This is a genomic window from Haloferax larsenii, from assembly GCF_024730625.1.
Classification (GTDB): domain Archaea; phylum Halobacteriota; class Halobacteria; order Halobacteriales; family Haloferacaceae; genus Haloferax; species Haloferax larsenii.
Genome location: NZ_CP078063.1, coordinates 899779 through 1123528, shown reverse-complemented (window position 1 = coordinate 1123528; position 223750 = coordinate 899779). Strand labels below are relative to the sequence as shown.

The 223750-nt window shown below is 63.5% G+C and carries 226 protein-coding genes, 2 tRNA genes, 1 pseudogene and 1 CRISPR repeat array (2 of these 230 running past the window's edge); of the genes and pseudogenes, 122 read left to right on the top strand and 107 right to left on the bottom strand.

Going from position 1 to position 223750, the window contains the following annotated elements:
• Window positions 1-15: the 5' end (the start) of an LAGLIDADG family homing endonuclease gene (locus KU306_RS05780; RefSeq protein WP_258303144.1), read on the bottom strand. It extends 3663 nt beyond the left edge of the window; only the first 15 of its 3678 coding nucleotides appear in the window; its start codon is at window positions 13-15; its stop codon lies off the left edge, out of view.
• 75 nt (window positions 16-90) lie between these two features.
• Entirely contained in the window at window positions 91-696 is a 606-nt protein-coding gene (locus KU306_RS05775) for a hypothetical protein (RefSeq protein ID WP_007544336.1), read from the bottom strand.
• Between the two features lie 141 nt (window positions 697-837).
• Here KU306_RS05775 and KU306_RS05770 point away from each other — a divergent pair, with 141 nt between their 5' ends.
• The 3 genes from KU306_RS05770 to KU306_RS05760 are packed head-to-tail and all read left to right on the top strand — an operon-like array spanning window position 838 to window position 2819.
• On the top strand, window positions 838-1416 hold the full coding sequence (locus KU306_RS05770; RefSeq protein ID WP_007544334.1) for a biotin transporter BioY: 579 nt from the start codon (window positions 838-840) through the stop codon (window positions 1414-1416).
• A gap of 3 nt (window positions 1417-1419) precedes the next feature.
• Window positions 1420-2121 carry an energy-coupling factor ABC transporter ATP-binding protein gene (locus tag KU306_RS05765; protein WP_007544333.1) on the top strand — a complete coding sequence of 234 codons (702 nt, stop codon included), beginning with the start codon at window positions 1420-1422 and terminating at the stop codon, window positions 2119-2121.
• Window positions 2115-2819: an energy-coupling factor transporter transmembrane component T family protein gene (locus KU306_RS05760; RefSeq protein ID WP_258303143.1), complete on the top strand. Its 705-nt coding sequence runs from the start codon at window positions 2115-2117 to the stop codon at window positions 2817-2819. The genes KU306_RS05765 and KU306_RS05760 overlap by 7 nt, the downstream gene beginning before the upstream one ends.
• A 49-nt stretch (window positions 2820-2868) precedes the next feature.
• Here the strand turns inward: KU306_RS05760 and KU306_RS05755 are convergent, their stop codons facing one another.
• Window positions 2869-7569: a S8 family serine peptidase gene (locus KU306_RS05755; protein WP_258303142.1), complete on the bottom strand. Its 4701-nt coding sequence runs from the start codon at window positions 7567-7569 to the stop codon at window positions 2869-2871.
• The gene (locus KU306_RS05750) at window positions 7566-8081 is read right to left on the bottom strand and encodes a hypothetical protein (RefSeq protein WP_258303141.1); all 516 of its coding nucleotides are present in this window, start codon (window positions 8079-8081) and stop codon (window positions 7566-7568) included. The genes KU306_RS05755 and KU306_RS05750 overlap by 4 nt, the downstream gene beginning before the upstream one ends.
• Before the next feature lie 123 nt (window positions 8082-8204).
• On the opposite strand from KU306_RS05750, the gene KU306_RS05745 reads away from it, so the two are divergent.
• Entirely contained in the window at window positions 8205-10319 is a 2115-nt protein-coding gene (locus KU306_RS05745) for a (Fe-S)-binding protein (protein WP_258303140.1), read from the top strand.
• Window positions 10320-10457: 138 nt separating this feature from the next.
• On the opposite strand, the gene KU306_RS05740 is transcribed toward KU306_RS05745, so the two are convergent.
• Window positions 10458-10910, bottom strand: a complete 453-nt coding sequence (locus KU306_RS05740; protein WP_007544323.1) for a ferritin-like domain-containing protein — start codon at window positions 10908-10910, stop codon at window positions 10458-10460.
• Window positions 10911-11071: 161 nt separating this feature from the next.
• Here KU306_RS05740 and KU306_RS05735 point away from each other — a divergent pair, with 161 nt between their 5' ends.
• The gene (locus KU306_RS05735; protein ID WP_309138743.1) at window positions 11072-11812 is read left to right on the top strand and encodes an archaellin/type IV pilin N-terminal domain-containing protein; all 741 of its coding nucleotides are present in this window, start codon (window positions 11072-11074) and stop codon (window positions 11810-11812) included.
• Between the two features lie 9 nt (window positions 11813-11821).
• Here KU306_RS05735 and KU306_RS05730 read toward each other — a convergent pair whose 3' ends face one another.
• From KU306_RS05730 to alaS, 11 genes are all read right to left on the bottom strand, one after another.
• Window positions 11822-12196: a VOC family protein gene (locus KU306_RS05730; protein WP_007544319.1), complete on the bottom strand. Its 375-nt coding sequence runs from the start codon at window positions 12194-12196 to the stop codon at window positions 11822-11824.
• 93 nt (window positions 12197-12289) lie between these two features.
• Window positions 12290-12619, bottom strand: coding sequence for a 4Fe-4S dicluster domain-containing protein (locus KU306_RS05725; RefSeq protein WP_007544317.1), 330 nt, complete (start codon window positions 12617-12619; stop codon window positions 12290-12292).
• A 125-nt stretch (window positions 12620-12744) separates the two neighbouring features.
• Window positions 12745-13788 (bottom strand): DUF7827 domain-containing protein, encoded by a 1044-nt coding sequence (locus KU306_RS05720; RefSeq protein WP_258303138.1) that lies wholly within the window; start codon window positions 13786-13788, stop codon window positions 12745-12747.
• 130 nt (window positions 13789-13918) lie between these two features.
• Complete coding sequence (locus KU306_RS05715; RefSeq protein WP_309138742.1) at window positions 13919-15016, bottom strand: DUF7827 domain-containing protein; 1098 nt, start codon at window positions 15014-15016, stop codon at window positions 13919-13921.
• 150 nt (window positions 15017-15166) lie between these two features.
• A complete protein-coding gene (locus KU306_RS05710) occupies window positions 15167-15457 on the bottom strand; it encodes a DUF7853 family protein (RefSeq protein WP_007544310.1) in 291 nt (96 codons plus the stop codon).
• Window positions 15458-15561: 104 nt separating this feature from the next.
• Window positions 15562-16725 carry an acyl-CoA dehydrogenase family protein gene (locus KU306_RS05705; RefSeq protein ID WP_007544308.1) on the bottom strand — a complete coding sequence of 388 codons (1164 nt, stop codon included), beginning with the start codon at window positions 16723-16725 and terminating at the stop codon, window positions 15562-15564.
• Between the two features lie 236 nt (window positions 16726-16961).
• Window positions 16962-17666 (bottom strand): type 1 glutamine amidotransferase, encoded by a 705-nt coding sequence (locus KU306_RS05700; protein WP_007544306.1) that lies wholly within the window; start codon window positions 17664-17666, stop codon window positions 16962-16964.
• Window positions 17667-17789: 123 nt separating this feature from the next.
• Window positions 17790-19148, bottom strand: a complete 1359-nt coding sequence (locus tag KU306_RS05695; protein ID WP_258303137.1) for an APC family permease — start codon at window positions 19146-19148, stop codon at window positions 17790-17792.
• Between the two features lie 177 nt (window positions 19149-19325).
• Window positions 19326-20099, bottom strand: a complete 774-nt coding sequence (locus tag KU306_RS05690; protein ID WP_258303136.1) for an alpha/beta fold hydrolase — start codon at window positions 20097-20099, stop codon at window positions 19326-19328.
• 66 nt (window positions 20100-20165) lie between these two features.
• Window positions 20166-20723 (bottom strand): DUF7504 family protein, encoded by a 558-nt coding sequence (locus KU306_RS05685; RefSeq protein WP_007544301.1) that lies wholly within the window; start codon window positions 20721-20723, stop codon window positions 20166-20168.
• Between the two features lie 168 nt (window positions 20724-20891).
• Window positions 20892-23660 carry an alanine--tRNA ligase gene (gene alaS, locus KU306_RS05680; RefSeq protein ID WP_258303135.1) on the bottom strand — a complete coding sequence of 923 codons (2769 nt, stop codon included), beginning with the start codon at window positions 23658-23660 and terminating at the stop codon, window positions 20892-20894.
• Window positions 23661-23866: 206 nt separating this feature from the next.
• Between alaS and KU306_RS05675 the strand changes: the two genes are divergently transcribed.
• Window positions 23867-26170 (top strand): GAF domain-containing protein, encoded by a 2304-nt coding sequence (locus KU306_RS05675; RefSeq protein ID WP_258303374.1) that lies wholly within the window; start codon window positions 23867-23869, stop codon window positions 26168-26170.
• A 33-nt stretch (window positions 26171-26203) separates the two neighbouring features.
• Here KU306_RS05675 and KU306_RS05670 read toward each other — a convergent pair whose 3' ends face one another.
• The gene (locus KU306_RS05670) at window positions 26204-27187 is read right to left on the bottom strand and encodes a replication factor C small subunit (protein ID WP_193788133.1); all 984 of its coding nucleotides are present in this window, start codon (window positions 27185-27187) and stop codon (window positions 26204-26206) included.
• A 121-nt stretch (window positions 27188-27308) separates the two neighbouring features.
• On the opposite strand from KU306_RS05670, the gene samp2 reads away from it, so the two are divergent.
• The 4 genes from samp2 to KU306_RS05650 all read left to right on the top strand — a co-directional run bounded on the left by samp2 (window position 27309) and on the right by KU306_RS05650 (window position 29105).
• Window positions 27309-27509, top strand: coding sequence for a ubiquitin-like small modifier protein SAMP2 (gene samp2 / locus KU306_RS05665; RefSeq protein WP_258303134.1), 201 nt, complete (start codon window positions 27309-27311; stop codon window positions 27507-27509).
• Between the two features lie 96 nt (window positions 27510-27605).
• Window positions 27606-28097, top strand: coding sequence for a redoxin domain-containing protein (locus KU306_RS05660; protein WP_007544295.1), 492 nt, complete (start codon window positions 27606-27608; stop codon window positions 28095-28097).
• A 120-nt stretch (window positions 28098-28217) separates the two neighbouring features.
• Entirely contained in the window at window positions 28218-28598 is a 381-nt protein-coding gene (locus tag KU306_RS05655; RefSeq protein WP_007544294.1) for a GNAT family N-acetyltransferase, read from the top strand.
• Window positions 28599-28736: 138 nt separating this feature from the next.
• Window positions 28737-29105, top strand: coding sequence for a DUF7344 domain-containing protein (locus tag KU306_RS05650; RefSeq protein ID WP_007544293.1), 369 nt, complete (start codon window positions 28737-28739; stop codon window positions 29103-29105).
• 30 nt (window positions 29106-29135) lie between these two features.
• Here KU306_RS05650 and KU306_RS05645 read toward each other — a convergent pair whose 3' ends face one another.
• The 3 genes from KU306_RS05645 to larB all read right to left on the bottom strand — a co-directional run bounded on the left by KU306_RS05645 (window position 29136) and on the right by larB (window position 31582).
• Entirely contained in the window at window positions 29136-30509 is a 1374-nt protein-coding gene (locus KU306_RS05645; RefSeq protein ID WP_258303132.1) for a phosphoglucomutase/phosphomannomutase family protein, read from the bottom strand.
• A 68-nt stretch (window positions 30510-30577) separates the two neighbouring features.
• Entirely contained in the window at window positions 30578-30820 is a 243-nt protein-coding gene (locus KU306_RS05640; RefSeq protein WP_007544289.1) for a GIY-YIG nuclease family protein, read from the bottom strand.
• A gap of 6 nt (window positions 30821-30826) precedes the next feature.
• Window positions 30827-31582, bottom strand: coding sequence for a nickel pincer cofactor biosynthesis protein LarB (gene larB, locus KU306_RS05635; RefSeq protein ID WP_007544287.1), 756 nt, complete (start codon window positions 31580-31582; stop codon window positions 30827-30829).
• A 184-nt stretch (window positions 31583-31766) separates the two neighbouring features.
• On the opposite strand from larB, the gene KU306_RS05630 reads away from it, so the two are divergent.
• Entirely contained in the window at window positions 31767-31934 is a 168-nt protein-coding gene (locus KU306_RS05630) for a DUF1931 family protein (protein WP_007544286.1), read from the top strand.
• Between the two features lie 123 nt (window positions 31935-32057).
• On the opposite strand, the gene rpiA is transcribed toward KU306_RS05630, so the two are convergent.
• From rpiA to KU306_RS05615, 3 genes are all read right to left on the bottom strand, one after another.
• A complete protein-coding gene (rpiA, locus tag KU306_RS05625; protein WP_258303131.1) occupies window positions 32058-32744 on the bottom strand; it encodes a ribose-5-phosphate isomerase RpiA in 687 nt (228 codons plus the stop codon).
• Between the two features lie 114 nt (window positions 32745-32858).
• Window positions 32859-33983, bottom strand: a complete 1125-nt coding sequence (locus KU306_RS05620) for an ORC1-type DNA replication protein (protein ID WP_007544282.1) — start codon at window positions 33981-33983, stop codon at window positions 32859-32861.
• A gap of 163 nt (window positions 33984-34146) precedes the next feature.
• Window positions 34147-34410: a hypothetical protein gene (locus tag KU306_RS05615; protein WP_007544281.1), complete on the bottom strand. Its 264-nt coding sequence runs from the start codon at window positions 34408-34410 to the stop codon at window positions 34147-34149.
• An 88-nt stretch (window positions 34411-34498) separates the two neighbouring features.
• Between KU306_RS05615 and KU306_RS05610 the strand changes: the two genes are divergently transcribed.
• Window positions 34499-35053 (top strand): GNAT family N-acetyltransferase, encoded by a 555-nt coding sequence (locus tag KU306_RS05610; RefSeq protein WP_258303129.1) that lies wholly within the window; start codon window positions 34499-34501, stop codon window positions 35051-35053.
• Window positions 35054-35089: 36 nt separating this feature from the next.
• Here KU306_RS05610 and KU306_RS05605 read toward each other — a convergent pair whose 3' ends face one another.
• Window positions 35090-37081, bottom strand: a complete 1992-nt coding sequence (locus KU306_RS05605; protein WP_007544279.1) for a MutS-related protein — start codon at window positions 37079-37081, stop codon at window positions 35090-35092.
• Window positions 37082-37220: 139 nt separating this feature from the next.
• Between KU306_RS05605 and larE the strand changes: the two genes are divergently transcribed.
• A complete protein-coding gene (gene larE, locus KU306_RS05600; RefSeq protein WP_007544278.1) occupies window positions 37221-38102 on the top strand; it encodes an ATP-dependent sacrificial sulfur transferase LarE in 882 nt (293 codons plus the stop codon).
• A 17-nt stretch (window positions 38103-38119) separates the two neighbouring features.
• Here the strand turns inward: larE and KU306_RS05595 are convergent, their stop codons facing one another.
• A complete protein-coding gene (locus KU306_RS05595) occupies window positions 38120-38764 on the bottom strand; it encodes a histidine phosphatase family protein (RefSeq protein ID WP_007544276.1) in 645 nt (214 codons plus the stop codon).
• A 74-nt stretch (window positions 38765-38838) separates the two neighbouring features.
• Between KU306_RS05595 and KU306_RS05590 the strand changes: the two genes are divergently transcribed.
• Window positions 38839-39312 (top strand): SRPBCC domain-containing protein, encoded by a 474-nt coding sequence (locus KU306_RS05590; RefSeq protein WP_258303128.1) that lies wholly within the window; start codon window positions 38839-38841, stop codon window positions 39310-39312.
• A 5-nt stretch (window positions 39313-39317) separates the two neighbouring features.
• Here the strand turns inward: KU306_RS05590 and tatC (KU306_RS05585) are convergent, their stop codons facing one another.
• Window positions 39318-40727 (bottom strand): twin-arginine translocase subunit TatC, encoded by a 1410-nt coding sequence (gene tatC, locus KU306_RS05585; RefSeq protein WP_258303127.1) that lies wholly within the window; start codon window positions 40725-40727, stop codon window positions 39318-39320.
• A gap of 131 nt (window positions 40728-40858) precedes the next feature.
• On the opposite strand from tatC (KU306_RS05585), the gene tatC (KU306_RS05580) reads away from it, so the two are divergent.
• From tatC (KU306_RS05580) to KU306_RS05565, 4 genes are all read left to right on the top strand, one after another.
• Entirely contained in the window at window positions 40859-43012 is a 2154-nt protein-coding gene (gene tatC, locus KU306_RS05580) for a twin-arginine translocase subunit TatC (RefSeq protein ID WP_258303126.1), read from the top strand.
• Between the two features lie 99 nt (window positions 43013-43111).
• The gene (locus KU306_RS05575) at window positions 43112-43288 is read left to right on the top strand and encodes a ribbon-helix-helix domain-containing protein (RefSeq protein ID WP_007544261.1); all 177 of its coding nucleotides are present in this window, start codon (window positions 43112-43114) and stop codon (window positions 43286-43288) included.
• The gene (locus tag KU306_RS05570) at window positions 43281-44000 is read left to right on the top strand and encodes a queuosine precursor transporter (RefSeq protein WP_258303125.1); all 720 of its coding nucleotides are present in this window, start codon (window positions 43281-43283) and stop codon (window positions 43998-44000) included. The genes KU306_RS05575 and KU306_RS05570 overlap by 8 nt, the downstream gene beginning before the upstream one ends.
• A 50-nt stretch (window positions 44001-44050) precedes the next feature.
• On the top strand, window positions 44051-44221 hold the full coding sequence (locus KU306_RS05565) for a hypothetical protein (RefSeq protein ID WP_258303124.1): 171 nt from the start codon (window positions 44051-44053) through the stop codon (window positions 44219-44221).
• 91 nt (window positions 44222-44312) lie between these two features.
• On the opposite strand, the gene KU306_RS05560 is transcribed toward KU306_RS05565, so the two are convergent.
• Window positions 44313-45086, bottom strand: a complete 774-nt coding sequence (locus tag KU306_RS05560; protein ID WP_258303123.1) for a 23S rRNA (uridine(2552)-2'-O)-methyltransferase — start codon at window positions 45084-45086, stop codon at window positions 44313-44315.
• Between the two features lie 168 nt (window positions 45087-45254).
• Window positions 45255-45698 carry an arsenate-mycothiol transferase ArsC gene (locus KU306_RS05555; protein ID WP_007544255.1) on the bottom strand — a complete coding sequence of 148 codons (444 nt, stop codon included), beginning with the start codon at window positions 45696-45698 and terminating at the stop codon, window positions 45255-45257.
• Between the two features lie 339 nt (window positions 45699-46037).
• Here KU306_RS05555 and KU306_RS05550 point away from each other — a divergent pair, with 339 nt between their 5' ends.
• Entirely contained in the window at window positions 46038-46781 is a 744-nt protein-coding gene (locus KU306_RS05550; RefSeq protein ID WP_007544254.1) for a DNA polymerase sliding clamp, read from the top strand.
• A gap of 111 nt (window positions 46782-46892) precedes the next feature.
• Here KU306_RS05550 and KU306_RS05545 read toward each other — a convergent pair whose 3' ends face one another.
• The 3 genes from KU306_RS05545 to KU306_RS05535 all read right to left on the bottom strand — a co-directional run bounded on the left by KU306_RS05545 (window position 46893) and on the right by KU306_RS05535 (window position 50694).
• Entirely contained in the window at window positions 46893-48575 is a 1683-nt protein-coding gene (locus KU306_RS05545; protein WP_258303122.1) for a sensor histidine kinase, read from the bottom strand.
• Window positions 48576-48664: 89 nt separating this feature from the next.
• Window positions 48665-50029, bottom strand: coding sequence for an MFS transporter (locus tag KU306_RS05540; RefSeq protein ID WP_258303121.1), 1365 nt, complete (start codon window positions 50027-50029; stop codon window positions 48665-48667).
• Between the two features lie 71 nt (window positions 50030-50100).
• Window positions 50101-50694, bottom strand: coding sequence for a DUF7474 family protein (locus KU306_RS05535; protein WP_007544249.1), 594 nt, complete (start codon window positions 50692-50694; stop codon window positions 50101-50103).
• 120 nt (window positions 50695-50814) lie between these two features.
• Here KU306_RS05535 and KU306_RS05530 point away from each other — a divergent pair, with 120 nt between their 5' ends.
• Complete coding sequence (locus tag KU306_RS05530) at window positions 50815-51876, top strand: DNA primase large subunit PriL (RefSeq protein WP_007544247.1); 1062 nt, start codon at window positions 50815-50817, stop codon at window positions 51874-51876.
• A gap of 92 nt (window positions 51877-51968) precedes the next feature.
• On the opposite strand, the gene KU306_RS05525 is transcribed toward KU306_RS05530, so the two are convergent.
• On the bottom strand, window positions 51969-52172 hold the full coding sequence (locus tag KU306_RS05525; protein WP_007544245.1) for a DUF7472 family protein: 204 nt from the start codon (window positions 52170-52172) through the stop codon (window positions 51969-51971).
• 211 nt (window positions 52173-52383) lie between these two features.
• On the opposite strand from KU306_RS05525, the gene KU306_RS05520 reads away from it, so the two are divergent.
• Entirely contained in the window at window positions 52384-53031 is a 648-nt protein-coding gene (locus KU306_RS05520; RefSeq protein WP_082229650.1) for an SWIM zinc finger family protein, read from the top strand.
• 94 nt (window positions 53032-53125) lie between these two features.
• Window positions 53126-53596 carry a hypothetical protein gene (locus KU306_RS05515; protein WP_258303120.1) on the top strand — a complete coding sequence of 157 codons (471 nt, stop codon included), beginning with the start codon at window positions 53126-53128 and terminating at the stop codon, window positions 53594-53596.
• Window positions 53597-53631: 35 nt separating this feature from the next.
• On the opposite strand, the gene hjc is transcribed toward KU306_RS05515, so the two are convergent.
• Together hjc and KU306_RS05505 are read right to left on the bottom strand one after the other, a co-directional pair.
• A complete protein-coding gene (gene hjc, locus KU306_RS05510) occupies window positions 53632-54054 on the bottom strand; it encodes a Holliday junction resolvase Hjc (RefSeq protein WP_007544241.1) in 423 nt (140 codons plus the stop codon).
• 80 nt (window positions 54055-54134) lie between these two features.
• Window positions 54135-54923: a TrmB family transcriptional regulator gene (locus tag KU306_RS05505; protein ID WP_258303119.1), complete on the bottom strand. Its 789-nt coding sequence runs from the start codon at window positions 54921-54923 to the stop codon at window positions 54135-54137.
• 111 nt (window positions 54924-55034) lie between these two features.
• Between KU306_RS05505 and KU306_RS05500 the strand changes: the two genes are divergently transcribed.
• Both KU306_RS05500 and KU306_RS05495 read left to right on the top strand, forming a co-directional pair.
• Entirely contained in the window at window positions 55035-55367 is a 333-nt protein-coding gene (locus KU306_RS05500; RefSeq protein ID WP_007544238.1) for a DMT family transporter, read from the top strand.
• 195 nt (window positions 55368-55562) lie between these two features.
• Window positions 55563-57098 (top strand): ATP-binding protein, encoded by a 1536-nt coding sequence (locus tag KU306_RS05495; RefSeq protein ID WP_258303118.1) that lies wholly within the window; start codon window positions 55563-55565, stop codon window positions 57096-57098.
• Between the two features lie 34 nt (window positions 57099-57132).
• Here the strand turns inward: KU306_RS05495 and KU306_RS05490 are convergent, their stop codons facing one another.
• Window positions 57133-58419 (bottom strand): adenosylhomocysteinase, encoded by a 1287-nt coding sequence (locus KU306_RS05490; RefSeq protein ID WP_258303117.1) that lies wholly within the window; start codon window positions 58417-58419, stop codon window positions 57133-57135.
• A 100-nt stretch (window positions 58420-58519) separates the two neighbouring features.
• Here KU306_RS05490 and KU306_RS05485 point away from each other — a divergent pair, with 100 nt between their 5' ends.
• Window positions 58520-58831, top strand: coding sequence for a helix-turn-helix domain-containing protein (locus KU306_RS05485; RefSeq protein ID WP_007544232.1), 312 nt, complete (start codon window positions 58520-58522; stop codon window positions 58829-58831).
• Between the two features lie 41 nt (window positions 58832-58872).
• On the opposite strand, the gene KU306_RS05480 is transcribed toward KU306_RS05485, so the two are convergent.
• Window positions 58873-60165 (bottom strand): amidohydrolase, encoded by a 1293-nt coding sequence (locus tag KU306_RS05480; protein WP_258303116.1) that lies wholly within the window; start codon window positions 60163-60165, stop codon window positions 58873-58875.
• A 139-nt stretch (window positions 60166-60304) separates the two neighbouring features.
• On the opposite strand from KU306_RS05480, the gene KU306_RS05475 reads away from it, so the two are divergent.
• The 5 genes from KU306_RS05475 to KU306_RS05455 all read left to right on the top strand — a co-directional run bounded on the left by KU306_RS05475 (window position 60305) and on the right by KU306_RS05455 (window position 63447).
• Window positions 60305-60655 carry a DUF7471 family protein gene (locus KU306_RS05475; RefSeq protein ID WP_258303115.1) on the top strand — a complete coding sequence of 117 codons (351 nt, stop codon included), beginning with the start codon at window positions 60305-60307 and terminating at the stop codon, window positions 60653-60655.
• Window positions 60652-61164 (top strand): winged helix-turn-helix transcriptional regulator, encoded by a 513-nt coding sequence (locus KU306_RS05470; RefSeq protein WP_007544223.1) that lies wholly within the window; start codon window positions 60652-60654, stop codon window positions 61162-61164. Before KU306_RS05475 ends, KU306_RS05470 begins: the two co-directional genes overlap by 4 nt.
• Window positions 61165-61225: 61 nt before the next feature.
• Complete coding sequence (gene hisG, locus KU306_RS05465) at window positions 61226-62071, top strand: ATP phosphoribosyltransferase (protein WP_007544222.1); 846 nt, start codon at window positions 61226-61228, stop codon at window positions 62069-62071.
• A gap of 97 nt (window positions 62072-62168) precedes the next feature.
• Window positions 62169-62432, top strand: coding sequence for a hypothetical protein (locus KU306_RS05460; RefSeq protein ID WP_139198309.1), 264 nt, complete (start codon window positions 62169-62171; stop codon window positions 62430-62432).
• A 130-nt stretch (window positions 62433-62562) separates the two neighbouring features.
• A complete protein-coding gene (locus tag KU306_RS05455; protein ID WP_007544221.1) occupies window positions 62563-63447 on the top strand; it encodes a S8 family serine peptidase in 885 nt (294 codons plus the stop codon).
• A gap of 86 nt (window positions 63448-63533) precedes the next feature.
• On the opposite strand, the gene KU306_RS05450 is transcribed toward KU306_RS05455, so the two are convergent.
• From KU306_RS05450 to KU306_RS05435, 4 genes are all read right to left on the bottom strand, one after another.
• A complete protein-coding gene (locus KU306_RS05450) occupies window positions 63534-64481 on the bottom strand; it encodes a CPBP family intramembrane glutamic endopeptidase (RefSeq protein WP_258303114.1) in 948 nt (315 codons plus the stop codon).
• A 103-nt stretch (window positions 64482-64584) separates the two neighbouring features.
• Complete coding sequence (locus KU306_RS05445; RefSeq protein WP_258303113.1) at window positions 64585-64965, bottom strand: DUF7473 family protein; 381 nt, start codon at window positions 64963-64965, stop codon at window positions 64585-64587.
• A gap of 49 nt (window positions 64966-65014) precedes the next feature.
• Window positions 65015-65581 carry a TATA-box-binding protein gene (locus tag KU306_RS05440; RefSeq protein ID WP_007544216.1) on the bottom strand — a complete coding sequence of 189 codons (567 nt, stop codon included), beginning with the start codon at window positions 65579-65581 and terminating at the stop codon, window positions 65015-65017.
• A gap of 58 nt (window positions 65582-65639) precedes the next feature.
• On the bottom strand, window positions 65640-65951 hold the full coding sequence (locus tag KU306_RS05435) for a DUF5658 family protein (protein ID WP_007544214.1): 312 nt from the start codon (window positions 65949-65951) through the stop codon (window positions 65640-65642).
• A 154-nt stretch (window positions 65952-66105) separates the two neighbouring features.
• Here KU306_RS05435 and KU306_RS05430 point away from each other — a divergent pair, with 154 nt between their 5' ends.
• Window positions 66106-67068, top strand: coding sequence for a methyltransferase domain-containing protein (locus KU306_RS05430; RefSeq protein ID WP_425499540.1), 963 nt, complete (start codon window positions 66106-66108; stop codon window positions 67066-67068).
• Between the two features lie 59 nt (window positions 67069-67127).
• A CRISPR array of direct repeats spans window positions 67128-67615; the repeat unit is 30 nt; unit sequence GCTTCAACCCAACTAGGGTTCGTCTGTAAC.
• Window positions 67616-67830: 215 nt separating this feature from the next.
• On the opposite strand, the gene KU306_RS05425 is transcribed toward KU306_RS05430, so the two are convergent.
• The 4 genes from KU306_RS05425 to KU306_RS05410 form a co-directional block, all read right to left on the bottom strand.
• Window positions 67831-68259 carry a hypothetical protein gene (locus tag KU306_RS05425; protein ID WP_258303112.1) on the bottom strand — a complete coding sequence of 143 codons (429 nt, stop codon included), beginning with the start codon at window positions 68257-68259 and terminating at the stop codon, window positions 67831-67833.
• A gap of 124 nt (window positions 68260-68383) precedes the next feature.
• Window positions 68384-68653 (bottom strand): DUF7571 family protein, encoded by a 270-nt coding sequence (locus tag KU306_RS05420; protein ID WP_258303111.1) that lies wholly within the window; start codon window positions 68651-68653, stop codon window positions 68384-68386.
• Window positions 68654-68770: 117 nt separating this feature from the next.
• Complete coding sequence (locus KU306_RS05415; RefSeq protein WP_258303110.1) at window positions 68771-69376, bottom strand: protein sorting system archaetidylserine decarboxylase; 606 nt, start codon at window positions 69374-69376, stop codon at window positions 68771-68773.
• On the bottom strand, window positions 69377-70402 hold the full coding sequence (locus KU306_RS05410) for an AAA family ATPase (protein WP_258303109.1): 1026 nt from the start codon (window positions 70400-70402) through the stop codon (window positions 69377-69379).
• A gap of 180 nt (window positions 70403-70582) precedes the next feature.
• Between KU306_RS05410 and rnz the strand changes: the two genes are divergently transcribed.
• Together rnz and KU306_RS05400 are read left to right on the top strand one after the other, a co-directional pair.
• Window positions 70583-71515, top strand: coding sequence for a ribonuclease Z (rnz, locus tag KU306_RS05405; RefSeq protein ID WP_193788132.1), 933 nt, complete (start codon window positions 70583-70585; stop codon window positions 71513-71515).
• 69 nt (window positions 71516-71584) lie between these two features.
• Window positions 71585-72469: a PhzF family phenazine biosynthesis protein gene (locus KU306_RS05400; protein WP_258303108.1), complete on the top strand. Its 885-nt coding sequence runs from the start codon at window positions 71585-71587 to the stop codon at window positions 72467-72469.
• Window positions 72470-72498: 29 nt separating this feature from the next.
• Here KU306_RS05400 and KU306_RS05395 read toward each other — a convergent pair whose 3' ends face one another.
• Window positions 72499-72843, bottom strand: a complete 345-nt coding sequence (locus KU306_RS05395; protein ID WP_258303107.1) for a DUF8108 domain-containing protein — start codon at window positions 72841-72843, stop codon at window positions 72499-72501.
• Window positions 72844-72845: 2 nt separating this feature from the next.
• Window positions 72846-73778: pseudogene (locus tag KU306_RS05390) on the bottom strand (prohibitin family protein); the annotation flags it as partial.
• A 139-nt stretch (window positions 73779-73917) separates the two neighbouring features.
• Here KU306_RS05390 and KU306_RS05385 point away from each other — a divergent pair.
• Window positions 73918-75978 carry a DUF460 domain-containing protein gene (locus KU306_RS05385; RefSeq protein ID WP_258303106.1) on the top strand — a complete coding sequence of 687 codons (2061 nt, stop codon included), beginning with the start codon at window positions 73918-73920 and terminating at the stop codon, window positions 75976-75978.
• Between the two features lie 124 nt (window positions 75979-76102).
• Here KU306_RS05385 and KU306_RS05380 read toward each other — a convergent pair whose 3' ends face one another.
• Entirely contained in the window at window positions 76103-76300 is a 198-nt protein-coding gene (locus tag KU306_RS05380) for a hypothetical protein (protein WP_258303105.1), read from the bottom strand.
• Between the two features lie 99 nt (window positions 76301-76399).
• Window positions 76400-76708 carry an ATPase gene (locus KU306_RS05375; RefSeq protein WP_258303104.1) on the bottom strand — a complete coding sequence of 103 codons (309 nt, stop codon included), beginning with the start codon at window positions 76706-76708 and terminating at the stop codon, window positions 76400-76402.
• A gap of 191 nt (window positions 76709-76899) precedes the next feature.
• Here KU306_RS05375 and KU306_RS05370 point away from each other — a divergent pair, with 191 nt between their 5' ends.
• Complete coding sequence (locus KU306_RS05370; RefSeq protein ID WP_007544190.1) at window positions 76900-77886, top strand: tyrosine--tRNA ligase; 987 nt, start codon at window positions 76900-76902, stop codon at window positions 77884-77886.
• Window positions 77887-77913: 27 nt separating this feature from the next.
• Here the strand turns inward: KU306_RS05370 and KU306_RS05365 are convergent, their stop codons facing one another.
• Entirely contained in the window at window positions 77914-78093 is a 180-nt protein-coding gene (locus KU306_RS05365) for a DUF7470 family protein (RefSeq protein ID WP_007544189.1), read from the bottom strand.
• Between the two features lie 105 nt (window positions 78094-78198).
• Between KU306_RS05365 and eif1A the strand changes: the two genes are divergently transcribed.
• The 7 genes from eif1A to thsA all read left to right on the top strand — a co-directional run bounded on the left by eif1A (window position 78199) and on the right by thsA (window position 84985).
• Window positions 78199-78489, top strand: coding sequence for a translation initiation factor eIF-1A (gene eif1A / locus KU306_RS05360; protein ID WP_007544187.1), 291 nt, complete (start codon window positions 78199-78201; stop codon window positions 78487-78489).
• A gap of 98 nt (window positions 78490-78587) precedes the next feature.
• A complete protein-coding gene (gene rio1 / locus KU306_RS05355; protein WP_007544185.1) occupies window positions 78588-79451 on the top strand; it encodes a serine/threonine-protein kinase Rio1 in 864 nt (287 codons plus the stop codon).
• Between the two features lie 3 nt (window positions 79452-79454).
• On the top strand, window positions 79455-80258 hold the full coding sequence (locus KU306_RS05350; protein ID WP_258303103.1) for a CPBP family intramembrane glutamic endopeptidase: 804 nt from the start codon (window positions 79455-79457) through the stop codon (window positions 80256-80258).
• 80 nt (window positions 80259-80338) lie between these two features.
• A complete protein-coding gene (locus tag KU306_RS05345; RefSeq protein ID WP_258303102.1) occupies window positions 80339-81697 on the top strand; it encodes an MFS transporter in 1359 nt (452 codons plus the stop codon).
• A 99-nt stretch (window positions 81698-81796) separates the two neighbouring features.
• Window positions 81797-82339, top strand: a complete 543-nt coding sequence (locus tag KU306_RS05340) for a KH domain-containing protein (protein WP_007544179.1) — start codon at window positions 81797-81799, stop codon at window positions 82337-82339.
• Window positions 82340-82462: 123 nt separating this feature from the next.
• A complete protein-coding gene (locus KU306_RS05335; protein ID WP_258303101.1) occupies window positions 82463-83191 on the top strand; it encodes an NAD(P)H-hydrate epimerase in 729 nt (242 codons plus the stop codon).
• Between the two features lie 144 nt (window positions 83192-83335).
• On the top strand, window positions 83336-84985 hold the full coding sequence (gene thsA / locus KU306_RS05330; protein ID WP_049918839.1) for a thermosome subunit alpha: 1650 nt from the start codon (window positions 83336-83338) through the stop codon (window positions 84983-84985).
• Window positions 84986-85267: 282 nt separating this feature from the next.
• Here thsA and KU306_RS05325 read toward each other — a convergent pair whose 3' ends face one another.
• The 3 genes from KU306_RS05325 to KU306_RS05315 form a co-directional block, all read right to left on the bottom strand.
• Complete coding sequence (locus KU306_RS05325) at window positions 85268-85489, bottom strand: hypothetical protein (protein ID WP_258303100.1); 222 nt, start codon at window positions 85487-85489, stop codon at window positions 85268-85270.
• A 324-nt stretch (window positions 85490-85813) separates the two neighbouring features.
• Window positions 85814-85887 (bottom strand) — tRNA-Arg (locus KU306_RS05320).
• Between the two features lie 43 nt (window positions 85888-85930).
• Window positions 85931-86308, bottom strand: coding sequence for a YccF domain-containing protein (locus tag KU306_RS05315; protein WP_258303099.1), 378 nt, complete (start codon window positions 86306-86308; stop codon window positions 85931-85933).
• Between the two features lie 121 nt (window positions 86309-86429).
• Here KU306_RS05315 and KU306_RS05310 point away from each other — a divergent pair, with 121 nt between their 5' ends.
• Both KU306_RS05310 and KU306_RS05305 read left to right on the top strand, forming a co-directional pair.
• Window positions 86430-86999, top strand: a complete 570-nt coding sequence (locus KU306_RS05310; RefSeq protein WP_258303098.1) for an AAA family ATPase — start codon at window positions 86430-86432, stop codon at window positions 86997-86999.
• Window positions 86996-87412, top strand: coding sequence for an RNA-binding domain-containing protein (locus KU306_RS05305; protein ID WP_074792893.1), 417 nt, complete (start codon window positions 86996-86998; stop codon window positions 87410-87412). The genes KU306_RS05310 and KU306_RS05305 overlap by 4 nt, the downstream gene beginning before the upstream one ends.
• 48 nt (window positions 87413-87460) lie before the next feature.
• On the opposite strand, the gene KU306_RS05300 is transcribed toward KU306_RS05305, so the two are convergent.
• The 4 genes from KU306_RS05300 to KU306_RS05285 form a co-directional block, all read right to left on the bottom strand.
• Window positions 87461-88432, bottom strand: coding sequence for a hypothetical protein (locus KU306_RS05300; RefSeq protein ID WP_007544164.1), 972 nt, complete (start codon window positions 88430-88432; stop codon window positions 87461-87463).
• Between the two features lie 179 nt (window positions 88433-88611).
• Window positions 88612-89172 carry a magnesium transporter gene (locus KU306_RS05295; RefSeq protein WP_007544155.1) on the bottom strand — a complete coding sequence of 187 codons (561 nt, stop codon included), beginning with the start codon at window positions 89170-89172 and terminating at the stop codon, window positions 88612-88614.
• Window position 89173: 1 nt separating this feature from the next.
• Window positions 89174-89755: a magnesium transporter gene (locus KU306_RS05290; RefSeq protein ID WP_258303097.1), complete on the bottom strand. Its 582-nt coding sequence runs from the start codon at window positions 89753-89755 to the stop codon at window positions 89174-89176.
• Between the two features lie 106 nt (window positions 89756-89861).
• Window positions 89862-91247 carry a signal recognition particle protein Srp54 gene (locus tag KU306_RS05285; RefSeq protein ID WP_007544151.1) on the bottom strand — a complete coding sequence of 462 codons (1386 nt, stop codon included), beginning with the start codon at window positions 91245-91247 and terminating at the stop codon, window positions 89862-89864.
• 91 nt (window positions 91248-91338) lie between these two features.
• On the opposite strand from KU306_RS05285, the gene KU306_RS05280 reads away from it, so the two are divergent.
• The 3 genes from KU306_RS05280 to KU306_RS05270 all read left to right on the top strand — a co-directional run bounded on the left by KU306_RS05280 (window position 91339) and on the right by KU306_RS05270 (window position 99285).
• Window positions 91339-92319: a D-2-hydroxyacid dehydrogenase gene (locus tag KU306_RS05280; protein ID WP_258303096.1), complete on the top strand. Its 981-nt coding sequence runs from the start codon at window positions 91339-91341 to the stop codon at window positions 92317-92319.
• A 33-nt stretch (window positions 92320-92352) separates the two neighbouring features.
• Window positions 92353-92994 carry a LysE family translocator gene (locus tag KU306_RS05275; RefSeq protein WP_007544147.1) on the top strand — a complete coding sequence of 214 codons (642 nt, stop codon included), beginning with the start codon at window positions 92353-92355 and terminating at the stop codon, window positions 92992-92994.
• A gap of 129 nt (window positions 92995-93123) precedes the next feature.
• Complete coding sequence (locus tag KU306_RS05270; RefSeq protein ID WP_258303095.1) at window positions 93124-99285, top strand: hypothetical protein; 6162 nt, start codon at window positions 93124-93126, stop codon at window positions 99283-99285.
• Between the two features lie 36 nt (window positions 99286-99321).
• Here the strand turns inward: KU306_RS05270 and ftsY are convergent, their stop codons facing one another.
• The 6 genes from ftsY to KU306_RS05240 all read right to left on the bottom strand — a co-directional run bounded on the left by ftsY (window position 99322) and on the right by KU306_RS05240 (window position 102482).
• Window positions 99322-100632, bottom strand: coding sequence for a signal recognition particle-docking protein FtsY (gene ftsY / locus KU306_RS05265; protein WP_007544144.1), 1311 nt, complete (start codon window positions 100630-100632; stop codon window positions 99322-99324).
• A 22-nt stretch (window positions 100633-100654) separates the two neighbouring features.
• Window positions 100655-101122 carry a prefoldin subunit alpha gene (gene pfdA / locus KU306_RS05260; protein WP_007544142.1) on the bottom strand — a complete coding sequence of 156 codons (468 nt, stop codon included), beginning with the start codon at window positions 101120-101122 and terminating at the stop codon, window positions 100655-100657.
• Window positions 101122-101298 (bottom strand): 50S ribosomal protein L18Ae, encoded by a 177-nt coding sequence (gene rpl18a, locus KU306_RS05255; protein ID WP_007544140.1) that lies wholly within the window; start codon window positions 101296-101298, stop codon window positions 101122-101124. The genes pfdA and rpl18a overlap by 1 nt, the downstream gene beginning before the upstream one ends.
• Before the next feature lie 80 nt (window positions 101299-101378).
• A complete protein-coding gene (locus KU306_RS05250; protein WP_007544138.1) occupies window positions 101379-102044 on the bottom strand; it encodes a translation initiation factor IF-6 in 666 nt (221 codons plus the stop codon).
• Window positions 102045-102047: 3 nt separating this feature from the next.
• On the bottom strand, window positions 102048-102326 hold the full coding sequence (locus KU306_RS05245; RefSeq protein WP_007544137.1) for a 50S ribosomal protein L31e: 279 nt from the start codon (window positions 102324-102326) through the stop codon (window positions 102048-102050).
• Between the two features lie 3 nt (window positions 102327-102329).
• Window positions 102330-102482, bottom strand: coding sequence for a 50S ribosomal protein L39e (locus tag KU306_RS05240; protein WP_007544136.1), 153 nt, complete (start codon window positions 102480-102482; stop codon window positions 102330-102332).
• Window positions 102483-102668: 186 nt separating this feature from the next.
• Between KU306_RS05240 and KU306_RS05235 the strand changes: the two genes are divergently transcribed.
• Window positions 102669-103607 carry a DMT family transporter gene (locus tag KU306_RS05235; protein WP_258303093.1) on the top strand — a complete coding sequence of 313 codons (939 nt, stop codon included), beginning with the start codon at window positions 102669-102671 and terminating at the stop codon, window positions 103605-103607.
• Between the two features lie 25 nt (window positions 103608-103632).
• Here KU306_RS05235 and thpR read toward each other — a convergent pair whose 3' ends face one another.
• Both thpR and KU306_RS05225 read right to left on the bottom strand, forming a co-directional pair.
• A complete protein-coding gene (thpR, locus tag KU306_RS05230; protein ID WP_258303092.1) occupies window positions 103633-104187 on the bottom strand; it encodes an RNA 2',3'-cyclic phosphodiesterase in 555 nt (184 codons plus the stop codon).
• Window positions 104188-104235: 48 nt separating this feature from the next.
• Window positions 104236-104835: a histidine phosphatase family protein gene (locus tag KU306_RS05225; RefSeq protein WP_258303091.1), complete on the bottom strand. Its 600-nt coding sequence runs from the start codon at window positions 104833-104835 to the stop codon at window positions 104236-104238.
• A gap of 91 nt (window positions 104836-104926) precedes the next feature.
• Here KU306_RS05225 and KU306_RS05220 point away from each other — a divergent pair, with 91 nt between their 5' ends.
• Window positions 104927-105667: a tetratricopeptide repeat protein gene (locus KU306_RS05220; protein WP_008322571.1), complete on the top strand. Its 741-nt coding sequence runs from the start codon at window positions 104927-104929 to the stop codon at window positions 105665-105667.
• On the top strand, window positions 105667-105969 hold the full coding sequence (locus KU306_RS05215; RefSeq protein ID WP_007544131.1) for a DUF424 domain-containing protein: 303 nt from the start codon (window positions 105667-105669) through the stop codon (window positions 105967-105969). Before KU306_RS05220 ends, KU306_RS05215 begins: the two co-directional genes overlap by 1 nt.
• Before the next feature lie 9 nt (window positions 105970-105978).
• Here KU306_RS05215 and KU306_RS05210 read toward each other — a convergent pair whose 3' ends face one another.
• Window positions 105979-107034, bottom strand: coding sequence for a PAS domain-containing sensor histidine kinase (locus tag KU306_RS05210; protein WP_258303090.1), 1056 nt, complete (start codon window positions 107032-107034; stop codon window positions 105979-105981).
• 217 nt (window positions 107035-107251) lie between these two features.
• On the opposite strand from KU306_RS05210, the gene sufS reads away from it, so the two are divergent.
• Together sufS and sufU are read left to right on the top strand one after the other, a co-directional pair.
• Window positions 107252-108526: a bifunctional cysteine desulfurase/selenocysteine lyase SufS gene (gene sufS, locus KU306_RS05205; RefSeq protein WP_241429870.1), complete on the top strand. Its 1275-nt coding sequence runs from the start codon at window positions 107252-107254 to the stop codon at window positions 108524-108526.
• A gap of 123 nt (window positions 108527-108649) precedes the next feature.
• A complete protein-coding gene (gene sufU, locus KU306_RS05200; protein ID WP_007544127.1) occupies window positions 108650-109075 on the top strand; it encodes a Fe-S cluster assembly sulfur transfer protein SufU in 426 nt (141 codons plus the stop codon).
• Between the two features lie 226 nt (window positions 109076-109301).
• Here sufU and radA read toward each other — a convergent pair whose 3' ends face one another.
• The gene (gene radA, locus KU306_RS05195; protein WP_007544124.1) at window positions 109302-110333 is read right to left on the bottom strand and encodes a DNA repair and recombination protein RadA; all 1032 of its coding nucleotides are present in this window, start codon (window positions 110331-110333) and stop codon (window positions 109302-109304) included.
• A 169-nt stretch (window positions 110334-110502) separates the two neighbouring features.
• Here radA and KU306_RS05190 point away from each other — a divergent pair, with 169 nt between their 5' ends.
• Entirely contained in the window at window positions 110503-110700 is a 198-nt protein-coding gene (locus tag KU306_RS05190; RefSeq protein ID WP_258303089.1) for a DUF8144 family membrane protein, read from the top strand.
• A gap of 24 nt (window positions 110701-110724) precedes the next feature.
• Here KU306_RS05190 and pspAB read toward each other — a convergent pair whose 3' ends face one another.
• Window positions 110725-111330: a PspA-associated protein PspAB gene (pspAB, locus tag KU306_RS05185; protein WP_007544120.1), complete on the bottom strand. Its 606-nt coding sequence runs from the start codon at window positions 111328-111330 to the stop codon at window positions 110725-110727.
• Between the two features lie 80 nt (window positions 111331-111410).
• Entirely contained in the window at window positions 111411-112289 is an 879-nt protein-coding gene (gene htpX / locus KU306_RS05180) for a zinc metalloprotease HtpX (protein WP_258303088.1), read from the bottom strand.
• 96 nt (window positions 112290-112385) lie between these two features.
• On the opposite strand from htpX, the gene KU306_RS05175 reads away from it, so the two are divergent.
• The 3 genes from KU306_RS05175 to KU306_RS05165 all read left to right on the top strand — a co-directional run bounded on the left by KU306_RS05175 (window position 112386) and on the right by KU306_RS05165 (window position 115182).
• Window positions 112386-113276: an NAD-dependent epimerase/dehydratase family protein gene (locus KU306_RS05175; protein WP_258303087.1), complete on the top strand. Its 891-nt coding sequence runs from the start codon at window positions 112386-112388 to the stop codon at window positions 113274-113276.
• 79 nt (window positions 113277-113355) lie between these two features.
• Window positions 113356-113976, top strand: a complete 621-nt coding sequence (locus KU306_RS05170) for a phosphoribosyltransferase (protein WP_007544115.1) — start codon at window positions 113356-113358, stop codon at window positions 113974-113976.
• A 75-nt stretch (window positions 113977-114051) separates the two neighbouring features.
• Complete coding sequence (locus tag KU306_RS05165; RefSeq protein ID WP_258303086.1) at window positions 114052-115182, top strand: 60S ribosomal export protein NMD3; 1131 nt, start codon at window positions 114052-114054, stop codon at window positions 115180-115182.
• Between the two features lie 189 nt (window positions 115183-115371).
• Here the strand turns inward: KU306_RS05165 and KU306_RS05160 are convergent, their stop codons facing one another.
• The 4 genes from KU306_RS05160 to KU306_RS05145 all read right to left on the bottom strand — a co-directional run bounded on the left by KU306_RS05160 (window position 115372) and on the right by KU306_RS05145 (window position 118921).
• Complete coding sequence (locus tag KU306_RS05160) at window positions 115372-115563, bottom strand: UPF0175 family protein (RefSeq protein ID WP_258303085.1); 192 nt, start codon at window positions 115561-115563, stop codon at window positions 115372-115374.
• 471 nt (window positions 115564-116034) lie between these two features.
• Window positions 116035-117948, bottom strand: a complete 1914-nt coding sequence (locus tag KU306_RS05155) for a helicase C-terminal domain-containing protein (protein WP_258303084.1) — start codon at window positions 117946-117948, stop codon at window positions 116035-116037.
• Between the two features lie 333 nt (window positions 117949-118281).
• Window positions 118282-118488, bottom strand: coding sequence for a hypothetical protein (locus KU306_RS05150; RefSeq protein WP_007544107.1), 207 nt, complete (start codon window positions 118486-118488; stop codon window positions 118282-118284).
• Window positions 118489-118717: 229 nt separating this feature from the next.
• On the bottom strand, window positions 118718-118921 hold the full coding sequence (locus KU306_RS05145) for a DUF7561 family protein (RefSeq protein ID WP_007544105.1): 204 nt from the start codon (window positions 118919-118921) through the stop codon (window positions 118718-118720).
• Between the two features lie 76 nt (window positions 118922-118997).
• Between KU306_RS05145 and KU306_RS05140 the strand changes: the two genes are divergently transcribed.
• From KU306_RS05140 to KU306_RS05130, 3 genes are all read left to right on the top strand, one after another.
• Window positions 118998-119882, top strand: coding sequence for a zinc/iron-chelating domain-containing protein (locus KU306_RS05140; protein ID WP_007544103.1), 885 nt, complete (start codon window positions 118998-119000; stop codon window positions 119880-119882).
• Window positions 119883-119948: 66 nt separating this feature from the next.
• Window positions 119949-120881: an NAD(P)H-binding protein gene (locus KU306_RS05135; RefSeq protein ID WP_007544101.1), complete on the top strand. Its 933-nt coding sequence runs from the start codon at window positions 119949-119951 to the stop codon at window positions 120879-120881.
• 167 nt (window positions 120882-121048) lie between these two features.
• Window positions 121049-121747, top strand: a complete 699-nt coding sequence (locus tag KU306_RS05130) for a DUF7530 family protein (RefSeq protein ID WP_007544099.1) — start codon at window positions 121049-121051, stop codon at window positions 121745-121747.
• A 26-nt stretch (window positions 121748-121773) separates the two neighbouring features.
• Here KU306_RS05130 and KU306_RS05125 read toward each other — a convergent pair whose 3' ends face one another.
• Window positions 121774-121947, bottom strand: a complete 174-nt coding sequence (locus tag KU306_RS05125; protein ID WP_169317611.1) for a DUF5786 family protein — start codon at window positions 121945-121947, stop codon at window positions 121774-121776.
• Window positions 121948-122064: 117 nt separating this feature from the next.
• Between KU306_RS05125 and KU306_RS05120 the strand changes: the two genes are divergently transcribed.
• A complete protein-coding gene (locus tag KU306_RS05120) occupies window positions 122065-123069 on the top strand; it encodes a DUF5784 family protein (protein ID WP_007544096.1) in 1005 nt (334 codons plus the stop codon).
• On the opposite strand, the gene KU306_RS05115 is transcribed toward KU306_RS05120, so the two are convergent.
• A complete protein-coding gene (locus KU306_RS05115; protein ID WP_007544095.1) occupies window positions 123070-123354 on the bottom strand; it encodes a DUF5789 family protein in 285 nt (94 codons plus the stop codon).
• Between the two features lie 132 nt (window positions 123355-123486).
• Here KU306_RS05115 and KU306_RS05110 point away from each other — a divergent pair, with 132 nt between their 5' ends.
• Together KU306_RS05110 and KU306_RS05105 are read left to right on the top strand one after the other, a co-directional pair.
• A complete protein-coding gene (locus KU306_RS05110) occupies window positions 123487-124281 on the top strand; it encodes a PHP domain-containing protein (protein ID WP_258303083.1) in 795 nt (264 codons plus the stop codon).
• A gap of 74 nt (window positions 124282-124355) precedes the next feature.
• The gene (locus KU306_RS05105) at window positions 124356-124520 is read left to right on the top strand and encodes a DUF6757 family protein (protein ID WP_007544093.1); all 165 of its coding nucleotides are present in this window, start codon (window positions 124356-124358) and stop codon (window positions 124518-124520) included.
• A gap of 79 nt (window positions 124521-124599) precedes the next feature.
• On the opposite strand, the gene KU306_RS05100 is transcribed toward KU306_RS05105, so the two are convergent.
• Window positions 124600-125112 carry a DedA family protein gene (locus KU306_RS05100; protein WP_007544092.1) on the bottom strand — a complete coding sequence of 171 codons (513 nt, stop codon included), beginning with the start codon at window positions 125110-125112 and terminating at the stop codon, window positions 124600-124602.
• Window positions 125113-125206: 94 nt separating this feature from the next.
• On the opposite strand from KU306_RS05100, the gene hemB reads away from it, so the two are divergent.
• The 7 genes from hemB to hemL all read left to right on the top strand — a co-directional run bounded on the left by hemB (window position 125207) and on the right by hemL (window position 132628).
• Window positions 125207-126199: a porphobilinogen synthase gene (hemB, locus tag KU306_RS05095; RefSeq protein ID WP_258303082.1), complete on the top strand. Its 993-nt coding sequence runs from the start codon at window positions 125207-125209 to the stop codon at window positions 126197-126199.
• A 392-nt stretch (window positions 126200-126591) separates the two neighbouring features.
• A complete protein-coding gene (locus KU306_RS05090) occupies window positions 126592-127980 on the top strand; it encodes an ammonium transporter (protein WP_258303081.1) in 1389 nt (462 codons plus the stop codon).
• Complete coding sequence (glnK1, locus tag KU306_RS05085) at window positions 127977-128336, top strand: nitrogen regulatory protein GlnK1 (protein ID WP_309138741.1); 360 nt, start codon at window positions 127977-127979, stop codon at window positions 128334-128336. The genes KU306_RS05090 and glnK1 (KU306_RS05085) overlap by 4 nt, the downstream gene beginning before the upstream one ends.
• A gap of 372 nt (window positions 128337-128708) precedes the next feature.
• Window positions 128709-130076, top strand: a complete 1368-nt coding sequence (locus tag KU306_RS05080) for an ammonium transporter (RefSeq protein ID WP_258303080.1) — start codon at window positions 128709-128711, stop codon at window positions 130074-130076.
• 3 nt (window positions 130077-130079) lie between these two features.
• Window positions 130080-130448 (top strand): nitrogen regulatory protein GlnK1, encoded by a 369-nt coding sequence (gene glnK1 / locus KU306_RS05075; protein ID WP_258303079.1) that lies wholly within the window; start codon window positions 130080-130082, stop codon window positions 130446-130448.
• 69 nt (window positions 130449-130517) lie between these two features.
• The gene (locus KU306_RS05070) at window positions 130518-131258 is read left to right on the top strand and encodes a CPBP family intramembrane glutamic endopeptidase (protein ID WP_007544088.1); all 741 of its coding nucleotides are present in this window, start codon (window positions 130518-130520) and stop codon (window positions 131256-131258) included.
• 32 nt (window positions 131259-131290) lie between these two features.
• Window positions 131291-132628: a glutamate-1-semialdehyde 2,1-aminomutase gene (hemL, locus tag KU306_RS05065; RefSeq protein WP_007544087.1), complete on the top strand. Its 1338-nt coding sequence runs from the start codon at window positions 131291-131293 to the stop codon at window positions 132626-132628.
• A 19-nt stretch (window positions 132629-132647) separates the two neighbouring features.
• Here the strand turns inward: hemL and KU306_RS05060 are convergent, their stop codons facing one another.
• Entirely contained in the window at window positions 132648-133133 is a 486-nt protein-coding gene (locus KU306_RS05060; RefSeq protein ID WP_258303078.1) for a hypothetical protein, read from the bottom strand.
• Window positions 133134-133221: 88 nt separating this feature from the next.
• On the opposite strand from KU306_RS05060, the gene hemC reads away from it, so the two are divergent.
• The 5 genes from hemC to recJ all read left to right on the top strand — a co-directional run bounded on the left by hemC (window position 133222) and on the right by recJ (window position 138718).
• Window positions 133222-134319, top strand: a complete 1098-nt coding sequence (hemC, locus tag KU306_RS05055) for a hydroxymethylbilane synthase (RefSeq protein ID WP_258303077.1) — start codon at window positions 133222-133224, stop codon at window positions 134317-134319.
• A gap of 1 nt (window position 134320) precedes the next feature.
• Window positions 134321-135184, top strand: coding sequence for a uroporphyrinogen-III C-methyltransferase (cobA, locus tag KU306_RS05050; RefSeq protein ID WP_258303076.1), 864 nt, complete (start codon window positions 134321-134323; stop codon window positions 135182-135184).
• Complete coding sequence (locus KU306_RS05045) at window positions 135181-135924, top strand: uroporphyrinogen-III synthase (protein ID WP_258303075.1); 744 nt, start codon at window positions 135181-135183, stop codon at window positions 135922-135924. Before cobA ends, KU306_RS05045 begins: the two co-directional genes overlap by 4 nt.
• Complete coding sequence (locus KU306_RS05040; protein ID WP_258303074.1) at window positions 135921-137129, top strand: MFS transporter; 1209 nt, start codon at window positions 135921-135923, stop codon at window positions 137127-137129. Before KU306_RS05045 ends, KU306_RS05040 begins: the two co-directional genes overlap by 4 nt.
• 170 nt (window positions 137130-137299) lie before the next feature.
• Window positions 137300-138718: a RecJ family nuclease gene (recJ, locus tag KU306_RS05035; RefSeq protein WP_258303073.1), complete on the top strand. Its 1419-nt coding sequence runs from the start codon at window positions 137300-137302 to the stop codon at window positions 138716-138718.
• Window positions 138719-138738: 20 nt separating this feature from the next.
• Here the strand turns inward: recJ and ppk2 are convergent, their stop codons facing one another.
• Window positions 138739-139569, bottom strand: coding sequence for a polyphosphate kinase 2 (ppk2, locus tag KU306_RS05030; RefSeq protein WP_258303072.1), 831 nt, complete (start codon window positions 139567-139569; stop codon window positions 138739-138741).
• Window positions 139570-139844: 275 nt separating this feature from the next.
• Between ppk2 and KU306_RS05025 the strand changes: the two genes are divergently transcribed.
• Window positions 139845-140066 (top strand): DUF7557 family protein, encoded by a 222-nt coding sequence (locus KU306_RS05025; protein WP_007544074.1) that lies wholly within the window; start codon window positions 139845-139847, stop codon window positions 140064-140066.
• A gap of 171 nt (window positions 140067-140237) precedes the next feature.
• Here KU306_RS05025 and KU306_RS05020 read toward each other — a convergent pair whose 3' ends face one another.
• Window positions 140238-140714, bottom strand: a complete 477-nt coding sequence (locus KU306_RS05020; protein WP_258303071.1) for a DoxX family protein — start codon at window positions 140712-140714, stop codon at window positions 140238-140240.
• Window positions 140715-140931: 217 nt separating this feature from the next.
• Between KU306_RS05020 and KU306_RS05015 the strand changes: the two genes are divergently transcribed.
• From KU306_RS05015 to KU306_RS05005, 3 genes are all read left to right on the top strand, one after another.
• On the top strand, window positions 140932-141249 hold the full coding sequence (locus tag KU306_RS05015; RefSeq protein ID WP_007544068.1) for a DUF5783 family protein: 318 nt from the start codon (window positions 140932-140934) through the stop codon (window positions 141247-141249).
• 43 nt (window positions 141250-141292) lie between these two features.
• Complete coding sequence (locus KU306_RS05010; protein ID WP_007544066.1) at window positions 141293-141658, top strand: NifU family protein; 366 nt, start codon at window positions 141293-141295, stop codon at window positions 141656-141658.
• Window positions 141659-141746: 88 nt separating this feature from the next.
• Window positions 141747-143288, top strand: coding sequence for a sulfatase (locus KU306_RS05005; protein WP_258303070.1), 1542 nt, complete (start codon window positions 141747-141749; stop codon window positions 143286-143288).
• A gap of 18 nt (window positions 143289-143306) precedes the next feature.
• Here KU306_RS05005 and KU306_RS05000 read toward each other — a convergent pair whose 3' ends face one another.
• The 6 genes from KU306_RS05000 to KU306_RS19040 form a co-directional block, all read right to left on the bottom strand.
• Entirely contained in the window at window positions 143307-144203 is an 897-nt protein-coding gene (locus KU306_RS05000) for a ketopantoate reductase family protein (protein ID WP_258303069.1), read from the bottom strand.
• Between the two features lie 54 nt (window positions 144204-144257).
• Window positions 144258-144545: a DUF7130 family rubredoxin-like protein gene (locus KU306_RS04995; protein WP_049918830.1), complete on the bottom strand. Its 288-nt coding sequence runs from the start codon at window positions 144543-144545 to the stop codon at window positions 144258-144260.
• A 211-nt stretch (window positions 144546-144756) separates the two neighbouring features.
• Complete coding sequence (locus KU306_RS04990) at window positions 144757-146274, bottom strand: phosphoenolpyruvate carboxykinase (ATP) (protein WP_049918829.1); 1518 nt, start codon at window positions 146272-146274, stop codon at window positions 144757-144759.
• Window positions 146275-146824: 550 nt separating this feature from the next.
• Window positions 146825-151942: a DNA polymerase II large subunit gene (locus tag KU306_RS04985; protein WP_258303068.1), complete on the bottom strand. Its 5118-nt coding sequence runs from the start codon at window positions 151940-151942 to the stop codon at window positions 146825-146827.
• Between the two features lie 3 nt (window positions 151943-151945).
• Window positions 151946-152365, bottom strand: a complete 420-nt coding sequence (locus KU306_RS04980) for a PPC domain-containing DNA-binding protein (protein ID WP_007544055.1) — start codon at window positions 152363-152365, stop codon at window positions 151946-151948.
• A 63-nt stretch (window positions 152366-152428) separates the two neighbouring features.
• Window positions 152429-152596 (bottom strand): DUF7556 family protein, encoded by a 168-nt coding sequence (locus KU306_RS19040; protein ID WP_007544054.1) that lies wholly within the window; start codon window positions 152594-152596, stop codon window positions 152429-152431.
• 237 nt (window positions 152597-152833) lie between these two features.
• Here KU306_RS19040 and KU306_RS04975 point away from each other — a divergent pair, with 237 nt between their 5' ends.
• From KU306_RS04975 to argH, 14 genes are all read left to right on the top strand, one after another.
• Window positions 152834-154675, top strand: a complete 1842-nt coding sequence (locus KU306_RS04975) for an ABC transporter substrate-binding protein (RefSeq protein WP_258303067.1) — start codon at window positions 152834-152836, stop codon at window positions 154673-154675.
• A gap of 226 nt (window positions 154676-154901) precedes the next feature.
• Complete coding sequence (locus tag KU306_RS04970; RefSeq protein ID WP_258303066.1) at window positions 154902-155951, top strand: ABC transporter permease; 1050 nt, start codon at window positions 154902-154904, stop codon at window positions 155949-155951.
• 6 nt (window positions 155952-155957) lie between these two features.
• Window positions 155958-157403 carry an ABC transporter permease gene (locus tag KU306_RS04965; RefSeq protein WP_258303065.1) on the top strand — a complete coding sequence of 482 codons (1446 nt, stop codon included), beginning with the start codon at window positions 155958-155960 and terminating at the stop codon, window positions 157401-157403.
• The gene (locus KU306_RS04960) at window positions 157400-158476 is read left to right on the top strand and encodes an ABC transporter ATP-binding protein (RefSeq protein ID WP_258303064.1); all 1077 of its coding nucleotides are present in this window, start codon (window positions 157400-157402) and stop codon (window positions 158474-158476) included. The genes KU306_RS04965 and KU306_RS04960 overlap by 4 nt, the downstream gene beginning before the upstream one ends.
• Window positions 158476-159813, top strand: a complete 1338-nt coding sequence (locus KU306_RS04955; protein WP_258303063.1) for an ABC transporter ATP-binding protein — start codon at window positions 158476-158478, stop codon at window positions 159811-159813. Before KU306_RS04960 ends, KU306_RS04955 begins: the two co-directional genes overlap by 1 nt.
• A 3-nt stretch (window positions 159814-159816) precedes the next feature.
• Window positions 159817-160239 carry a DUF7555 family protein gene (locus tag KU306_RS04950; RefSeq protein ID WP_258303062.1) on the top strand — a complete coding sequence of 141 codons (423 nt, stop codon included), beginning with the start codon at window positions 159817-159819 and terminating at the stop codon, window positions 160237-160239.
• 79 nt (window positions 160240-160318) lie between these two features.
• Window positions 160319-160885: a DUF7529 family protein gene (locus KU306_RS04945; RefSeq protein WP_258303061.1), complete on the top strand. Its 567-nt coding sequence runs from the start codon at window positions 160319-160321 to the stop codon at window positions 160883-160885.
• A gap of 190 nt (window positions 160886-161075) precedes the next feature.
• Window positions 161076-161930, top strand: coding sequence for a CBS domain-containing protein (locus tag KU306_RS04940; RefSeq protein WP_007544043.1), 855 nt, complete (start codon window positions 161076-161078; stop codon window positions 161928-161930).
• Window positions 161923-163707: a glycine--tRNA ligase gene (glyS, locus tag KU306_RS04935; RefSeq protein ID WP_258303060.1), complete on the top strand. Its 1785-nt coding sequence runs from the start codon at window positions 161923-161925 to the stop codon at window positions 163705-163707. Before KU306_RS04940 ends, glyS begins: the two co-directional genes overlap by 8 nt.
• A gap of 7 nt (window positions 163708-163714) precedes the next feature.
• The gene (locus KU306_RS04930) at window positions 163715-164317 is read left to right on the top strand and encodes a diacylglycerol/polyprenol kinase family protein (RefSeq protein ID WP_007544039.1); all 603 of its coding nucleotides are present in this window, start codon (window positions 163715-163717) and stop codon (window positions 164315-164317) included.
• A gap of 74 nt (window positions 164318-164391) precedes the next feature.
• Window positions 164392-164877, top strand: a complete 486-nt coding sequence (locus KU306_RS04925) for a cation:proton antiporter regulatory subunit (RefSeq protein WP_258303059.1) — start codon at window positions 164392-164394, stop codon at window positions 164875-164877.
• On the top strand, window positions 164877-166088 hold the full coding sequence (locus tag KU306_RS04920) for a cation:proton antiporter (RefSeq protein ID WP_007544034.1): 1212 nt from the start codon (window positions 164877-164879) through the stop codon (window positions 166086-166088). The genes KU306_RS04925 and KU306_RS04920 overlap by 1 nt, the downstream gene beginning before the upstream one ends.
• A 463-nt stretch (window positions 166089-166551) precedes the next feature.
• Window positions 166552-167772, top strand: a complete 1221-nt coding sequence (locus KU306_RS04915; protein ID WP_258303058.1) for an argininosuccinate synthase — start codon at window positions 166552-166554, stop codon at window positions 167770-167772.
• A 1-nt stretch (window position 167773) separates the two neighbouring features.
• Entirely contained in the window at window positions 167774-169240 is a 1467-nt protein-coding gene (gene argH / locus KU306_RS04910; RefSeq protein ID WP_258303057.1) for an argininosuccinate lyase, read from the top strand.
• Here the strand turns inward: argH and KU306_RS04905 are convergent.
• On the bottom strand, window positions 169231-169491 hold the full coding sequence (locus KU306_RS04905) for a hypothetical protein (RefSeq protein WP_258303056.1): 261 nt from the start codon (window positions 169489-169491) through the stop codon (window positions 169231-169233). The genes argH and KU306_RS04905 overlap by 10 nt on opposite strands.
• 81 nt (window positions 169492-169572) lie before the next feature.
• Here KU306_RS04905 and lysW point away from each other — a divergent pair, with 81 nt between their 5' ends.
• Genes lysW through argF form a run of 7 tightly spaced genes read left to right on the top strand, consistent with a single transcriptional unit; the run spans window position 169573 to window position 175837 of the window.
• Window positions 169573-169752, top strand: coding sequence for a lysine biosynthesis protein LysW (gene lysW / locus KU306_RS04900; protein ID WP_007544028.1), 180 nt, complete (start codon window positions 169573-169575; stop codon window positions 169750-169752).
• A gap of 2 nt (window positions 169753-169754) precedes the next feature.
• Window positions 169755-170630, top strand: a complete 876-nt coding sequence (gene lysX / locus KU306_RS04895) for a lysine biosynthesis protein LysX (RefSeq protein WP_258303055.1) — start codon at window positions 169755-169757, stop codon at window positions 170628-170630.
• Window positions 170627-171670: an N-acetyl-gamma-glutamyl-phosphate reductase gene (gene argC / locus KU306_RS04890; RefSeq protein WP_258303054.1), complete on the top strand. Its 1044-nt coding sequence runs from the start codon at window positions 170627-170629 to the stop codon at window positions 171668-171670. The genes lysX and argC overlap by 4 nt, the downstream gene beginning before the upstream one ends.
• 53 nt (window positions 171671-171723) lie before the next feature.
• The gene (locus KU306_RS04885) at window positions 171724-172662 is read left to right on the top strand and encodes an acetylglutamate/acetylaminoadipate kinase (protein ID WP_007544023.1); all 939 of its coding nucleotides are present in this window, start codon (window positions 171724-171726) and stop codon (window positions 172660-172662) included.
• Entirely contained in the window at window positions 172662-173798 is a 1137-nt protein-coding gene (locus KU306_RS04880; RefSeq protein ID WP_074792961.1) for an aspartate aminotransferase family protein, read from the top strand. The genes KU306_RS04885 and KU306_RS04880 overlap by 1 nt, the downstream gene beginning before the upstream one ends.
• The gene (locus tag KU306_RS04875) at window positions 173795-174904 is read left to right on the top strand and encodes a [LysW]-lysine hydrolase (protein WP_258303053.1); all 1110 of its coding nucleotides are present in this window, start codon (window positions 173795-173797) and stop codon (window positions 174902-174904) included. The genes KU306_RS04880 and KU306_RS04875 overlap by 4 nt, the downstream gene beginning before the upstream one ends.
• A gap of 33 nt (window positions 174905-174937) precedes the next feature.
• Window positions 174938-175837: an ornithine carbamoyltransferase gene (gene argF / locus KU306_RS04870; RefSeq protein ID WP_258303052.1), complete on the top strand. Its 900-nt coding sequence runs from the start codon at window positions 174938-174940 to the stop codon at window positions 175835-175837.
• Between the two features lie 38 nt (window positions 175838-175875).
• On the opposite strand, the gene KU306_RS04865 is transcribed toward argF, so the two are convergent.
• Window positions 175876-176340, bottom strand: a complete 465-nt coding sequence (locus KU306_RS04865; RefSeq protein ID WP_258303051.1) for a DUF6789 family protein — start codon at window positions 176338-176340, stop codon at window positions 175876-175878.
• A 144-nt stretch (window positions 176341-176484) separates the two neighbouring features.
• Between KU306_RS04865 and KU306_RS04860 the strand changes: the two genes are divergently transcribed.
• A complete protein-coding gene (locus KU306_RS04860) occupies window positions 176485-178689 on the top strand; it encodes an ATP-dependent DNA helicase (RefSeq protein ID WP_258303050.1) in 2205 nt (734 codons plus the stop codon).
• Between the two features lie 9 nt (window positions 178690-178698).
• Here the strand turns inward: KU306_RS04860 and KU306_RS04855 are convergent, their stop codons facing one another.
• A complete protein-coding gene (locus KU306_RS04855; RefSeq protein WP_258303049.1) occupies window positions 178699-179289 on the bottom strand; it encodes a methyltransferase family protein in 591 nt (196 codons plus the stop codon).
• A 141-nt stretch (window positions 179290-179430) separates the two neighbouring features.
• Between KU306_RS04855 and KU306_RS04850 the strand changes: the two genes are divergently transcribed.
• Complete coding sequence (locus KU306_RS04850; RefSeq protein WP_258303048.1) at window positions 179431-180813, top strand: cytochrome P450; 1383 nt, start codon at window positions 179431-179433, stop codon at window positions 180811-180813.
• Between the two features lie 24 nt (window positions 180814-180837).
• On the opposite strand, the gene KU306_RS04845 is transcribed toward KU306_RS04850, so the two are convergent.
• Window positions 180838-181335 carry a 2'-5' RNA ligase family protein gene (locus KU306_RS04845; protein WP_258303047.1) on the bottom strand — a complete coding sequence of 166 codons (498 nt, stop codon included), beginning with the start codon at window positions 181333-181335 and terminating at the stop codon, window positions 180838-180840.
• Between the two features lie 73 nt (window positions 181336-181408).
• On the bottom strand, window positions 181409-181603 hold the full coding sequence (locus tag KU306_RS04840) for a DUF7554 family protein (RefSeq protein WP_258303046.1): 195 nt from the start codon (window positions 181601-181603) through the stop codon (window positions 181409-181411).
• A gap of 154 nt (window positions 181604-181757) precedes the next feature.
• Here KU306_RS04840 and KU306_RS04835 point away from each other — a divergent pair, with 154 nt between their 5' ends.
• Window positions 181758-182951 (top strand): SPFH domain-containing protein, encoded by a 1194-nt coding sequence (locus KU306_RS04835; RefSeq protein WP_258303045.1) that lies wholly within the window; start codon window positions 181758-181760, stop codon window positions 182949-182951.
• A 429-nt stretch (window positions 182952-183380) separates the two neighbouring features.
• Here the strand turns inward: KU306_RS04835 and KU306_RS04830 are convergent, their stop codons facing one another.
• The 4 genes from KU306_RS04830 to uvrB all read right to left on the bottom strand — a co-directional run bounded on the left by KU306_RS04830 (window position 183381) and on the right by uvrB (window position 187875).
• The gene (locus KU306_RS04830; RefSeq protein ID WP_258303044.1) at window positions 183381-183818 is read right to left on the bottom strand and encodes a universal stress protein; all 438 of its coding nucleotides are present in this window, start codon (window positions 183816-183818) and stop codon (window positions 183381-183383) included.
• 74 nt (window positions 183819-183892) lie between these two features.
• Window positions 183893-184984 (bottom strand): sulfite exporter TauE/SafE family protein, encoded by a 1092-nt coding sequence (locus KU306_RS04825; protein ID WP_007544009.1) that lies wholly within the window; start codon window positions 184982-184984, stop codon window positions 183893-183895.
• Between the two features lie 412 nt (window positions 184985-185396).
• Window positions 185397-185795: an NUDIX hydrolase gene (locus KU306_RS04820; RefSeq protein WP_258303043.1), complete on the bottom strand. Its 399-nt coding sequence runs from the start codon at window positions 185793-185795 to the stop codon at window positions 185397-185399.
• 1 nt (window position 185796) lies between these two features.
• On the bottom strand, window positions 185797-187875 hold the full coding sequence (gene uvrB / locus KU306_RS04815; protein ID WP_258303042.1) for an excinuclease ABC subunit UvrB: 2079 nt from the start codon (window positions 187873-187875) through the stop codon (window positions 185797-185799).
• Window positions 187876-187964: 89 nt separating this feature from the next.
• On the opposite strand from uvrB, the gene KU306_RS04810 reads away from it, so the two are divergent.
• Entirely contained in the window at window positions 187965-188234 is a 270-nt protein-coding gene (locus tag KU306_RS04810) for a DUF7553 family protein (protein ID WP_007544006.1), read from the top strand.
• Window positions 188235-188672: 438 nt separating this feature from the next.
• Here the strand turns inward: KU306_RS04810 and KU306_RS04805 are convergent, their stop codons facing one another.
• Complete coding sequence (locus KU306_RS04805) at window positions 188673-189272, bottom strand: transcription antitermination protein (RefSeq protein WP_258303041.1); 600 nt, start codon at window positions 189270-189272, stop codon at window positions 188673-188675.
• Window positions 189273-189455: 183 nt separating this feature from the next.
• Here KU306_RS04805 and KU306_RS04800 point away from each other — a divergent pair, with 183 nt between their 5' ends.
• Window positions 189456-190883: a short-chain fatty acid transporter gene (locus KU306_RS04800; RefSeq protein WP_258303040.1), complete on the top strand. Its 1428-nt coding sequence runs from the start codon at window positions 189456-189458 to the stop codon at window positions 190881-190883.
• An 84-nt stretch (window positions 190884-190967) separates the two neighbouring features.
• Here KU306_RS04800 and KU306_RS04795 read toward each other — a convergent pair whose 3' ends face one another.
• Window positions 190968-191828, bottom strand: a complete 861-nt coding sequence (locus KU306_RS04795; RefSeq protein WP_007543999.1) for a sulfurtransferase — start codon at window positions 191826-191828, stop codon at window positions 190968-190970.
• 252 nt (window positions 191829-192080) lie between these two features.
• On the opposite strand from KU306_RS04795, the gene KU306_RS04790 reads away from it, so the two are divergent.
• Window positions 192081-192857: a sulfurtransferase gene (locus tag KU306_RS04790; RefSeq protein WP_258303039.1), complete on the top strand. Its 777-nt coding sequence runs from the start codon at window positions 192081-192083 to the stop codon at window positions 192855-192857.
• A gap of 45 nt (window positions 192858-192902) precedes the next feature.
• On the opposite strand, the gene KU306_RS04785 is transcribed toward KU306_RS04790, so the two are convergent.
• On the bottom strand, window positions 192903-193991 hold the full coding sequence (locus tag KU306_RS04785; RefSeq protein WP_258303038.1) for an AI-2E family transporter: 1089 nt from the start codon (window positions 193989-193991) through the stop codon (window positions 192903-192905).
• A 126-nt stretch (window positions 193992-194117) separates the two neighbouring features.
• Between KU306_RS04785 and KU306_RS04780 the strand changes: the two genes are divergently transcribed.
• The 3 genes from KU306_RS04780 (at window position 194118) to KU306_RS04770 (ending at window position 198261) form a co-directional block, all read left to right on the top strand.
• On the top strand, window positions 194118-195260 hold the full coding sequence (locus tag KU306_RS04780; protein ID WP_258303037.1) for a thiamine ABC transporter substrate-binding protein: 1143 nt from the start codon (window positions 194118-194120) through the stop codon (window positions 195258-195260).
• A gap of 1 nt (window position 195261) precedes the next feature.
• A complete protein-coding gene (locus KU306_RS04775; RefSeq protein ID WP_258303036.1) occupies window positions 195262-196977 on the top strand; it encodes an ABC transporter permease in 1716 nt (571 codons plus the stop codon).
• Window positions 196978-197049: 72 nt separating this feature from the next.
• The gene (locus KU306_RS04770; protein ID WP_007543989.1) at window positions 197050-198261 is read left to right on the top strand and encodes an ABC transporter ATP-binding protein; all 1212 of its coding nucleotides are present in this window, start codon (window positions 197050-197052) and stop codon (window positions 198259-198261) included.
• A gap of 27 nt (window positions 198262-198288) precedes the next feature.
• Here KU306_RS04770 and KU306_RS04765 read toward each other — a convergent pair whose 3' ends face one another.
• Entirely contained in the window at window positions 198289-198969 is a 681-nt protein-coding gene (locus tag KU306_RS04765) for a class I SAM-dependent methyltransferase (protein ID WP_258303035.1), read from the bottom strand.
• A gap of 112 nt (window positions 198970-199081) precedes the next feature.
• Between KU306_RS04765 and KU306_RS04760 the strand changes: the two genes are divergently transcribed.
• Both KU306_RS04760 and KU306_RS04755 read left to right on the top strand, forming a co-directional pair.
• Window positions 199082-199540 (top strand): DUF2391 family protein, encoded by a 459-nt coding sequence (locus KU306_RS04760; protein ID WP_007543984.1) that lies wholly within the window; start codon window positions 199082-199084, stop codon window positions 199538-199540.
• Window positions 199541-199646: 106 nt separating this feature from the next.
• Window positions 199647-200225 carry a DUF7090 family protein gene (locus tag KU306_RS04755; protein WP_007543982.1) on the top strand — a complete coding sequence of 193 codons (579 nt, stop codon included), beginning with the start codon at window positions 199647-199649 and terminating at the stop codon, window positions 200223-200225.
• A gap of 36 nt (window positions 200226-200261) precedes the next feature.
• Here KU306_RS04755 and KU306_RS04750 read toward each other — a convergent pair whose 3' ends face one another.
• The 3 genes from KU306_RS04750 to KU306_RS04745 all read right to left on the bottom strand — a co-directional run bounded on the left by KU306_RS04750 (window position 200262) and on the right by KU306_RS04745 (window position 201575).
• Complete coding sequence (locus KU306_RS04750; protein ID WP_258303034.1) at window positions 200262-201083, bottom strand: DUF7089 family protein; 822 nt, start codon at window positions 201081-201083, stop codon at window positions 200262-200264.
• 4 nt (window positions 201084-201087) lie between these two features.
• Window positions 201088-201174 (bottom strand): hypothetical protein, encoded by an 87-nt coding sequence (locus tag KU306_RS19035; RefSeq protein WP_425499539.1) that lies wholly within the window; start codon window positions 201172-201174, stop codon window positions 201088-201090.
• A 158-nt stretch (window positions 201175-201332) separates the two neighbouring features.
• The gene (locus tag KU306_RS04745) at window positions 201333-201575 is read right to left on the bottom strand and encodes a ferredoxin (protein ID WP_007543978.1); all 243 of its coding nucleotides are present in this window, start codon (window positions 201573-201575) and stop codon (window positions 201333-201335) included.
• Between the two features lie 152 nt (window positions 201576-201727).
• Here KU306_RS04745 and KU306_RS04740 point away from each other — a divergent pair, with 152 nt between their 5' ends.
• Together KU306_RS04740 and cgi121 are read left to right on the top strand one after the other, a co-directional pair.
• Window positions 201728-204187 carry an ATP-dependent DNA helicase gene (locus KU306_RS04740; RefSeq protein ID WP_258303033.1) on the top strand — a complete coding sequence of 820 codons (2460 nt, stop codon included), beginning with the start codon at window positions 201728-201730 and terminating at the stop codon, window positions 204185-204187.
• Window positions 204184-204678 carry a KEOPS complex subunit Cgi121 gene (gene cgi121 / locus KU306_RS04735; protein WP_258303032.1) on the top strand — a complete coding sequence of 165 codons (495 nt, stop codon included), beginning with the start codon at window positions 204184-204186 and terminating at the stop codon, window positions 204676-204678. Before KU306_RS04740 ends, cgi121 begins: the two co-directional genes overlap by 4 nt.
• 147 nt (window positions 204679-204825) lie before the next feature.
• Here the strand turns inward: cgi121 and KU306_RS04730 are convergent.
• Window positions 204826-204898: transfer RNA gene (locus KU306_RS04730), tRNA-Gln, on the bottom strand.
• Between the two features lie 132 nt (window positions 204899-205030).
• On the opposite strand from KU306_RS04730, the gene KU306_RS04725 reads away from it, so the two are divergent.
• Both KU306_RS04725 and KU306_RS04720 read left to right on the top strand, forming a co-directional pair.
• On the top strand, window positions 205031-205609 hold the full coding sequence (locus KU306_RS04725) for an IMP cyclohydrolase (RefSeq protein ID WP_258303031.1): 579 nt from the start codon (window positions 205031-205033) through the stop codon (window positions 205607-205609).
• A gap of 57 nt (window positions 205610-205666) precedes the next feature.
• Window positions 205667-206326, top strand: a complete 660-nt coding sequence (locus tag KU306_RS04720) for a metallophosphoesterase family protein (protein WP_258303030.1) — start codon at window positions 205667-205669, stop codon at window positions 206324-206326.
• 21 nt (window positions 206327-206347) lie between these two features.
• Here the strand turns inward: KU306_RS04720 and KU306_RS04715 are convergent, their stop codons facing one another.
• Complete coding sequence (locus tag KU306_RS04715; protein WP_007543971.1) at window positions 206348-207694, bottom strand: tryptophanase; 1347 nt, start codon at window positions 207692-207694, stop codon at window positions 206348-206350.
• Between the two features lie 200 nt (window positions 207695-207894).
• Window positions 207895-209073 carry an aspartate kinase gene (locus tag KU306_RS04710; RefSeq protein WP_007543970.1) on the bottom strand — a complete coding sequence of 393 codons (1179 nt, stop codon included), beginning with the start codon at window positions 209071-209073 and terminating at the stop codon, window positions 207895-207897.
• Between the two features lie 187 nt (window positions 209074-209260).
• Here KU306_RS04710 and KU306_RS04705 point away from each other — a divergent pair, with 187 nt between their 5' ends.
• Complete coding sequence (locus KU306_RS04705) at window positions 209261-209689, top strand: hypothetical protein (protein WP_007543969.1); 429 nt, start codon at window positions 209261-209263, stop codon at window positions 209687-209689.
• A 138-nt stretch (window positions 209690-209827) separates the two neighbouring features.
• Entirely contained in the window at window positions 209828-210637 is an 810-nt protein-coding gene (locus tag KU306_RS04700; RefSeq protein WP_049918828.1) for a ZIP family metal transporter, read from the top strand.
• Between the two features lie 83 nt (window positions 210638-210720).
• On the opposite strand, the gene KU306_RS04695 is transcribed toward KU306_RS04700, so the two are convergent.
• Together KU306_RS04695 and KU306_RS04690 are read right to left on the bottom strand one after the other, a co-directional pair.
• Entirely contained in the window at window positions 210721-211848 is a 1128-nt protein-coding gene (locus KU306_RS04695; protein ID WP_258303029.1) for an NADH:flavin oxidoreductase, read from the bottom strand.
• Window positions 211849-211970: 122 nt separating this feature from the next.
• Window positions 211971-213584: a DNA-directed DNA polymerase II small subunit gene (locus KU306_RS04690; RefSeq protein WP_258303028.1), complete on the bottom strand. Its 1614-nt coding sequence runs from the start codon at window positions 213582-213584 to the stop codon at window positions 211971-211973.
• Between the two features lie 79 nt (window positions 213585-213663).
• Between KU306_RS04690 and KU306_RS04685 the strand changes: the two genes are divergently transcribed.
• Window positions 213664-214401, top strand: coding sequence for a S24/S26 family peptidase (locus KU306_RS04685; protein WP_258303027.1), 738 nt, complete (start codon window positions 213664-213666; stop codon window positions 214399-214401).
• 68 nt (window positions 214402-214469) lie between these two features.
• On the opposite strand, the gene KU306_RS04680 is transcribed toward KU306_RS04685, so the two are convergent.
• Window positions 214470-216059 carry a Cdc6/Cdc18 family protein gene (locus KU306_RS04680; protein WP_007543963.1) on the bottom strand — a complete coding sequence of 530 codons (1590 nt, stop codon included), beginning with the start codon at window positions 216057-216059 and terminating at the stop codon, window positions 214470-214472.
• A gap of 1667 nt (window positions 216060-217726) precedes the next feature.
• Between KU306_RS04680 and KU306_RS04675 the strand changes: the two genes are divergently transcribed.
• The 5 genes from KU306_RS04675 (at window position 217727) to KU306_RS04655 (ending at window position 223368) form a co-directional block, all read left to right on the top strand.
• Window positions 217727-218368 carry an Era-like GTP-binding protein gene (locus KU306_RS04675; protein WP_007543961.1) on the top strand — a complete coding sequence of 214 codons (642 nt, stop codon included), beginning with the start codon at window positions 217727-217729 and terminating at the stop codon, window positions 218366-218368.
• Between the two features lie 6 nt (window positions 218369-218374).
• Window positions 218375-218767 carry a DUF2073 domain-containing protein gene (locus KU306_RS04670; protein ID WP_049907471.1) on the top strand — a complete coding sequence of 131 codons (393 nt, stop codon included), beginning with the start codon at window positions 218375-218377 and terminating at the stop codon, window positions 218765-218767.
• Between the two features lie 48 nt (window positions 218768-218815).
• Window positions 218816-219991, top strand: coding sequence for an OapC/ArvC family zinc-ribbon domain-containing protein (locus tag KU306_RS04665; RefSeq protein ID WP_258303026.1), 1176 nt, complete (start codon window positions 218816-218818; stop codon window positions 219989-219991).
• A 407-nt stretch (window positions 219992-220398) separates the two neighbouring features.
• Window positions 220399-222948: a DEAD/DEAH box helicase gene (locus KU306_RS04660; protein WP_258303025.1), complete on the top strand. Its 2550-nt coding sequence runs from the start codon at window positions 220399-220401 to the stop codon at window positions 222946-222948.
• Between the two features lie 198 nt (window positions 222949-223146).
• A complete protein-coding gene (locus KU306_RS04655; RefSeq protein WP_258303024.1) occupies window positions 223147-223368 on the top strand; it encodes a hypothetical protein in 222 nt (73 codons plus the stop codon).
• 86 nt (window positions 223369-223454) lie between these two features.
• On the opposite strand, the gene KU306_RS04650 is transcribed toward KU306_RS04655, so the two are convergent.
• Window positions 223455-223750 carry the 3' end of an Sjogren's syndrome/scleroderma autoantigen 1 family protein gene (locus KU306_RS04650; protein WP_258303023.1) on the bottom strand. 427 nt of this gene lie beyond the right edge of the window, so the window shows 296 of its 723 coding nt (coding positions 428-723); its start codon lies off the right edge, out of view — the gene reads right to left on this strand; the stop codon is at window positions 223455-223457.

Sequence of the window (223750 nt, the reverse complement as noted above, 5' to 3'; positions counted from 1 at the left end):
AGGGGCCTGCGACATCGAAGATGGGTATGTTCCCAATCGGTTAAGAACCTTCGTCGTCGGCCGAGAAAGAGACGTTCGGCAGAATACGTTTTAGAAGGAAACGTCCGTCTCGATGTCCTCTGTGGCCTCTTTGAGGCCGTCACGCCGAGCCTCGTCGACCAGTCGCCCCGAGAGGTCGTCGTCGGTGAGCAGTTCGGCGAAGTCGTCGCGGAAGCGGTGATTCGCACGCGTCGAACGAACGTCAGCCTCGGCGACGGGGCGGAACTCACGAACGAGCGCGATGTCGACGTCGAGCGCCTCGGCAATCGATTCGTCGTCCGCACCCTCGACGAGGAGTTTGTCGAGACGGTCCATCTCGAAGGGAGCGTCGCGGTCAGCGTCGCGGACGAGATGCAGGTCGAAGCGGGCGGTCCGAACCGCGTCGGGCGAGACGTCGAGTTCGAGTGCGAGGTCCTCGTCGGAGTCGCCGTCGAAGTAGCCCACCACCAGATTGACGAGCGCGTCGTCGCCGAGGTCGGTCTCGAACTCGTAGCGCTCGCGCATCGTCGCGACGAGTTCAGAGACACGCTCTCGGACCGTTTCGGGGTCGTCGACGTTCGCCAGCGACCCGCGGGATTCGGACTGCCGCTCTGTCACGGTGTCCGACCCGGTCGTCTCGACGAAGATATCGCGGAGTTCGGCAGTCTTGTCGTCCATATCGAGAGTATGGCACCGCGAGCGCCTTTAATCGTACTGACGAGATCGAAGCCACCGCCCCAGAACCGAGTTCTTGTGCGTTTGACACTCTCAGGCGCGTAAACCGATATCTTAAACACAGTTTACGAGACAGCCAGAGACATGGCAACTGAACACGAGTCGGTCGAACTCGTCGGCGACGAAGTCGTCGCCAACGTCGCCCGTGCGGCCCTGTTTGCGGCGCTCATGGGTGCTGGTGCGTACGTCTCGTTCCCCAACCCAATCTCACCGATTCCGGTGACGATGCAGATGCTCGTCGTCTTCCTCGCGGGTATCTTCCTCGGCCCCGTATGGGGCGGCACCTCGATTGTCCTGTACCTCGCCGCCGGTGCAATCGGTGCGCCGGTCTTCGCAGGCGGGTCCGCCGGGTTCGGTGCGCTCGTCGGGCCGACTGGCGGATTCCTCTGGTCGTTCCCCGTCGCCGCGTTCATCACCGGCGTCATCGTCCACGGCGGGTTCGCGCTCCGTGACTACCGCGTCGGCACCGTCCGTCTCGTCGGCGCGATGGTCGCTGCGACGGCAGTCGTCTACGCGTTCGGAACGGTCGGCTACAGCGTCGTCCAAGGCGTCGGTCTCGTCACGTCCTTCTGGACCGTCGCCGCGGCGTTCATCCCCGCCGAGGCGTTCAAGATTGCCGCCGCAATCGGTATCGTCCGCTCCGACGCAATCGCGGCGAACTAACCGATGATACGGGTCGCGGACCTCGTCCACCGCTACGGCGACACCGCCGCAGTCGATGGGCTCGACCTCACCATCGACGACGGCGAATGCGTCATTCTCGCGGGGGCGAACGGGTCCGGCAAGACGACGCTCGTCCGCCACTTCAACGGCCTGCTCGAACCCGACGAAGGCACGGTTCACGTCAACGGTTCCGACGTGTCCGAAAATCTCGTCGCCGCGCGTACTGCCGTCTCGATGGTGTTTCAGCGCCCAGAGGACCAACTGGTCGCCGCGACAATCGGCGCTGACGTCGCCTTCGGGCCGGAGAACCTCGGGCTCGACCGGGGCGAAATCGACCGCCGCGTCCACGACGCACTCGCCGCCGTCAACCTCGACGGACGCGAGAGCGAGCGCGTCGACGCGCTTTCGGGTGGCGAAGTCGAGCGCCTCGCAATCGCGGGCGCGCTGGCGATGCAGCCAGACCATCTCGTCCTCGACGAACCGTTTACCGGCCTCGACGAACCCGCCCGCGAGTCGGTTCTCTCGCGTCTCCGCGACCTGCGCGCATCGGGAACCAGCCTCATCGTCGTCACCCACGACCTGCGCGACGTGAGCGAACTGGCCGACCGAGTGGTCGTCCTCTCGGACGGCCGGGTCGCCCTCGACGGCGCTCCCGAGGCGGTCGCAGACGACCTCCCCGACCTCGACGTTCGCCCGCCGTGTTGACCTACGAACCGGGCGACTCGCTCGCCCACAGACTCGACCCGCGAACGAAGCTCGCCGTGCAGATTTCCTTCGCAGCGGCTGGACTCGCACACACGACACCGACCGGACTCACCGTCCTCGGCATCGTCGCCGCCGCGAGTCTCTACGCCGCCGACACGTCCCCACTCTCGGCTCTCCACGCGATTCGCTACGCGATTCCCTTCCTCCTTCTCGGCCCCGTCATCGAGGCGGCCCAGTTCGGCGCGCCGTGGTTCGACCCCAACGCGGCCGTCACGCCGACGCTCGCCAGTATTCGCGTGCTCTTGGTGTTCTTCGTCGCCGCGGCGTACGTGAGAACGACCGCAGTTCGCGAGTCGCGCGCGGCGATACAGCGCCTCGTTCCCGGTCGGGTCGGCGTCGCCTTCGGTATCGGCGTCGCGCTCGTCTTCCGGTTCCTGCCGGTCGTTCGCCGTGACCTCCTTCGGGTCCGCGAGGCGAACAAGGCCCGGCTGGGCGACCAGCGACGAGTTGACGAGCGCCTCGCCACCGTCGCTGCCGGTGGGCTCCGACGGTCGTTCGCCCGAGCGGACGCGCTCGCACTCGCGCTTCGTGCGCGATGCTTCGCGTGGAACCCCACGCTTCCGGAGATTCGCCTGACGCGGCTGGACGCGCCTGCACTCGTGTTAGCACTCGGGCTCGGTGTCAGCGTCTTCCTGTGAACGGCCTCAGCGTCAGCGTCTTCTTGTAGGCTCGCTTGGGAAGGAGCTTCTACCCGCGTCGCCGGGCGAGGACACCCACGACCACGAGTGCCGTGAGTGCTACCACGGGTCCGAAGCCCGGCGCGTCACTCTCTGTCGAGCCGCCGTCGCTAGCATCTGTGACGGTCGTCGTCAACTCCGCAGCTTCCTCGGTGGGTGCAGGAGACTGGGTCTCCGATGCGTTCGACAGCTGTGTCTGTGACGCCGATTCGTTTGCGCTCGGCCTCTCGTTTTCGGGGCTTGGTGCTGTCGTCGCAGTCGTCGTGTTCGTCGCAGTCGAGTTGACGGTCGTCGTGTTCGTCGCGTTCGGAGTGGTGGTCGTCTGATTTGCGGGCGTGGAGGTCGTAGTTGGTGACGTTGCAGGTGCGAGGCCGCCACCACCGGTCGAGCCTGTGCTTCCGCCGGTCGAACCTGTACTTCCCCCCGTCGAACTGCTTCCGGCCGAGCCGCCCGTCGAACTCCCCGACGACCCGCCAGTAGACTCGGTCTCGAACGACCACGATTTGGTTCGCTGGTTCCCCGCGCGGTCGACGACCGTAATCTCGGCTGTGTGACTTCCGGCACCGAGGTCGGTCGTGTACGAGACCCCGTCGGCGCCGACGCTGGTCGAGTCGGTCACGTCGGTTCCATCGACCAGAAGCGAGACGCGGGTGGGGTCGATGCCAGCGTAGCCGTCTTCGTAGGCGACCGAGAGCGTCACCGAGCCTGCATCGACGGTTCCGGTCGGCGCGTAGTCGGTCACGTTCGGCGCGTCGGACTCCGTGCTGGCGTGGACCGCGAGCACCGAACTGTTCGAAACCGGCACTCGATAGGACCGATTCCCACCGGTCGTCTCGACCAGGGTCGCGTTCGCATCGACCCACGAACTGCCGTCGAACCGCGAAACCGTGACTGTCGACGGCAACGCGTAGGCCGACGAAATCGTCTGGTCGGAGACGTTCACGACGATGCTCGCGTTCGACACCGCGGCCGCCGTCTGGTTCGTGTCGAGTTGCGGATAGCCCAGCACCACGTCACCGGGCGCAGCAGGAACTGACGCAGGTGCCGTCGGCGCAGTTCCGTAGCGTACCGAGACACCAGTGTCGGAGGAGTTCACGCGCACGCGTTGAAGCATCGAATCGTCGAGGTCCGCGGCGAAAACGCCAGAACCAGCCGCCGAGAGCGTCGCAGTCGCCCCGACATCGTAGTCGAGCGTCGTCTGGTTCTCGTTGCCTGCGGCGTCGCGTGCGACGACCGAGAGGGATGTGGCACCGAGGTTGGAGCGAGCCGTGACGACGCCGCTCGCGCCCGTCTGATTCGTGGTGAGCGGGGTTCCGCCAGCCTCGACGCTGGCGACACCGCTTGTCGCGTCAGTGACCGAGACGTCCACTGCGAGCGACCCGCCCGGTTCGACCGCAGTCGTCCGGTTCGCCGAGACCCCGCCGAGCGCGGGGGCGACCGTGTCGACGACGACAGTTCGCTCGACGACAGGGGCGACGTTACTCGCGTCGTCGGTGACGCGGAATTCGAGCGTGTGAGTTCCGTCTGCGAGTCCCGACACCGACGTATTCCACGGCTGGGTTTCTGTGAGTTCAGTCCACGAACCGCCGTCGAGTCGCCACTCGACGTGGTCCACGCCGCTGGTCGCGTCGGTGGCCGTCCCGTTCAGTGAGAGGGTCGTCTGGTTGGCCGTTTGGTTCGCGGGCGAATCCACACCGAGCGTCGCGTTCGTCGCGTCCAAGACGACAGTTCCGGCGACAGACTCGTTGGTGTTGCCCGCAGCGTCGGTCGCCCGAATGCGAATCTCGTGTGCGCCGTCGCTCGCAGCGGCCGTCTCGTCAACGTCCGCAGTGGCGACGTAGGTCCCCGTCTCGTTCGGCGCGAGCGACACGGTGCCAGCGCCGAACGCCGAGAGGTCGGCCGTCACCGACGCGACGCCGGACACCGAATCGGTCACGTCGGCGGTAACGCGTACCGACCCGGTTCGACCGACGAGAGACGCGTTCGCCCCGAGTGACTCGCCGGTCGCGTTCGTGACGACGGGTGCGTGTTGGTCGACTCCCGACCCCGAAAGGGAGAGGTTCGTCGGCGACGACGAGCCGTTGTATTCGATAGCCAGCGTAGCGTTGTGCGTCCCGATAGCTGACGGGGTGTACGTGACAGTGAGCGAGTCAGTGGCGCTGGGGGCGAGCGTCGCCGGGAGACCCTCAGTCACCGCGAACGCCGAGGCGTTCGGCCCGGTGACTGTGACCGACTGAACTGCCGCGTCTCTCCCGCCGAGATTCTGTACCGAGGCGGTCGTCGACGACGAGTTCTGGACGTCGACACTGCCGAACGACACGTCGGTCGGCGTGGCAGCGAGGAACGGGTCGGAGAGTTCGAACACCGCCAGCGGGCCGAACGAAGACGCATTTGCCGTGACGGTGTTCGCGTCGGTATCGACAGCCCCCGCGAGGGGAGTCCACTCGGTTCCAGTGTGTCTGTGGAGGCGAAGCGAACTCTCGTTCTCAGTTCCCTCGGGGTACGTCACGGTGAAATTCGCCGTTGCGGCACCCGACTCGGAGCGCGCGAAGAGCGGAGCACCGACTCGCGTCGTCGAGGCGGGAACTGCGGGATGGCTCGCGTTCCGTTCGAGCGAGACGGCCCGGGCATCCACGGAGACGTTGTCGCCCGCGAGCGACAGTGAGGCGGTGTAGTTCGTCTGCTGTGCCGCTTCGACCGTCCAGTTCTCGCTCGCATCGGTGGAGATTGAGTCGAGCGTCGCGTTCGCCCCCGAAGCGAGAGAGACTGCCGTTCCGACCGACGAGACGCTGAGGTTCGAGACGGTGACGTTGGTCCCCGAGATGGAGAGCGCCGTTCCCGACCCATCGCCGGAGACGCTGTAGTCGTCGCCCTCGACGACAACGTCGTCGGAGGTGATTTCGAGGCAGGTGCCGCCAGCGGCCGAGAGCGGGCGGTCCAGGACGTACCGCCCGGGCGTATCGATTACCCGGCACGTCTGTACCGTTCTGACGGAGAGTCGTTCGACCGCGCCGGTCGCGTTGACCAGCCCGTAGCCCGTCTGGTCGTTCGGTTCCGACCCGGAGAGCTTCGTCGCCGACCCGAGGAGCGCCGATTCGAGTTCGTCGGGGGACAGTGGTTCGCCGGCGGCGTCGACGACGAGCGCGGCGACCCCACCAGCGTGCGGGGCGGCAGCGGAGGTCCCGGCGAAGTACGAGTCGGCGGACGTGGTCACTTTGTCCGGTGCGACGAGGTCGGGCTTCAGGCGGCCATCGACGGTCGGGCCGCGAGACGAGTACGGTTCGAGCGCGAGCGAGTCGTGGTCGACCGCGCCCACGGCGACCGTCGCGTCGGCGACCGCCGGAACCGTCAGACTGCGGGCTGACGTAACGTACTCGGCCGACGAGTCGCCGAGGAAGAACAGGTCGAAGTCGGCGGTTCCGGGCGCGTCTGCCCGGTGGACGGCGACGTAGATGGTTCCCGACCCGGAACCTCTGATGACTTCGGTCGGGGGGTACGACCCGCTCTGTGTGTTCGTCGACCCGGCAATCGGATTGCCGTTCTGGAACGCCGTCTCGTTCTCGTAGACGTACACGTCGTAGTCGGCGGTGCGCGCGTCCCAGTCGTCCCAGTTCACTCGGAGGTCGAGGTCGCCGTTCAGGTCGAGTGCGAGCAGTTCGTCGCTCCCGTCGAAGTTCAGAAAGTCGTCGCCGTCGGGGTCGGACCACGTGACGTTGTGGTGGGCCTGTCCGTAGTTCCCCGCCGAGTTGACCCAGAGCGTCCCGTTCGCCCGGAGGGACGCGACTTCCTGACTGAGCGGCCCGGTTCCGTCGAGCGATTCGACGCCGAACCAACTCACCGACATGACGACGACGTCCACGTCGCCGCGGGATTCGACGCGGTCTATCGCCGCCAGCAGTTCGGTGTACGTCCCGACGCTGTAGGTGGCGAGCGAGACGTTCGGTGCGGTGTCGACGACGAGTTCGGAGACGGCAGTGCCGTGTAGTCCCGAGGAATTCGCCATCGTCGCGTCGCCGCTGGAGAAGTTGTGGTGTTCGACGACGTTGCCCGCGATTTCGGCGTTCGTCACGTCGAACGAGGTGTCGATGACGGCGACGGTGACGTTCTCACCGGTGTACCCCCGTTGGTGGAGCGCGGAGGCGTTCATCTCGTCGAGTCCCTCGCTCGTGATTGCGGTCGTCGTCGGCCGACGCGGCGTTCTGACGAGGTCGATTGCGGGCGAGGCTGCCAACCCACGGATGGCCGACCGCGGGAGCGTCACCTGCAAATGCGTCCCGCGTCGGATGGTTATCTCACCGCCAGCGTTGCCGACCGCTGCCGCGGCGGCGGTTGTCGACCCCGGTCTCGCTTCGACGACGACCGTCACGCGGTCAGGCCCAGTTCCGAGTCCCTCTGCGACGAATCCGGACGATTGCGGGTCGTCGAGCAGTCCGGCTTCGACGTTCGGATGGCCAGTGTCCTTGGCTGGCGGCGGCGCAGGAGTACTGGTGTTCGTCTGCGACGTGTTGTTGGCTGAAGCAGTTCCCTGCGTCGTGTCGTTCGCCGAGTCCGTGTCCTGTGTCGAACTTGTCTGCGTCGGTTCTGGCGTCGAGTCCGACACCGCCGATATCGAGTCGCCCCCGCCAGCGGCACCGGGTACTGGCATCGCTGCACCGGAAACGGGTGCAACGAGCAGTAAGACGGCGACGGCGAGCGCAACCAAACGGTTCATTCAGCACCCCCATCGGCAGCGGGCGCTTGCGGCGGTCGAACCAGCGTGACGTTCTCGTGTGTCGCAAGCGGGGTGAGGTCGTCGACTGCGACGCGTCCAGAGACGAGGCGGTCGCGCTTCCGTTCGGCCTCGAAATCGACTGATTCGGGGAGCGTGCGGTCGGGTTCGAGTTCGACCACGACCGCCACGGTTCCATCGTGGTAGTCCAGCCCGTGCTGGTCGGCGTAGGCGTCTCTATCGTCGGCATCGGCGAGACCGGCCAGCGTGCTGTCGAGACCCGATGGTGGCTTCGACGGCGACGGTTGGTTCGGTGTCGACGGGGACGAGGGCTTGGGCGTCGACGAGGGCCGAGTGGTGAGCGTCTCCGTGTCGGCCGGTGGCGAGGAAGTGCGAGTCGCGGTCGGCGACGACCCCGTGTCATCCTGCTCGGGGGGCGTCCCGGCGCACCCCGAAAGAGAGAGCAGTCCGGCGACGCCGAGACACACTCGACGCCGGGAAAACGGGCCGTACATCTATTGAGAACGTTCACTCGCTGAACCGACTTCAACCCTCGGACACGTGGAACGCTGTGAAACTCGCCGACGCGAGTTCGATAAGGTGGCAAGATTTAACATCTCGTTCTTCAGTGATTGATTATGGTATTTGCGGCACAAGCGGAGGTCACCCGGGAGACCTTCTGGACGATTAGCCCGGTGGGTGAGGCCCTCTTCTACGGGCTCGCCGTTATCGCCTCCCTCGTGTTCCTATACGGGGTGTACGAACGTGTCGTGCGGTACGCTCGCGGTGGGCCAGACCCGTTCGATAGGCTGTCCGACCTCCCGGGACGGACGGCGCGGGCGACCAAGGAGGTGTTCACGAACGAGAAGCAGTTCGACCGCGACTTCTACGCGGGCGTGATGCACTCGTTCATCCTCTGGGGCTTTCTGACGCTGCTCATCGGAACCGGAATCATCGCTATCGACATCGACATCTGGCGGCGCGTGACGGGGAGTTCCTTCTTCGTCGGTGACTTCTACCTCTCGTACTCCTTCGTCATGGACCTCATGGGGCTCTTGTTCGTCGTCGGCGTCGGGATGGCGATTTGGCGGCGCTACGGTGTCCGCCACCCGCGTCTCTGGGGCAAGCACACGAGTTTCGAAGACGACGCGTTCGTCTGGACGCTCTTCCTGCTCGGCGTCGGCGGTTACGTCATCGAAGCGATTCGCATCGTCGGCACCGAGTTCCCCGACTTCGAGACGGTGAGCTTCGTCGGCTACTTCGTCGCGCTCGTCTTCCAGACCGCGGGGATGAACGCCGAGATGGCACAGACGCTCTACTGGTTCGGCTGGTGGTCCCACGCGCTGCTCGCGTTGGCGTTCGTCGCGGCGGTTCCCTACGCCAAGCCGCTGCACATGCTCACCTCGTTTGCGAACGTCGTCACCGCCGACGAGAAAGCCGGCCTGCGCCTTCCGAAGGTGCCGGCCGACACGCCGCCGGACGAAATCGGCTACGTCTCCGAGGACGACTTCTCGTGGAAGGCGCTTCTCGACTACGACGCGTGTACGAAGTGTGGCCGCTGTTCCGACGCCTGTCCGGCGAAGGCCTCCGGTCGCAACCTCGACCCACGCGACGTGATTCTCGACCTGAAGACCTACCGCGACTCGCTCGATGCGGGCGGTGAGTCGGTCGATATCGTCGCCGACGGTGGCACCTCGGTCATCGACGCCGAGTCGATGGAGTCCTGTATGGCCTGTATGGCCTGTATGGACGCCTGTCCGGTCGATATCGAGCATCTCACGCACTTCACCGAGATGAACCGCCGCCTCACCGAGACGGGCCAACAGCAAGAACCCGTCCAAGAGGCGATGATGAACATCTTCCAGAACGGGAACGCCTTCGGCGACCCACAGCGCAAGCGCCCCGACTGGACCGACGACCTCGACTTCGAGGTGCCGGACGCCCGCGAAGAGTCCGTCGAGTTCCTCTGGTACGTCGGCGACTACCCGTCGTACGACGAGCGCAACCGCGCCGTCGCTCGCTCGCTGGCTCGTATCTTAGAGGAGTCGGGCGTCTCCTACGGCATCCTCTACGAAGACGAACAACACGATGGCAACGACGTGCGTCGCGTCGGCGAAGAGGGCCTCTACGAGATGCTCGTCGAGGACAACATCGACGCGATGGACGACTGCGACTTCGACAAAATCGTCTGTACGGACCCGCACTCGTACAACACGTTCAAAAACGAGTACCCCGAGATGGACGAGTCGTTCGACTACCCGGTGTACCACTACACCCAACTGGTCGAAACCCTCGTCAACGACGGCCGCCTCGGCCTCTCCGGGACGGAACTGTCCGCACAGACGGTCACGTACCACGACCCGTGTCACCTCGGCCGGTACAACGGCGAGTACGAGGCACCACGGGAGGTCATCCGCGCGACCGGCGTCGAACTCGCCGAGATGCCCCGTAACCGCGACGACTCGTTCTGTTGCGGTGGCGGTGGCGGTGGGCTCTGGTTAGACCACGAAGAAGAGTCGAAGCCGTCGGAAGAACGTCTCCGCGAAGCCCTCGAAGACACCGACTCTACTGGGGCTGTCGAGCGGTTCGTCGTCGCCTGTCCGATGTGTGCGACGATGTACGAAGACGGCCGCAAGACCGGTGGCTACGAAGACGACCTCGACGTCATCGACATCTCGGAACTCATCGTCGAAGCGCTCGACGAGAAAGCCGGCGTGACGGGCACGGGAACGACGCCCGCGTCGGCCGACTGAGCGACCGGGCGCTGTCGCTGTTTTCTGTTTTCCGCTTCGGTAACGAATACGAGTTGGCTGAAGTGGGGTTCGGGCGCGCAAGCAGCGCCGGCCGGACAGTTGAGTTAGTCGGCGGACGCTACTCGTCGTCGCCGTGAGTTACTCGCGCTCGTACTCTTTCTTGAAGCCGCGGAATTCGGTCCGGTGGGCTTCCTCGTCCGCCAAGAGCGTCACTGCGAGGTCCTCGGTGACGGGGTCGTTCGCTTCCTCGGCCGCGTCGATGAGCGACCGATAGGTCTCGATAGCGTCCTCCTCGGCCGCGAGGACGCCGTTGATGACCGAGAGCACGTCTGTACTGTCTTCCGGGGGTTGCAGTTCGTGCTGACGTGCTTCGAACGCAGCAGAACCCGGCGGCTTTTCGTCGAGTTGTTTCAGCCGGTTGCCGATTTGTTCGGCGTGGGTGAGTTCTTCCTGAATGTCGGTCTTGAGCGACTCTTTAATCTCCTCGGCCCGAACGCCATCGAGGACGATGGAGTTCGTCATGTAGTTCATCACCGTCTCGATTTCGTCTTGGTAAGCGCGCTTCAAGAGCGCAGTCACGTCCTCAGACATGGCGACCACATATTGCCACGCTGGCAACATATACCTGTCCGAGGGGGCGAGTTCGTTCGGTTTCTGAACCCAAATATGTCGCCAGAACTCCCATACACGTGCTGATAATTTTTTCTCAAAAGTATTTTTACACTGTCCATTTATCGGTGAGAGTACAAACCGTGTGTAGAAATTCGAGGGCTGTCTCCCAAGTGGTTGCGACGATACTGCTGGTTGCTATCGTGATTATCCTCGCGACGACCGCATCAGGGTACTTCTACGACTCAGCAGATGGATACGTAGAGCCCCAGGACGCCCGTGTCTTCGGTGAAACGTCCGTCGTACTTGGCCCCGAACACCGGTCCTGGAACGGCTGGAACTCCGCAGGTGGAGAGACGAGAGGTGACATCGACCGTATCACGGTCGCATACAGCCACGGCCCCGTCTTCGAAGGCGACGATATCGGCTCGGTGCTCGTCCGGTGGCGTGGCGACGACGGGTCGGGTGGCCACCTCCGGTTCGTCAATCCCAACCGATTCGATGAGGACACCGAACAGCAGTACCACGACGCCGAGGTCGGCGCGTTCTGCACCGGCGACTTCGGGGCCGGAGAGAAACTCGTCGTTCGGATGGTTCACAATCGCTGGCAGACGGCCGGTGAGACGGGCCGCGACGACGTCGGTGTCCGGTACGTCGAATCGAACTGGAACGACATCGACACCGGCGACGGCCCGTTCTTCAGAACCGACGGCCGGTATCCCGTCGCGTACGAAGGCGACAGGCCGATGGAACCCGGCGACACCGTCGAAATTCGGTTCTACGGTCCCGAAGACGAGTTGCTTATCGCAGAGACGGAGGCGACAGCAACGGTTGCAGACGGGAGTCCGACCGAAGTCGACGGCGACGACGTCGACTGCGAGTAGGCGCGCGCTTCAGTCCTCGAATTCGACCAGTTCGACGACGTAGCCGTCGGGGTCCTCGACGAACGCCGCGCGGGCGTCGACCGCCGGAATATCGACCGGCGGCTTCACCACGTCCGGCGACTCGGCTTCGAGGAGGTCCTCGAAGACGCGGTCCACGTCGTCGACTTCGATAGCGACGTGGTCGATGCCCGCGGGTTCGACACGCTCGGTCGAGGTGCGGTCGTACTTCAGTTGGAGTTCCATGTCGGTGTCGTCGCTGCCGAGGTAGACGTTTCGCACGCCGTCGAGTTCGAACTCGTTGGTCTGTTCGAGACCGAGTTCGGCGTAGAAGTCGAGCGTCGAGTCGAGGTCCGAGACGGCGAGTGCAGTGTGAATAAGACCCATAGAGACGGCAGGCGGGCGAGCGAGATAACGTCTGGTTTCGCCGTCACGTCTGCCAACCGAGGCGCAATCGAGGAGTGCGGCGACCCGATACCCTCAGTTCCGGCCTTCGCGTCCGGGGTCGACGTCGATAGCGTCGACGGGGCAGATATCGACACAGAGCATGCAGTCGATACACTGGTCTTCGTTCGTCGGTTCGACCTTCGTCTCGCTGACGGGGTGGTCGGGCGTGTCGACCCACGTGAACACGTCGACGGGGCAGTTTTCGAGACACGCACCGTCAGCGAGACAGATGTCGTAGTCGACTGCGACGTGGGTGCCGTGGATGCCGAGTTTCTCCGGCGGTTCGACGGGCCCCCAGACAGCGACTCCGTTTTCCTCGCCGACTTGCTCGCGATTCTGGTCGAAGTTCGGGTCGATAGCCATTGACGGGGCGTTGTCCGGGCGTGGTACTAAAGCGCCCGCATCGGAGCCGAAAAACTCCCCGACAGAGCGGGGACAGAGAGGTTGGTTGGATGGACAAGAGGGAGTCGCGTGAGCGACCGCAGGAGTTAGCGACGGGTCGCGACGAACGCTGCTGCGACGAGCGCCACGACGGCGAGTGCCGCACCGAATCCGGGGATGCCGGTGTCAGTGGATTCACCGGTCGTCGTCGCCGTCGCCGGGTCGCTGGTCGTGCTTTCGGTCGGTGTCGCTTCGACCGACGTCGTCGGGGTTGGCGTTTTAGTCTCCCGTTCGTCGATTATCAAAAATGTGCTGAAGTTACTCTGCGGAGAGGAGAGGCTAATCCTGTAGTGGTGCTCCGTCTTGAATTCTGTCGCCGACTCGTTCCACGTGATGTCCTCGATTTGGTCGCCGTTCGAGACCGAGATGTACTCGCTCGGCGGCTGGTCAGTCGCGGTCAAATCGAGAGTCACGTTCGTCTTGTAGTCGCGGTTCCCGTCGACGAGTTCGAGGGTCGTGTTGTACGCAGTCTCTTCGGACGAAATTTCGACCGACATCGTCCGACTGGTGTCGAACACGAGTGGAATCGTCACGAGACCGTCTTCGTTAGGTGGGCCAGCGTAGCCTTTCTCGACCTCTTCGGGAGGTTTGGGCTTCGGTGTCGCCTCGATTGGGTCGGTCGCCGACTCGTTCTCTTCGACGAGGAGCGTCGCCGTGTCCGACGAGTTGTCCATCGGCCCGGCTTTCATCGGGTACGTGCCGGCGTCCATTAAGTCGGCGAGGAGGTCAGACTCCTGCGTGACGTTCGAGATAGAGTCGTCGCCGACCGCAGAGATGTACGACGAAGCCGCAGTCTGGCCAGCAGTGCTCGTGTTGAGCGCGAGCGTGACGCTGCCGTCACCGTCTTCGTCGACTGCAGTCACGTGGACAAGGAATCCGTTTACCTCGTTCCCGATGTGGAGGTTCACCGTATCGTTGGCGTCGTCCAACGTGTTCAGCGTGATTTCGATTACGGTTCCTCGGTCACCCGTGAACTCGTCGTCGGCGAACTCGGAGTTACCCGACGCGGCCGATACGGGCGTCGCCGCGGACGCCAAAAGCGCCACCACGACGAGCGTCGTCAACAATTCGATTCGTTTGGAGGGAAACATCGAGAGTCACTTTCTCGATTTCGACTAAATAAGTTACTAAATTGTCATCTATGAAGAGGTCGAGGTAAGCGGGTGGATAGGCAGTAACGCGGCGCAAAAAGGTAATGTGGGTCGAAGAGCGTCAGTGTGCTTACTGACGGGTTGCGACGAACGCTGCTGCGACGAGCGCCACGACGGCGAGTGCCGCACCGAATCCGGGAACACCAGTGTCGGTGGATTCACCGGTCGTCGTCGCCGACACGTTCGATTCGGTAGTCGTCTGTTCGTCCGTCTGTTCGGACGTCGTCTGCTCGGTCGTCGGTTCCGTCGTAGTAATCGTCTGCGGCGTCTCGTTCAGGTTCTCCTCGACGACGAGCGTCCCAATCGTCGCGGCGTCTTCGGCTCCGACAGGCATGAGTTCGAGGTCGTAGTCGATTCCCTTCTGAAGCGCCGTCATCGACTCGTTCGTCGAGACGACTTCGAATTCGTCGCCATCGGAGGCGGTGATGTACTCCTGCGGCGACTCGGCGTCAGACGTAGCATCGACAGATACGACAGCGTCACCGTCGCCGTCGGCGTCGGTGAGTTCGAGCGTCGTATCGTAGCCGGTTTCGTCAGCCGCAATCAGGAGCGTCGCAGTGTCGTTCGAGCCGAACTGGACCGGGATTTCGGCGACGCCGTCCGAGGCGGCGTCAGCGGTGATGACGGTCTTCTCGAAGTCGAGTTCAGAGGACTCGTCGTCACCGTCGTCAGACGGCGTCGATTCGACTGGGTCAGTCGCCGACTCGTTCGACTTGACGCTGAGCACCGACGTATCCGACGAGTTGTTCATGGACCCGACTTTCAGCGAGTAACTGCCAGCGTCGAGCAGTTCGGTGATGTTGTCGGTCGCCTGAGTGGCGTTCGACACGGAGTCGTTGCCGACCGCAGAGAGGTACGACGAGGCTTCGACCTGTCCCGCGGTGCTCGTGTTGAGCGCGAGCGTGACGTTGCCGTCGTCGTTCTCGTCGGTCGCAGTCGCGTGGACGAGGAATCCGGCGGCTTCACTCCCGATGTGAACGTCCACCGTGTCGTTCGCGTCGGCCGACGCATTCAACGTGATTTCGATTACGTCGCCCTGTTCGCCTTCGTACGCATCATCTGTGAATTCGTACTGCGAGGCAGCACTCACTGGTGTCGCGACGGACGCGAGGACCACCATGAGGAGGGCTGCAATCGTCAGTGTGTGTGCGTTGGAGGAACGCATCATTTGTCGGTAGCGTGACGATACCTGAAGTAGTTGTTGGAATGTCAATTTGAGCCCTCGTGCTAACGGGCGGAAGGCTGGCTGAAACAGTATAAATTGGCACACATATCAGTAACCAGTGTAGTTCGAAGAATAGTGGAGGGCGACCGTTCGTTACGCCTGTGCGGACTCGATGTGGTCGAGCACGTGCGTGACGTGGTGACGGTCTCTGTCGGGCGCGTCGTCTCGGTAGGCGCGGAGCGCCTTCACGAGGTAGTCGAGTTCGTCGCTGTCGAAGTCTTCATCTCCCGCTTCGATGCGTGCGAGCAGGTCGACCGGAAGCGTCGGCTCTTCGTCGGCTTCGAGCGCCCGCTCGATGGCTGCGAGCAATGCGGCGTGGACGACCCACGACTCCTCACGCGAGAGGTCGAGCGCCGTCGGACGGTCCTGGGCCGAGGTGGTCATTGGGGCTCTATCGTACCGTATGAGTCGGAGGATAAAAAGGTATGTGTGGTGTTGGCACAGTACACGCACAGGACCGAAAGCGGCCCGGCCGCTCGGAACGGGCGTTATTCGAACGCCGGAATGCCGGTCAACTCAGAGCCGATGACGAGCGTGTGGATGTCGTCGGTACCCTCGTAGGTGTACACCGTCTCGATGTTCGACATGTGGCGCATCGGCGAGTAGTCGGTCGTGATACCGTTTCCACCGAGCATCTCGCGGGCCGTTCGCGTCACGTCGCGGGCGACCCGGACGTTGTGGCGTTTCGCCATCGACACCTGCTGGTGTTCTAACTCACCGCGCTCTTTGAGTTCGGCGAGGCGGTGGGCTTGCAGTTGGGCGTTCGTAATCTGGGTCGCCATCTCGGCGAGTTTGCCCTGCTGGAGTTGGAAGCGCGCGATGGGACCGCCGAACTGCTCGCGGTCCTTCGAGTACTGGAGCGCCTCTTCGAACGAGTCGCGGGCCGCGCCGACGACACCCCACGCGATGCCGTAGCGGGCCTGCGTGAGACACGACAGCGGCCCTCTCATGCCCTCGACGCCGGGGAGCACGTTCTCTTCGGGAACGCGAACGTCGTCGAGGCCGATTTCGCCCGTCACGGAGGCGCGCATCGAGAGTTTGTCGTCGATTTTGTTCGTCGTCACGCCGTCGCGGTCGGTCTCGACGAGGAAGCCGCGAACCGGGGAGTCCTCGGCGGAGACGTCACGCGCCCAGACGACCGCCACGTCGGCGATGGGGGAGTTCGTAATCCACGTCTTCGACCCGTTGAGAACGTAGCCGTCGGCGTCTTGCTCGGCTTTCGTCTCCATGCCCGCCGGGTTCGACCCGTGCTGGGGTTCCGTCAGTCCGAAACAGCCGACTGCCTCCCCGCTGCCGAGCGCCGGAAGCCACTCTTCTTTCTGGGCTTCGGAGCCGTAGGCGTGGATGGGGTAGATGACGAGCGACCCCTGCACGCTCGCCATCGAGCGAAGCCCGGAGTCACCCGCTTCGAGTTCCTGCATCAGAAGGCCATACGCGCGGTCGCCGAGACCCGGAAGCCCGTAACCGTCGAGGTTGGGGGCGTAGAAGCCGAGTTCGCCCATCTTGGGGATGAGGTCCATCGGGAACGTTCCGTTTTCGAAGTGCTCGCCGATGTCCGGTTTCACCTGCTCTTCGACGAATCGACGTGCCTCGTCGCGGACCAGTTTCTCTTCCGACGACAGGTCCTCCTCCATTCCGAGATAATCCAGCATGATAGACCGTGTGATTGGGTCGGTGAAAAGCGATTCGCTCACACACGACAGGAACGCCGTCTGCGTATTATTCGGGGGAATTTGTCTGTCCGAAATATAGCTCGGAGGTATGCGCTGGTCCGAACGCATTCCACACCGAGCGTGCAGAAAAATCAGCGAATTCGAATAACGTAGGCGACCGATGCATCCGATTCAGGCGGCCGGTTCCTCCGACTCTGGCGACCAGTTTCTCTGGCTTAGGCCGCCGATTCGACCGTCTCCGACTGGACGCGGTCGACGTAGGCGACGAAGTTGTCGAACAGGCGCTTTGCCTCGCAGGCGGCGTCGTAGTTTTCGGGCGTGATGTCGTCGATGACGGCCTGAATCCGCTCGTCGGGGAGGAAGTCTTTTTCGCGTGCAATTGCCTCGGCCGTCGTCACGTCGTACTCGGGGTGGAACTGCACGCCCAGTGCGTGGTCTCGGCGGAAGGCGTGGACGCCGTACTCGTTTTCGGCGAGAAGGTCCGCACCGGGCGGGAGTTCGGTCACGACGTCGCCGTGGGAAGTGAAGACGGTGAAGCGGTCGGCGATACCCGCAAAGAGGTCGTCGTCCGCCGTGCGAGAGATTTCGCTGTACCCCAGCTCGAAGTCGTCCATATCGTCGACGGTTCCACCGAGTGCAGCGGCGAGCACCTGATGCCCGAAGCAGACGCCGAGAATCGGGAGGTCGCGGTCGTCGGCGTCGGCGACCCACGAGACGAGGTTCGTAATCCACTCGTCGTCCCAGTAGACAGAAGAGGACGAACCGGTGACGACTACGCCATCGAAATCGAAGTGCGAGGGGAGGTGGTCGTCGGTCACGTCGAACTCGACGAGGTCGGCGTCGAGTTCGCGTCTGAAGTTCCGCGAAGTGTTGTCGTCGCCGTGCGACGCGTCGAGGAAGGCGAGTCTCGGTCGATTCATTGGCAGAATACAGACGATAGGGATGGAAATGCGTTGCGTCTAAGCCGGGTTCTGCCGGAGTTCGTGACGGCCGGGGGTCACCGCGACCCAGGTTCACGGTGGCCGAGTGGAAGAGGCGCGTCGCTACGGGAACTCCTCAGACCGCCTCGGTGTGATTCCGTCGGGATTGAGCGCGTATCGAACACCGTAGTATCCACTGACGACGACGAGTGCGCCAGCAGACCAGACGACTGCCGTGGAACTCAATCCGAGCATGGCGATGCCGAGGACGGCAAAGGAGACGACCGCAAGCGCGCTCCCGCCGGGTGCTCGGAAGTCGGGCGAAACGTCGGTCCGGTAGTATCGAAGCCCGAGGAACGACAGGATGTTGATGGCGTACGGGATGCCAGTTCCGACGACTGCGCCGACGACCAAGAGTTGATAGAAATAGCTGGGGACGCTGGCGAGGACGGCGGCGACACAGCCGATTCCGAGGATGCCGACCCACGGAACCCGGAACCGAGCACTGGTCGTGCTGAACACCGACGGGAGCGTGCCGTTTTCCCCCAGCGCGTAGAGCACGCGCCCCGCGCTCAGAATCCCGACGAGCATCGTCGTGAAGATGGCGCTAATCGCACTGAGCGCGAGGAGTGAACGGAGCCACGCGACGCCCATCAGTTCGGTCGCGACGCGGAGCGGGGCAGTTATTGCCACGTCACCCGCCGTAAACCGCGAGAGCGGGACAACGCCGTGGACGAGCGCGACGAGGGCCGTATAGAGGAGCGTGGTCACGACCAGCGAGACGACGATTGCTCGCGGCACCGTGCGAGACGGGGTTTCTATCTCTTCGACCACGGAGGGGATGACCGTCCACGCCCCGTAGGAGGTAAGTGCGACCTGCACGGCCGCGAAGAACTTCATCGGTCCGCTCACAGCGAGTGGTTCGTAGTGACCGAGGTGGACGTGGGACGTGCCGACGCCGAGGAACAAGAGCAAAATCGTGAGAACGACGCCAGTCAAGAGCAGGTTTGCCCGACTGGTGACGCCGACGCCGAGGAGGTTACTCAGCGTCGCCAACCCGATTGCCCCGAGCGCGACGACGCCGGCGTTTCCGGCGGCGGCCGGGAGTATCACCGCGAGATAGTCGGGAATCGAGAGCGCCGAAATCGTAATCGCGAGAATCCAGCCGATTGTGTACCCCATGCCTTCGAGATAGCTCGCGAACGCACGGACCTGCGGGTGCGGGCCCAACGTCTCGAACGGGAACACTGCGACCGACCCCGCCTGTGGGAACGCGAGTGTGAGTTCAGCGTAGCAGAGACCGAGCGCGAGCATCAGTATCCCGGCGAGGAACCACGCGCCAATCGACGCGGAACCCACGAGCTGTCCCGTGGTTCCGGGGAAGATGAAAATCGCTGCCCCGGCCATCCCACCGAGACTCAAGACGATGCAGTCGAGCAACCCGAGACTGTCTTCGAAGTCCGAATCCGAGGCCCCCGTCATCGGGACCTCGCTCTGTTCTCACTGTCGCCGTCGACTCCGAGCATGTCGTTTCGTTACGACCACCACCATTGCATATTAATTATGGTTCCCGAATTTGGAACAGTGTCGGCGAGTCGCTGGCGACAGCGTCATCTCACGAGCATTCGGAACCAAGCGCGGAGAAAGAAGCAGCGCACCTCAGTCGTCGAGCGAGTCGAGGAAGCTGACGAGGGCGTCGTTGACGATTCGTGACCGCTCGACGATGGCGAGGTGCCGGGCACCGGAAACTTCCTCGAACGACCCCTTCGGAAGTTCCTCGGCCAGTTCCCGACCGTCTTCGACCGACCATACGGGGTCGTCGCTCCCGTGGACGACGAGTGTCGGCACCGTCACCTCGTACAGCGGACCAGCGTCGTAGTCGGCGATAGCGGCAGTCTGTGCCGCCCACGCGTCGGGAGCGGCGTCTTCCATTCCGCGCCAATCGACGATTTGGTCCACGACGTCGGGCTGTTCGGTGCGGAACTCCTCGGAGAGCGCGGGCACGAGCGAAGCGCGGAGCGCGTCGGGGTCGTCCGGTGCGCCGTACAGCGGGGCCGGGTCGACGTCCGCCCCGGACGACCCAGTGTTACACAGCGTGAGGCTCCGAACTCGTGACGTCGTGCGGGCGGTTTCGAGCGCGACCATCCCACCGAGTCCGAGACCGACGAGGTGGGCTTTCCTGACGCCCGCGTCTCTGAGGACCGCGACAACGTCGTCGACCAGCGTCTCGACCGAATACGGGCCAGCGGGAGCGTCGGAACGTCCCGAGCCACGGAGGTCCATCACCAGACTCTCGTACGGGCCCGCGACGGCGGCGTGTTGCCAGCCCCATTGCCACGCGCCGTAGCCCGCGTCGCCGACGAACGCGACAGTTTCACCGTCGCCATCAGAGTCATAGAAGAGTTTGACACCGTCGGATACTGCGGTAGGCATACTCGTCGGTCTACCTGCGAGCGACTTAGTGTATCGGTCTCACGTCCGACTCGGGAGAGAAATCGTCTACCGCGGGCGAATCTGCCAGTCGTCCCCGTCGGTTCGTTCGGCAGTCGCGTCGAACAACGATGCGATACTCCGCACCGTCTGTTGGTCCTGCGTCATCGGGTCGAGAAAAGCGATGCCGTATCCACCGACGTTGGCGATTCGCGTCGTCAGCGCGTGAAGAAACTGGTACAACGGCTGTAACTGCGCGTATTGAAACAGGACCGTAAGCGAGTCGAGGACGACACACGGGGTCGCCGCCGTCTCCTCGCCCCACGTGTCGAGGAGTTTCGTCGCTTCGACGCCGATGCCGGTCAAGTCGGCGGGCGACCGGACCTGCTGTATCATCTCCGCGTCGAACGAATCGACAGACCGCGCGTCCGTCGTGACGACAGCCAGCTCCGACGGTTCGAATCCGAGGCGACGCCCCCATTCGGTGGGCGTTTCCGTTCCGCGCGGCGAGAAATCCAAGGCGATAAGCCGAACGTTGGACCCGTTTACGAGTCCGCCCGTGGGGGCCGACACACCACCGTCGAGGACGAGCACCGTCTGTAACTCTTCGCTACCCAATCGGTCCATCACTATTGTCACCCCTTCGACTAGTGTACGTTCTCATAGACTTGAAACTACGTACTCGTGGGAGGTATCTGAACAATTATTCCCGGCTACGTACCAAAATGTGGCGGATGAAACCACATTGTTGGTATTTGCATACCAAAACGTGAGAAACGAACAGCGGCCTGTGGCCTACGCGTTCAACACTGTCCGGAGGATATCCGGCGCTTCGTCGAGCACGTCGTCGAGGGCGTCGACGTCGGGGCCACCGCCCTGCGCGAAGTCGGCCGGGCCGCCACCGCCGCCGCCGACTTTCCCGGCGAGTTCGCCGACGACCTGTCCGGCGTTGATGCCGACGTCGTCGGGGACGCCGACGACGAACTGGGCGCTGCCACCGGCCGCAGAGCCGAGCACGGCGACTTTGCCTTCTTCGACGAGCGCGTTCGCGGTCGCGCGAAGTTCGTCGGCGTCACTGTCGAGACGCTGGATGACTGCGGGCGTGCCGTCGATGTCGATGTCGTCGGCACCCGCGGCGGCGCGCGCTTCGGCGAGTTCCGTCTTCAGGCGGTCGATGGTCTTACCGCGCTCTTTCCACTCGGTGAAGAAGCGCTCGGCCGTCTCCGGCACGTCCTCGGCGTTCACGTCGAGCACGTCGGCGGCCTCGTAGAGGGAATCTTCGGTGCGCTGGCTCGCCTCGATGGCGGCGTCACCGGCAGCGAAGACGACGCGCTCGACGCCGTCCTGCACGGGTTCCGTGTTCAGCACTTTGATAGCGCCGATGTCGCCGGTGCGCTTGACGTGGGTGCCACCGCAGGCCTGCACGTCGTCGCCGACGTGGATGAGGCGAATCTTCTCTCCCGGCGGGATGCCACCCTGGTAGAGGTCGAAACCGTGTTTCTTCTCGGCGTCGCGGCGGTCCGGCCACTCCTGTTTGACCGGGATGTTCCGCATCACGAGTTCGTTGGCGACGCGCTCGATTTGCTTGACTTCCTCGCGGGTGATGCGCTCGTAGTGCGTCACGTCGAGGCGCGAGCGGTCGACACCCTTCGAGGCACCGGCCTGCCGGATGTGGTCGCCGAGGACCGTCCGAATCGCGTGGCCGATGACGTGAGTCGCCGTGTGGTGTCGCATCAGGCGACGGCGACGCTCGACGTCGAGTTGGCCGCGGACGAACTCGCCCTTGCCGGGGTCGTCGTCGGTGCGGTGGAGCACCACGTCGCCTTCGATTTGCACGTCGGACACTTCGACTGTCGTGTCGTCGGTCGAGAGCGTCCCGTGGTCGGCGGGTTGGCCACCGCCTTCGGGGTAGAACATCGTCTGGTCGAGGACCACGTCGTAGCCCTCCTCGCGCTCGAACACGTCGAGGACGACGGCCTCGAACTCCGTGCGCTCCTGGTCGTCGTAGTAGAGTTTGTCCGTCTCCGGGAGGTCGCCGAGGCGCTCGTCGCGGTCGCTCGCTGCGGTCCCCGCGTCGACTTGCTCGTGACGGTCGGCGACGAGGGAGTAGAAGTCGTCGGGGATATCGACGGTCGCGCCGCGCTCTTCGGCAATCTCCTGTACCATATCGGGCTGGATGCCGTGGGAATCGTACAGTTCGATGAGATTGTCGACCGGAATCGGTTCGTCCTTGTCGGCGTAGTCGTCGGCGAGTTGCTGGACCTTCCGCGACCCGCGTTCGAGCGTCTTTCTGTACTTGCGCTCTTCGCTGCGGACGATGTCGCGGATGGTGTCGCGGTTCTGGTAGTCCAGCCGCTCGGCCTGCATATCCACGAGTTCGTCGAGGGGGGCGTCGACGCCGAGGTTGTCGACGAGGCGCTTGGTGCGGCGGAGCACCATGCGGGCGAGGTAGCCCGTCCCGACGTTCGAGGGGACGATGCCGTCGCCGAACATGTACGCGAGCGTGCGGCAGTGGTCGGCGATGGCGTAGATGTCTTCGAGCGGGCGGAGCAGCGAGGTGAGTTCCTCACTGTCGACCCCGAGTTCGTCGGCGACTTCGGCGCGAGCGGTGGCGAGGTCGTCGATTTCGTCGATGTCGAGGTGTCCGGAGAGCTTCGCCGCGCGGTGGATGAGTTCCTCTTCCTCGTCGGTGTGCTCGATGCCGACGTTGTCCTTGAGGAAGTCAATCATGTCGGGGTAGACGGCCTCGTAGACCGTCGGCGTCCCCTGCGACACCCACGTCCACCGTTCGAGTCCGTAGCCGGTGTCGACGATGTAGGTGTCCATCGGCGAGTAGGAGTTGCCGTCCTTGAGTTCGTACTCGCCGTCGGGGTCCTGCTTCATCGACATGAAGACGAGCGTGGCGAGTTCGGCACCGCGGTAGAGCACCTCGAAGGCGGGACCGGCGTTGCCGCCGCCGACCCACGGGTCTTCGATGTACGTGATTTCGGAGATGTCCGCGCCGAGCGACTCGAAGAACTCGTCGCAGAGGCGGACCGTCTCGTCTTTCCAGTAGACTTCGCCCTCGTAGGCGTACTCGTCGCCAGCCTCCTCGCGGGCGTTGAACGCGTGGTGCGCCATCATCTCGAAGGCCATCGTGTGGCGGCCGGTCTTGCCCACGTTGTCGATGTCCTGCATGCGGATACAGGGCTGTGAGATAGTCAGGGGGTTCGCCGGCGGCGGCGTCTCACCAGAGGTGACGAGCGGCTGGAAGTCGTAGATAGATGCCTGCGTCAGAAGGACGTCGTCGCGCCAGCGGTTCGCGGCGACCGGGTAGGGGTCGATGCGCTCGTGGTCGTGGTCCTCGAAAAACGAGAGGAACTTCTCGCGCATCTCCTCCAGCGTGTACTCCTCGTCGAATCCGGGGTTGTCGATGAAGGTGTAGTCGTCCGCCGGCGGTTCGCCACACGTCTCTCGGTCGGGGTCACGGGTCCAGAAGTAGACGCCCGTCACGGGGCACTGCTTCCGGTAGAAGCCCTCCTCCTCGAAATAGTCGAGGCGGTACTCCTCTTCGAGTTCGCTCATTGCCAAAGTCTGGTCTACCGTTGGGTAAAACAGTTCCGGGAAATAGACGCAGACGCCCGATTCCGGCCAAATTCACCCATACGTGCGGAACGAATCGTCATCGGGCCAGAACGTGCGTGTGGAAAGCAGTGTACGCGGTGTGGTGAAACATGCCGCAACGACTATATATTTCCTATCCGTCATATCGATGGAATACCGTGCCCGCGATGGAACCGACGATTCTCGTGGAAGAAGACGTCGACTGCGACCTCGAACTCGATGGTGGGGTCACAGTCGCCTCGTCGAGTGACACGTCTGAATCGTCTGAGCCGGTGTGCGTTATCGTCTCGGACCCCGACGAGCCGGTCTCGCGGGACGTCCCGACGATTCTGTACACAGACGTCCCACCGGAAGACATCTCGAATCCCGGGCGCTTTGCGGCGTACGTCCGCTCTGGAGACGGCGAGAGCTTACAGACCCAGATTCGATGGGTTCTCTCGCAGGGCCAGCAGTCCCGGACGGACGCCACCGAACAGTCTCAGTCTGACACCCCCGAATCGAACACCCCACAACTGAACGGGGAGTGGGACCGCATCAGACAGCTCTACGAGGGAACGACGACACTCATTGCCGCCGACTCGGTCGAGGAGTTGTACCAGCGAGCACTCGGCCTCGCTGGACACATCCTCGAATTCGACAATAGCTCGTTTCTGGTCCACGAGGGCGACGGCATGTACGTCCGCGCGAGTGACCGCTGCAACCTGGAAGAGCCAGGACCGATTCCGGCCGACGAAGGCATCCTCGGGCAGACGTATCAGACTCGCAAGTCGTTCCTTATCGACGACGTTCGAACACACCCCGAGGCAGCACCGGCCGACCCCGCGTATCGCTCGGTCGTGAGCGTCCCGATGGGCGAGGTCGGCGTCTTTCAGGCCATCTCGAACGAGGTCGGGGCGTACGACGAGACAGACCGGCGACTGGCCGAACTGCTCGCCAGATACGTCTCCGAAACCCGCGCACGCATCATCTCCGAAGCCGAGATGGCCGAGCGTCGCGAGCAAATCGAGCGCCTCCACCACGGTGCGACCGAGTTGGCGACGGCGACGACGCTTGAAGACCTGTTCGAACGGACCGTCGAAATCAGCGACGACATCCTCGAATTCGACATCAGCTACGTCGGTCGCGTCGAAGACGACTCCATCATCCCGGCAGCAATCTCGTCTGGCACACCGGCAGACGGTGCAGAATGCGTCTCGCTGGAGGATGGCGGGCTGGCGGCACTCGCGTACACCACCGGCGAGACACACGTCGCAGACGACGTTCGAGACCACCCCGAAGCTCGCCCCGCAAAACGGATGTACCGAGCAGTGCTGAGCGTTCCAATCGGCGACTTCGGCGTGTTTCAGGCAGCATCCTTCGAGGCAGCTGCGTTCGACGACGCCGACGTCGAGTTGGCCGAACTGCTCATGGCTCACGTTACCGTCGCCGCCGAGCACATCGACGCAGAGACACACCTCCGCGAGGAGCGCGACCGGTCGAGCGCACTCTTCGACCACGTCTCGGACGCCGCAGTCGCATACGACGTCGAAAACGAGACCGTCTCGGTTCGATGTGTGAATCAGGCGTTTCAGGAGACGTTCGGCTACGATGCCGCCGACGTCGTCGGCACCGACCTCCTCGGCCGGGTGATACCGTCCGAAGACGAGCGAAGCGACTGCGAAGACGACGACTACGACGCCTGCATCCCCGAACTCCTCGTCGCGGCGGGCGAAAGCTATCGCGGCGAGGTTCGCCGCCGCACCGAAGACGGCATCCGCGAGTTCATCCTGAACGTCGTCCCGCTGTCTCCCGGCGAAGAGCGCGGCTCCGGCTACGCCATCTACACCGACATCACCGAGCGAAAGAAGCGCGAAAGCGAGCTCGAACGACAGAACGAACGACTCGAAGAGTTCGCGAACATCGTCAGCCACGACCTCCGAAACCCGCTTTCTATCGCCCGCGGAAATCTCGAACTCGCCAAGGAGACGGGCGACGAAGACCGATTCGACACTGCACTGGACGCACTCGACCAGATGGAGGAACTCATCGACGACCTGCTGTCGCTCGCGCGTCGCGGCCAACTCGTCGACGAGACAGCACCGGTCGAGGTGGCGAGTGCAGCGCGCGCGGCGTGGTCGAGAACCGAGACCGCCGACGCCCAGTTGACCGTCTCCGAGGGCGTCAAAGTCGAGGCAGACAAAGACCGACTGGTCGAGTTACTCGGCAACTTGTTCCGAAACGCCGTCGAACACGGTCGAAGAGACGTCTCGGTGACTGTGGGCGGCCTCGACGGCGGCTTTTTCGTCGAAGACGACGGCCCCGGAATCGAACCGGAGCGCCGCGACGAGGTGTTCGAGCCCGGCGAGACGACCGGCGGCGACGGTATCGGCTACGGACTCACCATCGTCTCGTCTATCGCCGAAGCCCACGGCTGGTCGGTCATCGTCACCTCGGGACGGTCGGGCGGTGCCCGATTCGAGTTTCGGGCGTGAGAAACCGAGCCTGAAACCGAAGCCGAACTGCGATTAGTTCTCCGAGAGCGCCAGCGACGCGAGCAGCGCTTCGAGTTGCACCTGTTCGTTCGCGCCTTCCGAGATGCGGTAGTCGGCCTCGCCGATGCGCTCCATGAGGCGGACGGCGGCGCGTTCGTCGAGGTCGAAGTCCCAGACCGAGCGGTGGAGTTGGTCGATGATGTCGCCGCCGGCCATCCCGGTGTCGACGATGAGTGTCTCCAACTGCTTTCGCGCGGCCGTGAACTCGCCGTCGATGGCGTCTCGGACCATCTGCTCGATGTCCTCCGGGCGCGCGGTCGACGTAATCATGTAGACTGCCTCTTCGTCGACGACTTCGCCCGTCGTCGCGGCGGCCTGCAAGGAGTTGATGGCGCGGCGCATGTCGCCACCGGCGGCGTAGACGAGCGCGTCGAGGCCGTCTTCGGTGAGTTCGATGCCCTCGGCCGCGGCGATGTCGCGGGTCTGGTCGGCGATGGCGTCGTCGCCGAGCGGCGAGAATCGGAAGACCGCACACCGCGACTGGATGGGGTCGATAATCTTCGAGGAGTAGTTACACGAGAGGATAAAGCGCGTGTTGTCGGAGAACTGCTCCATCGTCCGGCGGAGCGCCGACTGCGCGTCGTTCGTCAGCGAGTCGGCCTCGTCGAGGAAGATGATGCGGTAGTCGTGGCCGCCGAAGGACGACCGGGCGAAGTTCTTGATTCGGTCGCGAACCACGTCGATACCGCGCTGGTCGGAGGCGTTGAGTTCGAGGAAGTTGCCCCGCCAGTCGTCGCCGTAGATGGCGCGGGCGATAGCCGTCGCGGACGTGGTCTTTCCGACGCCCGCCGGGCCGGCAAACAGCAGGTGCGGCAGGTCGTCGCGTTCGATGTAACTGCGCAGGCGCTCGACGATTTCCTCTTGTCCGTAGACGTCGTCGAGGGTCTGCGGTCGGTACTTCTCGATCCAGATTTCACGACCCGCCGGGGCGTCGCCCGACTCCGCGGCCTCGCTCATACCCATCCCACGGGTCGCCCCGAACATAAACCGTCCGAGACAGTGCCGCGGGGCGTTCCGTCACCAGTCGAAGGAGGTGCGAGGCGACGGACTGAAATCCGCCGCCACCCCACGAGCGAGCATGAACGTGACCGTGGAAGTCGTCGGCGAGGAGACCCACGAGGTCGCCGTCGGAGACGACGGAACCTACGCGGACCTCGTGAAGGCGGTCGACCTCAGTCCGCACGAGGTGTCGGTCCTCGTCGATGGCCGCCCCGTCCCCGAGGACCAACCGGTCGAAGTGGACCGGGTCAAAGTGCTTCGGCTCATCAAGGGCGGGTAGCTGAACTGGATACCGACCACAGACGGGTTTCGGAGTCTGGCAGGTCGGGCGCACTCCCGGGCGACGATTATTGCGAACGTTCACGAATCCCTGACTGTGTCAGCCAGCACCCACACCCTCGACTTCGAACTGCCGAACGTCGCCGCCGGACCGGACGTGCTCTCCCCGGCCACCGTCGACGCCGACTTCCTCCTGTTGTTGCTCCAGCGCGACTACTACTGCAAGGTCTGTCGCAGACAGGTCCAGTCGATGAAACGCCGGTACGACGAGTTCGAATCGCGCGACGCCGAAGTCGTCTCGGTGCTTCCCGACCCACCGGAACGCGCCGAAAAGTGGCAGCGAAGCTACGACCTACCGTTCCCGCTTCTGGCCGACCCCGGTGCCGACGTCGGCGACGAGTTCGACCAACCGACGCGGTTCGGCGCGCTCGGGAAGCTTCACGATATGGTCGGGCGGATGCCCGAGGCAGTGCTCGTCGACCTGCGCGGCGACGACCCCGACGTGACCTACACCCACCGCGGGTCGAGTCCCTCGGACCGCCCCGAAATCGACGACCTGTTGCAGCGCATCGACCGTCTCGCGTCGTAAGCGCCCACGGTTCCAATCCAACCCTCCCACCACACTGCTCCGACCTCCCACCACACTGCTCCGACCTCCCACTACACTGCTCCCACCGAACCTTTCTTTCCTCGCACCCCAGACCGAGTGATGAGCGACATCGTCGTCCGCGAAGGCACGCCCGACGAGTTAGTCGCAGTCATGCGCATCCTCGACGCTGGCCTGCTCGAAGCGACTGCCGAAGAAATCCGGGAAACGCTCGCCGCGGGCGACTGCCTCGTCGCCGACGACTCGGGTCGGGTCGTCGGCGCACTCGTTCTCGACGGGGACTACGTCGATTCCGTCGCCGTCTCACCCAGTCGACGTGGACGCGGTATCGGAACCACGCTCGTCCGCGACGCGCTGGCCCGGCGGGGCCGTCTCGTCGCCGACTTCGACGAGCGGGTTCGGCCGTTCTACGAATCACTCGGGTTCGACATCGACGAGGGGGGCGACCAACTTCGTGGCGTCCGCGACGAATCCAGTGAGTGACGGCGCGGGGGAGTGACGGCGCGGGGGAGTGACGACGCGTGGAATGGAACGCAGGCGAGCAAATCCCGATAATGTATGGTTTGTGTTATCAAGCGACACAGACATACGCGCGGGTCGAGTAACTGTCGTAGGCAGCCAATGGCAAAACGAGACCGACCGGAGAGGCTCCTCACCGACTGGGACCTCGTATTCGACGCTCTCTCCGACTCATCGCGCCGGTACGTGCTCCAGTATCTCTACGAGCGGCCGGACCCGGTCTCGACGCGGGAACTCGCGCTCGCACTCGCGTGCCGGACGACCGACCGACCCCCGGACAAAATCGACGTGCAAATCGTCGAGCAAGCGGAGGTCGGGTTCGTCCACGTCCACTTGCCGAAACTCGAAGCGGCGGACCTCGTGGAGTGGTCCGACGACCAAGTGGTGTTGACCGACCACGCAGAGACGCTTCCACTGTTCACGCCGTCGTATCGCGGCGTCGTCAGACCGGAAGAGACCGGCGAGGAGTAATCGAAGCCGTCGGCGGGGCCGAATGGAGAGTTAGACGAGCGGTGCGACCAGTTCGCGGCCCGCATCGAGGAGTTCGCTGACCGCCTCGTCGCTGTCCGCTTCCGCGTAGACGCGCATCTTCGGTTCCGTGCCAGAGGGGCGAACCAGCAGCCACGACCCGTCTTCTAAGAGGAGTTTGAAGCCGTCGAGCGTGACAACCTTGGCGATGTCGCGGCCGGCGACCGTCTCCGGGAGTTCGTCTTCGAGGTCGTCGATGACGCGGGCTTTCTCCGAGTCCGGACAGTCGATGCTAATCTTGTCGGCGACGATGTCGCCGTACTCATCTGCGATGCGGGCGAGTCGGGCGTCGAAGTCCTCTTCTGCGGCGGCGCTCGCGGCAAGCAGGCCCATCAGGACGCCGTCTTTCTCGCGGACGTGTCCGCGGATGGAGAAGCCGCCGGACTCCTCGCCGCCGATGAGGGCGTCGTGTTCGCCCATCGCGTCGGCGACCCACTTGAACCCGACCGCGGTCTCGAAGACCTCCTCACCGTGAGCTTCGGCGATACGGTCGATGAGAAACGTCGTCGAGACGGTTCGGATGGCCGGTCCGGAGTCCGATTCGAGGAGGTAGTCGTAGACGGCGGCGAAAAACAGGTTCTCGTCGAGGACGCCGCGGTCCGGCGTGGCGATGGCGATGCGGTCGGCGTCGCCGTCGTTGGCCACGCCGAGGTCGGCGTCGTGTTCGTCCATGGCTTCGGCGAGTCCGTCGAGGTACTCCGCCGAGGGTTCCGGCGAGATACCGCCGAAAGTGGCGTCGCGCTCACAGCGGAGGCGAATGACCTCTGCACCGGCCGATTCGATGAGGGCGTCGGTCACGCCGCGGCCGCTGCCGTGCATGGCGTCGTAGACGACCGTCAGGTCCGAGAGGTCGCTGCCGACGAGGTCGATGGCGTGGTCGGCGTGCGGGGAGACGATATCGACGCGCTCGATGGTTCCGCGCTCCGATTCGGGGAGCAGGTCCGGTTCGGCGAGGCGGTCGGCGACGGCGTCGGTTATCTCCGGCAGGGCCGGCGCGCCGTCGGCGGGGATGAATTTCACGCCGTTGTACTCCGGCGGGTTGTGCGACGCCGTGACCATGAGCGCCCCCGAGAGGCCGCGTTCGACGATGGCGTAGGCGACGAGCGGAGTCGGGCAGTCCCGCTCGGGGAGCAGGACGTCGAAGCCGTTTCCGGCGAGCACTTCCGCGAGCGACTCGGCGAATCCGGGCGACGTCTCGCGGGCGTCGTAGCCGACGAGAACCGGGTCTGTGTGGCCCTCGTCAGCCAGATAGTCGGTGACCGCCTGCCCGACGATGCGGACGCGGTCGTCGGTAAACGTGTCCAACGTGGCTCGCCACCCATCGGTCCCAAAGGAGATTTCGTCCATGTTCGCACGTCGCCGCCGCGAGGCAAAAAACTACGTTACGACGCCGGAGGGACCTGCCAAAAGAGTTGTTAGGACTGGTCGACGAGGTCGAGTTTCTGCCGCCTGGAGAGCTGTTTAATCTCGTACTCGCGGGACATCGCTGCCGACTTCGACTCGTACGACTCGACGTGCACGAGTTCGACTGGCGTGCGCCCGCGCGTGTACTTCGCTCCCTCGCCAGCGTCGTGTTCCGCGACGCGGCGCTCGACATCGGTCGTGTAACCGGTGTACAGCGAGTCGTCGCTGCACCGGAGGACGTAGACGAAGTGCACAGGTGGTTACTCGTCTCTGGCGGCCGCGACCGCTCGCGCAATCAACCCGGCCTGCGAACCGGCGATGTATCCGGCGTCCGTGTTCACGACCGAGAGGACGGTACAGGACTGAATCATCCCGAGCAGCGCCGCCTCGCCATTGCCGCCGTGGCCGTAGCCGGTCGAGATTGGCAGCCCGATGACGGGCGTATCGACCAATCCGGCGACGACAGTCGGAAGCGCACCCTCTCGACCGGCGGCGACGATGAGCACGTCGACCTCGCGGAGCAAGTCGAGATGGTCGAGCACGCGACCGAGGTGGGCCACACCCACGTCTTCGAGCAGTTCGACGGAGACGCCCATCTGTTCGAGGACGACCGCGGCCTCGCCCGCGGCCTCCGCGTCGGAAGTGCCGCCGGTGACAACGCCGACGGTCGCGTCGATGTCGGGGGCTTCGTAGTCGGACTCGCAGGCGACGATAGTCTTCGCTCGGGCGTTGCGGTCGATGTCGCAGTTCGGAAGCGCGTCGGCGACGGCCTCCGCGTGGGCGGGACTCGCCCGGGTGACGAGCGCTCGACCGCTCGTTTCGACCGCCGCGACGGCGAGCGTCGCCGTCTCGTCCGGCGTTTTCCCCTCAGCGAGGATGGCTTCCGGGAGTCCGCGACGACTCTCTCGGGCGGCGTCGAACCGACCCGCGTCGGTGGTCGCGTATCCCGCGAGTTGTGCTTCGGCCTCGGCCGGCGAGAGGTCGCCCGCCGCGACAGCCTCCAGAATGTCGCGCATGGCCGTTCGTTGGCCCGAGGCGTACTCATACCCGTCGTTTCACCCTCGGATGCGGAAAACATATATAAGTGGATACTATCAGTCCGAAATTCGTCCTCAAAGAAGCGCCATAACCGCCGTATTCGCCGGTATTAACGTCCAATATAGGAATGTTTATTAAGGGAGAATCGGTAGGATATCCTGTATGGCAGACCTCATTGTCAAGGCAGCCGTCAAGGAAGCGCTTCAGGACAAGAACGTGGCCTCGGACTTCTACGACGCTCTCGACGAGGAAGTCAAGGAGCTTCTCGACGACGCTGCACGCCGTGCTGAGCAGAACGACCGTAAGACGGTCCAGCCCCGCGACCTGTAAACCGGTTTCAACTACTCTCTTTCATTTATTTATCAGTCCAGAGCGGCAGCGCTCGGCGCGATAGCAGACGACAACAAATCCGCGAGCGACTGCGACGAGCGCTGCGCGAGCCGTCGCGACGGCTTACAGTTCGATTACGTCGACGCCATCGTCGGTTCCGACGTAGACAACGTCTGCGAGTCCGGCGAAGATACCGTGTTCGACGACGCCCGGAAGCGACGACAGCGAAGCGGCGAGTGGCCCTGGGTCGTCGATAGTTCCGAAGTCGCAATCGAGGACGAGGTTCCCGTTATCGGTGACGACCGGGCCGTCTTTTCTCTCGGCGCGGCGGAGTTCGGGGTCGCCGCCGAGGTCCGAAACTGCTGCTGCGACGGTGGTGCGGGCGTCTGGCAACACCTCGACCGGAACCGGGTGCGAGAGTTCGTCCGCCAGCTTCGAGGGGTCGGCGACGACGAGGAATCGGTCGGCGAAGGCGTCGACAACCTTCTCGCGGGCGTGAGCGGCTCCGCCGCCTTTCACGAGCGCGCCGTCGGCTACCTCGTCAGCACCGTCGATAGCGAGGTCGAGTGCGTCGATTTCGTCGAGGTCGGCGAGTGGGACGCCGCAGTCGCGGGCGAGTTCGCGAGACGCGAAGGAGGTCGGGACGCCCCGAACGTCCATTCCGTCGGCGACGAGGTCGCCGAGAGCCTCGATTGCGAAGGCGGCCGTGCTCCCGGTACCGAGACCGACGACCATCTCGTCTTCGACTGCTTCGACCGCGGCCTCGGCGGCGCGGCGTTTCTGGTCGTCGGTTCCGCCAGTCGTCTTCATGTCTATGGCGACTCGGGCAGCGAGTAAAAATGGACCTGAAACGTAGGGCGGAGAGTCGAGGTGGGTGTCGTGGTCGGCAGCGAGAATCGAACCGTCCGGGCTCGTCACCGAGTCTCAGAGTCGGTCCAAGACGGCGTCCGCGTCGTACGCGAGCGAGATAGCGCGGGTTCGGCCGCGACCTTCGATTTCGGTGTACCGGGCCTCGATGACGCCCAGTTGGTCGAGTTTGTTCACGAGTTCGGAGTAGCGCGTGTAACCAAGCCCGGTCTCCTCGTTGAACGCCTCGTACACTGCGCCGGCGCGTTCGCCGTCGAACTCGGCGACGACGCGGACCAGTTCACGTTCGGGGTCCGAGAGGCCGCGGAGACACCGCGAAAGGTGGACGTACTTCGACTTGTCGTAGGCGGCTTCGACGTCCTCTTCGTCCACGGTCCGCGAGGCGCGCATCTCGGCGTGGAGACCCGCACGGCGGAGTAAATCGATACCGACGCGCAGGTCGCCGCTGTCGGCAGTGAGTTCCGCCACCCGGTCGAGTTCGGGGTCGCCGATGACGTTCTCGTGGAAGCCGCGTTTGGTCCGACCGCGGAGGATGTCCACGATTTCGTTCACGTCGTACCGGGGGAAAAACACCTCTTCGGGGCGGAAGACGCTCTGGACGCGCCCGTCGAGTTCGTCGATAACGTCGAGCGAGAGGTCCGACGAGATGATGATAACGCCGATGCGCGCCCCGGAATGTGCCTCGTGGGCGCGAAGCAGCGAATAGAGCGTATCGGAGGCCTCGTTCTCGTAGAACAGGTAGTTCACGTCGTCGAGCGCGACGACGAGTACTTCGTCGTCCTCTACGAGGCGGTCGGTAATCTGGCCGAACAGCTTCTTGAACGAGATGCCCGACGACGGGGGTTCGTACTCGAAGATGTGCTCGAAGACCCGCGAGAACACCGCGTACCGGGTCGAATCGACCTGACAGTTCACCCGGACCGTGCGAACCCCCGACTGCGTGCCCAACTCGCCGAAGAGCTTCTGGACGGCGGTGGTCTTGCCAGTCCCGGGTGGTCCGCGAACCATCGTGTTCAGGGGGCGAGAACCCCGGACTGCCGGGCGAAGCGCGTACTTCAGACTCCGGAGTTGGCTCTCGCGGTGATTGAACGTCTCCGGAATGTGGTCGATTTCGAAGACGTGCTCGTCGCGGAACACCGTCTCGTCCCACGACAACATCCCCTCTTCGGGGTCCTCCCTCATCGAGTAGAGTACCACGCGCCGGGGACTTAATCGTTTACCGCGACGGCGGACGGAAGTCAGACACGGCACCGAAATCGAACCGTTCGAGACAGAGCAGAGAGACCACGGTCCTTCGATGGCGAAGAGCGACGAGTCGCTGGGAAGTTGCGAGTCGTTACGTCACCTACTGAATCAGTTGGTAGATACGATAGGAGCCGAACCCCGCGACAGCGAGACCGAGCACCGCAACGCCGACGACGAACGGTTTCGCGTTTCCGGCCGCGAGCGACCCAATCGCCGGGAGTGCGATAGCGAACAGCGCAAGGGCGACCGCGAAGATGAGAAACACCAGATACACCGCCGTTCCGAGCACGTCCCAGATGGCGTTCTTCGTCGCTCGGTAGGTTATCTCGTACTGTTCTTCGGGTGAGAGTGAATCGGAGGGCACGGCCAAATGTGTTCCTAAAACACTATAAACAGCGTGATAGGAACAGCGACACAGAAAACGTATACTGGACCCCCGCGCCGCTCTACCCATGCCCGGCGCAATTGTCACGAGCGGCGAGCGAGTCACGCTCCGAACGGTCGAGACCGAAGACATCCCGTTTACCCAGCGGGCGACCACAAACCCCGAGCTTCGGCACACGCTCGGGAATCCGCTGATGAACCGCGAGCAACACGAGATATCCGACGACCGCAACGCGCCGGACCAACTTCTCGTCTGTCTCGAATCCGAAGACACCGACGCGGTCGACCCGGACGAAGACGACATCACGCGAATCGGACAAGTGACCGTCGCCGACGCCCACTACAAGCGCCCGGAACTCGGCTACTGGCTGGTTCCCGACGTCCACGGCGAGGGATACGGGAAAGAGTCAGTCTCGCTCGCCATCGACGACGCTTTTCGAACCCACGACACCCCCGCGATTGGCGCGGCGGCGTTCGCGTTCAACGACGCCTCTCGCGGCCTTCTGGAATCACTCGGATTCGTCGAAGAAGGGCGACAGCGGAAGTTGATGTACGTCGATGGGGCCCACCGGGATTTGGTTCGGTACGGGTTGCTTCGGGAGGAGTGGCTGGGCGAGGAGTGAGTCACCAAAAGCGCCCCCGACGCAGAAAAGTAGGTTCTAGAACTTCTCCAACAACCGCCCGTAGAACTCGCCGTCGCTCTCGCCCGCCAACTTCTCGACGATGAGTTCCGGGGTCGAGCGGGCGAGGTGGTCCTTCACGGGCGAGCGATTCACGACGAGTTCGCCGTTTTCGAGGCCGACAGCCTCGATACCGTCCACTGCGACTGGAACGTCCGCGGCCTCGCGGATGCCGCCCGCGAGGTGGGAGACGAACACGGCGGCCGCGCCCTGCTCGGCGAGTTCTTCGAGGATTCCGGCGATAATCTTCGCCGACGCGCCGGGTTCGGTGATGCTCTCCAGTTCGTCCACGAGGACGAGTCGGTCGGCCGCGCCGTCGGTGAGCGCCGCGAAGTCCCGAAGCGTGCTCTCGAAGGCACCGGCGTCGAGCGTCCCCTGCGACTTGGCGTAGTAGTGGAGTTCGGAGAACCGAGAGAGGCGGACCGACTCCGCGGGGACGGGAAGGCCCATGTGAGCGAGGACGACGACGAGTCCCACGAGGTCGAGCGTCGAGGTCTTCCCACCGCTGTTGACACCCGAGAGGAGCGTGACGCCCGAGACTTCGTAATCGACGGGGTCCACGTCCTCGAAATCCACGTCGAGAAGCGGCGAGCGTCCGGCTTCGATGGTGAAGGTCCCGAGGCCGTCGTCGCCCGCAGCGCCCGTGAATTCGGGGAACACGCAGTCGAAGTCGCGGGCGAACCGCGAGATGGCGAGGCGCACGTCGAGTTCGAGCGCGTCGCGGACCAGCGTCTCGACCGGGTCGCGCAGGTCGCCGAGGTCCGCGGCGAGGTCGGCTTTCAGTTTCGCGGCTCGGCGGTCGCGGGCGGCCTTGAGTTCGGTTCGAAGGCGACTGACCGCTTCTTCTTCGTGTTCGAGTGGGAACGATGGGTTCTCCGGGAAGACGCGGTCCGTGAGGTCCGCTTCGCCGGGGCGGAGACCCAGCGAGTCCACGAAGTGGTCGCGCGCGGCCGCGAGTGCCTCGTCGAACTCGTCTTCGAGTTCCCGCGAGAGCAGGGAATCGACGCGCGCACCCTGTTCGACCAACGAGAGGAAGTCCGTGCCCTCGATGGTCACGTCGCGCTCGCGAATCACGTCGCGGAGGCGGTCGTTGGCGACCGATTCGGCGGTCGAGACCGCGGCGTCGATGTCGTCCACTGCGGCCGTGAGTCGCTGGAGTTCGTCGTCGCCGACGATTGTTCCGTCGTCGTCGAGGCGAGAGAGCGCGTCGCGGAGCGCGTCGAGGTTACACGGCGGGTCGATTCCCGCGGCGTCGTGGACCTCGGCCGCGGCGACGAGCGCCTCGCGGTTCTCGGCGAAGAACGTCAGGAGACGCTCGGGAACGACTTCGTGGGTGCGCTCGGCAGCATCCGGGAGCACGCGCACGTCGCCGTCCACGTCGATACCCGCAAAGGACTCGTCGAGGACGATGACGGTCGAGTACGAGCGCGCGAGTTCGCCGATGCCGCGGGCGTCTTCGACGACTTCGATTGAGAGTTCGGGAAACGCCTCTTTCGCGGCGGCGTAGCGCTCTGCGTCGGCCGTGGCGAGACAACGCTCGCGGACGCGACGCGGTTTCGGGTCCGAGAGTGGTTCGACGCCCGAGAGTGCGGCCAACACGTCAGGGTCGGGGTCGAGGTCGGCGGCGTCACGGGCGAACTCGCGGACCTCATCGATACGCGAGGCGGAGCCTGTCGGAAAGAGCGTCTCCAGTCGTTTCTCGGCGTAGTCGGTGACCGTGCGGTCCTGCAGGAGGCCGAGCGCGTCGCGATACAACTCCGAGGCCCGGTCGGTGGCGAGGAAGCCGCCGGGGTCGTCGTGGTCGCGGCGGATGGCTCCGCGCGCGATAGCTGCTGCCCTGCCCTCCGTCAGCCCCGGTGCTCGTGCGAGCGCCGCGACGTCGCCGTCTGTCAGCGCTCGCTCGGCGTCGTCGAGTTCCGCGAGCGCCGCCGCCGTCTTCTCGCCGACGCCCGGGATGGTCTCGAAGTCCATTCGGGCGCACCTATCGCGGCAAGGGACAAAAAGTGGTACGTCGTCTCCGCCGTCGGTGGGTTCCGCGCCGATTCGGAAAGTTGCGGCCGAGCGCGCCGGTGACGAGGGGCTTTTGCCACTCGACTTGGAAGGAGGGCGCATGAGCGAGCGAGACGCCGCGGCGAAGGCAGACGCAGTACGCGAGGCACTCGCGGAACGAGACAGTGCCCTCGTCGCCTTCTCCGGCGGCGTAGACTCCAGTGTGGTCGCCGCCCTCGCGTTCGACGCCCTCGGCGAGGACGCGGTCGCCTGTACGGCCAAGAGCGAGACTCTTCCCGAAGCCGAACTCGAAGACGCGGCGCGCGTCGCCGACGAAATCGGCATCGAACACGTCGTCGTCGAATTCTCCGAACTCGACAACCCGGACTTCGTGACGAACGACGACGACCGATGTTATCACTGCCGGACGATGCGCCTCGGCCGAATGTACGAGGCCGCACGCGAACGCGGTATCGAGACAGTCTGTGACGGGACGAACGCCTCGGACCCCGGCGAAGGTCACCGACCGGGACTCCGCGCCGTCGAAGAGCTAGAAGTCGTCTCACCGCTTCTCGCACACGACATCACGAAAGAGGAAGTCCGCGAAATCGCCGACGAGTACGGTCTCTCCGTCGCCGACAAGCCCTCGATGGCCTGTCTCTCGTCGCGTATCCCGACCGGTCTCGAAGTGACCGAAGAGCGTCTCTCGCGCGTCGAACAGGCGGAACGCATCCTCCGAACGTGGGGCTTCGAGCAGTTCCGAGTCCGCGACCACGACGGCCTCGCGCGTATCGAAGTCGCCCCGGACGAACTGGAGCGCGCGCTCGACCCCGACTTCGTGCGTGCCGCCCGCGACCACATCAAAGACGTCGGCTTCGACCACGTCACGCTCGATTTACACGGCTACCGAACCGGCAGCGTCAGCCCTGCCGCCGACGAGGAAGACGAAGACGACCTGCTCGTCGACGACGTGTTCGCACAGGACTACCCGATGCGAAAATAACCAGCCAGCGACTCGCGTCAGGCCGCGTCGAACTGCGACAGATTCTCCGCGACGACAGTCACGGTTGGCTCGTCGCCTACGTCGTCCGTCGCGACTGCGACGTCGAGTTCGCACAGACATCCATGGTCGAGTTCCTGTGCGAGTATCGCATCGACGGTATCGAGTTCTTTCACCGCTCCGAGAACGAGGCGAATCGGCGTCCCGTGGGTGACGACCACGACCGTCTCGTCGTCGTCGAGTGACCCGACGAGTCCATCGAACGCCGTGACGACGCGTCGGCGCGCCTCGACGAGGCTTTCGCCGCTTGGCGGTCGCTCGCGCGTCGCCGGAACACCGACATCTCTGAGCGCGTACTGCGGATACTTCGCGAAGACGCCCCTGGCGTCGAGTCCCTGAAGCGACCCCGCATCGCGGTCGCGCCACGCCGGGTCGAACGCCGGTTCGACACCGACCGCGTCGGCGACGAACTGTGCTGTCTCGCGTGCGCGTTCGATGTCCGAGGTGACGATACGGTCGACGCCGTATGCCCGTTCGACGTGGCGTGCGAGTGCGTCTGCTTGTCGCCGCCCGTCGTCGGACAGCGAAACGGGTGCCCACCCCTGCACACGCCCCTCGCGGTACCACGTCGTCTCGCCGCTCCGGGCGAGAAGAAGGGTTGCCATGTTTCCGTCTCTTGTCGCACCCGCAATGAACGTTCCGCGCGAGATTCACGGTGCTGGGGGACAAATACCTCCGTATGGCCCGTGAACTGACCACGAGCATCGAAATCGACGCACCGCCGGAGCGGGTGTGGGACGTCCTCGTCGATTTCGACCACTACCACGAGTGGAACCCCTTCATGCGCGTCGCCGGCCGAGTCAACGAGGGCGCGACGCTGACTGTCCACCTCATGCCGCCGGGCGGGCGCGAATCGGTGTTCGAACCCGACGTGACGCACTGTGAGAAACACCGGGAGTTCAGATGGCTCGGCCACCTTCTCGTGCCCGGCCTGTTCGACGGCGAACATCGGTTCCGCCTCGAACCGCTCGATGGCGGCGAGCGGACGCGGTTCGAACACGCAGAACAGTTCTCCGGCATCCTCGCCGGGCTCATCCTCTGGCGTATCGGCGACCAGACGCGCGACGGGTTCGAAGCGATGAACGAGGCGCTGAAGGTGCGCGTGGAAGAGCTCGTCGAGGCTGAAGAGCGAGAGGCGACCGAGTCGACGTAGTGGGCTTAGTTTCCAGTCCAGCGTAAGAGCGCGAGCGTCCCCTCGAAGAGGACAATCATCGTCGCGCCGACGATGATGGGTGCCATCCCGGTCGGGTCGGGGCTGACGAGGAACGCAAGCCCGAGGAACGCGCCCCAGAAGAGCAGGCGGCGGTCTTCGAGCCACTGTCGCGTGACCAGATTCATCATGATAGCCAACTGGACGAACAGTGGAATCTGGAAGACGACCGCCATGTAGCCCATCAGGATGAGGATGAGATTGAACGTCTCTTTCAGGCCGAAGGCGATGACCGCCGTCCCCTCGGTGTACGAGGTGAAGTACGCGAAGATAGCCGGGAGGACGACGAAGTGGGCGAACGTGACGCCGATGATAGCGAGAACGAGGCTGGTCGGGACAGCCGCGAGGTAGTACTTGCGCTCCTTGGGGAACAGCCCGGGGCGCATGAACAGATACGTCTCGTAGACGAACACCGGAAGCCCGATGACCGTCCCGGCGAGGCCCGCGACTTTGAGCTTGGTGAGGATGAGTTCGAGCGGGCCGTAGAGACGCGGGCGGCGGTCGGCCATCTCGGCCGCCGAGGGGATGTGCGTGTTCCAGAGGAAGTTGATGACGTCCGTCGCACTCGGGAGACCGGTGTTGACGTACGCGTTGAGCATGTCCGCGCCGGGGAACAACAGGAGTGTGATGGTCCCTGCGACCGCGAAGACGACCGCCAACCGACGAATCATCTCCTCGATGTGGTCGGTCAGCGGCATCTCCTGGTCGCTCTCGGGTGCAGAGCCCATGATGCCGTCGTCGGCGAGACTGTCGTCTTCGGGGCTCGGCACAGGCGAGTCCCCCTCTGCGTAGGGGAGTTCGGACGAATCGTCCGGGTCGTCGCCGCCGGGGGCCGTTTCCGCGTCGATTGCGGTGGGCGTCTCGATGTCGTCACCCGAGTCGGCCTCGGTTTCAGCGTCTGAATCCGTCTCAGTTTCAGCGTCTGAGTCTGTCTCGGATTCGGGGACCATCCGAGACACGTTGCTCGGGACCGACTCCCTGTCGTCGTCTTCGGGTTCGGAATCGGCGTCCGAATCGGAATCAGCGTCCGGTTCGGTGTCCACGTCGGGGTCAGAGTCCGCGTCGGGGTCGGAATCGGCGTCCGCTTCGGCGTCAGCGTCCGTTTCAGCCTCGGTGTCAACGTCAGCGTCCGCTTCGGCCTCGACGACAGCACCGCGTTCTGTCTCGTCAGACGCGTCGCTCTCCGTCTCGTCGCGTGATTCCACGCGGCCGTAGACGAACTCGCTTTCCGTCGACTCCTCGCCGTCGCCGTCGGCTGTGTCGTCCGAAGGTTCCGAGTCGGCATCGACGATGTCGTCCGACGCGTCGGCCTCGTCGTCGTCCGGAGACCGTTCCGCGTCGCGCGCCTCGTCCGCCATTCAGGTGACCTACGCTTCCGGCTTGTTATAGGTCTTTTCGGATTGGGCCGTCGGAACGCGGCGAGACCCCCGACTGTGACGGGTTCGGTGAAAAAGATTGATAACCGCCAGACTGCTTTCGCCACGTAGGTATGTCCAGCGCCCTCGACGACGACACCCAACAGGCACTCGCCGCAGGCCGTGAGACCGCGGGTGCGATGCTTCGAGCGGCGCAAAAAGACCTCCAGAAAGTCTTCATCGTCTTCCTCATCGGCTTCCTGGGGACGTTCTACGCCCTCCGACTCTACGTCTGGGACTTCTTCAAAGGCGTCACGGTCGCCCAGATGGACGCGTCGACCGAGGGGGTCCTCGAAATCATCGCGCAGACGCCCTTCGACGTCATCCTCCTCCAAGCGAAAATCGGGCTCGTCGTGGGTATCATCATGGCGCTCCCGCCGTTTATCTACTTCGCGAGGGACGCGCTGAAAGCCCGCGGCGCGTGGCCGCAATCACCCGTCGCGCCGTGGAAACTGGTCCTCATCGGCCTGACGATGATTGTGTTGTTCGCGACCGGCGTCGCGTACGGCTACTTCGTGTTCTTCCCGTTCACGTTCGCGTTCCTCGCGAAGAACGCCTTCTCCGCGGGATTCACGCCGACCTACTCCATCGTGAAGTGGTCGCAGTTCATCTTCCTGCTCACGCTCTCGTTCGGTCTCGCCAGCCAACTTCCGCTGGCGATGACCGGGCTTTCGTACGCCGAAATCGTCCGCTACGAGACCTTCCGCGACAAGTGGCGGCACGCCGTCGTCGGCATCTTCGCGTTCGGTGCGCTGTTTACCCCGCCGGACCCGTTCACGCAGATTATGTGGGCTGTACCGGTGATTTCGCTCTACGGCTTCAGCCTCTATCTCGCGAAGGTCGTCGTCACGGCCAAGCGAGGCAGCGAAAAGATGGACATCAAGGCGACTGCAACGTCGCACTGGAACATTCTCGCCGGCATCGGCGTGGTCGCAGGGCTGCTCGTCTACGCCTTCTACGAGTACGGCGGCGTCGAACTCGCGAACGACGGCCTCGATGCTGCCGGAAGCAGTTACGCATTCCTGCCCGCCGAGTCGCAACTCGTCTTGGGTGCGTTCGTCGTCGCCGGCGGTCTCGTCGGTCTCCTCTTCGGCCTCGGGTACTTCGTCTACCGCGACATCGAACGCCTCGAACGCACGGAAGTCGGCGTCGGCGACCCGACGAAACTCGACCTCTCGGCACTCGACGCCGACGGCGTCCGCGCGGCACCACCCGAGGTCTTCGTCGACCTCGAAGAAGACGACGCGATGGCGCTCGCGTCGGCCGCTATCGACGACGACAACACGGAGAAAGCACAGGCCATCCTCGACCGCTTCGACGAAGCGGAGGCCGACAGAGAGGCCGCTGAATCCGACGAAGAGGAATCCAGCGAACTCGAAGACCGGACGACTCGCGCCGGCGGCGCGTTCTTCTCAGAGCTCACTGACGGCGAGACCGACGAGGACGATATCGGCGGCTACTACACCGACATCGCGTTCATCGTCGAGTCGCTCACCTCGCGAGCGTTCTGGCTGGTCGGGTGGTTCATGCTCGTCCTCGCGGGCACGTTCGGCTGGCTCTACACCGGCGGCATCCGGGACGTGTACGAGGACTTCCTCAGCCGTCTTCCCGCCGCAGTGACGCCCGAAGAGGTGCTGAACGTCGTCGCCCTCCACCCGATGGAGGCGCTCATCTTCGAGGTGAAGTTCTCGACGATTCTGGCCGCGATGGCGACGGTCCCGCTGCTCGCGTACTTCGCGTGGCCCGCACTCCGCGAACGAAACGTCGTTCGCCAGCGCCGTCGCAGCGTCTTCCTGTGGACGGGCGCGCTCACCGGTGGGCTCCTCGGTGGCTTCGCGCTGGGCTACAGCTACGTCGCGCCGACGGTCATCACGTTCCTCGTCGAGGACGCCATCGCGGCGAACATGATTGTCGCCTACCGCATCACGAACTTCTTCTGGCTCATCTTCTTCACGACGGCCGGTATCGGCCTCCTCGCCGACGTCCCGATTCTGATGATACTGCTGAACACGGCCGGTATCACCTACGATACGATGCGGAGCCGCTGGCGCGAGGTGACGGTCCTCATCCTCTCGCTGTCGGCAGTCTTCACCCCTGCGAGCATCACGACAATGTTCATGGTGACGATTCCGCTGATGGCCGCCTACGGCATCGGGCTCGGAATCCTGTTCGTGATAACGCTCGGCGGGCGGCGGAACCTCGCTCCGGCACGCGGCGCGGCAGAGTAGGCCGTCGTCGAAGTATCTTGTCAATATCTGCTGTCAGGAGGGTTCTCAGCGCTGAGAGCCGTTGAAAAGGCGTAAGTATTATCGTAATAATCGTCAGATATGGCCAAGATAAGCGTCGAGATTCCCGACGAGTTGCTCACGGATTTAGACGAGCACGTCGGCGACGACAAGAAGTTCGTGAATCGAAGCGACGCGGTTCGAGCGTCGATTCGGAAGACACTGGACCTCCTCGACCAGATCGACGACCGCCACAACCGACTCGCAGAAGATGAGTGACGGGCGTCTGAACGTCGGACAGGTCGCACTCATTGGGCTGTTCGTCACGGCCCTGACGACCGCGCAGTTGACCGCGTCGAAGGTGCTGGCGATTCCGCTCCCGTCGGCCCTCGGTGAGTTGCCGGTCGTGGGTGCGTCGATTATCATGCCCGGTGCGGCGCTGGCGTACGCAGTCACCTTCTTCGCGTCCGACTGCTACTCGGAACTGTACGGCCGCCGCCCGGCGCAAGTGATGGTCAACGTCGGCTTCGCGATGAACTTCATCCTGCTCGCCCTCGTCTGGAGTACTATCGCGGCCCCCGCCGCCAACCCCGAGTTCGCCGGGAAGTTCGCCGACGTACTCGGGTCGGGGACGAACATCATCGCCGGGAGCCTCCTCGCGTACGTCGTCAGTCAGAACTGGGACGTCATCGTCTTCCACGGCATCCGCGACCTGACCGACGGGTCGTTCCTGTGGCTCCGCAACATCGTCTCGACGGCGACGAGTCAGGCTATCGACACCGTCATCTTCGTCGGTGTCGCGTTCTACGTCGCCCCAACGGCCCTTGGAATCGGGCAGGCACTCCCACAGAACGTCCTTCTCGCGCTTATCGTGGGACAGTACCTCCTGAAACTCCTCATCGCGCTCGTCGATACGCCGTTCGTCTACGCCGTCGTCGCCCTCCTCGGCGACGGTGCCAAGGCTGAAGACGACGGCTGGGTCGCCGACTGAGTCTGAGAGTCGTCGCTCGGCTTATATCTTTTGGTAGCATACCACACAGCATGGCTGGTGAGCAGCGGGTGCGTCTCAGCGAGAGAGACGCGATGGAGATGGGGATTCGGTGTCCGAACTGCGGGACGTACACGTCGTTCGGGGACATTCTCGCGACGGGGCAGTGTCGAGGGATGGGGTGTGTGTCCGGACTCGAACTCGAACTCGTCATCAGTGAGTGACCGACGGGAAAGAGCGTCTACTCGGACGGAGAACGCGAGGCGAGGAGAAAACGAGAGACGATAGACGCCAGATACTGCGAGCAGTGGAACCTCAGTCGTCGACGCGCTCGGCGAAGGCGAACCGCGGCTTCACGTCAGTGATTCGAACCAGCGGCGTCTCACCCGTTTCGGCACCGGGGACGAACACGGTGAAGTCCTCGACTTTGGCTATTCCGTCGCCCTCGCTGCCGACGTCGACGATTTCGACTTCGACTTCGTCGCCCTTTCGGACGGGCGCGGTGAGGAAGTGCTTGCCGACGAGGTACTGCTCGGAAGAACTGTCGCGAGAGGCGTCGGGACGAATCGACCGGACGTACTGGAACTCAGGTTCCATGTCCGCGCGGAAGTCCGCGAGGTCCTGTCCGTCGAACACCTTCACGGCGAAGTCGCCGCCGGTCGCGAGGAGTTCCTGTGCGACTTCGAACGCCTGCCGAGCGAGATAGATAGAACGGGCGTGGTCCAGCGAGTACTCGCCGGTCATGTTCGGAGCCATGTCCGAGACGACGGCGTCAGCACCCTGCTCGCCGACGATATCCTTCAGTTGCTCCTTCGTGTCGTCTTCGGTCATGTCGCCGCGAACCGTCTCGACGTTGTGGTGGTCGATGTCGCGGATTCGCTGGAGGTCGACGCCGACGACTTTCCCGTGGTCGCCGACCTTCTCGGAGGCGACTTGGAGCCACCCACCGGGGGCGGCACCGAGGTCGACGACCGTGTTGCCGGGACCGAACAGTCCGGCCTCGCGGTCGAGTTGTTTGAGCTTGTAGGCCGAACGAGCGCGATAGCCCTCCTGTTTGGCCTTGTTGTAGTAGTGGTCCTTGCGCGCCATGGTTATCTCAGTGCACCCCTCGGTCGGTCTCGAACGCCGGAGTCGTGCGAAATGTCGCTCATATCGGTATCGACGGCGTCAGCGCTGAAAGGGGTGCCGACTCGGGACCGGACGAATGCGAGTGCCGAATCGACGTTCGCAGCACCGGTGAGGTTGATGAAGTCGACCTCAGGCGTCGCCGACGAGTTCGTCGAACAGCGCCGCAACTCGGGCTTCGATGTCGTCGCGAATCTCTCGAACTTCATCGAGGTCGCGGCCGTCGGGGTCGTCGAGGTCCCAGTCGCGGGCGTCACCGCGCCACGTCATCGGGCAGATTCCCTCCGCCGAACAACCCATCGTCACGACGACATCCACGTCCATAATCTCGTCTTGGGAGATGACTCGCGGCGTCTCGTCGGCGAGGTTGAATCCCTTCTCACCCATCACGTCGACGACCTCGTCGTGGACGTGGTCGGCCGGGTCGGTCCCGCCAGTGACGACGTCGATTCGACCGTCGAGGTCACGGGTGGCCTGTTCGCGGCGGGCGAACGCGGTGGCCATCTGACTTCGGCCAGCGTTCTGGACGCAGACGAACGCGACCCGTGTCGTCTCGGTCGGAGTCGCGTCGCTCATTCGTCGGCACCTCGGTCGGCGGCCGGTAGTGTCATACAGGAACTACTTCGGCGTGGTGTAGTCGCCATGTTCGAGCAATTGTGAAGTCGCCATATGAGTGCATCGAAGCCCGAAACGCCAGTTTGCGGCATTTTCGATACGGAGGGCTAGATTGCCAATGAATGACATTGTTAGCAGTCGGGAGCGGGGTGATTCGGCGTACGCAGGGGGCTGATTCGGCGTACGCAGAGGACAGATAACTGTGCACGTGGTAGGTCGCGCACGCGGGGAGGCGTGCGGGAACAACATACCGTCGCAAATCAGGAGTATTTTTAAGACCGCTGTCGTACGACGGCACATATGTTCAAGGCCATCGTGAGTGCCGCGACGCTCCGGGACGCGCTCGATTCGGTGAGCGTGCTCGTCGACGAGTGTAAGATTCGACTCAACGAGGAGGGCCTCGCCATCCGCGCCGTCGACCCCGCAAACGTCGGTATGGTCGACCTCTCGCTCGACGCGTCTGCGTTCGAGTCCTACGAAGCCGACGGCGGCGTCATCGGCGTCAACCTCTCGCGTCTCGAAGAAGTCGCAGGCATGGCAGGTGCCGGCGACCTCGTCCACCTCACGCTCGACGAGGAGACCCGGAAGCTCAACATCCGTATCGACGGACTCTCCTACACCCTGGCGCTCATCGACCCCGATTCCATCCGTCAGGAACCGGACATCCCGGACCTCGACCTTCCCGCGAACATCGTCCTCGAAGGTGCGCACCTCGACCGCGGTATCAAGGCAGCCGACATGGTCTCTGACCACATCCGCCTCCGCGTCGACGACACCGAAGAGACGTTCCACATCGAAGCAGAGGGCGACACCGACGACGTGGACCTCTCGCTTCCCCCGGCGGACCTCATCGCCATCGAAGCGGGCGCGGCCGACTCGCTGTTCTCGCTCGATTACCTCAAGGACATGAACAAGGCGATTCCGTCCGACGCAGAGGTCACCGTCGAACTCGGCGAAGAGTTCCCGGTCAAGCTTCACTACCAGATTGCCGAAGGGATGGGCGACATCACCTACATGCTCGCCCCGCGTATCCAGAGCGACTAACCGAGGCGTCCCACCTCTTTTCCGCGGCATCGACACTCGTGAGTGGTTAGACTCTCGGTTGTGAGTGGTTAGACTCTCGGTTGTGGACGGCCAGGTTTCGAGGTGGGTAGGTTACTCGTCAGGCGAGTCGACGGCTCTCCCGCACCACCGCGGGAGTCGAACCGTCGCGGCCGTCCCGTCTTCGACATCGAACGAGAGCCGACCGCCGAGCGCGTCGACCGTCCAGTGGGCCGCCCACAGTCCGATACCGCTTCCGTGTTCCAGTGCGGACTCAGCACCCGTCTCGACGACGCTGCGTTCGTACTCCGGGATACCGGGGCCGTCGTCTGTGACCGTCACGACGAGGTCCGACTGGTCTTGGCGAACCCCGACGCGAACGTTCGGGTCGTCGCCACCGTGGTCGAACGCGTTCTCGACGAGTTCGCGAACGACGAGTTTCGTCGCCCGGTCGCTCCCAGCGACTCGGAGCGTCGGTGGCGCGTCGATAGTCACCGACCCGATGTCGTAGGACGACTGTACATCGCTGACGACGTCTTCGACCGTCTGTACCGCGTCGAAGTCGCTTTCGGCGTCGATGTTCGCCATGACCTGCTCGACGGAACGCGCCTTCTCGCCGAGCGAAAGCAGGGCGTTCGACCGGGAGCGAATCGTTTCCGCCGCGTGTCGTTCGTCGTCCGGGAGGCGGTCTTCGACCATGTCGGCGTACCCGATGACGACCGTCATATCGTTGCGGAGGTTGTGCCGGAGGACGCGGTTCAACACTTCGAGGCGCTGGCGGCGTCGAACGCGGGTCGTCGCGTCCGAGATGGTGACCGTTCGGCCGAGCGTCTGGCCGTACTGGTTGGTCACTGGCGAGACAGTCACCTCGTAGGTTCGGCGACGGCGGTCGACGGTCACGTCGACGAGTTGGCGGTCCGAGTCGAGGTCGACGCCGGGGAGGACTGCCGAGAGCGGTTCGAGCGCCGCCGACGAACCGTCGATATCGAGGAGTGACGTCGCGGCGGCGTTCGCGTCGACGACGCGGTTCTCGCGGTCGAGGACGAGAATGCCGACCGCAACGTCGTCGATAGCGGAGCGGCGGCCCAACCGACCCGTCGCGGGCGAGAGACCGAATAGCTGGAACCGATAGAGGGCGTAGCCGAACGTCGCGCCCGTCACGGAGAGCGCGATGGGTGTGAAGTTAATCATCGTCAGCGGGCCGAGTTGGAACGTGTGGGCGACGTGTGCGACGGTTGGCGCGGTGGAGCCGATAGCGAGTGCGACAGCCTGTTCGCGGTAGTGAGAGATTCGTTCGACCAGCATCTCCACCACGAGCACCAACCCGGTGCCGATGATGACGTACCCGTAGACGGCGTGGAGGATGTACCAGAACGTCGGGTCGAACCGGACCGTCGCTGCACCGAGCGTCGGAGCGAGTCGGTAGTTCGTCCAGAGGAGGTTACTGGCCGGGTCGGCCAGCATACTGGCGACGACGAAGGCCGGAAAGACGAGTAACACGCCGACGGTTCGCTTCGTGAGCAGGTCGCCGCGGCCGGTGTACGCGAGCGAGAAGGCGAACCACGCCGGGGCGATGATTGCCTGTGCGATTTCGATTGGGACTTCGAACCACGCGCGAGTGCCGAGGTCGAACGTCGTGAGTGCGACCGCGTACGACGCCGCCCAGAGAGTCGCGGCGAACAGGAGGACAGAAAGCGACTTCGAGCCCGGTTCGGTCCCTTCGCGCCACGCAATCACCGCGATGGTTCCCGAGACTGCGGCTGCAAGCGCACACAGAACTACGAGGGGCGAAATCACGCTGACCGAGACCACGAGTAGCAATCCAAGTCCGCGGGCCTAACACTTGTGGGTCCACGGCCACCTGCGATACGTCGCGTCGGTCGGGGTCACGACATCACCCGACGCGGGCGACGAGCGACCGCGGCGAGGATGTAGATTACGGGGACGACCAAGACGGCCCCAGCGACGAACGGCGACCAGTACGCGAGGACGTAGAGCGCGGCCATCGCCGGCGGACCAACAGTACGCCCGAGACTTCCTGCACCCTGCGTGACGCCGAAGGCGTTCCCCTGCTGGTCGTCCGAGGCCGAGGTCGAGACGAGCGTCGACAGCGAGACGTTCAACATCCCGTTGCCGAACGAGAGAAGCGCGCCGACGAGGAGGAGCGCGACGAGTTCGCGCGTGAGCCACGCCGGTCCAGCGAGGGCAGGAAGGAATCCCCCGAGCGTCGGCGAGAAGGGAAGGAGGGCAAGCGCAAGCATGAGTCCCGTCGCACCGACGACGGCCAACACCGCCTCGGAGTACCGGCGAGCGAGTTGCCCGACGACGACGCCCTGATTCAGCGTGCCGAGGATACCGATGTACGTCAGGAACAGCGCTGTCTCCGTCTCGCCGTAGCCGTAGATGTCTGCGGCGAAGGGGATGAACATGACCTGAATCCCCGAGAAGGCGACCGAGACGACGAAGAACGACACGACCAGACCGCGGAGTGCGTCGTCGGCGAGCGCGCCCCGGAACTGCGAGACCAGCGTCGTCGTCGACGATGCGGCGGCACTCCGCTTTCTGTCCGGTTCGCGGAGGAAGACGAACGCGAAGCCGAGACTGACGAGGCTCAACGCGGCGGCGGTGAAACTCGGCAGCGAGAAGCGCGTCGCTGGCACGATTGCCGGGAGAACGTCGCGCGCTCCGGAGACTACTGGGTCAGAAGCCATCAGACCGCCGATAGCCGGACCGAAGATGAACCCGAGGCTGAATGAGGCACCGATGAGTCCCAGCGCGCCAGCACGGCGTTCGGCGGGCGTGATGTCCGCGATGTACGCCTGCGCCGTGGCGATGTTCCCCCCCATGGCCCCCGCGAGCATCCGTGAGGCGAACAGCGTCGCCACCGCGGCAGTCGTTCCGAGTGCGAGTTCGACCTGTCCGGCGAGGCCGAAGACAGTCCACGCGAGGACGCTCCCGACGAGCGACAGCATGATGACCGGTCGCCGCCCGCGCTGGTCGGAGATACGACCGAGAATCGGTGCGGCGAGAAATTGCATGATGGAGTACGACGCCGCGAGCAACCCGATGAACACGTCGCTGACGGCGAAGCTTCGCACGTAAAACGGGAGAATCGGAATAACCACCCCGAAACCGAGGAGGTCGATAAACACGATTGCGATGATGACCGCAAGGGCGCGCCTCGACCCCTTGGCCCCCTCGTCCGCCGGTGGGGGCGCTTCAGTCGCGACTGCCGATTCCGGAACACTCACGACTCATCAATGGAGCGAGACGTTCCTAACCATTGCGGCCACTCGCCGGAGAGAGCATTCGAGAGGCCGGTTCAGGCGTGGTAACGGTCGATGACGCGTTTCGCCGCCGTCGCCTTCTCTTTCCACCCGTAGCCCGCCTCGTACACGTGGCGCTTCTTCTCGACGAGTTCCTGCGGCGTCGCCTCCTCGAAGCCGCCGCGGTCCCACGCACCCGTCTCGCGGAGCCAGTTGACGACGTTCTCACGCGTCTCGGGCCACGAGAGACCGACCATCTCGTACCACGCAATCATGGCGAAGACGGCGTTGTCGTGACAGCCAGGGACGCTCCCTTTCAGGTAGAGCGTCCGCATCGGTTCGCGGGTCGGCTCCGAGACTTCCTCTCTGAACTCCTCGGCGGTGAGCAGTCGCAAGACGCCGGAGTTCGCTTCCGACACCCGTTCGTCGCGTGTGAGACGGTCGAGGGCGGCCTGCTGGAGCGGCCCCCACTCACCCGGAACTTCCCGGCGAAGCGTCTCTTCGTCGCACGGGCCGCCGGTGAGGACCGAGACGATATCGACGTATGCGCGTTCGACCTCGACCCACGGCGTCCCCTCGAACCGGCAGTCGGCGTCGTGGAGACTCGTCGTGGCACGACAGTCCGGACACGGGTAGTCGAAGTGCGGCACGAAAGTGACTGAAGGTGTGGTCCGTAATAGGTCGTGTGATGCGTCGGCGACGCGGGTGGCCACCCGACCGGGAGATTCGTCGCGTTTATCGGTGGGCACCCGGAAGGAGGCGGTATGCGGATGCGCCCGCTCCACGCTCGCTACCCGTTCTTCGCCGCGGCCAGAGAGGCGGTCGAATCGGCAGATGTCGCTATCGCGGCGCTCATCGCCGAAGACGCCCCGGCCGTCGAGCGTGGCGTCGAGCGCGTCGAACGCGCCCTCATGGAGGGAACCGTCGAACCCGACGACCCCTACGCGTGGGACACACAGGAGGAACTGCTTTCGTACCCAATCGCCCGCATCCTCGTCTCGCTCATCGAGACGCCCGCGGCGGTGGATAAATACGCTCGTGCCGAGGCCGACACCGCCTACGAGCGCATGGTGGACGATTTCGGCGCAAACGGTGACGGCGTCGAAGGCGAGGCCCGCGCTTCGTTCGACGAGGTGCTTCGGGAGTTCGACCTCGACGGGTCGGTTCGGGCCGAACGACAGGCGAGTCGCCACCGCGCCCCGGACCACTACTGGGTCGACGTCGGCCCGTATCTCACGTACTCTGACCCCGACTGGGGCGACGAATGGCGACTGGTCAACCGGGCGCTCGCCGACGGCGCAGTTCGCGTCGCTCGGGAGGAACTGTACAGTATCCTCCGCGAGGCGACGCGTCGCCGGGTCTCCGAAGGACTTCCCTTCGCCGTCCGCGGCAGCGACGCGGGCGACCAACTCGCGGCGGCGCTCGACTCCCACGTCCAGCGGATTCGGAATCTGCTATCTGACCGCGGCGCTATCAACGCCGTCTACGCCGACTCGGTCGAACCGGACCTGTTTCCGCCGTGTATCTCGGCACTTCTCGAACGGACCCAAGACGGGGAGTCGCTGCCCAACGAGGCGGCGTTCTCCCTTGCGGCGTTCCTCGTCGGCGTCGGCCTCGACCCCGAAGAAGTCGGCAGCGTCGTCGGCGATGCGAGCGCGGAAGCACTGGAGAAGCGAGCGACGGTACTCGCGGACTCCAGCGGGTCGCAGTTCGCACCGCCTTCGTGCGAGACGATGCAGGCGTACGACCTCTGTGTGAATCGCGACGACCGCTGTGACACTATCGCCCACCCGATGGCGTACTACGAGACGGCGATAGACGACGCAGAGTGACGCCGTCACGACACGACACCACAGCACCGTCGCCACTCACACGGGAACCGGACGAGAGGAGAGAGAGAAACCGCCTGCGTTCTTCTGCCGACTTAGGACGACCGAGACAACCAGATGCCGATACCAGCCATCACGAGCACGAACGCCGCGATAGCTCCCACGAGAGCGAGACCGCCCGTGGCGACCAGTCCAGTCTGATTGTAGGTCGCGCCGATGCCGACGATGAGGGTGATAAATACCCCGACCGCGACGATGGAGACGGCAATCTTCCGACGCATCTCCGCTTCGATAGCCATGCGACGACGTATCCGTGGCCATTCTAAAAGGGCTTCGATGGAGCGCTCCGGAGACGGCCGCTCTGGCAGGTGAATTCCACCCGAAACGAGGGTTTAGGTCGCTCGGGGCCGTATATCTACGTACTGGGAGCCACCGGAAGACAACCACTGGAGACTCCCCGGCACCACCATGACGCACACCGCACACACACCCGCGTCGACTCGCCGCCCGGTGCGCCGAAAGACGACGCTTCCGCCCGATGGACTGTCCGGCCGGTCACGACGCGCACGCGTCGAACCGATGGCCGTTCGGCCGCTTCGCGACGGCCGCTACGTCGTCGAAACCGACGGCGGAACCTACGTCGTCGACGTGGACGCCCGCACCTGTACCTGCCCCGACAACGCCATCCGACACGCTCGCTGTAAGCACCTGCGCCGCGTCGCTATCGAAATTACGCGCGGTGAAGTCCCTCCGCCGGGTCGCCGCAGCGCCACCTGCGCCGTCTGCGGTGACGAGACGTTCGTCCCGATGGAGGCGACCGGCCCACAACTCTGTCCCGACCACGAACACCACCCCGGTGACCTCGTCCACGACCGCGAGACTGGAAGTCTGCTGGTCGTCACCCGCGACCTCGGAACCCGCGCCGACGAGACCCGAACCGAAACCGGAGACCTCGTCTCCGACTACGAGACCAACGCCGACTACGGCGACCACGAACCGGTCTTCGAGGCCGTCTACCTCGGGTCGCTCCCGGCGGACGCCGGACTCGCCGACCTCGGGGAGTTGCGGGCGTACCGCTTCCCAGCCTCTCGTCTCCGTCCAGTCGAACAGGGGTTCGTCGGGGCGCAGTCGCTCGGCGAGCGATTTGCGCGGGTGTGAACGTAGTGGTGCCGACCGAGACTGCACACCTCTACGGTCCAGTTCTGATTTTGAAACCGATACGGTGAACTGCTGACAATCAGACATTAATCACGTGAACCGACGGACGTTTCTCGCACAACTCGGGGTCGGTGGAGTAGCGGCGTTAAGTGGCTGCCTCCGGCTCGAAGGACTCGACGGCGGCGTCCTCACGGTGATGCCTCTCACGTCCCCGCCGGATGCGACTGTCGTCTCTGCGACAGACGAACGGCTCAGCGATGCGAGTCTGATACAGCGGGCGCTCGACCACGTCGTCCAACGAGACCCGCACGAAACGGTTGATTTCCGACTCAACAGTGACGAGTACGAGACGACTGCCGAGACACTCGAACAGCTTCCATACTACGACCGGATCGAGACCGGGGCGTCGTTTCCGTCCGGCTACTACGTGAGCCACGGAGCGTTCGTCTATCGAATCATCTGCAAACCGCTCTGTTCTGACCTCCCGTTCGTCTCCGCAAAGAACCGCCGGAACAGCTGTTGGACAGACGCTCCAAAAGACACGACCACGCTCCCGGAGGCGTGAATAGGTAAATCGCTCCCGACGAACGTGAGAGACAGCTACGAGTCGCCCAGACGCGTCTGCGTCGGCCCGCCGACGAAGGAGTCGAAGTCTTCGCCCTCCGCGAGCGCGGTCTCCTTTTTGACGCGGTAGTTGCCGCCGTCGGTCACATAGAGGTCGCCCGGGTGGAAGAAGTACCAATCTTCACGGTCGAAGCGCACGGCGATGCGGGCTTTCGCCCCGAAGTTCTGCGAGAAGTAGATGAGGGCTTCGACCTCTTCGCCGTCGAGATAGATGGGGCGGCCGCTGGACGCCTTCGCCTCGATGGCGTAGAACACGTCGCCGTTGCCCGCGAGCACGTCGGGGAGTTCCCGGGTCGTCGCGCTCCCGGACGCGGGGGCGCGCATGACTGCGAACCCGGCCTCGTCGAGTCTGTTGACGAGTTCGCGCTCGCGCCGGTCACCCTTTCTGTTCGAAGACATAGTCGTGAGTCGGGGAGTGGTCGTGATAAAAGAGACGAAGCGACGTCTCGGCGACCCTCTCGTCGTTTGGGCGTATCTCGCTATTCGGTGAGCGGCGTCGCCGCCGTCCACAACTGCTGAAACTGCCGTTCGAACTCGTCGACGATGGCCTGTTCTTGCACCGCGACGATACCGAAGCGGTCGGCGGCCGACTGTGGGTGGGGGATATCGACCGACGCGACCGACCGGTCGACGACGTCGAACGAGACCGGAATCTCCGGGTGAGCTCTGAGTTTGACTGTCGGCGACTGCGCCCCAATCAGATTCGGGAACTCCTCGGGAAGCACGTCGAGAACGCGGTCGCTGAGGAGCAGCGAGACGTCGAGGTCGGAGTGCGCGCCGTCGAAGAACGCGTCGAACTCGGTCCGGAGCGTCTCCCACGAAGCCTGCTCGTAGGGCGGTCCGACGGCGGCGTGAAGCGTCGTGGTCGCCGTCCGAACGTGTTGCTGCATCGCCGTCTGCATCTCGTCGCTGCCGAGCGACCCGAGCCAGAGGTTGCCGTCCGCGGGGGGCGTCGGCAGGAGATTCGAGCGAACTGTGTCGGCGACGTCGAGATAGCGCGACCACTCTTCGGACAGTTCTGCGGCGCGCTCTGCGAGCAGTCGCTCGACCGCAGTCGGCGGGTCCACGGGGGCGTATCGCGTCGGCTGTGTCGAGTGCGTCCGAACGAGCCGTCTGGCTTCGAGACCGTTGAGAACGTCGTAAATCCGGCCTTTGGGGACCTCGCTCGCATCCGAGAGCGCCGTTGCGGTCGCCGCGCCCGTCACGAGGAGCGTCCGATAGACCTTCTCTTCGTAGCTCGACAGGCCGAGTTCGCCGAGTTCGGTCATTATCGCGTGATGGACGATTCGTGGGGAGGTGCTTGGTAATTCTGGAACAACGAACCACAAGTGGCGAGATATTTCAGAATCATCATACGTCGAGTGAGACGACCGACTGACATGAATCCGTACGTGTTGCTCGCTGCCGCAATCGTCTCAGAACTCGTCGGAACGACCGCTCTCAAACTCTCGGCGGGGTTTTCGAAGCCAGTTCCGAGCATCGGCGTCGTCGTCGGCTACGGAGTCGCGTTCTACTTGGTCTCGTTGACGCTGGAAGAACTCCCAATCGGCGTCGTGTACGGGACGTGGGCCGCACTCGGTATCGTTGGCGTGGCAGCTATCGGCATCGTCATGTTCGACGAGCCAATCGACATGACCGGCATCGTCGGCATGGTTCTCATCCTCGCTGGCATCTACTGCGTCAACGTCCTCTCGGAAATGAGCGCTCACTAGCGACTCCCCACCGCTGACGGAGAGTACGCACCGACCACGCATCGACCACCCACCGCCCTGTCTGTTTCTCTCGCTTCGGCCCTCCCCCACACGGCCTTCTGCGCCTCTGTAAACGAGTCACTACAGACCACATACTGACCATGGTAACAGTCACCAAAAGGATAAGTCTCGTGTCGTGTGAAGTATACACACTACATGGTTGGTCTCCACGAAAGCGACGTGAAATACGGAGGGTTCGTAGTCGCTGCCATTGGCTTTCTGGGGACCCGATACACAGTGTTAGAGTCGATAGACGCCAGTTCGACCCTCACCGAGTTCCTCGTCGGACAGGCAGCGTTTCTCGTCCTCGGTCTGGGATTGACCGTCTTCGGTATCGGGCTTGCAGTGAGTTCGTACGACGAGACGTTCGTGAACACCGTCGCCGCGTGGAGCGTCCTCGGCACGCTTTCGATGGTCATCGTCCTCGTATTGACGCTCACCGGAACCGAAGACGCCGCCCAACTGACCGAGTTCACCCGGTCGGCGCTCGTCGCGAACGTCCTCATCGGCGGGTCCGTCGGCGGCGTCCTCACCGGCATTCGCGCGGCGATGAACAAACGCCACCGCCGCGAGTTGTCGAAACAGGCAGACCGACTGACCGTTCTCAACCGGATTCTCCGCCACGAAGTGCTGAACAAGGTAAACGTCATCCGCGGCTACGCAGACCTCGACGTGGCCGAACAGACGACCGGCTCGTCGAATTTACAGGTCATTCAGCGAAACGCCGACCGCATCGACACGTCCATCTCCGAACTCCGAGCCATCGTCGGCCCGGCGAGTGAGGGGCCGGTCTCGACACGAGTGTACCCGAGACTCCGGTCGGCAATCGACGAGGTCCGAACGTCGTACCCGAACGCGAGCATCTCGCTCGACGCCGGCGCACCGGCCGAGACGCGCGTCGTGGCCGACGCACACCTCGATACCGCGTTTCGACACCTCCTCGAAAACGCGGTCGTCCACGCCGGCATCGACGACCCGAACGTCTCGGTTCGGGTGTCGTCACACGACAGCCACGTCACCGTCGACATCACCGACGAGGGGCCGGGCATCCCAGAGAACGTCGCTGCAGTCGTCGAAGAGCGCGACCTCCCCGAGTACGACGACCCGACCACGGGCTTCGGACTCACCCTCGTGCGACTGCTCGTGGTGGACAAATACGGTGGCAGCGTCGACGTGGAGACCTCCGAAGACGGGTCTGTCGTGACCGTCTCGCTTGCGCACTCCACAGACAACGTGGTCGACGACTCGTCTGGGTACGGCATTCCGCCGTGGGTTCTCGTCATCACCGCCGCCGCGGCACTCGTCTCAGGGGTCGCGATGGGTACCGTCTCGGAGTTACTCACCGATTCGTTCGCCATCATCGGCGCACTCTACGGCGTGATGAACGTCGGCGTCGGGTGGGTGACGCATCTCTTTCACAGCGTCGTCTTCGGACTCCTCTTCGCGGCGGCCGTCTGCAACAGCGACCCGTGGGGTGCAACCCGTAGTCCTGCGGTGATGACCGGTCTGGGTGTGGCGTACGGCCTGTTTCTGTGGTTCTTCGCCGCGGGAATCGTCATGCCGCTTTGGCTCCAGTTGGTCGGTATCGACGCGACCGTGCCGACGCTCGAAATACCCAGTCTCGTCGCGCACGCTGTGTGGGGAGCCGTCTTCGGGAGCCTCTTCGGGCTTGGGGTGAACCGGCGTCGATAGACAGGCCGGAAAAGAAAGGGAGAGTCGGAGTTGTCTACGTCCCGTGGGCCCAGCTACCCATGTATTCGCGCTGCTCGTCGGTCATCGAGTCGAACTCGATACCCTCGGCTTCGAGCTTGATTTCGGCGACTTCGCGGTCCAGTTCGTCGGGGACTTCGTGGACGCCGGCGTCGTAGTCGTCGCCGTTCTCGACGAGTTCGCGCACGACGACCGCCTGCACGCCGAACGACTGGTCCATGACCTCGACCGGGTGGCCGAGCGCGATGGGCGACGCGAGGTTGACGAGGCGGCCTTCGGCGAGGACGTTGAGGCGGCGACCGTCTTCCATCTCGTAGGCGTCGACGCCGTCGCGGGCTTCGTACTCGTCGACTGCGAGGTCGGAGAGCGCGTCGAGGTCGATTTCGATGTCGAAGTGACCGGCGTTGGCGAGAAGCACGCCGTCTTTCATCTGCTCGAAGTCCTCGCGGGTGATGACGTCGCGGTTGCCGGTGGTCGTGATGAACACGTCGCCGACCTTCGCGGCCTCTTCCATCGGCATGACCTCGTAGCCCTCCATGTGGGCTTCGAGTGCGCGACGGGGGTCGACCTCGGTGACGATGACGTTCGCGTTCTGGCCGGCGGCCTTCTTGGCGACGCCCTTCCCACAGTGGCCGTACCCGCCGACGACGACGTTCTTGCCGGCGTACGAGAGGTTCGTCGTCATGGCGATAGTCGCCAGCGACGATTCGCCCGTGCCGTGGACGTTGTCGAAGAGGCGCTTCATCGGCGTGTCGTTGACGGCGAAGACGGGGTACTTCAGTTCGCCGTCTTCGTCCATGGCGCGCAGGCGGTGGACGCCCGTGGTCGTCTCCTCGGCGCCGCCGACGATGGTCTCGATGAGTTCGGGGTACTCCTCGTGGATGGTGTAGACCATGTCCATCCCGTCGTCGACGGTGATGGTCGGCTCGTGAGAGACGACGGCGTCGATGGCCGCGTAGTAGCCCTCTTCGTCGACGCCGCGGACGGCGTAGGAGGTGATGTCGTCGTGGGCGTCGAGCGCGGCGGAGACGTCGTCGTGGGTCGAAAGCGGGTTGCAGCCGGTGATGGCGACTTCCGCGCCACCGAGCGCCAGCAGTTCCACGAGGTTCGCCGTCTTCGCTTCGACGTGCATGGCCATGCCGACGACCTCGCCAGCGAACGGCTGGTCGGCTTCGAACTGGTCGCGGAGTTCCTGCAGGATAGGCATGTGCTGGAGCGCCCAATCCATCTTGCGTCGTCCCTCGTTCCGGGCGGCCTCGACGTCGTCGAGGTGCTCGGAGACGGGAGCGTAGTGTTCGCTCATATCGGGTCTTCGGCGAGGCGTCCGAAAACCTTACCGAAGGCAGTCGGGTCCCCGCCCGAACCTACAAGTGTCAATAGAAAGATTAGCACAGTGATGCCAGATGCTCGTCGTAGACAACGGGACCACGGTCGCAGAACAGGAGTTGTTCGCCTTGATGAGCGCCCCTGCGGTCCCGGACCTGTTGCGTGTCGCCGACGAACCGCTGACGGTCAAAGAGCTGAGTAACCGGGCTGACGTTCCGCTCTCGACGGCGTACCGGGAGGTAAACAGGCTTCACGAGGTCTCACTTCTCGAAAAGTCAATCGTCGTCAACCACACCGACGGCCGCCACGTCTCGCAGTACTGCCGGACGTTCGAATCGATGGAAGTGACGGTCACCGACGACGGGTTGCGCGTCGAGTTGGACGAGTGATGGGTTCTTCGGTGTGATAAGGAGTTCTTCGGTGTGGGCCTCTAGATACGGTCACGAAGCGCTGCGACTGCGTCGCGAGCGCGCTGCATCACAGCCGCTTGGTCGAGCGTCAGGACTTCGCGGTCCCGCATCAACACCTGTCCATCGCAGACGGTGTGTCGAACGTCGGAACCGCGGGCGGCGTACGCGAGGTGACTCACGAGGTCGTTGGCAGGGGTGAGGTGCGGCGCGTCGAGGTCGACGACGGCGATGTCGGCGACGCCGCCGACTTCGAGTGCGCCACCCGGAAGCCCGATTGCCTCGGCGGAGCCAGCAGTTCCCATACGAACCACGTCTTCCGCGGCCACGGCGCTGGCGTCGTCTGCGGCGAGTTTGCCAATCATCGCGGCGTCGCGCATCTCGTCGAACATGTCGAGGTCGTTGTTCGAGGCGGCCCCGTCGGTTCCGATACCGACCGTGACGCCCGCGTCGAGCATGTCCTGTACGGGTGCCATGCCCGAGGCGAGTTTCATGTTCGACGCCGGGCAGTGGACGACGCCGGTTCCAGTCTCGGCGAGCAGGGCGATTTCCTCGTCGTCGACGTGGACGCCGTGGGCGATGAAGTCGCGCTCGGTCAGCATGCCGAGGTCCTTGGCGTACGAGAGGGGTCGCTCGTCGCGTTCCTCGACGATTGGGTCGACCTCGTCGGTCGTCTCGTTGGCGTGGTAGTGGACTGGGATGTCGTCTTCGTGCGCTTCGGCGGCGGCCTCGCGGAGATATTCCTCACCGACTGTCGTCAGCGAGTGCGGCATGACGGCCGTCCGGATGCGACCGTCGGCAGCGCCGTCGAACTCGCGGGCGATTTCGATGCTCTCTTCGATGTCGTCCCACGCGTCGTCGTTGTCCTTGCCGATGGTGACAGACCCGTGGCCGAGTCGGGCGCGAAGCCCCGCGTTCTCGACGGCATCGACGATTTCGGGCACGTCGAAGTACATGTCCGCGAAGGTCGTCGTCCCCGAGCGAATCATCTCGACGAGACCGAGTTCGGCACCGACGCGGATGTCGTCGGCCGTGAGCGCCGCTTCCGCCGGCCAGATGTCCTCGCGGAGCCACGCGTCGAGTTCCTTGTCGTCGGCGTAGCCGCGGAGGAGGGTCATCGAGACGTGACAGTGGGCGTTGACCAAGCCGGGCATCACCAGACAGCCGTCGGCGTCGAGCGTCTCCGACGCGTCGGCGTCGAGGTCCGTGCCGATGTCGAGAATCGTACCGTCGTCGCGGTCGACGAGGACGTCCGCGCGCTCGACCGTCATGTCGGGGCGGAGTACTTGTCCACCCTCGATTCGAAGCGTATCCATGCCGGGCGTTTTGCTCGGGGTGCCGTGAATCCTCCGTCTCAGCGTCGCGGGTTCCGTAGACCTCTCTGGAATGAGATACTTTCCCGAAATACGAGAATCGGCTGCCGGGCTTACGTACACCCCCTTACTATCGAGGGGTATGGAACCCCCGTTGGAGTTCGCGCTCGCTCCGGGGCACGTCCAGACGGCCGCCGACCCGCTCGTCACCGCCATCGTCACCCTTTCGGGGGTTGCATCGGTCACGCTGGCGGTGCTCGGGGTCGCGGTGTTCTCCCGCCGACGAACGCGGTCGCACCTGCTCATCGCGTTGGCGCTTCTCGCCTTCGCGTCGCGTGCGGGGGTCGTGGCGCTCACGTTCGCCGGCGTCATCTCGGACGTCGACCACCACGTCGCCGAACACGTCTTGGACCTCGTGATGGCCGGACTCGTCCTCGCGGCCATCTACTACGCCCGCTCTATCGAGCGCGAGACGGGGGCACACGAACCATGAGCGAGACACGAATCCGCGTCGCCGACCACATCAAGCACAACCCGGGTATCCACTTCAACGAGCTCGTGCGCACGCTCGACCTCGCACCCGGTCAAGTACAACACCACATCCGCCGACTCCTCTCCGAGAAATCGGTCCGACGGAGCGAGTTCTACGGCCGGACACACTACTACCCGCCGGACTTCGACGCGTGGGAGCGCGGTGCGCTGGCGCTCGTCCGTCGTGAGACCGCCCGCGACATCCTCGGCCATCTGCTCGAACACGGCGACGCCCGCCCCGACGACGTGGCACAGGACATCGGCGTCGCCCGCAGCACCCTGGAGTGGCATCTCGACCACCTCGTCGAGCGCGACCTCGTCCGAAAGGAACGCGACCTCCACAATCGCGTGACGCTCGTTCTCACCCACCCGAACCGGACGACTGAACTCCTCGACGACGTGTCGCCCTCGCTGCCCGCGCGATTCGTCGATAGATTCGACCGCCTGCTCGACACGCTCGTCGAAGGGTGAGAGACCCCGATGCGTTTGCGGCGGGCGAAAGCCAGTTAGCCCCCCAGCGTGAGGTGACTGTATGAGAATCGCCGTTCCCAACAAAGGCCGCTTGCACGAACCGACTATCGACCTTCTGGAACGTGCCGGCCTCCATCTCGACAACGGCGCCGACCGGAAGCTCTACGCCGATACGGTCGACCCCGACGTGACCGTTCTCTTCGCCCGCGCCGCCGACATCCCCGAATACGTCCGCGACGGCGCGGCCGAAGTCGGTATCACGGGCCTCGACCAGGTCCGCGAATCCGGCCACCGTCTCGCCGAACTCCTCGATTTAGAGTACGGCAAGTGCCGACTCGTCCTCGCCGCACCCGAAGACGGCGACATCGAGTCGGTCGAAGACGTGGCCGGAAAGACCGTCGCCACCGAGTTCCCGAACATCGCCCGCACCTACTTCGACCGAAAGGAAATCGACACCGACGTGGTCGAAGTGACCGGCGCGACCGAACTCACCCCGCACGTCGAGATGGCCGACGCCATCATCGACATCACCTCGACGGGGACGACGCTCCGCGTCAACCGCCTCGCAATCGTGGACGAAGTGCTCTCCTCGTCGGTGCGGCTGTTCGCCCGCCCGGAAGTGGTGGACGAACCGAAGGTCGCACAACTCGTGATGGCCCTCGAATCCGTCCGCTCGGCCGAAGGCAAGCGCTACCTGATGATGAACGCCCCGCGCGACAAACTCGACACGGTCAAAGACGTCATTCCCGGACTGGGCGGTCCGACCGTGATGGACGTCGCGGGCGACGAGACGGTCGCCGTTCACGCCGTCGTCGACGAACGCGACGTGTTCGAGGTCGTGAGCGACCTGAAGAACGTCGGTGCGAGCGGGATTCTCGTCACCGAAATCGAGCGTCTCGTCGAGTAGCTATCTGCTACAGGAGGAATCCAACGCCGACAGACACCATCCCATAATCGTGCGATGGATTCATATGTTGGTTAATCGAATGACTAGTCGTTCAAGCATGGCTAGACAGGTCCACCCAGAAGTTGAGGCGATGGTTAGCAACCTCAACAGTGACGAGGTTGTGGATCTGGTGTTTGTCTGTGACAATGGTTGGGGAAAAGACGTAGCTGACTCAATCGCTCAATTTGGTGGAGAGGTGAAATCAGTGCTCCCCAGTGACGTTCTCGTCGCAGAGGTTACTGTTTCAGATATCCCGAAAGCAACATCCATATCCCATGTGAAATCTGTTTCCCCGGATAGGGAAGCTAGAGCACTCGCTTAACACTGTGACGGGACGCAGAGAAGTTTTTGAGTTTAGAGAGCGTATTTTCCATTCGATTGCAGAGAGTGTTAATCATAGTCCAATTGTAAATGATGGTGAAGGTATACATATAGGAATTGTAGATTCGTGTGTGAATCCTCCAGAACCCCTACATAATTCCAACATCAAATACCAGAGAGATTTTCTAGGGTGCAACGATGATTTCACAGACATTCACGGAGTAGCGATCTTCGAACTATTATCAAAAATCGCACCAGAAGCCACCTTCAGCTTTTATCAAGCAATGGATGCCGAAAGGCGACTGCCAACAGCCGCATTTACACGTGCAATACATCAGGCTGTGGACGATGGAGTGGATATTCTAAATCTATCTTGGGGGTCCCCAAATGGAATGCCTCCAGAGTGCACTCCCCAATATCCACCAGTCAAACATGCAGTAGATAACCAGGTCATCGTAGTCGCTGCTGCTGGAAATCAAAAGTCCAAACAGGGCAGGACAGAGTATGTATTCAGTCCAGCACTTGCTGAAGAAACAGTTGCAGTATCTGGATTTGAGGCCCTATGCCCGATGACGATGAAAAGTGTAGACAATGGTACCGAGAAAGGACCATACCGATTTGAAAGCGATAATCAGAACCGAGTCTTTTGCAGTCACCAAGGTTGTGATGATTCACCTGCATGTGTGAGAAGTAAAACACTTCGTGAGTGGCCAAACAACACTGAGCCACTGGATGGAAAGCCGGACATATTAGGTCCAGCACACATGCCCGATCTACCTGACTCTGATTCGATTTCGGATGTGAATATTCTAGAAGGAACGAGTTATGCTGCACCAGTCGTGGCAGGTGTAATGTCTGGGATTTTGAGTGAATCAGATATTTCTCCAGACGAAGTAGCCGATGACATTCATTTCATAATTAAGTCGGGTGGGCAAGCAGTATCGGGGACAGATATTCCTGCAATTAACTCATTTGCTGCGAAGCAGCGCTTACTCTCCGAGATCAACGCTGAGTAGCAAATAGTAGAGAAAAGATTACTTCGACGACATACTATATCTTCGAGTTTCCAGTCCCTAAAGGGTTAATTGATTGAAAACCCTAGCTATCTGTTCCTTCTCCACCGTAGTTCCGGCACCGACACCGACGGGTCCAGACCGAGCGTGCCGTACCTGAACTGGACGTACCACGCGATACAGAGCGCGCCGACGACCATCGCGCCGATACCGAGCAAGCCAGCCTCGGGACCGAACGGCCCGCCAGTGACCACGTCCGGGCCGTTCTCTGTCGTCTCGACGAGTGACGTACCGAAGTCGAGGCCGCTCACCGCGAAGCCGTAGACGCCGCCCTGCACGAAGTTCCACGAGATGTGGATGCCCGTGGGGATAGCGAGGTCGCCGGTGAGGACGTAGCCGAGACCGAGCATGACGCCAGCGAGCGTGATACTGAGCGTGCTTGCGAGACTCGAATTCGGGTTCTGGAGATGCGCGATGCCAAAGATGGCCGAGGAGACGACGAGCGCGACCGTGAGCGCCGTCGGCACGTCGAACCGCCAGCGAAGCCCTTCTGCGACGTTCGTGAGGACGACGCCGCGCAAGAGGAGTTCCTCGGAGATGCCGACGGCGATGAAGAACACGAAGAGCGCGACCACGCCGAGCACGCGGTCGACACCGAGTCGAACCGGAGTGACCGCAATCCAGTCGGTCGCCAGTCCGACGAGGAAGATGAGCGTCATCAACACCCCGCCGAGGACGAGACCGAACCCGAGGTCGAGGAGCCAGTCGCGGTCGATTCCAAATCCGAGGTCCGAGACGGTCCGCCGGTCGATGTAGCGGGCGACGAGGAAGCCAGCCAGTCCGGTCGTACTGACCGAGACGAGCGAGAGTACGAGCTGTCCGAACCTGCTCGTTCCGAGGAGGTCAGAGACGGTGCTTCCGATACCGATACCGACGATAACCGCGACGAGAACGACGACGAGTGGAGTGGCGAGGAGTCGAAGCGGCGCACGAGGGCGGCGCTCGGTACTGTTCCAGAGGAGTGTTCGAGGGGACACACGACGCGGTTGTCAGTCCAAACTAATGAAGCTACACAGGTCGGCCGCCGATAGCTACACGGGGCCGGCTGCCAGTGACTCGACTCCGTCACGAAGTGGCGGCTCAGACCGGTGCAGACGACAGGATGACGGCGAGTCCGAACAGGATGACGCCGAGGATGACCGAGACGACGAAGTGGATGAAGACCACGTACGCCGACAGGCGGTTCGACTGGCCGTAGAGGAACCTGACGAGTCCGAAGTCAGACGCGATAGCGAGGGCGAGTGCGAGAAACGAGTTCAACTGGAACGCCGTGAAGACGACGGCGATGGCTGCCGGAACGGGACCCACGGCGAACGCCTTCTTGACTTCGACGTCGCCGAGGACGTTCCGTGCAGCGATGTGTGCAGTGGTAGAGAGAAACAGCGCGAACAGCGCGAAGGTTCCGGCGACGGCGGTTATCGGCGCGCCGTCGGCCGCCGTCTGCAGGGAGAGCACGTCCATATCGGCCGAATGGACGCGACGAACTTAGGTTCGGTCGATTCGTGCCCGGTCAGAACGAGCCGAGGAGACCGAGGTCCGAGAGACGCGAGATGATGACATCGACCGCCGCTGCGGCGTCTTCCGGCTTCTTGCCACCCGTGATGACGAGTTTGCCCGACCCAAAGAGGAGCGCGACCACGCTTGGTTCGTCGAGGCGGTAGACGAGACCGGGGAACTGCTCCGGTTCGTACTCGATGTTTTCCAGGCCGAGCCCGATGGCGATGGCGTTGAGGTTCAGATTCTCACCGAGGTCCGCACTCGTGACGATGTTCTGGACGGTGATTTCGGGGTCGTCGTCGACTGGAATCTGAAGCTCTCGAAGCTTGTCGAAGACGATACCGAGACTCTCGTGAACGTCGTCAGTAGACTTCGCGCCGGTGCAGACGATTTTGCCGGAGCGGAAGATGAGCGCCGCAGACTTGGGGTTCTGGGTGCGGTAGACGAGCCCAGGGAACTGCTCGGGGTCGTAGTCTGCGCCTTCGAGGTCCATCGCCACGCTCTGGAGGTCCAACTCCTGGCCGATTCCCGTGGAGGCGACGACGTTCTCGATGTTAATTGTGTCCTTGGGGTCGGTCATGTAACGGTTTAAGTCACGTATTTAACCTTTAAAAAGATTGGTGCAGGAGACTGACAACTTACACCCGTCGCCGAATGATTTGGACGTTCCGGGCAGTGACCACCACGCCCAGAAATGTCAGTGCGCCGGGTATTGCGAGTCGAGCGGAGGCAGGTCTGAGCACCCAGTAGGTTGCGAAGAACAGCGCCACAGAGACTATCTTCAAGACGGCGAACGACCCCGGTCCGGGGTCGCCGCCAGAGAGTAGTCGAACGATTGGGTTGCCTTCCTGAATGCCCGCGAGTCTGACGCCGAGGATGGTCGTGACGTAGTCTCCGAGACCGTAGGCGAGCGCCGCCGCGCCCCAGAGAATGGCGTCGAGAGAAGCCATGCGAGTGGATTCTATCCAGCGATAATAAATTTCGTCGTCGCCGAACTATCACGTTCGGACGACTACTGGTACTGTTTCCACCCGACTCCGGGACGGACCCACCGGCGACCGATATCCTCATTTTCGCGGGCCGTCAGTTCCGAGCGTGTACGGATTGGAACTCGCCGGCGAAGAAGACGACTTCGCCGCCCGCGAGGCCGAGTCGGCGGCGACAGGCGTCGAAGTCGTCGCGCCCGGCCTCGCCACCGCCCGCGGCGTCAACGCCGACCGAGCGGCGCATCTCGCATACACCCGCCGCGTCGTCGAACTCGTCGGCCACTGCGACCCGGATATCGAGGCCGCCCGCGCTATCGTCGAGGGGGCCGCCATCGACCGCGAGGGAACCGTGGCCGTCCGCGCCCGCGACGTTCGCGCCCTGACCGGCATCAGCACAACCGACGCGGAGCGTCGAATCGGCTCGGCGCTCGTCGAGCGTGGCTTCGGCGTCGACCTCGACGACCCGGACCACGAACTCCGCGTCTACTTCTCCGAAGACGCCTGTCTCGTCGGCTGGACCGTCGTCGAGGGCGTCCGCGGCTTCGGCGACCGAAAACCCACCGACCGCCCGTTCTTCCAACCGGGGAGCATGGCACCCATGGACGCCCGAGCCTTCGTCAACATGGCCGGCGCGGAACCCGGTGCCCGGATTTTGGACCCGATGTGCGGCACCGGCGGCGTGCTCCTCGAAGCCGGGTTAGTCGGTGCCGACGTGGTCGGCGTCGACGCACAGGAGAAGATGGCCCGCGGTGCGCAGGTGAACGTGGACCACTACGTCGGCTCCGGGGAGGTCGTGCGCGGCGATGCGACGGCACTCCCGCTTTGCGACGATTCGATGGACGGCGTCGTCTTCGACGCCCCGTATGGTCGGCAGTCGAAGATTGCCCAGCACTCGCTCGCGGATTTGGTCGGTGGAGCACTCGCGGAAGTTCACCGGGTCGCGCCGCAGTGCGTGATGGTCGCCGATAGGTCGTGGGTCGACGAAGCCGAGGCTGCTGGCTGGGAGGTCGAACAGGTGTTCGAGCGGCGGGTCCACCGGTCGCTAGTTCGGTACGTGCATCTGTTGTATCGAGGAGACTAGTTTTCAAGGGAAGTCGTCTGTCACGACGACACGTCAACGACTGCGTGAGAGCCGTTGTCGCTTCAACCCAACTAGGGTTCGTCTGTAACTACATTCTCTGCCCCACTCAGAACGTATCGGTTTCTTGCTTCAACCCAACTAGGGTTCGTCTGTAACTGCGTCGGCCTCGCCGTCGGTGAGGTCCTGTCGCAGGCTTCAACCCAACTAGGGTTCGTCTGTAACACCACGACATCCAGCGTCCCCTCGGTGATATTGTAGGCTTCAACCCAACTAGGGTTCGTCTGTAACACGAGTCGGTCCTCACCCTCCGCACGCGCCTGCCTGCTTCAACCCAACTAGGGTTCGTCTGTAACCCGAACGCGTACGGCCCGGACAAGTCCCCAATCGAGCTTCAACCCAACTAGGGTTCGTCTGTAACCCGTGGTTTCGGTTGGCGTCGTCACGTTCGCCGTGCTTCAACCCAACTAGGGTTCGTCTGTAACGCCGCGCCCGACGGACTCGTCGGTCTCCCGGACGCGCTTCAACCCAACTAGGGTTCGTCTGTAACCATACCCAATTCGTAGGCGTAGAGTCCTATATCCACCGCTCTCACTCACCAGTTTCCGTCGACCCTCGATACCCCCTCAGCCCCCGGGGGGTCGACTGAGCTTTGGAGCGTACCCGAACAGGCCCAACATAAGTCCACAAACGTCCACACGACCGAATCGGTGTCGTCTCACCGAGTGCCAGTTTGTCAGGGTGCCATCGGTCGCAGAGTCCCAGTCAGAAACTCGGCGCACCGACTCGCTTCCCGCGCCGGTAGAGATAGTACGACAACAGCGGCACGGACACGACGAAGGCCGGACTGAAAAGCGGCCCTGCGATATTGACGACCCCGGGGGCGACCCACGCCCAGTGGGGGTGCCACGAATCGCCGGTCTTCTGCAATTCGTGAATGTCCAAGACGAGCGCTCCGGCCACGATGACGCCGAGGAGCATACTGGCCCCCTGCGCGAAAAGGAACACCCCGAGCAAAAGCATGTAGACGCTCGGATTCTCGGGGCTGACGAGACGGTGGACGCCGATAAAACCGACTACTGGAAGCAGGCTGGTGATGAGCGTGAGTGGGAACATGGCGACCCCGTACCACCAGTCCGACGGCGAGGAGGAAACAGGAGTGGAAGAGGAAGGTGAGGAGGCTGTGGAGGACATACGACGACCGACAGTGCCGAGGAAGAAGACAGTTATCAAAATGCTGTCCCGAGAGTCGGTGTGTTGCGACTCGGGATGTCAGAGTCAGCCAAAAAGCGCAAACGGTGAGAGCCGGGGGAGCCGTTTACGTTGAGACGGTGTCGCAGTTCCAACCCGGGTCCTGACCGGTTTGCGCGATAAGGTCAGACCGGCACGCCGGGCAGTAGTCGGGAACGTCCGATTCGTTTTGCGGGACGTACACCCCGCCGCCGCATTCCACGCACGCATCGTCGACGATGGTCACGCAATCCGCACAGATGTTGAAGTCGTCCACTGTGAGGTCGCGCAGCGTTTCGAGTTGTTTGTCCAGGAAATACTCGTCGATGACCGACCGACAACTGTGACATGGCTTCATAGCGGTACAGAATGTGGGTCGGTAGCATAGTACATATATCTATCGCCGCGAAGCTCTCAAAATCGAAACAGTACTGAGAGAGTGAAGTGGGGCGGTTGCAGGAATGGAGGGACGCGACTACGACTTCGCCACAACCGTCTCGCCCGCCCGCACCGACTCGCCTTTCTCGACGACGATATCCTCGACACCGAACTCCGAAGGCAACAATACGTCCGCCCGAGAGCCGAAGTCGATGTGACCGATTTTGTCGCCGCGGGCGAGTTCGTCACCGGGCGCGACGTAGGGGTGAATCCGCCGGGCGAATGCCCCGGCGATGAGCGAGATTTCGTACTCGTCGCCGCGGTCGTCCACGACTTCGATATCGACGCGCTCGTTCCTATCGGAGTCCTTCGAGAACGCCGGTTTGTGGGCACCGGGACGGTGGGTCACATCCCGAACCTCGCCCGCGACGGACGCGCGGTTGACATGCACGTCGGTGACGTTCATGAACACCCCCACGCGAACGCGGTTCCCCTCTTCTCGAATCACGGAGACGTGACCGTCGGCCGGTGAGATAACACCCGGTTCAGCCGGGGGCGTACGCTCTGGGTCGCGGAAGAACCAGAGAACGAACGCGCCGACACCGAGAAGCACTGCGCCTGCGGGTAGGAAGACGAACGCCGCGACTGCCGCACCGAGGAACGCCGGGAGAGCGAACCGTCGATAGCCGGGTGCGAATTTCATTCAGGCCTCGTCGCGGACTTCCGCGCCCCAACTCGTGAGGAGGTGCGTGATGTGGAGTCGGGCGTCGATACCGGTCACGAGGTCCAAATCGACCGCTCCGGCGAGTTCGTGCAGGCGGGCGAGTTCGCCGTCGGCGAATCGCTCTGGCGTCGCGTCGGCGACGCGGAGGATGCCACGGAGGAGTTCCTGACCCCCGTAGCCCTCGTCGTCGAGGAGTGTCGTGACGGTCTTTCGGGCGTCGCGGATGTCTCCCTCGCGGGCCTGGATGAGGAGCGTCTTCAGTTCGTCGTCGAAGCCAACGTCGCCGAGAGCGGCGTGGACGGTAGACATCGTCACCTCGTCGGCTTCGGTGGCGGTGCGCTGCGCCGAGAGCACGGCCTTTCGGATGTTGCCGCCCGAGGCGTCGGCGAGGAACTGCAGGCCGCTGGCGTCGTACTCGACACCCTCGGCGTCGAGGATGTCGGCGAGGAGTGCTTCGAGGTCGTCGTCCGCCGGCGCGGACATCGGAACCGGGAAACACCGCGAGCGAATCGGCGGGATGAGCTTCGAGGGCTGTCGCGTGGTGATGATGAACTGCGTCGTCCGGTGGTGTTGTTCCATCACGCGGCGAAGCGCCTGCTGGAAGTCCTCGCGGATAGATTCGGCGTTGTCGAGAACGATGGTCTTGTAAGTCCCCGACATCGGGGCGTAACTCGCCGACTCCTTGAGCACGCGATTTATCATGTCGCGTTTGGCCATGCGGCTTCGACCGTCGAGGAACTGCTCGAACCGGGAGTCCTGTCGAATCTGCTTTTTCGTCCGGTTGAAGAAGTCCGCGACGTTGAGTTCGATGAGGTCGTTTTCGGGGTCTTCGTGGGCGGCGTCGGCGAGCGCGCGGACTGCGGCAGTCTTGCCGACGCCCGGCGGTCCCTGCACCACGAGATTCATCGGCTCGTCCACGGCGCGGCGGAGGCGTTCGCGGGCCTCCGGCTGTGGGAGGTCGTCGAGTGTCGGCGCGTGCGTCTCGGTCCACAGCGGCGCGTCCATTGGACTGCCGTAACAGACGGTCGGGTAAGAATCGGTCGGTCCGTGTCGTCGACGTGCGCCACCTCGCCGCCGACGCGATACGTCGTCTCGGCACGCTGGCACGGCACCGACGCGGGACTGTCGCCGCGCCGCAGATTCGACGCACGTTTACCCCCGCCGCCACGAGTGACGTTCATGTCCATGCGTGCGACCTTCCTCGGGACCGGCGGGGCCGTCCCCACCACGGCGCGAGCGCCGAGCGCGTTCCTCGTGAACCGCGACGGCGAGCGCCTGCTGTTCGATTGCGGGGAAGGAACCCAACGTCAGATGATGCGGTTCGGGACCGGGTTCGGTATCTCGCACCTATTCGTCACGCACCTCCACGGCGACCACATCCTCGGTATCCCCGGCCTGATTCAGACGCTCGACTTCAACGAGCGCGACGACTCGCTGGCCATTCACGGCCCGCCGGGAAGCAAACAGCACCTCAAAAAGCTCGTCCACGCCGGCGGGTACCAGCCCGGTTTTCACGTCTCGGTTCACGAAACCCGGCCGGGCAACGTCGCCTACCGCGGCGACGACTACGAAATTCGCGCCTTCGAGACCGAACACCGAACCTCGTCAGTCGGGTACACCCTCGTCGAAGACGACCGCCCCGGCCGATTCAACCGCGAGAAAGCAGAGGAACTCGGCGTCCCCGTTGGACCGGCATTCGGCCGCCTCCACAGCGGTGAAGACGTCGAACTCGAAGACGGGACGGTCATCAAATCCGAGGACGTCGTCGGCGACCCACGACCGGGACGAAAGGTCGTCTACACCGGCGACACGCGCCCGCTCGACAGGACTATCGAGATTGCCCGAGACGCCGACCTACTCGTCCACGACGCGACGTTCACCGACGAGGAGGCGGAGCGCGCAGCCAAGACGGCGCATTCGACCGCCCGCGAGGCCGCTCGCGTCGCCCGCGACGCCAACGTCCGACGGTTCGCACTGACGCACATCTCGGCCCGCTACGCCGCCAACCCGCGGCCACTACTCGAACAGGCGAAGGAAGTCTTCGACGGCGAGGTGTTCGTCGCCGAGGACGGCCAAAAAATCGACATCCCGTACCCCGACAGCGACGCGGACGAGTAAGTCACAGGGCTGCGCGTTTCATGTCGGACAGCAGATACGCTTTTCTCACCACCCGACGCACCACTGTTCGTGCCCTCGAACGACTTCCACATCCTCGACGTGTTCGCCACCGAGAAGTACGCCGGAAACCAACTCGCCGTCTTCGAAGACGCCGACACGCTTTCGGACGACCAGATGGCGGCGCTCGCAAAGGAGATGAACTACTCCGAGACGACCTTCATCGAAGGCGGAAGTCCGGGTGAGGGCTTCGACGTTCGCATCTTCACGCCCGCAGGCGAAATTCCGTTTGCAGGACATCCGACACTCGGGACTGCGGCCGCCCTCCGAGAGCACTTCGACGCCGGAGACGACATCACGCTGAACCTCGGTGTCGGGAAAATACCAGTCGAAGTGCGCACAGCGGGCGGCGACGAGGTGTACTGGATGACCCAGAACGCACCCGAGTTCGGCGAGGAGTTCGCCCACGAGACGCTGGCAGACGTGCTTTCGCTGGACGTAGACGACCTCGACACCGACTGGCCCGTGCAGTCCGTTTCGACCGGCCTTCCAGCACTGATGATTCCCCTCCGAGACCGCGACGCCCTGGGACGGAGCGAAGTTGACCTCCCTGCATACCGGGCGTTCCTCGACGATGGCGGCCCGGAGAATCTGCTTCCCTTCTGTCCAGACCCGCGCGACGACGCGAACGACCTCGCGGCGCGGATGTACGCACCCGGCCACGGCGTCGCCGAAGACCCCGCCACCGGAAGCGCAAACGGCTGTCTCGCGGGCTATCTCGCTCGGCACGAGTACTTCGGCGAGTCGAACGTCGAGGTGACGGTCGAACAGGGCTACGAGATGGGTCGCCCCTCGCACCTCTATCTCGAAGCCCGCCACGAAGGTGGCGATGCCGGTGACGTCACTGTTCGCGTCGGTGGTCGCGTCGAATTCGTCGCAGAAGGGAACCTGGTCTAAAAGCGGTTCTTGGGTAGCTGACCGTCGATTCAGTCGCGGTGGTCGTCGCAGATGGGAATCTGCCCGTCGTCGAGGAGGACGACGGGAACGCCGAGAATCACCCACTCGCGGACGTAGCGTCTGACGGTCGTCGCGGGCGACCCGCACTCGACGCAGACGGCGTCATCATCCGGTGAGAGCGATTCGAGAATCCGCGTTCGCGGCCCGAACGTCGTCCGCGTGTAGGCCGGTCGTCGCGTGAGGAGGACGACGACGCCCGCGGCGACACCCAGAGCCACGACTGGGAGGACGAACCGCCCGACACCGGTGCGGACGAGTGCACCGATGAGGGCGAACACGACGACGACGGCGACGAGTTCGCGACCGAATCGCATCAGTTGGACGTGCTGTTAGTGTCGGAGTCGGTCGACGAGTCAGACGAGCTATCGCCGTCGAGCGAGCGCACGAACTGCGGGTAGCCGCCGTCACCGACCGGGATGTACACCGTGTCGGTCTCGTCTAGCTTCTCGATGTACTTCTGGGCCAGCACCTCGTCAGAGAGCGATTCGGCGAGGATGCGGTTCGCGTCGGCCTGTCCCTGCGCCTCGATGCGCTTGCGCTCGGCTTCGAGTTCTTCGACGGCGAGTTCGTCTTGCTTCTGCTGGCGACGCTGTTCGGTGATTTCCTTCTGTTCGACTGCCTGTGCGTACTCACCGGGAAGTTCGACGTTCCGAATCTGGACGGCTTCGAGGATGATGCCCGCCTGGGCGAACTCGTTGGAGAGTTCCTTCTCGGCAGCCGCCTTCAACTGCGTCTGACCTTCGCCGGTGTAGATGACGGTGACAGGGAGACGGCCCGCTTCAGTACGGAGGACAGAGCGAATCGACGGTCGAATGAGTCGCTCTTCTGCGGTGTCGAGAGTCCGGTAGTTGCGGTAGAAGTTGACCGCCTTCGACTGGTCGATTCGGTAGCGGACGGTCACGTCGATGTCGGTTCGGAGACCGTCTTGTGTGAGGACGGTAATCGCGTCGTCACCCTGCTTGTCGCCCTCGCCGGTCGACGACGACATGGTGTACGACTGCGGGCGGACCGAGAGGGAGACAGTCGATTGCGCGACTGGGTTGACGAGGTGCGCACCGGGTTCGAACACCGTTCCGGTCGTCGCGCCCCACTTCTTGACGACTTTCACGTTCCCTTCTTCGACGGGTTCCCACGCGAGGAGTCCGGCGATGGGGGCAGCGATGAGGAGGAGGGCGATACCTGCAATCAGGGCAATCCGCGTCAGTGACCGCGGGGTCATAGACGGGGGTGATGGAGAGTCTGCACTCATCGTACAGAAATTTCACCCTGATGAGTTGTTTGTTTCGTATTATGTCTTTCAGCCCATTCGAGAGCAGGTTCCGCTCTGGTGTGGCGGGGAGATTCCCTCCGGCGTGGAGTATATATTCGGCGCGTCCCTACTCGCCGCCGTGAACGACCGGACGAGCGCGCTCGACTCGGTCGTCTTCGGCGTCGACATCCAAAGCGGCGACGTTCGAGGGGATTCCCCGTCGTACGCGTTGGTCGTGTTGGACACCCGAGACACCGAGTCAGACGAGGTCCGAATCGAACGAGACGTCGTCTCCTTCCGCAAGTTACGTCGCCTCATCGAGAGCGAGGTCCCCGCGATGGTCGCGACGGACAACATGTACGAACTCGCGACCGACAAAGACGACCTCGTTCGCTTCTTGCAGTGGCTTCCCCACGAGACGAAACTCGTGCAGGTGACCGGTGCCGAGCGACCGGAACCCCTCTCGCGAGTCGCATCGAGACACGGTGTTCCGTACGGCAAGAAGCCGATGAAAGAGGCCGAAGCGGCCGCCAGACTCGCCCTCGCGAACGTCGGTCACGAAGTCACCGCCTTCGAGAACACGACGACCGTGAAGGTCTCTCGAGGGCGCTCGACCGGGAAAGGCGGCTGGAGTCAGGACCGCTACACGCGCCGCATCCACGGGTCGGTCAAGCGCGAGTCGCGGGAAGTCGAATCCGCACTCGACGAAGCGAACCTCGACTACGAGCGCGACGTGACCGAGAAGTACGGCGGCTACTCGAAAGCGGTGTACACGGTCGAAGCGCGGCCGCAAGACATCCCCGTCTCGACCCACCGCTCCGGCGACACCCGCGTCGAAATCGAGCGCGAGCGCCGCGACGGCATCGAGTTCGAACCCCTCGTCAAGCGCCGCGACCGGGTCATCGTGGGCATCGACCCCGGCACGACCACGGCAGTCGCCGTCGTCGGACTCGACGGCCGCGTCCTCGACATCCACTCCACTCGCACCGCCGACACCGCCACCGTCATCGAATGGCTCATCGAGCGCGGCCGCCCGGCGCTCGTCGCGGCCGACGTGCACCCGATGCCCGAGACGGTCGAGAAGTTCCGCCGAAGCTTCGACGCCGCGGGCTGGGCACCGCCGAAGGACATCCCGGTGGACGAAAAACTCCACCGCACCCGCGAGGTGAACTACGAGAACGACCACGAGCGCGACGCCCTCGCCGCCGCCTTGTTCGCCTTCGACGACCACGAAGACCAGTTCGAACGCATCTCGCGGAAAGTCCCCGCGGAAATCGACCGCGAGGAGGTCATCGCCCGCGTCCTCGGAAGCGAGGAGTCCGTCGAGGCCGTCCTCCGCGAGATGGACGACGACGGGGACGAGGAGACTGACGAGTCCGGCGACGAGTCCCCGACCGAACCCGACCGCTCGCCCGAAGAGCGTGAAATCCGGTCGCTGAGGTCCCGAGTCGAGCGCCTCGAATCCCACGTCGAAGACCTGAAATCGACCATCGAGGAGAAAGACGAGACCATCGAGGAGTACAAACAGGAACTCTCGGACGCCAGACGCGAAGAGCGCCGGAAGGCCCGCGAGCGCCGCGAGGTGTCCAGACTCGAACGCGACAACGACAGACTCGAACGGAAAGTCGAGTCGTTGGAGGCCGAAAACGAGGAGTTGGCCGACAAACTCGACCGTCTGAAGTCGCTGTGGAAACTCGACCACTCGAACTTCGCGGACGTGAACACCGATGGGATTCTCACGAGCGACAGCGAGTGGGAAGTCGCCGGAGGAGAGAGCGAAGCGAACGAATCCGGCGGAAACTTGGTGCCCGTGAAGATTGTCGAGCAGTTCACCAACGGCGCGCTCGACCAGACCGTCGAGGAGTACGGCATCGCCGCGGGCGACGTGGTCTACCTCCGCGACGCCAGCGGCGCGGGGCGAACGACCGCCGAGCGCCTCGCCGAGTTCGACCCCAAGGTCGTCCTCCGGTCGGGCAACCTCTCGGAAGTCGCAGACGAAGTCCTCTTCGAAGCCGAGATTCCGGTCGCTCCAGCCGACGACGTGACGATTCAGGAGATAGACGAACTCGCGGTTGCCAAGGAGTCAGCAGTGGAGTCCGCGATTGCCGACTGGGAGTCGCGGGCGGAAGAACGGCAGAAAGAACAGCAAAAGGAGATGGTCGACCAGATTATCTCCGAGCATCGCGCCGATAGGCGGTAGACTTACAGAAATCAATTAAATATCGTGCATCCTATTCTGGGGATAATTGTCCTTAATTTACATAAATTGGTATATAAATATTGTCAATTAATTTCAAAAATATATTTTATTAAATTATCTAATTTTAATTTTCCTCATTCGATATAGAATATCCAAACATAGACACTAGGAATATCCAAGCAACCAACAAACCTGCTATCACGTCAAGCCGCAGATAAGTTTCTGGTCTCAGGGGTCCAGGTGTTAAGACCGGCACAAACACGAGGAATGAGATGATGAGTCCAAGAGCGGCCGCAACAGCAAATCTTGATTCTTCGTTCATTGTCCTGTTGTCTTATTTATCAATTTCATGCTAAAAATGTCTCTCCAGTAACGTGATAACACACGGTGAGGAACTCGGTTGAGCGATACCACCATTTAGTCAACCAGCGGAGTTCTCACCGGATAGCCCCCCAACGATGAAGTACAGCGCAGGGCCCAGGAGCGGCACGAAGAACGCGAGCGCCGCCCAGAACGTCGCGTTCCGCGCTTTGAACGTCGCATCCTTGTGAACCCGGTACGGAAGGTAGATGTGGAACGCGAGGAAGTAGACGGCGAACCCGAGGATATACGGGAGGAGGTCGCCGCCGCGGACGGAGGCCCACATCGCCGCCAAGAGACCGAAGACGGCGAGCATGAGCGCGGCGAAGATGAGTATCGGCGCGCGCGTTCGAGTGCCTGAGTCGGACATCACCCGGTGTTAGGACCGCGGTGTGTTGTCCGTTTCGCCCGCGGGCAGCGTTTCATAGGGAGTATCGTAGCCAACCGGCGGGTTCGCGACCCCAGACAGACGGAGGAATCCATTCTTACGGAAGGAAATGACGAACGACTACGATAATCCCTATCAGAAGTCATATCCCACATCCCCGTCACCAAACACGTATGGACGCATACGACCTGATCACTCGGAACGCCTCCGAAGTGGTCACGGAGGACGAAGTGCGCGCGCTGGCCGACGACCCCGAGGGCAAGCGAGCGTACGTGGGCTACGAGCCCTCCGGCGTCCTCCACATCGGTCACATGCTCACCGCCAACAAGCTCATCGACCTCCAAGCGGCGGGCTTCGAGGTAGTCGTACTTCTCGCTGACGTACACGCCTACCTCAACGGCAAGGGCACATTCGAGGAGATTCGGCAGACGGCCGAGCGCATGAAAGAACAGTTCATCGCCTACGGTCTCGACGAAAGCCAAACCGAGTTCGTCCTCGGGTCGGAGTTCCAACTCGACGAGAGCTACATCCTCGACCTCCACGCGCTCGAACTGGAGACGACGCTCTCGCGTGCCGAGCGTGCGATGGCCGAAATCAAGAGCGGTGACAGCGTGACCGTCGCGCAGGCGGTCTACCCAATCATGCAGGCGCTGGACATCGTCTACCTCGACGTCGACCTCGCCATCGGTGGGATGGAACAGCGAAAGGTCCACATGCTCGCCCGCGACACGCTGCCGAGCATCAACGAGGACTCGCCGACCTGCATGCACACGCCGCTTATCGCCGACCTCGCGACGGGCATCGGGAAGATGTCCTCGTCGAAGGGTGTCACCATCTCGATGGAAGACACGACCGAGGATATCGAAGACAAGGTCAACGACGCCTACTGCCCGCCGACGGCAGACCCAGAGCCGACAGACGAGGACGAGGAACGCGAGAATCCCGTCCTGCAAATCTTCGAATACCACGTCTTCCCGCGGTTCGAGCAGGTCGTCGTCGAACGCCCCGACGAGTACGGTGGCAACCTCGAATACGATGACTACGAGTCGCTCGAAGCGGACCTCGAATCGGGTGAACTCCACCCCCTCGACGCGAAGGGCGCACTGACGAGCTACCTCGACGAACTCATCGCGCCCGGTCGCGAGAAAATAAACAACTGAGTTCGTCGCTGCCGACGACTCGCTTTTTCAGGCCATTCCGAACATCTTCATCACACCCTCTGCCAGACCGCTCGCCACGAGACCCATCCCCGCGACGACGAGCGCGATACCGGCGGCCACGATGGGCGCTTGGACGGCGACGATGCCGATACCGGCGAGCAGACAGACGATTCCAACGATCCCTTTTGTTCCAAGTTTATCGAGCATACCACCAGTGCGAGTGGGGACTCCCCTAAACGCGTCGCTTGGTGCGACGGGGAACGTCAGACATACGTCGGCGGGTTTAAACATGACGCCGTCAAACGCTCGCGCATGAGCGACGACGAGAACGAGAGCCGCCGAGACCTTCGAATGCCGAACGACGACGAAGAGTTCGCCGTCGTGACCAACATGCTCGGTGCCAATCGTATCCGCGTCCGCTGTGCTGACGGCGTCGAGCGGACCGCTCGCATCCCCGGACGAATGCAGAAACGCATCTGGATTCGAGAGGACGACGTCGTCCTCGTCGAACCGTGGGATTGGCAAGACGAGAAGGCCGACGTGACGTGGCGCTACGAGAAGTCCGAAGCGGACCAACTCCGGCGAGAAGGTCACATCCAGTAATCGCCCGCACATCGACTGCGATACGTATCGCGTATCGATGAGACACAGCGCAACAGCACCTGTGCCCTTTTCATCTCGTCTCCCGTAGAAGCAGACGAATGAGTGACGACTTCGGCATGGTCGAGCCCCAAGAGGGGGAAGCGTTCGGTGACGAGTGGGAAGAGATAGACGTCACCGACGACGCGGCGGACCGCATCGCACGGCGGCGCGACCGCGACTTCGACGAGTTCCGGATGCGGATGAAAGACGCCGACCAGTTCAAGGTCGAACAGTCGGTGTTCGACGACGCCACCTTCGCGGCGATATACAAACTGGTCCAAGACGGCTACATCTCCGCCTTCGGGGGTCCCATCTCGACGGGCAAGGAGGCGAACGTCTACGAAGCGCTGGGTGCTGAGGAGACTGACGTCGCGGTCAAGATATACCGCATCAACGCCTCGGACTTCCGGCACATGCGCGACTACCTCGAAGGCGACCCGCGATTCGAGAGCATCGGCAACGACAAGGGACAGGTCGTCCGCGCGTGGGTCAGAAAGGAGTTCGCCAACCTCGAACGCGCTCAACGCGCCGGAGTCAGAGTCCCCAAACCCATCGCAGTCCAGCGGAACGTCCTCGTCATGGAACTCGTCGGGTTGGTCGAAGACCGGGCACGACGCCTCTCGGAGGTGAACGTCGAAAACCCCGACACCGCCTACGAAGTCACCCGCGAGTATATGCGCCGTCTCCACCGCGCCGGACTCGTCCACGGCGACCTCTCGGAGTACAACCTCATCATCCACGAGGGCGAACTCGTCGTCATCGACCTCGGACAGGCCGTGACGGTCCACCATCCGAACGCCGAGGAGTTCCTCCGCCGCGACTGCCGAAATATCGCGAAGTTCTTCCAGCGACAGGGGGCCGATGCCGACCCCGACTCGCTCTACGAGTTCGTCACGGCTGACGAAGAGACCGACGAGGAATAGTCGATGGCAGGGAGCGTCGCCCGCCGGTTCACCACGTTCGTCGGTCTCGCGGCGCTGTGGGCGTGGCCGTTTTGGCTCCTCACATCTGTTCTCCCCGACACCGTCGACATCGCTGCCATCCTCGTCGGTGCGTGGGGACCGACTGTCGCGGCGTCCCTGTTGACGTGGCGGACCGCTGGCCGAAACGGCGTCAAAGCGCTCCTCTCGAAGTACCTCGCGTGGCGGCCCGGCCTGTGGCCAGCAGTCGCTGTCGTCGTGGTCGCGTTCGTCACCACCGTCGCTGCCGTCTGGGTCACATCACTCGGTGGCGTCCCGGGTGGACTCGGCGGCGGTCCGCCACTATTTGCGATACCGGTCGTTCTCCTCGTGAACGTTTTTCTCGGCGGGCCACTCGCCGAAGAGGCCGGGTGGCGAGGCTTCGCGCATCCACTCCTCCATGAGCGCTTCGGCCCCGGAACCGCAGGGGTCGTCATCGGGAGTATCTGGGGACTGTGGCACGCCCCGCTGTTTCTCCTCTCGGGCCAGTCGTTCGCCGTCGGCGGCGGCGACCCACTCGCGTTCGTCGCGTTGACCGTCTCGTGGTCGGTTCTGTTCGGCGTCGCCACGGAGTGGGCTGATGGGAGTCTCGTCCCGGCGGTGTTCGGACACGCAGCGGTCAACACGTTTCTTGGCACCTACGGCGTGTTCGCGGCGGCCCACAACCGCCCCGCTGTCGTCGTCGGGTTCATCATTGTCGCTGTCGCGTCGCTCGTCGTCTACCACCTCCGCACCCGCCTACTGGGTTCGGCCACATCCGGTACCACCTGACAGAAGCACACTTCTGTTTCACCGCTAACAGAACCATCATTCAGAAGACATTTATCACGCAATCGGCCGACAGACCGGGCGTGAACGTCTCGATACGCGACTGGCTTATCGTCCGCAACGCGAACCTCAGACGACTGGTACTCGGCCGACTCGTCACGAACGCAGGCGATAGTGTCTACGCCATCGCGGCGATGTGGCTCGTCTACGGCCTCACCGGGTCGTCGGCCTACACCGGCCTCGCCGGGTTTCTCACGATGGCCCCACAGGCATTGCAGGTGTTCGCCGGGCCACTCGTAGACCGGTGGTCGCTCCGGCGGATTCTCGTCGGTACGCAACTCGTGCAAGCAGTGTTGGTCCTCACGATTCCGGTCGCGGAGTTCCTCAGTCTGCTCTCGGTGTGGGTCGTCCTCAGCGTCATGCCGCTGGTGTCGCTTCTGAACCAACTCGTCTATCCGGCGCAGTCGGCTGCCGTCCCCCGAATCGTGGACGGCGACGACCTCGTTGCGGCGAACTCGCTGCTCTCGCTTTCGTACCAGGGCGTCGATATGGCGTTCAACGCGCTCGCAGGCGTCCTCGTCGCAGCGACAGGTGCAGTGACGCTGTACCTCGTCGATTCGGTGTCGTTCGCTGTTGCGGCGGCCCTGTTCGTCCGGTTGTACATCCCCGCAGCCAGTGAGGACGACAACGCGGGAGCCGACGCCGGGGGCAACTCCGAGGTCACCACCGAGACCGACACCGACACCGACTCGCCGGATACACCCAGTGCGGTCGCAGACGGCGGAGAAGACGACTCTACCGCGGACGCCGACGCAGACGAGACTGGCTATCTCGACGACCTCCGAGCAGGTCTCGGGTTCATCCGCGGGAGTATCCTTCTGCCGCTACTCGTGACCGGGCTGGTCGCAAACGGCGTTTTCGGTGGTGCGTGGGCGACGATGCCCGCCTTCGCCGACGCTCGCGGCGGCCCCGAGACGTACGGCTTACTCATGGCCGCTATCGCCGGTGGCATGCTCGTCGGTGCGGCAGTCGCCTCAGTGTTCGACGACCTGCCGTACGGGGCACTTTCTATCGCTCTGTTCGCTGTCAGTGGGTCTCTGTGGCTGGGAGCCGTCACTATCTCGTGGCTACCCGGAACGGTCGCCCTACTCGCGCTCGCGACTGTCCCATTCGGAATCTCGAACGTCGTCACGATGGCCATGATACAGACGCTCGTCCCCGAGGACCTGCTCGGCCGGGTGATGGCGGCGGTCGGAAGCCTCTCGACACTGATGATGCCCGTCGGGTCGGCACTCGGCGGCGTCCTCGGTGACGCCGTCGGCGCGGGCGTCGTCGTGGGCGCTGGCGGTGTGGGGTTACTCTTCGTCGCCGCCTACGTCCTCGCAATTCCGTCGCTCCGCCGACTTCCGGCCATCGACGAGATAGAGACACTCGCCGCGTGAGTCTGGCGACGTCCGCGAAAACCAACCACAGCGTGCGAGAGACACACGCAGTGCGCCCGCGAGCGAACTCTTAAACCATTTCACCGGGTATCCACGCGTATGCAGCACGTCAAGGTGCCGCAGGACCGTATCGGTGTTCTCATCGGCGAAGGTGGTTCGACGCTCCGCGAAATCGAGCGACGCGCAGAGGTTCGCCTCGACGTCGACTCCGAAAACGGCAGTGTCGCCATCGACAGCGTCGGCGACCCCGTTCTCGGGATGGTCGCCCCCGACGTCGTTCGCGCCGTCGGCCGCGGCTTCGCCCCTGAGGACGCGATGTTGCTCCTCGACCAAGAGATGGCGATGTTCGAACTCATCGAAATCGACCGACACACCCGCAACAAAAACGACATGCGGCGAAAGAAGGGCCGACTCATCGGCGAGAACGGCCGCACCCGCGAACTCATGGAAGAGTTGACCGGGGCGGACGTGGTCATCTACGGGTCGACGCTCGGCATCATCGGCCAACCCGAAGAAGTCGAGGCCGTCCGCCGCGCCGTCGAGATGATTCTCGACGGTGCCCCGCACGGTGCCGTCTACTCGTTCCTCGAACGGAAGCACAACGAACTGACCAGCGGATTCAACGTCCGACAGAACAACTGAACCGTCTCGCCGACGAGACACCACTGAGGTGCGGCACGCACCGCCGCCGACGCCACCGTCGGGGCACCGCTTGCGACGCACCAGCCCCGCATCGTTTTTCCACCGCCCGACGTACCGAGAGCTGTGACGCCACAGTTCGAGAGCGACGAAGGACAGCCTGTCCCCGCCGTCACGGCCGACGAGATGCGTGAGGTCGACCGCGCCGCCGTCGACGAAGTCGGATTGGCGCTCCTCCAGATGATGGAACACGCCGGGCGCAACCTCGCCGAGGTCGCCCGCGAGGCGGCCGTAGGCGGTCAAGTCGTTGTTCTCGCGGGCGACGGCGGCAACGGCGGCGGCGGAATCTGCGCTGCTCGACACCTCGCAAACGGCGGTGCGGACGTGACGCTCGTTCTCGACAGAGACCCAAGCGAGCTAACCGGAGCAGCCGCTCGACAGCACCGCATCCTCGGAGCGACGGATGCGACAGTGGGTGCCGCAGCGAGCGCCGAGTTTGCTATTCGGGATGCTGATGTCGTCGTCGACGCCCTCGTCGGCTACGGCCTGTCCGGAGCACTGCGCGGAACGGCCGCAACGCTGGTCGAAGTCGTGGAGGCGGCAGCGGCACCCCACGTCGTCTCGCTGGACGTGCCCTCGGGTATCGACGCGACGACCGGCGAGGCACCCGGTGTCGCGGTCGAACCCGACACGACCCTCACGCTCGCGCTTCCGAAGACAGGGCTCGCTACTGCAGAGGCTGGCGACCTCCTCCTCGCCGACATCGGGATTCCACGAGGTGTCTACGACTCACTCGACATCGACTACGCCGACCCCTTCGCTGGCGCACGCCGAGTTTGGCTTCGTCGTCTTTGATAAACCCTCGCAATCGACCGCCGTCGTCGGGTCGCCACCGCGCCCCCGTGTTGCGTTTTGACATGCCACTATTCGAAGACTTTTTATAGAATCACAAACAATCAAGCGATGACTATGAGCCAGCGAATGCAGCAGGGTCAGCCCATGATCATTCTGGGCGAAGACTCGCAGCGCACATCCGGTCAGGATGCGCAGTCGATGAACATCACGGCCGGAAAGGCCGTCGCAGAGGCCGTACGCACGACGCTCGGCCCCAAAGGGATGGACAAGATGCTCGTCGATTCGTCGGGCCAGGTCGTCGTCACGAACGACGGCGTCACCATCCTCAAGGAGATGGACATCGACCACCCCGCGGCCAACATGATCGTCGAAGTCTCCGAGACGCAGGAGACCGAGGTCGGCGACGGCACGACGACCGCCGTCGTCATCGCGGGCGAACTCCTCGACCAGGCCGAAGACCTCCTCGAATCTGACGTCCACGCGACGACCATCGCGCAGGGGTACCGTCAGGCCGCCGAGAAGGCCAAGGAAGTCCTCGAATCGAAGGCTATCGAAGTCACCGAGGACGACCGCGAGACCCTCATCAAGATTGCCGCCACGGCGATGACCGGCAAGGGCGCAGAGTCCGCCAAGGACCTGCTCGCCGAACTCGTCGTCGACTCCGTGCTGGCGGTCCAGGACGACGACAGCATCGACACGGACAACGTCTCCGTCGAGAAGGTCGTCGGTGGCTCCATCAACAACTCCGAACTCGTCGAAGGCGTCATCGTCGACAAGGAACGCGTCGACGAGAACATGCCGTACGCGGTCGAAGACGCCAACGTCGCTATCCTCGACGACGCGCTCGAAGTGCGCGAGACGGAAATCGACGCCGAAGTCAACGTCACCGACCCCGACCAGCTTCAGCAGTTCCTCGACCAGGAAGAAAAGCAGCTGAAGGAAATGGTCGACACGCTCGTCGACGTCGGCACCGACGTCGTCTTCGTCGGTGACGGCATCGACGACATGGCGCAGCACTACCTCGCGAAGGAGGGCATCCTCGCGGTCCGCCGCGCCAAGTCCTCGGACCTCAAGCGTCTCGCCCGTGCGACGGGCGGCCGCGTCGTCTCCAACCTCGACGACATCGAGGAAGACGACCTCGGCTTCGCCGGCTCCGTCGCCCAGAAGGACATCGGTGGCGACGAGCGCATCTTCGTCGAGGACGTCGAAGACGCGAAGTCCGTCACGCTCATCCTCCGCGGCGGCACCGAGCACGTCGTCGACGAACTCGAACGCGCTATCGACGACTCCCTCGGCGTCGTTCGCACGACCCTCGAAGACGGCAAGGTGCTCCCCGGCGGCGGCGCTCCCGAGACGGAGCTTTCGCTCACCCTGCGCGAGTTCGCTGACTCCGTCGGCGGCCGCGAGCAGCTCGCTGTCGAGGCGTTCGCCGAAGCGCTGGACATCATCCCGCGCACCCTCGCCGAGAACGCCGGTCTCGACCCCATCGACTCCCTCGTCGACCTCCGCTCGCGTCACGACGGTGGCGAATTCGCCGCTGGTCTCGACGCCTACACGGGCGACATCATCGACATGGAAGAAGAGGGCGTCGTCGAGCCCCTCCGCGTCAAGACGCAGGCCATCGAGTCCGCGACCGAAGCCGCTGTCATGATTCTCCGCATCGACGACGTCATCGCTGCTGGCGACCTCTCCGGTGGCCAGACCGGCGACGACGACGACGAAGGCGGCGCACCCGGCGGCATGGGCGGCATGGGTGGCATGGGCGGTATGGGCGGCATGGGCGGCGCAATGTAAGCGCCCCAGTAGGCCACCATACACCCATCCACTGACTCACGCATCGACTCGAACCGTCGGCCTGATTTCCGACCCAATTTTTTCTTGCGTCACGCTCGGTAGCGGCGCGAACCGGCGCGGACAGACCGAACGTCGTCCACTCAGTCCCGAATCCAAATCTTCTCCCACCAGTCCACGCGTTATTCTACCATGGGCGACCGAGCGTGTTACCGCGAATTCTGTTCGAACTGCGACGCGCAGGTGACGATTGTCGATTCGGCGTGTCCCGAGTGCGGACGGAACCTAGAAGTCGTCTGACTGAGACGACTCCGGAAGTTGGTCGATGTGGTGGACCGCACCCGGCGAGAGCAGCCGCCCGCTCGGGACTTCGACCCAGCCGTTCGGAAGCACCCGCACTGTCCCTTCGTGGAGAACAGTCTCGCTCTCTGAGTCGCCGTAGACGACGGCGTGGTCGATGGTCCATTCGAAGATGCCGAGCAGAGGCGTGTCGGAAGCGAACACCATAGTACCAGTATCTGTTTGTTAACTGATGAGTGTTTGGCAGGTCTGAATAGAAATTCGAGCGGTAGTCGTTCTGACACGCCTCGCTGTCGCTCAGCAGCCAACCGCAGTTGAGCAACGAAAAGAGCGCGACGGGTTTCCAGCAAAAGAGCGCGACGGGATTGAGCAAACGCGAAGCGTTTGCGACGGGAGTGCAGCGCTACGCGCTGCACTTCGTGACCTTCGGTCACGAGATTCGAACCGGACCGAGACTCACTTCGTTCGTCTCGTAGGATTCGAATCCCGCCGGTACCGTTATCACTGCTCGCTGTCGCTCGCAGAGAATAACGAGCGCGACGGGATTCGAACCCGCGACCATCGGATTAGAAGTCCGACGCTCTGTCCGACTGAGCTACGCGCCCTCGGATGCCACAAATCGGCCCCGGAAGAAAAACGAATCGGGTTCTATCCGTCGAACCGATACAGGGAGGTGACCACCGGCAGCCGATTGAACATCCAGAAGGCAACCGGCAGGCCGACGATGGTGACTGCGAAGAACGCCGCGGCGTTCGCCCAGAACCAACTGACCCACCAGCCGACGAACACGAAATACACAGCGCGGACGAGAAGCGACCGCTGGCCGCGGGCCGAATCGGGGTCGGTGAGCAACCGTGGCTCCTTCAGCGAGAGCACCGTCGGAACGAGATTGATGAGTTTGATTCCGAGCGGGAGGCCGATGATAGTCGCGTTGAGGAACCACGCGACGTTGACGACGAGGGGTGTCGCCCACCAGCCGACAACCACGAACCACAGCGCGCGAACGACGAGCGAGCGTTGAGACATAGGTGACAGTGGGCGACGAGGCGCGAAAAGTGTCGCGGCGCTCGTAGGTCGCTGTCGTGACGAGGGGAACCGAGCGACGGTGAAGGGAGGGTTTAACAGCGCGAGCGCGGTAGCAACCGCCATGAAAGTCATCGGGACAGTCGGCCTGCCCGGCAGCGGAAAAGGCGAACTCGCCGAAGTAGCCCGCGAGTCGGGAATTCCCGTCGTGACGATGGGCGACATCATCCGCGAGGAGTGTCGCAATCGCGGTCTCGACCCCGCGACCGAGCACGGAACGATTGCGAAAGCGCTCCGCGAAGAAGAAGGCGACGACGCCATCGCAGCGCGCTCGCTTCCGGTCGTCGAAGACCACCTCGAATCGAACGACGTGGTGCTGGTAGACGGCCTGCGGTCGGACGTGGAACTCGACCGCTTCCGCGACGCCTTCGGCGACGAGTTCGTCCTCGTGAGCGTGGAAGCGCCGTTCGAGACGCGCGCCGAGCGCCTGCTCGACCGCGGGCGCGACGCGAGCGACACCGACGTCGAGGCGCTGAAGAAACGCGAGGAGCGCGAACTCGACTTCGGGATGGGCGAAGCGATGGACCGCGCCGACGTGGTTATCGAGAACACCGGAACACTGGCCGAGTACCGCGAGAAAATCACCCTCCTGTTCGAGGAAGGACCGGACGCCGTCGCGGAGGCCAACACATGATATACAGCGTCGACGTTCGCATCGAGGCCCCCGTCCGCGACACGGAAATCACCGACCGCGTCGGCGACGCCGTCGAGAACCTCTTTCCGGGCGTCGAACTCACCCACGAAGACGGGACGCTCGTCGGCGAGACCCACGAGTTAGAGCGCTTCTCGGAGCGCCTCCACGAGCAGGCCATCCTCGATACGGCCCGCCGCGAGTTCGCCAAGCGAAAGGACGACGACGGCTTTTCGTTCGCGCTGAAAAAGCAGGCCGCGTTCAAGGGCGTCGTCAACTTCGCCGTCGGCAACCCCGACGAACTCGGCGACATCGAGGTCCACGTGACCGTCCGCGACCCGACGGTAGACGAACTCATCGACTACATCGCGCCGCCGACCGAAGACGGACGGCCGGTCGACCCGAACGACAGATAACGCGGCGAGAGATACTGCGGCGACGGCCGCAGCGACGGCCGCGGCGTCTCAGACGACCAGCACCGCCACCGCGATAGCGATAAAGACGATTTTCAGCCCCGTGTTGACGGCGATGACCTTCGACCCGAATTCGGGGCCCCAGATGCCGTACTGGAAGGGTATCGACCGCTTGAACGTCGAGACGGCGAAGGAGATGATACCGCCGATGAGCATCGTCGCCACGGCCTGTTTCGGCGTGAACGTCTGCCCAATAGCCGGCGCGATGGCCGCGGCCCCGGCGGTCGTGTCGAACGCGAAGGCGACGACAATCGGGACAGCAGCACCCGGGAGTCCGACGAGGTTCGTCAGGGGACTGGCGAGCGCGGTGAACGATTCGAGGTCGGTCGTCCGCAAGAGGAGCGTGACGAACACGTAGACGATGGCGAGTCGCGGAACGATGCGCCGGAGCGTCTTCCACGTCTTTCGCCCGGCCTCTTCGAGCATCGACTGAAGGGACTGTTCCTCCTCGCCGACCTCGCCAGCACCATCAGTCTGTACGACTGCGGTCGAATCGACGTTCCGCTCGGAGAGGAGCACCGCCCCGGCGACGACGCCCGTGAGCGTAATCGCGAGCGCGATGGCCGCGCGCGCGCCGACGTACATGAACCCGACCTCTTGGCCGAGAATGGGGATGAGAACGGGCCAGTAGAACGTGAAGATGTGCTGGACGAAGCCGAAGAACGTGTTGATGGTGACGGCCACGAGCGTGGCCCGGTCGTCGAGGACGCCAGACTCGCGGTATTCGGCGAGCATGCCGTAGCCTGCTGTCGTCGAGGCGGCGGTCGTGACGATGGCCGTGCCCACCTCGTCCGGGAGGTTCGCCGGTCCGGTCAGATACCGCGAGAGGCCGGCGATTCGCTCCACGAGTCCGAAGGCGACCACGAGGTTGGCCGCGAAGACGCCGAGTGCGATGTAGACCGCGATACGGGCGACTCGCGGGAGTACCTCGAACAGGATGGGGAGGAACGCCGACGGTTGCACGGTCTGCCCTGAGGAGCGAGCGAACTAAGCGGCGTCGGTCGGAGAGCGTGTGTCGGTCGGAGAGCGTGTGTCGGTCGGAGAGCGTGTGTCGGTCGGAGAGCGTGTGTCGGTCGGAGAGCGTGTGTCGGTCGGAGAGCGTGTGTCGGTCGGAAAGCAGGTATCATCAGACGCTGGGGGAGTCACACTAGCACCTGCACCACGCCGAACAGCACCACGACCCCGAGCACGTCGCAGACGTTGGTGACGACCGGGATGACCACGTCGTCGGGGTCGAGTCCGAACTGGTAGGCGGCGTACGTCGCGGTGAGCGTCACGGCCACCGCCAGCACCGCGAGAATCGTGCCGCTGGTGAGCGCGACCAAGATGACGGTCTGTGCTGCAAGCGTCGCCCCGCCCGAAACGAGCGCGGCCAACACCCACGCACCGAAGCCGATGACCGGGAACATCGTCACCGCGAGAGCGAACGTCGCAACGGCGTTTCCGGCGAGTTCGTCGTCGGCCGGTGAAAACGAGAGCGTCCCGAGGTGAAACGACGTCGAGAGGCGCGCCGCGAGGATGCTCCCGAGGTTCCCCGCCGTCCCGATGGTGACGGGAACGAGGACGAGAAGCGAGGGATACCGCAGTAGCTTCGACTCGAAACTCCCGAGGACGAGTCCGCTTCCGAGTTCGACGAGCGTGAGCACCAACAGGACCGGGAGCATCGCGCGCGTGATTGCCCGGACGGTCCACTCCGTGGGCATCTCAGAACACCCCCGCGATGGCGAGGATGGTTCGCACGGCGATGAGCAAAAACAGGATGCCGAACACGTCGCCGGTCGTCGTCACGATTGGGCCGACGAGCGTGTCGGGGTTGCGCCCGCGGCGATAGCCCGCGAAGACGACGGTGACGACGACGGCCGTGAGGACGATACCCGAGAGGAGACCGGCGACGATGGCCACCCCGACGAGAATCGGAAGCGGTGCGACCTCGCTTCCGAGGAGTGTCAGGAGGAAGAACGCGACGATGGCGGCGAAGGTGCTGGTCAGGACGCCGTTTGCGAGGGCGGCCGCCGCAGCGGCCTGCAACCTGTCGTCGCCCGCGGTGACGCGCGGTTCGATGAGCCCCTGATGGAGCGCGGTGGCGACGCGAGCACCGAGCGAACCGTAGACGTTGCCGCGAGTTGCGAGCAGTGCGGGCACGAGAACGAGAAGCCCCGGGACAGCCCGGAGTTCCGCGCGCATCCCGCCGAGGACGACGCCCGCGACGAGACCGCCGACGAGACTCGCGGAGAGCGCGGGGAGGGCTTCCCGGTATGCCTCGACAGCGACGTCGCGCACGGTCATTGTGGGGTGCGACGAACGCGAACGTTAAAAGTCGGCGGTATCTCGGAACTCCCTTCGAAAAACCGTGAGAGACGAACTCGGAGGTTGGAGCTTCGCGTCGACGCCGTTAGAACGGCCCCATGCCGCCCATACCGCCCATGTCGCCGCCTTGCTGCTGCATCTTCTTCATCATCCGCTGCATGTCGCCGTCGCCCATGCCCTGGAACTGCTTGATGGTGCGTTCCATCATGCGGTGCTGTTCGAGGAGTTCCTGAATCGTCTCCTCGTCGCGGCCGGAGCCCTGTGCGATGCGCTGGACGCGAGAGGCACCGATGATGCGCGGGTTCTCCAGTTCCTCGTCGGTCATGGAGTCCATGATAATCTCGAACGAGCGCATCCGGTCTTTCGTCACGTCCATGGCGTCGTCCGGCAGTTGGTCTTTGAGCCCGCCGCCGAGCCCGGGAATCATGTCGAGGACCTGGTCGAGCGGCCCCATCTTGTTCATCGCCTCCATCTGCTTTTGCATGTCCTTGAGGGTGAAGCTCCCCTTCATCATCTCCTCGGGGTCCCAGTCCTCGTCCTCGGCGGTCGTCTCCGCCATAGCGCGCTCGACGCGCTCGGACAGCTGCTTGAGGTCGCCCATACCGAGGAGCCGCGAGATGAAGCCGTTCGGCTCGAATCGCTCGATGTCCTGGACGGTCTCACCCATGCCGAGGAAGCCGATAGACGAATCCGTCTCGTTGACGGCGGTCAGGGCACCGCCACCTTTTGCGGTCCCGTCGAGCTTGGTGATGACGACGCCACCGATGCCGATGGATTCGTCGAACTGCTGGGCCTGCTCTTTTGCGCCCTGCCCGATTGCCGCGTCGAGGACGAGCAGGTTCAGGTCCGGTTGGACGACGCCTTCAATCTCTTCGATTTCGGCGATGAGGTCGTCTTCGAGGGCGTGACGACCGGCCGTGTCGACGATGTGAACGTCGGCGTCTTCGGTCGCTTCGAGCCCTTCGCGGGCGATTTGGACCGGGTCGTCGCAGTCGGGGTCGCCGTAGAAGTCGACCTCCGCCCGCTCACACATCTGCTTGGCCTGGTCGTACGCGCCGGGGCGGAAGGTGTCGGTCTGGATGACCGCAGGGCGAAGCCCTTTCTTCGAGAACCACCACGCCATCTTGGCGGAGGTGGTGGTCTTCCCCGACCCCTGCAGACCGGCGAGCATGATGGTCTGGGATTCGAGGGGAATATCGGTCGATTCGCCGATGAGGGAGACGAGTTCTTCGTAGACGATTTTCAGGACGTGGTCGCGGGCGCTCGTGCCACCCGGCGGCTCTTCCTCCAACGCGCGCGTCTTGATAGAGTCAGAGAGGTCCATGACGAGGCTGACATCGACGTCAGCGGAGAGCAAGGAGCGCTGAATCTCCTTGACGATCTCCTGAACGTCGTCCTCGTCGATACGGGACTTACCCCGCAGCTTATCGAGACTGCCGCGGAGGGAACTCCCGAGATTGTCGAGTACCATTGTCCCTTCCTACGCCGTCCCGTCGGTAAAGGCTTTATCCGTCGCGTCCGCGGGCGAACACCTTTCGGTCGCGCAAGCGACACCACGAACGATGACCCGAATCCTCGTCCTCGACCAGCCAAATCACGATATCCCCGCCGAGGAGTACGTCGATGCGCTCCGCGAGCGCCTTCCCGAGGCAACAATCGTCCACCCGAAGACGACCGCCGAAACACTCGCTGCCGCCCGCGACGCCGACATCATCACCGGAACGTACCTCCACGACGACGTGCTCGCCGCCGCGGAGAACCTCCAGTTGTTCGCGGGCGCGGCCGCCGGATACGACCACCTTCCGATGGACACGCTCCGAGAGCGGGACATCGCGGTCACGAACGCCTCCGGCGTCCACGGTCCTAACATCGCCGAGCACGTCATCGGCTGGCTCCTGCTGATTACCCGCCGCCTCGACGAAGGAATCCGCCGACAGGAACGCCGCGAGTGGCGGTCGTTTCAGGCGTACGGCGAACTGAACGGCTCGACAGTGACCGTCGTCGGTCTCGGCGAAATCGGACAAGCAGTCGTCGAGCGCCTCGCTCCCTTCGGCGTCGAGACGATTGGTGTTCGCTACACGCCCGAGAAGGGCGGGCCGACCGACCGCGTGGTCGGCTTCGACGACCTCGAATCCGCGCTCGTAGAGACTGATTTCCTCGTGCTCGCGTGTCCGCTGACCGACGAGACACGACACCTCGTCGATAAGCAAGCGTTCGACGCGCTTCCGAATCACGCCGTCCTCGTGAATATCGCACGCGGTGGCGTCGTCGACACCGACGCGCTCGTCGAGACGGTCCAACGCGGTCGAATCCGGGCGGCCGCACTCGACGTGACCGACCCCGAACCACTCCCGGAATCCCACCCGCTGTGGAACTTCGAGAACGTGTTCATCACCCCGCACGTCGCGGGCCACACGCCGCACTACTACACCCGATTGGCCGACATCCTCGCGGAGAACGTCGAGCGATTGGAAGAAGACGACGGGCGGGACGAGGGTGAAGGCGACGAACCGCTTCGGAATCAAGTGCTTCCCGAACCCTGACGTACTTCACTCGAGGATTCTTAGCCGGACTCGATGACCGGCATCGTGTTTGGACTTCAGGGAGTGAGCGTGTTTGGACTCGGCCCGGCAACCCTTCTCGCCTTCTGCGCTGCAGCGGTCGCGCTCATCCTCACGCCCGGCCCTGACACGGTGTACGTCCTCGCTCGCGGCGTACAGGGCAAAACGTCGGGTATTCGCTCGGCACTCGGCATCGCTACCGGCGTCTTGCTCCACACCGCGGCGGCGACACTCGGGCTGGCGGCACTGCTCCGAGCCGCGCCGGTCGCGTATCGTGCCGTGAAGTACGCCGGCGCGGTGTATCTCGTCTATCTCGGGATTACCGCCATCCGTAACCGCGAGTTCGACCCACAGAGAGAGACAGACCCGGGCGGCAGCTTTCGCCGTGGCGTCTTCGTAAACGCGCTCAATCCGAAAGTCGCGCTGTTCTTTCTCGCGTTTCTGCCCACCTTCGCCGGAACGGGGGCCGGTGCCGACGTTCGGATGGCACTCCTCGGAGGGACCTACGCAGTTCTCACGGCGGTGTATCTCTGTCTGGTCGCGCTCGCGTCCGAGCGCGCGAGCAACGCGCTCGAATCACGACGAGTCACGTCGGGGCTCAACTGGGTCGGCGGCGGCGTGATGGTCGCACTCGGCATCGGTCTCGGTCTCGAATAGCACTCCGAATAACACATTTGATAATTTCAGCAATACCCTTATTGGCTACATCCCCATGCCGTGCAGTATAATTGGGCCGAGTAGCGATAGTACACGTTCGAATGACACTTTCAATATCATCGTAGATTCGTGGGCAAAGACAGTCGAACTGCGGTCAGAGCGTTTCTCACCAGTCTCTTCGTTCTCTCTGCGGTGGTGTTTGCACCGGCAGCGAGCGTCGGCGTCAGTCCGGGGCCGGTCGTCGCGTCGGCGGCATCCGCACCAGTCATTACAAATTTTACAGCTGAGAATACCGGCGGACAGACGGTCGAAATCAGCTTTTCGTCCTCGAAGTCGCTCCAGCAAATCGACGTCGGATTCTACAACAGTTCGTTGAACCTGACCGACTTCGAGAAAGTTACCGAGTACAACATCGACGAATCGAGTTTTTCGACGAGCAACACGACCGCACCATATCACTACACAGCCACGCACACGGCGTCTGAGGACGGAAACTACACTGCCGAACTGCTCGTCGCCAAGGGCGACGACGGAAACAACGGTGCGAGTGGAGAGAAACAGACCGTCATCGTCGACACGACGCCACCGGATATTTCCAACCTCGCTGTTACCGACGACGCCGACGGCAACGGCTACGTTACGACCGGCAACGACGTCACAGTCAGCGCGACCGTCGTCGAGAATACGACGAGCATCGACGCGGTGACGGCCAATCTCAGCGCCTTCGGTGCCGGCGCTGCCGAACCACTCAGTGCCACGGGCGGCGATACCTACGAGACGACTATCACCGTGGGTGCGGAAGGCGCACCGACCGAAGGGAACCACTCGGTGACCGTCACCGCGACCGACACGGACGGCACAGGAAACGAGGGGAACGCGACGACCGGAACGACGCTGACAGTAGACACCTCGACGCCGTCGGTCTCGAACGTCCAGTTCACCGGGACCGCAGTCCAAGACGGCGTTCTCAACGATGGCGACACGTTCGGCATCGAGGCCGTCATCACCGACGGCCCGGCGGGGCAGACTCTCGATGGCGCACAACTCACAGCCGACCTCTCGTCGTTCGGTGCCGGGTCAGCCGTCGTCCTCACGAAAGACACCGGCGACACCTACACCGCGACAGCGACCGCGGACGGCTCGGCGGCCGCACCGGACGGCTACTACAACGCGACCGTGACCGCCGTCGACCGCGTCGGCCAGAGCGATTCGAACGAAAGCGGGTCGGTCGCAATCAGCGCTCCGCCGGACATCACCGCCTACAGCGTAACCAACCCGAGCGGGCAGAACCTCACCGTCAGCTTCGACTCCTCTGAGACGCTGTCCGACATCGAGGTGTCCGTCAGCGGGCCGAGTACGACGACGCTGACAGACGCCGATTTCACCGAATCTAGCGGCACCTACACCGCGACGTGGAACACCAGCACGGAAGGCGATTTTACCGCCGACCTACTCGTCGCCAACGACTCGACCGACCTGAACGGCGCGGGCGGCCGGTCCGATACGGCGACCGTCGACACCATCGACCCATCGGTGACGAACCCGACCCTCGTCGATGTCTCCGACGGCGACGGTGTCGTCGCGGACGGTGACGACGTGCGCATTCACGCAAACGTGACTGACGCGACGAGCGATATCGCCAGCGTCACGTTCGACGCGCGGGATTTCGGCTGGGGACACGCCGGTGAGAGCGAGGCGTTGACAGATGGCGACGGCGACGACGTGTACGACTTCACGGCGACCGTGAACGCCGCGAACGCGGCGTCCGACGGGACCTATCCCGTCCAACTCACGGCCACCGACGCAGACGGAAACGTCGAGTCGGTGACGACCAGCACGCTCGTCCTCGATACGGCAGCACCCACGCTCACCGACGTCTCGATAACGGACACGACAGACGGTGATGGTATCGTCGAGGACGGCGACACCATCGAGATTCGCGCGAACAGCACCGACGCGACGAGTGGCGTCGTCACCGTCACCGCCGACGCCTCCGCCTTCGGCGCAGGCTCGGCAGTCACACTCACCGACAGTGGCGGCGACACCTACACCGGAACCGTCACGGTCGATGCGGCAACCGCCTCCGGCGAAGGGACCTACGCAGTCGCGGTGACGACGACAGACGACGGCGACAACGAACGAACTGGGTCGTCGGGAACACTCGCGTTGAACACCGCACCACCGACAATCACGAATCCGACGGTGACCGACGCAACCAACGGAAACGGCGTCGTCGCCGACGCGGATTCTATCACTGTCTCGGCGACCGTCACCGACGTGACGGCAGTCTCGGCGGTGACTGCGAATCTCTCGGCGTTCGGCGCTGGAACCGCCGTCTCGCTCACCGACGGCGACGGCGACGACACCTACGACGCCACTGTCTCGGTCGACGACGCCAGTGCGTCACCGGACGGAGCCTACTCGGTCGACGTCACCGCGACCGACGAAAAGGCAAAGAGTGCGTCCGCAACGACCGCGACCCTGACGCTCGACACGACTGCGCCGAGTGCGACCGGGGTGACCATCTCCGACGACGGCGACCGACTCGTGGCCGACGGCGACAGCGTGACCGTCAGCGTGGACGTAACTGACGCGACTACCGTCGGGTCAGTCACGGCGAACCTCTCAGCGTTCGGCGCTGGCACCACCGTCTCGCTCACTGACGGCGACGGCGACGACACCTACGACGCCACCGTTACAGTCGATGGCGCGAGCGCCTCGCCAGACGGGAATCACTCGGTCGAAGTCGTCGCAGGCGATGACCACGGGAACGACGTGACCGTCACGACGGACGAACTCACGCTCGATGCGACCCCACCCGGGTCGTTCTCGCCGATTGTCGAAGACGTCGCCAACGGTGACGGCGTCGTCGGCGACGGCGAGTCGATTCGCGTTACGGCGACCGTCTCGGACGCGACGAGTGGCGTCGTCAACGTCACCGCGAACCTCTCGGCGTTCGGTGCCGGCGTCGTGGAACTCACACACGTCACGGGCGACACTTACAACGCGACGGCCTCGGTCGACGACGCCAGCGCGGCCGCAGACGGCACGCATTCGGTCGTCGTGCGTGCGACCGACGAGGCCGGAAACGACCGAAACCAGTCTGCGGGCGACCTCACGCTCGACACGGACGCGCCGGTCGTGACGGACGCGACGCTGACCGACGCGACCAACGGAAACGGCGTCGTCGCCGACGGCGACAGCGTGACGCTCTCTGCGAACGTGACCGACGCGACGACGATTCAGAACGTCACCGCCGACGCCTCCGCCTTCGGCGCTGGCTCGGCAGTCACCCTCACTAACACCGGCGGCGACCGGTACGAGGCGACTTTTACCGTCGATGGCGGCAACGCGACACTCGGCTCGCAGTCGCTCACGGTTGCCGCCGAGGACGCACAGGGCCGAACCCAGACGGCCAGCACTGGAAGCCTGACCGTCGATACCGTGAAGCCGACGATTTCGGACGTGAGCCTCGCTGACGATGGCGACCGGGTCGTCGGCGACGGCGACGACCTCACCGTGACGGCGACCGTCTCGGACGGAGAAAGTAGCATCGGGGCGGTGACGGCCGACCTGACCGACTTCGGACTCGGCGCGGCAGTCACGCTGAGCCACGCTTCGGGGAACACCTACGAGGCGACTGCCAGCGTCGATGGCGCGGCAGCCTCACCGGACGGGAACCACACAGTCACCGTCACCGTGGCCGATGCGGGGTCCAACACCCGCTCGAACACGACCGAGGAAATAACGCTCGACACGACGGCTCCGGTCCTCTCGAATAGCTCCGTGACTGACGCGACCGACGGAGACGGTGCTGTGGACGGCGGCGACCAACTCACGCTCAACGTGACCGTCGCCGACGACACGGCGCTCTCGGGTGTGACCGCAGACGCCTCGGCGTTCGGTGCCGGGCCAGCAGTCTCGCTTTCGGACCCCGACGGCGACGGTGAGTACGGCGCAACAGTGACCGTCTCCGAGTCGGGGACGACCGACGGCGCACAGAGCGTCACGTTCGCAGCAGTCGATACCGCCGACAACGAAGGGACGAAGGCGGTCAGCGGGCCAACCCTCGACACGACACCGCCGGGTCTCTCGAACACCAGTCTCACCGACGCGACTGACGGAAACGGTGTCGTTGCGAACGGGAGCGCGGTCACTATCTCGGCCGACGTCACCGACCTCACGACCGTCTCGACCGTCGTCGCCGACACCTCTGCGTTCGGCGCTGGCTCGACAGTCACGCTCTCGGACGCCGACAACGACGACACCTACACGGCGACCATCACTGTCGACGAGGCCGGCGTCTCGTCTGACGGTTCCCACGACGTCACGGTTCAGGCGACCGACGGGCAGGGCAACACGCAAACCGCAACCACGACACAACTGACCGTCGACACCGCAGCGCCGTCGCTCTCTGGTGTCTCGATAACCGACGCAACAGACGGTGACGGCACTGTGAGCGACGGGGACGAACTCGTCGTCTCCGCGACTGTCTCGGATGCGACCTCGTCCGTTTCGGCTGTCGTCGTCGACGCCTCCGCCTTCGGCGCTGGCTCGGCGGTCGCCCTCACGGATGGCGACAGCGACGGCACCTACGAATCGACGCTCGTCGTCGACGGCGCTGGCGTCTCAGCCGACGGCAGTCAGTCCGTCAGCGTCACGGCGAACGACTCCGGCGGCACCGCACAGACCGCCGCGACTGGCACGCTCACACTCGATACGACGCCGCCAGCGACCAGCGGGCTCTCGCTCACGGACGTGACAGACGGTGACGGTACAGTCGGCGTCGGCGATACAATCACAGTCAGCGTCACGGTCGCAGACGCCACGACCAGCGTCGATTCCGTGACGGTGTTCCTCTCGGACTTCGGGGTCGCCTCCCCGGTCGACTTGACCGACGGCGACGGCGACGACACCTACGAGACGACCGTGAGTGTCGGGTCCGGCGCGTCGGACGGCACGCAGTCTGTGACGCTCGTCGTCGAGGACACGGTCGGAAACGACGGCGTCGAGCAGTCTAACACCGTCTCAGTGGAAGTCGATGGTGGCAGTGGCGGCGACGGCGACGGGAGTGGTGGAGACGATAGCGACGACGGTGCAGGCGGGTCCGGTGGAGGCGACTTGGCCGACGAAGGTGGGTCGAGCGGCGGCGGAAGCACCGGCGGAGATTCGGACCGCTCCAGTTCAGACGACCGCTCTCAATCGGCGACTGTCGTTCGCGTCGAGAACGCCACGACCGACGGGCGTGCTACGAACGTCTCGGTTGAGAACTCCGCACGAAACGAACCAGTCGCGGTCGACTTCGGCGGCGAAGTTGCGACCGACGGGATGAACCTGACGCGACTCACGGTCACGACGACACACGAAGGCAACTACTCGCTCTCTGTCGCGGGCGACTCACCGCTTCTCGACGCGTCGGCCCCCGGCGAGGTAGTCGACGTGACGGCCGAAAGCGGTGCTGAACCGACAGCAGAAGCCGATGCTGACGCGCCGACTGACGACCCGACAGCCCAGTTCGACGGCGTCGTCCTCGGGTCGCTCCGCGTCGACCACAAAATCAGCGACTCGACCATCGACGCCGCCGCGTTCACGGTCGACCTCGATTCCGACCGACTCGCTCGTCTCGGCGTCGGTGCGGACGAACTCTCGCTGTACCGATACCACGATGGCGCGTGGAATCGCGTCGAGACCACCGTCGAGCGCCGGGACGGCGGAACACACACTCTCCGGGCGAACGCACCCGGTCTCTCTCGGTTCGTCGTCGGCGTCGACTCCGACACCCTACTTTCGGTCGACGGCGCGACCCTCTCTCGGCCGAGCGTCTCGACCGACCAACCGCTGACAGTGTCGGCCGAACTCTCGAATCCGCGCGGCTTCGGCGTGAAAAAGACCGTGGCGGTGACGGCGAACGGAGCAGTCGTTGGGACGCGCGATGTCACACTCGACGCGGGCGAACGAGCGACCGTCAGTCTCGACGTGACGCTGGACCACGGCGGCGTGACGAACATCTCCGTCGACGGCGTCTCCGCCGGGACCGTGACCGTCCGACCCGACGGCCAGTCGGCAACAGCGACGACGACCCAGACCTCGACATCGAATTCGGCACGGGGAGATGGAGACAACACCGAGACAGAACAGACCGCGTCGAGCGCGACACCCGAGGAACCGACAGGAGAGCGTTCGACGACGGCAACCGACACGCCCGGCTTCGGGGTGGTCGTCGCTGTCGGGGCGGTCGCTGTGCTCGCGGTCGTCGCACGTGTTCGAACTCGGCGTGAGAAAGGACAGTAGACGGTCGACGGACCGTCCCGCAGTGGGTTCGGGCGCTTACTCGCCTTCGCCGAGGAGTCGCTCGACCATCGCTTCGGGGTCGAACCGTTCGAGGTGGTCGTACCCCTGTCCGACGCCGAGGAACAAGATTGGCTTGCCCGTGACGTAGGCGATGGAGATTGCGGCCCCGCCGTTGGAGTCCGCGTCGGCCTTCGTGAGGATGGCCCCGTCGATGGCCGCCGCCTCGTTGAACTTTCTGGAGCGCTCGACTGCGTCCTGTCCGGCCACGGCCTCGTCCACGAAGATGGTGAGGTCCGGACCGACGACGCGGTCGATTTTCTCCAACTGCGCCATCAGGTCGTTCGAGGTGTGCAGTCGACCTGCGGTGTCGCCGAGGACGACGTCGATGTCGTGCGCCTCGGCGTACTCGACGGCGTCGTAGATGACGGCCGCCGGGTCACCACCCTGCTCGTGAGCGATGAGTTTCTTGTCGAGCGCGTCCGCGTGCTCTCGAATCTGCTCGTTCGCCCCGGCGCGGTAGGTGTCCCCGTTGGCGAGCACCGTCGAGAGACCCTGTTTTTCGAAGTACCGCGCGAGTTTGGCGATGGTGGTCGTCTTCCCGACGCCGTTGATGCCGGTGAAGATGAGCGTGACCGGCTTGTCCGCCTCCGCGATGCGCTTGTCGAAGTCGAACTGGCCGACGCTGATGACCTCGTAGAGCGCGTCGTGAAGCGCCTCTTCGACGAGTTGGCCCGTGCTCTGGACCTGCTTTCGCGTCTCGCCGACGAGTTTGTCGCGGATGGTGTCGAGAATCTCCTCTGCGACCTGCATCTCCACGTCGCTCTGGAGGAGCGCCATTTCGAGTTCCCACAGCGGGTCTTCGAGGTCTTCTTCCTCGATGACGACCTTCCCCGTGGCGAACGCGGCGGCGCGCTTCAGGCGACCCGCGCTCGACGAGTCGTCTGCTTCCTGTTCGGCCAGCGCGGCCTTCGCGGCGTCGGAAGCGAGCGATTCAGGCCCGTCGGCGTCTTCCGCGGCGTCGGCACCGTCAGCCGACTCGCTCGCCGCGTCGGTCGCGTCCGTGGCGGTGTCTTCCGAGTCGTCCGTCTCGACTGGCGTCGCCTCGGAGTGGGCCTCGTCGGACGGTTCGGATGCCGGTTCGGGGGTGTCGGAGGTCGAGGCGGCTGTCTCCTCACTGTCGGATTCGACAGCCGCAGGCTCGGCCGCTCCCGAGTCGTCGGCGGGGGTCTCGGCGTCGGCCACCGCGTCGTCGTCGGCCTCAGCAGCGGCTGCTTCGGCTTTCTCTTCGGCGGTGTCTTCGACGTCTTTCCGGAAGCGGTCGAGTTTCTTTTTCAGTCCGTCGAACATCTAAATTGAAAGGGGGAGTCGCTTACTCGTCGTCGTCGCCGTCTTCGCCCTGCATCTGCTGCATCTGCTGCATCTGCTGTTGCTGCATCTGCTGTTGGGCTTCCATCGCCTGCTGTTCGATTTCGTCGCTCTCTTCTTCGAGTTCCTCGATTTCGCCGCGGATGGTGGCGATGTTCTCGTCGAGGAGGTCCTGCTTGCGCTTCAGGGATTCGACGGCGTCGCCCTGGCTCTGTTCGGCTGCGTAGTTGCCGCCAAGGGAGACGATGATTTCGTCGATGTCCTGCACTTCGGCGCGGAGGTACGCGTCGCCGCCGAGCGGGACCTGCACCGTCGAGCCGGTTTCGAGCGTCTCGATTGCTTCGATGGCCTCGTCGATTTCCTGCTTTTCGGTGGTCAGGTCGTCGATTTCACCTTCGAGCGATTCGATTTCCTGGTCGATGGCCTGCAGCTCTTGGGAAAGCTGTTGGAGTTGCTGCTGACCACCGCCCATCATGCTGCGGACACCTCAGAGAGGGAGACCTTCGTACGTTTGATGCCGTGTTCGCTCCCGATGAGCGAGTAGGCGAACTCTCGTGCGACGTTCTCGTTCGGTGCGTCGACAACTTTCGTGAAGTTGTGGGTGACACCTCGGCTGGTGAAGGTACCACTGATAGTGAACTGGCTCATGGCCGTGATTCTGGCGGCGAGCGGGAAGAGTCTTCCTACTCGGGTCGCCGAGAGAACGAAGAATCGGCGGACGCGCGTCCTCAGTCGATGTAGCCGAGGGCGTCTTCGATACGGCCCAGTTCGGGGCCGGTCGTGTCCTCGCCGACGACGTAGTTCTCGTCGTTGGCGACGAGACCGGAGCCGACGAGCGGTCCACCGTAGTTTATCGTACCGATATCTGCTCGCACGTCGAGGACGTCTTCGAGCGCGTCGAGTTCCGGTTCGCGGGACTTCGGGTGACAGAGGACGCCGCGGTTGTTGGCGACGGCCGCCGTGCCCACAGTCCGAACGTCCGCGAGGTCGCCGCGTTCGACGGGGACTTCGAGTGCCTCTTCGACGGCCGCGACGGCTTCGTCGGAGAGGTCAGGATGGACGTACGCGCCGTAGTCGTTCGCGAGAACGACGTTTCCGGCGGCGTTGATGCGGCCGGGGAGTTCGTAGACCGGGAGGTCTGCGGCGTCGGCGAGTGCCTCCTGTTCGCGGGTCGTCGCTCGACTCGACACGAGGAGTCCGTTCTCGTTACCCGTCGCTAACGCGCCGACGGTGCCGGACCCGCCGACAGTCGTCGCGAGCGCCGGAACGCCCAGTTCGTCCGAAAGGTCATCGACGAGCGAGTCGTCGGCGTCCGGACGGACGATGAGGATGTCGTCGGTCGCTCGGGCGAAGACACCGATGTACGAGGAACCGGCGAAGGAGGCGCGGAGCACCGTTTACTCTGCCGGTTCGGCTTCGACGACAACGTCGCCGTCTTCGTCGAATCGAGCGGCACGGACGCGGAACTTGCTCGGCGGCGACTGCCGACCGTGCGCCCAGATTGCCTCGTTGATTTCCGAGTCGAGACGGACGTCGTCCGCGTCGACCTTGAAGTGCTTCGCGAGGTGCTCGCGAATAATCTTCATCGCGCGGCCTGCGCGCTCGTGGGACGGGACAGCCTTCACGTCACGGAGCGGGACGGTGACGACTCGCTCCTCGAAATCGCTTGCGCTCATGGCTTACTCGTCCGTGTTACTTCGCCGCCAGTTGCGACGCTTGGGGTTTCGCGTGACTTCCATGTCGGTCTTGAGCATGACCCACGCCGGGACACGACTGTTCTGGCGTTCGAGCTTCGCCAGACGCTTCTTCTTAGCCTTCGACTTCTTACCCATAGTGGCCTACAGTTCCAATCCTCCGCATAAAATCTTGTTCCTTCGCGTCTGAGCAGTGTGTGAAGGTTGACCACAGTGGGAATAGCGGGAGCCGAGACCGGAACTGCGGTCAGAAGCGACTCCAGAACCGGCGTCCACACCCGGAACCGACTCATTCAACCCTGCCCGTGAGAAAGCCCGAATCGAATGAGTCGGACCCGTACGCTCGTCGCCTTTCTCGGCCTCGCTGCAGTTTGGGGGAGCGCATTTCTCGCGACCGACGTTGCGCTCGGGTTCGTCCCGCCGGCGTTCCTCGCGGCGGTCAGGTTCGACATCGCGGCGGTTCTCTTGTTCGCGTTCACCGTCGCCCGCGGCGACCGATTCATCCCGACCGCACGCGGCGAGTGGAAACCCATCCTCGCCGGCGGGGTGTTCAGTATCGGCGCGCACCACGCACTCCTCTTCTCGGGGCAGGTGTACATCCCCGGTTCCGTCGCGTCCGTCCTCCTCGGCATCATCCCGCTGGCGACGCCGACCCTCACCCGGCTCACGTCCACCCGAGAGCGACTGACCCCAATCGGTGCAGTCGGACTCACACTCGGCTTCCTCGGCCTCGTCGTCATCGCCAACCCGAACCCCGAGAACCTGCTATCCTCGAACCTCGTCGGTGCGGTGCTCGTCCTCGGGTCGGCGCTCGCGTTTGCGCTCGGGGCCGTCTTCACGCACGACAGCGAGACGGGGATGTCGCTGCTCGCGGTGCAGGCGTGGATGATGCTCATCGGGGCCATCACACTCCACGTGACGAGCGCGGCGCTCCCGTGGGAGTCGGCCGCCGACGCGACGTGGACCGCGACGGCACTCGTCGCCACCGGCTACCTCGCTGTCGTCGCGGGGGCGGGCGGGTTCTTGCTCTACTTCTGGCTCCTCGACCGAATCGGCCCCATCGAAGTGAGCCTGCTCGAATACGTCATCCCGCTTTTCGCTGCGCTCGCGGAGTTCGTCTTCCTCAGGCGCGTTCCGACCGCGACGACGGTGGCCGGCTTCGCACTCATCTTCGCCGGGTTCGTCCTGTTCAAACGCGAGGCGATTCGCGGCGAATTGCGGCGGGCCGTAGATGGACGCTCGGCGCGGACGGGCGACAATTGAGAGTGAATTTGGAGGGGTTTCGAGCCTACAACGAAAACCGCGACACCGTCTCGTAGACGGGACCGCCCGAGTCGAGTTCGCTCTTTTTTAACCGAACGTCGCGCACGCGAAACGTCCCAATTTGCGGGGCTTCGCCTTCGACGGCGTCTCTGACTCGCTCTTTCCCGCGGGCGTCTTCCATCCGTGCGAGCGTGACGTGCGGCGTGAATTCGTGTGACTCCCCATCGAATCCGAGCGCCGTCGTCTCGCGTTCCAACGCCTCGTGGAGTCGCGTCATCTCCGCAGCGCCGTCCTGCACGCCGGCCCAGACGACCCGGATGTAGTCGAGCGATGGGAAGACACCCAATCCGCCGACAGTGGCGTCGAACGGCCCCACGTCGGCGGCGTCGATGGCGTCTTCGACCGCGGCTTCGATTTCGGGAATACGGTCCGCGGGCGTCTCGCCGAGGAACTTCAGCGTGACGTGCGCCTGCTCGGGGTCCGTAAACCGAAGGCTGCCGGCGTCGCTGAGCAGTTCCTGCACCGACGCGACGGACTCGGCGACCGATTCCGGGAGGTCGATTGCGAGGAAGAGCCTCATGACAGTATATCGACCGAAAAGCGACGTATAGATTCCGCCCGAAAGCGCTCAGTCGTCAGCCGCAGGCTGTTCGTCGTCGGCGGGGACCCACGTCCGGGCGACACCGGCGAACTCGCCGTTGACGAACGTCGCTTCGTACACGTCCGGCATCGTCAACCCGGTCCAGAACTCGTAGCCGTATCGCGAGTCGTAGGCGTTCAAGACGAGCGCCATGAGCGTGCCGTGTGTCCCGACCACGACGTGGCGGTTCGGATAGGCTTCGACGAGACGTTCGATGGCAGCGACCCCGCGGGACTGCGCCTCGGCGTGCGACTCCCCGCCGGGGTGGGAGGCCGTCGGATTCGCCCAGAGGTGTTCGACGGCGCTGTCGAAGTCCTCGACGTGGTCGTCCGCAAGTTCGCGCTCGCGGAGGTCTTCGTCGACGACGAGCGGGACGTCGGCGGCGTCGGCAACCCCCTCGACAGTGGCGCGAGCGCGTTCGTACGGGCTGGTCGCGACGACGTCGGCAACGTCGGCGAGGTGGGCCGTCACCCGTGCAGCGTCGCGTCGGCCGCGACGCGAGAGACCGCGCGTGCGCTCTGCGTTGGGGACGTACGGAGCGTGGGCGTGCCGGACGAAAGACAGCACAGTCGTCTCGGGGGCAGTCATTCGTAGAGCGCACCCGACCGAAGCCTAAAAAACAGTCGATGTCGCCGCTCTGACGTAGCGCTTAACCGCGACGACGCCCAAGCCCGGCTATATGACCGACGACGGCAATCGACCCCACCGCTTCTCCGAGGGACAGGGGTTCGACGAGGACTATTCGGCTTTCTCGCTCGACCCGCCCGAACTGGAAGTGGACCCGACGAAGGTCGACCCGGTCGACTCCCGCGTCCTCACGGACCTCCTCGACCAACGGAACATCGACCCAGAAGACGTCGACGTGGAGAAACTCCTCGACGTCGGCCTCTCGTACATGCAAATCAACCGCTTCGAGGAGGCTACCGAAGCCCTCGAACGCACCGCCCGCTTCGCCGAAGACGACTCGCTTCTCGAACAGGAAGCGTGGGTGAACAAGGGTGCGGCCCACGCGCAACTCGAAGAGTGGGACGAGGCAATCGGGTCGTATCAGGAGGCGCTCTCCATCGACGAGGAGACCGAACACGGCGCGACTGCACACACCAACCTCGCGTACGCGCTCTGGGAGTCCGGCCGGACCTCTGACGCGCTCCACCACGCCGAGCGCGCCGTCGAACTCGACCCGCGCTTCCCGCAGGCGTGGTACAACCGCGGCTTCTTCCTCCACGAGCGCGGCCTGAACGAGGACGCCGTCAACGCCTTCGACAACGCGATTCGCCTCGGAATGCGGAACGCGACCGTCCTCGAAGAGAAGGCGCGAGCGCTCGAAGAACTCGGCCGCGAAGACGAAGCACAGCAGGTCCAACAGCAGGCTGACGAAATCCGCGACCGGGCCGAAGAGAACCTCGTCGAGGACTACTGATGTTACTCCGCGAACGAGAGACGCCGGAAGGACTGCTCGTGTCTGTCTGTGACCCCGACTGCATCGGTGAGACCTACAGCGAAGGCGACGTCTCACTCGACGTGACCGAGGACTTCTACGGCGGCGACGAAGCAGAACCGGCCGACAGCGAGGCCGTCGTCGACAGCCTCACTCGCGCAACCGTCGCCAACATCGTCGGCGAAAGAGCCGTCGGCGTCGCCATCGACGCGGGTCTCGTCGACGAAGAGACCGTGCTCGAAGTCGATGGCACGCTCCACGCGCAACTGCTCTGGCTCCGCTAACAGGACTGCTTACTCAGCAGCGCGGCGGTCGACACCGCGGATTTCGAATCGTGCACCGCCCGCGTCCGACTCGGTGAGTTCGAGACACCAGCCGTGGGCATCGACGACCTGCGAGACGATAGATAGCCCCAGACCCGTACCCTCTCTGTCCCCCGAGTATCCGGCGTCGAGTACCGCACCCCTGTCAGCTTCTGGAATTCCGACGCCATCGTCCTCGACGTAGAATCCGGGCCCGTTGGGGCCATCCACGAGGGGACCCACAGTCACCGCTACGGGGGTGTCCGACCCCTCCGGGCGAGCGTGTTCGATAGCGTTCCGAAACAGGTTCTCGAAGACGTGTGAGAAGAGACTGTCGTCCGCCTCGAACAGCATCGTGTCAGCGACGGTCAGCGACGCCTCACCGGTCTCGACGTGGCTCCACGCCGTCTCAGCTTGCGTTCGGAGGTTGACTGTACTCGTCGCTTCGACGGTACCGTGGCGAGCCAACACGAGCGCGTCGGAGATGATGTCGTCCATCCGTTCGAGAGAGTCGACGATACGGCCGAGGGGGTCTGTGGCAATGCCTTCGTCCAGGACTGTCTCGGCGTATCCGAGCGCGACTGAAAGCGGGTTTCGGAGGTCGTGCGAGAGAATGCTCGCGACGTTCTGGAGGCGATTCGCCTTCTCGTCGACTTCGAGTTCGGCGAGTTTCCGGTCGGTGATGTTGAGGTGGACGACCTGTACGTACGTCTCACTCTCGTGTGAAAATCGAGTCACGCGCATCGTGAACCAGCGTCGCTCGTCGTCGCTGTGGCAGGGATATTCGTACGAGAACTCGTCGTCGGTGCCCTCGATGACCGAGCGAATTCCGTCGGCCGCCATCGTCGAAGACTGGTCGGGGTCGACGTCACAGACGCCCAAGTAGTTCATGCCGATAGAGCTCGCGTCACCAGCGTAGTCGTTCTCAGTTCCGAAGCGCTTCCACGCCTCGTTCGTGTACAGAATCGTCCCATCCGTGTCCAGAATCGCCAGTTGTGTCGGGAGAGCATCCAGACTCGCAGCCGGGAGTGTGGATGGGAAGGACATAGCATACCTTGCATCGAGAACTACTTCACGTTTCGCCCGTCCTGACAGTTCAAGAAGTAGTACGGGACATCCGAGAGGAGGGCATCTCGACCGATACGGTACCAAACGTGCTAGATTCCGGCATCGTTAGCCGATGTACGCAACGACTATCGGTTTCGTCGGCATGGCTGGACCGAAGACGTGTTGTGCCTACGGCCGTAACCCTCGCGTAATGGAAGTGCAGGAATCGTACCCAGTCGACGTTGACTCGCTCCGTGCGGACTTCCCGATTCTCCAACGGAAGGTCGGCGGCGACATCTCGACGCCCGGCGAGGGTGACGACGACACCGTTCCCCTCGTCTATCTCGACAACGCTGCGACCAGCCACACCCCGGACCAAGTCGTCGACGCCATCGCCGACTACTACCGCGAGTACAACTCGAACGTCCACCGCGGTATCCACCACCTGAGTCAGGAGGCCTCCGTCGCGTACGAAGAGGCGCACGACCGGGTCGCTGAGTTCATCGGTGCCTCCGGCGGCCGCGAAGAGGTCGCGTTCACCAAGAACACGACTGAAGCGATGAACACGGTCGCCTACGCGTGGGGGCTCGACGAACTGGGTCCCGGTGACTCCGTCGTCCTCACCGAGATGGAACACCACGCCTCGCTGGTCACGTGGCAGCAGATTGCCAAGCGAACCGGTGCCGAGGCGCGCTACATCCGCATCGACGAGGACGGCCGCCTCGACATGGAACACGCAAAAGAGCTCATCGACGACTCGACGAAGATGGTCTCGGTCGTCCACATCTCGAACACGCTCGGGACCGTCAACCCCGTCTCCGACCTCGCCGACATGGCCCACGACGTGGGTGCCTACATCTTCGTCGACGGCGCGCAGTCGGTGCCGACCCGCCCGGTCGACGTGGAAGCCATCGACGCCGACTTCTACGCCTTTTCGGGCCACAAGATGTGCGGCCCGACCGGTATCGGGGCGCTCTACGGCAAGCGCGACCTCCTCGACGAGATGCAACCGTACCACTACGGCGGGTCGATGATTCGCCGTGTCACCTTCGACGACGCCACCTGGGAAGACCTCCCGTGGAAGTTCGAAGCCGGGACGCCGCCTATCGCGCAGGGCGTCGGTCTCGCCGCCGCTATCGAGTACCTCGACGACATCGGCATGGAGAACGTGCAGGCCCACGAGGAACTCCTCGCGGAGTACGCCTACGACCGCCTGAACGAATTCGACGACATCGAAATCTACGGCCCGCCGGGTGACGACCGCGGTGGTCTCGTCTCGTTCAACCTCGACGGCGTCCACGCCCACGACCTCTCCAGCATCCTCAACGAGCAGGGCGTGGCCATCCGCGCCGGCGACCACTGTACCCAACCGCTCCACGATAAACTGGGTGCTGCGGCGTCGACCCGAGCGTCCTTCTACATCTACAACACGAAAGCAGAAGTCGACAAACTGGTCGACGGTCTCGAAGTCGCACGCGACCTGTTCGCCTGAGCGTCGCATCTGAACGGGGTGACTGAACCCACTTCGAATCGGAAGCGCAGGCGTCGGAATCGGCTGATTTTCGGCTCCCCGGAATCCTTTTACGGCGCTCGGGCGTAGCCCCGACGAACACCAATGGGCATTGGCTCAGACATGTATCGTCAGCAGATTTTGGACCACTACAAGAACCCCCGTAACCACGGTCGGCTCGACGAGCCGACGTTCAGCCACACGGGGGAGAACCCCTCCTGCGGCGACACGATTACGATGGACGTGCAACTCGCCGACGACGGCGAGACGATAGAGCGCGTCGCGTTCTCCGGCGACGGGTGTGCCATCAGCCAAGCCTCGGCGAGCATGCTCACCCAGCGACTGCCGGGGACGACGCTCTCGGAACTGGAGGAGATGGACACCGACGACATCACCGAGATGCTCGGCGTCGACATCTCGCCGATGCGCATCAAGTGCGCCGTCCTCGCGCGACAGGTCGCACAGGACGGCGCGAAGATTCACGACGGCGAGATAGAAATCGAGAAGACGAAGACCGAAGACGACGACTAGTTCGGACCCGTTTTTCGTCGGCCGTTGAGTCGAGAGCACAGCCGTTGCCGAAGGCAGAACGATAGCTGTTGCCGAAGCGACCGAGCCGCCGCTCTCACTGAGTCAATTGCGTTCGGAAGGAATGTGGGGGAGAAAACGCGTGGGGGAACGCGTGTGGGGGAATGTGGGGGAGAAAACGCGTGTGAGTGACGGTAGCTGCGTCTGAGTGACGCAGCCGAAACGTGGCTTACTCGGGCTTCAGACCGCCGTCCTGCACGCGCATGACTGCCTCGCCGTCGGCGAGGTTCGGCGCGTCCACGAGGCGCACGATACGCTTGTCGCCCTTGGACTTGCGGAGGTAGATACGGAACGTCGAGGTGTGGCCGAGGATGTTGCCACCGATAGGCTGGGTCGGGTCGCCGAAGTAGGAGTCGGGGTTGGACGCGACCTGGTTCGTCACGAGAATACCCGTGTTGAACAGGTCGCCGATGCGCATCAGGTCGTGAAGGTGCTTGTTGAGCTTCTGCTGGCGCTCGGCGAGTTCACCGCGACCGACGTACTCGGCGCGGAAGTGAGCGGTAAGCGAGTCGACACAGAGGAGGCGAACCGGCCAGTCGGTGTCCTCGTGGTCACCGGCGAGTTCCTTGGCCTTCTCGGCGAGGAGAATCTGGTGGTTGGAGTTGAACGCCTTGGCGACGTGAATCTTGTCGAGCACGTCGTCGACGAGTGCCTGCATCGTCTCTTCGTCGTCGACGGAGCCTTCGATTTCGCGGTCTTCGAGCGTCGCTTCGAGGACGTCGTCTTCGAGGCCGCGGACCATGTCGTCGATACGCTCCGGGCGGAACGTGTCTTCGGAGTCGATGAAGATACAGCCGCCGCCGAGGCCGCCCTGTTCGGGCGGAAGCTGGACGTTGACGGCCAGCTGGTGCGTAATCTGGGACTTACCGGCACCGAACTCACCGTACACTTCGGTGATGGACTGTGTTTCGAGGCCGCCACCGAGGAGTTCGTCCACTTCGTCGATTTGCCAGCTCAGCTTGCCGATTTGCTGGCGTCGTTCGAGGACCATCGAACCGGTCTCGAAGCCACCGACGTCGGCGGCGTCGCGGGCGGCGTTGATGATGTCCGAGGCCGTGCTGTTGCCGATGTCGGCCTTGTTGGACAGTTCGCCGGGGCTGGCGACTGCGATAGACTGATAGCTGTCGTAACCGCTCTCGACAAGTTTGTCGGCTGTGGCCGGGCCGACACCGGGGAGACTTTCGAGGTCGTCTTCTGCCATACCAACTCGTTCCGCCCATACCCACATAAACCCTCGTTAACAGCAAGGTGAAAGTGAAACCGAGAGACAGCGGCGACCCGATGACGAGCGTCTGACGGAGTTTCAAGTCAGAAAGCGAGGCGATTCGGCCATCAGCAGTACTTTATGATAAGTGAAACTTTGTCTACATATGTCGGAAAAGACCGCCGTCGAGTTCATCGAAGAGTGGCAAACCGGAGCGTTTCTCATCATCGGGAGCGTAGTCGCTGGCGCGTTTTCCGCGGTGGCGCTCGGACCATATGAGACGCTGGCAGGAGTGCTGTTCGTCTTCTTCTTCGGTGCTGTGTTCGCGTTTCTGGGTTTCTCGTATCTCTTGTACGGGCGCTGAGCGAACGAAAAGCGCCTCGTCGCCTCACTCCCACGGGTGGCCGTTCGGCGTCGATGGCCACAGCGGGTACCAGTAGCTCTCGTCGTCTTCGATTTCCAACTCACCGTCGAGGACGGATTCGAGTTTGAACTCCAGTTGTTGGTTCCGCTTCGAGGTTCCCTGCGGCGAGAAGGGGTAGTATGCGCCACGCCGGAACGAGTACACCCAGTAGGCTCGGTCGCCGTCTTTTCGGAAGCCGAAGAGGGCGGCGAGCAGGCGCGACCCGTACCCGCGTTCGATGAACTCGTCGGCCGCGAAGTGGACGCTCGTCACGAGGTCCTCGGGGTCGTCGTCGACGAGGACGACCCAGTTGTAGCCGTGGTCGTCGGTGTGGCGACGGAACTCCGTGCCCGTCTCTTCGCTCCCGGCAGAGAGGATAGACTCGACAGCATCGACCGTATCCGCGAAATCGGTGCTATCGACAGAGGAGAAACAAAGCGCCGCCTCGTCGGACGAGTCGAATCCGAGGTCCGCCTCCATCGTCAGATAGGCGGTGCTCATTCCGAAGAGGTCGTCGGGGTCGGCCTTGCTGGTCGCGTCCGACTCGGCGCTGATGCCGAGGGCGGAGCGAAGCGAATCGAACAGTCCCATGGGCACCGCTAAGAGTGGCTACAACTTAGCGTCGTGGGGCGAAAACGAGGGTCGTCAGGGTGGGTGGGCGAGCGCTCGCCTCAGAACGTTTCCATCTCGCGCTCCATGTCGCGGAGGCGCTCGACGCGGTTTTCGGTCGAGGGGTGGGTGCTGAACAGACGGCCGATGAAGTCCGACTTGATGGGGATGATGAAGAACGCGTTCATCTCCGAGGTCTCGCGCATGTCGCGCTTCGGGACGTTCTCCATCCGGCCCGAAATCTTGAGCAGGGCGGAGGCGAGCGCGGACGGACGGCCGGTGATGACCGCCGCACCGCGGTCCGCCGCGTACTCGCGGTAGCGCGAGAGCGCCCGGATGAGCAGGTACGAGATAATCCAGACGACGAGCGACGCGAGGATGGCCACGATGACCGGCATGTTCTGGCGGTTGTCGTCGCCGCCGAAGAACCAACCCCAGCGAACGATGAGGAAGGCGATACTGGAGAGGAACGACGCGATGGTCATGACCATCACGTCGCGGTTCTTCACGTGCGCGAGTTCGTGGGCGATGACGCCCTCCAACTCGTCGTCGTCGAGGGTTCGCATCAGTCCCGTCGTGACGCAGACGGCCGCGTTCTTCTGGGAGCGCCCCGTCGCGAAGGCGTTCGGGACAGACGTGTCCGCGATAGCGACCTTCGGTTTCGGGAGGTCAGCCTGCTGTGAGAGGCGACCGACCATCGCGTGGAGTTTCTTCGCCTGCGGGCCGTCGTCCTCGTCGACGACAGTCGCGCCCATACTGTAGAGGGCGAGTTTGTCGCTGAAGAAGAATTGAGCGAAGAGGAAGATGCCCATGAAGGCAGCCCAAACACCCAGACCTCTGAATTGGAGGAGTACAGCTCCAAAAGCGATGTAGAGGGCGAACAGGAGGAACATCGTGAACGCCATGCGGCCACGCAGTCCCCAGTCCGGTTTCCATTCCATAGGGCCTGATTAGTAATCCGGCTAATAAACGCTGTTGGAGTGAGATGAGCTAACATATGGGGGCAGATTTAGCAGACCGGCGGCCCACCATCACGCATGGAAACCGTCATCGTCACCGGCGCACTCGGGCGCTCCGGGCGCTGGATTACCGACCGACTCGCGGCGGACTACGAGGTCGTCGCCGTCGACCTCGACCACCCCGGGTTCGAAGTCGACGCCCGCGAGAACCTCGACTTTCGGGCCGCCGACCTGACGAACATGGGCGAGGTGGTCGACCTCGTCGCCGAGTTCGACCCCGACGCCGTCGTCCACTGGGCGGCAATCCCCTCGCCGACGCGACACGCCGGAAGTCGCGTCTTCGAGACCAACGTCGAATCGACCTACAACGTCCTCGTCGCCTCGGCCCGGTCCGACGCGCGAATCGTCTGGGCCTCCTCGGAGAGCGCCTACGGCTTCGCATTCGCCGAGGAGACGCCCCTGCCCGACTTCCTTCCCATCACCGAAGACCATCCCCTTCGACCCGAAGACCCGTACGGAACCGCCAAAGTCGCGGGCGAAGAGGTGTCGAAGATGGTCGCCCGCAAGCACGACGCCTCGACCTGCGCCATTCGGCCGTCGTGGATTCAGTATCCCGGCGAGTACAACTGCCGCGACATCGCCGAATCGGGTGACCTCGCTGGCGGTGCGGGCAACTGCTGGTCCTACGTGGACGTGCGCGACGTAGCCGGGCTGGTCGCCGCGGTCCTCGAACACCCTGTCGACGGCCACGAGGCAGTTCACGCCGCGGCCGCGGAGACGTATCTGGGGCGGCCGACCGCCGACGCAGTCGAGGCGTTCTGGGGCGAACTGCCGGACGACTGTACTCTCGATGGCGAAGAATCAGCGCTCTCGACGGCGAAAGCCGCAGCGTTGTTCGATTGGGAGCCGGAATACTCGTGGCGCGACGCCGCCGACGCCGAGGTTTCGGAGCCGACGCTCTGGAACTGAGCGACCGCCAAGAGACGGCGAAAACGGCGTAAATCGGGACACACCGTTTTGACGGCCGGGCGCGTAGGTCCACACAGATATGTTCGCCGACAGAGAAGACGCTGGCCGCAGGCTGGCCGACCTGCTCGACGACCGGGAAACCGAGGCAGACCTCGTTCTCGGTATCCCACGAGGGGGACTTCCGGTCGCCCGCGAGGTGGCCGACCGACTCAGAGCACCGCTCGACGTGGTCGTCGCGTCCAAAGTCGGCGCGCCCGGAAACCCGGAACTCGCAGTCGGAGCCGTCGCCGGCGACGGGAGCGCGTGGTGGAACGAGGACCTCGTCTCCTACCTCAGCGTGGACGACGACTATCTCGAACGCGAGTGCGAGCGCGAGGCCGAAGCGGCCAGAGAGAAAGTGTCGATGTACCGCGGCGGCGACCCGCTTCCAGACGTCGAGGGCAAGCGCGTCGTGGTCGTCGATGACGGGGTCGCGACCGGCGCGACAGCACGGGCCTGCCTCCGGCAAGTCGTCGCTGGCGGAGCAACACACGTCGTGCTCGCGGTTCCGGTCGGGCCACCGAACACCGTCGCCGAACTGGAGTCGGAGTGCGACGACGTCGTGACAATCGACTCGCCGGAGGCGTTCGGTGCGGTCGGCGCGTTCTACCGCGACTTTACGCAAGTGACAGACGAGGAAGCCGCGGCGTACCTCGAATAGCGGCACACACAGGAGACAGAGACCCGGCGCGGCCGTGACGCGGAACTTAAGCGGCACAACTGTCTATGCCCTCCAATGAGCGATTCCCGCGACTTCTGTCCCCGCTGTGGGGACCCCATTCCGGAGCGAGACGAACCGCTTCCCGGGATGCCCCGCGAGCGCGACGACGTCCTCTGTGACTCGTGTTACTTCGACGACTTCGAACTCGTGGACGCCCCCGAGAAAGTGCAGGTTCGCGTGTGTGCCCAGTGCGGTGCAATCGAGCGCGGCAACCGCTGGGTCGACGTCGGCGCACGCGACTACACCGACATCGCCATCGAGGAGGTGTCGAACGCCCTCGGCGTCCACGTCAACGCCCAAGACGTGCGCTGGGGCGTCGAACCCGAGCAGGTCGACGAGAACAACATCCGAATGCACTGCCACTTCTCCGGAGTCGTCCGCGATACACCGGTCGAAGAGACGGCTATCGTCCCGGTGAGCATCGCACGCGAGACGTGCCAGCGCTGTGGCCGCATCGCCGGAGGCTACTTCGCCAGTCTCGTGCAGGTCCGCGCCGACGACCGAACACCCACGACCGAAGAGGCCGAGACGGCCATCGAAATCGCCGAGTCCTACATCGCAGAGCGCGAGGACAAAGGCGACCGAGACGCGTTCATCTCGAGTATCAAGCGAACGCCCAACGGCCCGAACATCAAGATTTCGACCAACAAGATGGGAAGTGGGGTCGCAAAGCAGATTCGCGAACGCTTCGGCGGCACCATCGAGGAACACCCGACACTCGTCACCGAAGACGGTGACGGCAACGAAGTCTACCGCGTCACCTTCGTCGCGCGACTCCCACGGTACACTGCTGGCGACATTATCGACCCCGAAGACGACGATGGGCCAGTGCTCGTGCGCAGCAATCGCGGCCGACTCAAGGGAATTCGACTCACCTCTGGCGACCCGTACGAGTCGGAGTTCGAGGAAGGCGAGCGTCCAGAAGCAGAACATCTCGGCTCCGTCGAAGACGCCGAAGAGACGACCGTCGTGACGGTCGAAGACGAGCATGCAGTGCAGGTTCTCGACCCCGAGACGTTCGAGTCGAAGACCATCCCGCGACCGGACTACTTCGACCCCGAGGCTGCGATGGTTTCCGTCCTCAAGAGCCAGTCGGGACTCCACATCCTGCCGGACGAGGCAGTCGAGGACGAAGACGAGGAATAGGAGGATAGAGAATAGGTACTCGGAGAGTAGAAGGTTGGGGGAATAGAAGGACGGAAGAAAGCGAGAACGACGAGGTCGAGGAGTCGGAAGAGGCGAGCAGGAGGCGGCGCGCTCTTTGTTGCAGTAGAGACAGGGTAAGAACGTCCCGTCAGCTAACGGGCGTCGAAATATCGAAAGCGAGAGTATCTGTTAGTCCGCGCGGGCGGGGCTGTCGGAAGAGACCGCCGTCGCGGGCGTGTCCTCGCGCACCGTCACACCGTGGCGTTGGAGGGCGACGACGAGGTCGTCCTCAGAGTAGCCGGAGCGGGCGGCCGCCTGCGAAAGTGTGAGTGTCCCGCTGCGATACAGTGTGATCGCCGAGGCGAGTGCGGTAGAGTGCATGACCGATACACAGGACTTCAGTAGCATTGGTGTTAACTATTTCGTGAGAAAGCATATCAAACACAAACTACTCGCCACGATTGGTTTACATACAAGGCGCAAATTGGGCATATACACTACATAACCACAGACACATTAATAATCATTGAGGATTCGTTCGAGAGTTCTCGCCACTCTTGGACGGGTGGTGATTATTACACCAATATTTTAATGACAACTAATGTCATAATTGGCATACAGCGGAGAGAAAATACACTCAAGTTCGAGTAAACTCGGGGCCAAAAGAGATGGACACTCTCCAAGGGTAGACGCAGTCCAGTTTCCGTTATCACACCTGCGAATCGTGCCGAAGCGTTCATTTCTCCCCAGCCACGTCGTACGCCCATGGACAAACAGCAACTGCTCGCGCTGACACTCGTCGCGCTGATGCTGGGGTCGTCGCTGTTCTACGCGGTTAGCTTCGCGCTGTAATCACTCGCCCCAGACGTCAGAAAGCGGATGGTCCCCGCGACCACCGTCGTTCGAATCCGACTCCGAGCGACTGCGCCCGCCGCCAGAGCCACCACGAGAGCGGCCGCCCCCGGACTTGCCCCCTGACGACCGTCCGCCAGCCGACTGCCCACCCGAGGACCGACTACCGGCGGAACTCGTCGCGCTCGACCCAGTTCCGGTCCCCGACTGCCCCATCGACTGGCCGCCGAGTCCCGACTGACCCTTCGTCGCGTTGCTTCCGCGACCACCGGCGGCGACGGGGTCGAACTCGGGGAGGTCCGGTTTCGACATCCGGTCTACCTGTTCGGCGAACCAGTCGGGCATGTCGTGGCGCGTCTTCTCGAACAACTGCAACAGACTGCTGTCGGCGACGTAGGTGTCGCCGTAGTCGTCGGGGGCGCGAACGACGCGGCCGCACGCCTGAATCACGGTTCGCAGGGCTGCTCGGCGGTACCACGCCCACTGGCCGTCTTCGAGGCGGCGGGCGACACGCGAGTCGTTCGTGTTGAGATACGGCGCTTTACAGAGTACCTGCCACCGACAGAGGTCGCCTTTCAGGTCCAATGCCTCCTCCATCTTGACCGAGAGGAACACCTCGGGGCGGTCGGTCGCTTTCCACGTCTCTAACTCCGCGTTGCGGTTCTCTCGGTCGTGACCGTGGATTCGGTTCCCGAGTCCCATCTCGGCGAGTCGGCGGCGGAGTTCCGCCTGAATCGCATACGAGTGGCAGTGAATCAGGCCCTTCTCGTCGGGGTGTTTCGCCATCAGACGGACGATGAGGCGGGCGATTTTGGGGAGCGTCTCGTCGCGGTGTTCGTAGGTCATCTTCCCTTGGGCGACGTTGTACAGGGGCCGGTTCTCGACCGGGAAGGTGTGACCCACGTCCACGAGCGCGACGTTCGAGGGGTCGAGACCGACCGACCGACAGAACGCGGCCTTGTTCAGGATGGTCGCCGACAGGAGCGCGAACCTGTTGCCGCGGTCCCAGACGGTGTGTTTGAGGTACTTCGCCGGATCGAGCGGCTTGATAGCGATGGGTGACCCCTCACCGTCGTGCTGGTCGACGACCCACGTCGTCGGGCTCTGTGGGTCGCGGTAGTCCTCGACGAACCAGTTGAGTTCGCCGCGGAGTTCCTGCAAGCGGTCGCGTCGGGCCGCCTCCTCGGGCGTCAACTCGGGTTGCGCCAGCAACTCGTCTTTCGCCCGCTCGCAGACGCCAGCGATGGTTTCGGCGAATCGCGCGGCTCGCTCGACGGGGTCGCCCGCTTCGGAGAGGTCGGGAACGCCGATATCGTCCCAAATCGGGACCGTCCGGGGCTTCAGGTCGATGGTCGCGTACATCTCGGCCCACTCGGCCAGTCCGTGGGCCTCGTCGATGACGACCACGTCGCGCTTGCGGAACACGTCCGACCCGGCGGTCTGCATGAAATACGCGAGCGTCATCGCCGCAATCTGGCGGTTCGAGGCGATGGCGCGGTCGGAAAAGTACGGACAGCGGTGCCGAATCGAACAGTCGAATCCGCGCTCGCGGGCGCAGGGAGCGCGGTCGACGGGTGTGTCTTCCTCCCCGCGGATGATGCAGTTGTAGTTCGACTTCCCGCGGATTATCTTGAGGTCAGAAAGCAGGTCGTCTTCGGCGACGTCGTCGAGTTGCGACACCTGCGGCGTGGTGTAGTAGGCGTCTGTCGCCTGCGCGGGCGTCGCCTCCTCGACGGTCCGGGCCGCGCCCGCGATAGAGCGCGCGAGGAGCGACTTGCCGCTCCCGGTCGGCGCGCGAATCAACACCACGTCGTTGCCGTCGGCGAAGGCGTCTCGAATGTCGCGCAGTGCACGCTCCTGATTCCCACGATACTCGGGAGCCGGAAACGAGTCGATGATACGCGACGGGTCCACGATGGTTCCTGTCGGTGGGCGGGCCTAAATCCACCGCTCCCCTTCAGAAACAGTACGGCAAGGGTTAGCAGAGGTACACAGACAAGGGTATTCGAGACGAAAAGCGGCCGACGACCATCGCGTATCGTTACAGCTCGGCCAATAAAGCGACAGCTCAGAAGTGCAGAGGTGGAAGAGTCCAATAAACGGCTACTCAGACTCTCCCGTTAATCCTTAATCCAGATACAGCTACGCCAGTTTCGAATATAATTGTAACGGTTCCAGAGAGTTCTTTGTAGGAAAGGGGTATCCCCCTTGTGTTCTGGAGCCGATTCTTTGTAGTGGACTACGCCTCTACAGGAGTACCACGAGGGTACTGAGGGCAATGAGGACTTTCAACAGCCAGTAGGCTGTCTTCAGGACCTCACGTGCCCTGCTCAGTTTCTCCCACGTTGAAAGGGAACTGAACTTCTTGCTCAGCGTAGCCCACCGCCGACGGAGGATTTCTCCTCCACTTTTTGTGGACATGTTTGAGTAGTCTGCCCACTGCTCAGAGTCCACCAGAGCGGGCTCCCAACGTTAACTGGATTAAGGATTAACGGGAGAGTCCGTCCAACTTCATCCGGCGGTGGGTCTTGACGCCGCGACCTCTCGGTAGCGGCTTACGAAGCACTACTAGTGTTTGTGGGTTATAATTTACCACATCATATCAGGTAAAACTCCACGACTGCTCCCACACAGGAAGCTACCCCTCGTGTTGCGCTTGAAGTCGGCTCGGCGCAATAGCACGTTACAGCGCCGCCACGTCTTCGGCCGTCGGTTCGCGGTCGCCCGGAAGGCGCTCCATACACTCGAAACAGAGGAAGTGCTCGGACCCGTCGACGAGTTCGAGCGTCATCCCGCCCGACGAGGAGGTCGGAAAGTTCCACAGGTCGCCGATGCCGCCAGCGATGCGGACCCGCTTTCCGCAGACGTCACACGGTTCTGAAGCCATACTCCGGGAGAGGAGACGTGGCCGGAAAAACACCCCGCCGAGGGGTTCATGTCTATCGGCGTATAATTTCTATGGCATGCGCGTCGATTGTGAGGACTGTGCCGGGTGCTGTATCGACTGGCGACCAGTCTCGCCCGTCGCGCTGGACCACGAGCGCCGCGGGCCGCGAGCACCGCTCGACGACACCTACAATCTCGTGCCGCTGACGCGCGACGAAGTGCGCGAGTTCGTCGACGCTGGTCTCGGAGACGTGTTGACGCCGCGGCTCTGGGAAGCCGCACCGGGCGAGGGTATCGAAATCGACGGCACCGAGGTGGCTTCGATACACGGGAAGCCGGCGTTCTTCGTCGGCATGCGAAAGCCGCCGAAGCCCGTCGCCCCGTTCGGTATCGAGCGGACGTGGCTCCGAGCCTGTGTCTTTCTCGACCCCGACACGCTTCAGTGTCGCATCCACGACTCCGACCTGTACCCCGCCGAGTGCTCGGAGTACCCCGGTCACAACCTCGTGCTCGACAAAGAGACCGAGTGCGAACGCGTCGAACGAATCCACGGCGGCGACCGACTGCTCGACGACGAACCGCCAGAGAACCACCAGGGCCTCCTGCTCGGCCCCCACGCGCTCGGGGCGAAGCTGTTCGTCCATCCCGACCCCGAGCGTCTGGACGGTGTGGTCGAGCGGATTCAGACGCGCTCTCTGACCGCAGCCGACAGAGCAGAGTTCGTCGGCGTCGCGGTCGGGTCCCACCCGGGTTCGACCGAAGTCGACGACGAACGCGCCCGCGACGCCCGCGAACGAACCCTCGAAGCCGACTCGTGGGCAGGAAGCGCGTTCGAGACGTGGGTCGAGGCGGCAACTGCACTCGGCGCGGACGCGGCCGACGCACCCGACCCGGAGGCCGTCGAAGTCGCACGTGGTGCGCCCGAGACGCCTGGTTGGGACGCGATTCGGCAGGAGAACTGATTCGCCGACAGCGCGACCGCCGCCCGCGACGAGTCTTTAACACCTGTGGTGTCGTTATCATGAATCATGAGAGTTCTCGTCACTGGTGCGACCGGATTCGTCGGTCGGCATCTCGTCCCCGCCCTCCTCGACGCCGGCCACGACGTGGTCGCGTTAGTCCGCGACGCGAGTCGGTACACGGGACCGGACGCAGTCGAGGTCATCGAAGGCGACCTGCTCGAATCGGACTCGCTCGGCCCGGCGATGGAGGGCGTCGACGCCGCGTACTATCTCGTCCACTCGATGCAATCGGGAGGCGATTTCGAGGAACGCGACCGTCTCGCGGCCCGCAACTTCGTGGATGCGGCGTCAGCGGCGGGCGTCGAACGAGTCGTCTATCTCGGCGGTCTCGGCGAGGAACGCGACCGACTCTCGCCGCACCTTCGCTCTCGGCGCGAGGTCGAACATCTCCTCGAATCCGGCGCGTTCGAACTGACGACGCTCCGGGCGGCAATCATCGTCGGTGCCGGGAGCGCGAGTTTCGAGGTGATTCGCCAACTGGCGAAGCGTCTCCCCTTGATGGTGACGCCGCAGTGGGTCGAAACACGCTGTCAGCCAATCGCTATCGCCGACGTGGTTGGCTATCTCGTCGGCGTCCTCGACTACCCCGAGACGGCGGGCGAGACGTACGAAATCGGCGGCCCGGAGGTTCTCACCTACCGCGAGATACTCCACCGGGTCGGGTCCCATCTCGGACAGGACCCGCGAATCGTCCCGGTGCCGGTGTTGACGCCGCGCCTCTCGTCGTACTGGATTAGCCTCGTGACCGACGTGGACGCCGGGGTCGCACGGCCGCTCATCGAGGGACTGAAAAATCCCGTCGTGGTGCAGGACGACCGCATCCGCGACATCGTCTCGGTCGAGGCGACACCCTTCGACGAGGCAGTCGAACGAGCGCTGGGCGAAGGGAGCGAAGACGAGACGACCGTCACCGTGGAATCGCCGACCGAAACGGTGTGAATCGCGGTTGAGCGGGTGAATCGCGGTTGAGCGGGTGAATCGCGGTTGAGCGGGTGAATCGCGGTCAGTCGAGTGAGTCGCCGTCGGGCGAGTGGATGGCTGGCGACGACGGGAATGAAAGGAGAACGCAGGACGATTGATAAGTCACGGGACCTAACCAGAGGCGTATGAGCGACGCCCCGGAGTACGGCGAGACGTGGGTCTACGAGAGCATCGTCGGCGCACTTCCGGGCGTCAACATCAGCGAAGCGGGCGCAATCGCGCTGCAAATCGCTATCTTCGAGGTCGCTGTCCTCACTCTCGCGTGGGTGTACGACCTCTGGGCCGCGGCAGTGGCCGGGACTGCTGCAGTCGTCGTCGCCGCAGTCGGGAGCATCGTCATGCTCCGAATGGGGCAGTTGACCCGCGCCGCTGCCGTGCCGGGCCCTTACCGACGCCTCCTGTTCGGGTCGAGTATCGAAGTCGTGTTAGCGGTGCTCGCGTTCGTCGCGCTCGTGACGCACCTGTTCGTCTTCGACGGGCGGCAGACTGCAGTCCCACTCGTGACGGTGCTGTTCGGCACGGAACCACCGGTCGTGGTCGTCTACCTGATGCTGCTCGTCCTCTGGGACCTCTGTTACCGCATCGGCACGTCGTGGTGGGCAGCGGTCGTCGGCCTCTGGGGCGTCCTCCGCTACCGCTTCGACGACCCGACTGCGAAGACTGTCGGGCGAGTCAACCTCCTCAACGTCGGGTTCGGTGCGGCACAGTTGCTCCTCGTGCCGTTTCTTCAGGACCAACCGATACTTCTCGTGGCGGTTGGTGGACACGTCGTCGCCGTGACTATCGTCTCAGGAGTCGCAGCGGCGCTCGTTCGAGTTCGGTGACGCGACGGCCGAAAAACGTGCGTGAATCAGTCACCTTTCATCTGCTTGAACTGCTCGAGGAGGGCTTCGGTCGAGTCACCGGAGTCGTACTCGACCGTTCCGCGGTAGGTGTTTCGGTCGTCGTCGGTGCCGGGTTCGACTTGACTCGTCATGCGTTCGCGGCGTTCGTGTTCTGCTTCGTCGTAGGCACCCATTGACATGGTTCATCATACCGTGTGAAGTCTTCCCACATATAATTAACGGTGACAATCAAAATCATGATAGATTCGGAGAGGATGGCGGGAAAAGATAAAACCTCCCCGTAGACTACACCACCTGTGGCACGCCCCCTCCGCTTTCGCTTTGCGCCCGGTCGCTGGGACGAATCACGAGTTCGTCGCGACGTCTTCGAACCGCTGGACTCGAATCTCGGTGCGACGATGCGTGCGCCAGCGCACGCCCCACCCGACGGTTACGAGGCGCGTCGGTTCGATATGGAAAACGGCGACATCGCCCTTCTCGCGTGGACCGACGACCACGCCTACTGGTTAGGCAACACCGAGACGCCGAGTTCGCTGTGGCGAACAGACAAAGAAGGGTTCGACGAGGCACCCTTCTCGATTTCCCGGTGGGCGCAGCGCGAGCTCATCGACGAACTGTTCGAGGAGTCGCCGTGGCTGAAGCCGTACCCGCATCTCTCGTGGTTCTTTCTCCCGGTGTTCCTCTCGAAAGACGGGCGCAAGACGACTCGCGAGTTCTTCTACGACCACGCGGCGGGCTTCCCCGACGCGACACGCGAGGAGGCGCTGTCGTTCTACGAGCGCCTCTTTGCGACCGGGGCACTCGACGAGTACCGGGAAGTCATGGCCGGAAAGCTCGGCACCTCCGAGTACTTCGACCGAATTCGGATGACGGCGGCGATGGGCGAGTTCGACGTGGCGCACCTACTGACGGAGGCGGGGTACGACATCACGCCAGAAATCGAAGTGACGACCGGCCACTCCATCGATTTCCGCGTCGACGACGCCCGCACGGGCGGGGCACTCGTCGAAGTGACGCGGCCGCTCCCGCCGAATCGACGGTCGGTGAGCAATCCGGTCGCGGCGATTCGAGACACCGCACAGACCAAGACCAGCGGTCAGGGCCAACTCGCCGAACACGGCGGTGGCGTCACGCTGTTCGTCGATTGTTCGTCGTTCCCCGACGACGACTGGGCCGCCATCATGGGCGAGAAACCAGACGTCCGTCACCGGCCCGCAGTCGTGTTTCGACTCCGGCCGTCGGGAGACGTCGAAGGGTACGCGAAGGGGTCGGTCCCGGTGGACCTCCCGTGGCTGTCGTAGTTAGAAGGAGAGCATCTGCGGACCGTCTTCGCCCAGCGGGCTCGGGTCGCGGTCGCTGTAGTATCGGCGACCGATTGCCTCGTGCCCGACTGCAGTGTAGAGCGAGTCCCGCACGTCCTGCGGGCAGGTGTACGTCTCGTCGCCGAGACGTGCCAGAATCTGTGCGACAGTCTCCTGGCCGTTTTGGAGCTCGATTACTTCGTCCCCGTAGTGTTGGACGAAGTCTGTCGAGCTAGTCGGGTATTCGTGGCGATCGATTGCGTCGCCGAGTCCGTTCAGGCGCATTACACCCCAACGAAACCGGACCACATTCTTAATGATTTTCCATGAGCGTCATTAGAGACTTTGCAGTCCTTAATCATCCTTAATTGAAGATTGCGCACAAGGCTTCTTGTCCCCCCACACGGACCTCAGCGTATGAGCACCGACGGTCCGGTAGCCGACCTCCACCTCCATACGACCGCCTCGGACGGTCGTCTCACCCTCGATACGCTCCCGGCCGCAGCACGTGCCGGCGGCGTCGAGGTCGTGGCCGTGACCGACCACGACCGATACCATCCGCAACTCGACGCACCCGTCGTCGAACGCGAGGGTGTGACCATCATCCACGGAATCGAACTGCGCGTCGACGCCGGGGACCGCCGCGTCGACCTGCTTGGATACGGCGTCGAACAGACAGACGCTCTCACCGCCGAAGTCGAGCGCCTCCAGCAGGACCGCGTCGAGCGCGCCCGGAAAATCGTCGACGCCGTCGAGGAGACGACCGGCGTACACCTCGATATCGACATCCACCACGGGATTGGGCGGCCGCATATCGCTCACGCTATCGACGCGAGCGACGCCCCCTACGACTATCAGGGGGCGTTCGACGACCTCATCGGTGCCGACGGCCCGTGTTACGTCCCGCGTGCGCTCCCGACCTTCGACGACGGTGTCGACATTCTCCGGGAGGCGTGCGACGTCGTGAGCCTCGCCCACCCGTTTCGCTACCGAGACCCCGCGTTCGCCCTCGAACTCTGTGCCGACCTCGACGCAGTCGAGCGATACTACCCATACGGCTACGAGGTCGACACCGACCTGCTCGACGAAGCTATCGAAACCTACGACCTGCTCGAAACCGGCGGGAGCGACGCTCACGACGACACACTGGGGAAAGCCGGACTCCCTGCGGCGGAGTTCGAGCGCTTCGCGGCCGAGATTTCAGCCCTCTGATTCGTTTTTCAACCGACAACTGCACCGTCTGCCGCGGGCGTAGAGTTAAATCATATCGGGTCTGAAGAGGGGGTATGCAGTGTCACTACTGCGACCGCGAGGCCGCATACGCCGCGGAGAAAGACTCCATCAAAGTCGGCCTCTGTGAGCGACACTTCCGTAAACGCGTCGAGGAACTCGCCGAATCCGAGGAACTCGCCGCCCTGAAAGAAAAACTCGACATCAACCGAACGAAGTGAGGTCGCAGTCCGGTCCCCGGACGTCCTCCGCTATCCTCCTTCGAGCCATCCATTTTCTTGGACCAGACAGTCGAGAGAGCTACGCGAGAACTCGGCCACCGAGCAGGTAGAGCGCCGCGAGCACGCCCTCGAAGACGAGCGTCCCGAGCGCAGAGAGCGCGAGGAACCGCCGCGGCGACATCTCGGCGAACCCCGCCGGAACGGTGAGCATCCCGCGCGTGAACAACATCGCGTTACTCGCCGGGACGACGAGCGGCCCCCAGCGGTCGAACCAGCCGTCGAACCGTTCGATTTTGGACTCGTCGATGCGGAACCACGACCGCGAGAGGAGATACTCGCGACCGCCGCGCTGGGCGACGAGAAAGAGCGCGAACTGGCCGACTGTCGCGCCGAGGACGGCAATCCCCAGGATGGGAAGGAGGTGTTCTGGGCCAATCAGCACCAGCGCACCGGGGACGAGCAGTTCACTCGGCGCGACGTAGAGTAACATCGCGCCTTCGAGGACGAACACCGCAAAGAGGACGACGAAGGCGAGTTCAGACGCGAGAAGTTCGCGAAGGAAGGGCGGAAGTTCTGCAACCGGGGCACTCATCGCTCTCGGGTTGTGAGGGGTGCGGCAAATCGGTTATGGTGTGACACGGTACCGAGAGCGACGCCGTTTTGCCACCGCCTGTCGAAGCCGACGTATGGACCTCACCGACCGCCCGCGACGACTTCGGACAGACGGGATTCGACCGCTCGTCTCGGAGACGACGCTCGACGCGACGGACCTCGTCGCACCGATATTCGTGGACGCGACGACCGACGAGCGCGTCCCCATCGAGTCGATGCCGGGCCACGAGCGAGTTCCGATTTCGGAGGCGGCCGAGCGTGTCGCGGAAGTCCGAGAGACGGGTGTCGAGGCCGTCATCGTCTTCGGTATCCCCGAGTCGAAGGACGCCGAGGGGTCGCGCGCGTACGCGAAGGACGGTGTCGTACAAGAGGCGGTCCGCCGCATCACCGCCGAGACCGACGCCTACGTCATCACCGACGTGTGTCTCTGTGAGTACACCGACCACGGACACTGCGGGGTGTTGGAATCGCACGCCGAAGACGACCCGACTCTCACCGTCGAAAACGACCCCACGCTGGACCTCTTGGCGATGACGGCGGTGTCCCACGCCGCGGCCGGTGCCGACATGGTCGCCCCCTCGTCGATGACCGACGGGATGGTCGGAGCGATTCGCGAGGGACTGGACGACGCGGGATACAGCGACGTGCCAATCATGTCCTACGCCGCGAAGTACGAGAGCGCCTTCTACGGCCCCTTCCGGGACGCCGCCGACGGTGCCCCGGCCTTCGGCGACCGCCGCCACTACCAGATGGACCCCGCCAACGCCCGCGAAGCGATGCGCGAAGTCGCCCTCGACGTCGAACAGGGTGCCGACGTACTGATGGTCAAACCCGGCCTGCCGTATCTCGATATCGTCCGTGCTATCCGCGAGACGTGGGACCACCCGGTCGCCGCCTACAACGTCTCCGGCGAGTACGCGATGCTCCACGCCGCCGCCGAGAAGGGATGGCTCGACCTCGACGAAGTGGCCCACGAGTCGCTGTTGTCGATGAAGCGCGCCGGAGCAGACCTCATCATCACGTACTTTGCAGAGCACGTGGCGGAGCAGTTATCGTCCGGTCGCTGACCGGCCGCCGGCCTTCTCCTCTCCCTACCGGACCGAGGCCCGAGCCCTTCGTCTCTCCCCGCCAGACCGAGACGCAAGCCGTCTTCTCGACCCCGTGAGACCGGGCCGCGCGCGACGAAATCGGCCGTCTGTGGCAATATTTTCCTGAACGTTCGTCCACACAGCGCCGAACATCTGTCTCAGTTCTGGACGAAATACAACCTTATACGCATAGTATTCTACCGTATTTTGTTTGTCCGTCTTATTATACACCACCAAATTGGACAGTTTCAACCCCATTCTTTATTTACTACCTCCTCATGAAGCCGAAGCGTGATGAAGCAACACAATCTACACGGAATTGGTGAAAAAGAACCGTTTTGTCCACCAATTGAATTTGGAGGTGGACAGTCGTGATTCCCTTGCAGGTCGACCCGGCGGTCGTCGCGCAGGGTATCAACTACGTCTGGGTGCTGGTCGTCTCGTTCCTCATCTTCTTCATGCAGCCGGGCTTCGCGCTGCTCGAAGCCGGGCAGGTTCGCGCCAAGAACGTGGGGAACGTCCTGATGAAGAACATGACCGACTGGGCGCTGGGCGTTCTGGTCTACTTCATCGTCGGCGCGGGCGTGGCGACTATCGTCGGCGGCCTCACCTCGCCGGGTGGCTTCGACGCGGCCGCCGCGTTCTCCTACATCGGAGACTCCGGCACGTGGATTGACTGGCTCTTCGGGGCCGTCTTCGCCATGACCGCCGCGACCATCGTCTCCGGTGCAGTCGCAGAACGCATGGACTTCCGTGCCTACGTCGTCTTCGCGGCGACGATCACGGGATTCATCTACCCCGTCGTACAGGGCCTGACGTGGTCCGGCGGCCTCCTCTCCGGAAGCGGCTTCCTCGGTGCCGCCCTCGGCGTCGGCTACCTCGACTTCGCCGGTGCGACCGTCGTCCACATGTGCGGTGGCGTCGCCGGCCTCGTCGGTGCAAAGATGGTCGGTCCGCGGAAGGGGCGCTTCGACGAGAACGGCGAGAGCCAGCCGATTCCCGGCCACTCGATGCTCCTCGCCGTCCTCGGGACGCTCATCCTCGCGTTCGGCTGGTACGGCTTCAACGTCGGCACGCAGGCGACCGTCCTCGCGACGACCGAAAGCGGCGGTCTGGAGTTCATGGGTGCCGCACTCGGCCGCGTCGCACTCGTGACCACGCTCGGCATGGGCGCTGGCGCGGTTGCCGCGATGCTCGTCTCGACGAGCTACCAGGGTAAGCCCGACCCCCTCTGGATGGCCAACGGCTTGCTCGCCGGACTCGTGGCTGTCACGGGCGCTGTCCCCCACGTCACGTGGTGGGGCGGTCTCGTCCTCGGCGCAATCGGCGGCGCAATCGTCCTGCCCGCCTACCGCTGGACGGTCGATTCGCTGAAGATAGACGACGTGTGTGGCGTCTTCGCCGTCCACGGTGTTGCCGGTGCGGTCGGCACGGCACTCATCCCAGTGTTCGCGGTCGGCGGCTTCTCCGCCACGCAACTGGTCATGCAGGTCGCTGGCGTCGGCATCATCGCCCTGTGGACCATCGCCGCCTCCGCCGCCGTCTTTGCGCTCACTGATGTCATCTTTGGCCTCCGCGTCTCGGAAGAAGAAGAGCTCGAAGGCCTCGATATCGGCGAGCACGGCGTCTCGGTCTACCCCGAGTTCGTCGGCGACTCCGGTCCGGACCGCGGACTCGGCACGCCCGCGAAGGCGACTGCGACCGACGGCGGTGTCACTATCACCGAGAACACGACGGAGAACGGAGGTGAAGACCAATGAGCGACGAATCGGACGACATCAAACTCGTCATGGCCATCATCCGGCCCGACAAACTCGCCGACGTGAAGACCGCGCTCGCCGAAGTCGGAGCTCCCTCACTGACCGTCACGAACGTCTCGGGTCGCGGGTCACAACCCTCGAAGAAGGGCCAGTGGCGCGGCGAAGAGTACACGATTGACCTCCACCAGAAGGTCAAAATCGAGTGCGTCGTCGCCGACATCCCCGCTGACGAGGTCGTCGAAGCGATTGCCGACGCGGCCCACACCGGCGAGAAAGGCGACGGGAAGATATTCGTCCTCCCCGTCGAGAACGCGGTGCAGGTCCGTACCGGGAAAGTAGGTGGTCCAGCAGTCTAAGGAGTCGCATCCGACCGCCTCTGACAGCGCTCTTTTCTGACTGGGTTGGCGTGCTGCTGTGCACCGACCGACTGGTCCCTCGATTTCGTTGTGTAATCAAACAATTTTCTGACACTACATGCGTCGAATTGTCTGGCAACATTTGTCCACTCTTCACCGAGTTTACGTCCTTATATACTCCATATCCACTTGTAAACCAGACAATCGTGTCGTGACTACGCCAAATATAGACAATTGTCAACACCAATTATTATGTACTCGTATGTGGATACATTCTTTCGTGATTCACGAGACAAACGGTCGTGAATCGAGCACCAACATGAACGACTGTCCATTCAAATTCGAGAACGTATCGCCAATCAGAGGGTCCGTATGATTCCATTGCAGACCGACCTCGCCACCGTCGTCGAGGGCGTCAACCTCGTGTGGGTCCTCACGGTCACCTTTCTCATCTTCTTCATGCACGCCGGCTTCGCCATGCTCGAAGCCGGGCAGGTTCGCGCCAAGAACGTCGCCAACCAGTTGACGAAGAACTTGCTCACGTGGAGTATCGGCGTCATCGTGTTCTTCCTGCTCGGTGCGGCCGTCTCGGCAATCGTCGCCTCCCTCACCGGCGGCCCCGCGACGACCGTCACAGACGCCTTCATGGGACTCTACGCGCCCGACGCCTCGGCGACGACCGCATGGGTCGATTGGCTCTTCGGGGCTGTCTTCGCCATGACCGCCGCGACCATCGTCTCCGGTGCCGTGGCCGGTCGCGCACGCCTCCGTGCCTACCTGACCTACACTGTCCTCATCGCGGGCGTCATTTACCCCGTCGTCGTCGGCTTCACGTGGGCCGGCGGCTTCCTCAGTAACCTCGGCTTCCACGACTTCGCTGGCGGCATGATTGTCCACGGGATGGGCGGCATCGCCGGCCTCACCGCCGCGTGGATTATCGGCCCGCGCATGAACCGCTTCAAGCCAGACGGCAGCGCGAACGTCATCCCCGGTCACTCCATCACGTTCGCCGTTCTCGGGACGCTCATCCTCGCGTTCGGCTGGTACGGCTTCAACGTCGGCACCGCCGCTGCACCCCTCGCGTACTCGGACGGCGCAGTGACCCTCGGCTCCTTCGCCTACGTGGGTCGTGTCGCCCTCGTGACCACCCTCGGCATGGCTGCCGGGGCGCTCGGCGCGGGTGGCGTCGCCTTCTACAAGACCGGCAAGGTCGACACCCTCTACGTCGCAAACGGTGTTCTCGCCGGCCTCGTCGGCGTCACCGCCATCGCCGACGACATCGTCTGGCCGGGCGCACTGGTCGTCGGCCTCCTCGCTGGCGCGCAGCTCCCGCTCGTGTTCGAATTCATCGAGAAGCGCCTCCACATCGACGACGTGTGTGCGGTCTTTCCGGTCCACGGGTCTGCCGGTGTGCTCGGGACGCTTCTGTACCCGGTGTTCGCCGTCCCCGTCTGGCACAGCGGTGCCTCGGTCGTCTCGCTGGCAATCCCGCAGGTCGTCGGCGTCGGCGTCATCGCTGTCTGGACGTTCGCCGTCACAGCCGGCGTCTTCGGTGCCTTCCGTGCCCTCGGACAGGCCCGCGTCTCTGCGGACCACGAGCGCGAAGGGCTCGACACGGCGGAACACGGCGTCGACACCTATCCCGAGTTCGGGTCGCCAGACGCCGACACCGGCATCCGCGCCGATGGGTCCGGCTTCCCACCCGCAGATGGGTTCATGACGACGCGGGAGGAGGAATAACACATGAGTGACTCACTACCGAACGACGGCGACATCAAACTCGTCATGGCCGTCATCCGACCCGACAAACTCGCTGACGTGAAGACCGCGCTCGCCGAAGTCGGTGCCCCTTCACTGACCGTCACGAACGTCTCGGGCCGCGGCTCGCAACCCGCCAAGAAAAGCCAGTGGCGCGGCGAAGAGTACACAGTCGACCTCCATCAGAAGGTCAAAATCGAGTGCGTCGTCGCCGACGTCCCGGCCGAAGACGTGGCGAACGCCATCGCCGATGCGGCCCACACCGGCGAGAAAGGCGACGGAAAGGTGTTCATCCTCCCCGTCGAGGGCGCACTACAGGTCCGCACCGGAAAGACCGGCCGCGACGCAGTCTGATTCGCGCCCCCACGCGAAACCGTTTTTTTACTCGGCCCCAAGCGACCGGACGATGAACGGTGTGCCGTCGTGCTGAGCGTCGAACTCCTTGGAGGGCTCGCTATCGCGCTCGCCGGGATGCCGATTGCGGGTCTCGTCGTCTCCCGGTATCGCGCGTCGCCACCTGACACGCGACGCGACCTCCTCGCCAGCGACGCGGTCAAGTGGCTGCTTTTGGCCGTCTTGTGCGGGTACGTCGTCTTCGTCGAGGGGCGGCCGCTGTCGTCGATGACGGGGCGCTCGTTCGACCCCGGTTCGTTCGCGATTATCGTCGTCACCGGCACTATCGTCTTGTTCACGGCGAGCGCGGTGACGACACCGCTGTTCAACCACTTCGGCATCGGCGGACTCGAAGGCGAGATGTCGCAGTTGACGTCGCTGTCGCGTCGCCAACGAATTTTCGTGGCCGTGACCGCTGGCGTCACCGAGGAGGCGCTGTTCCACGGCTACGCAATCGAGCGATTGCTCGAATTCACCGGGAACCCGCTTCTCGCCGGTGGCATCTCGTTCGTGGCGTTCACCCTCGGCCACGCAGTCGGCTGGAATCGCGGCGCAGTGGCTCGAATCGCGGTTCCGGCGCTCTTGACGACGGTCCTGTACCTCATCGTCCGCGACGTGGTCGCGTTGATGGCGATTCACTCGCTGAACAACGTGGCGAGTCTCCTGTTGGCAGGAGCGATTGCGACCGATTCGTCAGGTGCCGGAGGCGTCGGTGACACCGCCGAATCCGCTGACGGGACGGCGTCCCGGAACGACGAGTCGAGCCAGTAAGCTCTTTCCCCCGAGCGTTCGAACCGCCGCGTATGAACCACGACGAGTCACGCGGGCTGTACGACCGTGCGCTCTCAGTCCTCGCTGGCGGTGTGAACTCCTCGGTTCGGGCCACGAAGCCGTATCCGTTCTTCGTCGAGCGCGGTGACGGCGCACACGTCATCGACGCCGACGGAAACCGCTACATCGACTACGTGATGGGCTACGGGCCGCTTCTCTACGGCCACGACGCCCCCGAGCCTGTTCAGGCCGCCGTCCAGAAGCACGCCGCGGCCGGGCCGATGTACGGCGCACCGACCGAAATCGAAGTCGAACACGCCGAGTTCGTCGCGCGACACGTCCCCTCGGTCGAGATGATTCGCTTCGTCAACTCCGGGACCGAAGCGACCGTCTCGGCAGTGCGACTCGCCCGCGCGGCCACCGGCCGCGACAAAATCGTCGTCATGCAAGGCGGCTACCACGGCGCACAGGAGAGCACGCTCGTCGAGGGCGGCCCCGACGGTGCGTCCCCGAGTTCGCCCGGTATTCCCTCGTCGTTCGCCGAACACACGATTCCCGTCCCGTTCAACGACCCCGAGACGGCCCACGAGGTGTTCGAAGAACACGGCGAGGACATCGCGGCGGTCCTGACCGAGCCAATCCTCGGCAACACCGCAATCGTCCACCCCGTCGACGGCTACCTGCAGACGCTCCGCGACCTCACGGACGAACACGGCGCGCTCCTCATCTTCGACGAGGTCATCACTGGCTTCCGCGTCGGCGGTCTCCAGTGCGCGCAGGGTAAGTTCGGCATCACGCCCGACCTCACGACGTTCGGGAAGATTATCGGCGGCGGGTTCCCCGTCGGCGCAATCGGCGGCCGAGCCGACCTCATCGAGCAGTTCACTCCCGGCGGCGACGTGTTCCAGTCCGGCACCTTCTCGGGCCACCCGGTCACGATGGCCGCGGGCCACGAATACCTGAAGTACGCCGCCGAAAACGACGTGTACGACCACGTCAACCGCCTCGGGGAGAAGCTCCGCCGCGGTATCACCGACATCCTCGAAGACCAGGCACCCGAGTACACGGTCGTCGGCACCGACTCGATGTTCAAGACGGTGTTCACGCGCCACGGCGCGCCCGACCGCGCCGACGCGTGCAAAGACGGCTGTACGCAACACGAGGCGTGTCCGAACTACGACTACTGCCCGAAGACCGGCGCTGACGTGGCGAAAGCCGAAACCGACCGCTGGGAGCGCGTCTTCTGGCAGGAGATGAAAGACCAAGGCGTGTTCCTCAGTGCGAACCAGTTCGAAGGCCAGTTCGTCTCCTACGCGCACACGGACGAAGACATCGAAGAGACGCTGGAAGCGTACAAAGAGGCGCTGTAACCGACCGCCACACTGTTTTTCAATCGGCTCGTAACCGTGATTCCGCCCGTTTCCAAAACGGCGGGTAGGCCAGCACGAGACCGAGGCCGACGCCGAGAGCCCACGCGAGGGCAATCCCAGCGGTGTTGCCTTCCAGTTGGAAGAAGACGAGAAGCGTCGTCGAGACGACCGTCGTGACGAGGCCGACGACCCAGACGCGAACGACGAGGCGGAGGCGAAGCGGGCGAACGAGGACGATACCGACCCCGACGATACCCGCGGCGATGAGCCCGGAGAAGTGCGGAAGGGCAACGCCGAGCGACGAGACGAGTAGGTCCAGTGGGCCGACGACTGCGGTCAATCCGGACAGGAAGAGTACGACGACGACGACATCGCCGACCTGCTGGAGCAGCGAACCGAACAGAGAGGTGTCGGAGTCGCCGCGGGAGGACGTGCCGGAGTCGCCATGGGAGGAACCTGAATCGTCGCGGGAGGGCATGCCGGAGTCGTCGCAGGCGGCGGTCATTCGTTTTTCCCTTCGTTCGACACGTCACACCCCGGCGTGCCGGGCGCGAACTGGAGGGCTTTTCAACGCGGGACGCAGACAACAGCGTATGACTAATCGGACGCTTCGCCTCGCGACGCGAGGGTCGGCGCTCGCGCGCACACAGGCGGCGAGCGTACAGGACGCGCTCGCGAGTCGGCGACTCGACGTGGAGCTCGTCGAAGTCGAGACCGAGGGGGACAAGATTCAGGACACACTCATCCACCGACTGGGCAAGACGGGGGCGTTCGTCCGTGCACTCGACGAGCGTGTCCTCGACGGTGAAGTGGACGCCGCGGTCCACTCGATGAAGGACATGCCGACCGAGAAGCCGAACGGCCTCGTCGTCGCGGGCGTTCCCGAGCGCGCGCCCGCCGGTGACGTGCTCGTGACGCGTGAGGGCCACGACATCGACGACCTGCCGGAGGGCGCAGTCGTCGGCACCTCGTCGCTCCGGCGGCAGGCGCAACTGCTCAACTATCGCGACGACCTCGAAGTCGAGCCACTCCGAGGGAACGTGGACACCCGCGTCGAGAAGTTGCTGGCGACGCACCTCCAGCGCGAACACGAACAGCGCGTCGAAGACGACAAAGACCGGCAGGGCAAACACGGGAAGACCGACCACGACGGCGAGTTCGACCAGCGCGTCGACGAGTGGTTCGACAGCCTCTCGGAACTCGAACGCCAGGCGATGGAGCGCAAGGTCGACACCGAGTACGACGCTATCGTCCTCGCCGAAGCGGGACTCAAGCGAAGCGGACTGCTGGACAAAGTCTCCTACGCGCGACTCCCTCGCTCGGACTTCGTGCCCGCCCCCGGACAGGGGGCTATCGCCGTGACGGCGTCCGACGAGGAGATTATCGACCTCGTTCACGACAAACTGGACCACGCGCGAACGCGCGTCGAGACGACGGTCGAGCGAACGATTCTCGCGGAACTCGGTGGCGGCTGTATCGCACCGGTCGGCATCCACGCGCTCGTCCAAGGCAAGCACGTCCACGTGGACGTGCACGTCCTCGCGACCGACGGCTCCGAGGCCATCAAGACGGCCCGCGACCTGCCGATTGGAAACCACGCCACCGCCGCCCGCGACTTCGCCGCCGACCTCCGAGAGCGCGGCGCTGGACAGCTTATCGAGGAAGCGAGCGCGGACGCCGAGGACGAGTGAGATGACAGGGGCAGAACGCGGCACCGACGACCCGGACGCCGAATCAGTCGGGACGGTCCACCTCGTCGGCAGCGGCCCGGGCGACCCGGAACTACTGACGATGAAGGCCGCGCGCCTCATCGACGAGGCGGACGTGGTGCTCCACGACAAGCTCCCCGGCCCGGAGATTCTCGGGATGATTCCGGCCGACAAGCGCGAAGACGTGGGCAAGCGCGCCGATGGCGAGTGGACGCCACAGGAGTACACCAACGCTCGGATGGTCGAACTCGCGCGCGACGGAAACGACGTGGTTCGCCTGAAAGGCGGCGACCCGTTCGTCTTCGGCCGCGGCGGCGAGGAGATGGAACACCTCGCAGAGAACGGGATTCCGTTCGATATCGTCCCCGGCATCACCTCCGCCGTGGGCGGCCCCGGTTCTGCCGGTATCCCGGTCACGCACCGCGATTACGTCTCGTCTGTCTCGTTCGTTACGGGTCACGAAGACCCGACGAAAGACGAGTCGGCGGTCGACTGGGAGGCGCTGGCGGCGACCGGCGGCACGCTCGTCGTCCTCATGGGCGTCGGCAAACTCCCGTTGTACACGAGCGAACTCCGAGACGCCGGGATGGACCCCGAGACGCCCGTCGCGCTCATCGAGCGCGCGACGTGGCCGGAGATGCGCGTCGCCACGGGCACCCTCGACACCATCGTGGACGTGCGCGACGAGGCCGACATCGAACCGCCGGCTATCACCGTCGTCGGAGAGGTCGCGGGTGTTCGTGACCGCGTGAAGTCGTTCCTCCGCGACGGCGGCATCGACGCGCTGGCCGAGACGGCCGCGAGCGACACACCAAAGTCGAACGCGAGCGAGGAGTCGAGCGAATGACCCAGCAAGTTCGTGCTGCCGTCTTCCGCCCCGACGACGACCGCCTCGCGGACGCCGTCGAACTCCTCGACTCGCTCGGTGCGACACCGGTCGCCGACCCGATGCTGGCTGTCGAGCCGACGGGCGCAACACCCGAAGACGCCGAGTTCGTCGTCCTCACGAGTAAGACCGGCGTCGAACTCCTCGCGGCCGACGGGTGGAATCCGGGCGATTCGACGCTGTGCTGTATCGGCCCGACGACCGCCGGTGCCGCGCGAGACGCCGGCTGGGAGGTCGCACACGTCCCCGAGGAGTACACCTCCGCCGGACTCGTCGAGTACCTCGCAGACGACGTTGCGGGCGCGACGGTCGAAGTCGCCCGCAGCGACCACGGGAGTCAGGTCCTCCTCGACGGACTTCGAGACGCTGGTGCCGACGTTCACGAGACGATTCTCTATCGGCTCGTGCGCCCCGAAGGCTCGGGCGGGTCGGCAGTCATGGCGGCCGACGGCGACCTCGACGCCGCGCTGTTCACCTCGTCGCTGACGGTCGAGCACTTCCTCGACGCCGCCGCAGACCGCGGCATCCGTGACGAAACTATCGCCGGGCTGAACGACGCAATCGTCGGTGCTATCGGCCCGCCGACGCGCGAAACGGCAGAATCACACGGTATCGAGGTCGATATCGTCCCCGACGAGGCGACGTTCGACGCCCTCGCCTGCGACGTGGTCGAGACGACCGCGCCGACGTACCACGAGTGAGCGGCGACACCGGAGGTGCGGAGACGCGCCCGTCACAGAGTGGGTCGTGGCGGACCGTCGGCGCAGTCGCCGGATGGCAGACCGCAGCGAGTCTCTGTTACTACACGCTCTTTGCCGCCACGGGGTTCGTCCGCGAGGCGTTTTCCATCTCGGAGTCGCTGGTGGGCCTCTTCCTGACCGCCGGACTGCTCGGCTACACCGTCGCGCTGTTCCCGAGCGGTGCCGCCGTCGATGGCTTCGGCGAGAAACCAGTGATGCTCGGCGGGTTGCTCGCACTCGCTGTCGCGCTCGTCGTCGTCTCGGCGACGCCAGCGACCGGGTCGTACGCACTTCTGTTGGGAGCGGTCGCCCTCCTCGGGGCGGCCTACTCCACGGCGATGCCCGCGTCGAATCGAGGTATCGTCGCCGCGGCACCCGCCGGAAGCAAGAACCTCGCGATGGGACTCAAGCAAGTCGGCGTCACCGCCGGGAGCGGCGCGTCGTCGCTCATCGTCACCGGCATCGCGGCGTTCGCGGCGTGGCAGGTCGGTTTCTGGCTCATCGCCGTCGTCGCGGTCGGGTACGCACTCGTGTTCGCCGTCAGCTACCAGGGGACCGACGGGACGGGCCGCCTCGAACCGCCGGAACTCGCCGGACTCGGGAGCAACCGAACCTACGTCGCGCTCGTCGCGGCGGGGCTCTTCGTCGGCGCGTCTATCTACTCGATGCTCGGGTACACCATTCTCTACGTCGAGGACGTTGTCGGCGCGAGCGCGTCGATGGCGGGTATCGTCCTCGCGGCGACACAAGTCACGGGCAGCGTCGGCCGCATCGGCGCAGGGAGCCTCGCCGACCGACTCGGCGGCGCACGCGGGGCGGCGACTGTGGCGCTCGTCCAGCTTACGGGTGCGACCGCACTCTTCGCTCTGCTCGCCGGGTCCGGCGGGTCGCTGGTGCTCACACTCGGTGTCTTCGTCGCGCTCGGGCTCACGATTCACGGCTCGACGGGCGTCTTCTACTCCTGTCTGAGCAGCGTCGTCGACGACGACGACATCGGCGCGGCGACCGCTGGCGGCCAGACTGCCATCAACGCCGGTGGGCTCGTTGCCCCACCGCTTTTCGGCGCGCTCGTCGAGTTCTCTGGCTACGGCGCTGGCTGGGCGATGGTCACGGTGTTGACTGTCGCCGCGGCCGTGTTGCTCTTCGTCGTGACGCGACGGCTCTGAACCAACACACCGCCGTCCACCCATTTACTCCGCAGGTTTTTGTACCGAGACGGGACCACCTCGTCACAGCATGCCCGCCACACCAACCACCGCACCAACTATCCTACCAGCCACCGCACCAACCACGAACAGCCAGCGTTTATGCCGGTGACGACGAGAGTATCGAACTGATGGACGGACCCGTCCCCGACCTCACGACCCACGCCACGGCGTGTGCAGACCGCCTCCGCGACGCCGACAGCGTGCTTCTCGCTTCGCACATCGACGCCGACGGGTTGACCAGCGCCGGTATCGCCTCGACCGGGCTCGAACGCGCCGGGATTCCGTTCGAGACGGTGTTCTGTCGCCAACTCGACGCGTCGTCGGTCGCCGACATCGCCGCGACCGACTACGACACGGTTCTCTTCACCGACTTCGGGAGCGGCCAACTCGACATCATCGCCGAGCACGAGACCGCAGGCGACTTCCACCCGGTCATCGCCGACCACCACCAACCGGCCGAGGGGGTCGAGACGGAACACCATCTCAACCCTCTCCGGTTCGGTATCGACGGCGCGACCGAACTCTCCGGTGCGGGCGCGAGTTACGTCCTCGCGCGAGCGCTCGAACCCGAGGGCGGCGATAACCGCGACCTCGCGGCGCTCGCCGTCGTCGGCGCAGTCGGCGACATGCAGGACTCCGACGGCGGCCTCCACGGCGCGAACGAAGGCATCGTCGAGGAAGGCATCGAAGCCGGCGTCGTCGACGAGGGGACCGACCTCCTCATCTACGGCCGCCAGACGCGACCGCTTCCCAAACTCCTCGAATACGCGACCGACGTTCGCATTCCCGGTATCTCGAACGACCAAGCGGGAGCCATCGAGTTCCTGACCGAACTCGACGTGCCCTGCCGCGACGACGACGGCGAGTGGAAGCGCTGGGTCGACCTCACAGGCGACGAGCGACAGACGCTCGCCAGTGCCCTGATGCGCCGGGCCATCGCCAGCGGCGTCCCCGCCAGACGCATCGACGACCTCGTGGGGACGACCTACGTCCTGACGCAGGAAGCCGAAGGGACCGAACTCCGCGACGTGAGCGAGTTCTCGACCGTGTTGAACGCGACAGCCCGGTACGACCGCGCGGACGTGGGTCTCGCGGTCTGTCTCGGCGACCGCAACCGCGCCCTCGACCGAGCGCGCCGACTCCTCCAGAACCACCGCAAAAATCTCTCGAACGGACTCAACTGGGTGAAAGACCACGGCGTGACGGTCGAGGAGAACCTCCAGTGGTTCGACGCGGGCGACGCGATTCGCGAGACAATCGTCGGCATCGTCGCCGGAATGTCCGTCGGTACCGACGCGACGCGTTCGGGGATTCCCGTCCTCGCGTTCGCCGAGAAGGACGACGGCGAAGTGAAAGTCTCCTCGCGCGGGTCGTACGTGATGGTCCGAAAGGGCCTCGACCTCTCGGCGGTCATGCGTGAGGCGTCCCGCGCAGTCGGCGGCGACGGCGGCGGCCACGACGTCGCTGCGGGCGCGACGATTCCGAAGGGCACCGTCGAAGAGTTCATCGCCGAAGCGGACCGTATCGTCGGTGAACAGTTAGCGTAGCATCACGAAACGCGGACTGCTCACTCCTCAACCGGGTTCGCTCCGAACCTCGCCGGCACCCAGTTTTGACTGTCGATTGGCGGGCGTTCGTATCCGGTGTCGTCCTGTCTGGGCGGGAGTTCGATAGGGTCGGGCGTGAGGTCCTCGTAGTCGATTTGGTCCAGCAGGTGCGAGATGCAGTTCAGTCGCGCGTGGCGTTTCACGTCGGCGTGGACGACGTGCCACGGGGCCTCGTCGATGTCGGTGTGTTCGAACATCTCGTCTTTCGCCTTCGAGTACTCGACCCACTTCGAGCGCGCTTCGAGGTCCATCGGACTCAGTTTCCAGCGCCGTTTCGGGTCGTCGGAGCGCTTCTGGAAGCGGCGTTCCTGTTCGTCGTCGCTGATGGAGAACCAGTACTTGATGAGAATCGTTCCCGACCGGACGAGCATTCGCTCGAACTCCGGGCAGGTTCGGAGGAACTCCTCGTACTCCTCGTCGGTACAGAATTCCATCACGCGCTCGACGCCTGCGCGGTTGTACCAACTCCGGTCGAAAAGCACCATCTCACCTTCAGTCGGTAACTGCTCGACGTAGCGCTGGAAGTACCACTGTCCCTGCTCGCGGTCGGTGGGCGTTCCGAGTGCGACGACGCGCGCGACCCGCGGGTTGAGCCGTCGAGTGATTCGCTTGATGACGCCGCCTTTACCCGCGGCGTCGCGCCCCTCGAAGACGACACAGACCCGGAGGTCGTTTTCCTTTATCCAGTACTGGAGTTTGACCAACTCTTCTTGTAGCCGGTGTAACTCGCGCTTGTAGTGTTTCTTCTTCAGAACCCCGTCGTCAGTGTACAGGTCCGAGTCGGTCGCCATACACAGAGTGTGTATTCAGTTAACAAATAACAGGTGGCTCGCTCGGTTCCTCGACGACACGCTGTCTGTACGGTTCCCAATTCGGACGCCAATTCGCATGCCGACCCACATTCGATATCGCGACATGAAATTTATCGATGCTGATTTGCCGACTATCTCAGAATCCGGAATAACCGCAGATTCTCGTTCGTATCCACCGAAATCCGCGAAATCCTCATATTGGATGCTTGTGTATGACACGGTACCGGCCGTGCCGGTCGGTCGGGGGGACGCCGATGGCGACAGCAAAATCGAACAGGTTCGAATACGAGTACCCGGTCGGTTACGAACCGGAGGTAGAGACAGAGACGGTGGAACTGAACCGTCGAACCGTCGAGCGACTCGACGCGCTGTGCGAGGAGGACGAGTCGCTAGACGAGCTAATCAACGAGTTGGTGTCTATCCACGTCGCGAGCGAGCTTCTCGCGGCACGCGTGGACAGCCCACTCGTCGAGTGACGCACCGCGTCGCTCGATTTCCTACATCTGAAGCGTTCGCTGAGTGGAATCGCTCTGCCGCCAGCCGACAGAGATGAATGGATAGACGCTATACGAAACGGGGTTGAGGCGAGATTCGACGACGGCAATCGCTCTCCAGCGTTGGCGGCCATCAAAAAGGGAACACGGAGTTCAGTCCGCCTGCATCGAGTGCTGCGAACTCGACGTGAGCAACTCATCGTCGAACAGTGCGCGTTCGAGCGAGAGCGCACCTGGTCCAATCAACACGACGACGAGAGCGACCAGACACAGCGTGAGCGTCAATTCGACGCCACCATCCGAAGCGGGGTATCCGTTCGGGAGGTGGACGAGCACCGTCGCAGCGAACATGACGATGGCGACCAACGCACCCGCGACGCGGACGAGCAATCCGACCAGCAACAGGAGCCCGCCGAGGAGTTCGACGAGGCCGACGCCCCAAGCGACCACAGTCGGCAGTGGAACTCCGAGGTTCGCCAAGAACCCTGCAAAATTCGAGATTCCCATGGCTTTCGGGCCGACTGCAAAGACCTTCCCAACACCGGAGATGAGCATGGGAATCGCGAGGGCGAGCCGAACGAGCACCGAGGCCCACTGGATGACCGTCTCAGACGAGGAGTGGCGAGGCATAGTGTTACCGCACCTCACTGGCTGTCGAGCGATTCTGCGAACTGTCTGTTTCGGTAGGAGGTACCTCCATCCCAACACCACAATTGGTTAGAAGATTAATATAATATTTGCAACATTATTGTGCGTTTCAACACATCGTTCGAGAACACTATCCGCGCGAGCGGAGTGTGCACCGGCCAATCGTCCGATTTTTTGCTTGCAACCGGAAAGCACTGGTATGAGCGACTTCGACCCCGAGAAGTTCGAAGACAAATACGTCCACTACTTCCCTCAGCTCCAGCGTGCGTACAAAAACGCCTTCGAGACGATGAACGACGAGTTCGACTCGACGCTCATCCACGGCATCGACCAGCAGATTCTCAACGAGTCCGAGCCCTTCTACGAGGACGGCGACTTCGTCGTCGAACTCCCGGAAAACCCCACCGAGCGGCTCACTGCCGTCGTCGTCGACGACGACAAGCTCGATGCCGTTCTCGAACGCTATATCGACGAAATCGAGGCAGAACTGCACCGCGTCTTCGGCGTCGAAGCCTAACCCGAACCAAAGGCCTAAGCCCGTTCACCCCGAAGCCGCGCCCATGAGCACGGAGACGCAGGACGGCGAGGACGACCTCAAAGAGCGTGTCGTTAATTTCCTCCGCCGCAACTTCCCGCAAATCCAGATGCACGGCGGCAGCGCAGCCATTCGTGACCTCGACCGCGAGTCGGGCGAAGTCACGATTCTCCTCGGCGGTGCCTGCTCCGGCTGTGGCATCTCCCCGATGACCATCCAGGCCATCAAGACGCGAATGGTCAAGGAGATTCCCGAAATCAACGAAGTCCACGCCGACACCGGTATGGACGGAGACGGCATGGGTGGCGAGAGCCGCGGCGGCAGCCCGTCGTTCCCCGGCGACACCACCGAAGACCGCGAAGACGACCAAGGCCCGCAGGCGCCCTTCTAAGCGGTCACAGTTCGGTTCTAGCGTGTCGTTCGACTGACGCGCATCCGAGAACAGGAGTTTTATCGGCGACTACGCCCCACCGTGGGGTATGACCGCCGAGTCGCCCGAGAACGTCCTCTTCGTCGTCATGGACACGGTCCGAAAGGACCACCTCACCCCGTACGGGTACGACCGACCGACGACGCCGGGACTCGATCAGTTCGCCGAGGAGGCGACCGTCTTCGAGCAGGCCGTCGCGCCCGCGCCGTGGACGCTGCCAGTCCACGCGTCGTTGTTCACCGGGATGTACCCGAGTCAACACGGTGCCGACCAAGAAAACCCCTATCTCGAAGGCGCGACCACCCTGGCCGAGACGCTCTCGGCCGCCGGGTACGACACCGCCTGTTACTCCTCGAACGCCTGGATTACGCCCTACACGCACCTGACCGACGGCTTCGACGAACAGGACAACTTCTTCGAAGTCATGCCGGGCGACTTCCTCTCCGGGCCACTGGCGAAGGCCTGGAAGACGATGAACGACAGCGACACCCTCCGCGCGCTCGCCGACAAACTCGTCAGCCTCGGCAACACCGCCCACGAGTATCTCGCGGGTGGCGAGGGTGCCGACTCGAAGACGCCCACCGTCATCGACCAGACCATCGACTTCATCGACGACTCCGAGGAGTTCTTCGCCTTCATCAACCTGATGGACGCACACCTCCCGTACCACCCGCCGGAGGAGTACGCCGACGAGTTCGCACCGGGTGTCGATTCCTCGGAGGTGTGCCAAAACTCAAAGGAGTACAACGCCGGGGCCTACGAAATCGAGGACGATGAGTGGGAGGACATCCGCGGCCTCTACGACGCCGAAATCGCCCACATCGACGACCAACTCACCCGCCTGTTCGACCACCTGAAAGAGACCGACCAGTGGGACGACACCATGGTCGTCGTCTGTGCAGACCACGGCGAACTGCACGGCGAACACGGTCTCTACGGCCACGAATTCTGCCTCTACGACCCGCTCATCAACGTCCCGCTCATGGTCAAGCACCCGAAGCTCGGTGCGGACCGACGCGAGGACCAAGTCGAACTGGTGGACCTCTACCACACGGTACTCGACTCGCTCGGCGTCGAGGGCGGCGAACCCGCGAGTCCCGGCGACGAAGCTGTCGCCCTCGACCGGACGCGGTCGCTCCTCTCGGCGGACTACCGCGACTTCGCCAAGGCGACGAACGACGACCCCGGCCAACTCCGTGACGGCGAGTACGCGTTCGTCGAATACTCGCGTCCCGTGGTCGAACTCAAGCAACTCGAAGAGAAGGCCGCGAGCGCGAACATCGTCCTCGGCGAGAACACTCGGTTCTACTCGCGGATGCGGTCCGCACGGCGCACTGACGCCAAATACACCCGTATCGACCGTATCGAAGACGAGGCGTTCCGTCTCGACACCGACCCCGACGAGCTGGAGAACCTCGCCGACTCGGACGACGAAGCCATCCGCGAGACCGAAGCCGCGCTCGCGGAATTCGAAGACGAAATCGGCGGCGCGTGGACCGACGCGCTGGATACCGACGTGTCGGACGACTCGGTCGACCAGATGGACGACGAAGCACAAGAGCGCCTGCGCGACCTCGGCTACCTCGAATAGCGACCCCTCGGTTCCGTCCTACCGAAGCCCTTCTCCCCGTTCCCACGCCCGCAAGAGCGCCGTGAGCGTCCGGTTCGTCGGCACTTCGAAGTTGTGGCGGGCGGCACTATCGACCACCGCCCCGTTGATGGCATCGACTTCGGTTCGCTTGCCCGCGTCAACGTCTTGCAGCATCGACGAACGGTTCGCAGCGGTCTTCTCCACGACCCGGTCGATAGCGTCGCGCGCGACACGGTTGGGCAAGCCAACGCCCTCTAACCGAGCGACGCGGGCCGTCTCGCGGGCGGCCCGATGAGCAACGTCGTGGGCTTCGTCGCTGTCGAGCGCACCGTTTTCGACCCGCGCGAGCGCGGTGACTGCGTTGATACCCGCGTTGACGGCGAGTTTCTCCCAGCGACGCCGTGGCATGTCTGCGGCGACGAGCGTGTTGATATCGGCGTCGCGGAACGCCTTGCCGACGCGTTCTGCGAGCGGGAAGGGTCCGCCATCGAGCGCGCCGAGAACGACGCGGCCGATTCCGGTACACTCCACGCGACCCGGGTCGACGAGGCGCGCGCCGTACGTCGCGGTTCCGGCCAGAACGGGCGCTTCAAGGGCTGATTCGAGGGTTTCCTCGGTCAATCCGTTTTGCAGTGAGAGGACGGCGTCAACGTCGCACTCGGTGAGTGACTCGGTTGCGGCGGCCGTGTCGAACGATTTGACGGTCACCAAGGCGAGGTCCGCGTCGTGGCCCGTCTGGACTGTCGTCGCGTTCGGGGAGACACGCCGAGATTCAGCGCCGACGACGTCGAGACCGGCCTCGGCGACCCGCGAGGCGTGGGGGTCACGGGCGACGAGCGTCACGTCGTGGACCGATGCGAGCAAGCCGCCGACGAGCGTTCCGAGACTGCCCGCGCCGAAGACGAGGATACGCATGGCTGGACGTACACAGCGGGCGATAAAAATCGAGGAGTCTGCGGGCCGCGCGTCTCAGTCCTCGGTCCAGTAGTAGATGTTCTCCCGCTCGGTACCACAGTTGGGACACGTGTCGGGTAAGTCGTCGATAGAGCCCATCTCGCCGCACTCGTCGCACCGCCACATCAACTCCGCCTCCCCGAACTCGTGGCCCGCGCGCTCGTGTTCGATTGACATCTCCGCGAGCCCGTCGCGAGTCGTGACGAAGAAACCGTCCTCGTCGAAGCCGCGGATAGTCCCGATTTCGGTTCCGTCCTCGGTGTAGACCGTCATGCCGACGGTTGGCTCAGATTTGGTTGCCATATGTTCACAATAGACATCCAACGGCCTAAATTCGAACGGCCACCGAACCGCTCCTGTGGCTGCGACAGCGAGGCGAACATAAGTAATAAACTGGATGCCGCGATATAGAATCATCGAAGAGGTTGGAAAGTTTCGTCGAACACGGAGTGTCAGAAACGGGTTCGGCTCGGATGTCGAAAAGGAAGGGTAACGCCCCGTCTCGCGGGGGTGGTTAGTACGTCGCGTCTACGATGTCGTCGTCGAGGTCCGGGAACTGTTCGAGGTAGGAGCGACGCTCGGCGCGGAGGTCGCTGTGGGCGTCGGCGAAGTCCTCGACGTGGTCGGCGACCGCGAACTGCTCGATGTCGATGCCGGGAACGTCCGACGGAACGGTCAGACCGAGCGTGTCGTCGTGGGTCCACTCGATGCTCTCGCGGGCGACACCTTCGAGAATGGCGATGGTCTCTTCGACGCCGACGTCGACGGGGTCGGCGGTCCCGACCGCACCGGTGTTGATGACGAAACAGTCCACGTCGAGGTCGTCGATGAGGTCGCGGAAGCGGTTGCCCTCTTTACCCTCTGACCCGACGATGAAGGGGTTGGTTCCAACGACCCGAATCGGTTCGCCGATGCGCGAGGGGTCGCCGGCGCTCGTCTCGACGGACTCGCCGAGCATGAACGCGGCTGCCGCCTGCGACTCGTCGAGTTTCGCAATCGGTGGCATCAGCGGGTTGCGCGTGATGAAAAACACCTGGTCGACCTGTTCGAGGTCGATGTCGTCCGCCGAGCTTTCGAGGTGGTCGCGGCGAATCACTGCGCGCGCGTTCCGGCCGTGGCGCGGTTCGTCGAAGTGGACGGTCCCGTCGTCGTCAACGGCGACGTTTTCGAGGACGGCGCTGTCGTCGGTCGCCGCCCCGTGGAGTTCGGGTTGCTCGTCGGCGTCGAGGCCGAGCGTCTTGATGTAGAGGCCGCCGCCCTCACTACCGGCGACGGTTCCCGAGGGAAGCAGTGCGCAGACGTCGTCCTGAAGCATCTCCGCGCCTTCCGGGTCGTCTAACCAGAGCCCGTGGCTGGTCAGCGTCGACTTACCGGTTCCCGACAGTCCCAAAAAGAGCTGTCCGACCTCGCGGTGGCCGTCGGCCGCGTCGAGCGCGACCCGCTTGCTCCCGGCGTGCAGTCCGAGCCCACCGGCCTGCTTCGCACGGAGCATGAACAGTCGCAGGAACGACTTTTTCGCCTCACCGGTGTAGTCGCTGCCGAGGACCGTCGTGAGTCCTTCATCGGGAAGGATACGAATACACGGCTCGTCGGTAGCGTCGGGGAGTTGGACGGTGACGAAGTCCGGTTCGGCACCGTCTTCGGGTGCTTCGAGGAGTTTGGCCCACGCGAGTGCGATACGGCCGTACTCCTTCGGGAGGAACAGTCGACAGACTGCCGAGACTTCCTCGTGGCGACCGACGACCCGGTCGACACAGAGCACGTCGTTCGAGGGGTCGGAAACCCACTCGATACCGCGCTGGAACACGTCGAAGTCGTCGTCGTCGAACGAATCGTCGACAGCGTTCGCGGTCCGGTCGGCACTCCGAGACCGATACGAACTGACGTACGATGGGGACTCGTAGTCGGTGGTCGTCTCGAAGTGTGCAGAGTAGTCGCGGAGGTCCGCAAACGACGGGTTGTACGTGATGTGGTCCGTCGCCACAGGGTCGGGGAAGTCGGCTACTGTCGGCCAGAGAGTCGATTTTGCCATTCCACCAGATACTCCGCTAGATATCAGCATAAGCTTTTTTGAACTAGAAATACTGATGAAGAAAATTCACTTGCGTCCGGGTTAATCTAACAAACAATCATACACAATCGTCAGCGTGTGACACGTCGAAAGACAACAAGAGGGTAGGATAACGACGGTCGACTCTGCGGCCCGATATGCCAGTCGTTCGCACGCGCGTGCCGGACACATAACTAGCACAGCGTACAAGGTCGACGTGTTGCGTACGTCATTATGGACGAGGGCAGAATACTACCACACTACGCCCCAACAGTGTGAATCTACGAGCAGATACTAACGAATAGTTTGAGTCGTATCTGCGGTCCACTCCACCCACAACACTCCACTTTTTCTCCCCGAGTGACCCCGTCACTCGGCTCGAAAACCCGGAGGAAAAAACCGCACTCGACCGCCGACCACACTACATGAAGTCCGCAATACCCGACTGTTCGTTTTCCACTTTTTCTCCCCGAGTGACTCCGTCACTCGGCTCGAAAACCTGGAGGAAAAAACCGCACTCGACCGCCCCACACTACATGAAGTCCGCAATACCCGACTGTTTGTTCTTGTCGTTCTCGAAGATGGATTCGAGGCTCTTTTCGAGCACTTCGAGGCGCTGTTTGGTGTAGTCGCGGCAGTCGAACTCCTCTGCAACCTGAATCGCGGTGTCCATGTACTTGTTCACAGACCCCTGATGGACGGTGAGGTTCACCCGGCCACCGCACTCGCGACACTCGCCGGTCAAGGGCATCCGGCGGTACTTCTCGCCGCAGTCGAGACAGCGCGTCTCCTGCCGGGAGAACGCGCGGAGGTTCCCGATGAGGTCCGGCAGGAAGTGATACTCGATGACGCGCTCGGCCACGTCGGTCTCGTCGACCGCCCGGAGCTTTCGCGCGAGGAACAACTGAGCGTCCATCTTGTCCATCATCGACCCGAGGGTCTTGTACGCGGAGAGGTCCGGCCCGGCGGCAATGTCCGTGGTGTCGTGGGTGTGGTCGAATCCAGTGTACTCGCGGTCGGTTCCGAGGTACTCCTCCGCGATGGTGACTTCGTCTTCCCAGTCGTCGGGGTCTTCCATCCGACGGGTCGCCTCGTAGAACTCCCGCGGGTACTGCCGGACGATGTCCATGTTGTGCGCCTCGTCGTCGATTTCCGAGGGGTCGATGCGCGAGGACATCACGAGCGGCGCGTCCATCTGCCCGCCACGTTTGTCGGGGAGGAATTCTTTCGAGAAGTTGAGAAGACCGTCCATCAAGAGCATCACACAGTCTTCGTCACCGTCACATTGCCCGACGTAGAGGTCGTGTGCGACGAGTGAGTTCGTCTCCTCGACAGTCAGCGAGTACGTGTGGTCAACGTCGCTTTCGACGTACTCGACAGACACAATTTCGTCGAGCCACGTGTCGCCGCCGTCGGCGAAGAGTCGTTGCGTTCGGATTTCAGTGTTGGCGATGGCATCCGTGAGGGTCTCCTCCTTCCGTGGGAGGTGGTACCCAATTTCGTCCGCAAACCGAACTGCGTTCTCGGACGTGACTTTGAGAACCCACGTGTCGAATTCGGGGACGGTGTCGTAGAATTCCGCGAGCGCACCAGTTCGGGGGACTCGGCGCTCACTGTAGGTCTTCGTGGCGATTCCGAACCGCTTGAGTGCAGCAACGAGGTCCCGTTTAAGCTCGTCGCTCACCGTGTGTGCACGAATTTCCACACGGTCGGCAGACGCACTACCGTCACCCGAGAAGTACGCCGCTAAGAAGGAACGGAGGACAGAGTTCGGACCTGACAAGACTGTATCCGGGATGTGCTTGTCTTTCGCCCGCGAACCAAGTCCAAGGACGTCCGTGAACAGCGATTCGACGAGACGGCTCGAAACCGTTAATTTCCATTCGTTCTCGTCGAACGCCTCGATACCTAACGTTCGGGACAACGTCTCAGAGATGTGGTCGCGAGCGACTTCGTCGGGGATGCAGATAGTCGTCTGATAGAAATTCCCGGAATCTGCTCTGGTGAATCCTTCTGCAGCGTAGTACCCGAGAACCGTCCCGAACTCCTCGTCGATTTCGAGCGTTCTGGAGACAGTTGCGGTGTCGCGGCGAATACCGAGCGAGACGTCGTTCGGAAGTGTATCGACTACGGCGTCGGTGTCGCCGAAGAGTTCGATGAACACCGAAGCGGGGACACTATCGCGCGAAACCCAGTTGTAGACAGTCGAATCGCCACAGTCGAGCAGTTCGGCGACAGGTTTCAGATACCCACTTTTTCCAGTGTATTCGTCGAAGAGCGATTGAATTCGTTCCTTACCGAGTCCACGAACCATCAGGTCCTCGGCTGGTATCGAATCGCCGGCTAAGAACTCTTCGAGCAAGTCGAACTCGAACGGGTCCGAGTCGAGTTCGACCGATTTCGGCGACGGGACTGCGTCACCTTCACCAACTTCGTGAGCGGGGACGCGTTCGAACTGGTCGCCATCTGCCCGAATCATCGTGTGGTCGGGCGTGACGGTCAACTCTCTTCCTGCATGGGTCTCGATGCGGACGAGTTGGTCTGGAGCGACGTGTTTCGAGACCGCTTCGACCGGTTTGTACGTCTCTCTCCCATCTCTGGTGAGAGAAGGAACGAGCACGTCGCCACCGATTTCTTGCACCAGCGTCCCGAAGTCGTCTGTTTCTGGGTCAGAGAGCCGTTCTTCGACCAGCGTCAGAACGTCTCCGAAGTGCCACTCGTCGTCCTCGTCTCGATACCAAACCTTGGTTTCTGGATGGAAGCAATTCCGGCGTTTCGCGGCGTGAAAGTACGGATGCGCATATCCGACCGCAGCTGTCGTGAATCCGACAACTCTCCCGACGACCGCCGCGGAGGTGTGGGGTGCCATCCCGAAGACGAGTTCGCCGATGAGGTCGTCGCGCTCGTCCATCTTGTAGAACGGTTCCAGCCCGTAGAACTGTTCGAGGAGGTCGTCGACGAAGTTCGCGGTCTGCATCATATGCTTCGCCGCACCCTTCGAGAGGACGATATCTTGGACTTTGAGTTCGACCAGTTGGTCGTCGAATCGGAGCGGTTCGCCGTCGATATCGGTCTCGTAGCCGAGTTCGCGGAAGTGGTCGGCCGTCACGTCGAGTTCCTCGGGCCGGACCGCCGTGACCGGAAGGTCGGTCATATCGTAGCGGACGGTCCCGTCTTTGAACGACGAGACGTCGTGTTTCGCCCGGAGGACACCCTTCTCGATGGGTTCGGGCGTCTTGTTCGAGGAGGTGAGTCCTTTGACGCCTTTGAGAATCTCGAAGGACGACTCGCGCTCACCCACCGATTCGAGCGCGTCCCGATATTCGGTGTTCAGGTCGACAGTCTGCCACTCGGCGCTCTCGACGTCCCACTCACAGCGGTCACAGTAGACGCGGCCCGATTCGTCGGGCTGGATTACCGTGCCGCAGTCGTCGCACTCGTAGTGAGGCTTCGTGTGGCCGCCGCAGTTGGAACACTTCGGTTTGAATCCGAACTGTCCGCAGTCGGGGCACTTTCGCTTCCCGAGTCGGACGGAGACTTCGCCGCGTTTGCCTGACTCGCCGAATTTCCGAGCGGCGTCGCCGACGTCGCGTTGGCTCCCACCCGCTTCGCCGATTGGGAACAGCGTGTGAACCGCAGGCGAGAGGTCGCGGCGTTCGGATTTCTCGGGGCGACCCATCCGACCGCCGATTCGGGTCGGTGCCCGCTCGCGGACTTCGAAGGGTGCGATTTCGTTGACCGCCTCGACGGCGTTGTCGCCGTCTTCCCATTCGCGGGCGCGCGCCGAAAGGTCATCAAGTGACCACGTACGCGCTCGGTCGTCAGCAAGGCCGAGCGAGCGAGCGAGTGGTCGCCAAATGGGGATGCGAAGCTCCTCGTCGGTCTGGCGGTGTTCGACGAGCAGGTTTTCGAGCGTTTCGCGGATTTCGGGCGTGTTCTCGACGACGAGCGTTCCCTCGTTTCCGTCTTCGGGTTCGACCGCGATACCGCCGCCGTCGGCGCGGCCACCACCTGCTCGGCTGCCGCGCGGCTGTCCACCGTCTGCTTCGGCGGCGACAATCTCGCCCGCCGCGACGACATCGGTGAGCGCGTCGTACTGCTCGACGGAGATGTCGTGCCAGAGGTAGGTGAACTTCGGATGCAGCGGAGCGTCGTACTGCTCGGCCCAGGCGAGTGCCTCCTCGACAGTCGGGTCGTCGAGTGAGACAGTCGGGTCGTCGCGGAGGGCCTGTACGTTGGCGTCGGTCGTTTCGAAGTCCTGAATCCACCACTCGAAGACGTAGGAGGCGGGTGCGAGCGGGTGGTTGTTCTCGACGAACTCGCCGAAGTTGACGAGGTACTCGCCGAGGTCGATGATTTTCTCGACCCCGTTTTGCAGTTCCTCGGCCTCTTCGGGGTCGTCGATGCGGCGAACGTCGCCGTTGGCGAGTCTGACTGTCGGCCCCTCGATAGAGTCGACGGGGACGACACCGCCGGCCTTCCCGGGCCGTTCGGTCTTAATCTGCGTGCCGGTGGCGATGAAGTCGTCTACGATGTGCATCGTCGCCGGGTGGACGCCAGCCGTCGCGAATCCGTGGTTTCGGGCGCGACCGTAGCGAAGCCGGAACCCACCGGGTGCGGAGGGGTGGCCAAAGACTGGCCGGCCGGCGATAAGGTCGCGGAGGAACTTGGTTGCGGGTTCGACACGAGGTGGGCCTTCGGGTTCGTCGTGAGCGTCGTCTGCTTCGGCAGCGTCGGCGTCGTCTTCGTCAGCGTCGCCAGCCTCAGATTCGGCTTCGGCCTCGCTTTCGTCTTTCTTCCCGTCGTCTTTGCCGATGGTACCGTCGATGAGGTCCTGAAGCCACGGCCACTCCACTTCGTCGAGTTGACGAGTGTACCGCTGAATCTTCGGAGCTTTGAGCGCGATACCCTCGGCCATGACGAGACACATACCCCCGCGTGCGGAGTTGGTATCGACGCGTTCGAGGTCGCGGAAGCCAGAGACTTCTTCGTCGCCGGTCGCCTCGCCGTCGAGCATGATGGGCATGTTCGTGGCGATAAAGCGCGTCTCCTTGTCCTTCGGCGAGTACTGGAGACCGGTCTCCTTGTCGTAGAGATTTATTTCCTCGACGTAGCGCTCGATTTCGTCGTCTCGGCCCTTGTACTCGTCGATGCCGAGAAGCGACCGGGCGTAGTCGGCAACGAGCACCGACAGCGCCTGTGCGGTCCCACCCGCCGAGCGAATCGGCCCGGCGTAGTAGACGTTGACGAACTCGGTGCCGTCGTCGTTTTCGAGAATCTCGACGCGGTCGATACCTTCGATTGGTGCGGCGACCACACCCTCGGTGAGGAGGGCAACGGCGGTTCGAACCGCGCCCTCGACTTTGCCCTCGCGGGAGTCGTAGTCACCGACGTTGCCGTCGACGAAGTCGGTCACGAGTTCGAGGGCGGCCTCTTCGCGTGACATCTCCCCTTCGAGTTCGCGGACGCGCTCGGCGACGCCATCGATGCCGAGGATGTTCTCGACGCGGTCGGCCATGTCCTTGGCGACCGGGATTTCGACGTCCCGTTTCGGGTCGTGACCCTGCTGTTTTGCGGCGCGTGCGACTTCGAACGCCTCGTCGAGTCGGCCTTCGATGCGTCCGAAGTACCGTTCTTCCTCTTCGCGCACGGTTTACAACCAGAGGTCGAGGTCGGTTACGTCGTCGTGTTCGCGTTCGAGCGGTTCTTCGAACGCGCGGAGATACAGTTCGCCCGCGAAGACAGTCCCCGCGTTGAGGTGGCCTGCGAGTGACTGCCCACTTCGACGGGAGAGGACGGCGTGAGTGTGCGCGAAGGGTTCACCGTCGAGGAGTGCGACGTTCCCCACGCACGAAGCGACTTCGAGCGGTTCGTCGAACGTGACAGACTGGTACTCCTGGGTGTCCTGGTCGTAGAACCAGAGTTCGGCGTCTTGGACGGCACCCATCGCGTTGAACCACGCGGAGTCGATGTCCTTTCTGGCGCAGAACTCCTCTATCTCCTCGCGCCAGTCTGCCCCGTGTTCGAGGCTCGCGAGGTACTCCTCGCTCACCGTCACCGCTCGAGCGTTCATACTACGAGTCACGGGAGAGTCAGACTAAAATGTGAATGTTCTTCGCGTAGACCGCGAGAGCGATTATCGCCAGTCGTCGAGTGCGAGTGCGTCGGCTACGTCGGCAGCGAGCCACGCGTCGTCGCGGGAGATGTCCGCGATAATAAGACGCTGGCCCGTCTGAGTACGATCCACCGAGGCCATAACCTCGGCGCCTGAGTCGTCGACGGAAGCCGTCGCATCCGGCGTCATGTATGATACATAGTGTCACCCCTATATAAGTTGCCCGAAACGGCAGTGTTCCACGTCAACACGGGGTGTCGATTCTGTCCTCTGAGAAACTAGTTTAAAATCCAAGACTATAGTTCCGGCAGTTCTCGCGGCAGTTTTCGCCGTTTGGGTAGGTAACTACACCCCATCCACACAAACCCGTATCAAACAAATCGAATACGGTAAGTTTATCCACGAGGGCTTGAAAGAGTTGTCCGAATGCCAGACACTAACAAACTCTCGCGTCGCCGCTTCCTGAAAGCAACGGGTGGTGCCGCTACGGCTGCCGCTCTCGCCGGATGTACCGGTGGCGGAGATGGTGAAGAGACGACGACAGACGAAGGAACCAGTGGCAATGAGACCACCGAGCAGCCGACGACTGAAGAAGACAGTGGCCAGGAACTCTCCGGGTCTGTCTTCAATCGCATCCTCTCGGGGACCATCACGACGATGGACCCCGTTTCAGCGACGGACACGTCCTCCGGTATCGTCATTCAGCAGGTCTTCGACTGCCTGATGTCCTATCCGGATGGACTGCCGACGGTCGAGAACGAACTCGCCGCGGACTACACCGTCTCCGACGACTTCACGACGTACACGTTCCAGCTCGAGGACGCAACGTACCACGACGGATCGAAGGTCAAGGCGTCTGACTTCGCCTACGCGTGGGAGCGCCTCGCAGCCTCCGAGAACAGCCGCCGTGCCTACTTCATCCTCGACTCCATCGGCGTCCAGCACGAGACGGACAGCGAAGGGAACTACAAGCCCGGTACGCTCAGCGTCGAAGCTCCGAGCGAAACCGAGCTTGTCGTCACCCTCGACGAGCCGTTCCACAGCACCCTCGAGATGTTCGCCTACACCTCGTTCGCCGCCCTGCCGGAAGGCATCGTCGGCGACGTCGGCGACTACGAGGGCGAGATGGAGTACACCGAGTTCGCCAGCAAGAACCCGATTGGCTCCGGTCCGTTCGAGTTCAACTTCTGGGAGAAAGGTACCGCCGCAGCCGTCACGAAGTACGACGACTACTACGGCGACGTCGCGAAGGTCGACAACGTCCGCTGGCAGGTCATCGAGGACGACACGGCCCGCTACAACTACGCGATGAACGAGAACGCGGACTACTTCGGTCTGCCCACCGCGCAGTACGACCCCGGTAAGGTTCAGGTGGAGACGACCGACGAATTCGGCCGTGAAATCGGTACGTACGGCCCGCTCCGCAACGGCAAGACCGCCAACTACGTCGGCGTTCCGACCCTGTCGATCTTCTACGTCGGCTTCAACATGAACAAGGTCCCGAAGCCGGTTCGTCAGGCGTTCGCGTACGTCCTGAACCAGGACCAGATGGTCGAAGAAGTGTTCAAGGGTCGCGGTTCCCCGGCGTACGTCTTCACGCCGCCGACCATCTACCCCGGTGGCGCACAGGCGGCGAACGACAAGATCGAGTCCGACTACCCGTACGGTGTCGCCGAGACGAACATCCAGAAGGCCAAGGAGGTCATGGAAGAAGCTGGCTACGGTCCGGACAACAAGTTCGAAGTCCAGTGGACCCAGTACAACTCCGACACGTGGGAGGAGATGGCGAAGATCCTGCGCGACCAGCTCGCGTCGGCTCACGTCAACATGAAGATTCAGAAGGCCGACTTCTCGACGCTCCTCGAGCGCGGCCGCAACGGTCAGCTCGAAGCGTACACTCTCGGCTGGATCGCTGACTGGCCGGCGCCGGACAACTTCCTCCAGCTGCTGAACCCGCCACAGACGGACACGTCGAAGCAGGGTCCGATCTCGTACGTCAACTGGACGGCCGACAACGGCGACGCCTACCAGAAGGCGACCGACGCCTACAAGGAAGTCGTCAACAACCCGGCCCCGACCGACGATGCCCAGCAGATCCGCAACGACGCCTACGTCGCCATCGAAGAGGCGAACTGGGAGGACGTTGCGATGCTCAACATCTACAACCGCAAGGACGAGACGTTCTGGTACGACAGCGTCGACATCGAGCCGTTCGGTGGCATGGGTCCGAGCCGCCAGAAGCTGAACAAGGTTCAGCTCAACCGGTAAACACCCGCAACGCCGCGGGAATCCCACCCGGCGCACTTCCGCGCCAATCGACAGACAACACTCGAAATATTTTTTACAATCGTTTAATTAGTCACTTCTCCTCGTAATATTCGGCAGCCATAGTGCCTGAGAGTTCGATATTACAACTTGGAAGCGCAAGACATATCCATCCCTCTCATTAAACCCTTACAATAATGTCCGCTCGAACGGTCAGTGAGGTGACTCCATGAGTCGATGGCAGTACTTCATGCGACGGGTACTGATGTCGATTCCTGTCGTCATATTTGGGACAACGATTACGTTCGCGCTCATCCGTCTGGGTCCACTGGACCCTGTATCAGCAATTCTGGGGACACAGTACAACCCAGAGGCGGCAGAGCAAATCCGAACGAATCTCGGCTTGAACCAACCGCTCTGGAGTCAGTACTTCGACTTCATGTATCGCTTGTTCACTTTCAACCTCGGCCAGTCGTGGGTTATCGCACCCGGGACAACGGCGTACGAGCTTATCCAAGTGTACGCACCACGGACGATTTGGCTCGGCTTCTGGTCGGTCCTCATCGCGCTGTTCGTCGGGATTCCGCTCGGCTTCTACGCTGGGCTGAACCCGAACACGCCGTCTGACTACTTCGCCTCCTTCGGCGGAATCGTCTGGCGTGCGATGCCGAACTTCTGGCTCGCGATTATGCTCGTCACCGCCCTCTCACAGACTGGGCAATGGACGAGTGGCTTCTTCACGTGGCAATCGTGGATCGTGAAGACGAACGTCGTGACACCGCCAGCGCTCGGACTCTTCGTCTCCCCGCTCGAAGGCTTCATGCAAAATCCAGGGGAGTGGCTAAAGGAGCTCGTCCGAGCAACAAAGCAGATTGCACCCGCCGCGCTGGTCCTCGGGTCGGCGTCGATGGGTAACGAGATGCGTATTGGTCGGACTGCCGTCCTCGAGACCATCAACTCGAACTACGTCGAGACCGCCCGTGCAAAAGGTGTCTCCGGACGGACGCTCGTCTGGAAGCACATCTTCCGGAACGCGCTCATCCCACTCGTGCCCATCATCACGGGTGAGGCGTTCCTGCTTCTCGGCGGTTCTGTCTTCGTTGAGACAGTCTTCGCTATCAACGGCCTCGGCTGGCTGTTCTTCAACGCAGCCATCAACGGCGACTTGCCGCTCATCGGGACGCTGATGTACATCTTCATCCTCATCCTGGTGGGAACGAACATCCTACAGGACTTCCTGTACACGATTATCGACCCGCGCGTCGGGTACGAGGGGTGACTTACAGTGAGTACGAAAACCGAAACCGAACTTCCGCTTCGACAACGTATCGCTGAGAATCCCCAACCGGCACTCGTCTGGGCAGCCGTTGGTGCAGTACTCATCGGGGTCGAACTCGGTGCAGTCTTGCAGGTCTTCGGTGCGCTCGCCGGCGTCATCGTCAACTTGCTTCCGGGGGACCCGGGGGCCGCCACCGTCGCGTCCCTCCAAGAGTCTCTGAAGGGCATCCCGACGCTCGTCTCACGCGACGTCATCCCGAACCAGGGCTACTGGGACGGGTCGAAGTACGTCGGGACGTTCCTCGGACTGTCGCCCGCAGCGGCGTGGGCGATTCGCTTCGTCGTGGTCTACGCATACGCGTTCGCAGTCCTCGCGTGGCTTTGGGACGGGTATAACCGCTTCCGGCGACACTACCGCCGCGTCGACTGGACGCCCCGCGACGACGTTATCGACCGCTTCCGGGGACACTCCTGGGGCGAGTTCGGCCTTATCATTACTATCATGTTTGTGGTTATGGCGGTATTCGCGCCCGCCGTCGGTCCAACCACAATGGAGAAAAACATTCTCCAGCCGTACGACTACGAAATCAACTACTTCGACGAAGAAACCGAGTCCGTCGAGACGGCGCTCGTCGGTGAGGCCAACATCGGTTCGGGGTCACAGGGTGCCGGTGACGAAAACGTCGGTCCCATGAGCTACGATGACTTCGGTAGATTCCATCCGTTCGGGACTGCGACAAACGGGAAGGACTTATTCACACAGGTGGTGTTCGGGGCCAGGATATCCCTGACCATCGCCGTCTTGTCCATCGGTATCGCCGGTCTCATCGGCCTCGCATTGGCCATGATTACAGCGTACTACAAGGGCCTCGCCGACATGGTCGTCGTGCTGGCGAGTGACTCGATACAGTCGCTACCGCTCATCATGGTCCTCATCTTGATGCTCGTCATCTTCCAGAACACCTGGGTAAGGGAGTTATATGACGGTGCGGTGTTGATTATCCTCATCTTCAGCCTGGTCTACTGGCCCTTCATTTGGCGTGCGATACGTGGTCCAGCATTCCAGGTGTCCGAGCAGGACTGGATTGACGCCGCGAAATCGTTCGGTCAGACACCCGGGCAGGTCATGCGCAAGCACATGGCTCCGTACGTGTTCAGCTACATGCTCATCTACGCTTCGCTCAGTCTCGGTGGTATCATCATCAGCGTCGCCGGTCTCTCGTACCTCAATCTCGGGATTACGGCTCCAACGCCCGAATGGGGACGACTCATCGCCGACGGTCAGCAGTACGTCGCAAGCCCCTCGTGGCACATCTCGTTCATCCCTGGTGTGCTCATCACGCTCGTCGTGACGGGGCTCAACGCGTTCGGTGACGGTATCCGCGACGCTATCGACCCGCAGGCTGACACTGGCGAGAACGAAACTGCGGCCGCAGGGGGTGGTGGTGCATGAGCACCGACCAGTCCACGAAGACCCGTGCCGACGCAGAGCCCATCCTGTCGGTCGAGAACCTGCGCACGGCGTTCTACACCGACAAAGAGGTTATCCGCGCCGTCGACGGCGTCTCGTTCGACATCTATCGCGGCGAGACGGTCGGTATCGTCGGCGAGTCCGGGTCCGGAAAGTCCGTCACTGCCCGCTCTATCATGCGTCTTATCGACTCACCGGGACGCATCGAAAACGGGCGTATCATGTTCGACGGCGAGGACCTGATCGAGAAATCGCCCAAGCAGATGCGGTCGATTCGCGGTGGCAGCATCGCGATGGTGTTCCAGGACCCGCTGACCAGTCTGAACCCCGTGTACACCGTCGGGAACCAGATTAAGGAAGCACTCCGTCTGCACCGCGGGCTATCTGGTTCGAAGGCGACACAGGAAGCAATCGAACTCCTCGAAGCAGTCGGGATTCCGGACGCCAACCGCCGACTGCGCGAGTATCCCCACCAGTTCTCTGGCGGGATGCGCCAGCGTGCCGTCATCGCGATGGCACTCGCGTGTGACCCCGAACTGCTCATCTGCGACGAGCCGACGACGGCACTCGACGTGACCATCCAGGCGCAGATTCTGGAGCTTCTCGAAGAGTTACAGGAAGAACGCGACCTGGCGATTATGTTCATCACCCACGATATGGGTGTCATCGCCGAAATCGCAGATCGCGTCAACGTGATGTACGCTGGCGAAATCATCGAGAACGCGCCGGTCGTCGAACTGTTCGAGTCGCCGAAGCACCCCTACACGCAGGGACTGCTCAATTCAATCCCGGGGCAAGGGCTCGACGAGGACGACCGCCTCTCGACTATCGAGGGGGACGTTCCGACGCCAAACGAAGAGGCCACCTATTGTCGATTTGCACCGCGCTGTCCGAAGGCGTTCGACCAGTGTGACGTAGTGCATCCGAAGCCCATCAGCGTGGGGTCGCACGACACCGAACACCTCGCAGCGTGTCTCCTCTACCCGGAGGACATCTCGACAGACGAGGCGGTCGCGATCCATCGCGACGGCAACACACAGAGAGGTGACAACTGATGAGTACGACGACGACGGAAGAAGAAGAAGCAGTGACCCGAGAGACACAGGAGACGCTCCTCGAAGTCAACGACCTGAAGACCTACTACGAAGACGGGGGGCTCCTCAGCAGTAACCCAGTCAAGGCAGTCGACGGTGTCTCGTTCGACATCAAGCGCGGCGAGACGCTCGGGCTCGTCGGTGAGTCCGGCTGTGGGAAGTCCACGCTCGGCCGCACACTGATGCGTCTCGAAGAGGCCACCGCGGGTGAGGTCAAACTCAACGGAACCGACATCACTACGCTGTCGGGGTCGGGCCTCAAACAGTTCCGCCGCGACGTTCAGATGGTGTTTCAGGACCCCGATTCGAGCCTCAACGAGCGGATGACTGTCGGTGAAATCGTCCGTGAACCGCTCGATGTCCACGAGTGGAAGACGCCGAAGGAGCGTCGCCAGCGCGTCCGCGACCTCCTCGAAACCGTCGGCTTGCAAGAGCAGCACTACTACCGCTACCCGCACCAGTTCTCCGGCGGCCAGCGCCAGCGTATCGGCATTGCCCGAGCGCTCGCGCTCGAACCCGATTTCATCATCCTCGACGAGCCGGTCTCTGCGCTCGACGTGTCGGTGCAGGCGAAGATTCTCAACCTGCTCGAAGACCTCCAAGAGGAGTTCGGGCTAACGTACCTGTTTATCGCCCACGACCTCGCCGTCGTCCGGCACATCTGTGACCGCGTGGCCGTGATGTACCTCGGGAACATCATGGAAATCGGTCCGTCGGACGAGATGTTCGAGGCACCAGCGAACCCGTACACGCACGCGCTCCTGTCGTCGATTCCGGAGCCAGACCCGACAACGGCGCGCGACCGAATCACTCTTCGGGGAACGCCGCCAAGTCCGCGTGACCCACCGGCTGGTTGCCCGTTCTCGACGCGCTGTCCGGTCAAGATACGTCCCGAAGAGTACCGCACTCTCGACGACGAGGTGTGGCAGCACATCGAGGTGCTACGAGAAGTCCTCCGCGAGCGGTCCCGTGTCGAACCGTCGATTTCGGAGCGCGTCCGTGAACTACTCGGCCGTGAGACCCACGAATCGGGGATGGACGAGATACTCGAAGAGCTGTTCGGTGACCTCGACGTTCCGAAGGACGTCATGGAACACATCAACGAGGCCGCCGAATACGCCGAAAACGACGACGAAGATGCCGGGCGAGCGTACCTCCGCGAAGAGTTCGGGAGCGTCTGTGACCGCGAGCGCCCCAGCCAACTCGGTGTCGGGGATCAGGGTCGCCTGAGCCTCTGTCACCGCCACGACGACAAGTACGAAGAGCCTGCAACCGTCTTCGAGTCACTCGTTCACTAACACATGGAGTTCAACCCACGCCGAGTCGGTCTCAAGACCATCGATGCGGTGGCCTACGCCGTCGTACTCACCGGCGTGGTGTTCGGCCTAACTGCCACAGTGAGCGTCCTCGCTGGCGGCGGTCTCCCGGGAGCGAAGTGGCTCATGTTCTTCCTCGGGTTTACGATGCTCGCGTATGCGTCGCTGAAGGTCCGTCCGAAAGCGGCGTGGAAAGGCGGACGTGACGACGGCGGGTTGTTCTCCGGCGACGACGAACCGGTTGGCGTCGAGAAACTGGTCTCGAACCTCCTCGACGTGACGTTGCCGCCGACACTTCGCCCGGGTCCGAGCGAGCGCCCGTCGAGCGGGACGAAACTGTTCCTCGCAGCGGTGTGCATCCTTGCGACGTCGTTTGCGATGGAAGTCGTCTTCGGCATCAACTACTGACCGCCACGGTCGGACACGGGTCGAACACCCGAATCGTGTGCTTCGATGCCTTTTACCATATCCGTCGTCCAGCATCCATATGGTCGAAATCGGAGACGAGGAGATGCCCGACGTCGAACGCGTCGCCAGCGAAGCGGACCGCCGTCGCGAGGCGTGGGGTGCGACCCTCGACGACATGACCGCGATGGCCGATGAGTTCGAAGCAGACGGGTGGGACACCATCCGTATCGCCGCTGGCGACACCGGCGTGTTTGGCCCGTCGTCCCTGAAGGGCGACGAGGAGGCATACGGCATCGCGTACGTAGTCCCCGGCGACAAAGCCGAGGAAGTCTCCGAACTTTTCGAGGAGACACAGTTCCCGGAGTACGAAGTGTACCGCGCCGAGAACGACGGTCGTGTCTACATGGTGACGGCGCTGTTCGCGCCGGACATCGAGACGGCCGTGTTCGTCGCTGGCGCGTGGGACCTCCGCGAGGCGCTGGAATGTGCGACGACGGCCGTCGAGGAAGGTCGAATGTACACGTATCTCCAGAAACTCGACGGGACAGTCGTCGGCATCGTCGAACACGACAACCCCGAGAAGTTCTTCCCGAACCTCGACGCGATTCGACGACTCGCACCCAACGCGGACGACGAAGACGAGTAACGAAGTAGCGACCCTCGTGCGAACCGGTGGTCGGGTGGAACGTCACTGTGCGGTGTCTCTGTCGAGCAGCCACCCAGGTGTAATATTATTATTTTGATGTGTTTTCGGAGCGTTCGGACGAGGAACCAGCCGTGTGAACGATGCGCGAGCCTTCGCAGAGTACATTAGGCGTGGGGATGAAAGCGGTGGTATGAAAGTAGCCGACGCGATGACGCCCGGTGAGGAGGTCGTGACGGTCTCCCTTCCGGGGACCCGCGATGACGTGCTGGAGTACCTGCAGGAGCGCGGCTTTTCCTCCGTGCCGGTCGTCAAAGAGACGGACGAGGGGACGAAGTACCGCGGTCTCATCTCCCGAGAGGACCTCATCAAGCACCCGGACGAAGACCAGCTTGCGGTCCTCGTCCGCGAAGTACCGACCGTGAGTTCGGACGACGACCTCGAAGTCGTCGCCGAGACGATGGTCTCGGAGGGTGCACGACGCATCCCCGTCATCAACGGTGACGGTATCGAAGGCATCCTCACTGTGACCGACGTCATCCGCGCAATCGCTCGCGGCGACATCGACGGTGAGACCCCGGTCGGTGACCTCGCCGCCCGCGACGTGAACACGACGTACATCGAGACGCCGCTGCCGGTCGTCGAACGTGAAATCTACTACGCGAACGTCCCGTACGCGGTCGTCCTCGACGACGAAGCGTCGCTCGCCGGTATCGTCACCGAAGTCGACATCATCGAAGTCGCTCGCGTCGTCGAAGGCGAGGCGGGCACCGGCGACTCCGTCGCGGGGCAGGACGACGAGTGGATGTGGGAAGGCATCAAGGCCGTCGGCAACCGCTACATCCCGACCCGGAACGTCGAGATTCCGGCCGAACCGGTCTCGAAGTTCATGACCGACGACCTCGTCTCCGTCTCGACGCGCGTCACCGCAAAGGACGCCGCCCAGACGATGATTCGCGAGGACATCGAACAGATTCCGCTCGTCTCGGGCGACGAACTCATCGGTATCGTCCGCGACATCAACCTCCTGGAGGCGCTGCATGAGTGAGGGCAACGAGGCGGCCGCACTCGTCGAACTGGCAAAGCGACGCGGCTTCTTCTTCGGTTCGTCCGGTGCCTACGGTGGCGTCGGCGGCTTCTACACGTACGGCCCGCAGGGTGCGGCGCTGAAGTCCAACGTCGAAGAGGCGTGGCGCGACCGCTTTGCGGTCCAGGAAGGTAACCTCGAAATCGAAGCGCCGACCATCATGCCGGAGCCAGTGTTCGAAGCCTCCGGCCACCTCGACGGCTTCGACGACATGCTCGTCGAGTGTGCCGAGTGCAGCGAATCGCACCGCGCGGACCACCTCATCGAGGACAACTCCGACCTCGAAGACGCCGAGACGCTGTCGCTCGAAGAAGCCGCAGAGAAAATCACGGAGCTCGACCTCGTCTGTCCGAACTGCGGTGCCGAACTCGCCGGGCAGTCCGTCGAGAGCTTCAACCTCATGTTCGCGACGAACATCGGCCCCGGTTCCTCGTCTCCCGGCTACCTCCGGCCCGAGACGGCACAGGGCATCTTCGTGGAGTTCCCGCGAATCAAGGAGTACGCGCGGAACCAACTTCCGTTCGGCGTGACCCAAATCGGCCGCGCCTACCGCAACGAGATTAGCCCACGCAAGAGCATCGTCCGCACCCGCGAGTTCACGCAGGCCGAACTCGAACACTTCATCGACCCCGAGCGAGACGAACCCGACCTTTCGGGAGTCGAAGACATCGAGGTGCTTCTGTACCCCGCGACCGAGCAGCAGGCCGACGACGGCGACTACGTCGAGACGACCATCGGCGAGGCCGTCGAAGACGGCATCATCGGCAACGCGTGGCTCGGCTACTTCCTCGGCATCACCCAGGAGTGGTACGAGAACATCGGCGTCGACATGGACCGCTTCCGCTTCCGCCAGCACCTCGCGGGCGAGCGTGCCCACTACTCTGCGGACTGTTGGGACGCCGAAAGCGAAGTCGACGGCGACTGGATAGAGATTGCAGGCTTCTCGTACCGCAGCGACTACGACCTCTCGAAGCACGGCGAGTACGGCGACGACGACTTCACCGTCTTCCAGCAGTACGACGAACCCAAGACGGTCGAACGCGCCGTCGTCGACCCCGACATGGCGACGCTCGGCCCCGAGTTCGGCGCACAGGCCGCAGACGTGGCCGAGGCGCTCGAAACCCTCGCCGAGCGCGACCCCGACGCCTTCGACGGCGAGGAAGTCACCCTCGACCTCGACGGCGAGGAAGTCACCGTCGATACCGACGTCGCGAACTTCTCGGTCGAGACGCAGACCGAGGCGGGCGAGCACATCACGCCGCACGTCGTCGAACCCTCGTTCGGCATCGACCGCACGGTGTACACGCTTCTCGCGCACGCGTACGAGACGGACGAAGTCGACGGCGAAGAGCGCTCGTTCCTCTCGCTTTCGCCCACCGTCGCGCCGACGAACGTGGGTGTCTTCCCCCTCGTCAGCAACGTCGATGAACTCGTGGACCTCGCCGACGACATCGCGGAGAAACTCCGCGCCGCCGGCTTCGCGGTCGCCTACGACGACTCCGGCAGCATCGGTCGGCGCTACCGCCGACAGGACGAAGTCGGCACGCCGTTCTGCGTGACCGTCGACCGCGATGGGATGGAAGGCGATGGCCCGGACACCGTCACCATCCGCGAACGTGACTCCGGCCGACAGGTCCGTCTCGCAGTGTCCGACCTCGTCGACACGCTGGTCGGTCTCCGCGCCGGGACCGTCTCGTTCGACGCGGTGGTCGAAGACAACGAGGCAGTCGAAGCCTAAACTCACCGTGTGGCGACCGAGTACCGCCGAAGTCAAGCGGCGACTGGTGCACGCGAGTGGCTCTGGGATGCCGCTTTTGTACATCCTCGACCTCGTCGACTGGCGGGTACTCGGTTATCTCTTCGTCCTCGCGTCTGTCGTCGTCACCGTCCTCGAAGCGCTCCGTCTGTTCGGCGGCCTCGACTGGCGCATCTACGACGAACTCACCCGCGAGTACGAACAGGACAACGTCGCGGGCTACGCACTGTACATCTACAGCCAGACGGCCGTCGCGCTGGTGTTCGCGCCTCACATCGCCGTCCCCGGGATGTTGATGCTCACTATCGGCGACCCGATAAGCGGCCTTCTCGGGTCGGCACCGGTCGGTGAGATGAAGTCGCTTCCGACGCTCGGCGCGATGTTCACCGTCTGTTTCGCCCTCGCTGCACCCTTCGTCGTGCCGGTCGTCGGCGTCGTCGCTGGCGTCGGTGCGTCGGTAGTCGGTGCAGTTGGTGCGACACTGGCCGACGGCGCAAAGCCGGTCGTCGCGGGCTACGTCATCGACGACAACCTCTCGATTCCACCGGTCGCGTGTGTCGGTATCGCGGCGGTGCTCTGGGTCGTCGCCTGAGCCCGTCGTCACGCATCGTCCCCCCGCCGAACCGGGACACGGCTTTATCTTTTCCTGTCGCTAACGTTTCTGTCGTGACTGTCTACGAGAGCGACCTTCCGGGCGTCGGGAAGAAACACGAAGTGGAACTCGGCGACGAGTCTCGACTCGTCATCGTGACCCACAACACAGGTAAGCGAGAAGTGTTCCGCCGCGAGAGTGCCGACAGCGACTCCGAGAAGCTGTTCGAACTCGACGACAAACTCGCAAGGCAAGTCGGGACGCTCCTCGAAGGGGCGTACTTTCAGCCGGTTCGCTCCGGAGACATCGAAACGCTCCTCGGCGAGGACACACTCATCGAGTGGGTCGAAGTCGAGGAGGGTTCCGAGGTGGCCGGACAGACGCTCGGGGAGTCTGACCTCCGACAGGTGACCGGTGCGTCGGTCATCGCCATCGAGCGGGGGGACGAGGTCATCACCTCGCCCGGCGGCGACGCGACCGTGGAGGCGGGCGATAGGCTCGTCGTCATCGGCCCGCTTGAGGCCTGCCGGACCTTCGTCGACCTCGTCGAAGGGAGCTGATGGCTGGGGAACTACTCGAATTCGGCTACCTATTTGCGGTGGTCGCAGTGACGGGTGCGGTCGCACTCCGTCTTGGCCTCTCGGTTATCCCGCTGTACGTCGTCGGCGGTGTCGTCGTCGGGCCGCACGTCGCGGGCAGACTCGACCTGCCGTACGTCGCCGACGGCGAGGTTGTCGCCCTGCTGGCCGAACTCGGTATCGTCCTCCTGTTGTTCTTCCTCGGCTTGGAGTTCAGTCTCGACAGACTCCGTGCCGCGCGACGCAATATCGGGCGGGCGGGCGTCATCGACCTCGCCATCAACCTCCCGCTCGGCATCGTCATCGGACTCGCGTTCGGGTGGTCACTCGTCGAGGCGCTCCTCCTCGGCGGCATCGTCTACATCTCCTCGTCGGCAATCGTGACGAAGACGCTCATCGACCTCGGGTGGATTGCCGACCCCGAATCGGAGCCGATACTGGGGACACTCGTCTTCGAAGACCTCGCTATTGCGGTCTACCTCGCGGTCGTCACGTCGCTCGTCCTCGGCGGCGGGGGCGCGGGGAACGGCGGCGTGGCCGCAATCGGCCAGTCGCTGGCCATCGCGTTCGGCTTCCTCGGTCTCCTGCTCGTGGCCGTCCAGTACGGGACGGGGCTGTTTACCCGCGTCCTCGACATCGAAAATCAGGAGGCGTTCGTCGTCCGCACGCTGGCGGTGGTCATTCCGATTTCGGGCGCAGCACTGGCGCTCGGCGTGAGCGAGGCCGTCGCCGCCTTCTTCGTCGGCATGGGCTTCTCGACGAGCGGGCACCGAGAGCGAATCGAACGGCTTCTCACCCCCGTTCGCGACGTGTTCGCGGCCGTCTTCTTCGTCTGGATTGGCCTCGGAACCGACCCGATGCTCCTCGGGGCGGCCGCCGTCCCGCTCGTCGTAGCGGTGGTGTTGACGACGCCCGCGAAGGTGCTGTCGGGCTATCTGGGCGGTCGCGTCTACGACCTCTCGACACACCGGTCGCTCCGCGTCGGCGTCGGGTTAGTCCCGCGCGGCGAGTTCTCGCTCGTCATCGCGGCACTGGCCGCGTCGGGAACCACGCAGGTGATGCGGGAGGTGATTCCGGCGTTCGCCGTCGGCTACGTCCTCGTCATGAGCGCCTTCGGAACGGTGTTGATGCAGCGGTCGGACCTCGTCGAGCGACTGGTCTTTCGCGGTGGGGCCACAGAGTCGAGTGCTTGACGAGAGAACGTGGACGCGGCCGGACGGCCACAGAGCATTTTTCCGACGCGTGACACACGCCCGGATGCATCCATGACACTCATCGAATGGCTCGCAGTCGGCCTCGTCGTCCTCCTCGTGGTTGCACTCGTGGTCGCACTGTTCGACCAAGAACTCCTCTTCGAACTCGCCGTCGAGGTGCTCGACTGAGGCGAAGGTTGCGTCGCCGAAAGAATTTAATAGGGACGCTGTTGTACTCATTCGCAACCATGGCGACTCGCAGCACCCTCGCCACTTTTGCCCCGCTGCGAGCCGCTGCTGTCCGACGACGACGACCGGCCCTTTAGGGCCAGTATCATCATATCCTTCGGGACACGTCGAATTTGCTAATCTTCCTTTTTCGTGGCTATAGGCATCTCTACCTCTTAATTTCGTAATCTAAATGCAAAGAATTTATTTAGCTATCCACGTCACAAACAAGTACATGAAGAAAGTCGCACTCGCGTTCTCGGGCGGACTGGACACAACAGTCTGCGTCCCGATTCTCGAAGAAGAGTACGGATACGACGAAGTTATCGGCGTCACGGTCGACGTCGGCCAGCCAGAAGAAGAGTTCGAGGAAGCCTACGAAACCGCAGAGGCACTCGGTCTCGACCACTACGTCATCGACGCGAAACAGGAGTTCGCACAGCTCTGTCTCGACTCGGTCTGCGCGAACGCAGACTATCAGGGCTACCCGCTCGGCACGGCGCTCGCACGCCCGGTCATCGCACAGGCGATTCTCGACAAAGCCGAAGAAGAGGGCTGTGACGGCATCGCCCACGGCTGTACGGGCAAGGGGAACGACCAACTCCGCTTCGAGGCCGTCTGGCGCGCCTCCGACCTCGAAGTCATCGCGCCCGTCCGCGAGATGGGGATGACCCGCGAGTGGGAAATCGAGTACGCCGCCGAGAAGGACCTGCCCGTGCAGGGCGGCAACGAGGGCGTCTGGTCTATCGACACGAACCTCTGGAGCCGTTCCATCGAGGGTGGTAACCTCGAAGACCCCGGCTACGTCCCACCGGAGGACATCTACGAGTGGACCGACCAGCCCTCGGGTGAGACGGAACTCGTCGAAATCGAGTTCGAAGACGGCTATCCCGTCGCCATCGACGGCGAGGCGATGAAACCCCTCGAACTCATCTCGCATCTCAACGAGAAGGCCGGTTCCTACGGCGTCGGCCGCACGGACATGATGGAAGACCGCATGCTCGGCCTGAAGGTGCGCGAGAACTACGAACACCCCGCGGCGACGACGCTTCTGAACGCCCACAAGGCGCTCGAAGGCCTCGTCCTCACGAAAGAAGAGCGCGACTTCAAGGCCACCGTGGACGACGAGTGGTCCCAGAAGGCCTACGAAGGTCTCATCGACGCCCCGCTCGTTGGCGCGCTGAACGCGTTCCTCGAAACGACCCAAGAGCGCGTCACGGGCACCGTGACCATCAAGTTCGAGGGCGGACAGGCCCGCCCGGTCGGCCGCGAGTCCGAGTACGCCGCCTACTCCGAGTCCGCCGCCTCCTTCAACACGGAGACGGTCGACGGCATTGAGCAGGCCGACGCCACGGGCGTCGCCAAGTACCACGGCTTCCAGGCGCGCCTGGCAAACCAGAGCGCAGCACAGAAAGAAAAGCCCGAGCTCGCCGCCGACGGCGGCAGCGAAGAGTAAGATGACAGGCGAGGACGGCGATTCCGAGGGCGTCATTCGCCGGGACCGCTTCAGCGGCGGCCCCGCCCGCGGGTTCATGTCGAGCCTCGCGGCCGACGAACGCATCTTCGAAGCCGACCTCGCCGTCGACCGGGCGCACGTGGTGATGCTCGCGGCACAGGACATCATCGAGTCCGACGTCGCGAGCGAGATTCTCGACGCGCTGGACGAGGTCGAGGCCGCAGGCCACGACTCGCTTTCCGGCGGTGAGGACGTTCACGAGGCCATCGAGGCCGCCGTCATCGACATCGTCGGTCCCGACGGTGGGAAGATGCACACCGCGCGCTCGCGCAACGACGAGGTGGCGACCTGTATTCGCTACCGCCTGCGCGAAGACGTGCTGGAAGCGCTCGACGCCGCGCTCGCCCTGCGCGAGTCGCTCGTCGAGACGGCCGCCGAGCACACCGAGACGGTGATGCCCGGTTACACACACCTGCAACCCGCCCAACCGACGACAGTTGCGCACTTCTTGCTCTCGTACGAGCGAGCGGTCGCCCGCGACTGCGCCCGCCTCGTGTGTGCGTACGAGCGCATCAACCAGTCACCCCTCGGGTCGGCCGCTTTCGCGGGCACACCCTTCGACGTGAACCGCGAACTCGTCGCCGACCTGCTCGGCTTCGACCGCGTGATGGAGAACTCGATGGACGCCTCCGCGACCCGCGACTTTCTCGCGGAGACGCTGTCCGCACTCGCCACGCACGCGGTCACCCTCTCGGGACTCGCCGAGGACCTCGTCGTCTTCTCGAACAAGGGACTCGTCGAACTCTCCGACGACTACTCCTCGACGTCGTCGATTATGCCGCAGAAGAAGAACCCCGACACGATGGAACTCGTCCGCGCCGTCGCGGGCGACGCCGTCGGGGAACTCACCGGCCTGTTGACGACGCTGAAGGGACTGCCCCGCGCGTACAACCGCGACCTGCAACGCGCCCACAACCACGCGTTCCGCGCAGTAGACGACATGACCGAAGCGGCCGCCGTCGCCGCCGGGGCAGTCGCCTCCGCGACGTGGCCCGAAGACGCACTGGCCGACGCGGCCGGTGGCGGCTTTTCGACGGCGACAGGCGTCGCCGACCTGCTGGCGATGGCCGGACTGCCGTTCCGCACGGCCCACGAAGTCGTCGCCGAGGCCGCCGCCCGTTCTTCGGGAACCCCCGACGTGGCAACACTTGACGCCGTCGCTACGGACGTATTAGGTGAGTCACTCTATACGCACGTGAGCGAAGCGGCCGTCAACGCAGCGCTGGACCCCACCGAGAGCGTCGCCAGTCGCGACTCCCTCGGCGGTCCCGCGCCCGTCGCCGTCGAGGCGACACTTTCGACGGCCCGCGACGAACTCGAAGCCGACGCGGCGGCGGTCGCCGACGCCCGCAACTCGCTGGCGGCGGCCGCCGAGCAACTCGACGAAGAGGTATCGAACTATGTCTGAGAACGCGACCCGCAGCTCCGGCCTGCCGCGACCGCCGCGAGCTGTTGCTCCGCGACGACCGCGACGAGCGGTTTCGGTCCCGCGACGACCGCGAACCGAACCGCGACCGCGACCACGACCGCGCCCGACGCTGGGGACGGCCCGACCGGTTCCGCGACCGGTCCCGTCCCCGGTGTTGGGTGAGGCTGGCAACCGAGCCCGACGCGTCGTTCGACCGACCACCCGTGTCGGTCGATTCGCCCGATAACCACCGAGAGAAGCTTCTTTACGCTGTTTTTTGCTCTGCAAAATTCGACGGATTTAATACCCATCACCGTCCAGAATCGGGTGTAATGAGCGACACCATCACTGCGGAAGACCCGCTGACCGGCGAAGAAATCGAGCTGCCGTCCGACGTGGAAGTCGGCGAGATTATCGACAGTCCCGCGACGGGGACGGAACTCGAAGTCGTCGCCCTCGACCCCGTGACACTGGAAGAAGCACCTGAACTCGAAGAGGACTGGGGAGAGTAAGCGTGAATATTGGACTGCTCTATTCCCGGATTCGCCGCGACGAGAAGTTGCTTCTCAACGAGCTTCGCGACCGCGGCCACGAGGTGACGAAGATAGACGTGCGGAAAGAGCAGTTCGACCTCTCCGAGCCACCGGCGGCGTTCGACGACGTGGACATCGTCGTCGACCGCTGTCTGGCGACAAGCAGGAGCCTCTACATCACGCGCTTCCTGCAGTCGTACGGCATTCCCGTCGTCAACTCTCACGAGACGGCCGACATCTGCGCCGACAAGGCGAAAAACAGCCTCGCACTCGCAGATGCGGGCGTCCCCACGCCGAACACGAAGGTCGCGTTCACCGTCGACTCCGCGATGGACATCGTCGAGGAGTTCGGCTACCCCTGCGTCCTCAAGCCCGTCGTGGGGTCGTGGGGTCGTCTGATGGCGAAAATCGACTCCGAGGCGGCCGCCGAGGCCATCCTCGAACACAAGGCGACGCTCGGCAACTACGAGCACAAAGTGTTCTACATTCAGGAGTTCGTCGAGAAGCCCGGCCGCGACATCCGCGTGCTGGCCATCGACGGCGAGCCTATCGCCGCGATGACTCGCTCGTCGGACCACTGGCTCACCAACGCCGCAAAGGGCGCAGACGCCGAGGCGTTCGAACTCGACGCCCGCGCGAAGGAACTCGTACAGCAGGCGTCTGACGCCGTCGGCGGCGGCCTGCTCGGTATCGACCTCATGGAGACGGGGACAGATTACACCGTCCACGAGGTCAACCACACCGTCGAGTTCAAGGCGCTCAACGAGGCCGTAGACGTGGACGTTCCCGCGACGGTCGTCGATTGGCTCGAATCGAAGGTCGAAGGCGAAAAGACGCTCGCGGAGGCCTCCGCATGAGCAAGCAACTCACCGCGGGCGTCGTCGGCGGCTCCGGGTTCACCGGGGGCGAACTGCTTCGTCTCCTCGATGGCCACCCGAACTTCGAGGTCGAACAGGCTACGAGTCGCTCCTACGAGCGCAAGACCGTCGGCCACGTCCACCCGAACCTCCGTCACCTCGACCTCCGCTTTACGTCGCCTGCGGACCTCGAATCCGTGGACGTTCTCTTTACCGCGACACCTCACGGCGTCTCGATGGAACACATCGACGCGTTCCAAGAGGCCGCAGACACCGTCGTCGACCTCTCTGCTGACTTCCGTCTCTCCGAGGAGGCACAGTACGACGAGTGGTACGACGGCCACATCTGTCCCGAATACCTCGACAAATCCGAGTATGCGCTTCCCGAACTGAACCGCGAGAACCTGCCCGGTGCCGACCTCATCGCGGCAGGCGGCTGTAACGCGACGGCGACGATTCTCGGACTCAAACCCCTGTTCGACGCCGAAATTCTCTCCGGCGACGAGCAGGTCGTCGTCGACGTGAAAGTCGGCTCGTCGGAAGGCGGCGCGGGCGCGAGCAAAGCGTCCTCGCACGCAGAACGCTCCGGCATCGTCCGGCCGTATGCACCAACCGGACACCGCCACGAAGCCGAGATTCAGGAATATCTGGGCCTTTCTGTGTCTTTCACCGTCCACGCCGTGGATATGGTCCGCGGCGCGGCGGCGACCTGTCACGTCTTCCCCGACGACCCGGTCTCGAAAGGCGACATGTGGAAAGCGTTCCGCGGCACCTACGGCGACGAACCCTTCATGCGCACCGTCGCTGGCGGCGGCGGCGTCTATCGCTACCCCGAACCTAAGTCCGTCGCAGGCACCAACTTCGGCGAGGTCGGATTCGAAATCGACCCGACGAACGGTCGCCTCGTCGTCTTCTCGGCCATCGACAACATGATGAAAGGCTCCGCCGGGCAGGCAGTCCACGCGGCCAACATCGCACTCGGCCTGGAGGAGACCGCCGGGTTGGAGTTTACCGGTCTCCACCCGGTCGGCTCACCCTGAGCGCATCGTCCCCGAACATCCCCAGACTGACCATCTCTCGAACCACATCCACAATGACAGACTACACACGTGAGGAACTGCTCGCGGCACACGAACAGCTCGTCGACAACGACGAAAATCTCGTTACGGATGGCGGCTCTGAGCCGCCGGTCGTCGTCAAAGTCGGCGGCGCGAAGGCCGTCGACCCGGAAGGAGCCGTCAACGACGTGGCCCACCTCGTCGCCAACGGAACCGATGTCGTCGTCGTCCACGGCGGTTCCACCGCCGTCGACGAGACGCTCGAAGCACTCGGCGAGGAACCCACCTACGTCGAATCACCCTCCGGCGTCACCGGCCGCTTCACCGACGAGCGTACCATGGACGTGTTTTCGATGGTGATGCCCGGCAAACTCAACACCGACCTGACGGCGCTGTTCCGCGAGGCTGGCGTCGACGCGCTCGGCCTCTCGGGCGTCGATGGCGGTCTCCTCACCGGCCCGCGCAAATCGGCGGTTCGCGTGGTCGAAGACGGCAAGAAGAAAATCAAGCGCGGCGACCACTCCGGGAAGATTACCGCGGTCAACACGGACCTCCTCGAAACGCTTCTCGACGGCGGCTACACGCCTATCGTGACCGTTCCGATGCTCGCAGACGACGGCGTCCCGGTGAATGCGGACGCCGACCGCGCCGCCGCAGCAGTCGCGGGCGCACTCGGCGCGAAACTCGTCGTCCTCACCGACGTGAAAGGCGTCTACGAAGACCCCGACGACGAATCGACGCTCATCGAGACGGCCGACACGCCCGAGGAGTTCGCGGCCCTCGAAGACGCCGCTGAAGGGTTCATGACGAAGAAAGTCATGGCCACGAAGGAAGCGCTCGACGGCGGGGCCGCCGAGGTCGTCGTCGCCGACGCGAATCTGAACGACCCCATCACCACCGCGCTCGACGGCGGCGGCACGCACGTGACGCCCGGCGCGCTGGTCGAGACGGAGACGACGGAGGCCACACAATAATGTCCGGCTTCGTCTTCAACGAGAAACCCATCACCATCGAATCCGGTGAAGGGCCCTATCTCTACTCTGACGACGGGACCGAATACCTCGACTTCGGTGCGAGCTACGCCGTCGCGGCGCTCGGCCACTCCCATCCCGCCGTCACCGACGCAATCCAAGCGCAAGCTGCCAAACTGACCTACGTGCAGGCGTCGTATCCCGTCGAGGTCCGCACCGAGCTCTACGAGAAGCTCGCGGCGCTCGCACCCGGCGACATCGAGAACGTCTGGCTCTGTAACTCCGGGACCGAGGCCAACGAGGCGGCGATGAAGTTCGCCCGCTCGGCGACCGGCCGCGAGAAAATCGTCGCCACCAAGCGCGCCTTCCACGGTCGAACGCTCGGGTCACTCGCGCTCACGTGGAAACAGAAGTACAAGAAGCCCTACGAGCCGGTCGCTGGCGGCGTCGAGTTCGTCACTTACGGCGACGCCGAGGAACTGGCCGAGGCCGTCGACGACGAGACGGCCGCCGTCTTCCTCGAACCCATCCAGGGCGAAGGCGGTATCAACCCGGCCACGACCGAGTATCTCCAGACCGCCCGCGACCTGACCGAGGACGCGGGCGCAGCGCTCGTCTTCGACGAGATTCAGACCGGAATCGGTCGCACGGGGACGCTCTGGGCCTGCGAACAGGCAGGTGTCGTCCCCGACATCCTCACGAGCGCGAAAGGCATCGCAAACGGTCTTCCCCTCGGCGCGACGCTCTGTGCCGACTGGATTGCCGACGGCGCGGCCTCCCACGGCTCGACGTTCTCTGGCGGTCCCGTGGTCTGTGCCGCCGCCAACGCCACCCTCGACACTATCGTCGAGGAAGACCTGCCCGGCCACGCCGGCGCAGTCGGCGAGTACCTCACGAGCGAACTCGAAGCGGCCGTCGAGGAACACGACCTCCCGGTCCGCGACGTTCGCGGCGACGGCCTGATGGTCGGCGTCGAGGTCAAACGCGGCGCGAACCGCACGCTCAAGCACCTCGCGCTGTCCGAACAACTGCTCGCGCTCCCCGCAGGTCGGACCGTCGTGCGCTTCCTCCCGCCGTTGATTATCGAGGAAGAACACGCCGACCGCGCGGTAGACGCGATGACGAACGTGTTGTCATGACCGCCGGAATCGACCACGACGCCACAGGAGAGGGCGACTCGGCGGCACACACCGACGCACCCGCGGAACTGACCGCCGGGAGCGAGTGGGCCGAGGCGCGCGAACTCCTCTACGACATGGTCTCGACGCCGTCGGTCTCGGGCGACGAAGAGGCCGCCGCCGAGGTGCTGAAGGCGTTCTTCGAGGCCCACGACCGCGAGGTCTGGATAGACGAAGTCGGTAACGTCCGCGCGCCCGCCGACGACTCGGTCTTGCTGACCTCGCACATCGACACCGTCCCCGGCGACATCCCCGTGACGGTCGAAGACGGGGCGCTCTGGGGTCGCGGCAGCGTGGACGCGACTGGCCCGCTCTGCTCGATGGCCGCCGCGGCCGTCGAAACCGGCGTCTCGTTCGTCGGCGTCGTCGGCGAAGAGACCACCTCCCGCGGTGCGTGGCACCTCGTCGAAGACCGCGAGGAACCCGACGCCGTCGTCAACGGCGAACCTTCCGGCTGGGACGGCGTGACCCTCGGCTACCGCGGCTTCCTCTCGGGAACCTACGTCGCGACCAGCGAGTTAGGACACTCCTCGCGCCCCGAAGACAACGCCATCCAGTCGGCCGTCGCGTGGTGGTCGCGCGTGGCCGACTTCTTCGACGAGGAGCACGACGGCGTCTTCGACACGGTGACGACCAAGCCCGTGAGCTTCGACGGCGGTCCCACCGACGACGGCCTCGCGGTGGAGGCGACGGTGGACGTGCAGTTCCGCGTCCCGCCGCGTCTCACCATCGACGACGTGCGCGAAGTCGCCGAAGGCGAACTCACTCGCGGGAGCGTCCACTGGAACAAGCCCATCCCGCCCGTGATGATGAGTCCGCGCACGGACGTCGCGCGGGCCTTCCGCGTCGCCATCCGCGGCGTCGGCGACACGAAGCCACGCTTGCTCCGCAAGACGGGCACCAGCGACATGAACATCTTCGCCGGGACGTGGGACTGCCCGATGGCGACCTACGGTCCCGGCGATTCGGACCTCGACCACGCGCCGAACGAACATCTCGAACTCGACGAGTTCGACGACGCAATCGACGTGTTGGTCGCCGTCTGCGAGCGTCTCGCGGACGACTGAGGCATCGACTCGACAGGAGACACGACACAAACAATGCTCGAAACGACACACTTCATCGACATCGACGACATCAGCGAATCGGAGTTAGACCGCGTTCTTTCCCGTGCCGCCGCCATCAAGGCCGGCGACGACGAGACGCGACTGCCCCGAACGACGATGGCGATGCTCTTCGAGAAGCCGAGTACGCGCACCCGTGTCTCCTTCGAGACCGGCATGACCCAACTGGGCGGCCACGCGCTGTTTCTCGGCCCGGAAGACATCCAACTCGGACACGGCGAACCGCTCTGTGACACCGCCCGCGTGCTGGGTCGCTACGGCGACGTCATCATGGCGCGTCTGTTCGACCACGAGGACTTGCTGGAAATCGCCGAATACTCCACGGCACCGGTCATCAACGGCCTGACCGACGACGCCCACCCCTGCCAGACGCTCGCCGACCTGCTCACCATCCGCGAGCACGTCGGGTCGTTCGAGGAGGTCCAGGCGGCGTGGGTCGGCGACGGCAACAACGTCGGCCAGTCGTTCGTTCTCGGCTGTGCCATGGCCGGTATCGACCTCACGGTGGCCACGCCGCCGGAGTACGCGATGGACGACGAAGTCATGGAGCGCGCTGCCGACCTCGGGCAGGCACCGACGGTCACGACCGACCCCGAGGAAGCTATCGACGGAGCCGACGTGGTCTACACCGACGTGTGGATTTCGATGGGGCAAGAGGACCAACGCAACGAAAAACTCGAAGCGTTCGACGGCTTCCAACTGAACGAGGACTTGCTCGACGGGAGCGACGCGCAGGTCATGCACTGCCTGCCCGCCCACCGCGGCGAGGAGATTACCGGCGACGTGCTCGAAGGCGAGCAGTCACTCGTCTGGGTGCAAGCGGAGAACCGCCTGCACGCTCAGAAAGGACTCATCGTCGAGTTGCTGGAAGAATAGGGCGGGCGGGGCGGAGCGGCGACTGCTTTTCAGCCAGTTCAGAAGATGCGCTCGACTGCGGGATACGCCAGTCCGAGGACGGCACCGTAGACGACGTGGCCGACGAGACTCGTCGTGCTCACGTTCGGCAGCGGCGGGTTCGCGGGCGACCCGACTGCGCTCAGCCAGACGGGCATCACGAGAACGGCGAGGACGACCCAGAGAACGACCCCGTAGCCGACGCCGAGACCGAGTGACTTCGGTGTCGAGTCGAGGTCGACGACGCCAGCGAGACCTGCGAACGCGACGCCGAGGACCGCACCGTGGGCGACGTGGATGGTGAATCCGGCGGTGCCGCCCATCAGCGTGTACATCGACGGGATAGCGACTTCGAGAACCGGGCGCATCTGTACGACCATCATCGCGCCCATGACGGCGGCGGCGACCGCGCCGGCGACGACGCCCGCTTGCCAGTTCGCGTCCAGTGTCGATTCGGTTCGTGAGGTGGCAGTGTCTGTTGCCATGTAGCCGGACGTTCACGAGAGCGCGACAAAATGCTCCCTCGGACGGGTATCGCGGTCGCAACGCGGGGGTACGATTAAGTAGGATGTGTCAAGTAGGGGGTGTACCTCCGAGGTTTTTAACCCGATGGCGACCGAGAATCGGTCGTGTCCCACGCAGACGACTCCCGCGACGAGGCCGACGCCGGGAGGACGTGGCGATTCTTCCCCTACGACGAGCCGTATCCGAATCAGGAGGCGGCGATGTCGGGAATCGCCGACGCGCTCGACGAGGAGCGAAACGTCCTCCTCGAAGGCGCGACCGGGACGGGAAAGACCATCTCGGCGCTCGTGCCCGCCCTCCAGTACGCCCGCGAACGCGACAAGACGGTCGTCATCACGACGAACGTCCACCAGCAGATGCGCCAGTTCGTCGAAGACGCCCGGCAGATAACGCGAACCGAGCCGATTCGCGCCGTGGTCTTCCGCGGGAAATCCTCGATGTGCCACATCGACGTGGGCTTTCAGGAGTGTCAGACCCTCCGCGACACCACCCGAAGCATCGTCGAAAAGGAGTCCGACAAGTCCGAACTGTCGGAGCAGGCGGACCTCCTCTTAGACCAGATGCGCGAGGGCGACTCGAACGCCGCCGACGCCAGAAGCGCCGTCACCGACGAACTCGACCGTCTCGACGAGGAGTTAGACGAGTTGCAGGAGGGCAACTACTGCGACCACTACTACAACAACCTCACGCGGAACACAGACGAGTTCTTCCAGTGGTTGTTCGACGACGTGCGGACGCCCGACGAGATTTTCGAGTACGCGGGCAAACAGAACTTCTGCGGCTACGAGTTGCTAAAAGAGGGCATGGAGGGCATCGACCTCGTCGTCTGCAACTACCATCACCTGCTCGACCCGATGATTCGCGAGCAGTTCTTCCGGTGGTTAGACCGCGACCCCGAGGACATCATCACGGTGTTCGACGAGGCACACAACATCGAAGGCGCGGCCCGCGACCACGCGAGTCGCGCGCTCACCGAGAACACCCTCGAAAGCGCGATGAACGAGTTGGAAGGCGTCGAGGACTCGCGCGCCGAGAGCGCCCGCAACGTCGTCGGAAGCTTCCTCGACGCCCTCCGAGAGAGCTACGACGAGGCGTTCGGCTTCGGCGAGCGCGAACAGGTCGGCGAGAACTGGTACGACCTCTCTATCGCCAACAAGAACCGCCGCGACGACCTGACGCTCACGTTCCTCCAGTCGTACGAGGGTCGCGGCATCGACGTTGAAGTCGAACTCGCGTTGCAGTTGGGCAAGCGTCTGGACGAGCAGTACGAAGAGGAGTACAAAAACGGCGACGCGACCACGCGCAAGGAGTGCCAGACGTTGCAGGCGGCGAACTTCATCGCCGACTGGATGGAGATGGGCGGCGAACTCGGCCGCCATCCGATGCTCTCGGTGCGGCGCGACGGCGGCACCGAGGAGATCTACGGCCGCGCCGAACTGTACACCTGCATCCCGCACGACGTGACGAGCGAACTGTTCGAGGAGGTCCACGCGAGCATCCTGATGTCGGCGACGCTCCGCCCCTTCGACGTGACAGAAGAGACACTCGGCCTCGACGACCCGGTGACGATGGCCTACGGTCTCGAATACCCCGAGGAGAACCGCCGGACGTTCGCCGTCTCGTTGCCCGCGCTGTTCTCGTCGGAGCGCGACGACACGGGCACACAGGAAACTATCGAGCAGTTACTCATCGACACCGCCCGGTTCACGCCGGGGAACACGCTCGTGTTCTTCCCGTCGTACGCGGAGGCAGAACGCTACCACGAGCGGTTGCGCGCGAATCCGCAGGTCGACCACACGCTCTTCCTCGACGAACCGGGCGTCCGCGCCGAAGAAGCCCGCCAAGAGTTCGTCGGCAAGGACGACGCGGCCCTCCTCACGTCGCTGTGGGGGACACTCGCGGAGGGCGTGAGTTTCGACGGCGACGACGCGCGAACCGTCCTCGTCGTCGGGGTTCCGTATCCGCACCTCTCCGAACGGATGGAGGCGGTACAAGACGCCTACGACCGAATCTACCGCGGCAAGCGAGACGCCGGGTGGCGGTACGCCGTCGAGATTCCGACTATCCGCAAGACGCGGCAGGCGCTCGGGCGGGTCATCCGCGCCCCGGACGACTACGGGGTTCGTATCCTCGCCGACAAGCGCTACACCCGCGAGAGTTCGTCGATGGGGAAATACGGCGTTCGCGGGTCGTTCCCGGTCGAAGAGCGCTCGGAGATGGTCGACATCACGCCGAAGAAACTCAAGTTCGCGATGCTCAACTTCTACAACGACCACGACGCCTACGACGGCGACCCGCCGCGGCCGTAACTGCAGGGTTCAGTTCACGAGTTCTCGAACCGTCCGCAGACCGACGAATCGAGGGACTCGCGCCGCGTACTGCTCGTACTCCTGCCCGTATTCGTCGCGAAGGTGTGGCTCTTCAGCGACGGGCAAAAGCAAGACCCAGCCGATGTGCGCCGCGGCGAGCACCGCGACGAAAAGCGCGTTCGTAAGCAGCGCGAATCCGGCGGTTCCGATAATCATGCCGACGTACTGCGGGTTCCGACTGTACGCGTAGGGGCCGCCCGTGTAGAGGTCGCCGGTGACGCCGCGGACCTCGTCGGACTGCATCACGTTGGCTCCGCGGAAGAAGATGCCCGCGCCGAGCGCGGTGAGAAGTCCTCCGGCGACGAGCGAGGACGGACGCGGCAGGAGCCACGTGTTCCAATCGAGAACCGCGACGAGGAGGATAGAGACGTTGAACACGCCGACGAGCGACCAATGAAGGTGGTACGCCCACGTCTTGTCGCCCGGTGGCCACCACTGTCGGTCAGTGGTGAGCGTCACAGCCAATATGAGGTAGACTCCGCCAGCGGCCGAAAGGCCCGCGGCGAACGCGACCAGCGAGAGGGTCGAAAGAACGTCCATAGCGGTTCGTAGGCGAGTCTCCGAAATACGCCCGCTGCCGTACTCGTGGGGGCAGTTTTTATATGCAGGACCGAGCCGGTGGCGCGCGACCACCCCGATTCCGCCGTGTAGTTCTTACCTCTTCGAACCAACACATACCCGATGAGTGCGACCCCTCCCGGACCGAAGGGCGTCCCGCTGTTCGGCGCGAGTCGGCAGTACGCCCGCGACCCGTTTAGTTTCCTGACGGCGGTTGCGGACGCCTACGGCGACGTCATCCACTTCGACCTCGGACCGCTGGACACCTACATGCTCACGAACCCCCGTGACATCGAGCGGGTGCTCGTGAGCGAGGCGTCGCAGTTCCGAAAACCGCAGTTTCAGGACCAAGCAATCGGCGACTTGCTCGGTGACGGCCTCCTCATGAGCGAGGGTGAGACGTGGCAAACGCAGCGCCGACTCGCTCAGCCAGCCTTCGACATGCGCCGTATCTCGACCATGGCGGGGATGATGACCGACCGAACCGAGTCGATGCTGACCGACTGGCACGACGGCGACGTGGTGGACATCCAGTTAGAGATGACCCGGCTGACCGTCGAGATAATCGTCGACGCGATGTTCGGGAGCGACCTCGACGACGACCGAATCCGCCGTTTGCAAGAGCACCTCGAACCGCTGGGTGCGCGGTTCGAACCCGACCCGATTCGGTTCCTTACGCCCGACTGGGTGCCGACGAGAGAGAACCGCGAGTACAAGGAGGCGCTGTCGGTGCTCGAAGACATCATCTGGGACCTCGTCGAGGAGCGCCGCGGAACCGAGTACGGACCCGGCCCGGCGTCGTCGGTCGCCGACGACTCGGCGGTCGGCGACCAGCCGATGGACCTCCTGTCGATTCTGCTTCGCGCCTACGACCGCGGCGAACAGACCGACAAGAACCTCCGCGACGAACTGATGACGATGCTCTTGGCGGGCCACGATACGACCGCGCTGACGCTCACGTACGCGTGGTACCTGCTTTCGCAGCATCCCGAAGCGGAGGCGAAACTGCACCGCGAGGTGGACGACGTGCTCGGCGGTCGCACGCCCACCTTCGAAGACGTGCGACAGTTGGAGTACACAGAGCGCGTCCTAAACGAGGCGATGCGGTTGTACCCGCCGGTGTACGTGATGTTCCGGGAACCCAAAGTCGACGTTCGACTCGGTGGCTATCGCATCCCCGAGGGCTCGGCAATCATGCTCCCGCAGTGGGTCGTCCACCGCTCGGAACGCTGGTGGGACGACCCGCTCGAATTCGACCCGGACCGGTGGACGCCCGCGCGGGCGGCCGACCGACCGAGTTTCGCGTACTTCCCCTTCGGCGGCGGGCCGCGCCACTGTATCGGCAAACACCTGTCGCTGCTCGAAGGTCGCCTCATCATGGGAACGGTCGCTCAGCGGTACGAACTCGAATACATCCGCGAGGAACCGTTCTCGCTTCGCGGGTCGTTGACGATGCATCCGCAGGAACCGATTGGGATGCGACTGCAGGCACGCGAGAATCGATAGCCTCAGCGCTCCGAAAATCTCGTTTCAGGCTGGAAGCGAAATCGACGCCGCCGTCTCGCGAAACTCAGCGTCGTAGAGGTCGAGTTGCGAGACGGTCCACTCGACGGGGTCGATGTCGTGGCTGGCCAGCGACCGGGCATCCGCAATCGAGCCACCGCGGGCGAGCGTCACGTGCGGGGTGTAGTCGTCGCCTTCGAGCCCGTCAACAGCGCCGAATTCGTCGACGAGGCGTTCGTGTAGCGACACGAGTCCCGGACTCTCGACGGCGAGATAGACGACTGGCGCACTCCCGCGGGGCGGGTCCTCGAAGTACTCGACGTCCGTGATGCGTGCCTCGAAGGCGGGCGCTCCTCGAAGCGCCTCGTGGAGACGAGTCCGAAGGTGGTCGTAGTCGGTCTCCTCGAATCGCTTGCAGACCAGCGTGTGACGGTCGCGAACCCGGTCGAACGGAGCGAGATACGGGAAGAGGTCGGACGCGACCCGCGCAACCTGTCCCGGAATCGGGACGTTCAGACTGTACACGTCCGTTTTTCACACGAAAGATACAAATGAATATCGACGTCCGACAATTTCTGTCACCAGGTTTGCACGGGTGTTAGATTTGGTCGAGGAGCCAGAGGACGATGAGGACGACGACGACCAATCCGAGAACCGGCCGGAACGGGCCGAGAAGGGCGGTGAACAGGCCGAGTACCTCCCCGAGTATTTCGAGTGCCAGCCAGACGACGACGAGGACTAACACGATTTTCAACAGGTCTTCGACTTCGATACCGCCGTAATCAGGTCGCATACTCGGGGGTCGAACAGACGGAGGCAAATACTTGGTGGCCACGCTGGTGCAGTGCGGCAACGCCAGCGCCAACGCCGATACTACCCCGAAACGCATCCCAATTCCGACGCCGACAGGCGGGTAGTTTTTGTCGTCGCCGATGCTACCACCTCACATGGATAGCCTGTTCTACCAACTCGGGAAGCTCTCGGCGTCGACGTCGTCGTCGGCGACGAAAGTCGAAAGCGGTCCGCCCCGCGTCCCGCGTTGGGTTGGTCCCCTCGCAGTCGCGGTACTGGCGTTCGGTGCCGCCGTCATCGCCTTCCCCGTCACGCCGCTCACACTCGCCGGTTACGTGGTGCTTGCGCTCGCCATCGCGGCGGTGTACGACGCGGTCGAAATCGTGCAGGCGTACGAAAAGCGGACGCTCACCACCTTCGGAAAGTATCAGGGCATCCTCGAACCGGGGCTGAACATCGTCCCGCCGTTCATCTCGAAGACCTACCGCTTCGACATGCGGACCCAGACGCTCGACGTGCCCACACAGGAGGCAATCACCGAGGACAACTCACCGGTGACTGCCGACGCCGTCGTCTACATCCGCGTGATGAACCCCGAACGCGCCTTCCTCGAAGTCGACCACTACCGCCGAGCCGTCTCACTGCTCGCGCAGACGACGCTCCGCGCCGCGCTCGGTGACATGGAACTCGACGACACGCTGGCCCGGCGAGACCACATCAACGCCCGCATTCGAGAGGAGTTGGACGAACCCACAGACGAGTGGGGTGTCCGCGTCGAATCCGTCGAGGTGCGCGAGGTGAAGCCCTCGACGGACGTCGAAAACGCGATGGAGCAACAAACCTCCGCCGAGCGCCGTCGCCGCGCCATGATTCTCGAAGCGCAGGGTGAGCGTCGCTCCGCTGTCGAGAAGGCCCAAGGTGAAAAGCAGTCGAACATCATCCGCGCACAGGGTGAAAAGCAGTCGCAGATTCTCGAAGCGCAGGGTGACGCCATCTCGACTGTCTTGCGTGCGAAGTCCGCCGAGTCGATGGGCGAACGCGCCATCATCGACAAAGGCATGGAAAAACTGGCGAGCATCGGTACCTCGCCGTCGACGACGTACGTGCTCCCGCAGGAACTCACATCGCTGCTGGGTCGCTACGGAAAGGGCCTGACCGGAGCCGACGTGCAGCAGGCCGACGGACTGGAGAGCAAGGACTTCGACGCGGAGACCCGCCAGTTGCTCGGGTTGGACGATATCGAAGAGATTCTCAACGAACTCGAATTGGACGAGACGGCCGACATCTCCGCGGACGCCGTCGACATCGAAATCGAAGACGGCGGGGTCGAGACGCAGACCGAGTCGTAGTTCAGGGCACCGACTGGTACTCACGATAGACCTTCCAGAGATATGCGCTACTGAGTATTCCCGTGATTCCGAGAAGAATCCAGTTATTCGAAAAGGGAGGCTGTGAGTCCATCGCTCGAAAGAGGGACGCCGTCACTAAGCCGACGATAATTAGCTTCGTTTTCTTGGAGACCAGAGAGATCAACGTACGCCCCATTTAGCAACCAATTGTCATCAAGCAGTCGTTCTGGCGAACAGATAGACGAACAGCGTAAACGAACTGCCAAACGTCAATACTGCGTACAGAAGCACGGACTTCCACGAGTCGGTCGTGCCGTACCAACTCGTCACTGCAGTTCCGACTATCGATGGTCAAAAGATAGCGTACTGAACCCTGTTCTCAGAAGAAGAGTTGAGAACGCTTGGTTGGTGGGTCGGCGCCGAATCCAGCTATTCTTCGTCAGCGCGAACCGTCATCACCGGGACGGGAGACGACCTGACGACGCGCTCGGCGACACTCCCGATGAGGTAGTGGTCGATACCCGTCCGGCCGTGGGTACCCATGACGATTGCGTCGACGTCGGTGTCGGCCGCGTACTCGGTGATGACCGAGTGCGGAATGCCCTCTTGGACGACGCGCTCGACTGCGACGTCGTCCGGGAGCGCGTCGGCCGCCGCTTCGACAGCCTTCTCGGCGCGGTCGAGTTCTGACTCGCGCCACACGTCGGGCGCGATGCCGCCGGACGGGCTCTCGAACCGATTGCGGGAGTCGGCGACAGAGAGGACGTGGATGGTCGCGCCCAGCGTCTCGGCGAGTGATGCGGCGTGTTCGATTGCAGCGCTCGATGCGTCGCTTCCGTCGGTCGGCAGGAGGATGTGTTCGTACATGTGTCGAAAGCAGAGCTACGGGTAGTTAGTCGGTTTGGGTGATTCCGAGTGTGTTGGAAAAGTGTTTGTGACGCTTAGAACCCGGCAGCCATCAGGAACAGCGCCAGCGAGATGATGGCGAAGAGGACGCCGACGAAGTTCTTGATGGTCTCAGTTTCGAGTGCGTTCGAGACGTACGGGGCGATTTGGCCGCCGAGGACCGTCGCGGGGACGGTGAAGACGACCATGTTCCAGTGCGTGCTGGCGAGCGACAGCGAGTGCCCGCCGACGAGACCGCCGCCGAAGACGTGGACGAGCGACGCCAGAATGGCGGTCAGCGCGACCACGATGTGGTTCGTGCCGATAGCGACGCGAACGGGAACTTTCGTGCTGAGCATCGAGATGATGCCGAGTTCACCGACGCCGAATCCGGCGAGTCCCTGGAAGGTGCCGCCGACGCTGTAGTTGGCGAAGCGACGGAGGTAGCCACCGCGCGTGTAGCGATAGTCGTCGCCTTCGCGGTCGACACGGGTGACAGTTCCGTCGTCGGCCGTCCGAACGCCCGCGGGACCCAGCTTGCCAGGGTCGTTCGGGAGGTCGGAGACTGCACCGCCGTCGGTGGCAGTGGCGTGGTCCGAGTTAGAACTGGTGCTGGAACCGGGTTCCTCGTGGGCGAGGTCGGTGTTGAACAGCAGGTAGGACGCCGCGAGGAGCGCGATACCGAGAAGCGCGTGGAAGACGACCTCCGGGATAATGAACGAGAGGAGTGCGCCCCCGACGACGAACGGGATGGACCCTGCGACGAGCGTGAGCGCGAGTCGGCGGTCGACGAGTCCGTACTGGATGAACGCGATGGCCGAACTCGACAGGCCGAACGCTTCGCTGATGAGGCCAATCTTCACCAACTGCGCGGGTTCGAGGGGATTCGCGAAGATTGGGAAGATGAAGATGAGAAACGGGACGAACAGCGCAGACCCGCTGATGCCGACCGTGTTCACGATAGTCGCACCGGTGAGGAACACCGGGAACAGCCACCAGTACTGCAGCCAGTAGTCCGTGCCAGCGCCGGACGGCGTCGGCGCGATGGTGAACACGGCGGTGAGGAACAGCAGTGGTGCGATGAACACGAGGATGTGTTGATACTTCAGGAACGACTTCTGGACGTGACTGAGAGACTGAGTGCTCATGGTTCTCGTTGAGTCAGTTACGCAGTGTTGTTCGCGCCTGCTCTGTTGGAGCGACGCGATAGAAGTGAGCCGTATGCCGAATCGTCAGCGGAGTCGTCGCACCACGTGCGACCGACCACCGTGTCCGAAGGAGTGGCCGACTTACACGCCGGCGCTGCCGGAGTGAAGTCGTTACCCGAGATGTCGAGCGACCAACGTGCCGCTACCGGGAACATCTACGTGATGCCTCCCTTCGGGAAGAGGTGGTGTACGTCGTGTCCTACGGGCTCGTCCGCCGAGTTGCGGGTCACGGTGGAAGTGGCATAGCGAGGTCGGGGTAATAAGTCTTGATGACGATACAGGTTTTGGGTACAGTCCCCACACCGACGCGCGTCGAAAAGGTGGCAACGTGTGCTTCGACCCACAGTCTGTATCAGTCGAAGACGGCTCGTCGAACGAGTTCGCGGTCGTTTTCGTACGTCAATCGGTCGAGTGCTGCGGTCGGCTGGAGCCACGCGCGAGCGTCCACCTCGTCGTCGGAGACGAACGGACGCTCCTCGTCGAGTCGCATATGCCAGACGAACACGCCCTTGGGACTGCCATCGACTGTGTACTCGTAGCGCCCGGCGAACCTCCCGCAGTCGACCGTGCAATCCGTCTCCTCGCGGACTTCTCGGACGGCAGTTTCGACTAGCGTCTCTCCGGGTTCGAGCTTTCCTTTCGGGAGCGACCAGTCGTCGTAGCGCGGGCGGTGAACGAGGCAGAGTGCACCGTCGTCGCGTCGGAGGAGGCCGCCAGCGGCGAAGGTGAGTGTGGGGGTGGCGATGGCCACGTCAGAACTCGTCCGGGGGCGTGAGGCTGTCGTCGTCGGGTACCTCGGGTTCGATACCGTCGTCGAGCGACTTGAGGTCGAACTCGCGGCGGAGGTCGTGAATCCGGTCGCGGATGTCGGCCGCCAGTTCGAATTCGAGGTTGTCTGCGGCCTCTTGCATCCGGTCTTCGAGGAAGGCAATCTGCTCGCGGGCTTCCTCTTCGTCTTCGGGGCCGTCGCCGGAGATACCGCGGGTGTCGGTCTTGCTCCCCGGGAGGTTCGTCTCGCCGACTTCCTTGTCGATTGTCGTCGGGGTGTGGCCGTGTTCCTCGTTGAACTCCTGTTGGATGCGACGACGACGCTGCGTCTCGGAGATAGCCGACTCCATCGCGTCGGTCATCTCGTCGGCGTAGAGGACGACTTCGCCGTTGACGTTGCGGGCGGCCCGGCCCATCGTCTGGACGAGCGTGGTTTCAGAGCGCAGGAAGCCCTGCTGGTCGGCGTCGAGGATGGCGACGAGCGAGACTTCGGGGATGTCCAGCCCTTCACGGAGGAGGTTGATGCCGACGAGCACGTCGATGTCGCCGAGGCGGAGCGAGCGAATGAGTTCGTGGCGTTCGAGGGTGTCGGTCTCGTCGTGCATGTACGCCACGTCGACACCCGCTTCTTCGAGGTACTCGGTGAGGTCTTCGGCCATCCGCTTCGTGAGCGTGGTGACGAGGACGCGCTCGTCGCGGTCGATTCGCTCGTCGATGCGGGCCATCAGGTCGTCGACCTGCCCGGTCGCTTCGGTGACTTCGACCTTCGGGTCCACGAGGTGGGTCGGGCGAACGATTTGCTCGACGATTTGCTCGGAGTGCTCGCGTTCGTACTCGCCGGGCGTTGCGGAGACGAAGAGCGTCTTGCCGGTCTTGTCTTCGAACTCCTCGAACGTCAGCGGGCGGTTGTCGTAGGCCGTCGGCAGGCGGAAGCCGTTTTCGACCAGCGAGTCCTTCCGGGACTTGTCGCCAGCGTACTGGCCCTTGATTTGCGGGAGCGTCACGTGCGATTCGTCCACGACGGTGAGGAAGTCGTCGGGGAAGTAATCGAGGAGCGTGTAGGGTGCGTCGCCCGATTCGCGGTCCGAGAGGTGGACCGAGTAGTTCTCGATACCCGAGCAGTGGCCCGTCTCGCGCAGCATCTCGATATCGAAGGTGGTGCGCTCTTCGATGCGCTGGGCGGCGACGAGGTCGCCCTGTCGCTGGAAGTGGCGGACGCGGTCTTCCATCAGCGCCTCGATTTCCGAGATGGCTTCCTCCAGTTGGTCTTCGGGAATCGAGTAGTGTTCCGCCGGGTGGACGAGCACCGCCGGTTCGGATGACTTGACCTCGCCTTCCAGCGGGTCGAGTTTCAGCATGCGGTCGATTTCGTCGCCCCAGAACTCGATGCGAACGGCGTAGCGGCCGTACATCGGATAGACTTCGACGGTGTCGCCGCGGACGCGGAACGTCCCCTGTCGGAAGTCCACGTCGTTGCGCTCGTAGTTCAGGTCGACGAGTTGCCGCAGGAGTTCGTCGCGGTCGATTTGGTCACCAACTTCGAGACGTAGGGCCATATCGGTGTAGTTCGTCGGGTCACCGAGCCCGTAGATAGCCGAGACAGAGGCCACGACGATGACGTCGTCGCGGGTGAGAAGCGACCGCGTCGCAGAGTGCCGCAGGCGGTCGATTTCCTCGTTTATCGACATGTCCTTGTCGATGTAGGTGTCGGTCTGTTCGATGTACGCCTCGGGTTGGTAGTAGTCGTAGTAGGAGACGAAGTACTCGACCGCGTTGTCGGGAAAGAGGTTCTTGAACTCCTCGTACAACTGGGCGGCGAGCGTCTTGTTGTGGGCGAGGACGAGCGTCGGTTTCTGTATCTCTTCGACGACCCACGACACGGTGTTCGTTTTGCCGGAACCGGTGACGCCGAGCAGGGTCTGGACGTCGGCACCCCCGCGGAATCCGCGGGCCAACGCCTCGATAGCCTCGGGTTGGTCGCCCGCCGGGTCGAAGGGCGCATCGACACGGAAGTCGCGCTCTGCGTCGGGTCTGTCGGCCGACAGGGGACCGGACTCACTCATTGCCCCGACGTTGGGTCGGGGCGTACTTGAGCGAGGCGGTGCTTGTCACCGTGGGAATCGTTTTCCCCCGCTAGGTCGTACAGTACGACATGACACGCGAGGAACTCGAACGCGCGAGCAAGTTGCTCAAAGAAGCCGCCGAAGCGACCGACGGCGACGTACAAGAACAACTCTACGAGCAGTCCGACCAATTGGCGAAACTCGCGACGCGAGACCAAGGGCCGGACCACGGCCGTCTCGCCCGCCACATGACTGTGCTCCACGACCTCGCCGAGGAACTCGACGGCGACGTTGCCGAGACGGTGCGCGAGGCCCGACAGGAAGTGCTCGAATACCGCAAAGACGTTCCGGGCGTCTGAGACACAACGCCGGTTTCGGCGGCTGAAACGCTGTGAAAACGTGCCGAGCGTCTGACGCTCGGCAGACATACCCCTTCGTTTCGACTGGAACGCGATGGGTTGGCACGCCTACCGTTGTGCGATGGGTTGGCATTGTCAGCCTCGGCAAAAGAAGACCAAAACGTATCGCGCTCCCATTGGTCGCACCCACGTCTCGCCTCCGGCGAGTAAACCGGCAACCTACCGAGTCCTAGCAGACCACGCGGTCGCCGGATACCGGCCAACGGCCGTCAGGATGAATCATAATCTCCGGTAGTACGGAGTTTCGGAGGGTCGGCCGAGCGGTACTACAAGAATGCTGTACCGCGATGAGGCCGAAGGCCGAGTCGCGGCTTTTTTCCTCCAGGTTTTTGCTCCGAGTGGGTCGCCTTCGGCGACCCCGAGGAGTAAAAAAGTGGGTTAACAGACGTTCTTCGGCTTGATTCCCATTCCTTCCAGCGTCTCGACGTACTCGTCGTAGGCCGCTTCGACCACTGCATCGGCGGCCTCGCGGGCGACAGCCTCGTCCTCGACGAGGTCGTCGATGGCGTCTTCGATAGTGTCGAGTTGGTCGTTGAGGTCGGACTTGAGCGTGCGGAAGGTGCTCGCAGTCATCGGGTCCGCGTCGCCGACGAAGAAACCGACCATCTGCTCGACGGTCTTCAGCGAGACGAGCGCGCGGGCGAGCGCGCCACCGAGGCGGCCGTCGGTCGATTCGAACTCGGAGAGTACGTCGTAGACGTTCGGTTCGTCACCCGACGGTTCGAAATCGACGGTGTCGGCGTGCTCGCGGGCGGTGTCGGCGAGGTCCGAAAACAGCGCGGCGGCCTCGTCGTTCGGTTCGTCGGACGCCCACCAGTCGAACAGGTCGGCGGCGGCGTCCGCCTCGGCGGCGGCCGCGGCGCGAACCGCGTCACCCTCCATCTCGCCGCCGGTGACGGCGTAGAGGGCTTTCGAGGAACCGAGACGGGAAAGCGGTGTCTCGTGGTCGTCGCGGAGCGTATCGAGGAGGTCTGACATGTGTTGGGTGTACGGCCGTTTCGGGTTTGTACCCATCGGCGGCGGCGAGTTCGGCAGGCGGTCTGTGACGCCCCGGGAGCCGTGGTAGTGTTGTCCCAGTCGCCCGACTCGGGCTTTCGACGGCCGCCGATGGGTCAGAATATAAAACATTATGTGACATTTATTCGTGAGGTATTCTGTATCATGTCGAACGTTATCAGGTCAGCGGCAGAGAGTAGTTCGAGACTGGTCGAGCGCTACCTCCCCGACGCGTTCCTGTTCGCAATCATCCTCACGGGTGTCGCATACGCGCTCGCGATGGTCTTCGTCGCCCCGGGAGACGGGGTCGGAATGGTCGGCCACGCCCAGAACCTCCTCATCGACGGGTGGTACGGCGGCTTCTGGAACCTGCTCTCGTTCGGGATGCAGATGACGCTCATCTTGATGACCGGCTACGCGCTCGCACAGACGCGACACGTCGATGCACTGTTGACCAGACTGGCTCGGATTCCGAACTCCGAGCGCGGTGCCGCCGCGATGGTTCCCGTCGTGGCCGCGGCGGCGTCGTTCGTCCACTGGGGGCTTGGTCTCGTCGTCGGTGCCCTGTTCGCCCGGAAGATTGCATCCGAAGTCCGCACCATCGACTTCCCAATCGTCGTCGCGGGGGCGTACGCCGGGTTCGTCGTCTGGCACGGCGGCCTCGCGGGGTCGATTCCGCTGCTTTTGAACACCGACGGCAACTTCCTCATCGAAGCCGGTGTTCTCAGTTCCACCTTCGAGACGGGCGGAACGATATTCACCGTGGCGAATCTCGTGCTCGTCGTCACGGTCGGGTTCCTCTTCCTTCCGGCGCTCTTCGCGCTGATGTACCCGAAGTCGGACGCGAAGAAGACGCCAATCGACCCCGAAGAACTGGATGCGGCGGCCGATGGCGGTTCGACCGCGTCGGCGACGCTCGGTGCCGACGCGACGCTCGCGACGCGCATCGAACACTCGACAGTGGTTGCGGTCGGTATCGGTCTGGCTGGTCTCGTCGCGGTCGGCCTCTACTTCGCCGAGGGAGTCGCGAACGGGACGATGCCGTGGAACAACCTCAATCTGAATATCGTCAACTTTGCGTTCCTCTTTCTCGGACTGACGCTCCACGGAACGCCCAAAGCCTACGTCGAGTCCATTATCGAGGCCGTCGAGAACGTCTGGGGCATCATCCTCCAGTTCCCCTTCTACGCAGGTATCATGGGCATCATGGCCTACGCGCCGGGCGAATCAGTGGGTCTAGCGACGCAAATCGCACAGGGGATGGTCGCCGTCTCACCCGAGGGGGCGCTGCCGGTGATTGCGTTCTTCACAGCCGGTCTCGTGAACTTCTTCGTTCCCTCGGGCGGCGGCGAGTGGGCGGTCATCGGCGAGACGCTCGTCACCGCCGCGAAGACGTCAGGAACGTCGATTCCGCGGGTCGCGATGGCCGCCGCGTGGGGCGACGCATGGACCAACATGATTCAGCCCTTCTGGGCGATTCCACTGCTCTCTATTAGTGGGCTGTCGGTCCGCGACATCATGGGCTACTGCGTGATGGTGTTGCTCGGAACCGGCGTGCTGGTCGCTGTCGGAATCAGCGTGCTGCCGATGTAGGTCAGAAAAAGAGTCGAAGAATCGAAGAATCGGATTCGACGCGAACTGAAGTCGAATTCGAAGCGAACTGAAAGCGGGTCGCGCTCAGTTACCCTTCTCGACCGGGGCACCGACGAGGTTGCCCCACTCCGTCCACGAGCCGTCGTAGTTGGTGACGTTGTCGTAGCCGAGCAGTTCGTGGAGCGCGAACCACGCGATAGAGGAGCGCTCACCGATGCGGCAGTAGGCGATGGTGGACTCGTCGCCTTCGATGCCTTCGTCGGCGTAGAGTTCGCGGAGTTCGTCGGCGGACTTGAAGGTGCCGTCGGCGTTGACCGTCGCGGCCCACGAGATGTTACTTGCACCGGGGACGTGGCCGCCGCGCTGGGCGGTCTCCTGCAGTCCCGGGGGTGCGAGAATCTCGCCGGAGAACTCTTCGGGCGAGCGAACGTCGACGAGCGGCAGGCCCTTGTCGACCGCCTTTTCGACGTCGTCGCGGTAGGCACGAATGTCCTCGAACGGACCCTTCGCCGTGTAGTCTTGCTCCGAGAAGGACGGGACTTCGTCCGTGGTCGGGTAGTCGTTGTCGAGCCAGTAGTCGCGGCCACCGTTCATGAGACGAACGTCCTCGTGGCCGTAGTACTTGAACTGCCAATAGGTGTAGGCGGCGAACCAGTTGGAGTTGTCGCCGTAGAGAACGACCGTGGAGTCTTCGGCGATACCGTGCGAGCCGAGAAGGTCGCCGAAGTCCTCCTTCGTCAGCACGTCACGCGTCGTCTGGTCCTGCAGTTGGGACTCCCAGTTGAAGCCGATGGCACCGGGGGCGTGACTCTCGTCGTACGCCTCGGTGTCCACGTCGACTTCGACGAGTCGGTACGCCGGGTCGTCGCTCTGGAAGTCGTCGAGGTGGTCTTCCACCCAGTCCGCAGAGACGAGTACGTCCTTCGCGTAATCGGAGTTTGACATCGCAGTTCACTGTACGACAGCCTTCCCCATAACTTTCACAGCGACGGCACGTACGGCCTCACCCCCGGTGATGGGGAAAATATTGCCGTCATGAGGCGGCCGTACCGACCGTTTTCAGCGCCGATTCCGACTGATACAGCTGGTTTTCGGGGGTAAATCGACACCGTCGGCAACATCATCCGGTATTCCGGACACGGGGCGAGGGGTGCGAAGAGGCACGCACCTAAATCCACGGCCCCAATAGGGGTCAGTATGACAGACGTAGTCTCTGCGGCGTGGCTCGCCGACCGACTGGGCGACGTTCGCCTCGTGGACGTGCGAGACGCGTGGGAGTTCGACGGTATCGGCCACCTGCCCGGTGCGGCGTCGATTCCGTTCGACGAATTCCGGAGCGCTGACGGCGACGTGGGGATGCTCCCGGGACGCGACGTGTGGGAGGAACTGCTCTCTGCGGCGGGCGTCTCGCCCGACGACGACGTCGTCGCCTACGACGACATGCACGGCGTCTTCGCGGCCCGGTTTCTCGTGACCGCACTTCTCTACGGTCACGACCCGGAGAACCTGCACCTGCTCGACGGTGACTTCAGTGCGTGGAACCAGCAGTACGAGACGACGAGCGAGGCGAGTGACCTGCCGGAAGCGACCTACGACGTGACCGACCCCGAGGAATCACCACTAGTCGATTTCGAGACGGTCGGGGCCGCACTCGACGACGACGAAGTCGTCATCGTGGACACGCGCGACCCCGACGAGTTCGACGAAGGACACCTCCCCGGTGCGGTCAACCTCGACTGGCGCGAACTCGTCGACGACGAGACGCGGGGGCTGAAGTCGCGCGAGGAACTCGACGCCATCCTCGAAGCCGCCGGTCTCACGCCCGACCGGCGAATCGTCCTCTACTGCAACACGGCACGGCGAATCAGCCACACCTACGTCGTCCTCTCGCACCTCGGCTACGAACACGTCGAATTCTACGAGGGAAGCCTCACCGAGTGGGAGGCGCGCGACGGCCGAATCGTCGAAGAGTAGCCCGCTGCATCGCGTTCGGTTGCGTGGTCGCGTTCGTTTTGCGCGTCAGTTTCCGACCTCGGTGGAGTCCGTCGCCGAGTCTCTGGACGACTCGGCAGAGGCTGAGAACTCAGAGAGCGTCGGCGTCGACGTCGTCGGGGGAGTCTCGTCTTCGACGTTCAGTTCGTCGCCGAGCAGGGCTACCGACTCGACGAGCAGGGCGACGACGAGCGGCCCCGCGATGATGCCGATTGGGCCGAGGCTCAGCAATCCACCGACGAACCCGACGAAATAGAGACTTCCGGGGAGGTCGGCCGTCTCCTTTGCGAGTCGGGGGCGAATGAGAATGTCGGGGAGCCACGCGATGGCGAACCCGCCGACGAAGACGATGAGAACCGCAGCGACGATTTCTCCGACCGCGAGGTGGTAGATAGCCATCCCGGCGAGCAGGAAACTGGGACCGACGATGGGGATAAACTGGAGGACTGCCGCGACAGTCGAGAGCGTGATGACGTAGGTGTAGCCGAGCGCCCAGAAGACCGCGAGCGCGATGAAAAACGTCCCGAACGCAGTCGCGGCCTGTAAAACGTAGATTGCAAAGAGCGTCTCGCGACAGCGAGCGTTGAGAGCGTGGGCCGCAAAGCGGTACTCCTCGGGGACGAGCGCGAGCAACGTTTTCCCGACGGAGTCGCCGCTGAGGAGCAACGCGAACACTAGAAATCCGGCGAGCGTGAGTTTGATGAGTAAGACGGGTGCGGCCGTCGCAACCGCCTGTCCGACCGACCGCAGTACCGAGAAGACGACCGTTCGAATCTCCTCGACCGTCTCCACGAACGTCACGCCGAAAAGCTCGAACGAGATGGTGTCGGGAACGAGAGAGGCGAGTTCGAGAAGCACGTCCAACCGGAGCAAGAAGATGAGGACGAGCGGCGAGAGTACGGCGACGACGCCGATTCCGGCGGCGACCGTCGAGACGACGCTCGACACCCACCGAGTCGTTCCCAGTGTTTCGAGACGGCGACGCAGCGGGACGAGAAGATAAGCGACAGTGATAGCGAAAAACACCGTCGCGAGTACGTCTACGAGGATGACTGCCGCCGCAATCGCGGTCACTGCGAGCACACCGCCGAGGACGTATGGACGGGAATTAGTCACACGTGTGACTACTCTCGCAACCGGCTAAACCGTATCGTCGCGCGCGACAGACGTGACAATTTGTGTTAATATTCAATGAGGCCGACATCACGGGCGTTAAATATCACAGAGTGCAACAACCAAGTAATGAGACGACGCACCTTTATCAAATCTGCCGGTGCAGCAGGTGTATCGGCACTTCTCGCTGGATGTACTGGAGGTAGTGGAACCGAACAGACGACCACCGAATCGGGTGGCTCGACGCAGACGGAGACGACGAGTTCGACTGGAACGACCGTCGGCGGCGAAGACCAGACGCTCGTCGTCGGGACCTACGGGTCGTTCGTCGACGCGCCCAGTACGAGTCCCGGTCCGTGGCTGAAAGACCAGTTCGAATCCGAGTTCGACGCGACGCTGGAGTGGCAGACTCCGGACGCGGGCGTGAACCACTACATCGAGCGTTCCCTCCGTGGCGTGGAGTCGGGTGCCGACCTCTACGTCGGTCTCGACGCGCAGATGCTCGTCCGCGTGGACGAGAAACTCGACGACGCGCTGTTCGCCCCCGCCGAGGGACTCTCCCGACTCGGCGACGTGAACGAACAACTCGAATTCGACCCCGACGGCCGCGCGGTTCCCTACGACACGGGGTACATCTCGCTCGTCTACGACGAGACGCAGAGCGAAGACGGGACGTTCACCGCACCCAAGACGTTCGACGGTCTCCTCGACCCCGAGTACGAAGGCGCGCTCCTCGCGCAGAACCCCACGTCGTCGGCGACGGGGCTGGCGTTCTTGCTCCACACCATCGACGCGAAGGGCGAAGACGGCTACCTCGACTACTGGGCCAAGTTGAAGGAGAACAACGTGCGCGTCCTCGGCAACTGGTCTGACTCCTACACCGCCTACTCGAACGGCGAGGCACCGATGGTCGTGTCGTACTCGACCGACCAGGTGTACGCCAACGAGTCGGACGCGAACATGGCCAAACACCAGATTCGCTTCCTGAACGACCAGGGCTTCGCCAACCCCGAGGGCATGGCACCCTTCGCCGACGCCGCCAACCCGGACCTCGCCTCGGAGTTCATGGACTTCATGCTGCGCCCCGAAGTGCAGGCCGAAGTCGCGGTCCGCAACGTCGCGTTCCCGGCGACCACGACAGCCGAACTCCCCGAAGAGTTCGCCAAGTACGCCCACGAACCGCCGGAGGCCGTCACGTTCTCCTACGACCGCCTCCAGGGCAACTTGAGTGGCTGGACCGACGCGTGGGCCCGCGAGTTCGCCAGTAAGTAAGGTGGTCCGCACGGCCAGTCGCCGTGTCGCCCGCCTCCTCGAACAGCGACTGCTCTCTGTCGTCGCCGCGGTGACTGCCGTCATCCTCGTCGTCCTGTTTTACTACCCCGTTGCGACCGTCTTCGCCGACGCCGTCCTCGCCGATGGGAGACTGACGCTCGAACCAATCACAGCGATTCTGACGAGCGAGTTCTACCTCGTCGATATCATCTGGTTCACGGCGAAACAGGCGTTCTACTCGACACTCGCCAGCCTCGCCCTCGGTCTCCCAGCAGCGTGGTTGTTCGCTCGCTTCGAGTTCCACGGCCGCGAGACGCTGCGCTCGCTCACCATCCTCCCGTTCGTCATGCCCTCCATCATGGTCGCGGTCGGGTTCGTGGCGACGTTCGGGCGGAACGGGACGCTGAACCGGGCGCTCTCGCTGTTCGGTCTTCCGACGGTCGAACTGCTGTTCACGCTGGAGGCCATCATCATCGCGCACGCCTTCTACAACGCCCCACTCGTCGCCCGCATCGTGACCGCCGCGTGGGAGAGCGTAGACGCCCGCGCGGTCGAGACAGCGCGCTCGCTCGGAGCGAACCCCTTCCGCGCCTTCCGCGACGTCGTACTCCCGCAACTCCTCCCGTCTATCGGCGTCGGGGCGACGCTGACGTTCATCTTCACCTTCGCGTCGTTCCCAATCGTCCTCGCGCTCGGCGGGTTCCAACTCGCCACTATCGAGGTGTTCGTCTTCGCGAAAGTCCGCGACCTCGCGTACGCCGAGGCAGCGAGCCTCGCGGTCATCGAGACGGTTATCTCGCTCACGCTGACGGCAGTCTATCTCCGGTACGAGGCAACCCAGCGCGCCGCCGGGGGGACCGCGAACCCACTTCCACGTCGGTCGGTCGTTCCCGACACGTGGACGACGAAGTCCGCGCTCCAAACCGTCGGTATCGCGGGCTACAGCGTGGTCGTCGTCCTCGTCTTCGTCGTTCCCATCGCCAGCATGCTGCTCGCCAGCGTGACCGGCGGCGACGGCAGTCTCACCCTCACGCACTACGCCTTCCTCGCCGAGCGACAGGTGACCGGCGCGAGTTTCCAAGTCAAGCCGCTTCCGGCTATCTGGAACTCCCTCGTCTTCGCCGTCGGGACGCTCCTCGTGGCGGTTCCGATGGGAGTGACGATGGCCGTCTTGACGACCCGGCAATACCGCGGTCGGACTCTCATCGACGCCCTCGCGATGGCCCCATTCGCCGTTTCGGGCATCGTCGTCGGCCTCGGCCTGTTGCGGGGACTCGTCTTCGGCGTCGACGTGTTCGGCACGCGAATCCGCGTGACGGGCGCGCTGGCCATCGTCGCGGCTCACGCCGTCGGCGCGTACCCGTTCGTCACCCGGAACGTCGCACCGCTGTTTTCGCGCCTCGACGGGCGACTCGTGGAGTCGGCGCGGAGCCTCGGCGCGACGCGAACCCGCGCCCTCCTCGACATCGAACTCCCGCTGGTCTGGACCGGCGTCGTCGCGGGTGCGGCCTTCGCCGTCGCCATCAGCATCGGCGAGTTCGACTCGACCATCATCCTCGCGGAGGGGTCGGGAAGTTTCACCATGCCCGTCGCAGTCGAGCGATTACTGGGGCGCAGGCTCGGTCCCGCGACGGCGATGGGGTGTGTGCTGCTCGTCGTCACGTCGCTGAGCTTCCTCGTCGTGGACCGCTTCGGCGGGCGATGGGGTGAACTGTGACCCTCACGCCGAGTTGGGGTGAATTATGACCGCCCGCAAGAGAATCCACACCGTGAACTCGGAGGCCGACTCGTGAAACTCGAACTCGACGGCGTATCCAAACGCTACGGCACCGCGACCGCACTCGAAGACGTGTCGCTGTCGGTCAAAGACGGCGAGTTCTTCACGCTCGTCGGTCCCTCGGGATGCGGCAAGACGACGACGCTCCGCTGTATCGCTGGCTTCGAATCACCGACAGAAGGTGCGGTTCGTTTTGACGGTGACTCGATGGTCGGCGTCCCACCCGAAGAGCGAGGCGTCGGCGTGGTGTTCCAGAACTACGCGCTGTTTCCGCACATGAGCGTCGGCGAGAACGTCGCCTACGGCCTGCGGTTCGTGGACCCGCCGGGTGGCGTCTCGAAAGACGCGCGCGTCTCGGAACTCCTCGACCTCGTGGACCTCTCGGGATTCGAAGACCGCGACCCGGACTCCCTATCGGGTGGGCAACAACAGCGCGTCGCGCTCGCCCGCGCGCTCGCTCCCGGCCCGGACCTGCTGCTTCTCGACGAACCGATGTCGGCGCTCGACGCCCGCCTACGAGAGCGACTCCGGCGGCAGGTAAAGCGCATCCAGTCGGAACTCGGTGTGACGACGGTCTACGTCACCCACGACCAGTCCGAAGCTCTCGCCGTCTCGGACCGCGTGGCCGTCCTCAACCGCGGCCGCGTCGAGCAGGTCGGCGTCCCCCGCGACGTGTACCGCCGACCCCGAACGCGGTTCGTCGCGGAGTTCGTCGGCGAGAACAACGTCTTCGACGGCGTCGTCAAACGCGGGTTGACCGACCGACAGGCTTCGCTCGTCGAGGTCGAATCTCGACCGGAAACGGAGGGGGTCGGCGCTGCAGTCGAAAGAGCGGAAGCGTCGGAAGCGACGGGAGCTGTGGAGGCGGCTGAGGCTGCGGAGACGGCTGAGGCTGCGGAAGCCGCGGAGACGGCGGAAGCGACTGAAACTCCAAGAACCGAGACCGATAGCCACCAGTTCGTACTCGGCGGCATCGACGCCGACGCCGGTGACTCGCTCACGTTCTGCGTCAGGCCCGAACATCTCCACGTCGACGCCGAAGCGAATCAGATTCGCGGGACCGTCGTCGACTCGGAGTTTCAGGGTTCGACCACGCGCGTCAGACTCGACTGGCGCGGCCGCGAGCTAACCGTTTCCGTGCCGGACAGCGAAGACGAGTCGTTCGAACTCGGCGACGACGTCGTCGTCGGATTCGACCCCGAGGCCACGCACGTCGTGGAGTGAGTCCGAGGAGGTGGCGGTCGTAGTCGTTCAGGGCGCGACGCCGACAGTCAGCAGTGTGCCGAAGGTTCGGTAGCGCTCGACCATATCCTCGCGCGTCTCCCAACTGTCGGTCGGGAACTCTGACGCCGGCGGGATTTCGATGTCCATGTCGGCGATAGAGTCCTGTTCGGCGACGTGGAGACCGGCGTCGCGGAAGGCCTCGCGGTACTTCTCGTGCGTCCAGCGCGTCATCTCGATGGAGATGTTGTCCTGCCACTCGTGTGAGTGGACGTTCTCTTCGTAGTAGTTGACCGCGCAGTAGAACGTGCCACCGGGTTTGAGGATGCGCGCGACCTCTTCGAGGGTGTGTTCGGGGTCCGGGGCGTAGTAGAACGCCTCCATCGACCAGACGTGGTCCACACTGTCGTCGTCGAACGGCAGGTCGTCGAAGTCGCCGACGACGAACTCGATGTCGTCGGTGTCGGTGTACTCGCGGGCGTTCGAAATCATCTCGGGCGAGCCATCGAGACCGTACCCCTGACCGATACCCTTCGTGTCGTGCAGTGCGCGGAGGGCGTAGCCGCTTCCCGTTCCGAGGTCGACGACGGTGTCGCCTGCTTCGACCGGCATCCGGGCGAGGGCGTGTTTCGCCGTGTGCCAGTGTCGGTCCTCCATTCCCTTGTCGCGGCCGTCGGCCGCCCACGCGTCGAATTCGTCGCGTACGCTCATACAGGCCACTCGCAGTCGGGGGACAAAATCAGTTCGGAGCGCCGCGCCGTCTTCGAAACCGAGACAGCCACCCTGGCGCGCGATTTAATTACCGCCGTCCCCACCGCGTTGTATGGTCGGAGTGCGCCGCCGGTTCGCCTTCGCAGACACTGCACAGCAGATTGTCGGCGGATTCCTCCTCGCCGGACCGTTCGTGGTGACAGAAGAAGTGTGGGTGCTCGCGCGCAGCATGTCGGTGTTCCAGGGCGTGCTCACCTTCATTATCGTTCTCGCGGTCGGATACGGCGCACTCTACAAAGCCGACGACCGCAACCCCGACAGAGAACGCGACGTCGCCGGGATTCCGGTCCGGTTCATCTCGCTCGTCAGCGTCTCGTATCTCTCGGTGTTCATCCTCGCGCTCGCGTTCGACGCGCCGGGGACGTTCCTCTCGGACGTGACGGGGACGGTGGTGTTCGAGTGGGGCGGGATGCGACTCGACCTCGCGGTCCTCGCCGTGACGCTCAAAGCGACGAGTGTCGGAGCAGTCTTCAGCGTCATCGGTGCGGCAACTGCCGACTCGCTGTACTAACGCGGCCGCTTCGGGTGGTTCGTCCCCCACGAACGCGCGGCTGTGTCGAGGTGAGAGGCAGTGCCATAGCATGAAGCGTTAAGTCAGCGCGGTATCTGCATGACGTATGGATTACGAGCTCGCCATCGAAGACACACCGGAGACGGTACCGGGCGGGACAGGAATCTTGCTCCTCCATCCGAGTATCGGTGAGACCGACCGAATCGACACCGACTTCTTCAAAACCGACACCGACCACTTCCTCGTCATCTCGACGCGAACCACCGCGCGCGAGGTCGAACAGAAGATAGAACACTACGAAGTGGACGAATCGCGCGCGACCATCCTCGATACGCTCTCTATCGAGCGCGGCTACTCGCGGCGCAGCGCCGACAACATCTACTACGTCGCGGCACCCGACGACCTCGACGCCATCGTCGAGAAGACGCGACAGTTCCTCGAAAGCCACGATGGAAAACTCAGGTTCAGCGTCGACTCGGTGACGGAGATGGCGTACTACGCCGACGAAGACCGCGCCTACGAGGCGACGAAAGCGCTCCTCGAACTCCTCGACGAGTACGACGCGGTCGGACTGTTCCACCTCTCGAAGGAGGTCCACGACCAAGAGACGCTCGACAGATTCCGCGGGCTCTTCGACGGTGTCGTCGACCTCGCAGAAGACGGCAGCGTCACGACCGATTTCTAACGCACTCGCGTCCCGGCAGGCGACGATACGGGCGGCTTACACCCGCTCGTCTGTCGCGTCGCGGGCGTCTCGCGCTTCCGTAAGGCGGTCGAACGTCTTCTCTGCCCAGCGGACCGCATAGGTCGGCCCGTATTCGAGATACGCCGACGTATCCAGCGCCGCGAACGGTGCCGGAAGGTCGCGTCCGTGTTTGATAGCCGAACACGCGAACTCGGTCGCCTCCGCGAACGATGTCCGTCCGGTAGCGACCAACCGCGGGAGGTCGGCCAGTCGGTCGTCCAATCGCTCGCCCGAATCGACCCACGCGTCGTACAGTCGGTCGTGTTCTCCCTCCCACGACTCGAACACGTCGCGGGTCTGGAGGCCGACCCATCCCTCGTAGAGCGCGGCCGCGATTTGGTAGACGTCGGTTCCGTCGAGTGGCGTCGCCTCGGCGAGCGCGCAGTACTCCTCGCCGAAGAACGGGAGGAAGTGTTCCGGAACATCGTCGAGACCACTCTGGACCAGCGCCTCGGCGATAAGGAAGTCGAGAAAGTCGTCGGGTGTTCCTTTCGCCCGGTACTTTACCAGTACGACCGACGGGTCGGTCTGGCGCGTCCACGTCACGGTTCCGTCACCGGGCATTCCGATGGTGAAATCCGAGGAGGCGTACAGCCGAAGCGCCTCTGGGGCGTCCGCTGGTAGCCACTCGTCGGGATATGTCGCCGGCGAGAGCGAGTCGACCACGAGGCCGAGGTTCTCCGCGGCGGCCGGCGGAACGGTGTCGAAGTCGCCGGCTACGTCGAACACGAGCGCGTTCGGAGCGTGTTCTTCGCGGACCGCTTCGAGGTCTGCCGGCAGCGTTCGAGGGTCGAACATCTACTCAGGCGAGGCTCATTCCGACGAACACGAACGCCAGAACAGCCGACACGCCGATGGTACCGAGAACGATTTTCGTCGCTTGGCTCATGGTGTCACGGTTACCGTCGCTGTGCTTAAATCCTTCAATCCGAGGTCGGCGAATCTCCAGTTGAAACGAAGGGGGTCGAGAGCGGGAACCACGGTTCAGTGTCACAGGCGAAGGTCGAAGGGAAAACAAAAAAATCGCCGTACAGAGGCGCTGGCCGCTCAGACCAACTGCTCGCCGTCGTCGTCGTAGACGCGGATGGCGTCGACCGGACAGACGCGAGCGGAGAACTTCGCGTCGAACTCCGCATCTTCGGGGACGTCGAGGACGAACACGCCTTCTTCGACTTCTTCGGCCCCGTCGAGGTCAGCTTTGCCGTCGTCGAGGTTCTTCTCGAACGCGTCCCACTCGTCGACACACTGGAACATCCCGATACAGGTCTCGCGGTCGTACTCGACTTTCATACCCGAACGTATCGTCGGCCTGTACATAGCCCTGACGACGAGGGGTACAGTTGGGCGTCGTTGTCGACGTTCGGTCGGGAATCACGACTGCTGGGGGCGTCCCCCGACGCGACCCGATGGCTTAAACCACAGGACGGCCCAACTCACCGCAAATGCGAACAGCGGACCTGACAGGCCTGCCCGAGGGAGTTCCCGAGGCCCTCCACGACGAGGGTATCGAGGAGTTGTACCCGCCGCAGGCCGAGGCCGTCGAGGCTGGCCTGACCGACGGTGAAAGCCTCGTCGCGGCCGTTCCGACCGCGAGTGGGAAGACGCTCGTCGCCGAACTCGCCATGCTGTCGAGCGTCGCACGGGGCGGGAAGGCGCTCTATATCGTCCCGCTCAGGGCGCTCGCCTCCGAGAAGAAAGCCGAGTTCGAGCGCTGGGAAGAGTACGGCATCGACGTGGGTGTCTCGACCGGAAACTACGAATCCAGCGGCGAGTGGCTGTCTTCGCGCGACATCATCGTCGCCACCTCCGAGAAAGTGGACTCGCTCGTCCGAAACAACGCGGCGTGGATGGACCAACTGTCCTGCGTCGTCGCCGACGAAGTCCACCTCGTCAACGACCGCCACCGCGGGCCGACGCTCGAAGTCACGCTGGCGAAACTCCGCCAATTGAACCCGAGCCTCCAAGTTGTCGCCCTCTCGGCAACTGTCGGCAACGCGGGCGAAGTCGCCGACTGGCTGGACGCCTCGCTCGTCCACTCGGACTGGCGACCTATCGACCTCAAGATGGGCGTCCACTACGGGAACGCGATTACGTTCGACGACGGGAGCCAACGCGAGGTGCCCGTCGGGAAAGGCGACAGACAGACACCTGCGCTCGTCGCCGACGCGCTGGAAGGCGACGGCGACGACGACCAAGGCTCGTCGCTCGTCTTCGTGAACTCCCGGCGCAACGCCGAGTCCGCCGCCCGGCGAATGGCCGGAGTGACAGAGCAGTACATCACCGGCGATGAACGCAGCGAACTCGCGGAACTCGCCGCCGAAATTCGAGACGTTTCGGACACCGAAACCTCTGAAGACCTCGCGAAAGCCGTCGCCAAGGGCGCGGCGTTCCACCACGCTGGCCTCGCCTCCGAGCACCGAACGCTCGTCGAGGACGCCTTCCGCGACCGGCTCATCAAGTGCATCTGTGCGACGCCGACGCTCGCTGCGGGCGTCAACACCCCCAGTCGGCGCGTCGTCGTCCGCGACTGGCAGCGCTACGACGGCGACTACGGCGGGATGAAACCGCTCGACGTGCTCGAAGTCCACCAGATGATGGGTCGCGCCGGGCGGCCCGGACTCGACCCCTACGGCGAGGCGGTGCTGCTCTCGAAGGATGCCGACAGTCGAGACGAACTCTTCGAGCGGTACATCTGGGCCGACGCGGAGGACGTCCACTCGAAACTCGCGGCCGAACCCGCGCTTCGGACGCACCTGCTCGCCACCGTCGCCTCCGGGTTCGCACACACCCGCGAGGGACTCCTCGAATTCCTCGACCAGACACTCTACGCGACGCAGACCGACGACCCCGGCCGACTCGAACAGGTCACAGACCGCGTCCTCGACTACCTCGAAGTGAACGGATTCGTCGAGTTCGAAGACCAGACGATTCGCGCGACGCCAATCGGCCACACCGTCTCACGCCTCTATCTGGACCCGATGAGTGCCGCCGAAATCATCGACGGTCTCCGCTGGGCCGACGACCACCGGACCGAGAAACTCCGCGAACTCGAAGGTGAAACGGCAAGCGCCAGCAGGAGCGCCCAATCTGAACCGGACGCGACGGCCGGGTTCCAGCGCGCGAGCGACATGGTCGCCGATGCGGGTGGAGAAGCAGGTAGTAACTCGACCAGCGACGACACGGACGACTTCGAGAGCGACCGCACGTATCCGACGACGCTCGGTCTCTACCACCTCGTCTGCCGGACGCCCGATATGTACCAGTTGTACCTGAAATCCGGCGACCGCGACACTTACACGGAACTGTGCTACGAGCGCGAACCGGAGTTCCTCGGTCGGGTCCCCTCCGAGTACGAGGACGTTGCCTTCGAAGACTGGCTCTCGGCGCTCAAGACGGCGCGACTCCTCGAAGACTGGTCCGACGAAGTCGACGAAGACCGCATCACCGAACGCTACGGCGTGGGGCCGGGCGACATCCGCGGGAAAGTCGAGACGGCGGAGTGGCTGCTCGGCGCGGCCGAACGACTCGCCAGCGAACTGGACCTCGAATCGGTCTACGCCGTCCGCGAGGCGAAGATGCGCGTCCAGTACGGCGTCAACGAGGAACTGCTCGACCTCGCGGGCGTTCGCGGCGTCGGTCGCAAGCGCGCCCGCCGACTGTACGAAGCGGGCGTCGAATCCCGCGCAGACCTCCGCGAAGCAGACAAATCACGCATCCTCGCCGCGCTCCGCGGTCGCAGAAAGACCGCCGAGAACATCCTCGAAGCCGCGGGGCGCAAGGACCCCTCGATGGACGAGATAGACGAGTCCGACGCGCCGGACGACGCCGTTCCGGACGACACCGGATTCGAGACAGCAAAAGAGCGCTCCGACCAACAAGCCAGCCTGGGTGATTTCGAATGAGATTCCTCGAAGCCAACGCAACCGTCTCCGACCTCGACTCGTGTATCGAAACAGTGGGTGCCGTCGCCGACGAAACCGGGGCGACGATTCAGGCGTTCGACGCCCGGTATGTCGTCGGCCGCGACCACCTCGAACACGCCGCGAAACTCGCCGACCGTGCCATCGAGCGCGGGAACGAAATCGCCCGCGACAGAGCGGTCGAGTTCATCCTCTATGCCAGCGGCCGACGGCAAATCAATCGCGCGTTCGAAATCGGCGTCTCCGAAGGGACGCTCCCCGTGGTGATTCTCGTCGACGGTGGCGACGAGTCGGCGGCCGAGTCGGCACTGTTCGACCGTCTCGACCTCGACCCGGCGGATACGCTCGGCGAATACGACGAGTCGCTCGTCCGCGAGTTCTACGACATCGGCGACACCGAGTTGACGGCCGCGGACGGCGACCTCAGTGCGCTGGTCAGAGAGCGCGTATCGCTCCTTACTGTGGACCGCTAACCGAGGTACAGTATCGAGAAAACTCGCCGCTGTCTGTCGATTTTTCCACCCGAAACGAACCCCTTAGGATTTCGATAGCTACCCCCCTGTTTCAACTGGAGATTGTGGGGCGAGAGGGGTCCCCGAAAGGTGTAATGCTGAGAGAAGTAGTTCCACCAGGATTCGAACCTGGGTCGTTGCCCCCAGAAGGCAACAGGATTGGCCACTACCCCATGGAACTTCGCACTACCTCGTAGTCAGTGGGTATTTGTAAACGTTGCGTGTCGGCCTCTCCATGTCAGTTGCTGGCAGACAATCGTACAGACGTGCATAAACCACCAACTATTTGGCCTCGTTCTATCCACTGTCGTGTATGTACGTCGGACGATTCGTCGTCGTCGGTCCCGGAATCGGTGCGTATCGCGTCTCCTCTCGGTCCTTCCCGAATCGACAGGTCGTCGAGCGGGACGGCACCCTGACCGTCGGGCCGACGCCCGACGCCCCGGAGACGGACAACCCTTACATCGCCTACAACTGCGTCCGCGAGGGCGGCGACTACGTCGTCGTCGGCAACGGCTCGCAGGTCGACCCTATCGCCGAAAAACTCGACATGGGCTACACGCCGCGCGACGCGCTCGCCGAGATTCTGCTCGCGCTCGACTACGAGAAAGACGACTACAACACGCCCCGAATCGCTGGCGTCGTCGGCGACGACGAGGCCTTCATCGGCATCGTCCGCAAGGACGCGCTCATCGTCGAGGAAGTGACGGAACCGACGCTCGTCGCCACCTACGAGGAAGACGACCCCCGCGCGTTCGACCTGACCGCCGACAGCGCCGCCGACGCGGCCCGCGAACTCTACGACCACGAGTTCGAACACGCGGTCTGTGCCGCCGCCGCGACTGTCGGTGACGAGGGTGCCGTCGAGACGGCCTTCTACAACGGCGAATAGACTCACGTTCCAGCCTGCGGCCCCGCACTTTTCCGATGCGGACTCCTATCTGGAGCTATGCGTCTCGGCGTCATCTCAGACGTTCACGGCAATCTTCCAGCACTGGAGGCAGTTCTCTCGGACATGCCGCAGGTCGATACGCTCGTCTGCGCTGGCGACGTCGTCGGCTACAATCCGTGGCCCGAGGAGTGTGTCGCGGAACTCGCCGACCGCGAGGTGCCGACCGTCTCCGGCAACCACGACCGGGCCGTCGTCTCGGGAACCAGCTTCCGATTCAATCAGATGGCCGCCGCGGGCGTCGAGTACGCCCGTGAATCGCTGTCTCAGGAGTCGATGGAGTGGCTCGAATCGCTCCCCGAGTACCGGACAGTCGCCGACGGCCGCGTCCAACTCGTCCACGGCCACCCGGACGACCCGGACCGCTACACCTACCCTGACGACTTCTCACCGCGACTTCTGTCGGGGGAAGACCTGCTGGTCCTCGGCCATACACACGTGCAGGGGTACGAACAGTACGGAGAAGGAATCGTATTGAACCCGGGAAGCGTCGGCCAGCCCCGGGACGGCGACCCGAGAGCCGCGTACGCGGTGGTCGACCTCGACGCGCTGACGGTCGAAACGCATCGAGTCGAGTACGATATCGAACGAGTCGAAGACCGAATCGAAGCGGTCGGACTTCCGCACAGTATCGCCTCCCGGCTTTCGGAAGGCCGGTGACAGCAGGGCTGTCGAGGGCGGCTATTCGGAGACGGGTTCGAGTTTCGCCGAGAAGTGACGCAGTTCCTTCATCGGCGGTTCCTCGACGATTTCGAGGCCGTCGTATTCGTGGGCCGACTCCATCACTGCCTCGGCCGTCTCGGCGATGTGTTCGAGGTGTTCGCGGCTGTAGGTCCGCCGCGGGAGCGCGAGGCGAACGAGGTCCGGACGGTCGGCACCGGGGAAGGCGAATTCGCCGAGTTCGACGCCGCGAACGCCACCCTCGCGGTAGAGCGCGCAGACGAGTACCTGTCCGGGGAAGTGCTCTTTCGGAATGTGCGAGAAAATTTCCCCGGCATCGAGATAGACGGCGTGGCCGCCGGTCGGGAGGTAGACTGGCACGTCTCGCTCCGAGAGCATGTCACCGAGTTCGCCGACTTGTTCGACGCGCTCGTGGACGTACGGCGGCGTGACTGCCTCGCGAAGACCGACGGCCATCGCTTCGATGTCGCGGCCCGAGAGTCCGCCGTAGGTGGGGAACCCTTCGAAGAGGATGGCGCGCTGCTTTGCGTGTTCGAACACCGTCTCGTCGCGCATGGCGGCGAACCCGCCGATGTTGACGAGTGCGTCCTTCTTGCCCGACATCGTGATGGCGTCGGCGTGTTCGAACTGTTCGCGGGCGATTTCGGCGACAGACGTGTCCTCGTAGCCGGCTTCGTGCTGCTTGATGAAGTGGGCGTTCTCGGCGAATCGGCAGGCGTCGATGACGAACATCGCGTCGATGTCGCGGGCGAACTCGGCGGTGGCGCGGATGTTCGCCATCGAGACGGGCTGACCGGCGACGGAGTTGTTCGTGATGGTGAGCACGACGACGGGAATCGAGTCCGCGCCGACTTCCTCGACGAGCGCGTAGCCCGCGTCGATGTCGAAGTTACCCTTGAACGACTCGTTGGAGTTCGGGTCGCGCGATGCGGGCGAGGGGCAGTCGACCGGCTCGGCCCCCTGATTGACGATGTGGGCGCGGGTCGTATCGAAGTGGGAGTTGTTCGGGATGACGTCGCCCTCTTCGAGAAGCACGCCGTAGAGGACGTTCTCGGCACCGCGACCCTGATGCGTCGGGACGACGTACTCGAATCCCATCACGTCGCGGACGGCGTCGGCAAGGTTGTTGAACGACCGGCTTCCGGCGTAGGCCTCGTCGCCGCGAATCATCGCTGCCCACTGGTCTGCCGACATCGTTCCCGTCCCGGAGTCGGTCAACAGGTCGATGTAGACGTCGCGGGCGTCGAGATTGAAAACGTTGTATCCCGCCTCTTCGATAGCAGCCTCCCGCTCCTCACGCGAGGGGAGTTCGATGGGTTCGACCATCTTTGCCTTGTACGAACGCATGCCCCAACACACGGCCCGAAATGTGAAGAAATATGTACGCGGAAAAACGGGGGACTGGGCGCGTATTCCGGCGTTCGTGGACGGGTGTGTGCATCGGTGTGGGGGACGTTCGAGCGCGGTCGAGAAAGGATGCGGTCCACAGCCACACAGATGCCAGTGCCGATGCTCGTGACGTGTGAAAAAACGGAGACAGCGCGAGGTTAGAACTGGTTTTGGATGATTTCGAGTGTCTCTTCGCGGTCGCCCCACGCGACGAAGATAGCGACAGAGGTCGCAGAGGTGATGACGTCGTGGATGTTGATGCCCGCCTCGGAAATCGGTTGGACGATGTCGAGGATGACGCCCGGTCGGTTCGGCAGTTCGCCGCCGGTGACGCGGACGACGGCGATTTCGTCTTCGACGGTGACAGACGAGAGCGCCTCGTCGGAGACGACTCGGTCGTGAAGGACCGCTTCGGCCTGATTCGACTCGTCGCCGCGGACGTAGAACGTAATCGAGTCCATCCCGGAGGCGACCGAATCGACGTTGATTCCGGCGTCGCTCAGGGCGACCGAGAGGTCCGCGAGGATGCCCGGACGGTTCCGAATCGCTCGCCCGGCGACGGTGAGACAGGCGAGTGAGTCCTCCTGCATGTCGATGAGGTTGTGGAACTCGCCTTCGATGAGCGTCCCGCCGGTGAGGAGGTTTCCGTGTTGGTAGTGGACGACGCGGACGTCGAGCGCGTCGTCTTTGTACGACAGCGCCGACGGCGCGACGACTTCTGCACCGCGGAACGAGAGGTTCCGAAGTTCGTCGACGGTGATGCGACCGACGTTCCGCGCGCCCTCGACGACACGCGGGTCGCCCGTCATGACGCCTTCGACGTCGGTCACGATGACGACTTCGTCGGCTTCCATGTACTTGCCGAGCATCACGGCGGTCGTGTCCGACCCGCCGCGGCCGAGCGTCGTAATCTCGCCGTCGTGGTTCTGCGCGAGGAAGCCAGTGACAACGGGAACGACACCGTCTAACTCTTCTGCGAGTTCTGCGGCGCGTCGCTGTGTCTCTTCGATATCGACCTCGCCGAGGTCGTTCGTGATGACCGGCCACTCGTCGGAACCGGGTTCGACGAACAAGGCGTCGACGCCGCGAGCAGAGAGCGCGGCCTTGAGCATCCGAACGCTCGTTCGCTCGCCCATCGAGACGATTTCGGCTCGGTCGCGGTCGTCGGCGTCGAACTGAATCTCGTCGAGCAAGTCGTCGGTCGTCGACCCCATCGCGGAGGCGACGACAGCTATCTCGTGACCCTGTTCGACCGCCGCAGCGATGGAGTCTGCGGCCCGATTGATTCGATTACCGCTTCCGAGGGACGTACCGCCGAACTTCGCGACTACGCGCATGGTCCCTCCGGTACATCGTAACGCTGTGACTCGTGGTGCTCAAACATGCGAGGGGCTAACGCAGGGGGACGTATAACTATGTCCCCCTGTTCAACCGTTGCCTACTTCCCAGAATTCGCAGGCGAGACGGCGAATTCGACCGCGTACCGGGCAGAGGTTTATTGCCGACGGCGCGGAACCATGACGTATGGAAGTCAGAGACGCCGTCGACTCGGACGCCGAAGCGCTCGCGGCCGTCGCGAACGCGCCGACGGTGGCGATGCGCCGTCTCGTCCGTGACCGGACAGTCCGGGTGGCGACGTCCGACGCTGGGGCGGACCCGAACACCGACGCACCGGCCAGCGAAGAGCAGATTCACGGCTTCGTCGGATTCGACGTCGAAGACGGCATGGTCCACATCACCCGACTCGCCGGGACGGACAACGCGGTCGCCCGCCTGCTCGAAGAACCACTGCGCTTTGCGAGTACGGAAGAACTGCCCGTCGAAGCGCTCCTCGTCGAATCCGAATCGAGCCTTCGTGAGGCAGTCAAAGACGCCGGGTTCGAGCGAGTGGGAGACGGCCCGCGTTTCGATGGCTCCCAGACGATTCGGTATCGGTTCGGCGAGTCGTCGTAGCGACCACTATCCCTTCGAAATCGGCAGCCAGAGTCGTTCTTGTCCGGCCGGAACTGGCGGTGGACATACATACTCGTGTGTTGTCGAATACCACATGTGCCGTTTCGCACCCACAGCGCCCCCAATGAGGCGGTGTCGATGACCACTATTCAGGAGTTGTTCGTCTCCATCGCCGGGACGAACCCCGTCGTACACGGACTCGTCGGTGGTCTCGTCATCGCATTCTTGAACATGCTGGGGGCGTTGCTCATCCTCGTCTGGCGCAATCCGTCGAAACGCTCGCTCGACGGGCTCTTAGGCTTCGCAGCCGGGGTCATGCTCGCCGCGAGCTTTACGAGTCTCATCCTCCCCGGTATCGAGGCAGCTGGCGGCAACCCAGTTCCGGTTCTCGTCGGCTTTCTCATCGGTGTGTTCGTCCTCGACCAGGCAGACCTGTGGATTCCGCACGTCCACATTCTCGTGACAGGGAAGACGCGGGTTGACGCCCCCGAGACGGAGAAAAAGATGGCCTCTGTGATTCTCTTTATCGTCGCCATCACCATCCACAACATGCCGGAGGGACTGGCCGTGGGCGTCGGGTTCGGGTCCGGAGACCTGAACACCGCCATCCCGTTGATGCTCGCTATCGGTATCCAGAACATCCCCGAGGGGCTGGCCGTCTCTATCGCCGCCGTCAACGCCGGGCTTCGAAACACGACCTATGCAACGCTCGCCGGGATTCGGGCAGGCATCGTCGAGATTCCGCTGGCAATCTTCGGCGCGTGGGCCATCCAGTACGCCGAAGCGCTCCTCCCGTACGCGATGGGGTTCGCGGCGGGTGCGATGCTGTTTGTCATCTCCGACGAAATCGTCCCCGAGACGCACGCGAACGGAAACGAGCGCATCGCGACCTTCGGGACGATGGTCGGCGTGGTCGTGATGCTGTATCTCGACGTGACGCTCGGATAGACGGGAGTTCGAGTGGAAGCGAAGGGGTTCCGGGTCGGTTTTGAGCGACGTGGGGGCTGCTCTCTAGACAGACCGAGTGAGCGTCAGTCGTCCGCTGGCTGGGTTTCGGCCGGAACTTCGTGGTCCGAGATGGTCGCCTTCGGCGCGAGGAAGTGTGCAGGGTCGAACTCGTCGAGGTCGTCGCCAGCCGCGACGCGCGCTGGCCAGTCGGGATTCGCGAGCGCGCTCGTCCCCAGGGTGAAGAGGTCGGAACCAGATTCGACCGCCGTGCGCGCCGCGTCTGGGTCGCCGAGACCGCCGTTTGCGACGATGACCGTGTCGGCTGTGGCGTACGTGGCCGCGGCTTCAGCGAGCGACGGCCCGTCAGCGCCGAACGTCGGCCCGGCAGCGTTCGCGTCGACGGTGTGGACGTAGTCGGCACCGGCCGCAGAGAGTTCGCGGAAGAAGACCTCGGCGGCGTCCTCTCCTTCGGGCCACTCGTAGCTGTCGTCGGTGACTTTCGTCTGCGAGACGCGCACGCCGACGACGAACTCGTCGGGAACGGCCTCGGCGACGGCCGTGACGACTTCCGCGGGGTACCGAACGCGGTCCTCGGGTGCGCCGCCGTACTCGTCGTCGCGTCGGTTCGCGTCCGCAGAGAGGAATTCGTTGAGGAAGTAGCCGTTTGCGCTGTGAATCTCGACGCCGTCGAACCCGGCTTCGGCCGCGTTCTCCGCCGCCGCGACGAACCCCGCACGAGCCTCGTCGAGGTCGTCGTGGGTCGCTTCCCGTGGAACCGCGTACTCGCCACTCCCGCCGTAGGCTTCGGACTTTTCGCCGTTCGGTTGGACCGCGGAGGGAGCGATTGTGTCGCCGTCGTCGGTGTAGGGGTTGCCCTGCGTCTGCGCGCCGGCGTGCATCAACTGGGCGAAGATTGCTGTGTCCGTGTCGTGGACGGCGTCCGTGACCTGCGTCCACGCCTCGACGTGGTCTTCGGTAACGAGACCCGGCTGGTTCAGATAGCCCTGACTGTAAGTGTCGTCCGTGTAGACGCCCTCGGTGACGAGAAACGAGAAGCCGCCGTCCGCGAACTTCGCGTAGTACCGCGCCATCTCCTCGGTCGCCCGCCCGTCGGCTGTCGCGCTCACACGAGTCATCGGTGCGAGACCGGCGCGATTGTCGAGCGTCAGGTCGTTTAGCGTCGCCGTGTCGAACAGCACGTCGTCAGACATACCCCTCCATCTGACTGTCGGTATAATAAGGCGACGGCGGTCTGGTCGCGGCGGGCGCACAACCGTCAGAATCGACCCGTGGCGGGCGCACAACCGTCGGAACCGACCACGAACTCCTTCGCTCAGGAGAACTTCCGCACCGTCATGTTCAGCGTGTCGAGGTCGACGATAGGGGCGTAGCCTGCGTCGGGGTCGATGTTGACGGACTTCTGGAAGTCGGTCTGGGCCTGCCAACACCCGGAGTTGACCGCGAGGACGTTGTGGTACTTACCCCAGCCGAGTTTGTGGACGTGGCCGGTGTGGAAGATATCCGGCACCTGCTCCATGACGAGGTAATCGAGTTCTTCGGGTGCGAGTCGCGTGTGGCCACCGAACTGCGGTGCGACGTGGCGTTTCTTCAGGAGTTGGTACATCGCCTTGTGAGGTTCGTCGTAACTCGCCTTGTCCGATGGGAGTTCGGCGATGACCTCGTCCAGCGAGACGCCGTGGTACATGAGGATGTTGACGCCTTCGAGCGTGACCATCGAAGGGTTGCTCGTAATCTGGGGGTCGTGAGCCGACATGATATCCCGAAGTTCGTCGTCGAATCCGGGTTGGGGTTCGGCGAGTCGAACCGCGTCGTGGTTCCCCGGAATCATCACGATGTCGAGGTCGCCGGGCACTTCCTTGAGGTACTCCGAGAACGCTTCGTACTGGTCGTAGATGTCGATGACGTCGAGTTCCTCGTCTTGGTTCGGGTAGACACCGACGCCTTCGACCATGTCGCCAGCGATAAGCAGGTACTCGATGTTCTCGGCTTCCTCGGTGTGGAGCCAGTCGGCAAAACGGTGCCACGAGTCGGCCATGAACTCCTGACTCCCGACGTGGACGTCGGAGATGAGTGCGGCCTGCACGTGGCGGTCGGCGGTGTTGGTTCGGTGGTTTCGCGGGACGTCGGGGAAGTACATGTCGTCGACAAACAGGATGCCCGCGTCGCCCGAGAGCGTTCCCGACACCGCGATACACTCGTCGAGGAGGAGTTCGTCGACGTAGCTGGCGATGTCCTTGTCCTTCATCACGAGACAGGGAAACGTCCCCGTCGTGTCTTCGAGGTCGACAATCCAGTGGCCGCTCTTCGTCGAGCGAACGTCGTCGACGAGGCCGATGAGTTCGGCGTCCTGCCCGCCGGACATGTTCGAGATGGCTTTCGCGGGCCGGTGGTTGACTCGGCCGCGAAGCATCTTCGAGAGTTTCTCGTAGCGGTCGCGGAATACCTTCACGAAGTCGTCGTACTCGCCGGTCCCGGTCGACTGCCCGGTCATGTCGTTGGCGATTTCCAGCGACCGAAGCGACGTATCTTGGTTCCGCCCGCTCCCCGACCCCTTCGCTTCAGGTGGAGTCGATTTTCCAACAGGTTCCTCGTTGTCTCCCGATGTTGCAGCGGAAACAGGGGGGTCGGAGCCGGCTGCGCCGCTCTCGGATTCGGACCCAGGGGGACCAGTTGGTGCAGACGAAGGCGAAGGTGAGTCAGTCGCGGGTGCAGACGAAGATGGTCCAGTCGCGGGTGCAGACGCGAGCACCTCGCGGACGTGGTCAGCGGTGATTCGGAGCGCGTCGTCCGGTGTCGATTCGACGACCTGGGCGAGCGTGACTCCCGGGTCGTCTGTACCTGCGATGAGTGTCACGGCCTCGCGTTCAGCGTTGTAGCCGCGACTCACCAGTGCCCGGACGATGCGCGCCGGCGTCTCCAAAGGCACACGACGAGGTGGGCGAAGCGGAGCAAAAAGGGTGCCGAAACCCAGAACGTTGAAACCCAGTCCGACTAAACGAGGGGTGATGAGTGCTGACGATGGTCCCCCGTCCCCCCGCGAGTCCACCCACGACTCCGACGAGGGACTCTTGACCCGATTCTGGACGGCCGAGGACGGCCCGCTTTTGTTCCTCCGCGAAGCCCTCTCAAGCGTCGCGGCTGTCCTCGCCGTCGGCCTGCTCCTCTTTGCGATCAGCGGGGTGTGGCCGCCGATGGTCGCCGTCGAGAGTGGGAGTATGGAACCCCACATGCAGAAAGGCGACCTCATTTTCATCACCGGACCCGACCGCTACGTCCCGGACGCAGCGGTCGATGGAACTGCCGTCGTGACCGCCGAAACGGGGTCTGAGGTCGGCTATCGCTCGTTCGGCGGGAGTGGAAGCGTCGTCGTCTACCACAAGCCCGGCTCGATTGGCCCGCCGATTATCCATCGGGCGATGTTGTACGTCGAGTCCGGCGAAAACTGGTACGAGAGGGCCAACCCCGAGTACATGTCGGCAGACAACTGCAAGGAACTCGCACACTGCCCGGCACCCTACGACGGGTTCATCACGAAAGGCGACAACAACCCCCGATACGACCAAGTGAGCAGTATCAGCGACCCGGTTCGACCTTCGTGGGTGCAGGGCGTCGCTCGCGTACGGATTCCATTCCTCGGGTGGGTCCGACTGACGCTCGCGAACACGATGACGGCAGCGACACCCGTCTCACCCGTTTCCGTTTCGACGGGGCCTGTTTCTTCTGTGTCGGCGGTCGCTGCCTGAGACGGAGAGAGTCAGTTTCGAATCGACCGGAGCAGTCAGTTGTTTTCGAACTCGGACAGCCAGAACAGTCAGTTGTCGAACCGGGCTTGCACGAACGGTTGGGCACTCTCGATATCGCCGAGTCGAGAGTCCGTGAGCAGGACGGCCTCGGTCTCGTCGATGGGGACCGAGAGGCTGATTTCCTTCGTCCGGCCGTAGCGACCCTTCGAGACGACGACGGCGTTGACGATGCCGAGCATGTCGAGTTCCGAGATGAGGTCGGTGACGCGCCGCTGGGTGAGGATATCGGCGTCGATTTCCTCGCAGAGGCGCTTGTAGATGTTGAACACCTCACCGGTGTTGATGTTTCGGACGCCGTTTTTCTCCAGCAGGATGATGGCGAAGAGGACGATTTTCGACTGCGTCGGCAGGGTTCGAACGACTTCGACGACGCGGTCGAGTTCGATTTTGTCCTGCGCCTGTCGCACGTGCGCTTCTTCGACCGTATCGGCCTGTCCGCGCTCGGCGAGTTCGCCGGCCGTGCGGAGTAAGTCGAGTGCGCGGCGGGCGTCGCCGTGTTCCTGCGCGGCGAACGCTGCACAGAGCGGAATCACGTCGTCAGTCAGTGCGCCGCCTTTGAAGGCCACGTCGGCGCGGTGCTGAAGGATATCGCGGAGTTGGTTCGCGTCGTACGGCGGGAAGACGATTTCCTCCTCGCCGAGACTCGACTTGACCCGAGGGTCGAGGAAGTCGGTGAACTTCAGGTCGTTCGAGATACCCATGATAGAGATACGAGAGTTGTCGAGCTCGGAGTTCATCCGCGAGAGGTTGTAGAGCGTGTCGTCGCCGGATTTCTCGACGAGTTTGTCGATTTCGTCCAGCATGATGACGACGACGCGTTCTTTGTAGTCGACGGCGTCGAAAAAGGTCGTATAGACGCGGTCGGTCGGCCACCCCGTCATCGGGACCGTCTCCATCTCGTCGGCGTCCTCGGAGAGTTCGTCCGCGCGCTCGTCTATCTCCGCGATGGAGTTGTAGGGCGTGTCGTCGAGGGCGTTGGGGTCTTCGGTCGCCCGGGTTCGCATCTCGTCGAGTCGGTCGAGTTCGGCTTCGATGCGTTCGATGTTCTTCTCGATGAACTTGTTCGCGAGCTGCGCGAGCACGCGATACTGCGTGTCGGTCACTTCGCAGTTGATATACTCGACTTCACACGGAACGTCGTACTTCTGGGACGTCGATTCGAGTTCTTGACTCACGAACTTCGCGCTCGCGGTCTTTCCGGTCCCGGTCTTCCCGTAGATGAGGATGTTCGACGGCGTCTCCCCGCGGAGTGCCGAGACGAGAATCGTCGCCATCTGGTTGATTTGGTCGGTCCGGTGCGGGAGTTCGTGCGGCGTGTACGACGGGCGAAGAACCTCCTTGTTCTCGAAGATTGGCTCGCCAGCGAGTAAGTCGTCGAACAGTCCCTTCGACTCCTCGTCGTCGTTCAGTACGACCTTGTCGAGTCCGACGTCGGGGTCTTTGTGCTGGTCGAGGTCAGTGTCCTCGGGAACATCGGCGTCGGGGCCGATACTCGCCTGAATGTCGATGTCTTCAGCCGAGAGTTCTGTCGACTCCGCATCCCCGTCGCTTGCAGTGCCCTCTCGACGGTTGTCGCCTCGTTGTGTGTCGTCGTCCATCGTGTGTACCCCTCTGTTTCGGGTGGAATAATCGCCAAGAACGGCGTTTAAAGAGCCGTATACCGGGAAATTCCGGTTCCAACTCGTGAATCCGAAAGTGGCGATTCCAAATGATGCAAAGGAACCAAACGAACAGTTGCTACAAAAGTCTTACTTCTCTTACTCATCACGGTTCAAAACACCAGAATTCGACAGACAGGGATGGCTTCGGTTCGAATATCTGGACTGTGTGTTTCGATTCTATCACGGTACGGTTTTGCGTGGGTCTGGATTCAGCCAACTAGGAGAGTATTGTTGGTTGGAATCTGGTCAGTATCACGATCACTGGTCGAAGAGGGAGTGAGTCTTGGTCGACGGGAAGTAAGCGGGGCCAAGAGATGCGCAAACGAAACCGGACGCTGACTCAATCGAAACCGAAGACTGTTACAACTGAATCCGAACTGTTGTGACGCTGCCGTCTTTGTTCGGTTCACGTTCTTCCACCGAACCTCCATGAGTCTGTGGAGGCAGAGACTCGTCTAGACACGAAAGATTTGGTGTGACAACCCCCTCATTTCGTGTGGAGATCCATATTTTCGAATCTGGCGTGAGGCTCGTCGAGAGCGGTTATATCGAAGAAATGAGCGAGGGGTTTCGGGTGGAATTAAGTCGTGGTTTCCAGTTCGACGGGAAACGCCTGGGTCTCGAATGCCCCACACCCCTTTGTTTCAGGTGGAGGCGAGAAACAGTGGGGAGGGGGTTACGACGAGTTTTAGAAACGGGTGGTTTTATACCGGTAGTTGGCCTACCATATCCGTACTAGAGAAAAGGGAGTTATTATTGTGGTTGCTTCTGTTAGAATTAACATCCGACCGCCGTCTAGCGGTCGACACCCCCACACCCCTTCGGCCGTTCCACCTGAAACGAAGGGGTGGGGGTGTTGCCCCCGTGTTGTTTCGTGTCCACAGCACTCACACCGTTTGACAGGGCGTCGTAGTTCGTGGCTAGGCGTCGCAGGCTGTAGGCAGGTGTCGCAGGCTGTAGGCAGGTGTCGCTTCGATTGATCGGATGACCTGTCGTCATCGTTCCGGTAGTTCGACGAATACGGTCGGCCGGGAAGACCACGTGTCTGTGCTCGCCGGGTGAAGTACGACTTAGTCGAGAGGTACGTGCTGAACGGGTGTACCACGCGCTGGCTGGTGCGTTCGAGTCGAAAAACAACCCTTCGAGTGAACGTGCATTCGAGTCGAATCGGCGCAGTAATCGATACGCGAGGACTGCCCGAGTTGTCTCCCCTTGGATACCGATTCACCGATTTACCGGTTCGTCAACCGTTTTCACAGCGGTCTGTAAATTCATTCTCCTGCAACCTTCATGCTATATCTTCCCATGGTGTCTCTCGCGAACCCCTCCACTTCGTGTGCGCTCGCACGGCCAAAGTAGCAGATACAATCCTCCATTATCGACAGATGGCGTGAGAGAACACCACGATGAAGCACCCATTCGTGGTGGACATTAAGCATCGAAATTACGCTCTCTGTCGTTCGGACCAATATGACAGAGAGTTATTATTTACAGTATCCTGTCTAAAACGTGACTGGTGTCTGACGTAGTGCTTAAGTGAGTCCGGTTGGGTGATACCTCCATACGCCCTCCACGACGCGTTCGGGAGGTGCGGGAGGCCCAGGATGGGACTGCTCACAGATCTCAGAGACAGCATCTCACGAGTCGTCGACCGGCTCTTTTCGGAGAGCGAGCCAAAGCGAATCGGTATCTATGGCCCGCCTAACGCCGGGAAGACGACTCTCGCAAATCGTATCGCCCGTGATTGGACCGGTGACGCAATCGGTCCCGAGAGCCACATCCCTCACGAGACCCGCCGCGCTCGACGGAAAGAAAACGTCGAAATCGAGCGAAACGGCAAGAAGGTCACTATCGACATCGTCGACACCCCGGGTGTCACGACGAAGGTCGATTACAAGGAGTTCCTCGACCACGACATGGAAAAAGAAGACGCCGTGCGCCGGTCTCGCGAGGCGACAGAGGGGGTCGCCGAGGCCATGCACTGGCTCCGCGAAGACGTCGACGGCGTCATCTACGTCCTCGACAGCACGAAGGACCCGATATCGCAGGTCAACACGATGCTCATCGGCATCATCGAGAGCCAGGACCTGCCGGTTCTCATCTTCGCGAACAAGATCGACCTCGAAGACTCGAACGTCGAGCGTATCTCGAACGCGTACCCGCAACACGAGACGGTCGAACTGTCGGCCCTCGAGGGCGAGAACATGGACGAAGTGTACGCCAAAATCGCGGAGTACTTCGCGTGATTCACTATGCCTGAAGCAACGACATCCGAAAACGGCTCTGGTGGGGTTCAGATAGACCTCTTCAGTGGGAGTCGGATGGCGAGTCTCACCAGCATGGAGAAGATTCGTCTCATCCTCGACGGCGTTCGCGACGGGAACATCGTCATCCTCGAAGAGGGTCTTTCACCCGACGAAGAGTCGAAACTCATCGAGGTCACGATGGCCGAAATCAGCCCCGACGAGTTCAATGGCATCGAGATAGAGACGTATCCGCGCTCGCAGGCCGCAGACCAGAGCTTCCTCGACCGACTCATGGGTCGGCAATCGACACAGAAGCTCACGGTCATCGGTCCTGCAAACCAGATTCAGACGCTCCACAAAGACGAGAATCTCATCAGCGCACTCGTCTCGCGGAAGTAAGGAGCGGACGCGAGACACGAACTGCGCCACCCGGCGCCACCATCTACCATGCCACACCAATGTACGACGTGCGGTAAGGTGTTCCCCGACGGCTCCAAAGAGATGCTTTCGGGGTGCCCGAGCTGCGGCGGTAACAAGTTCCAGTTCCAACCCGCGAGCACGACCAGCGATACTGGCAGTGCCGACGGGAGTGACAACACTGGCGCGTCCGACAGCGCCGGTTCACAGGACTTGACATCGTCTGCGGCCGACGCGGTTCGCCGCCGGGCGGCCCAAAACGACGCACGACCGACGACAGAAGACGAAGAGACCACAGTTCAAGACTGGGTGAACTCGCAGTCCCAACCGACACGCGACTCACCCCGCGACTCGGACGCTGGGGGCGACCCGGATTCACAACGCGGCTCGGACCCACAACGCAGCTCGGACTCTCGACGGGAACCGGACCGACAGCCCCCGCAAGAGCGGCAGCCTCCACAGACACGCACTGACGACCGTGCGGACTCGAAGCGGACGTCGAAAGACGACGCGACGGAACGCGGATGGGGCGAGTGGCCGTCGCAATCTGGAACCGAACCGGAACCCGCCTCGGCACGTGACGATAGGCCAGACGCCGTTTCGTCGACCGGACCGGACCCGGGAGAAGGGTCGGAACGGTCTACCCAGCGGTCGCCTCGGAAGACGAACCGCGGGATTCGCGCGCGGACCGAAGACGAAGAGGACAATTCCCAGCGGAGCGCCAGAAGCGACGTCGTCACTCCCGAAGAACTCGCGGCGCTCGATTCGTCTCGCCGTAACCAAGACGACAAGCCCCAGCGCGAACCTCCGAGAGAGACAACCGAATCGCAGCAGCCACCGTCGAACGCTCAACAACCTCCGTCGGACGCTCAACAGCCTCCGTCGGAAGCCCAACAGCCTCCGTCGGAAGCCCAACAGCCTCCGTCGGACCCACAGCAGCCCCAAGTAGACGCGCCTGCTGACGTGCCGACGGACGCCGACGGTCACGTCGTCGAGCCACCGTCCGACGACCGCCCCGACCTCGACCAACTGCGAGAGGAACTCAACGACCAGTTCGAGAGCATCAAAATCGTCAATCCCGGTCAGTACGAACTCAACCTCATGGAACTGTACGACCGAGACGAGTACATCATCTCGCTTCGCGAGGATGGTCGGTACGTTATCGAGGTTCCTGACTCGTGGGGGCCCGGCGACCGCGACGACTGAGAACGCAGACGTCAAACCCCGCACTACCCCTTCGTTTCGCCTCGAACTGCGTAGTATCCCGTTTCGGTAGGATTCCTGCCTCGCCTCGTCTTCGAGTCGGCGGTCACAACTCGACACCCGACCGGCACAATCATTATATACGATAGTTGAGAGTATATCCTCCTAGGGGAAGCGCTATGTCCAACTCGTACAACAACAACAAGGTCGCAGAATGGGCGGCGCTCGTGGGTGCGTCGCTGCCCGACCCGCGTCCAGACGAACACGACTTCGAAACCGCCGACGGCACACGCTGACCGCGGTCCGTCGGACCCGCTGACCGTCGTCCGTCGGCCCCGCTGACAGTCATCCTCGTTCACTTTCACCGTACTCTGCGAACCCTTATCGGCGAGGGCGCGTAATCGCCACCGATGCCGTCCTCCGAGGATGTCGCGTACGTCGACCACCCGTTGCTCGTCCCGTCGTTCATCGAGCGGCGGCTCTACCAGATACGACTCGCGGGTGCAGCGCGCGACGACCACACGCTCGTCTGTCTTCCCACTGGTCTCGGAAAGACCACGGTCAGCCTTCTTGTCACCGCCCAGCGGTTACACGAGGTCGGTGGGAAGTCGCTGTTTCTCGCGCCGACGAAACCGCTCGTCCAGCAGCACGCGGACTTCTATCGGGAAGCACTCGACATCCCCGACGAGGACATCGTCGTCTTCACCGGCGACGTTCGCCCCGACGACCGCGCCGAGCTCTGGGACGACGCCCAAATCGTCATCGCGACGCCGCAGGTCGTCGAAAACGACCTCATCGGCAACCGCGTCTCGCTGCGCGACGTGACGCACCTCACGTTCGACGAGTGCCACCGCGCCAGCGGCGACTACGCGTACGTCTACATCGCCGAGCGCTACCACGCCGACGCCGAAACCCCGCTCGTCACCGGGATGAGCGCGTCTCCCGGTGGCGACGAGGAAGCTATCCTCGAAGTCTGTGAGAACCTCGGAATCGTCCACGTGGAGGTGATGACCGAGGAGGACGCCGACGTCTCTGACTACACTCACGACACGGACGTCGAGTGGAACCGAATCCAACTCCCCGACGAGATTCTGGAGATACGCGACGCGCTCAACGAGGTCATCACCGACCGACTGGAGAAACTCAAGCAGTTGGGCGTCACCAAATCGACGAAACCCGACGTCTCACAGAAGAAGCTCAACCGGATGCGCGCGGAGCTTCAGCGCCTGATGAACGCCGACAAGTCGGAGGGCTACAAAGGAATGTCAACGCACGCGGAGGTGATGAAACTACGCCGGGCGGTCGAACTGGTCGAGACGCAGTCCGTCGAGTCGGTTCGGCGGTACTTCGAACGCCAGCGCAACGCCGCCCGTTCGTCCGGCGCGTCGAAGGCGAGCCAACGCCTCGTCGCCGAACCGAAGGTGCGCGAGGCGATGCGGAAAGCCGAGTCGTTCGACGGACTCCACCCGAAGTTCCGGGAGACCCGAATCCTCCTCGCGGAGACGCTCGGCATCCGCGACGGCGAGCGCGTCATCGTCTTCACCGAGTCGCGCGACACGGCGGAGGCACTCACCGAATTCCTCTCGCAGAGCTTCTCAGTCCGGCGATTCGTCGGACAGGGCGACCGCGACGGGTCTGACGGGATGTCGCAGAAGGAACAACAGGAGGCGCTCGACAAGTTCCGAAGCGGCGAGTTCGAAGTCCTCGTCTCGACGTCTGTCGCCGAGGAGGGACTGGACGTGCCCGAGGTCGACCTCGTGCTCTTCTTCGAACCCGTTCCGACGGCGATTCGGTCCATCCAGCGGAAGGGCCGGACCGGACGACAGGCCGACGGTCGCGTCGTCGTCTTACTCGCCGAAGACACCCGCGACGAGGCGTACTTCTGGATTTCGCGCCGCCGCGAGAAGACGATGGAAAAGGAACTGCGCTCGCTCAAGGGTGCGGCCTCGGACATCGAAGCCGAACTCGACCACTCGCAACGCGACCTCTCGGCGTTCGCCGGAAACGGTGGCGAGGCCGCCGAGCATGACGAAGACGCTCCCGAACGTTCAGGAACGTCCACCGGAAACGAGGGGGTCGCTGGTGCGGGTTCGACCGACGACGGCGGACGCGAGGCAGTTGCGGCCGCCGAGGCGACAGACGGCCAATCTGGCCTCGCCGACTTCGGACCGACAGACGAGGAGTTGGCCCGCGCCGAACCCGACGAGGAGCGTGACGGCGACAGTTCGAGTGCAACCGAGTCTGATACCGAAAGTGAACGTGACGGCAGCGATGACGACACTGGAACCATCGCCAAAGCCGGGACCGACGACGGTGTGGAAATCGTCGTCGACCAGCGCGAACTCGACTCCAACATCGCACGAACGCTCTCGAAGCGCGACGACCTGACGACGCGACTCGAAACGCTCGCAGTCGGCGACTACGTCCTCTCGGACCGCGTCGCGGTCGAGCGCAAGAGCGTGGCAGACTTCCTCGATACGCTCACCGAGCGCGACCGCTCGCTGTTCGACCAGATTGCGGACCTGACGCGGCACTACGCCCGGCCGCTTCTCATCGTCGAGGGTCGCGGCCTCTACGAAGAGCGTAACATCCACCCTGGCGCGATTCGCGGCGCGCTCTCCTCTGTCGCCGTCGACTTCGGCGTGAGCGTCCTCTTCACCGAAGACGAAGACGACACTACCGAGATGCTCGCAACTATCGCCTCGCGCGAGCAGACCGACAGAGAGCGTACCGTGAGCGTCCACGGCGGCAAGAGCGCGAAAACACTCGACGAACAGCAGGAGTACGTCGTCTCGGCAATCGCCGATATCGGCCCTGTGACGGCGCGAAACCTGCTCGAAGAACTGGGTAGCGTCGAAGCGGTGATGACGGCCAACGAGGACGACCTGAAAGAAGTACCAGGCGTTGGTGCCGTCACCGCCGAACGAATTCGCGACGTGGTTGGGTCCGAGTACCGCTGACGGGCCTGCGACGCACTGTTCGCAGATTTCTGTGTACGATTTTCGAACTAGCCACGGTCACGTCGGTCGACTACTCTCGACTTCCCGTCGTCACACCCGATGCCCAAACCAGCCGAAGTAAGTCTTCAAACCCGAATATTCACGGTTGTTGTTACTAGGAAAACATTATGTGGTTGGCGACAAAATTACTACTCGAACATGAGTAACTTCGCCCTGCACACCGACACGTCGACCGGACAGCGTGCATTTTACGGCAAGCCGCAGCACGAAACTGTGCAGGTAGACGACCGAGATATCTTCTGTACCGACGAGCCACGCGAAGAAGAGCAGAGTCTGTACGCCGAATCAGAACACTACCGTCCGGAAGGTCCCGACTTCGTGTACTCACCGTCCGACGGGCGGACCGTGCGCGTCGCCTGATTCGAACTGCGAGTACACGGAGCGTCGGCCTCGGCCGCGACGTTTGACTCAGCGTCGCGTCGGTCGTCGAGTAGCGTAGACAGGTGTCAGCGGTCGAGCGCGTCGATGGCTTCTGCGGCCTCCCGCGCGGCAGAGAGATATTCGACTGCGCGGCGCGGGTCGTCGGTTGCTTCTGCCTCGGTTGCCGCCCACGTCAGCGTCCGAACGAGCGATTCGCGCGCACTCGAAATGTCCCCACCTACAGCACGCGTCGTCGTGGATGCGCGCTGCCGCGTCCGACGCGCTCCGTTCTTCGACTCGGCCGTACGTTCGGATAGCTGTTCGTCGGCCTGTTCGGACGCCGACGCCGCCGACTGCCCGACGTTTTCGGTCGTGGCTGGTG

What these genes read in the sequence shown, in the direction of transcription:
- KU306_RS05775 (WP_007544336.1), bottom strand. Translation starts at nt 696, where the DNA reads ATGGACGACAAGACTGCCGAACTCCGCGATATCTTCGTCGAGACGACC.
- KU306_RS05770 (WP_007544334.1), top strand. Translation starts at nt 838, where the DNA reads ATGGCAACTGAACACGAGTCGGTCGAACTCGTCGGCGACGAAGTCGTC.
- KU306_RS05765 (WP_007544333.1), top strand. Translation starts at nt 1,420, where the DNA reads ATGATACGGGTCGCGGACCTCGTCCACCGCTACGGCGACACCGCCGCA.
- KU306_RS05755 (WP_258303142.1), bottom strand. Translation starts at nt 7,569, where the DNA reads ATGAACCGTTTGGTTGCGCTCGCCGTCGCCGTCTTACTGCTCGTTGCA.
- KU306_RS05750 (WP_258303141.1), bottom strand. Translation starts at nt 8,081, where the DNA reads ATGTACGGCCCGTTTTCCCGGCGTCGAGTGTGTCTCGGCGTCGCCGGA.
- KU306_RS05745 (WP_258303140.1), top strand. Translation starts at nt 8,205, where the DNA reads ATGGTATTTGCGGCACAAGCGGAGGTCACCCGGGAGACCTTCTGGACG.
- KU306_RS05740 (WP_007544323.1), bottom strand. Translation starts at nt 10,910, where the DNA reads ATGTCTGAGGACGTGACTGCGCTCTTGAAGCGCGCTTACCAAGACGAA.
- KU306_RS05730 (WP_007544319.1), bottom strand. Translation starts at nt 12,196, where the DNA reads ATGGGTCTTATTCACACTGCACTCGCCGTCTCGGACCTCGACTCGACG.
- KU306_RS05725 (WP_007544317.1), bottom strand. Translation starts at nt 12,619, where the DNA reads ATGGCTATCGACCCGAACTTCGACCAGAATCGCGAGCAAGTCGGCGAG.
- KU306_RS05720 (WP_258303138.1), bottom strand. Translation starts at nt 13,788, where the DNA reads ATGTTTCCCTCCAAACGAATCGAATTGTTGACGACGCTCGTCGTGGTG.
- KU306_RS05715 (WP_309138742.1), bottom strand. Translation starts at nt 15,016, where the DNA reads ATGATGCGTTCCTCCAACGCACACACACTGACGATTGCAGCCCTCCTC.
- KU306_RS05710 (WP_007544310.1), bottom strand. Translation starts at nt 15,457, where the DNA reads ATGACCACCTCGGCCCAGGACCGTCCGACGGCGCTCGACCTCTCGCGT.
- KU306_RS05705 (WP_007544308.1), bottom strand. Translation starts at nt 16,725, where the DNA reads ATGCTGGATTATCTCGGAATGGAGGAGGACCTGTCGTCGGAAGAGAAA.
- KU306_RS05700 (WP_007544306.1), bottom strand. Translation starts at nt 17,666, where the DNA reads ATGAATCGACCGAGACTCGCCTTCCTCGACGCGTCGCACGGCGACGAC.
- KU306_RS05695 (WP_258303137.1), bottom strand. Translation starts at nt 19,148, where the DNA reads ATGACGGGGGCCTCGGATTCGGACTTCGAAGACAGTCTCGGGTTGCTC.
- KU306_RS05690 (WP_258303136.1), bottom strand. Translation starts at nt 20,099, where the DNA reads ATGCCTACCGCAGTATCCGACGGTGTCAAACTCTTCTATGACTCTGAT.
- KU306_RS05685 (WP_007544301.1), bottom strand. Translation starts at nt 20,723, where the DNA reads ATGGACCGATTGGGTAGCGAAGAGTTACAGACGGTGCTCGTCCTCGAC.
- alaS (WP_258303135.1), bottom strand. Translation starts at nt 23,660, where the DNA reads ATGAGCGAACTCGAAGAGGAGTACCGCCTCGACTATTTCGAGGAGGAG.
- KU306_RS05675 (WP_258303374.1), top strand. Translation starts at nt 23,867, where the DNA reads ATGGAACCGACGATTCTCGTGGAAGAAGACGTCGACTGCGACCTCGAA.
- KU306_RS05670 (WP_193788133.1), bottom strand. Translation starts at nt 27,187, where the DNA reads ATGAGCGAGGCCGCGGAGTCGGGCGACGCCCCGGCGGGTCGTGAAATC.
- samp2 (WP_258303134.1), top strand. Translation starts at nt 27,309, where the DNA reads ATGAACGTGACCGTGGAAGTCGTCGGCGAGGAGACCCACGAGGTCGCC.
- KU306_RS05655 (WP_007544294.1), top strand. Translation starts at nt 28,218, where the DNA reads ATGAGCGACATCGTCGTCCGCGAAGGCACGCCCGACGAGTTAGTCGCA.
- KU306_RS05650 (WP_007544293.1), top strand. Translation starts at nt 28,737, where the DNA reads ATGGCAAAACGAGACCGACCGGAGAGGCTCCTCACCGACTGGGACCTC.
- KU306_RS05645 (WP_258303132.1), bottom strand. Translation starts at nt 30,509, where the DNA reads ATGGACGAAATCTCCTTTGGGACCGATGGGTGGCGAGCCACGTTGGAC.
- larB (WP_007544287.1), bottom strand. Translation starts at nt 31,582, where the DNA reads ATGCGCGACATTCTGGAGGCTGTCGCGGCGGGCGACCTCTCGCCGGCC.
- KU306_RS05630 (WP_007544286.1), top strand. Translation starts at nt 31,767, where the DNA reads ATGGCAGACCTCATTGTCAAGGCAGCCGTCAAGGAAGCGCTTCAGGAC.
- rpiA (WP_258303131.1), bottom strand. Translation starts at nt 32,744, where the DNA reads ATGAAGACGACTGGCGGAACCGACGACCAGAAACGCCGCGCCGCCGAG.
- KU306_RS05620 (WP_007544282.1), bottom strand. Translation starts at nt 33,983, where the DNA reads ATGAGGGAGGACCCCGAAGAGGGGATGTTGTCGTGGGACGAGACGGTG.
- KU306_RS05610 (WP_258303129.1), top strand. Translation starts at nt 34,499, where the DNA reads ATGCCCGGCGCAATTGTCACGAGCGGCGAGCGAGTCACGCTCCGAACG.
- KU306_RS05605 (WP_007544279.1), bottom strand. Translation starts at nt 37,081, where the DNA reads ATGGACTTCGAGACCATCCCGGGCGTCGGCGAGAAGACGGCGGCGGCG.
- larE (WP_007544278.1), top strand. Translation starts at nt 37,221, where the DNA reads ATGAGCGAGCGAGACGCCGCGGCGAAGGCAGACGCAGTACGCGAGGCA.
- KU306_RS05595 (WP_007544276.1), bottom strand. Translation starts at nt 38,764, where the DNA reads ATGGCAACCCTTCTTCTCGCCCGGAGCGGCGAGACGACGTGGTACCGC.
- KU306_RS05590 (WP_258303128.1), top strand. Translation starts at nt 38,839, where the DNA reads ATGGCCCGTGAACTGACCACGAGCATCGAAATCGACGCACCGCCGGAG.
- tatC (WP_258303127.1), bottom strand. Translation starts at nt 40,727, where the DNA reads ATGGCGGACGAGGCGCGCGACGCGGAACGGTCTCCGGACGACGACGAG.
- tatC (WP_258303126.1), top strand. Translation starts at nt 40,859, where the DNA reads ATGTCCAGCGCCCTCGACGACGACACCCAACAGGCACTCGCCGCAGGC.
- KU306_RS05575 (WP_007544261.1), top strand. Translation starts at nt 43,112, where the DNA reads ATGGCCAAGATAAGCGTCGAGATTCCCGACGAGTTGCTCACGGATTTA.
- KU306_RS05570 (WP_258303125.1), top strand. Translation starts at nt 43,281, where the DNA reads ATGAGTGACGGGCGTCTGAACGTCGGACAGGTCGCACTCATTGGGCTG.
- KU306_RS05565 (WP_258303124.1), top strand. Translation starts at nt 44,051, where the DNA reads ATGGCTGGTGAGCAGCGGGTGCGTCTCAGCGAGAGAGACGCGATGGAG.
- KU306_RS05560 (WP_258303123.1), bottom strand. Translation starts at nt 45,086, where the DNA reads ATGGCGCGCAAGGACCACTACTACAACAAGGCCAAACAGGAGGGCTAT.
- KU306_RS05555 (WP_007544255.1), bottom strand. Translation starts at nt 45,698, where the DNA reads ATGAGCGACGCGACTCCGACCGAGACGACACGGGTCGCGTTCGTCTGC.
- KU306_RS05550 (WP_007544254.1), top strand. Translation starts at nt 46,038, where the DNA reads ATGTTCAAGGCCATCGTGAGTGCCGCGACGCTCCGGGACGCGCTCGAT.
- KU306_RS05530 (WP_007544247.1), top strand. Translation starts at nt 50,815, where the DNA reads ATGCGCCCGCTCCACGCTCGCTACCCGTTCTTCGCCGCGGCCAGAGAG.
- KU306_RS05525 (WP_007544245.1), bottom strand. Translation starts at nt 52,172, where the DNA reads ATGGCTATCGAAGCGGAGATGCGTCGGAAGATTGCCGTCTCCATCGTC.
- hjc (WP_007544241.1), bottom strand. Translation starts at nt 54,054, where the DNA reads ATGTCTTCGAACAGAAAGGGTGACCGGCGCGAGCGCGAACTCGTCAAC.
- KU306_RS05505 (WP_258303119.1), bottom strand. Translation starts at nt 54,923, where the DNA reads ATGACCGAACTCGGCGAACTCGGCCTGTCGAGCTACGAAGAGAAGGTC.
- KU306_RS05500 (WP_007544238.1), top strand. Translation starts at nt 55,035, where the DNA reads ATGAATCCGTACGTGTTGCTCGCTGCCGCAATCGTCTCAGAACTCGTC.
- KU306_RS05495 (WP_258303118.1), top strand. Translation starts at nt 55,563, where the DNA reads ATGGTTGGTCTCCACGAAAGCGACGTGAAATACGGAGGGTTCGTAGTC.
- KU306_RS05490 (WP_258303117.1), bottom strand. Translation starts at nt 58,419, where the DNA reads ATGAGCGAACACTACGCTCCCGTCTCCGAGCACCTCGACGACGTCGAG.
- KU306_RS05485 (WP_007544232.1), top strand. Translation starts at nt 58,520, where the DNA reads ATGCTCGTCGTAGACAACGGGACCACGGTCGCAGAACAGGAGTTGTTC.
- KU306_RS05480 (WP_258303116.1), bottom strand. Translation starts at nt 60,165, where the DNA reads ATGGATACGCTTCGAATCGAGGGTGGACAAGTACTCCGCCCCGACATG.
- KU306_RS05475 (WP_258303115.1), top strand. Translation starts at nt 60,305, where the DNA reads ATGGAACCCCCGTTGGAGTTCGCGCTCGCTCCGGGGCACGTCCAGACG.
- KU306_RS05470 (WP_007544223.1), top strand. Translation starts at nt 60,652, where the DNA reads ATGAGCGAGACACGAATCCGCGTCGCCGACCACATCAAGCACAACCCG.
- hisG (WP_007544222.1), top strand. Translation starts at nt 61,226, where the DNA reads ATGAGAATCGCCGTTCCCAACAAAGGCCGCTTGCACGAACCGACTATC.
- KU306_RS05460 (WP_139198309.1), top strand. Translation starts at nt 62,169, where the DNA reads ATGGCTAGACAGGTCCACCCAGAAGTTGAGGCGATGGTTAGCAACCTC.
- KU306_RS05445 (WP_258303113.1), bottom strand. Translation starts at nt 64,965, where the DNA reads ATGGACGTGCTCTCCCTGCAGACGGCGGCCGACGGCGCGCCGATAACC.
- KU306_RS05440 (WP_007544216.1), bottom strand. Translation starts at nt 65,581, where the DNA reads ATGACCGACCCCAAGGACACAATTAACATCGAGAACGTCGTCGCCTCC.
- KU306_RS05435 (WP_007544214.1), bottom strand. Translation starts at nt 65,951, where the DNA reads ATGGCTTCTCTCGACGCCATTCTCTGGGGCGCGGCGGCGCTCGCCTAC.
- KU306_RS05425 (WP_258303112.1), bottom strand. Translation starts at nt 68,259, where the DNA reads ATGTCCTCCACAGCCTCCTCACCTTCCTCTTCCACTCCTGTTTCCTCC.
- KU306_RS05420 (WP_258303111.1), bottom strand. Translation starts at nt 68,653, where the DNA reads ATGAAGCCATGTCACAGTTGTCGGTCGGTCATCGACGAGTATTTCCTG.
- KU306_RS05415 (WP_258303110.1), bottom strand. Translation starts at nt 69,376, where the DNA reads ATGAAATTCGCACCCGGCTATCGACGGTTCGCTCTCCCGGCGTTCCTC.
- KU306_RS05410 (WP_258303109.1), bottom strand. Translation starts at nt 70,402, where the DNA reads ATGGACGCGCCGCTGTGGACCGAGACGCACGCGCCGACACTCGACGAC.
- rnz (WP_193788132.1), top strand. Translation starts at nt 70,583, where the DNA reads ATGCGTGCGACCTTCCTCGGGACCGGCGGGGCCGTCCCCACCACGGCG.
- KU306_RS05395 (WP_258303107.1), bottom strand. Translation starts at nt 72,843, where the DNA reads ATGCGATTCGGTCGCGAACTCGTCGCCGTCGTCGTCGTGTTCGCCCTC.
- KU306_RS05380 (WP_258303105.1), bottom strand. Translation starts at nt 76,300, where the DNA reads ATGAACGAAGAATCAAGATTTGCTGTTGCGGCCGCTCTTGGACTCATC.
- KU306_RS05375 (WP_258303104.1), bottom strand. Translation starts at nt 76,708, where the DNA reads ATGTCCGACTCAGGCACTCGAACGCGCGCGCCGATACTCATCTTCGCC.
- KU306_RS05370 (WP_007544190.1), top strand. Translation starts at nt 76,900, where the DNA reads ATGGACGCATACGACCTGATCACTCGGAACGCCTCCGAAGTGGTCACG.
- KU306_RS05365 (WP_007544189.1), bottom strand. Translation starts at nt 78,093, where the DNA reads ATGCTCGATAAACTTGGAACAAAAGGGATCGTTGGAATCGTCTGTCTG.
- eif1A (WP_007544187.1), top strand. Translation starts at nt 78,199, where the DNA reads ATGAGCGACGACGAGAACGAGAGCCGCCGAGACCTTCGAATGCCGAAC.
- rio1 (WP_007544185.1), top strand. Translation starts at nt 78,588, where the DNA reads ATGAGTGACGACTTCGGCATGGTCGAGCCCCAAGAGGGGGAAGCGTTC.
- KU306_RS05350 (WP_258303103.1), top strand. Translation starts at nt 79,455, where the DNA reads ATGGCAGGGAGCGTCGCCCGCCGGTTCACCACGTTCGTCGGTCTCGCG.
- KU306_RS05340 (WP_007544179.1), top strand. Translation starts at nt 81,797, where the DNA reads ATGCAGCACGTCAAGGTGCCGCAGGACCGTATCGGTGTTCTCATCGGC.
- thsA (WP_049918839.1), top strand. Translation starts at nt 83,336, where the DNA reads ATGATCATTCTGGGCGAAGACTCGCAGCGCACATCCGGTCAGGATGCG.
- KU306_RS05325 (WP_258303100.1), bottom strand. Translation starts at nt 85,489, where the DNA reads ATGGTGTTCGCTTCCGACACGCCTCTGCTCGGCATCTTCGAATGGACC.
- KU306_RS05315 (WP_258303099.1), bottom strand. Translation starts at nt 86,308, where the DNA reads ATGTCTCAACGCTCGCTCGTCGTTCGCGCGCTGTGGTTCGTGGTTGTC.
- KU306_RS05310 (WP_258303098.1), top strand. Translation starts at nt 86,430, where the DNA reads ATGAAAGTCATCGGGACAGTCGGCCTGCCCGGCAGCGGAAAAGGCGAA.
- KU306_RS05305 (WP_074792893.1), top strand. Translation starts at nt 86,996, where the DNA reads ATGATATACAGCGTCGACGTTCGCATCGAGGCCCCCGTCCGCGACACG.
- KU306_RS05295 (WP_007544155.1), bottom strand. Translation starts at nt 89,172, where the DNA reads ATGCCCACGGAGTGGACCGTCCGGGCAATCACGCGCGCGATGCTCCCG.
- KU306_RS05290 (WP_258303097.1), bottom strand. Translation starts at nt 89,755, where the DNA reads ATGACCGTGCGCGACGTCGCTGTCGAGGCATACCGGGAAGCCCTCCCC.
- KU306_RS05285 (WP_007544151.1), bottom strand. Translation starts at nt 91,247, where the DNA reads ATGGTACTCGACAATCTCGGGAGTTCCCTCCGCGGCAGTCTCGATAAG.
- KU306_RS05280 (WP_258303096.1), top strand. Translation starts at nt 91,339, where the DNA reads ATGACCCGAATCCTCGTCCTCGACCAGCCAAATCACGATATCCCCGCC.
- KU306_RS05275 (WP_007544147.1), top strand. Translation starts at nt 92,353, where the DNA reads ATGACCGGCATCGTGTTTGGACTTCAGGGAGTGAGCGTGTTTGGACTC.
- ftsY (WP_007544144.1), bottom strand. Translation starts at nt 100,632, where the DNA reads ATGTTCGACGGACTGAAAAAGAAACTCGACCGCTTCCGGAAAGACGTC.
- pfdA (WP_007544142.1), bottom strand. Translation starts at nt 101,122, where the DNA reads ATGGGCGGTGGTCAGCAGCAACTCCAACAGCTTTCCCAAGAGCTGCAG.
- rpl18a (WP_007544140.1), bottom strand. Translation starts at nt 101,298, where the DNA reads ATGAGCCAGTTCACTATCAGTGGTACCTTCACCAGCCGAGGTGTCACC.
- KU306_RS05245 (WP_007544137.1), bottom strand. Translation starts at nt 102,326, where the DNA reads ATGAGCGCAAGCGATTTCGAGGAGCGAGTCGTCACCGTCCCGCTCCGT.
- KU306_RS05240 (WP_007544136.1), bottom strand. Translation starts at nt 102,482, where the DNA reads ATGGGTAAGAAGTCGAAGGCTAAGAAGAAGCGTCTGGCGAAGCTCGAA.
- KU306_RS05235 (WP_258303093.1), top strand. Translation starts at nt 102,669, where the DNA reads ATGAGTCGGACCCGTACGCTCGTCGCCTTTCTCGGCCTCGCTGCAGTT.
- thpR (WP_258303092.1), bottom strand. Translation starts at nt 104,187, where the DNA reads ATGAGGCTCTTCCTCGCAATCGACCTCCCGGAATCGGTCGCCGAGTCC.
- KU306_RS05225 (WP_258303091.1), bottom strand. Translation starts at nt 104,835, where the DNA reads ATGACTGCCCCCGAGACGACTGTGCTGTCTTTCGTCCGGCACGCCCAC.
- KU306_RS05220 (WP_008322571.1), top strand. Translation starts at nt 104,927, where the DNA reads ATGACCGACGACGGCAATCGACCCCACCGCTTCTCCGAGGGACAGGGG.
- KU306_RS05215 (WP_007544131.1), top strand. Translation starts at nt 105,667, where the DNA reads ATGTTACTCCGCGAACGAGAGACGCCGGAAGGACTGCTCGTGTCTGTC.
- KU306_RS05210 (WP_258303090.1), bottom strand. Translation starts at nt 107,034, where the DNA reads ATGTCCTTCCCATCCACACTCCCGGCTGCGAGTCTGGATGCTCTCCCG.
- sufU (WP_007544127.1), top strand. Translation starts at nt 108,650, where the DNA reads ATGGGCATTGGCTCAGACATGTATCGTCAGCAGATTTTGGACCACTAC.
- radA (WP_007544124.1), bottom strand. Translation starts at nt 110,333, where the DNA reads ATGGCAGAAGACGACCTCGAAAGTCTCCCCGGTGTCGGCCCGGCCACA.
- KU306_RS05190 (WP_258303089.1), top strand. Translation starts at nt 110,503, where the DNA reads ATGTCGGAAAAGACCGCCGTCGAGTTCATCGAAGAGTGGCAAACCGGA.
- pspAB (WP_007544120.1), bottom strand. Translation starts at nt 111,330, where the DNA reads ATGGGACTGTTCGATTCGCTTCGCTCCGCCCTCGGCATCAGCGCCGAG.
- htpX (WP_258303088.1), bottom strand. Translation starts at nt 112,289, where the DNA reads ATGGAATGGAAACCGGACTGGGGACTGCGTGGCCGCATGGCGTTCACG.
- KU306_RS05175 (WP_258303087.1), top strand. Translation starts at nt 112,386, where the DNA reads ATGGAAACCGTCATCGTCACCGGCGCACTCGGGCGCTCCGGGCGCTGG.
- KU306_RS05170 (WP_007544115.1), top strand. Translation starts at nt 113,356, where the DNA reads ATGTTCGCCGACAGAGAAGACGCTGGCCGCAGGCTGGCCGACCTGCTC.
- KU306_RS05165 (WP_258303086.1), top strand. Translation starts at nt 114,052, where the DNA reads ATGAGCGATTCCCGCGACTTCTGTCCCCGCTGTGGGGACCCCATTCCG.
- KU306_RS05160 (WP_258303085.1), bottom strand. Translation starts at nt 115,563, where the DNA reads ATGCACTCTACCGCACTCGCCTCGGCGATCACACTGTATCGCAGCGGG.
- KU306_RS05145 (WP_007544105.1), bottom strand. Translation starts at nt 118,921, where the DNA reads ATGGCTTCAGAACCGTGTGACGTCTGCGGAAAGCGGGTCCGCATCGCT.
- KU306_RS05140 (WP_007544103.1), top strand. Translation starts at nt 118,998, where the DNA reads ATGCGCGTCGATTGTGAGGACTGTGCCGGGTGCTGTATCGACTGGCGA.
- KU306_RS05135 (WP_007544101.1), top strand. Translation starts at nt 119,949, where the DNA reads ATGAGAGTTCTCGTCACTGGTGCGACCGGATTCGTCGGTCGGCATCTC.
- KU306_RS05130 (WP_007544099.1), top strand. Translation starts at nt 121,049, where the DNA reads ATGAGCGACGCCCCGGAGTACGGCGAGACGTGGGTCTACGAGAGCATC.
- KU306_RS05125 (WP_169317611.1), bottom strand. Translation starts at nt 121,947, where the DNA reads ATGTCAATGGGTGCCTACGACGAAGCAGAACACGAACGCCGCGAACGC.
- KU306_RS05115 (WP_007544095.1), bottom strand. Translation starts at nt 123,354, where the DNA reads ATGCGCCTGAACGGACTCGGCGACGCAATCGATCGCCACGAATACCCG.
- KU306_RS05110 (WP_258303083.1), top strand. Translation starts at nt 123,487, where the DNA reads ATGAGCACCGACGGTCCGGTAGCCGACCTCCACCTCCATACGACCGCC.
- KU306_RS05105 (WP_007544093.1), top strand. Translation starts at nt 124,356, where the DNA reads ATGCAGTGTCACTACTGCGACCGCGAGGCCGCATACGCCGCGGAGAAA.
- KU306_RS05100 (WP_007544092.1), bottom strand. Translation starts at nt 125,112, where the DNA reads ATGAGTGCCCCGGTTGCAGAACTTCCGCCCTTCCTTCGCGAACTTCTC.
- hemB (WP_258303082.1), top strand. Translation starts at nt 125,207, where the DNA reads ATGGACCTCACCGACCGCCCGCGACGACTTCGGACAGACGGGATTCGA.
- glnK1 (WP_309138741.1), top strand. Translation starts at nt 127,977, where the DNA reads ATGAGCGACGAATCGGACGACATCAAACTCGTCATGGCCATCATCCGG.
- KU306_RS05080 (WP_258303080.1), top strand. Translation starts at nt 128,709, where the DNA reads ATGATTCCATTGCAGACCGACCTCGCCACCGTCGTCGAGGGCGTCAAC.
- glnK1 (WP_258303079.1), top strand. Translation starts at nt 130,080, where the DNA reads ATGAGTGACTCACTACCGAACGACGGCGACATCAAACTCGTCATGGCC.
- hemL (WP_007544087.1), top strand. Translation starts at nt 131,291, where the DNA reads ATGAACCACGACGAGTCACGCGGGCTGTACGACCGTGCGCTCTCAGTC.
- KU306_RS05060 (WP_258303078.1), bottom strand. Translation starts at nt 133,133, where the DNA reads ATGACCGCCGCCTGCGACGACTCCGGCATGCCCTCCCGCGACGATTCA.
- hemC (WP_258303077.1), top strand. Translation starts at nt 133,222, where the DNA reads ATGACTAATCGGACGCTTCGCCTCGCGACGCGAGGGTCGGCGCTCGCG.
- cobA (WP_258303076.1), top strand. Translation starts at nt 134,321, where the DNA reads ATGACAGGGGCAGAACGCGGCACCGACGACCCGGACGCCGAATCAGTC.
- KU306_RS05045 (WP_258303075.1), top strand. Translation starts at nt 135,181, where the DNA reads ATGACCCAGCAAGTTCGTGCTGCCGTCTTCCGCCCCGACGACGACCGC.
- recJ (WP_258303073.1), top strand. Translation starts at nt 137,300, where the DNA reads ATGGACGGACCCGTCCCCGACCTCACGACCCACGCCACGGCGTGTGCA.
- ppk2 (WP_258303072.1), bottom strand. Translation starts at nt 139,569, where the DNA reads ATGGCGACCGACTCGGACCTGTACACTGACGACGGGGTTCTGAAGAAG.
- KU306_RS05025 (WP_007544074.1), top strand. Translation starts at nt 139,845, where the DNA reads ATGGCGACAGCAAAATCGAACAGGTTCGAATACGAGTACCCGGTCGGT.
- KU306_RS05020 (WP_258303071.1), bottom strand. Translation starts at nt 140,714, where the DNA reads ATGCCTCGCCACTCCTCGTCTGAGACGGTCATCCAGTGGGCCTCGGTG.
- KU306_RS05015 (WP_007544068.1), top strand. Translation starts at nt 140,932, where the DNA reads ATGAGCGACTTCGACCCCGAGAAGTTCGAAGACAAATACGTCCACTAC.
- KU306_RS05010 (WP_007544066.1), top strand. Translation starts at nt 141,293, where the DNA reads ATGAGCACGGAGACGCAGGACGGCGAGGACGACCTCAAAGAGCGTGTC.
- KU306_RS05005 (WP_258303070.1), top strand. Translation starts at nt 141,747, where the DNA reads ATGACCGCCGAGTCGCCCGAGAACGTCCTCTTCGTCGTCATGGACACG.
- KU306_RS05000 (WP_258303069.1), bottom strand. Translation starts at nt 144,203, where the DNA reads ATGCGTATCCTCGTCTTCGGCGCGGGCAGTCTCGGAACGCTCGTCGGC.
- KU306_RS04995 (WP_049918830.1), bottom strand. Translation starts at nt 144,545, where the DNA reads ATGGCAACCAAATCTGAGCCAACCGTCGGCATGACGGTCTACACCGAG.
- KU306_RS04990 (WP_049918829.1), bottom strand. Translation starts at nt 146,274, where the DNA reads ATGGCAAAATCGACTCTCTGGCCGACAGTAGCCGACTTCCCCGACCCT.
- KU306_RS04980 (WP_007544055.1), bottom strand. Translation starts at nt 152,365, where the DNA reads ATGAACGCTCGAGCGGTGACGGTGAGCGAGGAGTACCTCGCGAGCCTC.
- KU306_RS19040 (WP_007544054.1), bottom strand. Translation starts at nt 152,596, where the DNA reads ATGACGCCGGATGCGACGGCTTCCGTCGACGACTCAGGCGCCGAGGTT.
- KU306_RS04975 (WP_258303067.1), top strand. Translation starts at nt 152,834, where the DNA reads ATGCCAGACACTAACAAACTCTCGCGTCGCCGCTTCCTGAAAGCAACG.
- KU306_RS04970 (WP_258303066.1), top strand. Translation starts at nt 154,902, where the DNA reads ATGAGTCGATGGCAGTACTTCATGCGACGGGTACTGATGTCGATTCCT.
- KU306_RS04960 (WP_258303064.1), top strand. Translation starts at nt 157,400, where the DNA reads ATGAGCACCGACCAGTCCACGAAGACCCGTGCCGACGCAGAGCCCATC.
- KU306_RS04955 (WP_258303063.1), top strand. Translation starts at nt 158,476, where the DNA reads ATGAGTACGACGACGACGGAAGAAGAAGAAGCAGTGACCCGAGAGACA.
- KU306_RS04950 (WP_258303062.1), top strand. Translation starts at nt 159,817, where the DNA reads ATGGAGTTCAACCCACGCCGAGTCGGTCTCAAGACCATCGATGCGGTG.
- KU306_RS04945 (WP_258303061.1), top strand. Translation starts at nt 160,319, where the DNA reads ATGGTCGAAATCGGAGACGAGGAGATGCCCGACGTCGAACGCGTCGCC.
- KU306_RS04940 (WP_007544043.1), top strand. Translation starts at nt 161,076, where the DNA reads ATGAAAGTAGCCGACGCGATGACGCCCGGTGAGGAGGTCGTGACGGTC.
- glyS (WP_258303060.1), top strand. Translation starts at nt 161,923, where the DNA reads ATGAGTGAGGGCAACGAGGCGGCCGCACTCGTCGAACTGGCAAAGCGA.
- KU306_RS04920 (WP_007544034.1), top strand. Translation starts at nt 164,877, where the DNA reads ATGGCTGGGGAACTACTCGAATTCGGCTACCTATTTGCGGTGGTCGCA.
- KU306_RS04915 (WP_258303058.1), top strand. Translation starts at nt 166,552, where the DNA reads ATGAAGAAAGTCGCACTCGCGTTCTCGGGCGGACTGGACACAACAGTC.
- argH (WP_258303057.1), top strand. Translation starts at nt 167,774, where the DNA reads ATGACAGGCGAGGACGGCGATTCCGAGGGCGTCATTCGCCGGGACCGC.
- lysW (WP_007544028.1), top strand. Translation starts at nt 169,573, where the DNA reads ATGAGCGACACCATCACTGCGGAAGACCCGCTGACCGGCGAAGAAATC.
- argC (WP_258303054.1), top strand. Translation starts at nt 170,627, where the DNA reads ATGAGCAAGCAACTCACCGCGGGCGTCGTCGGCGGCTCCGGGTTCACC.
- KU306_RS04885 (WP_007544023.1), top strand. Translation starts at nt 171,724, where the DNA reads ATGACAGACTACACACGTGAGGAACTGCTCGCGGCACACGAACAGCTC.
- KU306_RS04880 (WP_074792961.1), top strand. Translation starts at nt 172,662, where the DNA reads ATGTCCGGCTTCGTCTTCAACGAGAAACCCATCACCATCGAATCCGGT.
- KU306_RS04875 (WP_258303053.1), top strand. Translation starts at nt 173,795, where the DNA reads ATGACCGCCGGAATCGACCACGACGCCACAGGAGAGGGCGACTCGGCG.
- argF (WP_258303052.1), top strand. Translation starts at nt 174,938, where the DNA reads ATGCTCGAAACGACACACTTCATCGACATCGACGACATCAGCGAATCG.
- KU306_RS04865 (WP_258303051.1), bottom strand. Translation starts at nt 176,340, where the DNA reads ATGGCAACAGACACTGCCACCTCACGAACCGAATCGACACTGGACGCG.
- KU306_RS04855 (WP_258303049.1), bottom strand. Translation starts at nt 179,289, where the DNA reads ATGGACGTTCTTTCGACCCTCTCGCTGGTCGCGTTCGCCGCGGGCCTT.
- KU306_RS04850 (WP_258303048.1), top strand. Translation starts at nt 179,431, where the DNA reads ATGAGTGCGACCCCTCCCGGACCGAAGGGCGTCCCGCTGTTCGGCGCG.
- KU306_RS04840 (WP_258303046.1), bottom strand. Translation starts at nt 181,603, where the DNA reads ATGCGACCTGATTACGGCGGTATCGAAGTCGAAGACCTGTTGAAAATC.
- KU306_RS04835 (WP_258303045.1), top strand. Translation starts at nt 181,758, where the DNA reads ATGGATAGCCTGTTCTACCAACTCGGGAAGCTCTCGGCGTCGACGTCG.
- KU306_RS04830 (WP_258303044.1), bottom strand. Translation starts at nt 183,818, where the DNA reads ATGTACGAACACATCCTCCTGCCGACCGACGGAAGCGACGCATCGAGC.
- KU306_RS04825 (WP_007544009.1), bottom strand. Translation starts at nt 184,984, where the DNA reads ATGAGCACTCAGTCTCTCAGTCACGTCCAGAAGTCGTTCCTGAAGTAT.
- uvrB (WP_258303042.1), bottom strand. Translation starts at nt 187,875, where the DNA reads ATGAGTGAGTCCGGTCCCCTGTCGGCCGACAGACCCGACGCAGAGCGC.
- KU306_RS04810 (WP_007544006.1), top strand. Translation starts at nt 187,965, where the DNA reads ATGACACGCGAGGAACTCGAACGCGCGAGCAAGTTGCTCAAAGAAGCC.
- KU306_RS04805 (WP_258303041.1), bottom strand. Translation starts at nt 189,272, where the DNA reads ATGTCAGACCTCCTCGATACGCTCCGCGACGACCACGAGACACCGCTT.
- KU306_RS04800 (WP_258303040.1), top strand. Translation starts at nt 189,456, where the DNA reads ATGTCGAACGTTATCAGGTCAGCGGCAGAGAGTAGTTCGAGACTGGTC.
- KU306_RS04795 (WP_007543999.1), bottom strand. Translation starts at nt 191,828, where the DNA reads ATGTCAAACTCCGATTACGCGAAGGACGTACTCGTCTCTGCGGACTGG.
- KU306_RS04790 (WP_258303039.1), top strand. Translation starts at nt 192,081, where the DNA reads ATGACAGACGTAGTCTCTGCGGCGTGGCTCGCCGACCGACTGGGCGAC.
- KU306_RS04780 (WP_258303037.1), top strand. Translation starts at nt 194,118, where the DNA reads ATGAGACGACGCACCTTTATCAAATCTGCCGGTGCAGCAGGTGTATCG.
- KU306_RS04765 (WP_258303035.1), bottom strand. Translation starts at nt 198,969, where the DNA reads ATGAGCGTACGCGACGAATTCGACGCGTGGGCGGCCGACGGCCGCGAC.
- KU306_RS04760 (WP_007543984.1), top strand. Translation starts at nt 199,082, where the DNA reads ATGGTCGGAGTGCGCCGCCGGTTCGCCTTCGCAGACACTGCACAGCAG.
- KU306_RS04755 (WP_007543982.1), top strand. Translation starts at nt 199,647, where the DNA reads ATGGATTACGAGCTCGCCATCGAAGACACACCGGAGACGGTACCGGGC.
- KU306_RS04750 (WP_258303034.1), bottom strand. Translation starts at nt 201,083, where the DNA reads ATGTTCGACCCTCGAACGCTGCCGGCAGACCTCGAAGCGGTCCGCGAA.
- KU306_RS19035 (WP_425499539.1), bottom strand. Translation starts at nt 201,174, where the DNA reads ATGAGCCAAGCGACGAAAATCGTTCTCGGTACCATCGGCGTGTCGGCT.
- KU306_RS04745 (WP_007543978.1), bottom strand. Translation starts at nt 201,575, where the DNA reads ATGAAAGTCGAGTACGACCGCGAGACCTGTATCGGGATGTTCCAGTGT.
- KU306_RS04740 (WP_258303033.1), top strand. Translation starts at nt 201,728, where the DNA reads ATGCGAACAGCGGACCTGACAGGCCTGCCCGAGGGAGTTCCCGAGGCC.
- cgi121 (WP_258303032.1), top strand. Translation starts at nt 204,184, where the DNA reads ATGAGATTCCTCGAAGCCAACGCAACCGTCTCCGACCTCGACTCGTGT.
- KU306_RS04725 (WP_258303031.1), top strand. Translation starts at nt 205,031, where the DNA reads ATGTACGTCGGACGATTCGTCGTCGTCGGTCCCGGAATCGGTGCGTAT.
- KU306_RS04720 (WP_258303030.1), top strand. Translation starts at nt 205,667, where the DNA reads ATGCGTCTCGGCGTCATCTCAGACGTTCACGGCAATCTTCCAGCACTG.
- KU306_RS04715 (WP_007543971.1), bottom strand. Translation starts at nt 207,694, where the DNA reads ATGCGTTCGTACAAGGCAAAGATGGTCGAACCCATCGAACTCCCCTCG.
- KU306_RS04710 (WP_007543970.1), bottom strand. Translation starts at nt 209,073, where the DNA reads ATGCGCGTAGTCGCGAAGTTCGGCGGTACGTCCCTCGGAAGCGGTAAT.
- KU306_RS04705 (WP_007543969.1), top strand. Translation starts at nt 209,261, where the DNA reads ATGGAAGTCAGAGACGCCGTCGACTCGGACGCCGAAGCGCTCGCGGCC.
- KU306_RS04700 (WP_049918828.1), top strand. Translation starts at nt 209,828, where the DNA reads ATGACCACTATTCAGGAGTTGTTCGTCTCCATCGCCGGGACGAACCCC.
- KU306_RS04695 (WP_258303029.1), bottom strand. Translation starts at nt 211,848, where the DNA reads ATGTCTGACGACGTGCTGTTCGACACGGCGACGCTAAACGACCTGACG.
- KU306_RS04685 (WP_258303027.1), top strand. Translation starts at nt 213,664, where the DNA reads ATGAGTGCTGACGATGGTCCCCCGTCCCCCCGCGAGTCCACCCACGAC.
- KU306_RS04680 (WP_007543963.1), bottom strand. Translation starts at nt 216,059, where the DNA reads ATGGACGACGACACACAACGAGGCGACAACCGTCGAGAGGGCACTGCA.
- KU306_RS04675 (WP_007543961.1), top strand. Translation starts at nt 217,727, where the DNA reads ATGGGACTGCTCACAGATCTCAGAGACAGCATCTCACGAGTCGTCGAC.
- KU306_RS04670 (WP_049907471.1), top strand. Translation starts at nt 218,375, where the DNA reads ATGCCTGAAGCAACGACATCCGAAAACGGCTCTGGTGGGGTTCAGATA.
- KU306_RS04665 (WP_258303026.1), top strand. Translation starts at nt 218,816, where the DNA reads ATGCCACACCAATGTACGACGTGCGGTAAGGTGTTCCCCGACGGCTCC.
- KU306_RS04660 (WP_258303025.1), top strand. Translation starts at nt 220,399, where the DNA reads ATGCCGTCCTCCGAGGATGTCGCGTACGTCGACCACCCGTTGCTCGTC.
- KU306_RS04655 (WP_258303024.1), top strand. Translation starts at nt 223,147, where the DNA reads ATGAGTAACTTCGCCCTGCACACCGACACGTCGACCGGACAGCGTGCA.